This window comes from Streptomyces sp. TSRI0107 (assembly GCF_001905845.1).
Lineage (GTDB): Bacteria > Actinomycetota > Actinomycetes > Streptomycetales > Streptomycetaceae > Streptomyces.
The window spans coordinates 341,639-572,324 of record NZ_LIVZ01000005.1 but is presented as its reverse complement, the minus strand read 5'-3'; the positions used below and the strand labels follow the sequence as shown (position 1 = coordinate 572,324).

Here is a 230,686-nt window from a genome sequence, read left to right as displayed (position 1 = left end):
CTCGACACCGAACTCCTTGGCGAGTTCGTAGACCCGGACCTTAGCCACTTCGCTCCTTTGAGGTCCGGGTTGCGTCCGGACCGTCGCTAGTTCATGGGCGTACTCATCGCGTACTCATCGAGTGCTCATCGCAATCTCGACCTGCTTTCGACTCGCGAGGTACCAAGCCGCACGGGGTTTTCCGTGCGGCACGCTTTCTACCGTGTTGCCTGCTCGGCAACTGTTGTCCGCTCGACGTACTGGCGCAACGCCATTGTTTCGAGCGCTCCCGGGGCGCGCAGTGCCCGCGTGAACGCCCGGCGGCGTACCGCCTGGTCGAGACAGACCAGGGCGGGGTGTACATATGCACCCCGGCCGGGCAGCGTACCGCGAGGATCGGGGACGCACTCGTCCTCGATCGCCACGATGCGCAGCAGTTCCGTCTTGGCCGCTCGCTCCCGGCACCCCACACAGGTGCGTTCAGGGCATGCGCGGACCGGCGTCCGGCCAGACACTCCTCAGTCTACCTCCCCGTACGCACCTCACCCCATTGGGGCAGGATTCGAACACTTGCCGCGCGACAACCTGTCGTGATCTGAGCGCCGCGCGGCTTGGATCTATTCCCCGGGATCTCAGTCCGCGGGATCTCAGTCCGCGGTCTGCTCGGTGTCCGGACGGATGTCGATCCGCCAGCCGGTGAGCCGGGCGGCGAGGCGGGCGTTCTGCCCCTCCTTGCCGATGGCCAGCGACAGCTGGTAGTCCGGCACCGTCACCCGCGCGGAGCGGGCGGCCATGTCCACGACCTCGACCTTCGACACCCGGGCCGGGGAGAGCGCGTTCGCCACCATCTCGGCCGGGTCGTCCGACCAGTCGACGATGTCGATCTTCTCGCCGTTCAGCTCGCCCATCACGTTGCGCACCCGGCCGCCCATCGGGCCGATGCAGGCGCCCTTGGCGTTCAGGCCCGAACGGGTGGAGCGGACGGCGATCTTCGTACGGTGACCGGCCTCACGGGCGATCGCGGCGATCTCGACGGAGCCGTCGGCGATCTCCGGGACCTCCAGCGCGAACAGTTTCTTCACCAGATTGGGGTGCGTGCGCGACAGGGTCACGGAGGGACCGCGGACACCCTTCGCCACCCGGACGACGTACGAGCGCAGCCGCATGCCGTGCGGGTAGGACTCGCCGGGCACCTGCTCCTGCACCGGCAGGATGGCCTCCAGCTTGCCGATGTCGACGAGCACGTTCTTGGGGTCGCGGCCCTGCTGGACCACGCCGGTGACGATGTCGCCCTCGCGGCCGGCGTACTCGCCGAGCGTCGCGTCGTCCTCGGCGTCGCGCAGCCGCTGCAGGATCACCTGCTTGGCGGTGGTGGCGGCGATACGGCCGAAGCCGGACGGGGTGTCGTCGAACTCGCGGGGCTCCTGGCCCTCTTCGAGGTCCTCCGGGTCCTCCTTCGCCCACACGGTCACGTGACCGGTCTCGCGGTTGAGCTCCACGCGCGCGTGTCGGCGGCTTCCCTCGGTGCGGTGGTAGGCGATGAGGAGGGCGGATTCGATGGCCTCGACCAGCAGGGAGAAAGAGATCTCCTTCTCCCGTACCAAGCCCCGCAGGGCACTCATGTCGATGTCCACGGCTACGCCTCCTCTTCCTTCTTGTGGGACTTCTCGTCCTTGCGGTTGAACTCGACCTGGACCCGCGCCTTGGCGATCTCCCCGAAGGCGAGCCTGCGCGCGGTGGGCTTGCGGCCCTTGACTCCGGGGACCTCGAGACCGACGCCCTCGTCGTCGACGGTGAGGATTCTGGCGACCAGTTCGCCGCCCTCCGCCAGCTGGAACCTCACCAGCCGGCCGGTGGCGCGCACATAGTGCCGGGGTTCCTTCAGCAGGCGCTCCGCGCCCGGCGTGCCGACCTCCAGGTCGTACGCCCCCTCGCCCATCGCGTCCGTCTCGTCGAGCTTCGCCGAGAGCGCGCGGCTCACATCGGCGATCTGGTCCAGGTCCGCCCCGGTGTCGGAGTCGACGACGACGCGCAGCACCCGCTTGCGTCCGACCGAGTCCACTGTGATCTCTTCGAGATCCAGGCCCTGGGAGCTGACGAGCGGTTCCAGTAGCTCTCGCAGCCTCTCGCTCTGGGTGGTGCTCATCCGGGTGACTCCTCGGCCGCGTGTGCTGTTGTGGGATGGGTCGCGTGTCAGGTGAAAGGGTATCCGGTCCCGGGGAGTGTTGCCGTCCACCTGTGTACGGGCGGTGCCGGTGAGTGGTGTCGGACACATGCGCGGGTACCGTGATCACGGGCGTGCCGCCGGGTGCCGCCCGTGACGTTCGTACGAGCCCCGAGGACACCCGCCGTGCCGTACTCCCCTCCGTCGCGCCTGCCCTTGGGGCCGCGCCGCAGAACCCTGCTCGCCTCGGCCGCCGGGGTGGCCCTGCTGACGGGCTGTTCCGCCGGGTCCGAGGACTCCGACGGCACCCGGGGCGGCGGCCCGTCCGCCGCGGACCGGGCACGTGCGCGTGCCGCCCGGGACAGCGGGCGGCTGGTCGAGCGGTACGACGCGGTGATCGCCGCGCACCCGGGGCTGGCGGAGCGGCTGACGCCGCTGCGGGCGGAGGTCGTACGGCACCGGGAGGCCTTCGGCGAGCCCGCCGCGTCGGCGTCCGCGACGGCGGCCGGCACGGCCTCGCCGACGGCGTCTCCGTCGCCGTCTCCGTCGGCGTCCGCGCCGGTCGTCCCCGGCGACGAGAAGGCCGCCCTCGCCGACCTGGCCACCGCCGAACGCACGCTCGCCGACGAGCGGGCGAAGGCCCTGCTGGACGTGCCGGGTGAACTGGCCCGCCTCCTGGCCTCCGTGGCGGCGGCCGGGGCGGCACACGCCTATCTGCTGGCGGAGACGGGCAAGTGAGCGCGGCACGCGGCACGAGCCGCCACGTGGACCGGGTGACGGAGCGGCAGGGTGCCGGGGCCGGGCAGGTACGGGCTTTGACGGGAGCGGGATGGTGAGTGAGGCGGCGCAGCGGGAGCTGGGGGCGTTGCAGGCGGCCCTGGCGGCGGAGCACGCGGCGGTGTACGGGTACGGGGTCGTCGGGGGGCGGATCCGGCAGGAGCGGCGCGCGGAGGCGCGGGCCGCGTACGACGCGCACCGCGCGCGGCGGGACGCCCTGGTGCGGGAGGTGCGGGACCTGGGCGGCACGCCGGTCGCCGCGGCCGCCGGGTACGCGCTGCCGTTCCCGGTGACGGACTCGGACACGGCCACCCGGCTCGCCGCCGAGCTGGAGGAGCGGGTGGCGGGGGTGTACTCCGACCTGGTCCGGGCGGCGGAGGGCGGCCGCCGGGGCACCGCGGCCGCCGCGCTGCGGGAGGCGGCGGTGCGGGCGGTGCGCTGGCGCGGCGGGAGCGTAGCCTTCCCTGGGCTCGCCGAACGGGCGGGCACCGCGTCGGCGTCGGCGACGCCCACGGCATAACGCGCACCGGAAGGGAACGACTCGCGTATGGCTTTCGAACCGCCGCGGCGTCTGGTCAGGGCGCTCGGTGAGAGCGCCCCGGACGGTGACGACTGGTTGGAGAAGCTGCCCGAGACGGCGCGGCACGCCGTCGCGCTACGCGAGTTGACCGTCGAGCGGGTGCAGGTGCCGGGCGGCCGCAGCAGCCTGGTCGTGCTCGTGCGGCGGCCCGACGGCACCCCCGCCGTGCTGAAGCTGGCGCCGTCCCGGGCCCGCCCGGAGAGCGAGCGGGCCGCGCTGGCGCACTGGGGCGGCCGGGGCGCCGTACAGCTGCTGGAGGACGAGTCGCCGGACGGCGCGCTGCTGCTGGAGCGGCTGCATCCGGACGTCTCGGTACGGTCGCTGCCGGAGGCGAAGGCGCTGCTGGAGGCGGCGGGCACGCTGCGCCGCCTGTGGGTGGCGCCGCCGGAGGGGCACGCTTTCGAGACGGTGGCCGGGCGGACGGGCAGGCAGGCCGCGGCGATGCGGGCGAGCGCGGAGGCGGACGCCGAGGTGGCGCCGCTGGTCGAGGTGGCGCTCGCGGCGCGCGCGGAGCTGCTGGCGGCACCGCCGGAGGAGCGGTTGCTGCACGGCACCTTCCGGCAGAGCAAGGTGCTCGGCGGGGAGCGGATGCCGTGGCTGGCGGTGGGCCCGGACCCGGTGGTCGGCGAACCCGCCTTCGACCTGGCGCGGCTGGTCCGCGACCGGGTGGAGGACCTGATCGCCTCGCCGTCGGGCGCGGCGACGACCCGCCGCCGGGTGAAGCGGCTCGCGGAGTCCCTGGACGTGGACCAGGACCGGCTGCGCGGCTGGACGCTGTTCCGGGCGGTGGAGTCGGGCGTACGGGCCCGCCGCGTCGGCCGGGAGCAGGACGCGGAGCTGTTGCTGGAGTTCGCCGGGTGGCTGTAGGCCCCCGGGGGTGACGGCGACGCCCGGGTGACCGTCCGTCACCCGGGCGTCCGCGTTCAAAGGTGTCAGGAAGCGGCCGTCAGGCGGGCGATCGCCTCGTCGACCGGCAGCTCCTCGCGCTCGCCCGTACGGCGGTCCTTGAGCTCGACCACGCCCTCGCCGGCCCGGCGGCCCGCGACGAGGATCTTCGGTACGCCGATCAGTTCCGAGTCGGTGAACTTCACGCCCGGGGAGACGCCCGCGCGGTCGTCCACCAGGACGCGCACTCCGGCCGCCGCCAGCTTGTCGGAGACCTCCAGGGCCAGTTCGGTCTGGAGGGCCTTGCCGGCCGCGACGACGTGGACGTCGGCCGGGGCGACCTCGGCGGGCCAGCACAGGCCCTTGTCGTCGGCGGTCTGCTCGGCGAGCGCGGCGACCGCGCGGGAGACGCCGATGCCGTAGGAGCCCATGGTCACGCGGACCGGCTTGCCGTTCTGGCCGAGGACGTCCAGCTTGAGGGCGTCGGTGTACTTGCGGCCCAGCTGGAAGATGTGGCCGATCTCGATGGCGCGGTCCAGCTTGAGGCCGGTGCCGCACTTCGGGCAGGGGTCGCCGTCCTGCACCACGACGACGTCGACGTACTCGTCGACCTCGAAGTCGCGGCCGGCGACCACGTTCTTGGTGTGGGTGTTCGCCTTGTTGGCGCCGGTGATCCAGGCCGTGCCGGGGGCCACGCGCGGGTCGGCGACGTACTTGACCTTGTCCAGGCCCCGCGGGCCGACGTAGCCGCGGACCAGGTCGGGGCGGGTCGCGAAGTCCGCCTCGGTGACCATCTCGACGACCGCCGGGGCGAAGTGCGCCTCGACCTTGCCCATGTCGACCTCGCGGTCGCCGGGCACGCCGACGGCGACGATCTCGCCGTCGACCTTCACCAGGAGGTTCTTCAGGGTGGCGGAGGCCGGGACGCCGAGGGAGGCGGCCAGGGTCTCGATGGTCGGGGTGTCCGGGGTGGGGATGTCCTCGGCGGCGGGGACGCCGGAGGCGTCGGCCGGCTTCAGCTCGTAGGTGATCGCCTCGGTGTTGGCGGCGAAGTCGCAGTTCGGGCAGTCCGCGAAGGTGTCCTCGCCGGCCTCGGCGGGGGCCAGGAACTCCTCGGACTTGGAGCCGCCCATGGCGCCGGCGGTGGCGGCGCAGATGCGGTAGTCGAGGCCGAGCCGCTGGAAGACCTTCTGGTACGCCTGGCGGTGCAGGGCGTAGGACTGGGCGAGGCCCTCGTCCTCCAGGTCGAAGGAGTACGAGTCCTTCATCAGGAACTCGCGGCCGCGCAGGATGCCGGCGCGGGGGCGGGCCTCGTCCCGGAACTTGGTCTGGATCTGGTAGAGGATCACCGGCAGGTCCTTGTAGGAGGACGCCTGGTCCTTCACCAGCAGGGTGAAGATCTCCTCGTGGGTCGGGCCGAGGAGGTAGTCGCCGCCCTTGCGGTCCTGGAGGCGGAAGAGTTCGGCGCCGTACTCGTTCCAGCGGCCGGTGGCCTCGTACGGCTCGCGGGGCAGCAGGGCGGGCAGCAGCACCTCCTGGGCGCCGATGGCGTCCATCTCCTCGCGGACGATGCGCTCCACGTTGGCGAGGACCTTCTTGCCGAGCGGCAGCCAGGTCCACACGCCCGCGGCGGTCCGGCGGACGTAACCGGCGCGGACGAGCAGCTTGTGGCTGAGGACCTCGGCGTCCGCCGGGTCGTCGCGCAGGGTCTTCGCCATCAACTGGGACATGCGCTGGACCGGTGCGTTGGCCATGGTTCTCGTACTCCTGCTGCGGTAAGGGTGGTGCTAGGAGGTTAGCCGGGCGGGACTGGACGGTGGAAATCGGTTAACGGCGGCGCAGCGGGAGCGGGGCGCCCATCACGGCGTACGGCCGGGGCGCGCTGGGGAAGACGACGCGGCGGGCCAGGTCCTGGTAGCCGAGGGAGTGGTAGAGGCCGCGGGCCGGGCTGTCGGTGTCGATCGCGGAGAGGATCGAGCGGGGTTCGGTGGCGCTGTCGGTGATCGTGGTGATCAGCGCGCGGCCGATGCCGCGGTTCTGGTGGCGCGGGTGGACGTGCAGCTCGGTGATGACGAAGGAGTCGTCGAGCCAGCCGTCGTTGCCCTGGGCCCGCAGGTAGGGCTCCACGACGGTCGACCACCAGTGGGTGCGGCTGTTGGGCATGCCGTAGACGAATCCGGCGAGGAGGCCGTCGGAGGTGGTGGCGCCGAGGGCGCGGGCGCCCGGGTAGTTCATGTGGCGCAGCACGATCTGGCGGCGTACGGCGACTTCGTCCGGGCCGAGACCGAAGGCCAGGGCTTGGACGGCCAGCGCTTCGTCGACGTGGGCGGGGAGGTCGAGGGCGGCGATCGTGATGTCGCGAAGCATGGCGCGAGCCTACAGCGGGCGGGGGCGGGTCAGAACAGCGCGCCGTCTCAGAAGAGCACGCTCATGAAAGCGCCGACCTCCTGGAAACCCACCCGGTGATACGTCCGCCGTGCCGCCGTGTTGAAGTCGTTGACGTACAGGCTGACCACGGGGGCGACGTCGGCGAGGGCGTAGCGCAGGACCGCCGCCATGCCGGGGGCCGCGAGGCCTCGCCCCCGGTACTCGGGGGCCACCCACACGCCCTGGATCTGGCAGGCCTGGGGGGTCGCCGCGCCGATCTCCGCCTTGAAGACGACCTTGCCGCGCTCGTCGAGGCGGGCGAAGGAGCGGCCGGATCCGACGAGTTCGGCGACGCGTGCCTGGTAGAGCAGGCCGCCGTCGCCGGCTATCGGGGAGACGCCGACCTCCTCGGTGAACATGGCCACGCACGCCGGCATGATCGTCTCCATCTCGTCCTTGCGGACGCGACGGACGTACGGGTCGGGGGCTATGCCGGCCGGCATGCGGTCGGTGATCATGAGCGGCTGGTGGGCGCGGACCTCGCGGGCCGGGCCCCAGTGCGGTTCCAGCAGCCGCCACAGCTGGGCGGTGGGTCCGGCGGGTCCGACGATGGAGGAGCAGCGGCGGCCGCCCCGGCGGGCGCGGTCGGCGAAGGCGCGCACGGCACGGTCGGTGGCGCAGATGGGGACGAGGTTGGCGCCCGCGTAGCACAGCGACGTGAGCATGCCGTCCTCGTACCAGCCCCACATCTCGCCGCCGAGGCGCCACGGGTCGAGGCCGGCGACCTCGACCCGGGAGGTCACGAAGGCGTTGTTGACCGGCTCGCGGTGCAGGACCGCGAGCGCGGCGTCCAGGTCGCTCGGTTCGAGGACCCGGGAGGTCGTCTGGGTGAGCACGTGCGGGGCCCTCCGGGGTCAGCTGCTGGTCTCCGCACTGTACCCGCGGAAGCTGAGCGGCGTCCTTTCGTGAGGTCCGCCCACTGACTCGGCAGGTCCTGTCCGTGCGCGGCTGACCGTCCGCTGTGGCTGATCGCGCCGTTCCCCGCGCCCCTTCAGGGCGTTGCTCAGCCGGCGACCGCCACGGAAGGCTCGCCCGAAGCGACGCCGTCCTTCTCCATCTGCTCGGCGAGCTTCATGGCCTCCTCGATCAGGGTTTCCACGATCTTGGACTCGGGGACGGTCTTGATGACCTCGCCCTTGACGAAGATCTGGCCCTTGCCGTTGCCGGAGGCGACGCCGAGGTCGGCCTCGCGGGCCTCGCCGGGGCCGTTGACGACGCAGCCCATGACGGCGACGCGCAGCGGGACCTCCATGCCGGTCAGGCCGGCGGTGACCTCCTCGGCCAGCTTGTAGACGTCGACCTGGGCGCGGCCGCAGGACGGGCAGGAGACGATCTCGAGGCCGCGCTGGCGGAGGTTCAGGGACTCCAGGATCTGGATGCCGACCTTGACCTCCTCGGCGGGCGGGGCGCTCAGCGACACCCGGATCGTGTCGCCGATGCCCTGGGAGAGCAGGGCGCCGAAGGCGACGGCCGACTTGATGGTGCCCTGGAAGGCGGGGCCGGCCTCGGTGACGCCGAGGTGGAGGGGGTAGTCGCACTGGGCGGCCAGCTGCCGGTAGGCCTCGATCATCACGACCGGGTCGTTGTGCTTGACCGAGATCTTGATGTCGCGGAAGTCGTGCTCCTCGAACAGCGACGCCTCCCACAGCGCGGACTCGACCAGCGCCTCCGGGGTGGCCTTGCCGTACTTCTGGAGCAGTCGCCGGTCCAGCGAGCCCGCGTTGACGCCGATGCGGATCGGAGTGCCGTGGTCCTTGGCGGCCTTGGCGATCTCCTTGACCTTGTCGTCGAACTGCTTGATGTTGCCGGGGTTCACGCGGACCGCGGCGCAGCCGGCCTCGATGGCCGCGAAGACGTACTTCGGCTGGAAGTGGATGTCGGCGATGACCGGGATCTGCGACTTGCGGGCGATGGTCGCGAGGGCGTCGGCGTCGTCCTGGGTGGGGCAGGCGACGCGGACGATCTGGCAGCCGGAGGCGGTCAGCTCGGCGATCTGCTGGAGGGTGGCGCCGATGTCCGACGTGCGGGTCGTCGTCATGGACTGGACCGAGACCGGCGCGTCCCCGCCGACCGCCACGGACCCGACCTGGATCTGCCGGCTCTTGCGGCGCTCGGCGAGCTTGGTCGGAACGGACGGCATGCCGAGAGAAATCGCAGTCATCTGCTGTGCAACCCCAAGTCGTGGATCAAGGTCCCGGTCCCGTTCAGCGGCGGGCTCCAGGCTTCGAGATTACGGCACGGGCCATGGCCCGAGCACATCACACCCGTAAACCACCCGATGGGGGCGGCGGCCCGGCGGTGAACGCGCCGGGCCGTCGGGAACGCCGCGTGGCTAGGAGATTCTGACCGGGTTAACGACGTCCGCGATCAGTACCAGGATGGTGAAGCAGACGAAGATCCCGGCCACCACGTAGGCCACCGGCATCAGCTTCGCCACGTCGAACGGGCCGGGGTCGGGGCGGCGCAGCAGCCGGGCGGTGTTGCGGCGCAGCGACTCCCACAGGGCGCCCGCGATGTGCCCGCCGTCGAGCGGGAGCAGCGGGAGCATGTTGAACAGGAACAGGGACAGGTTGAAGCCCGCGACCAGCATCAGGGCCATCGCCAGTTGCTGGGTCGGGGGGATGTCCAGGGTGAAGATCTCGCCGCCGACGCGGGCCGCGCCGACCACGCCCATCGGGGAGTCGGGCTCGCGGGGGGCGCCGTCGAAGGCCGCGTTCCACAGGGCGGGGATCTTGCCGGGCAGGGCGGCGAGGGAGTCGACGGCCTCGCCGACCCGGTCGCCCATCCAGGTCACGGAGTCCCCGAAGTCCTGTTTGACCACGCCGGTGGCGGCGCTGAAGCCGAGGAAGCCGGCGGTGACGTACTCGCCCTCGACGATCTGGCCGCTGCCGTCCTTCTTGGCGACCTGGTTGGTGGCGATCGTGGCGTGCAGGGTGACTTCCTCGCCCTTGCGGTCGACGACGATCGCGACCTTCTCGCCGGGGTGGGAGCGGATCAGGTCGGAGAGCCGGTTCCAGTTGTCGGTGCGGACGCCGTCGAACGCGACGATCTTGTCGCCCGCGCGCAGGCCCGCGGCGGCGGCCGGGGAGTCGGGGTCGGACTTCTTGCAGGTGTCGCGGGCCTGGCTCTGCGGGACCACGCACTTCTGGACCTCGCTGACCGTGGTGGTCTGCTGGGTGACGCCGAAGCCCATGAGGACGACGAGGAACAGCGCGACGGCCAGCACCAGGTTCATGAACGGGCCCGCGAACATCACGATGACCCGTTTCCACGGCTTGCGGGTGTAGAAGAGGCGGGTCTCGTCGCCCGGCTTCAGCTCCTCGAAGGCGGCGGAGCGGGCGTCCTCGATCATGCCGCGCCACGGGGAGGTGGAGCGGGCCTCCAGCTTGCCGTCGGGGCCCGGCGGGAACATGCCGATCATGCGGATGTAGCCGCCGAACGGGATGGCCTTGACGCCGTACTCGGTCTCGCCCTTCTTGCGCGACCAGATGGTCGGGCCGAAGCCGACCATGTACTGCGGCACGCGGATGCCGAACATCTTGGCCGTGGACAGATGCCCCAGCTCGTGCCAGGCGATGGAGATCAGCAGGCCGACCGCGAAGACGACTATGCCGAGGATCATCATCAGGGTCGTCATGCACGGACCTCCGCCGTCATCGCCGTCAGTTCCCGGGCCCGGGTCCGCGCCCAGGTCTCCGCTTCGAGGACGTCCGCGACGGTGAGCGAGGTTCCCGTGCGCGGGGTGCCGTGCTCCTCGACGACCCGGGTCACGGTCTCGATGATCCCGTTGAACGGCAGTGCGCCGCCGCGGAACGCCTCCACGCACTCCTCGTTGGCCGCATTGAACACCGCCGGGGCGGTGCCCGCGAGCTCACCGACGTGCCGGGCGAGGTTCACGGAGGGGAAGGCCTCGTTGTCGAGCGGGAAGAATTCCCAGGTCGAGGCCTTGCTCCAGTCGAAGGCCGGGGCCGCGTCCGGGACGCGCTCCGGCCAGCCGAGACCGATGGCGATCGGCCCCCGCATGTCGGGGGGCGTCGCCTGGGCCAGCGTCGATCCGTCCGTGAACTCCACCATCGAGTGAACATACGACTGCGGGTGCACGACGACCTCAATGCGGTCGAAGGGAATGTCGTAGAGGAGGTGCGCCTCGATGACCTCCAGGCCCTTGTTGACGAGGGTCGCGGAGTTGATGGTGATCACCGGGCCCATGGCCCAGGTGGGGTGGGCGAGGGCGTCCTCGACGGTGACGGCGGCCAGCTCGGCCTTGGTGCGGCCGCGGAAGGGACCGCCGGAGGCCGTGACGACGAGCTTGCGCACATCCGCCCGGGTGCCGGCGGCGAGGGCCTGGAAGAGGGCGGCGTGCTCGGAGTCGACCGGGATGATCTGGCCGGGCTTGGCGAGCGCCTTGACCAGCGGGCCGCCGACGATGAGCGACTCCTTGTTGGCGAGCGCGAGGGTGCGGCCCGCCTCCAGGGCGGCGAGGGTCGGGGCGAGGCCGATGGACCCGGTGATGCCGTTCAGCACGGTGTGGCAGTCGGAGGCGGCCAGGTGGGTGGCGGCCTCCGGTCCGGCCAGGATCTCGGGCAGCGGCTCCCCGGGGCCGTACTCGGCGCTCAGGGCCTCGCGCAGCGCCGGTACGACGTCCTCGCGGGCGACCGCGACGGCCCGCACCCGCAGCCGGCGGGCCTGCTCGGCGAGCAGGGCGACCCGGCCGCCGTTGGCGGAGAGCCCGGTGACCCGGAACCGGTCCGGGTTGCGCAGCACGAGGTCGATGGCCTGGGTGCCGATCGACCCGGTGGAGCCGAGGATCACCACGTCCTTCGGTCCGTCGGCCGTCACCGGGTCGTAGACGAGGTGCGGGTCGGCGAGTGGGGCTGGACTTGGACTGTCGCTCATTCCTCCATTGTTGCCGCAAGCGGAGGACGCCAGGACAGCACGTCCCTCGGGTGGGTGTCGCCGGTCACTCGGGGATGGTGCGGCGGACGTCGGGGCGGGGGGTGTCGGGTGCGTGGGTGTCGGCGATCCAGGGGCCGTCGTCGGAGGGGTCGACGATGCCCGCCTCCAGCCACTCGTAGCTGCCCGCCAGGACGTTCTTGACCAGCTTGTTGTCCAGGTCGTCCGTGTTGTTCCACAGACGGGCGAAGAGGGCGTCGACGCGGACGCGGGCCTGGCGGCAGAAGGCGTCGGCCAGCTGGTAGGCCTCGCGGCCGTGGTCGCCCTGGCTGCGCAGGAGTTCCGCGCGCACACAGGCGGCGCTCATCGCGAACAGTTCGGCGCCGATGTCGACGATCCGGCCGAGGAAGCCCTGCTTGGTCTCCATCCGGCCCTGCCAGCGGGACATGGCGTAGAAGGTGGAGCGGGCGAGCTTGCGGGAGGTGCGTTCGACGTAGCGCAGATGCGGGGCGAGGTCGGCGCCGTGCTGGAACTCGGCGTAGGAGCGGGGCAGCTGGCCGGGGCCGGCGATCAGCTTGGGCAGCCACTTGGCGTAGAAGACGCCCGCGTTGGCGCCCGCCTTCGCCTTGTCGGAGAGGGACTTGTCGGGGTCGATGAGGTCGCCGGCGACGGAGAGGTGGGCGTCGACCGCCTCGCGGGCGATCAGCAGGTGCATGATCTCGGTGGAGCCCTCGAAGATGCGGTTGATGCGCAGGTCGCGCAGCATCTGCTCGGCCGGAACCGCGCGCTCGCCGCGTGCCTTGAGCGACTCGGCGGTCTCGAAGCCCCGGCCGCCGCGGATCTGGACGAGTTCGTCGGCCATGAGACAGGCGGTCTCGGAGCCGTACAGCTTGGCGAGGGCGGCCTCGATGCGGATGTCGTTGCGGTCCTCGTCGGCCATCTGGGAGGACAGGTCGACCACGGCCTCCAGGGCGAAGGTGGTGGCCGCGATGAACGCGATCTTCGAGCCGACGGCCTCGTGCAGGGCGACGGGCTTGCCCCACTGCTCGCGGACCGCGGACCACTCGCGGGCGATCTTCAGGCACCACTTGCCGGCGCCGACGCACATCGCGGGCAGCGAGAGGCGGCCGGTGTTCAGGGTGGTCAGGGCGATCCGCAGGCCCGCGCCTTCGGGGCCGATGCGGTTGGCGGCGGGGACGCGTACGCCCTGGAAGCGGGTGACGCCGTTCTCGAGGCCGCGCAGGCCCATGAAGGCGTTGCGGTTCTCGACGGTGACGCCCGGCGAGGCGGTCTCGACGACGAACGCGGTGATGCCGCCCTGGTGGCCCTCGGACCTCGGCACCCGGGCCATCACCACGAGCAGGTCGGCGACCACGCCGTTGGTGGTCCACAGCTTCACCCCGTCGAGGACGTACTCGTCCCCGTCGGGTACGGCGGTGGTGGCGAGGCGGGCCGGGTCGGAGCCGACGTCCGGCTCGGTGAGCAGGAACGCCGAGATGTCGGTGCGGGCGCACCGCGGCAGGAACGTCTCCTTCTGCTCCGGCGTGCCGAAGAGTTTCAGCGGCTGCGGTACGCCGATCGACTGATGGGCGCTCAGCAGGGCGCCGACCGCCGGGCTGGCCGAACCGGCCAGGGCGAGGGCCTTGTTGTAGTACACCTGGGTGAGTCCCAGGCCGCCGTACTTGGGGTCGATCTTCATACCGAGGGCGCCGAGTTCCTTGAGGCCCTGGATGGTGTCGTCGGGGATGCGGGCCTCGCGTTCGATGCGGGCCGAGTCGATGCGGGTCTCGCAGAAGTCGCGCAGCCGGGCCAGGAACTCCTCGCCGCGCCTGACGTCCTCGTCGGCCGGGAGCGGGTGGGGGTGGATGAGGTCGAGGCGGAAGCGGCCCAGGAACAGTTCCTTGGCGAAGCTGGGCTTGCGCCAGTGCTGTTCCCGGGCCGCCTCCGCCACCTGGCGGGCCTCACGTTCGGTGACGGTGGGTCGAGTGGTGGGGGTGGCGGACATGAGGCTCACCTCGCCGCGAATCGGGATCAAGGTCCAATTGGTTACCGACGGGTGCTACGCGATCGTATGTACCCGATAACGGACTGTCGCACCACCCCGCGCGCGACCGTTCAGTCGATGCCGACCGAGTAGCGGTGGGCCTTCCAGCCGATGTCGCCCTGGTGGATGTCCCACACCGCGCCGCCCCGGCGGCTCGGCCAGATCATGGTCTCGTCGGCGGGCTGGTCCCGCCAGTCGGCGTCCTTCTCGGCGTGCGGCCACAGGCCGTGGCCCCGGCCCCGGAGGTTGTTGTTCACTGCGGGGGGACGGAGAGGTTGCCGGGGAGAAAGGAGTCGAAGCGCTTCGACAGCCTATGGACACCCACCTCCGCTGGAGCTACTGTCGAACCACCCTCACCCGCCGTAGTTCGCATTGCGCGTTGTCGAAGCGCTTCACACAGCTTGGAGAGCGGATGGTCACCCTCGCCGAGGTCGCCCAGCACGCCGGAGTCTCGGCGAGCACGGTGAGCTATGTCCTCAGCGGCAAGCGGTCCATCTCCGCGACCACCCGGCAGCGGGTCGAGCAGAGCATCCGGGAGCTGGGCTACCACCCCAACGCCGGTGCCCGGGCCCTGGCCAGCAGCCGGTCGAACATCATCGCGCTGATGATCCCGCTGCGCACCGACATGTACGTGCCGGTGATGATGGAGATCGCCATCGCGGTGGCCACCACCGCCCGCACCCACGGCTACGACGTCCTGCTGCTCACCGGCGAGGAGGGGCCCGACGCGGTGCGCCGGGTCACCGGCAGCGGGCTCGCGGACGCGATGATCCTGATGGACGTCGAGCTGGAGGACGAGCGGCTGCCGCTGCTGCGCGGCACCTCCGACCAGCCGTCCGTGCTGATCGGACTGCCCGCCGACACCACCGGGCTGACCTGCGTCGACCTCGACTTCGCGGCGACCGGCGCGCTGTGCGTGGAGCATCTGGCGTCGCTCGGCCACCGCGACATCGCCGTCATCGGGGAGGCCGCCGCGGTGTACGAGCGGCACACCGGCTTCGCCGAGCGCACCCTCGACGGACTGCGCGCCCGCGCCCGCGAGCTGGGGCTGCGGGTGCTGCACCGGCCGTGCGAGGGCGGGTACGACGCCATGGCGGCGACGCTCGCCCGGATCTTCGACGAGCGTCCGGCGACCACCGGGTTCGTCGTCCAGAACGAGGCGGCGGTCGAGCCGCTGCTCGCGCTGCTGCGCCAGCAGGGGCGGGCCGTGCCCGAGGACGTGTCCGTGGTCGCCGTCTGCCCGGAGCAGGTCGCCGTCCAGGCGTCGGTCCGGCTGACGTCGGTCGCCATCCCCGCCCAGGAGATGGGCCGGCGCGCCGTGGAGCACCTGGTCGCCAAGCTGGACGGGCGGGGCGGCGACCGAGTCGTCCTGCTCCCGCCCGAGCTGACCATCCGCGCGAGCACGGGACCGGCACCCGCCGCGTCCTGACGGCGCTCCCCGTCCCCGGCCCGCCACGCCCGCCGGGGCACTCCTCTCCGCCCCTGCCGGGGCACCCCCATGTCTCCAGGAGACGCCACGTGATTCAGCCTGCCGAAACACAGCCCAAGGTCAGCCTCGCGCAGTCCTCCCCGACCGTCGGCACGTTCCGCGAGCGGGACGGCGCGCTGGAGTGGAGCGGCCGCCAGGAGACGCTGCGGATCGAACCGTGGGGCCCGGACGCGGTCCGGGTCCGGGCCCGGCTGGGCGGCCCGGTCCTCGAAGGACTGCCGGGCGCGCTGCTCGACGCCGCCCCGCCCACCGAGAGCACCCTGAAGATGGGCGACGGCGAGGCCCGGCTGACCGTCGGCGCGCTGACCGTGCACGTCGACGCCGAGGGCCTGGTCCGCTTCCTGCGCAGCTCCGACGGCGGCGAGCTGCTGGCCGAGGAACGCGCCCACTTCTGGTGGCCGGGCCCGCGGCTGTACACCGCCGTCGGCAACGGCCACCACCGCCTCGAACAGCGCTTCGCCGCGTACGACGACGAGCGGCTGTACGGCCTCGGTCAGCACCAGCACGGCCGGCTGGACCAGAAGGGCCTGGTGCTGGACCTGGTCCAGCGCAACGCCGAGGTCGCCATCCCGGTGCTCACCTCCAGCCGCGGCTACACCCTGCTGTGGAACAACCCGGCGATCGGCCGGGTGGAGCTGGCGCACAACGGCACCCGCTGGGTGGCCGACTCGGCCCGGCAGATCGACTACTGGATCACCGCGGGCGACCCGGCCGGCGCCCAGCGCCGCTACAGCGCGGTGACGGGCCGCACCCCGATGCTGCCGGAGTGGGCGGCCGGTTTCTGGCAGTGCAAGCTGCGCTACCGCACGCAGGACGAACTCCTCGCGGTGGCCCGTGAGTACAGGCGCCGGAACCTGCCCATCGACGTGATCGTCTGCGACTTCTTCCACTGGACGCACCTCGGCGAGTGGAAGTTCGACCCGAAGGAGTGGCCGGACCCGGCGGCGATGGTCCGCGAGCTGGACGAGCTGGGCATCAAGCTGGTGGTGAGCGTCTGGCCGTCGGTGTCGCCGCTGAGCGAGAACCATCCGCTGATGGAGCAGCGCGGCTATTTCATCGGCACCCAGTACGGGCCGACGGCGCACGCCGACTGGCCGGACAAGGAGGTCGCGTCGACGGTCCAGGTGGCCTTCTACGACGCGACGAACCCGGAGGCACGGGAGTTCGTCTGGTCCCGGGTCCGCGACAACTACCTCGTCCCGTACGGCATCAAGGCGTTCTGGCTGGACGCCTGCGAGCCGGAGCTGAAGCCCGGCTTCCAGGAGAACCTGCGTTACTGGGCGGGTCCGGGCCTGGAGGTCGGCAACCTCTATCCGGCGGAGAACGCCCGCGCTTTCCACGAGGGCCTGAAGGAGTCCGGCGAGGACGAGATCATCACCCTCAACCGCTCGGCGTGGGCGGGCAGTCAGCGCTACGGCGCCGCCCTGTGGTCCGGTGACATCGGCACCGACTTCGCGACGCTGCGCCGTCAGATCGCGGCCGGCCTCAACACCGCCCTGTCGGGCATCCCCTGGTGGAACACCGACATCGGCGGCTTCCACGGCGGCGACCCGGACGACGAGGCGTACCGGGAGGTGATGGTCCGCTGGTTCCAGTTCGGCGCGCTGTCCCCGCTGATGCGGCTGCACGGCTTCCGCGACCCGGGCATGCCGCTGGGCCCGGAGATGACCGGCGGCCCGAACGAGGTGTGGTCGTACGGCGAGGAGGCCGGCGCGATCCTGGAGCGCTATCTGCGGCTGCGGGAGCGGCTGAAGCCGTACGTCATGGAGGTCATGCGCGAGGCCCACGAGGAGGGTCTGCCGGTGATGCGGCCGCTGTTCCTGCTGTTCCCCGGGGACCAGGCCGCCTGGTCGGTGGACGACGCCTATCTCTTCGGCCGGGACCTGCTGGTCGCGCCGGTGCTGACGGCGGGGGCGACGGCCCGCACGGCCTATCTGCCGGCGGGCGCGGTCTGGACGGACGCGTGGACCGGTGAGACGTACGAGGGCGGCAGGGCCGTGACGGTCGACGCCCCGCTGGACCGCATCCCGCTGTTCCTGCGGGACGGGGCGCGGCTGCCCGTGACGGAGTAGCCGCACCGTGCGGGGGCGCCCGGAGAGGGGACCGGGCGCCCCCGGTACGGCGGGTGTCAGCCGCCGCTGACGGTCAGGTTGTTGGTGACGAAGTCCAGGCCGCCGGACGACGAGGTGATCTCGTAGCCGAACTGGACGTCGCCGATGGTCTCGTTGCCCATCCAGCCCTTGGTGTCCTTGATCCACTTCAGGATCGGCAGGATGTTCACCGAGCCGGAGGTGGAGTCGGAGGTCCGCAGGAACGAGAAGACCTCGTTGGCGCCGTTGTCGCCCTTGTAGACGTTCCAGGTGTGGCCGCCGAGGGTGACGCTGCCCTGGGAGGTGCCGAGCGGGCCGACGGCGCCGTTGTGGTTGACCCAGAGCATGATCTCGTAGTCGTAGTCGGTGTCCCAGATGTCGTACGACGTGTTGTAGGCGCCGGACGACGGGACGGTGACGTTGTAGTTGCTGGTGAGCGAGGTCAGCGAGGTGATCGGCTTGTTGATCACCTTCTTGGAGTTGGGGTAGGACTTGATGCCGCCGGTGTTCGGGTGGTTCGCCCAGACGCCCCAGTTGGTGCCGGAGTTGGCCCAGACGCACTGGCTGCCCGCGCCGGATCCCCAGATGTTGTTGTAGAGGGTGTAGCCGTTCAGGGTGGTGTTGCCCCACTGGTCGCAGGAGTTCCAGACGGCTGCCTGGGCGGGGGCGGAGGCCAGGCCGACGGTCGCGCCGAGCGCGAGGGCGGGGGCCAGCAGGGCCTTGGTGATCCTGCTCGGTACGCGTGTTGCCATGGTGTCCCTTCCATGGGTGGGGGGAGTTGCGGGGGTCACCGCGTCCTCAGGTCGAGGACGCGGTCCTCTCCGGCGACCAGGTCGAGCGGCTCGGCGCCGGAGGGGGTCCTGAGTTCCACGCGGGCGGTGCGGGAGGGCCGTACGACCGCGGTCGTCCCGTCGGGGCGCCAGGCGAGGTCGACCGTCGCGCCGAACCGGGTGCGCACGCCCCGCAGTTCGCCCGCCGGAAGGCGGGCGGGGAGGGCGGGGAGCAGGACGAGCCGGTCGGGGGTCGACTGGACGAGCATGTCGATCAGTACGGCGGGCAGGGTGTGCGCGGCGTCCGCGTTGTAGACGTCGCGCCTCGGATAGTGGGCGCTCATCAGGGAGGCGTGGAAGAAGTCGCCGGCCAGCACCTGGTCGAGCGCGTGCGCGACCCGGTCGGCGTCGCGGAGGCGGGCGGCGATCAGGGCGTGGTGCAGATGGCCGTGCGCGGAGTCGTTCTCGGCGCCGCGCAGTTCGAGCGCCCGGTGGGCGGCCGCGGCCAGGCCGGGGGTGTCGTAGGGGTTGATCTCGTCCAGCGGCCAGACGCCGTACAGGTGGCTGAGGTGGCGGTGGTCGTAGGAGTCCTCCAGGCCGGGCCGGGCCCATTCGGCGAGGGCGCCGTCCTCGTTGATCCGGTGCGGGGGGAGCCGGTCGGCGAGGGCACGCCAGCGGCCGGCGTGCTCGGGGTGGTACGCGGCGGCGGTCAGCAGGGCGTGCCGGGCCGCGGAGAGGTCCATGGCCGCGTCGACCGTCCCCCAGCTCGCGTTGGCCGGGCGGTTCTCCGGCGAGTAGGAGGGGACGATCACGAGCCGGCCGTCGGCGTCGGTGCGGGTGAGGAAGTCCTCGTAGAAGAGGGCGACTTCGGCGAGCGCGGCGGCGGTGCGCGGGTCGCGGGTGCCGTGGGTCTCGTCGTGGTCGACGAGCGGCTTGAGCAGCCAGTCGGCTCCGGCGGTCCACAGGTGCAGGGGGTATTCGCGGCTGAAGTGGTACGTGTGCCCGGACTCGCCGTCGGTGTGGGCGGGCGCGACGACTCCGCGCGCGCCGAAGACGGCGCGGGCGTTGTCCCGCCAGTCGTCCAGCTGCCCGTGCACGAGGGCGGCGTGCGCCTCGGTCACCTCGGGCAGGGCGGCGGCCGCGGCGGAGGCGGTCTGGAGGCCCAGGTTGGCGTCGTTGGTGAACGCGCCGGACCAGGCGGTGTTCCAGTCGCCGGTCCACAGGCCGACGAGGCGGGGCGGGAGCATGCCGCTCGCGGACAGCAGGTGGTACCGGCCGGCGGCGAACAGGCGCTCCAGCAGCGCCGGGCTCTGCGGGCGGGCCAGCAGCTCGGAGCCCGGCAGGGCGCGCTCGGCCGGGTCGGCGGCCAGGTCGAGGGTGACGCGGCGGTAGGCGGCGCGGTGCCGGGCGGTGTGCCGGGCCAGGAGTTCGTCGTAGGAGGTGCCGTTCAGCAGGTCGCGCAGGGCGCGGCCCTCGGCCAGTACGTCCAGCTCGCCGGTGTGGCGGCGCACCCGGGTGAGGAGCAGCACGGACGCCGCGCCCTCGACGCGGGCGCCGGGCGGCGCGAGCCTGGTCGTGCCGCCCTCGACGGCGGCCAGGGTGACGCCGGTGTAGGCGAGGTCGCCGTCCGGGTAGCGCACGCGCAGACTGAGCAGGGCGCCCTCGGGGATGAGGACGGCTCCGTCGCCGACGCCGAGGCCGTGCGGGGCGCCGGGGAGGCGGGGGTCCAGGCACAGGTCGGCGGTGAGGCCGGGGGCGGTGACCCGCTGGACGATCACGTCGTCGGCGCGGGAGACGAAGACGCGGCTGGTCCAGCCGTCGTGGACGGCGGTGACCTCGCCGGTGGTGAAGTCGACCGACCGGCGGTAGGGCGCGTCGCGGGTGTCCGCGCGGCGCAGGCGGGTCCGGAACGCCGGGTGGAAGGGGCGCACCCATTGCAGGGGGCGGCCGTCGGTGAAGGTCTCGGCGGCGGTGGTGTCGCCCGCGAGCAGCCGGTCCTGGAGGGCGGCGAGCCCGGCGGCGAGCTGGGGCGGGCGGCGGCGGTGGTCGTCGCCGTCCGGGCGGACGAGGGTGTGATGGGTGACGATGACCCGGTCGTCGTTCGGGTCACCGAACACAAGGGCGCCGTGCCGGCCGTTGCCGCTGAGGAAGGCGTCCTCCCAGCGGCCGGCCGGCCGGGGTTCCCAGGTGGCGTGCACGGGTGTGGTGCTCATGGCCGCAGCACCGCCACGCCGTAGCGGTCGAGGCGGACCTCGTCCGTCACCGTCGTCCCGGTGAGCAGGTCGTGGTGGCGGCCCGGCACGGGCACGGTCACCGGCTCGCGGCCGTGGTTCAGCACGAACAGCAGCCCGCCGCGGCGGACCGCCTCCACCGTGGCCGGGAGTCCGTCGAGGACCGGGCGCACCCCGGCCTTGGCCGCGGCGCGGGACAGCAGGGCGCGCAGGGCGTCCGGCTCGGGGAGGGTGGAGAGGTACCAGGCGCGGTCCCTGCGCAGCAGCGCGGGCAGCCCGTCCAGCTCACCGCCCTTGTAGGGGACGGTCTCGGTGACGTCGTCCGCGGCCTCGATCTCCTCCGACCACAGCGTGCCGCAAAAGCCTTCGCACTCGGCGGTCTCCCCCTCGTCCAGCGGCCACCACTCGTGCAGCACGCGGATGCCGAACAGCTCCCGCAGCCGGGCGTCCATGCCGCCGGGGCGGACCCGGTCGTCCTCGTCGGCGACGCCGGTGAGGAAGCCGCAGACGAGGGTGCCGCCCTCGCGGACGTAGCCGAGCAGGTTCTCGATCGCCGCGTCGGTGAGCAGGTAGAGCTGTGGGACGACGACCAGGCGGTAGCGGCTCAGGTCGTGCTCGGGGTGGGCGAAGTCGGTGGTGAGGTGGGCCTCCCACAGGGCCCGGTGCCAGGCGTGCAGCACGGCGGGGTGGTCGACCCGGGTGGACGGGCGGCCGTCCTGGGCGCCGGCCCACCAGGCGTGCCAGTCGTGCAGGATCGCCACGTCCGCGGTGATGCCGGTGCCGGTGACCTCGCCGAGCTTTCGGAAGTCCGCGCCGAGCCGCTTGACCTCCTGGAAGGTGCGGCCCCGCTCCCCCGCGTGGCTGACCATCCCGGAGTGGAACTTCTCCGCGCCCTGCCGGGACTGCCGCCACTGGAAGTAGCAGACGGCGTCCGCGCCGCGGGCCACGGCCTGGAGGGACCAGAGCCGGTTGAGCCCGCGGGGCTTGGGGTGGTTGACGCCGCGCCAGTTGACCGGGCCCGCCGCCTGCTCCATCAGCATCCAGGGGCCGCCCGCCTGGGAGCGGGTCATGTCCTGGACGAGGGCGCCGTGCTGCGCGCCGAGCGGGTCGCGCGGGTCGGGGTAGAGGTCGACGGAGACGACGTCCTCCTCCTCGGCCCAGCGCCAGGCGTCCTGGCCCGTCCACAGCGGCATGAAGTTGGTGGTGACCGGGAGGTGCGGGGTGTGCCGCCGGACGATGTCCCGTTCGGCGGTGTAGCACTCCAGCAGCATGTCGGAGGTGAAGCGCCGGAAGTCCAGCACCTGTGCGGGGTTGTGCAGGTAGTGGGCGCGGCGGGGCGGGATGACACCGTCCCAGGTGTCGTAGCCCTGGCTCCAGAAGGCGGTGCCCCAGGCGGTGTTGAGGGCGTCGAGGCTGCCGTAGCGGCGCCGGAGCCAGGTGCGGAAGCGGGCGGCGGCCTCGTCGCCGTGGTCGAAGGTGCAGTACTCGTTGTTGATGTGCCACATCGTGAGGGCGGGGTGGCCGCCGTAGCGGGCGGCCAGGTCCTCGGTGATGGCGGCGGCGTGCCGGCGGTAGACGGCGCTGGAGTGCGAGAAGTGCTGCCGTCCGCCCCAGTGCTCGGTCCGGCCGTCGGCGTCCCGGGGCAGGGTCTCGGGGTGCAGCCGGCCGAGCCAGGGCGGGGGCGAGGCGGTGGGGGTGGCGAGGACGACGCCGATGCCGTGGTCGTGCATCAGGTCCATCAGCGTGTCCAGCCAGCCGAACTCCCGTGCCCCGGGCTCGGGTTCCAGCTTCGACCAGGAGAAGACGCCGAGGGTGACGGAGTTGACGCCGGCGTCCTTCATCAGCCGGACGTCCTCGTGCCAGGTCTCCTCGGGCCACTGTTCGGGGTTGTAGTCGCCGCCGAAGAGCAGCCGGCCGCGGGTGGCGGTGTTCAGGCCGGGCATCAGACGGGCTCCCCGTACTGGATTCCGCGGCCGTTGGTGGCGAGGTAGACGCGGCCGTACACGCGCGGGTCGCCGGTGATCGTCTCGCCGGTCCAGCCCCACTGGTGGGCGTCGTCGTTGATCCGCAGCCAGCTGCCGGCCTCGTCGTCGGAGCGGTACACGGCGGTGACGGCCTCCGTGGCACCCACCATGTAGAGCGCGGGGTAGTCCGCGCCGTCGGCGGCCTTGCCGAAGCCGAGGGTGTACGAGGCCCAGCAGCTGCCGAGCTTCGCGAAGCTCGCGCCGCCGTCGGTGGAGCGGTACAGCCCGTTCCACTTGGCGCTCAGCCACAGGTCACCGGACCGGCCCGGGGCCGCGACCACCCTGAACTGGGTGTCCCCGGAGGGCAGTCCGCTCGCGCGGGCGGTGAAGGTGCGGCCGCTGTCGGTGCTGGCGAGCAGTGTGCCCGTGTCGGTGTCGTACGCGTAGAACAGCGTCGGGTCGACCGGGTCGGCGACCGGTGTGGCGCCCTTCGGGAAGGAGGCGACCTCGGTCCAGGCGGCTCCGTTGTCGGCGGAGCGGCAGGCCGGGTACCTGGTGCCGTCCCAGTGCACGAAGGTCCACAGCAGCACGGTCCCGTCGGCGTTCACGGCGATCGGTCCCGGCGCGTCCTTCGCGAGGTCCGGCTGGGCGGCGAAGGGCGCCCAGCTGCGGCCGCCGTCGGTGGAGTACGCCCCGTTGCCGTGGTCGCCCCAGCCGGTACGCACCACGTACGCAGGCTTGCGGGCCGCCTGCGCGAGCCCGGTCGACGTGCCGGTCACGGGGTTCGCGGCCATGCCGCGCGACGGGGACGCGGTCAGCCGCTCGTGGTACATCACCCCGATGTCCCCGAGCCCGCTGATCAGGTGCGCCCGCCCGGCCGGCGGCGAGACGAGCTGCCGTACGGCGCTCTCCTCCAGGCCGCGGATCCACGGCGCCCAGTGCCTGAGGTCACGGGTGCCGTACAGGGTGGCGCCGGTGCCGTAGACGATGTGACGGGAGTCGTACGGGTCGACGGCGAGCGCCTGGATCCACCAGCCGAACTTGGGCCTGTCCTCACCCCACTTCAGGTACGGCGTCTCGGACACGTCGAGGACGGCGGACTCCTTGAGGGAGGTCCAGGTGCGCCCGCCGTCCGTGGACCGGTACAGGGTGTCGACGGCGGCCCAGCGGTTGTTGGTGGAGACGACGACGGTGCCGGGGCGGCGGGCGTCGACGGCGACACCGCCGTAGCCGAAGGTGTCGGCCGACCCTCCCCCACTGCTCAACGCGTGGGAGGTGCCCCCAGGGTTGGTGCCGCCCGGCCTCACCGGCGTCACCTCGGTCCACTCGCCGCCGGCGGTGGACAGCTTGTGCACACTGCCGTCGGACTGGCCGTTGGGGCCGGGCGCGTCGGCGTACGTCACGTACAGCTCGCGGGCGTGCCGGTCGTACGCGGCGCGGATCGGCACCTTGGCGGCCGGGCCGGCCGGCTGCCCGGGTACGGCCTCCCAGGTGCCGCCGTCCGCCGTGCGGAAGAGGTGCGCCGAGGTGCCGTCGCCCCAGCCGGCGTAGACCACGCGGCCCGCCGCGACCAGGAAGGTGATGCCCTGCCCGGAGGCGTCGGGGGCGGGCGGGAAGCCGGGCGCGGGTGCCCAGCTCGCTCCCCGGTCCGTCGACTTCAGCAGTCCGTCGTGCCGGGTGCCCAGCCACAGGGTGTCGCTGTCGCGCGGGTCGACGAGCAGCCGCTCCCCCGCGCCCCGGCCGTCCTCGTTGGCGCCGAGCTTCACCGTGAGGTCGGTGCGCCGCCAGCTGGCGCCCCGGTCCTCGGAGCGCAGCACGGCACCGTTGCCGGCCCACGACTGGGTGTACGTGCCGACGGCGAGGTAGAGCCGGTCCGGGTGCGCGGGGTCGACGGCGATCGCCTCGACGCCGGTGAGGTTCCAGTCGTCCCAGCCGATGTGGTCGGTCAGCGGCGTCCACCGCGCGGCCCGGTCGTCCCAGCGGTAGGCGCCGCCGATGTCCGTACGGGCGTAGGCGAGTCCGCGCACGGCGGGGTGGAAGAGGACGCCGGTGATGAATCCGGTGCCGCCGATGACGACGTTCCGCCAGCGGTAGGCGGGGGCGGTCCCGGCGGCCCGGGCGGTCCCCTGGAACGCCGGCAGGGCGGTGATCGCGGCGGCGGCAGCGGTCCCGGCGAGGACGGTTCTTCTGCTGGGGCGGGGCGTGTGCATGACATACCTCGGTTCTGATGAAGAGAGGGCAGGAGGAGTTACCCAGGGGCGCGGGGAACTGCGCGACAAGCCACCACGGACCCGCGGCCGCCAGGAGACAGAAGCCCCCTGTTGCGACCGCGCCCCGCTCAGCCCTTCACCGCGCCCGTCAGCATCCCCTTCTTGAAGTGCTTCTGGACGAACGGCGAGACGATCGCCACCGGCAGCAGCGCGAGCACCATCACCGCCATCTGCACCGCCAGCGCGGAGATCTGCCCGGTCCTGATCGCCTGGCTCATCCCCACCGGCTGCTCCTGCTTCTGCACCAGCTGGATCATGACGTTCTGCAGCGGCATCATGTCCTGGTCGGTCAGGTAGATCGACGCGTTGAACCACGCGCTCCAGTAGCCGACGGCGTAGAACAGCGTGATCACCGCGATCACGGCACGCGACAGCGGCATCACGATCTTCCACAGGATCCGCCAGTCCCCCGCCCCGTCGATCCGCGCGCTGTCGATCAGCTCCGGCGAGATGTTCATGAAGAACCCGCGCAGCACCAGGATGTTGAAGACGCTCACGGCACTCGGCAGGATCAGCGCGAGATAGGTGTCGGTGAGCCCCAGCGACTGCACCAGCAGATACGTGGGGATCAGCCCGGCGCCGAAGAACATCGTGGCGAGCAGCGTCATCAGCAGCCAGCGGTGCCCGAGCGAACCGGTGCGGGAGAGCCCGTACGCCGCGAGGACGGACACCGTCATCGAGAACAGCGTGCCCACGAGGGTGACGACGAGGCTGACCACGGTGGCCCGGGTGACCTGGCCGCCGCTCAGCAGTTCCTGGTAGGCGACGAAGGTGATGTCCCTGGGGATCAGCACCAGGCCGCCGGCCTCGGTGATGGTCTGCTTCGAGGACAGACTGGTGACGACGACGATCCACAGCGGGAAAAGCACGGCGAGGCAGGCGCCGGCGAGGACGATGCCCTTGCCCGCGAGTCCGGCGCCGCCGGGCCGCTCCTCCCAGACGGGCCGCGGCGGGGCGTCCCACCAGCGGGGTTCGCGCACCTGCCGGTCGTCGATGACGGCGGTCACTTCTTGTACACCCCCTGCTCGCCCATCATGTGGGCCACCTTGTTCGCGGCGAGCACGAGCGCGACGCTCACCAGCCCCTTGATCAGGCCCGCGGCTGCGGCGAAGCCGAAGTCCTGGTTGCGGACGCCGTTCCACCACACATAGGTGTCGAGGACCTCCGCCGCGCCGGGTCCGACCGCGTCGCGTTGCAGCAGGATCTGCTCGAAGCCGACGGTGAGCGCGTCGCCGACCCGCAGCACCAGCAGCAGCGCGATCACGGGACGCAGGGCCGGCAGCGTGACGTGCCACATCCGCCGCCAGCGCCCGGCGCCGTCCATGGCCGCCGCCTCGTACAGGTCGGGGCTGACGGAGGCGAGGGCGGCGAGGAAGACGATGATGCCCCAGCCCGCGTCCTTCCAGACGCCCTCGGCCGTCACCAGGAACTTGAAGATCCCGGGGTCGGTCATGAGGTCGAAGCCCTCGTACCCGTGTCGGCGCAGCGTCTGGGCGATGATGCCGGCGCCGCCGAAGATCTGCTGGAAGACCGTGATGACCAGCACCCAGGAGAAGAAGTGCGGCAGGTAGAGGATCGCCTGCGCCACCGCCCGCACCCGGGGCCTGATCACGCTGTTGATGAGCAGCGCCAGCAGGATCGGGACCGGGAAGAACAGCACCAGTTGCAGGAGGAACAGCACCAGTGTGTTCCGCACCGCGTCCCAGAACGCCGAGTCCTCGAAGATCCGCTGGAACTGCTCGAAGCCCACCCAGGGGCTCTCCAGGATGGCGACGAACCCGTTGTCGCTGATGTAGGGGTCGTACTCCTGGAAGGCGACGACGTTGCCCAGGATCGGTATGTAGTTGAAGACCAGGACCAGCGCGACGGCCGGCAGGGTCATCAGGATCAGCGTGCGGTCGCGGCGCAGCCTCAGCCGCAGGCTCAGCCTGCCCGGCCGTCTCTCCGGGCGCCGCGTGGCGGCGGTGCCGGCCGTCTCCGCGACGGTCCTCTTCGTCTTCGCCTCGTCCCTGCTGCGAGGCACCGTGCTGTGGGACACGGCCTTCTCCTTGCCTCAGCGCCGGGTCACTGCGCGGAACCGTTGTCGTCGAGCAGCTTCTGGTACCAGTCGCGCAGCTTGTCGCCGCCCTGCTTCTTCCAGTCGGAGACGGCCTGCTGCATGTCGCCGGTCTTCTTGCGGCCGCGGACGATGTCGTCCTCCAGCTGCTCGAAGTCGTTGGAGAGGTTGGTGAAGCGGGCCGGTTCGGTGATCTGCATGCCCCAGAACGCGGACTTCCTGGTGAAGCCGCCCATCCGCTGCTGCCACTCCACCTGCTCCTTCGCGATCTCCGGGAAGTCCGGGTGCGCGATGGTGGCGGCGGGGCTGGCAAGCATCACGTAGGCGTTGATCACCTCCTGGTTGCCCTTGTCGTTCTTGACGGGCATGCCGTCCTCGACGGTGTAGTGCGTGCCCTCGACCCCGTAGTTGGTGAGCATGTACTCCTTGGTGCCGTACGGGGCGGCGGTGACGTTCGCGGCGGCGAGCACGTCCTCGATGACGGCCTTGGACGCCTTCTTGTTGACGAAGGCGAAGATGCCGGCGGGCGATCCGGCCCACAGCCGGGGGTCGCCGCCGTCGTGGGCGAAGATGTCCATGCCGGAGATCCGGAAGTCCGGGTTCTGGGTGGACTGTTCGGCCATCTTGCCCCACCAGTCCGAGATGTTGTTGTTGTACATCAGCACCTGGCCGGAGGTGAACCGGTCGGCCGCGGTGCCCTGGTTGGCCGCCTTGGCGTCGGGGTGGACCACTCCGGCCGCGTAGAGCTTGCGGGTCCACTCCAGCGCTTCCAGGTACTCGTCGGTCTCGACGCGGTAGACCAGCTTGCCGTCGACCTGGTTCCAGCCGAGCGGCTTCTCGCTGCCGGACAGCACGCCGAAGATGTTGAAGGCGGTCCACTTCATGTCGTCGCACGCCCACACCTTCGCCTTGGCGTCGGTGATGTCCTTGGCGAAGGACAGGAACTCGTCGGCGGTGCGCGGGAGTTCCCAGCCCTCCTTGTCGAAGACGTCCTTGCGGTAGAAGGGCACGATGCCGGTGACGGAGGGGGCGGGCTGGGGCAGGCCGCGCAGTCTGCCGCCGAAGATGGAGTACTGCCAGGCCTCGGTCGGGATGGCGGCGAGGTTGGGGTACTTCTTGACCGCGTCGCCGGAGAGGTAGGGGCCGAGGTCGGCGAACTTGCTGATGATGGCGCTGGGTATCTTGCCGCCCATGTTCCAGCTGGGGATCACCACGACGTCCGGCATGTCACTGGAGGCGAGGACCGCGCCCAGCTTCTCGTCGTAGGTGATGCCGTCCTGGTTCTGCCAGGAGATGTCGACGCCGATCAGGTCGTTCATCGCCTTGTAGTAGGGGTTGTCGCCCTTCGGCGGCGAGCCCCAGAACGGCGACATGATCCGGATGGAACCGCCCTTGCCGAGCTTCTTCGGCACCGAGGTCTTCAGGTCGGCGAGTTCCAGCTTCCGGGTGAAGCCGATCGCGGAGCCGTTCTTCGCCGGGATGTCCGGGGACACCACGTTGCTCGCCACGTACGCCGGCAGCAGCTTCTGGGCCTTCTTGCCCGACGTGGTGCCTTCGCGGGAGTCGCCGTCGTCGGAACCGCCACAGGCGGCGAGCAGCGGCATGCCCCCGGCCACCGCTGCGGTGGCGACCGCCGTGGAGGCGAGGAAGCTTCTCCGGCTCGGGCCGGAGGAGGCGGAAGCGGCGTTCGGCGTCATTGCGTCAACCCTTCGTGGCGCACCAGGACACCCGGCGGTGGGGCCGTCGGCTGCGGTGTCTTGAGTGGAACTGGCTGAGCTGAAGCGTCACTTCGACTTTTGAAGGTGGGCGGCGTCGAAGCGCTTCGATGTTGCTGCGAGGTTAAGTGAACCCCCGGGGGTGCACAAGGGCCCGTTCCCAAGATTCCTCGAAGCCCGCGGGTCCGGGCGCCGGGCTGGACCCGACTCCTACATCCCTTGAAATGTCGGCGGGATCCCGGAGTTGTTGCCCCGCGATGTCTTGACACCCACCCGGGGACGAATGAGCATCGAAGCGCTTCGAAAGCGCCTCGCCGCTCCATCGCAAGGGGAACCCCACGTGACCGCACAAACGCCGCCTACGCCGCCTTTCCGCGATCCGCGACTGCCGTTCGCGAAGCGCATCGACGACCTGCTGGCGCGGCTCACCCTCGACGAGAAGGTCTCCTTCCTGCACCAGTTCGCGCCCGCCGTGGAACGGCTCGGCATCGCCGCGTTCCGCACCGGGCAGGAGGCCCTGCACGGCGTGGCCTGGATGGGCCCGGCGACCGTGTTCCCGCAGGCGGTCGGCCTCGGCGCGACCTGGAACCCGGAGCTGGTGCGCCGGGTCGGCGACGCGGTGTCGAAGGAGGTCCGCGCGATGCGGGCCCGCGACGAGCGGGTCGGCCTCAACGTGTGGGCGCCGACGGTGAACCTGCTGCGCCACCCGCTGTGGGGCCGCAACGAGGAGGGCTACTCCGAGGACCCGAAGCTGACCTCGGCGATCGCCACCGCCTACACGCACGGCCTGCGCGGCGACCACCCGGCGTACTGGCGCACGGCCCCGGTCCTCAAGCACTGGCTCGCGCACAACAACGAGACGGACCGGGACACCACCTCGTCCTCGGTGCGCCCGCGCGTCCTGCACGAGTACGACCTGCGGGCCTTCCGCGACACCGTCGAGGCGGGCGCGGTCGCCGGGGTGATGCCGGCGTACAACCTGGTCAACGGCCGCCCGAACCACGTCTCCCCGTATCTGCGCGAGCAGCTGCGCGCCTGGACGGACCAGGACCTGCTGGTCTGCTCGGACGCGGGCGCGCCGTCCAACCTGGTCGACTCCGAGCACTACTTCGACACCCACGAGGAGGCGACGGCGGCGGCCCTGCTGGCCGGCGTCGACAGCTTCACCGACCACGGCACGGACGGCTCGAAGATCACCGCCCGGGTGCGCGGCGCCCTGGAGCGGGGCCTGCTGACCGAGGCGGACGTCGACACCGCCGTCCGCCGCCAGCTCTCGGTCCGCTTCCGGCTCGGCGAGTTCGACGGGTACGAGGAGGCGGGCGCCTTCGACACCGCGGAGCACCGGGACCTCGCCCGGGAGACGGCGGAGCAGGCGATCGTGCTGCTCAGGAACGAGGGCGTGCTGCCGCTGGCGCCCGGCGCCCGGATCGCGGTCGTCGGCCTGCTCGCCGACGAGTGCAAGCTGGACTGGTACAGCGGCACGCTGATCCACCGCTCCACCCCGCTGGAGGGGCTGTACGAGCGGTTCGGCGCCGAGCGGGTGACGTTCGCGGAGGGCGTGGACCGGGTCCGGCTCCGGACGGCCGACGGCTCGTACGTGTGCGTGCCGCGAGCCGAGGACGCGGACGAGCGGGTGCGCGGCGCCGAGGGCGCGCTCGACCCGGCGCTGCTCGCCGGCCGCACCGACCTGCCGCCGCTGACCACCGACGGCACCGGCACCGAGCTGGCCCTGATCGACTGGGGCGAGGACGTGCTGACCTTCCGAGCGCCCGACGGCCGGTACGTCTCCGTCGCCGAGGATGGCCGTGTCCGCGCCTCCGCGGACCAGCCCGGCGGCTGGATCGTCCAGGAGACGTTCCGTCTCGAACCCCATGGGAACGGCCACCTCCTCCGGCACCTGGGTACGGGACACCACGTCTGTGTCGCCGCGGACGGCCTGAAGGTTGCCGCGCCCGAGGAGTCGGAGCCGGCGGTCTTCGAACTGGTCGTCGCCGAGCGCGGCGAGGACGCGGTGTCACGGGTCGCGGCCGAGGCGGACGTGGTCGTGGTGGTCGCGGGCAACGATCCGCACCTCAACGGCCGTGAGACGGAGGACCGTACGACGCTGCGGCTGCCGGAGCACCAGCGGCGCCTGCTGAACGCCGCCCGGGCCGCCAACCCGAACACGGTGACGGTGCTGGTGTCGGCGTACCCGTACGCGGTCGACACCGACCGCCTTCCGGCGCTGCTGTGGACCGCCCACGGCGGGCAGGCCGCGGGCACCGCCCTGGCCCGCGTCCTCGCCGGTGACGTCTCGCCCGCCGGCCGCCTCCCGCAGACCTGGTACGCGGACGACGCGGACCTGCCCGGCCTCCTCGACTACGACGTGATCGGCAGCCGCCAGACGTACCTGTACTTCGAGGGCACGCCGCTGTTCCCGTTCGGCCACGGCCTGTCGTACGCGGAGTTCTCGTACGACGGCCTGGCGGTCCGGGTGGACGACGCCGCGGTGGAGCTGTCCTTCACGGTCACGAACACCGGCGCGGTGGCCGCCGACGAGGTGGCCCAGCTGTACGTGCGCGCGGCGGACCCGTCGGTGATCCGGCCGCGCCGGGAACTGCTGGACCACGCGCGGATCACGCTGGCCCCGGGTGAGTCGCAGGACGTCTCCTTCCAAGTCCCGCTGTCCGCCTTCGCGTTCTGGGACGTGGCGCGGGGCAGGTGGCGCCTGGAGTCCGGCCCGTACGAACTGCTGGCCGGCGCTTCCTCGGAGGACGTCCGGCTGCGTACGACGGTGACGCTGGACGGCGAGCCCGCCATGCCCCGCGCGGTGGCCGAACGCGGCCTGGACGCGGCCGGCTTCGACGAGCAGAGCGGCACGGAGATCGTGGACCGGACGAAGACGGCCGGGGACGCGGTGACGCCGGCGGCGGCCGGAACCGGCGAACTGATCTACCGGAACTGCGACTTCGGCGACGGGGTCACCGAGGTGTCGGTGGAGGTGGCGGGCGCCGGGGGCGTCGTCGAGCTGTCGCTGGACGGCGGCCCGGTGCTGGCGGCGCTGACGCTTGCGGCGCCGACGTCCGGCCCGTACGACTACACCCGGGTGACCGCCGGGATCGACGCGCGGGGCGTGCACGACGTCCACCTCAGGCTGCGCGGACCGCTGCGGCTCGCGCACGTCGGCTTCTCCGGTTGAGGGTCCGGACCAGGCCGACACAGAGAGGGGCCCGGCACCGGAAGACCTCGGTGCCGGGCCCCTTCGGGGCGGTGGACCCGCCCCTCACCGGCCGGCGTCGGCCGCCACCGGCGCGCCCTTCGCCGGCGCCCCGGACGAGCGGCGCTGCGCGGCCCGTACGCCGGTGAGCTGGAGGATCAGCCCGAGGAAGGCCGCCACGGCCGCGCACAGCGGGAGTACGGCGCCGCTCCAGCCGAGGGAGAAGGCGATACCGCCGAGACCGGAGCCCACCGCGCTGCCGAGGTAGAGGGCGGACTCGTTCAGGGCGACGGCGACCGAGCCGCCGCGCTCCCCCCGGGCGAGGAGCAGGTCGTTCTGCTGCGGGACCTGGAGCGCCCAGCCCGCGGCACCCCACACGGCGATGGGCAGCAGGGCGAGCAGCGGGGTGACCGCCGCGGCGGGCCGCAGCAGGGCGAGGGAGAGGGTGAGCAGGCCCAGGATGCCGACGACCAGCAGGTACGGGCGGCGCACCCGGTCCACCAGCGGGCCGATGAGGACGCTGCCCAGGACGCCGCCGATGCCCCACGCCCACAGGTAGGGGGTGATGTTGCCGACGTCGCCCATGCTGCCGGTCGCCATGACCGGCGCGATGTAGGCGAGCGGATCGCGGGTGAGCGCCCGTCAGTTCGCGCTGCTCGCCCAGGACAACTGGTTCGCCAGTGAGCGGGCCTGGCGGCTGGCCGGCGTCGACTGCGACCGGACCCGCCGGCGGACGTGGCGTCCTGGGGACGGTGGTACCGGGAGCACCTCGGTACCGGCGCGCGGGCATGACAACGGCCGGAGCCCCCGCACAGTGGGCTCCGGCCGTCGGCCTGTTACCGCGTCGTCCCGGTCAGAGAGCGAGACCGGTCAGGACGAGCACCCGCTCGTAGGTGTAGTCGTCCATGGCGAACCGGACGCCCTCGCGGCCCACGCCGGACTGCTTGGCGCCGCCGTACGGCATCTGGTCGGCCCGGTAGGAGGGCACGTCGCCGATGACCACACCGCCGACCTCGAGGGCGCGGTGGGCACGGAAGGCGACCTGGAGGTCGTGCGTGAACACACCGGCCTGGAGGCCGTACTTGGAGTCGTTGACGGCGGCGAAGGCCTCCGCCTCCCCGTCCACCTTCTGCACGGTGAGGACCGGTCCGAAGACCTCCTCGCGGGCCAGGGTGGTGCCGGCGGGGACGTCGGTGAGGACGGTGGGCGCGTAGGAGGCGCCGTCCCGCTTGCCGCCGGTGAGCAGGGCGGCACCGGCGTCCACGGCCTCCTGGACCCAGGCCTCGACGCGCTTGGCGGCGTCCTCGCTGACCAGCGGGCCGACGTCGGTGGCGTCGTCGCTCGGGTCACCGGTGACCTGGGCCTCGACGGCGGCGACGATGCGCGGCAGCAGCCGGTCGTAGACGGAGGCGTCGGCGATCACGCGCTGCACGGAGATGCAGGACTGGCCGCCCTGGTAGTTCGAGAAGGTGGCGATACGGGTCGCCGCCCAGTCGAGGTCGGCGTCGGAGGCGTAGTCGCCCAGCACGACCGCGGCGCCGTTGCCGCCCAGCTCCAGGGTGCAGTGCTTGCGCGGCACCGAGTCCATGATCGCGTAGCCGACCTGCTCGGAACCGGTGAAGGAGATGACCGGCAGGCGCTCGTCCTGGACGAGGGCGGGCATCCGGTCGTTCGGCACCGGCAGGATGCTCCAGGACCCCGCGGGCAGCTCGGTCTCGGCCAGCAGCTCACCCAGGATGAGACCGGAGAGCGGGGTGGCGGGCGCGGGCTTCAGGATGATCGGCGCACCGGCGGCGATGGCGGGGGCCACCTTGTGGGCGCACAGGTTCAGCGGGAAGTTGAACGGCGCGATGCCGAGGACGACGCCCTTGGGGAAGCGGCGGGTGAGCGCGAGCCGGCCCTGACCGCCCTGGTCGGTGTCGAGCCGCTGGGCCTCGCCGCCGTTGAACCGCCGGGCCTCCTCGGCCGCGAACCGGAACACGGACACGGCACGGCCGACCTCGCCGCGGGCCCACTTGATCGGCTTGCCGTTCTCGGCGGAGATCAGCTGGGCGATCTCCTCGGTGCGCTCGACGAGCCGCTTGCTGACGTGGTCGAGGGCGGCGGCACGTACGTGGGCGGGCGTGGCGGCGAACTCGTCGCGCACGGCGTACGCGGCGGCCACGGCCTCCTCGATCTGCGCGTCGGTCGGCACACCGACCTGGCCGACCAGCCGACCGTCCCACGGGTTGCTGACGTCGAAGGTGGCCTCGCCGGTGACCGGACGGCCGGCGAGCCAGAAGGCGTGGGTGGAGGTCATGGTCGTAGCCCGTGCCCTTCCGCGTTGGGGGTGTACTTGCCTGTCGGGGTCCACGGTAGGGGCGCGGGGGCGGTGGGGGGCTTGTCCGAATCGTAGTGGTGGGGGGTGGGGGTGCGCCGGTTTGGACCGTCGGGCACCGCCTCGTGGCCTCCGGTCGCCTACTGCTCCCCCGCCGTGGCCTTCAACGCCAGCCAGAGCTCCATCCGGACGTCCGGATCGTCCAGGGACCGTCCGAGGATCTCCTCCACGCGCCGCATCCGGTAGCGCAGGGTGTGGCGGTGGACGCCGAGGTCCGCCGCCGCCGCGTCCCACTGGCCGTGGCGGGAGAGCCAGGCGCGGAGGGAGGCGACGAGGTCGCCGCGGCCGGTGGCGTCGTGTTCGTGGAGGGCGCGCAGGAGGCCGTCGGCGAAGGCCTTCACCGCGTCGTCCGCCAGCAGCGGCAGCACCGAGCCGGACGCCAGCTGTTCGTGTTCGACGAGGACGCGGCCGCGGCGGCGGGCCACCGACAGGGCCTGTTCGGCCTGTTTGTACGCGGCGGCCGCGGCGATCGGGCCGGCGGGCGCCGACATGCCGAGGACCACGTCGTCGTCCTCGGCCGCCGCCGGGTCGCGGGGTGTGCCGTTGCCGCGGGCGGCCTCCAGTCCCGCCGCGAACTCGCCGCAGGCGTGTGCCGCCGCGCCCCCGTCCGCCGCCAGGACGACCAGGCGCTCGCCCTCGGGGACCGCGAGCACCGCCTCGCCCGCGCGCGCCCCGGCCGCCTCGACGGTCTCGGCCAGTCCGGCGACGCCCGTCCCGCCCTCCGCGACGATCACCCGGAACGGCGCGTCCAGCAGGCCGCCGTACAGGTCCCCGGCCACCGCGCGGGCGTGGTCGGGCTCCCCCGCCAGCAGCATCCGCAGCACCGCCGCGCCGATCCGCTGTTCCGCCGCGTGCAGGGCGCGGGAGCGTTCCGTGGTCAGGGTGAGCAGGGCGATCGCCGAGTGGACCGCGTAGCGCTCCGCCGTGCCGAGGGCCGCGGCCGTGCCGACGGCGAGTGCCGCGCGGGGGCGGCGGCCGGTGCCGATCGAGTGCAGCTCGACCCGGTCCTCGTGGTCGGGGCCGCCGACCACCGAGCTGGCCGGTGCCGGGCGGTCCCGGAGGCGTTCCACGTCGGCCGTCAGCCGGGCGGCACGGCGCCCCGCCCACTCGGGGGCCGTGGCGACGACGGCGCCGGACGCGTCGTAGAGGGCGGCCCAGCCGTCGACCTGGGCGGCGAGCGCGCCGAGCAGGCCTTCCGGGCCGTCGCCCAGGGCCTGCTTGGTCAGCTCCCGCTGGGCGGCGAAGCCGGCCGTCACCGCGCGGTACTGGTCCGCCGCGATGGCGGCCGAGACGGCCTTGGTGATGGCGAGGAACGGGGTGCGCCGGGGCACCTCCAGCAGTGGCAGGCCTTCCTCCTCGGCCGCGTCGACCAGGGCCTTGGGGGTCTCCTCGTAGTTCACCCCGACCGCGAAGCCCAGGCCGACCACGCCCGCGCCGACCAGGCGCCGGACGTAGCGGCGCATGGCCTCGGGGTCCTCCGCGTCCAGCTTCAGCGCGGTGATCAGCAGCAGCTCCCCGCCCTCCATGTACGGCACGGGGTCGGCCAGCTCGCTGACGTGGGCCCAGCGAACGGGCACGTCCAGGCGGTCCCCGCCCGCCCGCACGGTCAGCTTGAGCGCCGAGTGGTGGACGAGGGAGGCGAGCGTGGGAGGCATGGGGCCTTCAGGGTCGGGGGCGGGTGAGCCGGTTGATCTTTTGGCCGTCGCGTATGAACGGCCCCTACCGATTCTGCCTCACCGTACGACCCCGGGACGGCCGCTTCACCCCCGCAGGTCCACCAGCAACGGCGGCGCGTGCTCGCCCTTGACGTTCGTCAGCGACAGCACCGCGTGACCCGGCGGCACCGCGTGCGCCAGCTCCGACGCGGACCAGCGTTCCCGCTCGACCTGGCGTACGGTCACCGCCTCTGTAGTGACTGACTTGCCGGTCACCATTTTGCGTACGGCGTGCAGCGCCCGAGTCATGGGCTGGTCGGCGAACACGGTGTGACGAGCCACGTCCGTCGTCTCCACCCACTCGGTCCCCCAGGCCCCTGCGAAGCGGCTGCCGTCCCAAGTGGTGACCCCGGACATCGCCATACGGCAGCCTACGGCGCCGTAGAGCGGGCCGTGCAGCGCCTCGGGAACGTCGGCCACCGTGCGCAGCGTGAGGACCACGCCAGCGTTCAGCGAGCGCAGCCCCTGGATACGGCGGACGGAATCGGCGGTGACCGCGCCGGTGGCGTCGTCGAGGACCAGGCAGACGAAGTGGTCGCGTCCACTCTTCCGGGCCATGGCGGTGAACTGGGTTAGCACGAGCCGGGTGAGCAGCCGGGCTGCCTCCTCGTGCCCATGCTCAGGCAGGTCGATACGGACCCGCAGCGGGTGGTGGGCGACGGCGCGCAGCGAGAACGGCCGGACCGGGCCGTCGCCCGTGCCGAAGAACCCGGCGAAGGCGGGCCGGTCCAGCAGAGCAAGCCGGTCGGCCAACACCGGGCCGGGGTCGCTGGGGGTGCCCAGGGCGCGGACGCGGGCGTCCAACTCGCGCCGCATCACCGCGTGCCGCTCCTCGGCCAGCGCGGCACGCAGATCGGTCAGACGCGCCGGCTCCCCGGCCAGCAACTCGCGTAGCACGGGCAGGGTGGGGAATGCGCCGTGAGCGGCCTGGTACGGCCCGAGCAACTGGGCCAGCGCGGTCGCGGCGCGCTGGCCGCCGCCGGTGTCGAGGTCCCCCACCAGCGCCTCGGCGAGCAGAGCGGCGGCCTCGTCGGCATCGGCGGCGTCGGCGTAGGGGTCGAGATCGTGCGGGGACTTCGGGTCGCCGACTCGAACGACGACGTCGAATGCGCTGTCGGGGCCGAGAGCGGCGCCCGCCACGCCCACCGCGACGACGGCGCAGCCTCCGGTGAGCGCCTGAAGGGCGAGCGACTCGACCACGGGGGCGATCACGTGCCGGGTCTTGCCAACGCCGGACGGGCCGACGACAAGCAGGGAGGTGCCGAGGCTCGCCGGGCCAAGGGCGGCGCCGGCATCGCCGTACGTGTGCGGAGTGCGTTCCCCAGGTACCCAGCGCCCGATCCGCACCTGTTGGGCGAGCAGGTCGTGCCGGGCGCTGCGGATGGGCAGGTCACGGGCGCCGGAGGGGTGGATGAGAGCCGCAGAGCCGTGCCGCAGCACGGCGTCGGTGAACTCGGCCAAGCGGCCCTGGCTGCGTGCGTGCGTCCACGCGCGCGTGAGCCGGGCGCAGTCGACGTCGTTCATCCGCCCGGCCAGCACGTCGGCGGTGAGTAGATCGGCGGCCTGGTGCTGGCCAGCGTCGCGCAGAGCGGGCCAGTGGGCGGGGGGCACGGGGGCCGCGCTCGGTCCGGTGGCCCGGCGGGCGGCGAGCCGCCCTTTGACGTAGGGCAGCCAGTCGCCCACCCGGGCGAAGGGCCAGATCACGAGGAGGGCGACGGCGGTGTAAAGGCTGTAGACGAAAAGCGGGGACTGGAGCAGGTCGTAGCTCTGGGAGAGGGCGAGGGTCAGGTTGATGAGGGCGTCGACGACTGGAACGGGGTCCCAGAACGCTCCAGGGAAGGCGGTGGGGAACACTAGCGCCAGCACCACCACGGCACCCAGCACGGTGGACGCGGCGCGCCGCGGCTGGGGTTTGCGGGCGAAGTAGTAGCGGAACGCCTTGCCCCAGCTGCCGAGGCGGGCCATGGCCCAAACGAGGACGGCGAAGGTGATGCCCCGGTAGGCGTAGAAGGCCTCGATGCCCCACCCTCCAGGCCTGGCGTTGATCGCGGTCGCGGGCTCCCACCAGTCGTCGGGCGTGACTAGGCGCAACGGCGCCCACTGGTAAGGGATCATTCCGTCCAGCCAGAAGGACCAGATGATCGTTCCGAGGATTACCGGAATGAACATGCCGGCGATCGTCACAGCGCTGAGCCGCTGCTGCTCGGCAGTGTCCTTCCGTAGCCGGTAACCCAGTCGCCAGATGCCGGGGCCGGTCTCGGGGCGGGGTTCATTCAGCCACCCGGCGATGCTCGTAGGTGACGGCTTACTCGGCGCGTGCGCAGGCCGCGGTGGCAGTGGTGGCGCCTCCGGCGGTCCCGCCGGACGCGGCACCGGATTGGCGTGTGTGCCCCGCGCGTCCCTGGTCCCGTCGCCGTCCATCGCCTTTGCCCCCTGAGCAGCCGCTCCATCCACCGTCAGCGAGTCAATCTAACGCGCCGCCATGGGGAGTTCACCGATTGAGCGGCGGGGCGCACCGACGGCACCCGCCCGCAGCAAGGAATGTCCGGTCACCGTCCGCCCCGGGCGGCCTATGTCCACCACGGACAACGAATCCCGTCGACAACGCCCACATGGAGCATGCCCACCCCCTCCCACCCGTCTTAACCTGCGAGAAAAGAAGGCAAGCGTCCGGAAACACCCCCAGGAGCCCTCATGACCGCACTTCCGCAGGAGCGCCGCGTCGTCACCGCCATTCCCGGCCCGAAGTCGCAGGAGCTGCAGGCCCGCCGCGTCGCCACGGTCGCGCAGGGCGTGGGCTCGGTGCTGCCGGTGTTCACCACCCGCGCGGGCGGCGGCATCATCGAGGACGTCGACGGCAACCGTCTGATCGACTTCGGCTCCGGTATCGCCGTGACCTCGGTCGGCGCCTCCGCCGAGGCCGTCGTACGCCGCGCCTCCGCGCAGCTCGCCGACTTCACCCACACCTGTTTCATGGTCACCCCGTACGAGGGCTACGTGGAGGTCGCCGAGGCCCTCGCGGAGCTGACCCCGGGTGACCACGCGAAGAAGTCCGCGCTGTTCAACAGCGGTGCCGAGGCCGTCGAGAACGCCGTCAAGATCGCCCGTGCGTACACCAAGCGCCAGGCCGTCGTCGTCTTCGACCACGGCTACCACGGCCGTACGAACCTCACGATGGCGCTGACCGCGAAGAACATGCCGTACAAGCACGGCTTCGGTCCGTTCGCGCCCGAGGTGTACCGCGTCCCGGTCGCCTACGGCTACCGCTGGCCGACCGGCGCCGAGAACGCCGGCCCCGAGGCCGCCAAGCAGGCCATCGACCAGATCACCAAGCAGGTCGGCGCCGAGAACGTCGCCGCGATCATCATCGAGCCGGTGCTGGGCGAGGGCGGCTTCATCGAGCCGGCCAAGGGCTTCCTGCCGGCGATCGTGAAGTTCGCCAACGACAACGGCATCGTCTTCGTCGCGGACGAGATCCAGTCCGGCTTCTGCCGCACCGGCCAGTGGTTCGCCTGCGAGGACGAGGGCATCGTCCCGGACCTGATCACCACCGCCAAGGGCATCGCCGGCGGTCTGCCGCTGGCCGCCGTCACCGGCCGCGCCGAGATCATGGACGCCGCGCACGCGGGCGGCCTGGGCGGCACCTACGGCGGCAACCCGGTCGCCTGCGCGGGTGCGCTCGGCGCGATCGAGACGATGAAGGAGCTGGACCTCAACGCCAAGGCGAAGAACATCGAGGCGATCATGAAGGGCCGCCTCACCGCCATGGCCGAGAAGTTCGACATCATCGGTGACGTCCGCGGCCGCGGCGCCATGATCGCCATCGAGCTGGTCAAGGACCGCGCCACCAAGGAGCCGAACCCGGAGGCGACCGCCGCGCTCGCCAAGGCCTGCCACGCGGAGGGCCTGCTGGTCCTGACCTGTGGCACCTACGGCAACGTGCTGCGCTTCCTGCCGCCGCTGGTGATCGGCGAGGACCTGCTGAACGAGGGCCTCGACATCATCGAGCAGGCGTTCGCCCGCATCTGAGCAGGCCCCCCGCGCATCTGAGGCGGCCTCGGCAGAGCGTGTGAAGAAGGTGTGCGAGGTGGATGACAGGACGCTGTTCCGGGTGTCCTCCTCGCGGCCGCTGCCGTAGGTTCTAACCAGATGAGAGATACACCCCGCCCACAGGGGACTGTGGGTGACATCAGGCCGGGGCCTCCCCAGCTTCGACCTGGTCGTGCCCTCGCGCACACAACCGGTGCCTCCGGCTCCGGATCTCCTCACCGATCGGACGGTCGCCCGCCCCAGACCCCCCGGGGCGCGCGGCGTTCCGATCCGTTCGGCCGCCCCGGAACCACCCCCCCTGTTCCGGGGCGGCCGACCTTTTTCTCCCTTCTCGCGCTGCCCGTCCTCGGCGTCGTCGTCTTCGCGCTGATCACCTGGCAGGTCGTCGCCGACGGGCCGCTGGTGCGCCTGGACGAACGGCTGAGCGGCGCACTCGTCCGTCCGGACCGGGCCTCCGAACTCCTCGCCGACCTCGGGAACGTGCCCGTGGCGGTGCCGGTACTGGCCGCGGCAGTGGGGTACGCCGCCTGGCGGGCCCGCGCCACCGGTACAGACCGCTGGTGGCGCCCGGCCGTCGCCGCGGCCGCCCTCATGGCCCTGGTCCCGGCGGTCGTCGTACCGGTCAAGGAGCTGGTCGGCCGGCCGGGCACCCCCGCCGTCCCGCCCGGCACCGGCTACTTCCCCTCCGGCCACACCGCCACCGCCGCCGTCGCCTACGGCTGCGCGGCCCTGCTCCTCCTGCCCTGGCTGCGGCGTGCCGCCGCCCGCCGCACCGCGCTCCTGCTGTGCGCCGCGCTCAACCTCGGCGTCGGCTTCGGGCTGGTGCGGCGGGGATATCACTGGCCGCTGGACGTGCTGGCGAGCTGGTGTCTGGGTGCTGTGCTGCTCACCCTGTTCGCCTGGTGGGTCAGCCGAAGTAGCCGTCGAACGTCCGCTGGAACTCCCAGCCGCCGAACCGGTCCCAGTTGATCGACCAGGTCATCAGGCCGCGCAGGGCGGGCCAGGTGCCGTGGGTGGCGTACGAGCCGCAGTTCGTCCGCTTCGTCAGGCAGTCGAGGGTCTTCACCACCTCGGCCGGGGAGACGTGCCCGTTGCCCGCGTTGGTGGTGGCCGGCATGCCGATGGCGACCTGGTCGGGGCGCAGCGGCGGGAAGACGTTGTTCGCGTCGCCCGCGACCGGGAAGCCGGTCAGCAGCATGTCGGTCATGGCGATGTGGAAGTCGGCGCCGCCCATGGAGTGGTACTGGTTGTCGAGGCCCATGATCGGGCCCGAGTTGTAGTCCTGGACGTGGAGCAGGCTCAGGTCGTCGCGCAGGGCGTGGATGACGGGCAGGTACGCCCCGGCCCGCGGGTCCTGGCCGCCCCATCTGCCGGTGCCGTAGTACTGGTAGCCGAGCTGGACGAAGAAGGTCTCCGGGGCCATGGTCAGGACGAAGTCGTCGCCGTACTTCGCCTTCAGGGTCTTCAGCGCCGAGATCAGGTTCACGATCACCGGGGTCTTGGGATTCTTGAAGTCGGTGTCGTCGGCGTTCAGCGAGAGCGAGTGGCCCTCGAAGTCGATGTCGAGGCCGTCCAGGCCGTACTCGTCGATGATCCTGGAGACGGAGGAGACGAAGGTGTCGCGGGCGGCCGTGGTGGTGAGCTGCACCTGGCCGTTCTGGCCGCCGATGGAGATCAGCACCTTCTTGCCCGCCGCCTGCTTGGCCTTGATCGCGGCCTTGAACTCGGCGTCCGACTCGACGTTCGGGCACTCGGTCACCGGGCAGCGGGTGAAGCGGATGTCGCCGGAGGTGACCGAGGTCGGCTCGCCGAAGGCCAGGTCGATGACGTCCCAGCTGTCGGGGACGTCGGCGAGGCGGGTGTAGCCGGAGCCGTTGGCGAAGGTGGCGTGCAGATAGCCGACCAGGGCGTGCGGCGGGAGGTCCGGGGTGCCGCCGCCGGAGCCGGGCGCGGTGGTCGCGGTGACCGTCGCGGAGCGCGCGGACTCGCCCGCGTCGTTGACGGCCGCGACCTGGAAGGCGTACGCCGTCGAGGGGGCGAGGCCGGTCACGGTGGCCGAGGTGCCGGTGACCGTCCGCACCTTGGTGCCGTCGCGGTAGAGGGCGTAGCCCGTGGCGCCGGGGACGGCCGTCCAGGACAGGGCGACGGAGGTCGCGGTGATCGTGCCGGTCCTCAGGCCGGTCGGCGCGGCGGGCGGCTGGGCGGGGCCGGCGCCGGGGCCGACGAGGGAGAGGTCGTCGGCGTGGTAGGCCCCGGTGCCGTACCAGCCGTGGGTGTAGACGGTGACGCTGGTGGTGGCCGGGCCGGTGCGGAAGGTCGTGGTGAGCTGCTGCCAGTCGCCGGCGGACTGGGTCCAGGCGGAGACGTCGGTGGTGCCGGTGCCGGAGGCGCCCAGGTAGACGTAGGAGCCGCGGACATGGCCGGTGAGCGTGTACTGGGAGTCCGGTTTCACGGTCACGGTCTGGGCACAGCGGGCGTTGTCGCCGCCGGCCGGGGTCGCGCGCAGGGCTGAGCTTCCGCTGCGCACCGGGCTGGTGACGGTCGTACCGGCCGTGCAGGTCCAGCCGTCGAGGCCGGCTTCGAAGCCTCCGTTGCGCAGGAGGTCCGCGTCGGCCGCACGGGCGGCCGACGAGAGCGCGGTGAGGCCGGGCAGGGCCAGTGCCGCCGCGACGAGCACGGCGAGCGGTCTGAAGCGATCCACAAGTGCCTCCGGGCATGGGGGAATTGGAGGGGTGGAGCGCTCACAACTTGGTCCAGACCAATCACCGTGTCAAGGGGTCCGGTGCCCCTCGGGCTACCTCTGCCGCTTCATGGCCAGACCCGCCGCCGCCTCGTGCATCGCCAGCTCCAGCAGGACCGGATCGGTGAGGGTGCCCGACCCGTCAGGCGGCACCAGCCAGCGCACCCCGCCGGTCGAGCGGCCCGGGTACGGCACGACGATCCAGGTGCCGGTCCCGGCCGCGCGGATGCCCGTGCCGACCCAGCGGGCCGCGGTGCCCGGCGGCACCAGGAACCCCGTGCGGGTGTCGCCGGAGTCGGCGAGCACCGGGCCCGGCCGGTCGAGGACGCGGGTGAGCACGTCGAGCGTGGGGCAGCCCAGCTCCCCGGGCAGGATCAGCACGTCCCAGGCCTTTCCCGCGGGCAGCAGCGCGACCCCGAGGGGGTTGCGCTCCCATTCCCAGCGGCAGGCCTCGGGATCCGGTGCGACGGATGCCAGCCATTCGACCGCCGTCTTCGCGCCAGTCATGGAAAGACCTCCCTGTTCTCTCGTGGACGCCGGGTCGCGTCCACGAGGGAGAGGGAGGTCTGGCCGGAGCATTACGCGAGTCGGGCCCGCCCTTTCGGGTGAGCCACGTCACAGGTCAGCTGTCGAAGCCGAGTCCCAGCCGGTCCATCGTCCGCAGCCACAGATTGCGCCGCCCGCCCTGGGCGTCCGCCCGGGCCAGCGACCACTTGGTGAGGGCGATGCCGGTCCAGGCGAACGGCTCCGGCGGGAACGGCAGCGGCTTCTTGCGGACCATCTCCAGCTCGGTCCGCTCGGTGCGCTCCCCCGCCAGCAGGTCCAGCATCACCTCGGCGCCGAACCGGGTCGCGCCCACGCCGAGGCCGGTGTACCCGGCCGCGTACGCCACCTTGCCCTGGTGGGCGGTGCCGAAGAACGCCGAGAAGCGCGAGCAGGTGTCGATCGCGCCGCCCCACGCGTGGGTGAAGCGGACGCCCTCCAGCTGCGGGAAGCAGGTGAAGAAGTGCCCGGCGAGCTTGGCGTAGGTCTCCGGGCGGTCGTCGTACTCGGCGCGGACCCGGCCGCCGTACGGGTAGATCGCGTCGTAGCCGCCCCACAGGATGCGGTTGTCGGCGGACAGCCGGAAGTAGTGGAACTGGTTGGCGCTGTCGCCGAGGCCCTGCCGGCCCTCCCAGCCGATCTCCGCGAGCTGGGCGTCCGTCAGCGGCTCGGTCATCAGGGCGTAGTCGTAGACCGGGACCGTGTAGGACCGCACCCGCTTCACCAGGCTCGGGAAGATGTTGGTGCCGAGCGCGACCGTGCGGGCGCGGACCCGGCCGTAGGGGGTGCGTACGGCCATACCCGCGCCGTAGGGCTTCAGCGTGAGCGCGGGGGTGTGCTCGTAGACGCGCACCCCGAGCCGTACGCAGGCCCGCTTCAGGCCCCAGGCCAGCTTCGCGGGGTTGAGCATGGCCACGCCCCGCTTGTCCCAGAGGCCCGCCTGGAAGGTGGGCGAGTTCACCTGCGCGCGGACCGCGTCGGCGTCCAGGAACTCGACGCCGTCGGCGAGGCCCTCGCGTTCCATCTCCTCGTACCAGTCGCGCAGTTCCCACGCCTGGTACGTCTCGGTGGCCACGTCGATCTCGCCGGTGCGCTCGAAGTCGCAGTCGATGCCGTGCCGGGCGACCGCCTTCTCGATCTCGTCGAGGTTGCGGACGCCCAGCTCCTCGAGCTTGTGGATCTCGTCCGGCCAGCGGGCGAGCCCGTTGGGCAGCCCGTGGGTGAGGGAGGCGGCGCAGAAGCCGCCGTTGCGGCCCGAGGCGGCCCAGCCCACCTCGCGGCCCTCCAGCAGCACCACATCCCGCTGCGGGTCGCGCTCCTTGGCGATCAGCGCGGTCCACAGTCCGCTGTAGCCGCCGCCCACGACCAGCAGGTCGCAGGTCTCGGGGCCGGTGAGCGCGGGCTCGGGGCGGGGCCTGCCGGGGTCGTCCAGCCAGTACGGGACCGGCTGGGCTTCGGAAAGAGATTTCGTCGCGTCGTTACTGCCACGGCTCATGGCGCTTGGGGCCATGATTTCAACTCCCTACGGAACTGTGAGGGCTTTACGCCTTCTGCTTGTTGCGGCGATTACTGATCAGCATGGATATCAGGACGAGCAGCACGGCGATGACGAACATGGCCGTACCGATGACATTGATCTGGACGGGCGTTCCGCGCTGCGCCGAACCCCAGACGAACATGGGGAAGGTGACGGTGGAGCCCGCGTTGAAATTGGTGATGATGAAATCGTCGAAGGAGAGCGCGAAGGCGAGCAGCGCGCCCGCGGCGATTCCGGGTGCCGCGATCGGCAGGGTGACCCGCAGGAAGGTCTGGAACGGGCCGGCGTAGAGGTCCTGCGCGGCCTGCTCCAGCCTGGGGTCCATCGACATGACGCGCGCCTTGACGGCCGTCACGACGAAGCTGAGGCAGAACATGATGTGGGCGATGAGGATCGTCCAGAAGCCCAGCTGGACGCCCATGTTGAGGAAGAGGGTGAGCAGCGAGGCCGCCATCACCACCTCGGGCATCGCCATGGGCAGGAAGATCAGCGAGCTGACGGCGCCGCGCGCCCGGAAGCGGTACCGCACCAGCGCGAAGGCGATCGCCGTGCCGAGCGCGGTGGCGCCGAGCGTCGACCACAGGGCGATCTGGAGGCTGAGCGAGAGCGAGCCGCACAGGTCGGCGACCCCGCACGGATCGGTCCAGGCGTCCGTGGAGAACTTCTGCCACTCGTAGTTGAAGCGCCCCTTCGGGTCGTTGAAGGAGAACACCGTCACCACGATGTTCGGCAGCAGCAGATAACCGAGCGTGAACAGTCCCGCGATGACGACGAGACGGCGCTTGAGCCAGTCGACGAAGGCCATTTAAACCAGATCCTCCGTCCCGGACCTGCGGATGTAGAGCGTGACCATGATGAGGATCGCGAACATCAGGATGAACGAGAGGGCGGCGGCCGTCGGATAGTCCAGGATCCGCAGGAACTGCGACTGGATGACGTTGCCGACCATGCGGGTGTCGGTGGAGCCGAGCAGATCCGCGTTGACGTAGTCGCCGGCGGCCGGGATGAAGGTCAGCAGCGTGCCGGAGACGACACCGGGCATCGACAGCGGGAAGGTGACCTTGCGGAAGGTGGTGAAGGGCTTGGCGTACAGGTCGCCCGCCGCCTCGTGCAGCCGGCCGTCGATGCGCTCCAGCGAGGTGTACAGCGGCAGGATCATGAACGGCAGGAAGTTGTACGTCAGACCGCAGACGACCGCCAGCGGCGTGGCCAGCACCCGGTCGCCCGAGGTCATGCCGAGCCAGCTGGTGACGTCCAGGACGTGCAGCGAGTTCAGCGCCCCGACGACCGGGCCGCTGTCGGCGAGGATCGTCTTCCAGGCGAGGGTGCGGATCAGGAAGCTGGTGAAGAACGGCGCGATCACCAGGATCATGATCAGGTGCTTCCAGCGTCCCGCGCGGAAGGCGATCAGATACGCCAGCGGGTAGCCGAGCAGCAGGCACAGGATCGTCGCCGCACCGGCGTACAGCACCGAGCGCAGGAACTGCGGCCAGTACTCGGACAGCGCGTCCCAGTAGGTGGCGAAGTGCCAGGTGACCTTGTAGCCGTCCTCCAGGGAGCCCGTCTGCACGGACGTGGAGCCCTGGTAGACCATCGGCAGCGCGAAGAAGACCAGCAGCCACAGGATGCCGGGAAGCAGCAGCAGGTACGGCGTCCAGCGGCCGCGCCGGCGCGGCGGCTTCTTCTCGGGTGCGGTCGGCGCGAGCGGCGGCGGCGCCTCGGTGAGCGTCGTCATCAGGCGTCTTCCTCGACCTTCTCCACCCCGGCCTGGATGTCCTGGGCCGCGTCCAGCCCGAAGGTGTGGGCGGGGTTCCAGTGCAGGACGACCTCGGCGCCGGGGACCAGGCGGGCGTCGCGGTCGACGTTCTGGACGTAGACCTGGAGCGCGGAGCCCGCCGGGCTGTCGACGACGTACTGGGTGGAGACGCCGATGAAGCTGGCGTCGGCGATCCGGCCCGTCACCCGGTTGCGGCCGTCCGCTATCTCCCCCGCGTCGTCGGCGTGCGTGAGGGAGATCTTCTCCGGCCGTACGCCGACCAGCACCTTGCCGCCGGGCGACGCGGCGGCGCCGCACCGCTGCGACGGCAGGGCCAGCTTCCCGCCGCCCGCCTTGAGCACGATCTCGTCGCCGCCGGCCGCGTCGACCTCGGCCTCGATCAGGTTGGACGTGCCGAGGAAGTTCGCGACGAACGTGCTCTGCGGGTTCTCGTACAGGTCGGCGGGGGCGCCGAGCTGTTCCACGCGGCCCGCGTTCATCACGGCGACCGTGTCGGCCATCGTCATGGCCTCCTCCTGGTCGTGCGTGACGTGCACGAAGGTGATGCCGACCTCGGTCTGGATGCGCTTCAGCTCCAGCTGCATCTGGCGGCGCAGCTTCAGGTCGAGGGCGCCCAGCGGCTCGTCGAGGAGCAGCACCTTCGGGTGGTTGATCAGCGCGCGGGCGACCGCGACGCGCTGCTGCTGGCCGCCGGAGAGCTGGTGCGGCTTCTTGCGCGCGTGCTCGCCGAGCTGGACGAGCTCCAGCATCTCGTCGACCTGCTTCCTCACCGACTTGATGCCGCGCCGGCGCAGACCGAAGGCGATGTTCTCGAAGATGTCGAGGTGCGGGAAGAGCGCGTAGGACTGGAAGACCGTGTTCACCGGCCGCTTGTACGGAGGCAGCCGGGTCACGTCCTGCTCGCCGAGCGAGACGGTGCCGGTGGTCGGTTCCTCCAGGCCGGCGATCATCCGCAGGGTGGTGGTCTTGCCGCAGCCGGAGGCGCCGAGCAGGGCGAAGAAGGAGCCCTGCGGCACGGTCAGGTCGAGCGGGTGCACGGCGGTGAAGGAGCCGTAGGTCTTGCTGATGCCGGAGAGGCGGACGTCGCCGCTGTTGTCTGTCGTCGTCATGGTCGTCACGCCCCTGTGAGCTTCGCGAACTTCTCTTCGTAGGCCGTCTCTTCCTTCGCGCTCAGCGAGCGGAAGGCACGGGACTTGGCGGCCATGGCCTTGTCCGGGAGGATCAGCGGGTTGTTCGCCGCGTCCTCGTCGATCTTCGCCAGCTCTTCCTTCACCCCGTCGACGGGACACACGTAGTTGATGTACGCGGCGAGCTGGGCGGCCGGGCCGGGCTCGTAGTAGTAGTCGATCAGCCGCTCGGCGTTCGTCTTGTGCCGGGCCTTGTTCGGCACCAGCAGGTTGTCCGTCGAGGTGAGGTAACCGCTGTCGGGGATGAGGAAGTCGACGTCCGGGCTGTCCGCCTTCAGCTGGACCACGTCGCCGGCCCAGGCGAGACAGGCCGCGAGGTCGCCCTTGGTGAGGTCGGAGGTGTAGTCGTTGCCGGTGAAGCGGCGGATCTGGCCCTTGTCGACGGCCTTCTGGAGGCGGGCGATCGCCGCGTCGTAGTCGTCGTCGGTGAAGCGGCCCGGGTCCTTGCCCATGTCGAGCAGGGTCATGCCGACGCTGTCGCGCATCTCGGACAGGAAGCCGACCCGGCCCTTGAGCCTGGGGTTGTCGAGCATGTCGGAGACCGACGTGACCTCGACGCCGTCGAGCGCCTTCTTGTTGTAGGCGATGACCGTGGAGATACCGGTCCACGGGTAGGAGTACGCCCGTCCCGGGTCCCAGTCCGGGCTGCGGAACTGCTGGGACAGATTGGCGTAGGCGGTCGGCAGGTTGGACGCGTCCAGTTTCTGGACCCATCCGAAGCGGATCAGGCGCGCGGCGAGCCAGTCGGTCACGCAGATCAGGTCACGGCCGGTGGACTGGCCGGCCGCGAGCTGCGGCTTGATCTTGCCGAAGAACTCGACGTTGTCGTTGATGTCCTCGGTGTACTTGACCGTGATGCCGGTCCGCTTCTCGAACGCGTCGAGGGTCGGGTGGTGCTTCTCGCTCTCGTCGACGTCCATGTACTCGGTCCAGTTGGAGAAGCTCACGGTCTTCTCCTTCGCCGAGTGGTCCTCCGACGAGACCCCGGAGGTCTGGGCCGCCGGGGGGATGCCGCAGGCGCTCAGCGCCCCCAGACCGCCGGCCACGAGCGCGCCGCCGGCGGAGGCGCGCAACAGGGAACGGCGGCTGAGAGCGGCCCTGCCGTTGCGCAAGCTGCGCCGCATGGCGGCCACTTGGGCCGGGGACAGGCGGTCTGGCTCGTACTGCTCCATGCGCGTGGTGCCCTTTCGGGAGGGTGGGCGGCCGCGGGTCAGGCGGCCTGACTGCTATCGGTCCCCGAAGACGGTGCGGTGCCAGTCCTTCCCTGCCACCGCCGTGTTGTCGAACATTACGTGCTTGATCTGCGTGTACTCATCGAACGAGTACGCGGACATGTCCTTGCCGCAGCCGGACTGCTTGTACCCGCCGTGCGGCATCTCGCTGATGATCGGGATGTGGTCGTTGACCCACACACAGCCCGCCTTGATCTCGCGGGTGGCCCGGTTCGCCCGGTAGACGTCCCGGCTCCACGCGGAGGCGGCGAGGCCGTACGGGGTGTCGTTGGCGAGCGCGATGCCCTCGTCGTCGGTGTCGAAGGGCAGCACGACCAGGACCGGCCCGAAGATCTCCGACTGGACGATCTCGCTGTCCTGGGGCGCGTCCGCGACCAGCGTGGGCCGGTAGTAGGCGCCGTCGGCGAGTTCCCCGCCGGGTGCCTCGCCGCCGGTGACCACGCGCGCGTAGGCCCGCGCCCGGTCGACGAAGCCGGCCACGCGGTCCCGCTGGACGTGGCTGATCAGCGGGCCGAGGTCGGTGCCCGGGGCGAACGGGTCGCCGAGCCGGACGGTCTCCATGAGGGCGGCGGTCCGCTCGACGAACGCCTCGTACAGCGGGCGCTGCACGTACGCGCGCGTGGCGGCCGTGCAGTCCTGCCCGGTGTTGATGAGCGAGCCCGCGACCGCGCCGTGCACGGCCGCCTCCAGGTCGGCGTCGTCGAAGACGACGAACGGCGCCTTGCCGCCCAGCTCCAGGTGGAGCCGCTTGACGGTGGCGGTGGCGATCTCGGCGACGCGCTTGCCGACCGGGGTGGAGCCGGTGAACGAGGTCATGGCCACGTCGGGGTGGCCGACCAGGTGCTCGCCGGCTTCCCGCCCGGTGCCGGTGACGATATTGACGACACCGTCCGGGATGCCCGCGTCCCTGACGGCCTCGGCGAAGAGGAGCGAGGTCAGCGGGGTCAGCTCGGCGGGCTTCAGGACGATGGTGTTGCCCGCGGCGATCGCCGGAAGGATCTTCCAGGCGGCCATCTGGAGGGGGTAGTTCCAGGGCGCGATCGAGCCGACGACACCGATGGGCTCACGGCGGACGTACGAGGTGTGGTCCCCGGAGTACTCCCCGGCCGACTGCCCCTGAAGGTGCCGGGCGGCGCCCGCGAAGAACGCGGTGTTGTCGATCGTGCCGGGCACGTCGAACTCCCGGGTCAGCTTCAGCGGCTTGCCGCACTGGAGGGACTCCGCGCGGGCGAACTCCTCCGCCCGGTCGGCGAGGACGCCGGCGAGCCGGTGCAGCGCGTCGGAACGCTCGCCGGGAGTGGCCCCGGCCCAGCCCGGGAAGGCGGCCTTGGCCGCGGCGACGGCGGCGTCGACGTCGTCGGTGCTCGCCAGCTCGTAGACGAAGACCTCCTTGCCGCCGGCCGGGTCGACGACGGCGTGCGTACGGCCCGAGGTGCCCTTCGTCAGCCGGCCGCCGATGAACTGCGCACCGGCCGCGAAACGCTCTTGTGCGGGGAATCGTTCCGGGGTGGTCGTGCCCGGGTTGTGCATGTCGCTCTCCTCCGCCGAGGCCCCGCCGGGCATGGTGTCCAGGGGGTGGGTGGCGTAGCTCCAGCTCGAATTGAGTGCCGATCCTGACAGAGCACCGGCACTCCAACAAGTGATTCCGTTGTTGCCTTTTGGTTACGCAACGGAATCTGTCGACCAGGTGTCGAGTCGACGGGAAAAACGGGGGACGGAATGTCAGTGGTGGCTGCCAGACTGGCGTGCATGGAGAAGATCGACTCGCGGGAAGCCCTGGTCAAGGAGGTGCGGGCGGGGTTCCGAGTGAAGTACCTGCACTTCTGGGGGCACCGGCCCCGGCCGGACGGAGGCATCGGGCCGAGCTGCCTCAGCCAGTGGTGGCCGTCGCCGTTCACCGCCGACGGAGTGGAGTACGCGACGGCGGAGCACTGGATGATGGCCGCCAAGGCCCGCCTCTTCGACGACCCGGAGGCCGAGCGGCGCGTGCTGGCCGCGGCGCACCCGGCCGAGGCGAAGAAGGCGGGGCGCCTGGTCCGGGGGTTCGACGAGGGCGTCTGGGAGCGGGAGCGGTTCGGCATCGTGGTCGAGGGCAGCGTCCGCAAGTTCGCCGCACACCCGGAGCTGGGGCGGTTTCTGCTGAACACGGGGGAGCGGGTACTGGTGGAGGCCAGTCCGGTGGACCGGGTGTGGGGCATCGGGCTCGCCGCGGACGACCCGGGCGCGAACGATCCGGAGCGGTGGCGGGGGCCGAACCTGCTGGGGTTCGCGCTGATGGAGGCGCGGGCGCGGCTGCGGCGGGGAGAGACCGGCCACGCCGGCTGACCCCCCGGCCCGCGGCGGCCGTCAGGCCACCAGCACCAGCACACCCATCGTGATGCCGAGGACGATCCCGGCCACGCCGCAGATGATCCCGGCGAGCGCCTGACCGCCGTTCGTGGCCTCGCCCCGGCTCGCCTTCCGGCGGCCGATCGCGCCGAAGATCACGCCCAGTACACCGAGGACGATGGCCAGCGGCCACAGGCAGAACACGATCGCCCCGAGGATGCCGAGCACGAGCCCTGCCGTACCCATGCCGTTGCTGGGCATGGGCGCCATCCCGGGCCAGCCGTAGTAACCGCCTCCGGCGGCGGGCGGGTAGCCGTACCCGACGGTATAGCCGTACGGCACCTGACCGGGCCCGTCCGGCGCGATGGGCGGCGGAGGCACGGCCCCGCCCTGGACGTGCGGTGCGGAGGCGGCCGGGGGTGCGAAGGGGTTGGGCGGGGCGAAGGGGTCGGGCGCGCCGATCACCGGGGAGCCGCCCGTCGCCGAGGCGTCGGCGCTCGGCGGGGCGAACGGGTTGGAAGCGCCGTTCGCCGGGACGGTCGGCGCGGCCCACTGCCGGGGGCTGTCGGCGCCGTCGTCCGCGGGCAGGGAGGTGATCGTCTGCTGGTCGTGCACGGAGAGGGGCGCGGGTCCGCCGGAGGCGATGGTGTCACCGGGGCCGCCGGCCCTGTCGGCGGCGGGCGGCGCCCACGGGTCGTCGGGCCGGGGCTCCCCCGGCGTCCGCGCGGCGGCCGCGTCCTGCGGGGTCTCCTTGCTCAGCGGCACCTTGGGGGCCGTGGCGTCGGGCGCGGCGTCGTGCTCCTGCGCCGTCGGCGGCTGCGCGTCGTCGGACATGCGCGGGATCCCCTCTGTCGTGCGTTCCGTCATGCTACGGCCACGGCCTGACCACAGCGGGGCCGCCCCGTACCGGCGCCGGCACGGCACCGGCGTGCAACGCCCCCCCGGCCCCAGGCCCAGCCCCACCTCCCCACCCGCCCGTCCTACGATGACCCCGACCCACCGATCAGCCGATCACCGCGCCCCCGCACCGCCGGGGAGCGCCCTTGCCGGGGAGGAACCCGTGACCGACCGTCTCGCCACGCCCGCCGCAGGCGACCCGCACGCCTTCATCGCCGGACTGCCGAAGGCCGAACTGCATGTGCACCACGTCGGCTCCGCCTCCCCCCGGATCGTCGCCGAACTGGCCGCCCGGCACCCCGACTCGAAGGTGCCGACGGACCCCGAGGCGCTGGTCGACTACTTCACGTTCACGGACTTCGCGCACTTCATCGAGGTGTACCTGTCGGTCGTCGACCTGATCCGCACCCCGGAGGACGTGCGCCTGCTGACGTACGAGGTGGCCCGCGATCTGGCGCGCCAGCAGGTGCGGTACGCGGAGCTGACCATCACCCCGTTCTCCTCCACCCGCCGCGGCATCGAGGAGAACGCGTTCATGGACGCGATCGAGGACGCCCGCAAGGCGGCCGAGGCCGAGTTCGGGACGGTGCTGCGCTGGTGCTTCGACATCCCGGGCGAGGCGGGCCTGGAGGCCGCCGAGGAGACGACCCGGCTCGCCACCGACGACCGGGTGCGCCCGGAGGGGCTGGTCTCCTTCGGGCTGGGCGGCCCCGAGATCGGCGTACCGCGCCCGCAGTTCAAGCCGTACTTCGACCGCGCGATCGCCGCCGGGCTGCGTTCCGTGCCGCACGCGGGTGAGACGACCGGCCCGGAGACGGTCTGGGACGCGCTCACGCATCTGCGCGCCGAGCGCATCGGCCACGGCACGAGTTCCGCCCAGGACGAGAAGCTGCTCGCGCATCTCGCCGAGCACCGCATCCCGTTGGAGGTGTGCCCGACCTCCAACATCGCCACGCGCGCGGTCCGTACGCTCGACGAGCACCCGATCAAGGAGTTCACCCGCGCCGGTGTCCTCGTGACGATCAACTCCGACGACCCGCCCATGTTCGGCACGGACCTCAACAACGAGTACGCCGTCGCCGCCCGGCTCCTGGACCTGGACGAGCGGGGGCTCGCCGAGCTGGCGAAGAACGCCGTCGAGGCGTCGTTCCTCGACCCGGCCGGCAAGGCCCGGCTGGCCGCCGAGATCGACACCTACACCTCGGCCTGGCTCGCCCCCTGACCCGTCCTCACCGCGGGGCCCCACAATGGGCCCCATGCGCAATGTGACCGCCGTGGGCCATCGCGGCGCCCCCTACCACGCCCGTGAGAACACGCTCGACTCGCTGCGTACCGCGCTCCGGCTGGGCGCGGACGCGGTCGAGGTCGACGTACGGCTGACCCGGGACGGCGTACCGGTGCTGCTGCACGACGAGACGCTGAAGCGGCTGTGGGAGCTGGACCGGCCGCTACTCGCGCTGACGGCCGCGGAGTTGAGCGAGCTGACGGCGGATCGGGTGCCGACGCTGGCCGACGCGCTGGCGGCGACCGACGGCAGCCGGGTGATGCTGGACCTGCCCGGCCGCCCGGACGTCCGGGCCGCTCGCCGGGTGGTGGACGTGGTCCGCGAGTGCGGCGCCGAGGAACGCGTCTTCTACTGCGCCGGCGCCACCGCGATGCTCTCGGTGCGGGCCGCCGATCCGGCCGCGGAGATCGCCCTGACCTGGACGACTGTGGCCCCGCCGCGGCCCGTGCTGCTGGACGCGGTCCGCCCGCGCTGGCTCAACTACCGCTTCGGGCTGGTCGATCGCGACCTCGCCGCCCGCGTCCACCGCGACGGCTACCTGCTGTCGGTGTGGACCCCGGACACGGTCCGCGCGATGCGCCGCCTCCTCGCCGCGGGCGTCGACTCCATCACCACCAACCGCATCGACGCCCTGTGCGCGCTGCGCCGCGGGCACTGAGTGCTCCGGGGCCTCGGCGCGGTCGTGCCGTCCGTCAGGGGGTCTCGCCGTCGGCCGGGTTCTCGGCGAGGGGCCGGCCGACGATCCGCTGGAGCTCGGCGACGTACTCGGTGAAGGCCTGACGGCCCTGCGGGCTGAGGCTGAGCCAGGTCCGCGGGCGCTTGCCGACGTAGCCCTTGCGGATGTCGACGTAGCCCGCCTTCTCCAGGGCGGCGGCGTGCTTGGACAGGACCGAGTCGCTGATCCGGAGGCTGTCGCGGACGAAGGCGAACTCGGCCTCGGTCGCCGCCGCCAGCAGGGAGACGATCTGGAGCCGGGCGGGTGCGTGGATCACCGGGTCGAGGTTCACCGGACGACCCTTCCCGTCGAGTGGGCCAGCACCTGGTTCTCGGCCCAGCGATTGGTGGCCGCCGTGTACAGGGCGGCCACGACACCGGCGATGACCTTCTGCCAGATCGTGGACTCGACGAAGCCGTCGACGATGACCGGCACGAGCCCCCAGACACCGCAGATCGAGGCCATCCAGAGCGCCATCCGCACACCGGCGTTGACGGTCCAGGTGCGTGGCCGCCATCTGACGCGCATACGGGCGGCCAGCGTCCCGGTGAGCGCGGCGATGCCCGCGACGTCCGCCACGGTGAGGACGATCTGCGCGGCGCCGTCCAGTTCGGTCGCGATCGCGGCGACGGTGACCAGGACGACCACGCTCGGCAGGTACCAGAGCGGGAGCCGCTGGTCGGCGTAGCCCTTCTGCTGGACCCGCTCGATCTCGGCGAGGACGTCGGCGGGGTCCGGCGTCATGCCCGGCGTCGTCTCCGGCGTCTCGTCCGGCGTCTTGTCCATGCGCGAGTACCTGCTTCCTCGGGAACTACTTGACGCAATGGAAAGTAGTGCAGCACTTTCCATTGCGTCAAGTAGTTTCCGCCCGGCCTGATCGGCGAGACACCCCTAGGTGCGCGGGCCGGCGTACTCCAGCGGCGGCGCGATGGCCTGGGCGTCCGCCCCCTCCCCCACCCACAGCCCGATCAGCAGCGCCGCCGTCGCCTCCACCAGCCCGGCCCGGTCCAGGCCCCCGGCGGACAGCGGCTCGCAGCCGAGGTCGCGCACGAGCCGCCGCACGACGGACAGTGCCCCCGCGTCGTCGCCGCACAGCGGCACCGCGAGCGGGCGGCCGTCGAAGACGGGCGGGGTCAGCCGCCAGACGTCGACGTGGCAGAGGTTGAAGGCCTTGACGACGTGGGCGCCGGGCGCGGCGGCGGCGACGCGTTCGGCCGCCGAGGGGCCGCCGGCCGTGCGCAGCGCGAAGCCGGGGCCGACCGGGTTGGTGCAGTCGATCAGCGTCCGCCCGTGCAGCACGTCGGCCAGTTCGCCGACCACCTCCACGACGGCCTGGTAGGGCAGTGCGAGCAGCACCGCGTCCGTGCCGTGTCCGGCCGCCGCGCGCAGTCCGCCGTCCCGGCGTCCGCCGGCCCTCACCTCGTGGCCGGCCCGCCGCCACCGCGTGCCCAGCGCGTCCGCCATGTCTCCGGTTCCGAGAATTCCGATCCGCATGGGCAGCACCGTAGGAGGCCACTCGGGCACCATTCGGTGCGTGACCTACGACCAGGCCTTCCTCGCCGACTGCCGTGCCCGGCTCGCCTTCGACCTGCTCGCCAACACCTGGAACGCGGTGGTGATATGGGCGCTCAAGGACGGCCCGTACCGCCCCGGCGAACTGCGTGAGCGCATCGGCGGGATCAGCCAGAAGGTGCTGACCGAGACGCTGCGCCGGCTGGAGTTCAACGGGCTCGTCGCCCGGCGGGCGTACGGCGGCGCCCCGCCGCGCGTGGAGTACGAGCTCACCGCGCTCGGCCGGACCCTGCTGGCTCCGATCGACGCCTTCGGCGCCTGGGCGTTCGAGCACGGCGACGAGGTGATGGCGGCCCAGGAGCGTCACGAACCCGCCCCCCAGACGCCCCCTAGGGGCTCCTCCTGACAACTCCCGGGGCACGCGGGGCTGTTGATCCGGGACGGGCCAGGGTCCGGCACCCTCCTCACGGGCGATCCGGGGTGGGACGGCGTCCCCGGAAGATGATCAGCATCGTCCCGCCGACCCCAGGAGCCGACCTCCGATGCGTCTCAGCCGTCGTACGACCATGGCCGCGGTCCTCGCCCTCGCCCTCGCGGCGGGTGGCCCGCTGGCAGCCGGCCCCGCCGTGGCCTCCCCCGCGCCGCCCGCCGCCGACCGGCAGCAGCGGCAGGCTCCGGACACGGTCGCCCTGAGCACGGCGCTCGAGGACGTGCCGAACGCGCACGCCACCGCCGCCCTGGTGCGGATCGGCGGCACGGACGGGGTCTGGCGGGGCAGCGCGGGCGTGCGCGATCTGGTGAGCGGCCGCGCGGCCGACCCGGACGGCCGCTTCCGCGCCGGTTCCACGACGAAGGTGGTGACGGCGGCCGTCGTCCTGGACCTCGCCGCGGAGGGCCGGATCGACCTGAACCGGCCGGTGCAGCACTACCTCCCCGGGCTGCTCGGCCCGGAGTTCCGGCCGGTCACGGTACGGCAGCTGCTGAACCACACCAGCGGCATCCAGCCGGGCGACGGCCTCGGAAGCACGGTCGAGGAGGAGTACGAGCACCGCTTCGACACGCTCACCCCGGAGCGGGTGGTGGCGTCGGCGGTGGCGAAGGGGCCGGAGTTCCGCCCCGGGAAGCGGCAGCACTACCTGAACATCAACTACACGATCCTGGGCCTGCTCATCGAGAAGGTCACCGGCCACTCGTACGCCTCGGAGGCCACTCGGCGCGTGCTGCGGCCCGCCGGGATGCGGGACACGTACTTCCCCGGCACCGACCCCCGGATCGACGGCCCGCACAACCGGGGCTACCAGGTGATGCCGCGGCCCGACGGCACGACCCGGCTCGTCGACGTCACCGAGTGGAACCAGGCGGACCGCTGGGCGGCCGGCGACATGATCTCCACCACCGCCGATCTGGAGCGGCTGGTCGACTCCCTGTTCCGGGGCCGGATCGTGCCGCGGCCGCAGCTGCGGGAGATGTTCCGGGTCCCGGCGCACATCGAGGGCGCCACCTACAGCGCCGGGCTGCAGCGCTTCGAGCACGAGGGCCGGGTCTACTGGGTCAAGTCCGGGGGCCGGTACGGCTACAGCACGGGCATCGGCGCCACCCGCGATCTCAGCCGTACCGTCGTCTACTCGGTCAACGACACCGCCGCGAAGGACGAGTCGGGCAACCCGGTGGTCGACGGCATCGTGGCGGCGGCCCTCGGGTAGCCCGTGCGGAAGGGGGCGACCTCGCGGTCGCCCCCGGTGCGGTCCGCCCTCACCGTTCCTCAGTCCGCGGCCTTGAACCCCCGCAGCCGCAGCGAGTTGCCCACCACGAACACCGACGAGAACGCCATCGCCGCCCCCGCGATCATCGGGTTGAGCAGGCCCGCCGCGGCGAGCGGCAGCGCGGCCACGTTGTAGGCGAAGGCCCAGAAGAGGTTGGACCTGATGGTGCCGAGGGTCCGGCGCGAGAGGCGGATCGCGTCGGCGGCGGCCCGCAGGTCGCCACGGACCAGGGTGAGGTCGCCGGCCTCGATCGCCGCGTCGGTGCCGGTGCCCATCGCGAGGCCCAGGTCGGCCTGGGCGAGCGCGGCGGCGTCGTTGACCCCGTCGCCGACCATGGCGACCGTACGGCCCTCGCCCTGCAGCCGCTTGACCACCTCGACCTTGTCCTCGGGCAGCACCTCGGCGATCACCTCGTCGATGCCGACCTCCTCGGCCACAGCCTCGGCGACGGCCCGGTTGTCGCCGGTGAGCAGCACGGGCCGCAGCCCGAGCGCCCGGAGCCGACGGACGGCCTCCGCGCTGGTGTCCTTGACGGCGTCGGCGACCTCCAGGACGGCCCGCGCCTCGCCGTCCCAGGCCACGGCGATGGCGGTCCGCCCCGCGGCCTCGGCCCGCGCCTTGGCCTCCTTCAGCTCCGCGGGCAGCCCGATCGCCCACTCGTCCAGCAGCTTCTCCCTGCCGACGAGGACGGCGTGCCCGTCTACGACGCCCTGCACGCCGAGTCCCGGCACGTTGGCGAAGTCCTCCGGGACGGGCAGGGCCCCGGTCCGCTCGGTGGCTCCGGCGGCGACCGCCTGGGCGATGGGGTGCTCGGACGCGTTCTCCAGGGCCCCGGCAAGACGCAGGACCTCGTCGGCGCCGGTGCCTTCGGCGGTGTGCACGGCGAGCAGGGTCATACGGCCGGTGGTGACGGTGCCGGTCTTGTCCAGGACGATCGTGTCGGCCTTGCGGGTGGACTCCAGGACCTCCGGGCCCTTGATCAGGATGCCCAGCTGGGCGCCGCGCCCGGTGCCGACGAGCAGCGCGGTCGGCGTGGCCAGCCCGAGGGCGCACGGGCAGGCGATGATCAGCACGGCGACGGCCGCGGTGAAGGCGGCGGTCAGTCCGGCGCCGTTGCCGAGCCAGAAGCCGAGGGTGCCGAGGGCCAGGGCGATGACGACCGGCACGAACACGCCGGAGATGCGGTCGGCGAGGCGCTGTGCGGCGGCCTTGCCGTTCTGCGCGTCCTCGACCAGCTTGGCCATCCGGGCGAGCTGGGTGTCGGCACCGACCCGGGTGGCCTCGACGACGAGCCGACCGCCCGCGTTGACGGTGGCGCCGGTGACGGAGTCGCCGACGCCGACTTCGACGGGGACGGACTCGCCGGTGAGCATGGAGGCGTCGACGGCGGAGGTGCCCTCGACGACGCTGCCGTCGGTGGCGATCTTCTCGCCGGGCCGGACCAGGAACCGGTCCCCGGCCTTCAACTCCGCGATGGGCACCCGCACTTCGGTGCCGCCACGCAGCACGGTGACGTCCTTCGCGCCGAGTTCCATCAGCGCCCGCAGGGCCGCGCCCGCCTTGCGCTTGGAGCGGGCCTCGAAGTAGCGGCCGGCCAGGATGAACGCGGTGACGCCGGCGGCGGCCTCCAGGTAGATGTTCCCGGCGCCGTCGCTGCGGGCGATGGTCAGCTCGAAGGGGTGGGTCATGCCGGGGGTGCCCGCGCTGCCGAGGAACAGCGCCCACAGCGACCACAGGAACGCCGCCGAGGTGCCGAGGGAGATCAGCGTGTCCATGGTGGCGGCGCCGTGCCGGGCGTTGGTCCAGGCGGCGCGGTGGAACGGCCACGCGGCGTAGGTGACGACGGGTGCGGCGAGGGTGAGGGACAGCCACTGCCAGTACTCGAACTGGAGCGCCGGAATCATGGCCATGGCGATCACCGGGACGGCGAGCACCACGGCGGTGAGCAGCCGTTCCCGCAGCGGCTTCAGCTCGTCGGCCGCGGCCTCCGCCGTCTCCTGCGGGGCTTCGGGGGGCGCGGGTTCGTGCGCGGTGTATCCGGTGGCCTCGACGGTGGCGATCAGGTCGGGGACGGTCACGTCCCCGACGTAGGTCACCTTCGCCTTCTCCGTCGCGTAGTTGACGGTGGCGGTGACGCCGTCCATGCGGTTGAGCTTCTTCTCGATGCGCGCCGCACAGGAGGCGCAGGTCATTCCGCCGATGGCGAGTTCGACCTCGGTGGCACCGGGGGCCGTAGTGATCATCGCTCCTCCTGGGATTCCCGCTCGCCGGCTCTGCCGAGCCCTCTTCACTTGATACCCCCTGGGGGTATAAGGTGCTCACATGTATACCCCCTCCGGGTACTGGGATCAAGAGCAGTCTGGAGTCAGAGATGCATCCCCTGCAGAAGATCGGCGCCTTCGGTGCGGCCCTGGCCGCGTCCTTCGCCGCCGCGTACGGCATCGGCGCCACCGTCTCCCCGGTCTCCACGGACGACGGCGGGGGGCACGAGTCGGCCGCCCACTCCTCCCCCGCGTCCGCCGCACCGGGCGGCACCACACCGGGCGGCCTCCAGGTCTCCGAAGGGGGCTACACCCTCGACCTCGAAACCCCCCGCGTGCGCGCGGACACCCCGGCGACCCTGCGGTTCGTCATCCGCGACGCGGACGGCCGGCCGGTGACCGAGTACCGGCGCGAGCACGAGAAGGAACTGCACCTGATCGTCGCCTCACGCGACCTGACCGCCTACCGGCACCTGCACCCCACCCGCTCGGCCGACGGCACCTGGACCACCACCGCCACCCTCCCCGACCCCGGCGGCTACCGCGTCCTCGCCGACTTCACCCCCGCCGCCGAGCGGGAGGGCCTGACCCTCGGCGCCGACCTCGCGGCCTCCGGCACCTACACCCCGGACGCCCTGCCCGCGCCCGCCGCCACGGCCACCGTGGACGGCTACACCGTCACCCTCGACGGCACCCTGAAGGCCGGCGGCGAGAGCGACCTCACGTTCACCGTCCGCCGCGACGGCGAGCCGGTCACCGGCCTCCAGCCCTACCTCGGCGCCTACGGCCATCTGGTCGCCCTGCGCTCCGGAGACCTCGCCTACCTGCACGTCCACCCGCACGAGGAGGCCCACGGCACCGCCGTCTCCGGACCCGAGGTCGCCTTCTCCGCCACCGCCCCCACCGAGGGCGCCTACCGGCTCTTCCTCGACTTCAAGGCCGACGGCGAGGTCCACACGGCGGCCTTCACGGTCCGGGCGGGCGAGCGGGCCCCGGCCGCCTCCGACGCCCCGTCCACCCCGCCCACCCCGTCCGCCCCGGACGCCCCGGCCTCGGAGCAGCACGAGGAGAGCCCGCACGGTCACTGACGGAACGCGGCCGTCACAGCCCGGCGATCGCGTTCCACCGCTTGCCGAACTCCACCCGCTCCCCGGACGTGATGTCCCGGGCGATCGCGAGCCGTTCACGCATCCCGGCGTCCGGGAAGATCAGCGGGTCCTCCGCCAGGGCGGCGGTCTCCGCGTCCTTGGCGGAGGCCAGCACGTCCCGGGCGGCCGGCACGGGGCAGACGTAGTTCACCCAGGCGGCCAGCTCGGCGGCGACCTCGGGCTGGTAGTAGTGGTCGATCAGCCGCTCGGCGTTCGCCTTGTGCGAGGCGAGGTTGGGGATCATCAGGGACTCGGACCACAGCTCGGCGCCTTCCTCGGGGACGACGAAGCGGATGTCGGGGTCGTCGGCCTGGAGCTGGATGACGTCTCCGGAGTACGCCTGGCAGGCGAGCACGTCGCCGCTGGAGAGGTCCTTGATGTAGTCGTTGCCGGTGAACCGGCGGATCTGGCCGCGGCGCACCTGCTCCTCCACCGCGTCGCACATGCGGTGGAAGTCGTCGGCGGTCCAGCGGGTGATGTCGACGCCGTCGCCCTGCATCAGCAGCGCGAACGCCTCGTCGAGGCCGGACAGCAGGGTCACCCGGCCCTTGAGGTCGTCCGCCCACAGGTCGGAGACCCGGCGGATCTCGCGGCCGAGCACCCGGTGGTTGTAGGCGATGCCGGTGATGCCGGACTGCCAGGGCACGGTGGACGCGCGGCCGGGGTCGAAGGCGGGTGAGCGCAGCAGCGGGTCGAGGTACCGGGTGACGTTGGGCTGCCGGGCGCGGTCCATCTCCTGCACCCAGCCCAGCCGGACGAACCGGGCGCACATCCAGTCGCTGACGACGATCAGGTCGCGGCCGGTGGGCTGGTTGTTCATCAGCGCGGGGCTGATCTTGCCGAAGAACTCGTCGTTGTCGTTGATCTCCTCGACGTAGTCGACGGAGATCCCGGTCCGGCGCTCGAACGCCCGCAGGCTGGGCCGGCTGGTCTCGTCCGCGTCGTCGGTGTCGATGTACAGCGGCCAGTTCGCCCAGGTCAGCCGCTTGTCGGTGGCGGAGAGATCGCGGGTGGCGCGGTCGCCGGGCGCGACGTACGCGGCCGGGACGCCGCAGCCGGCGAGTCCGGTGAGGGCGGCGGCGCCGCCGAGGGCGCGCAGCAGCGAACGGCGGGAGAGGTTCGAGGTCCTGGGGGGCACCCCGGAAGGATGCCGGGCCGGTCCGGACGCGGACAATCGACGTCCCGTCGAGTGCGGCCGGGCGGGTTCGGGACACCCTGTCCAACGGGGGCCGGACGTGACGTCGAAGGTGGCGCCGGACATGACGTGGCCCCGGACGGTCCGTCCTCCGTCCGGGGCCACGGGTCACGGGTTCACGTACTCCCGCGGGATCATGCGTCCAGCGACGTCATGACGTGCTTGATGCGGGTGTAGTCCTCGAAGCCGTAGCCCGACAGGTCCTTGCCGTAGCCGGACTTCTTGAAGCCGCCGTGCGGCATCTCGGCGACCAGCGGGATGTGGGTGTTGATCCACACGCAGCCGAAGTCGAGCTTCTTGGACATCCGCATGGCTCGGCCGTGGTCCTTGGTCCACACGGAGGAGGCGAGGGCGTACTCGACGCCGTTGGCCCAGGTGACCGCCTGCTCCTCGTCGGTGAAGGACTGCACGGTGATGACCGGGCCGAAGACCTCGTTCTGGACGATCTCGTCGTCCTGCTTGAGGCCGGAGACGACGGTCGGGGCGTAGAAGTAGCCCTTGTCGCCGACCTGGTGGCCGCCCGCCTCGACCTTGGCGTGCGCGGGCAGCCGCTCGATGAAGCCGGCGACCTGCTTGAGCTGGTTGGGGTTGTTCAGCGGGCCGTACGCCACGTCCTCGTCGTCCGGCTGGCCGGTCTTGGTCTCGGCGGCGGCCTTGGCGAGCGCGGCGACGAACTCGTCGTGGATGGACTCCTGGACCAGCACGCGGGTGGCGGCCGTACAGTCCTGGCCGGCGTTGAAGAAGCCCGCGGCGGAGATGTCCTCGACGGCCTTGGCGATGTCGGTGTCCTCGAAGACGACGACCGGGGCCTTGCCGCCGAGCTCCAGGTGGACGCGCTTGACGTCCTTGGCGGCGGACTCGGCGACGGCCATGCCGGCGCGCACCGAGCCGGTGATGGAGGCCATCGCCGGGGTCGGGTGCTCGACCATGAGGCGGCCGGTCTCGCGGTCGCCGCAGATGACGTTGAAGACGCCCTTGGGCAGGATCGAGCCCATGATGTCGGCGATCAGCACGGTGGAGGCCGGGGTGGTGTCCGACGGCTTCAGCACGACGGTGTTGCCCGCGGCGATGGCCGGGGCGAACTTCCACACGGCCATCATCATCGGGTAGTTCCACGGCGCCACCTGGGCGCAGACGCCGACCGGCTCACGGCGGATGATCGAGGTCAGACCGTCCATGTACTCACCGGCGGAGCGGCCCTCCAGCATCCGCGCGGCACCCGCGAAGAAGCGGATCTGGTCGACCATCGGCGGGATCTCCTCGGTGCGGGTCAGCCCGACGGGCTTGCCCGTGTTCTCCACCTCGGCCGCGATCAGTTCCTCGGCGCGCTCCTCGAACGCGTCCGCGATCTTCAGAAGGGCCTTCTGCCGTTCGGCGGGGGTCGTGTCCCGCCACGCCGGGAACGCGGCCTCGGCGGCCGCCATGGCGGCGTCGACGTCGGCCTGCCCGGACAGCGGCGCGGTGGCGTACGCCTCGCCGGTGGCGGGGTTCACCACCTCGGTGGTGCGTCCGTCGGCGGCGTCCCGGAACTCTCCGTCGATGTAGTTGCGCAGGCGACGCAGTTCGGTGGTCACTGCCGGCCCTCCTGTCGGTGTCCATTCCTTGAGATGCCCACCCTAGTCGCTCGACCCACGGTTTCAACACCCCCCGGCGCGTCGAATCTGCGAAATCCGCAAGCTGGAATCTCACAAACAACGGATTTCATCGATCCTGCCTTGCAAAACTATCGAGTCCTCGTGCACAGTGAGGTCGTGGCCAGTCGAAGCGCAGACCAGAGGGACTCCCGCGAGTCCAGGAACGGCACCCCCCAGCTGGATGCCGTCTCCCTCGCCATCATCGAACAGCTCCAGCAGGACGGCCGCCGGCCGTACGCCGCCATCGGCAAGGCCGTGGGCCTGTCGGAGGCCGCCGTGCGCCAGCGCGTCCAGAAGCTGCTCGACCAGGGCGTGATGCAGATCGTCGCCGTCACGGACCCGCTCACCGTGGGCTTCCGCCGGCAGGCGATGGTCGGGATCAACGTCGAGGGCGACGTGGAGTCCGTCGCCGACGCGCTGACCGGCATGGCGGAAGTGGAGTACGTGGTGATGACCGCGGGCTCGTTCGACATCCTCGCCGAGATCGTCTGCGAGGACGACGACCACCTGCTGTCCGTCATCAACAAGCGCATCCGGGCGCTGCCCGGCGTGCGCTCCACCGAGAGCTTCGTCTACCTGAAGCTCAAGAAGCAGACCTACATGTGGGGAACCCGATAACCCGTGAGGACCCGATAACCGTGAGCACCAAGGACCTCAGCCAGAGCGCGTACGACCACCTGTGGATGCACTTCACCCGCATGTCGTCGTACGAGAACTCCCCCGTCCCGACCATCGTCCGCGGTGAGGGCACCTACATCTACGACGACAAGGGCAAGCGCTACCTCGACGGTCTCGCGGGCCTGTTCGTGGTCCAGGCCGGTCACGGCCGCACGGAGCTCGCCGAGACCGCCTTCAAGCAGGCCCAGGAACTGGCGTTCTTCCCCGTCTGGTCCTACGCCCACCCGAAGGCCGTCGAGCTCGCGGAGCGGCTCGCCGACTACGCGCCGGGCGACCTCAACAAGGTCTTCTTCACCACCGGCGGCGGCGAGGCGGTCGAGACCGCCTGGAAGCTCGCCAAGCAGTACTTCAAGCTCCAGGGCAAGCCGACCAAGTACAAGGTCATCTCCCGCGCGGTCGCCTACCACGGCACCCCGCAGGGCGCCCTGTCCATCACCGGCCTGCCGGGCCTGAAGGCCCCGTTCGAGCCGCTGGTGCCCGGCGCGCACAAGGTGCCGAACACCAACATCTACCGCGCCCCGATCTTCGGCGACGACCCCGAGGCCTTCGGCCGCTGGGCCGCCGACCAGATCGAGCAGCAGATCCTCTTCGAGGGCCCCGAGACGGTTGCCGCGGTCTTCCTGGAGCCGGTGCAGAACGCCGGCGGCTGCTTCCCGCCGCCGCCCGGCTACTTCCAGCGGGTCCGCGAGATCTGCGACAAGTACGACGTGCTGCTGGTGTCGGACGAGGTCATCTGCGCCTTCGGCCGCCTCGGCACGATCTTCGCCTGCGACAAGTTCGGCTACGTCCCGGACATGATCACCTGCGCCAAGGGCATGACCTCGGGCTACTCCCCGATCGGCGCGTGCATCGTCTCCGACCGCATCGCCGAGCCGTTCTACAAGGGCGACAACACCTTCCTGCACGGCTACACCTTCGGCGGTCACCCCGTGTCGGCCGCGGTGGGCCTCGCCAACCTCGACCTGTTCGAGCGCGAGAACCTCACCCAGCACGTGCTGGACAACGAGGGCGCCTTCCTGCAGACCCTGCAGAAGCTGCACGACCTGCCGATCGTCGGCGACGTCCGCGGCAACGGCTTCTTCTACGGCATCGAGCTGGTGAAGGACAAGAACACCAAGGAGTCCTTCAACGAGGAGGAGACCGAGCGCGTCCTGTACGGCTTCCTGTCGAAGGCCCTCTTCGACAACGGCCTGTACTGCCGCGCCGACGACCGGGGTGACCCGGTCATCCAGCTCGCCCCGCCGCTGATCTCCGACCAGGAGACGTTCGACGAGATCGAGCAGATCCTGCGCGCCACCCTGACGGAGGCGTGGACCAAGCTGTAGATCCCCGCGGTGCCGTGGCCCGGGGTGCGCCCGAACGAGTGAGAAGGGCGCACCCCGGGCCGCGTGCTGTCCGGCGTTCCCGCCCCGGATCCCTAGCGTGCCTGGTAACCGATCGGCCCCGTCTTCGTTCCCCCGCACGGGGGAACAGGCACGGGAACTACGGATCTGAACCGAGGTGTACGCCCATGGAGGCCCCGCCGGACAACGACGTGCTCTGGGCACGGTCACTGCACTTCACGCACCGGGACGGCTCGCCCGCGCTGAACGGCGTCTCGCTCGGCGTCCGCGAGGGCGAGATCCTGGCCGTCAACGGCCCGCGCGGCAGCGGCAAGAGCACCCTGCTGGGCTGTCTGTCCGGGCAGCTGCGCGCCCAGCGCGGCGAGGTCTGGTTCAACAGCGTCCCCGTGCACACCATGGGCCCCATCGCCCGTGAACGGCTGCGCCGCGACCGGTTCGGCTGGATCGACCCCGCCCCCTCCCTCGTACCGGAGCTGAACGTCTGGGAGAACGCCGCGCTCCCGCTGATGCTGCGCGGCACCAGCCGGCGCCGGGCCAAGGTCGCCGCCCAGGAGTGGCTGGAACGCCTCGACATCGGCGAGAAGTCCCGCAAACGGCCCGCCGACCTGCTCCAGTCCGAACGCCAGCGCGTCTGCATCGCCCGCGCGCTCGCCCCCGCGCCCACCGTCCTGTTCGCGGACGAGCCGACCGCGCCACTGCACCGCGCGGACCGCGGTCACGTGCTGCGCACCCTCACGACGGCGGCCCGCTCGCACGGCATCACGGTGCTGCTGGCCACCCACGACGCGGAGACCGCGGCCCTCGCCGACCGCACGGTCTCCCTGCTGGACGGACGCCGCGTCACCACCGTCCACCTGCCCCCGGCCCCCGAGACGGAAGGCCGGGCCGCGTGCTCGCTCTCCGCCTGACCCGCAGCGCCCACCCGGCCGTCCAGCTGCGCCGCCTGCTCGTCGCGGCGGCCTCGGCGGGTACGGGCTTCCTCCTGCTGTCCGCACTGGGCTACGCGCTCGGCCACCCCGACGCCCCCGCCGGGTCCCTGCTGCTCCGGCTCGCCTGGTGCGCGGTCCCGCTCGCCGCGACGGTCCACTTCGCCGTCGCGGTCGCCCGCACCGACCCCGCGACGGCGCCGCGCCCCGGCCTCGCGGCGATCGGCCTGGGCCCGGCCCGCCTGATGGCCATCTCGACGGTCACCACCGCCCTGGCCACCACCCTGGGCTCCATGCTGGCCCTGCTCTTCTTCCTCCACCTGCGCGGCGACCTCACCGGCCTGCCCTTCGACGGCGCGGCGGCGGAGTTCCTGGCGGCCGACCAGCCACTCCCCCTCCCGGCGACCCTCACCCTTCTGGCCTCGATCCCGACGACCGCGTCCCTCTCGGTGGCCCTCACCCTCCGCCCCCAGGACCCCCGGCCCCAGACGTCCCACCGCCACTTCGGCCGCTTCGGCGCGTTCGGGGGCCGGACACGGGGGCCGGAGACGTTCGGCACGTACGGGAGATTCGGTTCCCGTGCGGGTGACCGGCGGGCCACGGGAGGCACCGGCGGCCCGCGGGCGGTCGTACCGTCCGTGGCACAGACGGGCGCGGGCGGCACCCGGCCGGCGCCGGGCGGCGCGAACGCGCCGGCCCCGGACGGCGCGACCGCTGCGGACCCGGACGGCGCGCCCGATCCCCGCAGCGTGACGCCGGGTACCGCGCAGGCGCCCGCCCCCAACCCGACCGCGACCCTCCCCTGGGGCATCGCCACCCTCGCCGCCGGGCTGGCCGCCGAGGCCTACGCGGGGCGCACCGCCGTCCCCACCGACGTCACCATGCCCGGCGGCCTGGGCGCGGGGCCGCTCGGCGTCCTGGTCGGCTGGGCGCTGACCGCCGTGGGGCTCGCGCTGGCCGGCCCCGGCCTGACCCACCTCTGCGGCCGGCTGCTGCAAGCCGCCCACCCCGGCGCGCTGCGCCTCCTCGCGGGCCGCGCCCTGATGGCTGAGTCCGGCCGCATCGGCCGCCCCCTGGGCGTGGTGTGCGCGGTGGCCTCCGCCGGCTACGCCCTCGCCGTGCTCCAGGACCAGGCCGCCCTCGGCCCGCTCACCACGCTGGGCGCGTTCCTGGTCGCCGGCTGCACCACCGCGACCCTCCTCACCGCCGCTGTGGAGGCGCGGCAGGTCCGCGCCGACACCACCGCCGCCCTGCTCCGCCTGGGCGCCCCCGCCACCGTGCTGCGCGGCGCCGCCGCGTTGCGCGCCGGTGCGCTGCTGACGGTGTTCGGTCCGCTGACCCTGCTCGTCGCGGCGCTGGCGGCCCAGCCGCTGGCCCGCTGATTCGCGGCCCGCTCGGAACTCGTACGAAAAAAATCTCCGAACGCCGATGAGTTCCTGTCGGCCCCCCGGTCCAACCCCACGAGAACGACAACGGAACCGGGAAACCCGGCACCACCCCAGGGAGAGACCTCACCATGTACCAGCAGATGATCTTCGTGAATCTGGCCGTCGGCGACCTCGACGCCTCGAAGAAGTTCTTCACCGAGCTGGGCTACTCGATCAACGCCCAGTTCAGCGACGAGACGGCGGCCAGCGTGGTGATCAGCGACACGATCATCGCGATGCTGCTCACCAAGGAGAAGTACGCCCAGTTCACCAAGAAGGAGATCGTCGACGCCACGAAGAGCAGCGAGGTCCTCATCGCGCTCAGCGCGGAGAGCCGCGAGAAGGTCGACGAGCTGGTGGACAAGGCGATCGCGGCGGGCGGCAAGGCCACCGGCGAGACCCAGGACATGGGCTTCATGTACGGCCGCGCCTTCGACGACCTCGACGGCCACACCTGGGAGGTCGTCTGGATGGACCCGGCGGCCGTGGAGGGCTGACGGCGCGTCGAAACGTGCGGGCGGTTAATAAGCGGGCAAAGGCAACGCCCGTGCCGGGCATATGCGTTGACACTTCTTACGGAGCGCTTATAAACCTGTGAGCCTCCTGGGGACGCCGGGGCGCCTGCCACAGGCGGGCGTCACCCCGCCCCCGTCAACCCCCCGCATGTGCGTATCCCGTAAGGACAAACGTGTCCATAACCCGCCGTAACGTCGCACGTCCCGTGCGCATGCTCGGTGTCCTGTCCGCTTCCGCCGCGCTGGCGCTCGGCGCCGCCGGCACCGCCCTCGCCGATGACATCGGCGATTTCTCCGCCGCGGCGGACTGCGACGGCGCCAAGGGCGTCATCACGGTCACCGACGAAGACCCCTCCGGCACCCCGGCGACGGTCTCGGTCTATCTGGAGAACAACGGCGCCGACGCCCGCTTCGTCGGCAGCCGGAAGGTCAAGGGCTCACGCGAGGGCGCCACGGTCACCTTCGCGGAGGACTGGGAGCCGAACGCCACCTACCGCATCCGCGTCAAGGCCGGGAACCAGGTCGACGAGGACATCGCGCCGTTCCTGACCACCCCGTCCACCGCCTGCGCGGCCGGGGACACCCCGGCGCCCACGCCCACGCCGACGCCGACCCCGTCCGGCACCCCGTCGGAGTCCGAGTCCCCCTCGGGCACCCCGTCGGCCCCGGCCGGCACCGCCACCGCGGCACCCTCCGCCCCGTCCACTCCGTCCGCCCCGTCCGACTCCGGGAGCGACGGCTCGGCATCCGCTGACACTCCGAGCAACGCCCCGGCGCCCGCGGTCGGCGAGTCCCACCTCGCCGACACCGGCGCGAGCTCCAGCACCGGGCTGATCGTCGGCATCGCGGCCGCTCTGGTCGTCGTCGGTGGTGGCGCGGTGTTCCTCGGCATGCGCCGCCGCGGCACGAACGGCGACCGCTGATCACCACGTACCGCTGATCAACCAGGTCAACCAGGTACCACTGGTCCTTCACGTACGACGGCCCGCCCCCGCTACGACCACGGGGGCGGGCCTGCGGCGTCGGCGCGTCGGGGGTCCGGTCCGGCTCAGCCGAACGTCGCCCGCTCCAGCCAGAACTCCAGCAGCTCCCGGTCGCCGAGCACCTCGACCTCCGGGCTGTCCAGGGGCAGCCGGCGGTAGAAGGCGAGCAGCACCGAGGTGAGCGGGCCGCGCAGGGCGACGGCCGTCTTCTCGTGGCCGCGGCGCCAGTCGACCCCGTCCTCGGTCAGCTCGATGACCCACTCGGCGTCGAGTCCGGGCGCGGCGTCGGTCGCGTGGAGGTGGATGCCGCGCCCCGTGCCGCGCAGTCCGCCCGCCGGGCCGTCCGGCATGACGCGCTGCATGAACCGCACGATCTCCAGCCACTCGTCCACGGCGTCGGCCGCCACCTCGGGCGCCACCTCGTAGGGCTGCCCCACGGTGAGCGCCGCGTCGGCACGGTGCACGGTGATCTCATGGGTCATCCGGCGCGCCCAGAACCCGCTGCTGTTGATGCCGGACCACGCCCACACCTCGGCGTCGGGACCGGCCTCCCGCAGCGTCGCGACGACCGCCTCGCCGGTCTCGGCCAGCCAGGAGTCCAGCGCCGCCGCGTCGCCCCTGGCCTCGGGACCGCCGGCGCCCGGCACGTCCCTCGGCTCGACCTTCTCCTCGGCCCGGGTGCGCACCAGCAGCTCCGCCCAGCGCAGGGCGCCACCGGTGTGCCGGACGAGCTGTTCCAACGACCAGTCGGGACAGGTCGGCACGGTCGCGGCGAGGTCTGCGCCCGAGGTGATCAGATTCCTCAACTGGCCCACCTGGTGGGCGATTTCATCGCAGTAACGGTCATATGCAAGTCGGGTCATGACTCGCACCCTATGAGCCGCCCATTCGGTCCAGCACCACGATTTCGGCCATGTCGAACTCCACGCCGACCACGTCCCCGACCTCGGGCGCCGACCGCAGCGCGCACGCCGCCTCCAGGCGCGGGGCGCCCTCGGGCTGGAGGTGCACGGCGACATGGGTGCCCTTGAAGGTGCGGGCGGCGACCGTGCAGCGCAGGCCCGCGTCGGCGGCCACCAGGCGCACTCCGGCGGGCCGTACGAGCAGTGTGCCGGGCCCCTGGGCGGCGCCTTCGGGGACCGGCAGCTTGCCCCAGGGGGTGGCGGCGGCCTGCCCGGTGACGGTGGCGTCGACCACGTTGTCGAAGCCGAGGAAGCGGGCCACGAACGCGTCCGCCGGCCGCTGCCACACCTCGAGCGGCGTCCCGGACTGGGCGATCCGCCCGTCCCGCATCACCACGACCCGGTCGGCGAGCGCGAACGCCTCGCCCTGGTCGTGGGTCACGGCGAGCACGGTGGTGCCCAACCGCCCGAACAGCTCGCGGAGTTCCACCACCAGCCGCTCCCGCAGCGAGCGGTCGAGCTGGCCCAGCGGCTCGTCGAGCATCAGCAGCCGGGGCCGGGGCGCGAGCGCGCGGGCCAGCGCGACGCGCTGCTGCTCGCCGCCGGACAGCGCGGCCACGGCCCGGCGCGCGGCACCTGGCAGTCCGACGAGCTCCAGCAACTCCCGCACCCGCTCGTCCTGCCCGCGCCGGGCAACGCCGTGCATGCGCAGCCCGAAGGCCACGTTGCCGCCCACGTCCCGCTGCGGGAACAGCTGGTGGTCCTGGAACATCAGTCCGACCTCGCGCCGGTGGGCGGGCACCCCCGTCTGGTCGCGCCCGTCGAGCACCACCCGCCCGGCGTCGAGGGGTTGCAGTCCGGCCACCGCCCGCAGCAGGGTCGACTTACCGCTGCCGCTGGGCCCGAGCACGCACACCACCTCGTGCTCGGCGACGGCGAGATCGACCGCGTCGAGCACGGCCCGCCCGCCGAACCGCACCGTGGCACCGTCGAGCCGAAGCAGCATCAGAACTCCCCCGTCCGGTCGGTCCGCAGTCGCTCCAGCACCAGCAGCGCCACCGCGCACACCACCATCAGAATCGTCGACAGGGCCATCGCCTGCCCGTAGTTGAGGTCCCCGGGCCGCCCCAGCAGCCGGGCCACGGCGACCGGCAGGGTGGGATTGTCGGGCCGGGCGATGAAGACGGTCGCCCCGAACTCGCCCAGCGACACGGCGAACGCGAACCCGGCCGCGACCAGCAGCGCCCGCCGCACCATCGGCAGGTCGACCTCCCGCCACACCCGCCACGGCGACGCCCCGAGCACCGCCGCCGCCTCGCGCAGCCGTACGTCCACCGCCCGCAGCACGGGCAGCATGGTCCGCACGACGAAGGGCACCCCGACCAGCGCCTGCGCCAGGGGCACCAGGATCCAGGAGGCCCGCAGGTCAAGCGGTGGTTCGTCGAGCGCGATCAGGAAGCCGAAGCCGACGGTCACCGCGGAGACGCCGAGCGGCAGCATCAGCAGCGCGTCGAACCCTCGTACGAACCGTCCGGCGTCGCGCCGGGTGAGGGCCGCGGCGGCCAGACCGCCGATCAGTACAGCGATGGCGGTGGCGGCGAGGGCGTACTCCAGGGAGTTGCCGACCGCCTCGATCGGCGGGACGAGGAAGGTGCCGCCGTCCTCGCGGGTCAGCGCCTCGTAGTAGGCGAGGCCGGGCGCGTCCAGGGACCGCTGCACCAGCACGGCCAGCGGCAGCAGGATGAGGACGACGACGGTGACGAGCACCCCGGCGAGCAGCGCCCACTGCCCGGCCCCGCGCGGCCGGCGCGCCGTCACCGACGCGTCCACCAGCCGCAGCGCGGTCTCCCGCCGCCGGACCGTCCATGCGTGCACGGCGAGGATCGAGCCCACGGCGGCGAACTGCACGAGGGTGAGCACGGCGGCCGTGGACAGGTCGAAGATCTCCGAGGTCTGCCGGTAGATCTCCACCTCGAGCGTGGAGAACCCGGGGCCGCCGAGGATCTGCACCACGCCGAACGAGGTGAAGGTGAACAGGAACACCATCAGCGCGGCTGCGGCCACGGCGGGCGCGAGCGCGGGCAGGGTGACCTGCCGCCAGGCCCGGAAGGGGGACGCGCCGAGCATCCGCGCGGCCTCCTCCTGCCGGGGGTCGAGCTGCGCCCACAGTCCGCCGACCGTGCGGACGACGACGGCGTAGTTGAAGAAGACGTGCGCGAGCAGGATCGCCCACACGGTGGTGTCCAGCCGTACGCCCCACAGGTCCTGGAGCAGCCCGCCCCGCCCGAGCAGCGCCAGGAACGCCGTGCCGACCACGACCGTGGGCAGCACGAAGGGCACCGTCACCAGGGCCCGCAGGACCTGCTTGCCCGGGAAGTCGAAGCGCGCGAAGACATACGCGCCGGGGAGCGCGATCAGCAGCGTGAGGGCCGTCGAGACGAGCGCCTGCCAGGTGGTGAACCACAGGACGTGCCGGATGCCGGGCTGCGCGAGCACGTCCCACGGCTGCCCGAACCGCCAGGCCCCGTCGACGTTCAGGCCGCGGGCGACGATCGCGGCGACGGGGTAGGCGAAGAAGACCGCGAAGAACGCGACGGGCAGGGCCATCAGGCCGAGCCGCGCCGCCGCGCTCCCGCGAGTCCTGACGGCCCCCTTGCCGACTACTTCAGTACGAGCGAGGTCCACGACTTGACCCAGTCGTCACGGTTCTCGGCGATCTTCGCCGGGTCCATCGTCTCGGGGTCCTCGGCCTGCGGGCCGAACTTCACGAACTCCTCGGGCACCGCGGCGCCCTCGACCACCGGATAGACGAACATGTTCAGCGGCATGTCGGCCTGGAACCGCTCGGTGAGCAGGAAGTCGAGGAGCGCCTTGCCTCCCTCCGCGTTCTTCGCGTTGCTCAGCAGCCCCGCGTACTCGACCTGCCGGAAGCAGGTGCCCTCGGCGACACCGGTGGGCGCGGTCTTCGGCTGGGGGTCGGCGTAGATCACCTCGGCGGGCGGGGAGGAGGCGTACGACACGACCAGCGGCCGGTCGGCGCCCGCCTTCTTGCCGCCCGCGGAGCCCGAGAACTCCTCGTTGTAGGCCTGCTCCCAGCCGTCGACCACCTTCACGCCGTTGGCCTTCAGCTTCTTCCAGTAGTCCTGCCACCCTCCCCCACTCTCGGCTTCGCTCGAGCGGGAGGTGGCCCCATCGCCGTATGCGGCGGCGGTGCCCAGCAGGAAGCCGAGGCCCGGCGAGGACGTCGAGGCGTTCTCGGTGACCAGGAGGTTCTTGTACTCCGGCTTGATCAGGTCGTCGAACGAGTCGGGCGGGGTCAGCTTGTGCTCGCTGAAGTACGCCTTGTCGTAGTTGACGCAGATGTCGCCGGTGTCGACGGGCGTGACCCGGTGCTTGTCCTGGTCGGCGCGGTACTCGGGCAGGACCTGGTCGGAGCCCTTCGGCTCGTACGACTGGAACAGCCCGTTGTCGAGGGCGCGGGACAGCAGCGTGTTGTCGACGCCGAAGAACACGTCGCCCTGCGGGTTGTCCTTCGTCAGGATCGCCTTGTTGACGGCCTGGCCGGCGTCGCCGTCCTCCAGGACCCGGACCTTGTAGCCGGACTCCTTCTCGAAGGCGGCGAGGACGTCCTTCGAGACGGCCCACGAGTTGTGGCTGACGAGCGTGACGGTCCTGGAGTCGCCGCCGCCCGCCTGGTCGCCGTCGGACGACCCGCACGCGGACAGCCCGACCATGCCGAGGCCCACGACGACGGCCGCGAACCGCTTGCTGGTGATGCTCACTGAATTCCTCCTGGGATGACCAGGAAGAGACGCGGCCCTGCCCGGGGCTCTCGGAAGTTTCCGAAGGCTCCGGGCAGGGCGCAACAGCTCGAGTGGTGACCGATCTCCCTACCCAGAATGACCTGGGCCAGGTTCGGAGGGTCTGCGGCCGTGTGCCGCACTCTCAGCGCTGTGGCGCTCCCCTGTCGGAATATGAAGATGTACTTACCGCAGTCGTTCTTACTGCACGGACGGCGGCAAGACTACCTCTCGGTGGCCGCGAGCTGACCACACGCCCCGTCGATCTCCTGACCACGGGTGTCCCGGATCGTCACCGGCACACCATGCGCGGCGATCGCCTCGACGAACGCCTTCTCGTCCTCGGGCCGCGACGCGGTCCACTTCGAGCCGGGTGTCGGGTTCAGCGGGATGAGGTTGACGTGCACGGGCCGGCCCTTGAGCAGCCGCCCGAGCCGGTCGCCACGCCACGCCTGGTCGTTGATGTCCCGGATCAGCGCGTACTCGATGGACAGCCGGCGCCCGGACTTCTCGACGTAGTCGAACCCGGCGTCGAGCACTTCGCGCACCTTCCACCGGGTGTTGACCGGTACGAGGGTGTCGCGCAGTTCGTCGTCGGGCGCGTGCAGCGAGATCGCGAGCCGGCACTTGAAGCCCTCGTCGGCGAACCGGTGGATGGCGGGGACCAGCCCCACCGTCGACACGGTGATGCCGCGCTGCGACAGCCCGAGCCCGTCGGGGGCCGGGTCGGTGAGGGCGCGGATGGCGCCGACGACCCGCTTGTAGTTGGCGAGCGGCTCGCCCATCCCCATGAAGACGATGTTCGACAGCCGCGCGGGCCCACCGGGCACCTCACCGTCGCGCAGCGCGCGCATGCCGTCCACGATCTGGTGCACGATCTCGGCGGTCGACAGATTCCGGTCCAGACCGGCCTGCCCCGTCGCGCAGAACGGGCAGTTCATCCCGCACCCGGCCTGCGAGCTGATGCACATGGTCACCCGGTCCGGGTAGCGCATCAGCACCGACTCCACGAGCGTGCCGTCGAAGAGCCGCCACAGCGTCTTGCGGGTGGCGCCCTCATCGGTCGACAGATGCCGTACGACGGTCATCAGCTCCGGGAACAGCGCCTCGCGCAGCTTGTCGCGGGAACCGGCGGGGATGTCGGTCCACTGCTCCGGGTCGTGCGCGTACCGCGCGAAGTAGTGCTGCGAGAGCTGCTTGGCACGGAACGGCTTCTCACCGACCTCCGCGACGGCGTCCTTGCGCTCCGCGGGCGAAAGATCAGCGAGATGCCGCGGCGGCTTCTTGGCTCCGCGCGGCGCGACGAAAGTGAGTTCTCCGGGCTTGGGCATGGTTCTACCAGTGTCGCAGATCCAATCGGGTGACCCGGCCGCCCGAAAGGACCAAGGACAGAGCCCCCGCCCTGGGCAGGGCGGGGGCTCGTCAGTGTTCGGTGCGGCGGTCAGGTGCTGCCCACGAAGAGGACCAGCAGGAGCCACACGACCGGTGCCGTGGGGAGCAGGGAGTCCAGCCGGTCCATGATGCCGCCGTGGCCGGGGAGCAGGGTGCCCATGTCCTTGATGCCCAGGTCCCGCTTGATCATGGACTCGCCGAGGTCGCCCAGCGTGGCGCTGGCCGCGACGGCGAGGCCGAGGAGCAGGCCCTGCCACCAGATGCCGTCGTCCACCAGGAACTGCATGCACAGCGCGCCCACCGCCATCGCGAACGTCACCGCGCCCAGCAGGCCCTCGCGGGTCTTGCCGGGGCTGATCCGGGGCGCCAGCTTGTGTTTGCCGAACCGCCAGCCGACCGCGTACGCCCCGGTGTCGCTGACCACCGTCAGCAGCAGGAACGTCAGCACCCGGTACGGCCCGTCGTCGGCCGTCAGCATCATCGCGACGAACGTGGCGAGGAACGGCACGTAGAACGCGGCGAAGACGCCGGCCGTGACGTCCTTGAGGTAGCCCTCCGGCGGTTCCGTCATCCGCCAGACCAGCACCGCCAGCGCGGTGAGCGCCATCGCGACCCACGCGCCCTCGGCGCCCCGGACGTACCCGGCGACGACCATCGCGGCGCCGCCGATCGCGAGCGGCACCAGCGGCGCCCGGATGCCCTTGCGTTCCTCCAGGCGCTTGGTCAGTTCCCACAGCCCGACCACCACGGCGACCGCGATGACACCGACGAAGACGGCCTTGACGACGAACAGCGAGGCGACGATCACCGCGCCGAGTCCGAGCCCGACCCCTATCGCGGCACCGAGGTCGCGGCCCGCGCTCTTCTTCTGCGGTGCGGGCGCCGGCTGCGGGGCGTCGTGCATGGGCTCCGGATTCTGCGGCGTCGCAGCGTGGGACGGCGCCGACGTGCTCTCGTCTCGGAACAGGGGGCCGCTCAGCCGAGCGGCCCCCCGGTCGTCATCCTGGTTTCCGCCGTGTGCGGATACGTCGGGCACGATGGGCATGGGCCGAGTCTGCTGCGCGTCAAGCGCATCGTACGCGGGACCCGCCGGGGCGGCCCGCTGGACCGGACCCCGGATCGGCCCCTGGTCGGACGGCTGCCAGTACCCGGTCTGCGGCGTCCCCCAGGAAGAGTCGTTCATCAGACCTCGAGCAGTTCGGCTTCCTTGTGCTTCAGGAGCTCGTCCACCTGGGCGACGTACTTCGCGGTGGTGTCGTCGAGCTCCTTCTCCGCACGACGGCCCTCGTCCTCGCCGATCTCGCCGTCCTTGATCAGCTTGTCGATGGCGTCCTTGGCCTTGCGGCGCACGGAGCGGATCGAGATCTTCGCGTCCTCGCCCTTGCCCTTGGCGACCTTGATGTACTCGCGGCGGCGCTCCTCGGTCAGCTCCGGGAACACCACACGGATGATGTTGCCGTCGTTGCTCGGGTTGACGCCCAGGTCGGAGTCGCGGATCGCCTGCTCGATGTTGCGCAGCGCGCTCTTGTCGAACGGGGTCACGACGGCCATGCGCGGCTCCGGCACGGAGAACGAGGCCAGCTGGTTGATCGGCGTCGGTGCGCCGTAGTAGTCGGCCACGATCTTGTTGAACATCGCCGGGTGCGCACGGCCGGTGCGGATCGCGGCGAAGTCCTCCTTGGCGACCACGACGGCCTTCTCCATCTTCTCCTCGGCCTCGAGGAGGGTCTCTTCGATCACCACTTGCTCCTGCGTGTCTTGAGTAGGCCCGGCTGCGGTTGACGTTGTGGTCGGCGGCCGGCTGCGTCGCGTCTTCTTCCTGCACGGTTCCCGACCGGCAGGACATTGTCCATCCCCCGGTCAGGGGCCGTGGTCACCGGTCAGTCCCGGCTGCCCTGGTCACCCACCAGCGTGCCGATCTTCTCACCCTTGACGGCGCGAGCGATATTGCCCTCCGCAAGAAGCTCGAAGACGAGGATCGGCAGGCTGTTGTCGCGGCACAGCGTGATGGCCGTGGCGTCGGCGACCTTCAGGTCGCGCGTGATGACCTCGCCGTAGCCGAGCGCGTCGAACTTCACGGCGTCCGGGTTGGTCTTGGGGTCGGAGTCGTAGACCCCGTCGACTCCGTTCTTGCCCATCAGCAGCGCCTCGGCGTCGATCTCCAGGGCGCGCTGGGCGGCGGTGGTGTCGGTGGAGAAGTACGGCATGCCCATACCGGCGCCGAAGATGACCACACGGCCCTTCTCCAGGTGGCGCACGGCGCGCAGCGGGATGTACGGCTCGGCGACCTGGCCCATGGTGATGGCGGTCTGGACCCGGCTGTCGATGCCCTCCTTCTCCAGGAAGTCCTGGAGGGCGAGGCAGTTCATCACGGTGCCGAGCATGCCCATGTAGTCGGAGCGGGCGCGGTCCATGCCGCGCTGCTGGAGTTCGGCGCCACGGAAGAAGTTGCCGCCGCCGATGACGACCGCGATCTGCGCTCCGTCGCGCACGACGGCCGCGATCTCGCGGGCGATCTTGTGCACCACGTCGGGGTCGACGCCCAGGCCCCCGCCACCGGAGAAGGCCTCTCCGGACAGCTTCAGCAGAAACCGGCCGGGCACTTTGCCGTCGTCGCTCTTCTGGGCCTTGGTGGTCATGGGGATCCCGCCTCTTTCACGTGTTGCACATACGAAGAAGGCCATTGCCGGTGGGGTGTCGTTCGCATCCCATGCGCGGCAATGGCCTCCTCGTCAGATCTGCTGTCGCCCGCCACACGTGTCTGCGTGGCGGCGTACGCAAACGACCGCACCCGACCCTATCGGGATCGAGTACCCGTTGCGGTACGGACTCAGATGCCGACCTTGATGCGCGCGAAGCGCTTCAGGGTGACACCGGCCTCGTCCAGAACCTTCTGGACCGACTTCTTGTTGTCCAGCGCGTACGGCTGGCCGAGCAGCGTGGCGTCCTTGAAGAAGCCGTTGACGCGACCCTCGACGATCTTCGCGATCGCGGCCTCGGGCTTGCCCTCGGCGCGGGTGGTCTCCTCGGCGATACGACGCTCGGACTCGACGACCTCGGCCGGGACGTCCTCCTTGGAGAGGTACTTCGGCGCGAAGGCGGCGATGTGCTGGGCGATGCCCTTGGCGACCTCGGCGTTCGGCTTGTCGAACTCGACGAGGACACCGATCTGCGGGGGCAGGTCGGGCATCGTGCGGTGCATGTAGGCGAGCACGAAGCCGTCGGCGTACTGCGCGAAGCGGTCCAGGACGATCTTCTCGCCCAGGTTGGCGTTGGCCTCGTCGACGAACGCCTGGACGGTCTTGCCGGCCTCGATCTCGGAGGCGAGCAGGGCCTCCAGGTCGGCCGGGGAGGTCTTCGCGACGTGCTCGGCGATGGCCTGGGCCACGGCCTGGAACTTCTCGCCCTTGGCGACGAAGTCCGTCTCGCACTTCAGCTCGACGAGGACACCGGAGGAGTTGTCGTCGGCGATGATCGAGACCACGGCGCCGTTCTCGGCGGAGCGGCCCTCGCGCTTGGCGACGCCCTTCTGGCCCTTGATGCGCAGCGCCTCGACAGCCTTCTCGACGTTGCCCTCGGCCTCGTCCAGCGCCTTCTTGCAGTCCATCATGCCGGCGCCCGTGAGCTCACGGAGCTTCTTGACGTCGGCGGCGGTGTAGTTCGCCATGAGTCTGTGAATCTTTCTCGAAGTCTGGAGGATCGGAGATCTGCACGGTCCGCGATCCAGGGTGTGGATCGCGGACACCGCGCTGACCTACGGGTGAACGGCGGGAGCGGACTTGATGTCAGCTCCCGCCGTCAACGGCTGACGCTGACGGTCAGGCCTGCTCGCCCTCGGCGGCCGGAGCGGCCTCGGCGGCGGGCGCCTCGGCAGCGGGCGCCTCGGCGGCGGCCGGGGCCTCCTCGGCCTTCTTCTCGCCCTCGAGCAGGTCGCGCTCCCACTCGGCCAGCGGCTCGCCCGCGGCCTTCTCGCCCTTGCCCTCGGTGGCGACACCGCTGCGGGCGATGAGGCCCTCGGCGACGGCGTCGGCGATGACGCGGGTGAGCAGGGTGACGGAGCGGATCGCGTCGTCGTTGCCCGGGATCTTGTAGTCGACCTCGTCGGGGTCGCAGTTGGTGTCGAGGATCGCGACGACCGGAATGTTCAGCTTCCGGGCCTCACCAACGGCGATGTGCTCCTTCTTGGTGTCCACGATCCAGACGGCGCTCGGCACCTTCTGCATCTCGCGGATACCACCGAGGGTCTTCTCCAGCTTGGCCTTCTCGCGGGAGAGGACCAGGAGCTCCTTCTTGGTCAGACCGGAGGACGCGACGTCCTCGAAGTCGATCTGCTCCAGCTCCTTCAGGCGCTGCAGACGCTTGTAGACGGTCGAGAAGTTGGTGAGCATGCCGCCCAGCCAGCGCTGGTTGACGTAGGGCATGCCGACGCGGGTGGCCTGCTCGGCGATGGCCTCCTGCGCCTGCTTCTTCGTGCCGACGAACATGACCGTGCCGCCGTGGGCCACGGTCTCCTTGACGAACTCGTAGGCGCGGTCGATGTACGACAGCGACTGGAGCAGGTCGATGATGTAGATGCCGTTGCGCTCCGTGAAGATGAAGCGCTTCATCTTCGGGTTCCAACGACGGGTCTGGTGACCGAAGTGGACGCCGCTCTCCAGCAGCTCCCGCATCGTGACGACGGCCATGGCCGTACTCTCCTTGAGTTTCTCGGTTGTGCCGCGGATGCCGGACGGCTCCCGCGCCTGACGCCCGCAGCGCGCCGTTGCCACAAAGGACCGAGGGGCGCTGACTCCTGGGTTCCGGACGGTGCCGGGACCCGGTGTCGGGGCGTGCGAAGTCGACCCGGTGACCCGGATCGCCATCAGAAGTGTACGGGACCGGCGGAGCGCCGGGTGACGCCGCTCTCCACAACCGGCGAGTAGTCCACAGGCTCCGGCGGTGATCAGCGGGGCTGCGGCACGGTTCCGGCATGCGAGCGAAGCGATACGCGTACCTGGTGACGGCGGCGCTGCTGGGCCTGTGGCCGGTCCTGACACCGGCCGGCCGGGCGGACGGCGCGCCCTCTCCCACCCCACCCGTCCCGGCGGTGGGCCGCACCTGGCCCCTCCCCGGCCGCCCGCCGGTCCTCCGCGCCTGGGACCCGCCCCCGTCCCCGTACGCCCGGGGCCACCGCGGAGTCGACCTGGCGGCCGCGCCCGGCGCGCCGGTCCTGGCCGTCGCGGCCGGCCGGGTGTCCTACGCCGGCCGGGTGGCGGGGAGGGGTGTGGTCTCCGTGGAACTCGACGGCACGGGCGCTCCCCCGCTGCGCACGACGTACGAGCCGGTACGCCCGTCCGTGAAGAAGGGCGACCCGGTGGCGGCGGGCGAGGTGGTCGGCACGGTGGAACCGGCGGGCTCCCACTGCCCGGTCACGTGCGTCCACTGGGGGTTGCGGAGAGGCGAGGCCTACCTGGACCCGCTGTCGGTCATGCCCCCGTGGCTGGTGAACGAGGGCCCGTCGGTGCTGCTGCCGGTGCTGGGAGTGCCGCTGCCGTAGCCGGGCGGCGCCCCGTAGCGCCGGGCCGCTCACCCTTGTCGGCCGGTCCGGAGACCGGGCTCAGCCCAGGACCCCCCGCAGCGCCATCCGCACCGCGGCCTCCGCCACGACCCCCGGCTCCTCGACGCCCAGCTCGATCCGCCGTACAGCCGAGTCGACGACGCCCTGCAGCATCATCGCCGTGAGCCGGGGCTCCGCGTGCCCCATCTCCCCCAGCACGTCCACGATCATCGCGACGAGCGCCCCGTGCGCCGCCCGGATCTTCTCCCGTGCCCCCGCGTCCAGCTCACTCGCCGAGATCGCCACCACGGCCCGATGCCGCCGGTCCCCGACCAGCGACAGCTGCCGCCGGACATAGGCCTCGACCTTGGCCTCCGGCCCGTCCGCCGCGGCCATCGCCGCCTCGACCTCCGCCGCCCACACGGGGAAGTCGACCTCGCACAGCTCCTCGACGACCGCGGCCCGCGACCGGAAGTACTCGTACACGGACGACCGCGCCAGCCCGGTCCGCTCGGCGAGAGCCGGGAAGGTCAGCGCCTCCGTACCGCCCTCGGACAACAGGGACCGAGCCGCGTCCAGCAGGGCGGCTCGCTGCATCGACCGGTGCTCGGCCACGGAGGCCGCTCGAATCCTTGGCACGTCAACCCACTTTACGGACCGACCGCCCCCGGCGGGAGGGACGGTGCCGTACGCGCTTCAGCGCCCGAAGCCGGCCAGCTTCGCCCGCAGCTGGAGCACGGACTTGGTGTGGATCTGGCTGACCCGGCTCTCGGTCACGCCGAGCACGTTCCCGATCTCGGCCAGGGTGAGCCCCTCGTAGTAGTAGAGGGTGACGACGGTCTTCTCCCGCTCCGGCAGCGTGTTGATCGCCCGGGCCAGGAACCGCCGCAGCTCCCGGTCCTCGGCCACCTCCACGGGATTGTCCGCGGCGGTGTCCTCCAGCGTGTCCATGACGCTGAGCCCGTCCCCGCCCTCGCTCCCGACGTGCAGCAGCTCCTCCAGGGCCACCACGTTGGCCAGCGACAACTGGCTGAACACGGCGTGCAGTTCGTCCACCGCGATCCCCAGCTCGGCGGCCACCTCGCCCTCCGACGGCGTCCGCCGCAGCCGTGCCTCCAGCGTCGCGTAGGCCCGCTCCACGTTGCGCGCCTTCTGCCGTACCGAGCGCGGGATCCAGTCCAGGGCCCGCAGCTCGTCGATCATCGCGCCCCGGATCCGCGTGATCGCGTACGTCTCGAACTTGATCTCCCGGTCGATGTCGAACTTCTCGATCGCGTCGATGAGCCCGAACACCCCGGAGGACACGAAGTCGGCCTGCTCCACGTTCGGCGGCAGACCGACGCTCACCCGTCCCGCCACGTATTTGACGAGCGGCGAGTAGTGCAGAATCAGCTGCTCGCGCAGCCGGTCGTCGCCCGTGGCCTTGTACGACCGCCAGAGCTCGTCGAGCGTCGAGGGAGCGGGCGGCCGCACGCTGCCACCGTCGCGGGCGGCGGGTGTGACCGCCGCCCGGTCGGACCCGGAGGTGTGCTGGGGCATTCGTCGCCTTGTGCCGTTCTGCCGTGAAGGGTGGTACGTGGGTGAGCTGTCGCTCTGGGGTGGAGTTGCCGGACTGTGCCGGAATCCTCGTGAGCGTAGCGTGACTGAGGTGTCGCGGTGCGCGAACGTCGGAGCGCGTGGGGGGCGCAGATACGTTCCGCTGCGCGCCCTACCGGGTCACGGCGGTCGCTCTGCGTGACCGCCGCAATCCGCCAACTCCGTGATTTCCCAAGGGCGTAGGGGTTCCCCCGGACGGCTGAACACGCTGGGTCAACAGGGGCTCCGAGGCCGCCGAACGGAGATCATCGCCTGGCGTGTCAACTTCCAGCCGTCGCCGTGTCGTTCGACGTAACCAAGTGCTCGAAGCTCGTACAGTCTCGCGACCGCGTCGTCCTCGGTCGTCTGCGCGCCGAGTGCGATCTCCCGTGCCGCGGCCGCGCCCCGCCCGGGCAGCGCGGCCAGTACCCGGCGCGCGCCGGGTGCCAGCAGGTCCCTGGGCAGCACCGGCCCGCGCCGGTCGGGTGCAAGCTCGCCCATGGCTCCGACGAGCTCCACGACCTCCGCCGCGTCGGTGACCAGCACGGCGTCCCCGCGCAGCAGCTCGTGCACGCCCGCCGACAGTGCGCTGGTCGCCGGTCCGGGCACGCCCATGGTGTGCCGGCCCAGCCGCTGGGCCGCCCGCGCGGTGACGAGGGAGCCGCTGCGGTGGGCGGCCTCGACGACGACGGTGCCGCGGGTGAGGGCGGCGATCACCCGATTGCGCAGCACGAATCTGCTGGGCGTCGGATGGTCCCCTGGCGGCAGCTCGCCGATGACCAGGCCCTGCTCCGCGATCCTGGCGATCAGCTCGGTGTGTCCGCGCGGATAGGGCCGGTCGACTCCGCAGGCCAGGACGGCGATGGTGGCGCCGCCCGCGCCGAGGGCGCCCCGGTGGGCGGCGCCGTCGACACCGTAGGCACCGCCGGAGACGACCACCCATCCCCGCTCGGCCAGCCCGGCGGCGAGGCCCGCGGCCATGTGGGCGCCGTACTCGGTGCAGGCCCGCGCCCCCACGAGGGCGACGGAGCGCAACGCCCACATCCGCAGGTCGGCCCGGCCCCGCACCCACAGCCCCAGCGGCCGGGCGTCGCCGAGATCGTCGAGCTGCCGTGGCCACTCCACGTCCCCCGGGCCGAGGAACCGCACCCCGGCCGCCCGGGCGACATCGAGATCCCGCTCGGGCTCGGCCCGCAGCGCCCGCGCCCGCAGCCCCTCCCACCGCCGCCCGCTCACTCCGGGCAGCGGCCTCCCCCCGTCCCGCAACCGCCGTACGACCTCCGCCACCCCCAACTCCCGCACCCACCGCCCGGCGATCTCGTCGCCGGGTTCGATGACCCGAGTGAGGAAGACCCTGGCCGGCAGATCGGGATCACCGCCGTCGCTCACGTCGGGGCCGCCGCTGGTCGGGGCGGGGCTACTGCTGACGTGCGGGTTGCTGGTCCGGCCGGGGCCACAGCTCACCTCCGGGCCGCTGGTCCGGCCGGGGCCACAGCTCACCTCCGGGCCGCTGATTCGGCCGGGGCCACAGCTCACCTCCGGGCCGCTGATTCGGCCGGGGCCACAGCTCACCTCCGGGCCGCTGATTCGGCCGGGGCCACAGCTCACCTCCGGGCCGCTGATTCGGCCGGGGCCACAGCTCACCTCCGGGCCGCTGATTCGGCCGGGGCCACAGCTCACCTCCGGGCCGCTGATTCGGCCGGGGCCACCGTCCACGTCACTGCCACGGCCCATGCCCGGGCCACAGCTCACGTCCGAGCCACCACCCACGTCCGAGCCACCGCTCGCATCCGGGCAGCCGCTCGCCTCCGGGCGACCGCTCACCTCACCGCCACCGCTCACGTCCGAGCCACAGCTCACCTCAGGACGCCCGCTCACCTCGGAACCCCCGCTCACCCCCCTGCCACCACTCACGTCAGCGCCCCGATACCCATCGGCACCCCGCGCGGCACACCCGTGCGCAGTTGCAGGGCCAGGGCCACGTCGGTGGCGTCGGGGCGGTCGTGGCCGACCAGGTCCGCGACGGTCCAGGCGACCCGCAGCACCCGGTCGATCCCGCGTGCGGTCAGCACCCCGCGTTCCAGGCTGCGCTCGGTCTCGTCCATCGCGCCGCTCGCCGCGTGCCAGCGGCTGCGCAGTTCCCGCCCGGGCACCTCGCTGTTGGTCCGCCATGGGGTGCCCGTGAAGCGCGCCGCCGCCCGCTCCCGCGCGGCCCGCACGCGGTCGGCGACCGTCGCGGTCGAGTCGCCCCGGGCGCCGAGGCCGGTCAGTTCGGCGCGCGAGACCCGGTCCACCTCCACCCGCAGGTCGACCCGGTCGAGCAGCGGCCCGGAGAGCCTGGCCTGATAGCGGCGGATCGCCGACGGCGGGCATTCGCACAGGCTGTCGGTGAGAGAGAAGCGCCCGCACGGGCAGGGGTTGGCCGCGAGCACCATCAGGAACTTCGCCGGGAAGCGCACCACGCCCGCGCTGCGCGCGATCACGACGTGCCCCGACTCCAGGGGCTGCCGGAGCGCGTCGAGTGCCTGGCCGCTGAACTCGGGAGTCTCGTCCAGGAAGAGCACCCCTCTATGGGAGAGCGACACGGCGCCGGGCCGGGCGATGCCGGGGCCGCCACCGACGAGTGCCTGCATGGTGGCCGAGTGGTGCGGGGCGCAGTAGGGCGGGACGTCGACCAGGGGTTTGCCCGGTGGCAGCAGGCCGGCCACCGAGTGCACCGCCGTGACCTCCAAGGACTCCTCCCGGCTGAGCCGGGGCAGGATGCCGGGCAGCCGCTCGGCGAGCATCGTCTTGCCGGCCCCGGGCGGCCCCTCGAGGAACAGGTGGTGGCCGCCGGCCGCGGCGACCTCCACCGCCGTACGGGCCGAGAGCTGGCCGACGACGTCGGCGAGGTCGTAGCCGTGGTCCTGCTGGGCGGCGCCCACGCTGTGCATGCCGGTGGCGGCGCCGGTGCCGGGGACGCGCAGTCCGGCGAGCAGCGGGTCGGGGCGGCCCAGTTCCTCCTTCTCCTCGTCGGGCACGGGTTCGTCGGCGAGGATGGCGATCAGCTGGCGCAGGCTGCGGACGCCGAGCACCGACACGCCGGGCACCAGGGCGGCCTCGGCGGCCGCGCACTCCGGTACGACGACCTGTTCGTACCCGGCGTCGGCCGCGGCCAGGACGGCGGGCAGGATGCCGCGCACCGGCCGCACCCGTCCGTCCAGGCCCAGCTCGCCGATCATCACGATGTCGGCGAGCACCCGTGGGTCGATGCGCTCTCCGGCGCCGAGCACCGCACAAGCCACAGCGAGGTCGAACCCGCTGCCGGCCTTCGGCACCGAGGCCGGGCTGAGGCCGATCGTGAGTTTCTTCTGCGGCCACTCGGCGCCGGAGTTCGCCACCGCCGCCCGGACCCGGTCCCGGCTCTCGGTGAGGCTCTTGTCCGGCAGGCCCACCAGGGTGAACGCGGCGACGCCCGGTTCCAGGTCGGCCTGGACCTCGACGACCACGCCCTCCACGCCCACGAGGGCCACGGAGCAGGTGCGCGCGAATCCCATCACGCCACCCCCCGCGCGTGCTCCACGACGGGCGCGCCCCGGTCGGGCAGGACGACTCCGACCAGGTCGATACGGACCCCGCCGGGTGGCGCTCCGCCGTGTTCCTGCAGCCAGCGTTCCGCCAGCCGTCGCAGGCGGCCCGCCTTGGCCGGCGTGATCGCCGCCATGGGGTGCTGGAACCGCCCCGCCCTGCGGGTCTTCACCTCGCAGACGACGAGGACGTCGCCGTCCCGCGCCACGATGTCGATCTCACCGGTCCGTCCGGCGCGCCAGTTGCGCTCCAGGACCGTCATGCCGGCCTCGGTCAGCCGCCGGGCGGCCACTTCCTCGCCGTACCTGCCGAGTGCGCTGTGTGCCAGATGTGCGTTCATGTCGGCACCACCTCCGGCACCGACTGTCACGCACCCGCCATCACCGAGTGGATCTTGGTGGACAACTCAGCGACTGTGGAAAAACCCGTCACTCACACGGGTGGCGGCGACCGCCGCGTTCACCCGCCCGGCAGCTCCAGATCGCTCTTGTTGAGCTCCTCGATGTTCACGTCCTTGAACGTGAGCACCCGGACCTGCTTCACGAACCGGGCCGGCCGGTACATGTCCCACACCCAGGCGTCCGCCATGGACACCTCGAAGAACACCTCACCCTGGACGGAGTGCACCTGCATCTCGTAGTCGTTGGTCAGGTAGAAGCGCCGCTCGGTCTCGATCACGTACTTGAACAGACCGACGACATCGCGGTACTCCCGATAGAGCTTGAGCTCCATCTCGGTCTCGTACTTCTCGAGGTCCTCGGCGCTCATGGCATGTTCCCCTTCAGCCGTGCGATCCCCCCATTGTGCGCCAGTCCCGTGAGCCTCTAGACGATTTCCGTGTCGAGGATCTCCGGTCCGGCCGGGGGACCTTCGTCGAGCAGCCTGCGCAGCAGCTCGGCGAGTCTGGTCGGATACACCGTCTCATGTGCCCGGGTCAGTTCCTGACACGTCCACCACCGAGCTCCGACGACACTGCGCCGCTCCAGCTCGGTCAGCCCCACGGCCTCGGTCGCCGTCTGGCTCGTACGGGCCAGGTAGTACCACTCGTCCTGGTTCCAGCGGCGGCCGGCGAACGGGAAGGAGCACATCCGCCGCCACAGGACCGGTCCGAGTTCGACCTCCGTGATGCCCGTCTCCTCCGCGAGTTCCCGCAACGCGGCCTCCTCACGGGTCTCCTCGCCCTCGAGGCCGCCGCCCGGCGTGAACCACCAGTCGTCCGCCGGATCGTCCGGCTCATGGCCGTGCAGCAGCAGGATGCGGTCCTGCGGGTCGAGCAGCACGACGCGAGCGACCTTGCGCACCTCGTCGCCGGCCGGTCCGCCGTCCGGCGCCTCAGTGAGCACCGGTGGACTCCGTCCGGCTCCGGTTGCGGGCGGCGCGCTGCGCGATCGGCCCGTACGCGGCGCCGCCGAGCACCAGCACGGCGCCCACGACGGCCATCGCGCCGATCGTCCGCAGCGGCCCCGGCTCGGACAGGCTGCCGCCGAGGGCCTCGAAGCCGGTGGCGCGGGGCAGCATGCCGTCCATGGGCCAGACGACGGCGTCGACCCGCGCGGAGACCTTGTCACGTGCCACGCTGCCGCTCGCGGCGTCCGTCAGATGGGCCGTGGAGTCCAGGGAGCCGTGCCGCTCGTCACCGAGCAGGAACAGCCGCCCCTCGGGGACGGTGACCGTCGGGAAGTTCGCGGACCCGGCCTCCCCGTCGGGCAGGTACGGTTCCTCGATCTCCTTGCCGTTGACCGTCAGCCGGCCGTCCTGGCAGCAGGCGACGGTGTCCCCGCCGACGGCGACGACCCGCTTGACCATCGGCGCGTCGCCCCAGGTGGCGTCCTTGAAGACGACGACGTCGCCGCGGCGTACGTCCGCGCCGTCGACGCGCTGGGCGAGCACTCGGTCGCCCGCGCCGATCGTCGGCGCCATCGAGGTGGTCGGGACGGTGTACGGCCGGTAGACCACCGCGCCCCATCCGAAGGAGGCGAGGAACAGCACGAGGCCCAGCGCGACCGCCAGCCCGGACAGTCGCTGTCCGGTCCGGCCGCCCGCCGGGCCGTTGCCTGTGCCGCCCGCGCTCTGCGGGGCCGTGTGTGTCGTGCTCTCGCCACCCATGGGTCCGCACCCTACCCGGCGGTACCGGACCTGGTCAGCTCCTCGGTCGCCGGATGGCCGGGACCGTCCCGGGGCGGGCCGCCGTGGGGGACGGTCCCGGACCGTCTAGCGCGGGTCCCCGATGGTGAACCGCTTGCGGCGCCACAGCGCCACCGGCACCACTCCCGCCAGGGCGAGGGCGTGCGGCGCGGCCGGCAGGGCCGCGGCGGCCGACGACTGCTGGTTCAGGCCGGGCTGGTCGAAGGTGTCCGGGACCGGCAGGGTGCCCCAGCGGTTGATCGGCCAGGCCTTGACGATGGCGCGGCCGACGACCTCGTCCACCGGAACCATGCCCTGGTGCTTGTCCGACTGGTTGTAGCGCGAGTCGCGCGAGTTCTGCCGGTGGTCGCCCATGACCCAGATGTAGCCCTCGGGGACCTTCACCTTGAACTGGCCGCCCTGGTCGTCGACGCTGCACGGCGTGTTGCCGGGGTACACGTACGGCTCGTTCAGCGCCTTGCCGTTGACCTTCAGCGGGCCGGTGCCCTTGCACTCGACCGTGTCGCCGCCGACGCCGATGACCCGCTTGATCAGGTCCTTCTCCTCGGAGGACGGCATCAGGCCGATCCAGCTGAGGAAGGTCTGCAGTGCGTTCGGCTCGGGCGTCACCTCGCCCAGCAGCCACTTGTCGGGGTCGTGGAAGACGACGACCTCGCCCCGCTCCGGCTCGGAACCGAACCACGGGGTGAACTTGTCGACCAGGACCCGGTCGCCCTCCTGCAGGGTGTTCTGCATCGAGTCGGAGGGGATGGAGAACGCCTGCACCAGAAACGTCTTGATCAGCAGCGCGAGCACCAGGGCGATACCGATCAGGATCGGCAGCTCCTTCCAGAAGGAGCGCTGCTTCTTGGGGGGGTTGGGGGCGGAGCCTCCGGAGCCCTGCCCACCTGCCGTGTCCTGCTCGTCGCTCACCCTGCCGCCCTCGGCTGCCGTCGTGTCACTCCCGGAGGCTACGGCGCTGTCCGCGGCCGGGCCGGCCGCTTCCACGGGGTGTCCGCGGTGCTCCTCGCCGTCGTGCCCGGACCGTGCGCCAACCGCCACATCCCCCACGCCAACTCCTTACTCTGTGCCGCTGCCTGCCCCGGATACGGCGCAGGCCCACCACTCCCATAACGAGCGGGAGTTCCGCAGGGCTCGGGAGCTGGATCATTGCGTTCGGATCCGACGCGCCGGGCTCCAGAGGCTTGGGTGCCGGCACGTTCGAAACGTCGGAGGCAACCCTATGCGACACGTGGGCGGCCGCGGTCGACCCGGACGCCGGGTCGGCCACGGAAGAGAATGTTTCGGGTTCGTCGAGCGTGGTCCAGTGGTTGAACGGCCAGGCGATCACGATCGCCCGCCCCACCACCTGGTCCTCGGAGACCGTGCCGCCGTAGGTGTCCTGGTGGACGCGGGAGTCGGCGGAGTCGGCACGGTGGTCGCCCATCACCCACAGCCGGCCCTCGGGGACGGTGACGTCGAACTCGGTGGCGGACGGGGCGTTGCCCGGGAACAGGTAGTCCCCCTCGTTCAGGGGAACGCCGTTGACGGTGACGCGGCCTTGCGCGTCGCAGCACTTGACGCGGTCGCCGCCGACCCCGACGACCCGCTTGATGAGGTCCTTCTCGTTGTCGGAGGGCAGCAGGCCGATGAAGGTGAGCCCTTCCTTGACCTGCTTGACGACGACGGGGTCGTCCTTCTTCTGGGTGGGCTGCTCGTCGTTGAGCCAGCCGCCGGGGTCCTTGAAGACGACGACGTCCCCGCGCTCGGGTTCGGCGCCGAACCACGGGGTGAGCTTGTCGACCAGGACCCGGTCGCCGATCTGGATCGTCTGCTCCATGGAGCCCGACGGGATCACGAACGCCTGCACCAGGAAGGTCTTCAGGACCAGCGCTATGAGGACGGCGACACCGATGAGGAGCGGTATCTCCTTGATGGCCGAGCGGCGCCGGCGCCGCTTGACCTTGCGCTGGAGCTTGCGCCGTTCCGCGCGGGTGCGCCCGCCGGCCGGTGCGGCGGCGCGCCGTGTGCCGGTGGGCAGGAGGTTGTCGACGGGGTCGTTGGACGAACCGCGCGGTTTGCCGCGATTACCCATGGGCACCGTCCAGGCTGCTCGCGGGCACGCGCGCGTAGGCGTCGGACCGCTGCAGGCGGGTGAGGTGGCCGACGGGCCAGACGATCCCGGCGGCGCGGCCGATCACCTCGTCGACGGGGATCATGCCGCCGCCGGGTGAGCCCAGGTGGTCGCGGGAGTCGCTGGAGGCGCTGCGGTGGTCGCCGAGGACGAACACGGTGCCGTCGGGCACGACGACGTCGAACGGCACCGACGACGCCCGGTCGCCGGGGTACAGAAATGTCGACTCGTCGACCGACAGGCCGTTCACCCGGAGCCTCCCTTCCTTGTCACAGCAGACCACGTGGTCTCCGCCCACGCCCACGACGCGTTTGATGTAGTCGGCGTCCCCGAAGTATCCGCTGCCGTCGAACACGACGACGTCACCGCGCCGCGGCTCGGCTCCGAAACGGTACGCCAACTTATTTACGAGAACGCGGTCGCCGATCCTCAATCCGGGCTCCATGGATCCGCTGGGGATCTGGAACGGCTGCAGCACCAGGGTGTTGAGGAGCAGCACGAAGAGCAGGCAGAACAGCGCGGTCAGGGTGATCCGTCCGCCCGGGAGCCACTCGGCGATCCGCGACACCAACGCGAAACGCGACCGTTCCTCCGGCCCCCCGGCGTCCGAGGCGTCCTCGGTGTCGGAAGGGCGGGAGGAGCGGTCGCGCTCCGTCGGCTGTGCTTCGGTGTCCATCGGGGCCAGATGCTATCCGGCCCCGCTGTGGACCCCACGGGGACGAGCCCCGGGAAGCGCTCAGTTCTCGCGCTTCTCCTTGATCTTCGCCGCCTTGCCGCGCAGCTCGCGCAGGTAGTACAGCTTGGCGCGGCGGACGTCACCGCGGGTGACGAGCTCGATCTTCTCCACGATCGGGGTGTGCACCGGGAAGGTGCGCTCGACGCCGACGGAGAAGGAGACCTTGCGGACCGTGAAGGTCTCGCGCACGCCGGAACCCTGGCGACGGATCACAACGCCCTTGAACTGCTGCACACGGGAGCGGTTGCCCTCGATGACGCGGACGTGGACGTTGACGGTGTCACCCGGGCGGAAGGCCGGGACGTCGCTGCGCAGCGACGCGGCGTCGACGGAGTCGAGCAGGTGAGACATTTCGTCTGCTTTCTTCGCTGATGCCACAGGTCATCAACGGGAACTAGAGGTTCGGGATGGCGTCGGGCGCGTCGGAGCGGGCGTCGTGTCCCCCTGTGGCAGGGGCGCACGCCGGACGGCGCACAACAGCGGTCTATTCTTCCACGCCGTCGGTCCTGCGCCAAAATCGGCCGTACGGCTCGCCCTCCGGGTCGGGTGTCCAGCCCAGGATGGAGAGCATCTCCCGGTCCTTCTTGTCGAAGGCCTTGGGGTCGCAGCGCTCGATGAGGTCGGGCCGGTTGGCCGTGGTGCGGCGCAGGGCCTCGTCCCGCCGCCAGCGGGCGATCTTGCCGTGGTGCCCGCTGAGCAGCACCTCCGGGATGCCGCGGCCGCGCCACTCGGGCGGCTTGGTGTAGACGGGGCCCTCCAGGAGGTTGGCCATGGCGCCGGGCGCGAAGGAGTCGTCGCGGTGCGACTCGGCGTTGCCGAGGACGCCGGGCAGCAGCCGGGCCACGGCCTCCGTGATGACGAGGACGGCCGCCTCGCCGCCGGCGAGGACGTAGTCGCCGATGGAGACCTCGTAGACCGGTATCCGGGTCGCGTACTCGTCGACGACCCGCCGGTCGATGCCCTCGTAGCGGGCCGGGGTGAAGATCAGCCAGGGCCGCTCGGACAGCTCGACGGCCAGTTCCTGGGTGAAGGGGCGGCCGCTGGGGGTGGGGACGATGAGCGCCGGGCCGTGCGAGCCGGTCTCGTAGCCGTCGGCCAGCACGGAGTCCAGGGCGTCGCCCCACGGGTCGGTCTTCATGACCATGCCGGGGCCGCCGCCGTACGGCGTGTCGTCGACCGTGTTGTGGCGGTCGTACGTCCAGGTGCGCAGATCGTGCACCCCCACGTTCAGCCGGCCACGCGCGCGTGCCTTGCCGACCAGGGAGACGTTCAGCGGTTCCAGGTACTCGGGGAAGATCGTGACGACGTCGAGCCGCATTACGCCTCGTCCCGGCTGGAGTCGATCTCCGCGCGGTCGTCGATCAGCCCGGGCGGCGGGTCGATGACGGCCCGCTGCTCCTCCAGGTCGATCTCGGTGACGATCTCCTCGACGAACGGGATCATCACCTCGGTCCCGTCGGGGCGCTCGACGATGAAGAGGTCCTGGGTGGGCAGGTGGGAGATCTCGGTGATCCGGCCGACCTCCGTCCCGTCCACGGTGACCACGTCGAGGTCGATCAGCTGATGGTCGTAGTACTCGTCCTCGCCCTCGGGCAGTTCCTCGGGGTCGACGTCGGCGATCAGCAGGGTGTTGCGCAGCGCCTCGGCGGCGGTGCGGTCGCCGACGCCCTCGAAGCGCAGGAGGAGGCGGCCGCTGTGGACCCGGCCGGCGGCGATGGTGAGGGGCCCCGCGGAGGCGGGGTCGGTGGCGAGTACGGCGCCCGGGGCGAGCCGCAGTTCCGGCTCGTCGGTGCGGACCTCGACGGTGACCTCGCCCCTGATGCCGTGGGCGCGGCCGATCCGTGCGACTACCAGCTGCACTGTGCTTGCTCTCCTGTCGGAACGACTGCGAGCCGAAGACGGCTCATACGACTGCGGGCCGGGGACGGCCCAGTGGCCCTCCCCGGCCCGAGCCGGTGCTGCGTTGCGTCAGCGGACGTTGTCCACGTCGACGAGGTCGACCCGGACACCGCGGCCGCCGATGGCGCCCACGACGGTACGCAGGGCGCGTGCGGTGCGGCCGTTGCGGCCGATCACCTTGCCGAGGTCGTCGGGGTGGACCCGGACCTCCAGCACCCGCCCGCGACGCAGGTTGCGCGAGGCGACCTGCACATCGTCAGGGTTGTCGACGATGCCCTTCACGAGGTGCTCGAGAGCCTCCTCGAGCATGCTCAGGCCTCGGTCGACTCGGAGGACTCGGCCGCGGCCTCGTCCTTCTTCTCAGCCTTCTTCTTCTGGGTGATGGCCTCACCCTTGCCCTCGTCGTCGCCGCCCAGGGCCTCGAACGACGGGCGCGCCTTCTTCGGCTCGGCGACGAGCAGCGGAGCCGGGGCGGGCTCGCCCTTGAACTTCTGCCAGTCGCCGGTCTTCTTGAGGATGGCGAGCACGGGCTCGGTCGGCTGGGCGCCGACGCCGAGCCAGTAAGCCACGCGGTCCGCGTCGACCTCGATGACCGACGGGTTGTACGTCGGGTGGTACTTGCCGATCTCCTCGATCGCACGGCCGTCACGACGGGTGCGGGAGTCGGCGACGACGATGCGGTAGTGAGGCGAACGGATCTTGCCCAGACGCTTCAGCTTGATCTTGACTGCCACGGGAGTGGGTTCTCCTGGATTTGACGTGGTTGGGCACGGCGAGAGAGCCGCGTGGGGTTGCGGTACCCGAGTGCCCGATGGACGCGTCAGCCGGAGGAGAGAGGGGTCCTGTGCGGCTGTCGAGTACAGCTAGCCATTGTGCCACACCCGATCGAGGGGTTCCGACCAAGGGTTCGGGCGAGGGCGCGGACCCGCACCCGGGCACGCCGGAGCGGCATCCGGCGTGCCACGACCGCACGCCGGATGCCCGACCGGCGCCGCGGGTACGGCGAGGCCGGCTCCGGCTGCCACGAGCAGCCGGGGCCTCAGCTCGCCGCCGCGCCCACGACCTCGGGGATCCGGAACGGCTTGCCGCAGCCGCCGCAGACGATCGGCGCCTGCGCCAGGACGGACGGGACGACCCGGACGTTGCGCCCGCAGTCACACACCGCCTTCACCCGCACGCCCCCGCCGGAGGAGCCGTGCCGGGCGGCGGGGCCGCGGAAGCTGCGGGCGGTGTCGGCGGAGGTGGCCGCCGTGTGCGCCTTCAGGGCGCGCTGCAGGCGCTCGATCGTCGCGCGGTAGCGGCGCTTGGCCTCGGGGTTGAGCGTGACCAGTGAGAAGCCGCTGCTCGGGTGCGGCTCCTCGGGGTGGTCGAGGCCCAGCTCCTCGGCGATCGCGAGGAATCTGCGGTTGTGGTAACGGCCGGCGCGGGAGGTGTCGCGGATTCCGCGCGCGGCGGCGATGCCGTGGACTGCCTCGTGAAGCAGTCGCTCGAAGGAGAGCTCGTGCCCGCAGGCGGACGACGACTCCCCGATCAGGGACTCGGGCGCGGCAAGGTCCGGCAGCTCGGGGTGGTACCGCTGAATGTCGGCCCACGCCTGTGCCAGCTCTGCGGCGAGAACAGGTGGTGTCGTGCTCACGTAATGACAACGAGCCGGGGTCCCGCTGTGTTCCTATTCCGGGGCATCCCAAATAATTTGCACGTACCCGTCAGTTGCCGCTGATGTGTGCTGACGAGGGCGGGTGCGCTGATCTGCGGAGAAGCCGCACAGCTCATCACAAGGTGGTACGTAGCCTGACGTACGCCCCGGCGCGTACGCCTCCACCGCGCGCCGCGCCCGGAAGCGGGGCGCTCGCCGGTGCGCAAGGGGCGCATCCGCGCACACCCGTGCACTCGGGTCAGCGACACCGGCGCCGGTGACGTTACCGCGTGCCCCGACAGCGCCCCGCACCGCCCCTTGCCCACGGCCCGACGCCGTACCACGCGAGGTTGCCGGCATGTGAAATCTCGCCCCCACCGCCCCCGAACACCAAGCCGGAGCCCCCCACCACTGGACGCCACCGCGAGCCCGGAGTTTCCTGGCATACGGGGGGCGAGCGCACGTCACGGGGGCTTCGGAACAACGGGGACAGCGGCAACTCTCGGCGGAATGGGGCGCTTACATATGACACCTACGCTCGTGCGTCAGCACCCGCACACGGGGGACAAACCCCGCGTGGACCTGAGTGCACGCGCGCGTGACTGGTCCGAGATCCAGGAGCGGATGCTCGTCCCGCTCCACGAGGCCGTCTACGAGCGACTCGACGTGGGCCCCGGCACACGGCTGCTCGGCCTCGGCTGCGGCAGCGGGCTGGCCCTGCTGACGGCCGCCGCCAGAGGCGCCGAGACCACCGGCGTCGAGCCCTCCTCACCCGAACGGCTCACCCTCGCGCGGGAACGCCTGCGCGCGGAAACGACGGGCACGCACACGCGGGCGGGCGCCCCGGCGGTCACGGCGTCACTCGACGGACTCGACAAGCTCGACGGACTCGGCACGATGGGCACGAGCGGCACGCCGGACGCGCCCGGCCGTCGCGCCGGCGGCTACGACATCGTCACCGCCTTCGAGCCCATCGGATGCCGCGCGGGTGACTCCGACGACCTCGCAGATCTGCTCACCGCGGCGGCGGCGTACGCCGCGCGCGGGGCGGCCGTGGTGCTGGCCGGCTGGGGACCACCGGAACGCTGCGCCACGTCCACCGTGCTGCGCGTCGCCGACAAGCTGGCCGATCCGCTGCACGGTGCCGGCCGCTGGCGCCCGGCCCTGCGCGACGACCTGGAGGAGGTCGCCGAACGCGCCGGACTGCGCCCGGACGGCTCGGGACGGGTCGCCTGCCCCTTCGGGTACGCCGACACGGACAGCGCGGTGCGCGGACTGCTCTCCACCGGCCTGTTCGACGCGGCGATCACCGCGACCGACCCGGCCCAGGTCGACAAGGAGATGCGGGAGGCCCTGCACCCGTACCGCCGGGCCGACCGCACGGTGTGGATGCCGAACGTGTTCCGCTATCTGATCGCCCGGGTGCCGTAGCCGCCGCTCAGGAGGACTCGGAGTCGTCCTTGGTCAGCCGGGTGATGCCCGCGATCCGGTAGGCGTCCGCCTCCTCCAGCGTCTCCTTCTCCAGCAGCGCCTCCGCCAGGGCGTCCAGCTGCCCGCGGTGGTCGCGCAGCTTGCGGCAGGCCTCCTCGTAGCACTCGTCCACGATGCGGCGCATCTCGCCGTCGATCACGTCCAGGGTCTGGGGCGCGGCGGCGAGGCCGTACGCCTGCTGGGCGTCACCGGGAAGGGCGGAGAGCCGGCCGACCCGCTCGCTCATGCCCCAGCGGGCCACCATCCCGCGCGCGATGTTGGTGACCTGCTCCAGGTCGTTCTCCGCGCCGGTGGTGACCACCTCGAACACGACGTGCTCGGCCGCCATCCCGCCGAGCGCGCCGATGATCCGCCCGCGCAGGTACTCCTGGGTGTACGCGTACTTGTCCGAGTCCGGCGTGGACAGGGTCACGCCGAGCGCCCGCCCGCGCGGGACGATGGTGATCTTGCGGACCGGGTCGGCGCCCGGCTGCAGCATGCCCAGCAGGGCGTGTCCGCTCTCGTGGTAGGCGGTGCGCCGGCGCTCCTCCAGGGGCATCACCAGTGCCCTCTCGGCGCCCAGCTGGACCTTCTCCAGCGCCTCGGAGAGGTCGGTCGGCGTCACCTGGTGCTGCTGCCGCTTCACGGCGAGCAGGGCCGCCTCGTTGGCGAGGTTGGCCAGTTCGGCGCCGGTCATGCCGGGCGTCGTCCGGGCGACCTGGGCCAGGTCCACGTCGTCCGCCAGCGGGATGTCGCGGGTGTGGATGCGCAGGATGGCCTCCCGGCCGCCCCGGTCCGGCGGCGAGACGTTGACCACCCGGTCGAAGCGGCCCGGCCGGGTCAGCGCCGGGTCCAGGACGTCCGCGCGGTTGGTCGCCGCGATCACGATCACTCCCTCCGAACCCGAGAAGCCGTCCATCTCCGTCAGGATCTGGTTCAGCGTCTGCTCGCGCTCGTCGTGACCGCCCACCGTGCCACCGCCGCCCCGCGCGCGGCCGATGGTGTCGATCTCGTCGATGAAGATGATCGACGGCGCCACCTTCCGGGCCTCGGCGAACAGCTCACGCACCCGGGAGGCGCCCACGCCCACGATCATCTCGATGAACTCGGAGGCCGACGCCGAGAAGAACGGCACCCGCGCCTCGCCCGCCACGGCCCGCGCCAGCAGCGTCTTGCCGGTGCCGGGCGGACCGGCCAGCAGCACACCGCGCGGCATCTTGGCGCCCATCCGCCGATAGGCGTCGGGGTTCTTCAGGAAGTCGACGACGTCGTTCAGCTCGCCCGCGACCTCGTCGATGCCGGCCACGTCCGCGAACGTCGTCCGTTTCTGCCCGGGCTCCAGCTCGACCGGCTTCGGGGGCGCTTTGCGCCCGAACATGCCGCCCGCGCCGCCCATGCCCGGCCGCATCCGCCGCGCGATGAAGATCCACAGCACGACCAGGATCAGCATCGGCGCCAGCGAGATCAGCACGTTGGCCAGCAGACTGCGCTGCTGGACCACCGGTTCCGCGGTGACGGTGACGTCGTTCCTGGCCAGGTCCTCCCAGAGCTGGTCGTCGGCGAAGGCCGGCCGCTGGGTCTTGAACTTGGTGTACGTCCCGTCGCCGTCCGGGCTGTCCTGGGCCTGTTTCAGCTGGCCCTGGATGGCGTCGCCCTTGGAGTAGATCTTGCTGACGTTGTTGTCGTCGACCTGTTTGCTGAACTCGGTGTACGAGATCGTCGGCTCGTCACCGTCCCCGAAGAAGGACAGCGCCAGGTTGGCGATCACGAACACGACCAGTGCGGCGGCGACCAGGCTCCACCAGCCGCCGGGTATCCGCCGCCCACCGGACGGCGGCTTCGGCGACTCGTCGGGGGTGCCCTCGGTACGCCAGGGTTTGTCGGGAGACTCGCGTGGCGGCGCAGGGTTGGTCATATCGGGACGTTACGCCAGGAAAGCCGTACAAGCATTCCCATGGACGGCACTGAGGGCGCCCCTTCCGGAAAAAGGGCGCCCTCAGCGGACGTACGACCGGGCCGTCGTCAGCCCATGAACTTCTTGAACTCGTCCGGCAGCTCGAAGTCCTGCCCGGCCTGCTGGCCCGGCAGCCCGAAGGCGTTGCCCTCGGCGGCGGCCGCGCGGCGGGCGGCCTCCTCCTGCTCCTGCTGCTTGCGCTTCATCGGGTTGCCGGAGCGCTGCTTGCCCTTGGCCTTCTTCGGCTGCTTCTTGGCCCGGCCGGGGCCGCCGCCCATGCCCGGCATCCCCGGCATGCCCGGCATACCGCCGCCCTGAGCCATCCGGGACATCATCTTGCGGGCCTCGAAGAACCGCTCGACCAGGTTCTTCACCGCGCTGACCTCGACACCGGAACCCTTGGCGATACGGGCGCGGCGCGAACCGTTGATGATCGTCGGGTCCTGGCGCTCGGCAGGGGTCATCGACTTGATGATCGCGGCGGTGCGGTCGACGTCCCGCTCGTCGAGGTTGTTGATCTGGTCCTTGATCTGCCCCATGCCCGGCAGCATCCCGAGCAGCTTGGAGATGCTGCCCATCTTCCTGACCTGCTCCATCTGGGACAGGAAGTCGTCGAGCGTGAACTCCTGGCCCTTCTTGGACGCCAGCTTGGAGGCCATCTTGGCGGCCTCTTCCTGGCTGAAGGTCTTCTCCGCCTGCTCGATCAGGGTGAGCAGGTCACCCATGTCGAGGATGCGGGAGGCCATCCGGTCCGGGTGGAAGGCGTCGAAGTCGTCGAGCTTCTCGCCGTTCGACGCGAACATGATCGGCTTGCCGGTGATCTGCCGGATGGACAGCGCGGCACCACCGCGCGCGTCGCCGTCGAGCTTGGAGAGCACCACGCCGTCGAAGCCGACGCCGTCGCGGAAGGCCTCGGCGGTGTTGACCGCGTCCTGACCGATCATCGCGTCGACGACGAAGAGGATCTCGTCGGGGGAGACGGCGTCCCGGATGTCGGCAGCCTGCTGCATCATCTCCTGGTCGATACCCAGGCGGCCGGCGGTGTCGACGATGACGATGTCGTGGACCTTGGTCCTGGCGAAGTCCAGGGAGTCCTTGGCGACCTTGACCGGGTCGCCGACGCCGTTGCCCGGCTCCGGCGCGTACACGGCCACACCGGCACGCTCGGCGACGACGCTCAGCTGGTTGACGGCGTTCGGGCGCTGCAGGTCGGCGGCGACGAGGAGCGGCGAGTGGCCCTGCTCCTTCAGCCAGCGGCCGAGCTTGCCCGCGAGGGTGGTCTTACCGGCACCCTGCAGACCGGCCAGCATGATCACGGTCGGCGGCTGCTTGGCGAAGCGCAGGCGGCGGGTCTCGCCACCGAGGATGGTGACCAGCTCGTCGTTGACGATCTTCAGGACCTGCTGGGCGGGGTTCAGCGCCCGCGAGACCTCGGCACCGAGCGCGCGTTCCTTGACGTTCTTGATGAACGTGCGCACGACGGGCAGAGCCACGTCCGCCTCGAGCAGCGCGATACGGATCTCGCGCGCGGTGGCGTCGATGTCCGCCTCGCTCAAACGCCCCTTGCCGCGCAGATTCTTGAAGGTCGCTGAAAGGCGATCGGAGAGAGTATCGAACACGGCGCTCGCGGTCCTCGGGGTCGGTGACGGGCGGATGAATCGCCCTCCAGGGTATCCGGACGGGCGCGGTGGGGTCTCCCCCGTGTTCTCACGACGGCGAAGACCCCACACCCGCGGGTGTCACTCCCGCAGCGTCTCCTCCAGCTTCCGTGCCACCGCCGTCGCCTCCTCCGTCGGCAGCGGCACGCCCTCCGTGCCGGTGACGTAGAACGCGTCGACGGCGTTCGCGCCCAGCGTGCTCACGTGCGCGCTCCGCACCCGCACCCCGGCGTCCTCCAGCGCCCGCCCGATGCGGAACAGCAGCCCCGGCGCGTCCTGGGCGCGGACCTCGATCACCGTGGCGTGGCGGGAGGCCGCGGAGGCGACCGCGACACGCGGTGGCGGTGCGACCACGCCCCGGCGGCGCGGATAGGCCGCGTCCCGCTCGGCCAGGCGTCCGGCGATGTCGAGGCTGCCGTCCAGGGCCCGGACGAGGTCCGCGCGGAGGCGGGCGGCCTGGGGCAGGGAGCCGTACTCCGCCGCCACCCGCCAGTCGAGGAGCAGGACGGTGCCGTCGACGCCGTCGGGCAGGTCCAGGGCGCGCAGCTCGGCCGTACGGACGGTCAGGCGGTGCATGGCGAGGACGCCGGCCACGGCGGGCAGCACGCCCGGCTGGTCGGGCACGGCGATGAGCAGTTCTACGCCCAGCGGCTCGGGGTCACCGGCCGCCTCCGGCTCCTGTGACGGCGGCTCGGTCTGCGCCCGCAGCGCCAGCACCGGTCCGCCGGTGCGGTACGCCTCGACGGCGAGCCGTTCCTGCTCGGCGGTGGGCGCGGCGGCCTCGGGCTCCTCGGGGTCGTTCCCGGCGAGCACGGCCGAGACCCGTTTGACGAGGTCGGCCACGAGCGAGCCCCGCCAGGACGACCAGGCCGCCGGGCCGGTGGCCAGCGCGTCCGCCTCGGTGAGGGCGTGCAGCAGTTCCAGGGTGCTCTGGGTGCCGACCGCCTCGGCGACCGACCGCACGGTGGACGGGTCGTCCAGGTCGCGCCGGGTGGCGGTCTCCACCAGGAGCAGGTGGTGCCGTACGAGTGTGGCGAGCACGGCCACGTCGTCGCGGTCGAAGCCGATCCGGCCCGCCACGTCACGGGCGATGATCTCGCCGGCGACGGAGTGGTCGCCGGGCCAGCCCTTGCCGATGTCGTGCAGCAGCGCGGCGACCAGCAGGAGGTCGGGGCGGCTGACCCGGCGGGTGAACTCGGAGGCGCGCACGGCGGTCTCGATGAGGTGCCGGTCGACGGTCCAGATGTGCACGGCGTTGCGCTGCGGCCGGCAGCGCACCCGCTCCCAGTCGGGCAGCAGCCGGGTGACGAGCCCTTCGGCCTCCAGGGCCTCCCAGACCTCCACGGTCGGACGGCCGGAGCCGAGCAGGGTCACCAGCTGCTCGCGCGCCTCGGCGGGCCAGGGCGTGGGCAGGGGGCGCACGGTGGCGGCCAGGCGCCGTACGGCGTGCAGGGAGAGCGGAAGTCCGGCCTGCGCGGCGGCGGCCGCGGCACGCAGGGGAAGCACGGGGTCACGTTCGGGGCGCGCGGCGCGGGCGAGCACCACCTCGCCCTCCTGCTCCACCACCCCTTCGGCCAGCGGGGACCGCTCGGCCACCGGTTTCCCGCCGCCCAGCATGGCGCGCAGCCGGGGCCGCACGGCGCGCGAACGCAGCACGCGCCCCACTTCGCGCCAGGTGACATCGCTGGCGTACGAGATGACGCGCGCCGCCTCGTACACCTGCCGCAGGAGCGTGTCGGCGTCCAGCAGTCCCAGCTCGGCCGCGACCTGGTCCTGTTCCTGGAGGGAGAGACGGTCGGTGGCGCGGCCGGTGGTCAGGTGGAGGGCGTCGCGGACGTCGAGCAGGCGGCGCCGGGCGTCGTCGAGGCCTTCGCGCGGGGCGTCGGCCAGCCAGGAGGCGGCGACGGCGCGCAGCGCGGTGGCGTCCCGCAGGCCGCCCCGGGCCTCCTTGAGGTCGGGTTCCAGCAGGTACTGCAGCTCCCCTTGGCGCTGCGCGCGCTCGGCGCAGAGTTCCTGCAGTTCGGGGAGGCGTTTGGGTGCCTGGTTGCGCCAGTCGGCGAGGACGGCGGTGCGCAGGCCGGCGGTGAGGCCGAGGTCACCGGCGAGGTGCCGGGCGTCCAGGAGGCCGAGGTGCACCTTCAGGTCCTGCTCGGCCGTCTTGCGGGCCTCGGCCGGGGTGCGCACGGAGTGGTCGAGGGCGAGGCCGAGGTCCCAGACGGGGTACCAGAGGCGGTCGGCGAGCGCGGCGATCGCGTCCGGTTCGCCGCCGTCGTGCAGCAGGAGCAGGTCGAGGTCGCTGCGCGGTGACAGCTCCCCGCGGCCGTAGCCGCCCACGGCGACGAGCGAGACGCCCTTCAGTCCGCCGGCTCCCGCGTCGAACAGTCCCGACAGCCAGTCGTCGGTCAGCCCGGAGAGGGCGGCACGGCGCGGCGGCCCGGACCGCGCCCCCTCCTGGAGGAGGCGCAGCCGGGCCGCCGCGTAGCCGCTGGGTCCCGAGTCCTCTGCTTTCGTCGTGTCCGTGCTCGTCACCCAGCGACTCCTGTTCTCTTCGGTCAGAGCGCGTCTGTCAGAGCGCGTCCGGGCCGCGCTCGCCGGTGCGGACCCGGACGGCCGTCTCGACCGGCAGGGACCAGACCTTGCCGTCACCGATCTTGCCGGTGCGGGCGGCCTTGACGATGACGTCGATCAGCTGCTCGGCGTCGTCGTCCTCGGCCAGCACCTCGATGCGGATCTTGGGCACGAGGTCGACGGTGTACTCGGCGCCGCGGTAGACCTCGGTGTGCCCCCGCTGACGACCGTAGCCGCTGGCCTCGGTGACCGTGAGCCCGTGTACTCCGAAGGCCTGGAGGGCCTCCTTGATCTCGTCGAGCCGGTGGGGCTTCACGACGGCGGTGATGAGCTTCATGCGTCCACCTTCTTGGTCTCGGCCTGGGCGACCGGGGCGGCGACGGAGGCGGAGCGGGAGGTGCCGCCGCCGGCGCCGCTGAAGTCGTATGCGGTCTCGGCGTGCTCGGCCTGGTCGATGCCGGCCACCTCGTCGTCCTCGGGGACCCGCATGCCGATCGTCTTGTCGAGGACGAAGGCGAGGATCGCGGAGACGACCAGGGAGTAGGCGAGGACCGCGAAGACACCGGCGGCCTGCTTGCCGAGCTGGGCGGCGTCACCGCCGTAGAAGAGGCCCTTGACGTCGGACTGGCCCTCGCCGGAGGCGAAGAAGCCGACGAGCAGGGAGCCGACGATGCCGCCGACGAGGTGGACGCCGACGACGTCGAGGGAGTCGTCGTAGCCGAACTTGTACTTCAGGCCGACGGCCATGGCGCACAGCAGACCGGCGATGGCGCCGACGGCGATCGCGCCGAGCGGGTCGACCGCGCCACCGGCCGGGGTGATGGCGACCAGGCCGGCGACGGCACCGGAGGCGGCACCCAGCGTGGTGAAGGCGCCGTGGCGCAGCTTCTCGTAGATCAGCCAGGCGAGCATGGCGGCGGCGGTGGCGACCTGGGTGTTGACGAACATCAGGGAGCCGACGCCGTCGTCGTTGCCGAGCCAGGAGCCCGCGTTGAAGCCGAACCAGCCGAACCACAGCAGTCCGGCGCCGAGCATGACCAGCGGCAGGCTGTGCGGGCGCATCGGGTCCTTCTTGAAGCCGACCCGCTTGCCGATGACCAGGATGACGCCGAGCGCGGCGGCACCGGCGTTGATGTGGACGGCCGTACCGCCGGCGAAGTCGATCACGCCCAGCTCGAAGGCCCAGCCGCCGGTGCCCCAGACCCAGTGGGCGACGGGGAAGTAGACGACGGTGGCCCACAGGGCGATGAACAGTGCCCAGGCGGTGAACTTGACCCGGTCGGCGAGGGCGCCGCTGATCAGGGCCGGGGTGATGATGGCGAACATCAGCTGGAAGACGGCGAAGACGAGGACCGGGATGGTGTAGCCGTCCCAGATCGCGTCCTTGTCGATGCCGGTGAAGCCGACGTAGTCCGAGTTCCAGGCGAAGATGCCGCCGGAGTCGTTGCCGAAGGCCATGGAGAAGCCGTACAGCACCCACAGGATGGTGACGATTCCCAGGCTGATGAAGCTCATCATCAGCATGTTCAGGGTGCTCTTGACCCGGACCATGCCTCCGTAGAAGAAGGCCAGTGCCGGGGTCATCAGCATCACCAGGGCGGAACAGATGAGCATGAAGCCTGTGTTGGCGGCAGAGATCTCCGTCTCTGCGGCAAGCGTGATGGCTGGTGCCATCGGCGTCTCCTCGTCGTTGGATACGGCCCCGTGCGGGCGAAGCCTGGAGCGGATTGAGGGGTGGGCCGGTTATGCGCCACGAGATTGGCGCAGCGCGGTTTCGGTGGAAGCCCCTCGTTGTTTCGCCGCCGTGACGAAGGCGCGGTGCGTGTTACGCGTCGATGAATTGGCAGATCTCGGGCCGCGCGATCGTTATCGTGGCGCAACCTTCGAAAGAGATCTTCGGAGGGAGTGAAAACCGGCCGCGGGCGGCCTTCCGATGACCTGGCGTGGGGGAGCCGAGTCGGGCAGTTCGGGAGGGCCGGCCGCGGCCGGGGCTCGGGAGGTTCGGGCCTCAGACCGCCTCGGCGGTCTCGGGCAGCTCGACGGCGAGCTTGTCGGTGAGATCGACGACCTTGGCGAGATCGCCGAAGTCGCGGGCCGCGGTGTCCACGGTCTTTCGGATACGGGTGTTCACGCGCTCGGAGCGGACCTTCTTGGCGACCTGCATGGCCCGCTCGGCGAAGACGGCGCTCTGCTCGGGCTCGCGCTGGAGCAGGTGGACCGTGGCCATGCCGATGAGGTTGAGCGCGTACGAGCGCTGGTGCTCGGAGTCCTGGGCGAACAGCTCGACGGCCCGCCGCATCAGCGGTTCGGCGAGGGAGGCGTAGGTGGGGCTGCGGCCGGCGACGTAGGCGAGGTCGCGGTAGGAGTGGCTGTTCTCGCCGTGCAGCTCGGCCTCGGAGAAGAAGCGGATCCAGTCGGGGTCCGGCTCGTCCCAGTCCTCGGCGTCGGCGAAGGTGTCCTCGGCCATCCGCACGGCCCGTTTGGTCTTGCCGGGCTGGCCCATGTTGGCGTACGCGCGGGCCTCCATCGCATACAGCATCGCCTGGGTGCGCGGGCTCGCGCAGTCGCGGCTGCCGTACTGGGCGAGGTGGATCAGTTCCAGTGCGTCGTCGGGCCGGCCGAGGTGGATCATCTGGCGGCTCATGCTGGAGAGGACGTACGAGCCGAGCGGGCGGTCGCCGGCCTCCTTGGCTGCGTGCAGGGCGAGGACGAAGTACTTCTGCGCGGTGGGCTGGAGCCCGACGTCGTAGCTCATCCAGCCGGCGAGTTCGGCCAGCTCGGCGGCGACCTTGAACAGTTTGCGGGTGGTGGCCTCGGGCTGGGGTTCCTGGAGCAGGTCGGTGACCTCGTGCAGCTGGCCGACGACCGCCTTGCGGCGCAGGCCGCCGCCGCACTGGGCGTCCCACTGCCGGAACATCGCCGTGGTGGACTCCAGCAGGTCCAGCTCGGGCTTGGACAGCCGTCCACGCGCGCGGGCGGCGGGCGCGGACGCGGGTTCCGCCGCGGCCCCGAGGTCTAAGCCGCTGGAGAGCCGGGGGGAGGCGGGGGCCGGGACGAGCCAGCGCTGCATGGGTTCGATGAGGGCCGGGCCCGCGGACAGGGACAGCGAGGTTCCGAGGAAGCCGCGCCGCGCCAGCATCAGGTCGCTGCGCGAGAACTCGCTGAGCAGTGCCACCGTCTGCGGGCCCGTCCAGGGCATGTCGACACCGGTCGCCGAGGGTGACTGGCGGGCGGTGCGCAGGCCCAGGTCCTCGACGGAGACGACACAGCCGAACCGCTCGGAGAACAGCTCGGACAGGATCCGCGGGATCGGCTCGCGCGGGTTCTCGCCGTCGAGCCAGCGTCGCACCCGCGAGGTGTCCGTCGAGATGTGGTTGGCGCCCAACTGGCGTGCCCGGCGGTTGACCTGCCGGGCCAGCTCGCCCTTGGACCAGCCGCTGCGCACGAACCACGAGCCCAACAGCTCATTCGGGCGCTTCTCAGCGTTCGTCCCGCTTCCGCCGTTGCCGCCCACTGGAACGCCCCCATCCCTCAGACCGCTTGTCATCGAGTGCGCCAAGCCTTATCAGAATGCCCGTCAAGTGCGCCGCCCGTCCTCGAGTTCTCACCCTTCGAACGGGAAACCGAGTTGCCTCCGGCATACCCACCAGCGCATGTGCCCCACTTGCTATGCACTCACAGTAATCCTACGATCACCCCTCCAACCATGGCGATTCAAGAAACGCCACCATTCGCCACCCCTTCGAATGAACTCACGGTGGCCTCCACACGATTCACTTGACACATCACGACCAGGAACGGGCGGAGTGAAGTGAACGGGGGCGTGCGCGGCCGTGCGCGCCACCCGGCGGACTTCCGGGCGCCGAGTGAACCGCGCGGCATCGGGCAACCGGGTAGGCGTGGTCACGTTCCGCATTCGTCTCGATCCGGCTCGTAACCACCGCCGCTTCGGACCCGTTGGAGGGGGCATGGGCTTCACGATCGGCAGCAGTCGGGGCATTCGCGACATCCGGTCCGGCTCGCGCCGCCGCGGCCGCTCGTCGGAGTGCACCGCCGTGGCCGAGTACACCGGGCTGTGGGGATGGGACGTCGTGCCGGGCGCGCGGGCAGCCGCGGGCCTGTGCTCCTGCGGCCGCCCCGACTGCCGGGCACCGGGCGCGCACCCGCTCGACTTCGCCCCCCGGGTCCCGGCCGGCGCCACGCTGGACGAGGTGACCGACGCCTGGGCGGAGGTGCCGGGCGCGGCCGTGATGCTGCCGGTCGGGCGGGCGTTCGACGTGATCGAGGTGGCCGAGACGGCCGGGCGGCACGCCCTGGTGCGGCTGGAGCGGATGGGCCTCCCGCTCGGCCCGGTGACCGCCACCCCGGACGGCCGCGCCCACTTCTTCGTCGCCCCCGGCGCCGCCGCCGAGCTCCCCGCGCTGCTCTACCGCATGGGCTGGGACGACCCCGGCCTGGACCTGCGCGGACTCGGCCCCGGTACGTTCATCACCGCGCCGCCCTCCGACCGCGGCGGCCTCGGCCCGGTGCGCTGGCTGCGCTCCCCCGCCCTGGACTCGGCGTCCCGGCCGCCGGAGGCCCGGCTGCTGCTGGGGACGCTGGCGTACGTGGCGCACCGGTCGCGGGCGTAACGCCCCGGTCATGGACCCGGCGCCTCGGTCGCGGGCGTGACACCACACCGGTTGCCCGCTCGACACCGCTGATCGCGCACCGCCGTACGACGAAGCGCCCGCCCCCTTTCGCCGGGGGGCGGGCGCTTCGCGAGCACGTACGAATCTGCGTGGGCGGGGGTCACTCTCCGATGAGGGCGTCGACGAACGCCTCCGGCTCGAACGGCGCGAGGTCGTCCGCGCCCTCGCCGAGCCCGACCAGCTTGACCGGGACGCCCAGCTCGCGCTGGACGGCGACGACGATGCCGCCCTTGGCGGTGCCGTCGAGCTTGGTGAGCACGATGCCGCTGATGTCGACGACCTCGGCGAACACCCGGGCCTGCACCAGGCCGTTCTGACCGGTGGTGGCGTCGAGGACGAGCAGCACCTCGTCGAGCGGGGCGTGCTTCTCGACGACGCGCTTGACCTTGCCGAGCTCGTCCATGAGGCCGGTCTTGGTGTGGAGCCGGCCGGCGGTGTCGATGAGCACGACGTCGGCCGCGATCTCCTTGCCCTCCTTGACCGCGTCGAACGCGACGGAGGCGGGGTCGCCGCCCTCGGGCCCGCGCACGGTGTGGGCGCCGACGCGCTCGCCCCAGGTCTGGAGCTGGTCGGCGGCGGCCGCGCGGAAGGTGTCGGCGGCGCCGAGGACGACGCTGTTGCCGTCGGCGACCAGCACGCGGGCGAGCTTGCCGGTGGTGGTGGTCTTGCCGGTGCCGTTGACGCCGACGACCATCACGATGCCGGGCTTGCGGCCCTCGGGCTCGGTCTTCACGGTGCGGTCGAAGTCGGTGCCGACCAGCGTGAGCAGCTCCTCGCGGAGCAGACCGCGCAGTTCGGCGGGGGTACGGGTGCCGAGCACCTTCACCCGCTCGCGCAGCCGCTCGACCAGCTCCTGGGTGGGCTGGACGCCGACGTCGGCGGTGAGCAGGGTGTCCTCGATCTCCTCCCAGGTGTCCTCGTCCAGGTGCTCGCGCGAGAGCAGCGTGAGCAGGCCCTTGCCGAGGGCGTTCTGGGAGCGGGACAGCCGGGCGCGCAGCCGCACCAGGCGTCCGGCGGTGGGTTCCGGGATCTCGATCGGGGGAGCCTCGACAAGGGGCTCCTCGACGACGGGAGGCTCCTCGACGGCGGTCGGGGCCGAGCCGTCCGGGAGGTCCACCTCCTCTATCGTCCGGCGCGGTTCCTCCTTAGGCGTCTCGGCCTCGTCGCCGACGTGCGGCTCGGCCGGAGGTGCGGTGAGGTCGGGCGTCGTGGGGGGCGGCGGGGGCAGCGACTTCTTCCGCCGGCTGCCGACGATGAGCCCGCCGAGCGCGCCGAGCACGACCACGGCGATGACTACAGCAAGGATGACGATGTCCATAACGCGTCCAGTATCGGCCATGGGGGTCCCCCGGACCCTTCTTGTGGCTTCCTCCGAGAGACAAAAGACACCTGTGGGTGCGAGTCGGACCAAAGTACAATGGCACAGACCGCGTCAACGCGCGTAGAGTCCCGTCATCCCCCGTCCCCCCACCGCTAGGCATGTTCTTCATGAGCAAGACCGCCGAGGCCGAAGGCGCTCTCGAAACCCGCGGTATCGAGCAGGTACCGGACGACGAACGCACCGCCAGGACCCGCGAGCTGTTCCCCACCTGGGTGGGCGCCAACATCAGCGTGCTGCTGCTCACCATGGGCGCCAGCCTGGTCGTCGCATACCACCTCAACATCTGGCAGGCGCTGGTCGTCGCCGCCGTCGCACCTCTCGTGTCGTACGGGCTGGTCGGGCTGATCGGCATCGCGGGCAAGCGGGGCGGCGCGCCGGGCATGGCGCTGTCCCGCGCCGTCTTCGGGCAGCGCGGCAACCTGCTGCCCGGTTCGCTGATCTGGGTCGCCCGCTGGGGCTGGGAGACGATCAACGCGGTGACCGGCGCCTACGCCATGCTCACCATCCTGGACATCGTGTTCGGCATCGGCGCGAACAGCGTGCTGGACATGGTGACGCTGCTGGCGTTCGTGGTCGCGACGTTCGCGATCTCCGGGCTCGGCATCAACGCCGTGCAGAAGTGCAACAAGTACGCGACCTACCTCTTCGGCGCGTTCTCGGTGCTGGTCCTCGGCTATCTGGCGGTGAACACGGACTGGTCGAAGGTGCTGGACCACTCCGCCGGTTCCACGGCCGCGGTGATCACCGGTATCGGCATGATCGCGGCGGGCGGCGTCAGCTGGATCCCGTCCGCGCCGGACTTCACCCGCTATCTGCCGCGTACCGCGTCGTCGAAGGCGATCGTGGGCACGGCGGTGGGCGGCGCCGGTGTCGTCGTGCTGCCGATGGTCCTGATGGGCGCGGTGATGGCGGTGTCCACGCCGGACCTGGCCTCGGCCGCCGACCCGGTCTCCTTCCTCGGCGAGATCCTGCCGACCTGGATCGCGGTGCCGTACCTGCTGATCGCGCTGATCGGCATGCTGCTGATCAACGCGATGTCGATGTACTCGGCGGGCTTCACCGCGCAGACCCTCGGCATCAAGGTGCCGCGGCACTGGGCGGTGTCGGTGAACGCCCTGATCTCGCTGGTGTTCGGCGGGGTGCTGATGCTGGTGGCGACGAGCTTCATGGGTTCCTTCATCGCCTTCCTGTCCCTGCTGGCGGTGGCGTTCTCCGCCTGGGTCGGCGTGTTCGGCGCGGACATGCTGCGGCGCACGGAGTACGACGGCCGGGCCATGGCCGACACCACGCGGACCAGCGCCTACTGGTACCGGGGCGGCTTCTCCCCCGCCGCGGTGACCGCCTGGGCGGTCGGCCTGGTCGCGGGCCTGCTGTTCACCACGTCGGACTGGTTCACCGGCCCGCTCGCCACGAACAACGTGATCGGCGAGTACGGCCTCGGCTGGGTCGCCACGATCGTGATCTCGGGCCTGCTGTACCTGGCCCTCCCGAAGCCGGCGGTGACGCCGTCGACGACGGCCGCCGCGCCCGCGGCGCCCGCGGAGGCTTCCGGGCAGCTCACGGCGACCCGCGCCTGACGAAGCGGCCGACGCCGAGCATCACCGGTCGGCGCCCGAGCCGTCGGCCGGTGTCCGGGAACCGCCGGAACGCGGTCATGGCCATCTGACGTACCGTCAGCTGCTGTCCCCCTCCACCGATCCGCACCGGAGGGGGACTTCCCATGCCCGTCACGGTCGTCCGCTCCAACCCGGTCGAGCCCCGCGCCACCCCCGCCTCGCTCGGCGCCCGCTACCGGGCCGCGCTGGAGATGGCCGCGTACGCCGACACCCGCGGTGTCACCACCGTGCAGACGGAGGAGCACCACGGCGTCGCCGACGACTGGCTGCCCTCGCCGTTCGTCTTCGCGGGCGCGGTACCGGGCGCGACCCGGCGGATCACGGTCACCGTGTCGGCCGCCATCGGCCCGCTGCACGACCCTCTGCGCCTCGCCGAGGACATCGCCGTACTGGACCTGCTGAGCGGCGGCCGGCTGGTGACCGTCGCCGGGATCGGCTACCGGGCCGAGGAGTACGAATGCGCGGGGGTGGCCTGGGCGCGGCGCGGCCGGCTCCAGGACGAGCTGCTGGAGACCCCGCTCAGGGCCTGGACGGGCGAGGAGTTCGCCTACCGGGGCCGTACGGTACGGGTCACCCCGCGCCCCTTCACCGAGCCGCACCCCCTGCTGCTCGTGGGCGGCTCCTCGCGGACCGCCGCCCGCCGCGCCGCCCGGCTCGGCCTGCCTTTCTTCCCCAGCGCGCATCTGCCGGAACTGGAGGCGTACTACAAGGAGCGGCTGGTGGAGTACGGCACGCGGGGCTGGACGATGATGCCCGCCGCCGAGACGCCGCTGCTGCACCTCGCCGAGGACCCGGACCGCGTCTGGGCGGCGTACGGCGAACACTTCCTGCACGAGGCGCGGACGTACGCCTCCTGGCAGGGCGCGGGCATCCGCTCGGCGGTGCGGTCGGCGGCCGGGACCGTGGACGAGCTGCGCGCGGAGGGCGTCTACCGGGTGCTCACCCCCGACGAGTGCGTGGCGCGGGGCGCGGACCAGCTGGTGCTGCATCCGCTGGTCGGCGGGATGCCGGTGGACGAGGGCTGGCGCAGCCTGCGGCTGCTGTGCGAAGACGTACTGCCCCGGCTCGGTGTCTGAGCCGGGGCAGTACGTCTTACGGGTGTCGAGGAGCGGGCAGCGGGGACTTGGCCCGTCTCCTCGAGTTCTCGAGGGGCCGGATCAGCCCATCTCCTCCAGCTTCTTGCCCTTGGTCTCGGGCACGAACTTGAGGATGAACGGAATGGAGAGGAAGGCGAACACCGCGTACATGACGTAGGTGAGCGACAGGTTCCACTCCGAGAGGTCCGGGAAGGTGATGGTGATCACCCAGTTGGCGATCCACTGGGCCGAGGCGGCCACACCGAGCGCCGCCGCGCGGATCTTGTTCGGGAAGACCTCGCCGAGCATGACCCAGACGACCACACCCCAGGACAGGGCGAAGAACAGCACGAACGCGTTGGCGGCGATCAGCGCCACGTAACCCTGCGCGGTGGGCAGCGGGTCGTTGCCGTTCTGGAAGGAGAAGGACCAGGCGGCCGCCGCGAGCGAGATGCCCATGCCGACCGAGCCGATGAGCGCGAGCGGCTTGCGGCCGATGCGGTCGACGAAGATCATCGCGATCACGGTGCCGATGATGTTGATGATCGAGGTCTCGAACGAGTAGAAGAAGGAGCTCGACGGGTCGACGCCGACGGACTGCCACAGCAGGTTCGAGTAGTAGAAGATGACGTTGATGCCGACCAGCTGCTGGAAGACGGAGAGGCCGATGCCGATCCAGACGATCGGCAGCAGGCCGAAGCGGCCGCCGAGCAGGTCCTTGAAGGTGGACTTGTGGTCGCCGCGCATCGCCGTGTCGATCTCGGTGACGCGGGCGTCCAGGTCGATGTCGCCCTCGACGTCGGCGAGCACCTTCTTGGCGTCGGCGATACGGCCCACGCTGATCAGGTAGCGGGGGGACTCGGGGATGGCGAAGGAGAGCAGGCCGTAGATCACGGCCGGCACGAGCATCACGCCGAGCATCCACTGCCAGGCCTCGAACCCGGCGACCTGCCCGCGCTCCTCGCCGTCGGCCAGGTTGAGGATGGCCCAGTTGACGAGCTGCGAGACGGCGATGCCGATGACGATGGCGGCCTGCTGGAACGAGGCGAGCCGGCCCCGGTAGGCGGGCGGGGCGACCTCGGCGATGTAGGCCGGGCCGATGACCGAGGCCATACCGATGGCTATGCCGCCGAGCACCCGCCAGGCGGCGAGGTCCCAGGCGGCGAACGGCAGACCGGAGCCCACGGCACTCACCGCGAACAGCACCGCGGCGATCTGCATGACGCGGATACGGCCGATCCGGTCGGCGATCCGGCCCGCGACGGCGGCACCCACGGCGCTGCCGAGCAGGGCGCAGGCGGCGACGGTTCCGGTGGCGCCCGAGCTGAGATCGAAGCGGTCCTGGATGCCGCCGTTGGCACCGTTGATGACAGAGCTGTCGTAGCCGAACAGGAATCCGCCCATGGCGGCTGCGGCGGTGATGAAGACGACGTGCCCGAGATGTTCGGGGTGCGCCGACTTGGCTCCTGACTGAGGTGCCTGCGCTGTGCTGGTCACGTGGGTAACTCCTCGGGCCACCGGCAACGCTGCCGGCGTGGGGGCGAAGTTCACGCCGCTCAAACCTGAAGGTAAAAGCGACGTTGCAGAGACTATGCCTTCAGGTTTCGAAGTCAATAGACCAAGACCTGTGAATTTTTAGCCACGGCGTGTCAGGCTTGCGTTCACTTCTTGAAGTGATCAAGAGAGAGACAGGTGGACAGTGGTGTAGACCGGTGCCCCGAATCGGGCGATCAACGCAGCCGCTGGCTGATGACCTTCGACACACCGTCGCCCTGCATGGAGACGCCGTACAGCGCGTCGGCGACCTCCATGGTCCGCTTCTGGTGCGTGATGACGATGAGCTGCGAGGCCTCCTGCAGCTCCTGCATGATCCGGATGAGCCGCTGCAGGTTGGTGTCGTCGAGCGCGGCCTCGACCTCGTCCATCACATAGAACGGGCTGGGCCGGGCCTTGAAGATGGACACCAGCAGCGCCACGGCCGTCAGCGACCGCTCCCCGCCCGAGAGCAGGCTCAGCCGCTTGACCTTCTTGCCCGGCGGACGCGCCTCGACGTCCACGCCGGTGGTGAGCATGTTCTCCGGGTCGGTCAGCACGAGCCGTCCCTCACCGCCCGGGAACAGCCGGCTGAAGACGCCCTCGAACTCCCGCGCGGTGTCCCGGTAGGCCTCGGTGAAGACCTGCTCGACCCGCTCGTCGACCTCCTTGACCACCTGGAGCAGGTCCGCGCGGGTCTTCTTCAGGTCCTCCAGCTGCTCGCTGAGGAACTTGTGGCGCTCCTCCAGCGCCGCGAACTCCTCCAGGGCGAGCGGATTCACCTTCCCGAGCTGCTGGTACGCCCGTTCGGCCGCCTTCAGCCGCTTCTCCTGCTCGGCACGCGCGAACGGCCTCGGCTGGTTGCGGGGATGCTCCGGGTCCTCGGGCAGCTCCTCGCCCTCGGCGGGCGGGGACGGCGGTACGGGCTGATGGGGGCCGTACTCGTCGACGAGCCCGGCGGGCTCCACGCCCAGCTCCTCCAGCGCCTTGGTCTCCAGCTGCTCGATCCGCAGCCGCTTCTCCGCACCCAGCACCTCACCCCGGTGCACGGAGTCGGTCAGCTTGTCGAGCTCCGCCTTGAGGTCACGGCCCCGGGTGCGGGCGGCGCCCAGCTCCTGCTCGCGCCGGGCCTTCGCCGCCTCGGCGGCGGCACGTTCCCGCTCCGCGCGGGCCAGGGACACCTCGACGTGCGCGAGCAGCTGCCGGGCACCCGAGGCGACGGCCTCGGCGACGGCCGCCTCATGGCGCAGCCGGGCCCGCCGCTGCTCGGCACGCGCGCGTGCCTCCCGCTCGGCGCGGGCGGCACGGTCGAGCGAATCGGCCCGCCCGGCCAGCCCCTTGACCCGCTCCTCGTGCGTACGGACCTGAAGGCGGGCCTCCATCTCGGTCTGCCGCGCGTTGGCGCCGTCGGCGGCGAGACGGTCCCGGACCGAGGTGTCCGGCTCCTCCTCGAACGGCATCTCCTCGGCCACGGCGAGCCGCTCGGCCAGCTCCTCGACCTCCTGGAGCGCCTTGTCCAGCGCCTCCTGCGCCCGCGCGGCGGCGGCCACGGACCGCTCCGCCTCACCCGCGGCGCCCCGCGCCTGCCCCGCGAGCCGGCCGAGCTGCTGGGCCACGGCCGACTTCTCCCGGTCGGCGGCCCGCCGCCGCTCCCCCAGCTCCTCGACGAGCGCGGCGGTCTCGGTACGCCGCTCGGCGGCAGCCCGCTGCGCCTGTGTCAGCTCCTCGCACCGCACCGCCAGCTCCGCCAGCTCGGCGGCGGCCTCGTCCACGGAGGCCTGCACCTCCAGCAGACTCGGCGCCCCGGCGGACCCGCCCTGCGCGAAGTGCGCCCCGAGCAGATCGCCCTCGGCGGTCACCGCGGTCAGCTCGGGCCGCGCGTACACCAGCTCCTCGGCGTCCGCCAACGTCGCCACGACGACGATCCCGCGCAGCAGACGCCGCACGGCGGGCACCAGCTCGGCGGGGGCCCGGACCAGGTCGGCGGCGGGGGTTGCGTTGGTGGGGATGGGGGTGGAGTGGGGGGTGGCTCGCTCGGCGAGGTGGTTGGACGCCGGTGCGCTGCCGGCGCCGGGGTGGATGCGGGTGCCGTCGGCGGAGGAGCCGGCGGTGGCACGCGCGGCGAGACCGTCGGACACCGCGCCGCTTCCTGCGCCGGGATGAGTGCCGGAGCCGTCGGCGGAGGAGCCGGCGGTGGCACGCGCGGCGAGACCGTCGGACACCGCGCCGCTTCCCGCCCCGGGATGAGTGCCGGAGCCGTCGGCGGAGGAGCCGGCGGTGGCACCCGCGGCGAGACCGTCGGACACCGCGCCGCTTCCCGCGCCGGGATGAGTGCCGGAGCCGTCGGCGGAGGGGCTGGCACCAGGCCCCGCAGCGAGGCCGTCGGAAGCCGCTCCGCTCCCCGCCCCAGGGTGGGTGCCGGTGCCACCGACGGAGGAGCCGACGCCCGCCCCCGCCGCGAGGCGGTCGAACGCCGTTCCGCTTCCCGCGGCGCCAGCCAGCTCCGCCGCGGCGGGCCGGAGGTCGCGGCGCCCCGCCGGGTCCGCGTGCTCCGGTGGCCCGGCGATTCCTGCCGCCGGCCCGGCGATTGCCGCTTCCTCCGGTGGCCCGGCGATTCCTGCCGCCGGCCCGGCGATTGCCGCTTCCTCCGGTGGGCCGGCGACCAGTAGGGCCGCCCGGCCGCCGTCCTGTTTGCGCAGGAGGCGGATCGCCTCGGCGGCCGAGGCGGGGGTCGTCACCGCGAGCGCGTCGGCGGCGGCGCCGAAGGCCGCGGCGAGGGGGACCTCGTAGCCCGGGGTGACGGACAGGAGTTCGGCGGCCGGGCCGAGCAGTCCGCTGAGACGATCCTGCGCGGCGAGGAGCGCGCCGGTTCCGTCCTTGCGGCGCAGGCCCAGGGCCAGTGCCTCGTGCCGGGCCTGAGTGGCGGCCCGGCTGCGCTCGGCCGTGGTGAGGGCCTCGCGGGCCGCGGTCAGCGCGGCCTCCGCCTCGGCCAGCCGCGCCTTCGCCGCCTCGTGCCGTTCCGCCAGCTCGGCGTCGCCCGCGTCGAGCCCGTCGACCTCGGCCCGCAGCGCCTCGTACTCCTCCTGCGCGGCGACGGCCCGCTCCTGCGCCTCGTCGCGTGCGGCGGCCAGCCGGTCGATCTCGGCCTGCGCGGAGGCCGCGCGCGACCGGGCGGCGTTGACCTGGCCGTTCAGCCGGGCCAGCCCCTCGCGCCGGTCGGCGATGGCCCGCGCGGCGTCCTTCAGCCGGCGTTCCTCGGCAGCCAGCTCGCGCTCCAGTTCGGCACGGTGCGCGACCGTGTCCTCCAGCGCCCGCTGCGCCGCCTCAAGGGCCGCCTCCAGCTCGGCCTCCTGCTCGCGGATCCGGGCGGCCTCGCGTTCCAGGTCCTCGGGGTCGCGGCCGCGCCGCTCCTCCAGTGGTGCGGAGGTGGCGCTCTTCACCCGCGCCTCGGCCAGCGAGATCGTGCCGCGCACCCGCTCGGCGAGCTGGGACAGCTCGTACCAGGTCTGCTGGGCGCGCTGCAGGCGCGGGGTGAGCCGGCGGACCTCGTCCTCCAGCAGGCCCTCCCGCTGGAGCGCCTTGCGCAGCTCCTGCTCCGCGGCCTCCTTGCGTTCCTTCAGCGCGGCCTCGTCGGCGACCTCGGCCTGGAGTGCCTCGCGCAGTCGTACGAGATCGTCGGCGAGGAGGCGCAGCCGGGCGTCACGCAGGTCGGCCTGGATGACGGCGGCGCGCCGGGCGACCGCGGCCTGCCGGCCGAGCGGCTTGAGCTGGCGGCGCAGCTCGTCGGTGAGGTCCTGCACGCGTGCGAGGTTGGCCTGCATCGCGTCCAGCTTCCGCAGCGCCTTCTCCTTGCGCTTGCGGTGCTTGAGGACGCCCGCCGCCTCCTCGATGAAGGCGCGGCGGCCCATGGGGTCGGCGTGCAGTACGGAGTCGAGCTGGCCCTGGCCGACGATGACGTGCATCTCGCGGCCGATGCCGGAGTCGGAGAGGAGTTCCTGGATGTCGAGGAGGCGGCAGGTGTCGCCGTTGATCTGGTACTCGCTGCCGCCGTTGCGGAACATGATCCGCGTGATGGTGACCTCGGCGTACTCGATGGGGAGGGCCCCGTCGGAGTTGTCGATGGTCAGGGACACCTCGGCGCGGCCCAGCGGGGGGCGGCCGGTGGTGCCGGCGAAGATGACGTCCTCCATCTTTCCGCCGCGCAGCGACTTGGCGCCCTGTTCACCCATGACCCAGCTGAGCGCGTCCACGACATTGGACTTGCCCGAGCCGTTCGGTCCGACGACGCACGTGATGCCCGGCTCGAACCGGAGCGTGGTGGCCGAGGCGAACGACTTGAACCCACGGAGGGTCAGGGCCTTGAGGTGCACGCCGCTGGACTCTACCTTCCGGGGAAGTCTCACTCCATGAACGCGCGGTTTCACCGGTGAACGCGCAGGGCAGACCAAACGTTAAAGAAGCTGAAAGGATGCGCGGGGGAAAGAAAGAAGGGACGCCGGAGCGTCCCTTGCAACTTCTGACAACAGAGCGGTTGATACGGGCAGCCCAACCACTGCGTGTCGTTGTGCGATGCAGTGATCAGGTGAGCGCAGGCTCCGCCTGGTGTGCGTCGACGCTCTCCATGATCCTGTCGTGGTGAGAAGCGGCAGCCGCCAGCGCGTCCTTCTCCGCCTGAATCCGTACGATCTCGGATTCCAGGTCCTGGACGCGCTGCTGGAGCCGTCGCATCTCGGCGAGGAGTCGAGGGTCGGAGCCGCCGACGTAACCGAGAAGCGCCTTTGCCATGATGGATGGTCCTCCACAATGAGTGACCGACCGAAGCGGTGTGGGTCGTGAGGGATTCGCACCCGCGGTGCTTGGCACTTTGGAGTTATTGCTGCCGTTCATCCATGCCAAACAGCTAAGGTGCGCGGGGCTTTCAGCGTCTCACCAAAAAGTTTGACGGTCAACACGATCACGCCCCGTATTGACGGGCGACCCGGGGGCGCGCGGCCGTGAAGCGGCGGCGCTGCGACTCCTGCGGGGCCTCAGGGCGTGGCGATCATCTTTCCGTGCGGAGCCTGCCACGGCAAGGGCTTCTTGGCAACCACCTGGGACTTTTCCTGCCGGGCAGCTGCCCCCGGCATGTCCCACCCGCGCGCCGGAGCCGCCGGCCGGTTCAGGATCAGCGGATCGCGAAGCCGTCGTAGCCGCCGCGGGGTGTGTCCCAGATCTCGGTGACGCCGTCCACCCGCCCGGGCGTGTCGTCACCCTGGAGCCAGCCCAGCAGTCCCTCACAGCCCTCACGCGCCCCTTCCGCGACCACCTGGACACGGCCATCGGCCAAATTGAGAGCAAAACCACTCAGGCCGCCGATCTCGAGCGCCTTGGCGCGCGTGAACCAGCGAAAACCCACGCCCTGCACGTTTCCACGCACCCAGGCGACCAGCCGCACATCCTCGCTCATAGGTGCAACCTAACCGGGCAATGTCTCTCCGGACACTTCCTCCCCCACCGTCATGCGGTACCGTCCAGCCCCAAACCCATCTCATATGAAAGTCACCCGATCGGGTGGGTTTGGTTGACCGCCGGACGAGTCGACCGCGAGGACGAGCACCAGGGACGAGGAAGGCCAGTACATGGGACGCCACCGACGCTCCGACGCCGGCCGCGCCGCCACGGGCCGCGCCACGGGGAGCACGCCGGTACCGGGCTCGGGCACCGGGACCGGTGACCCGCGCCGCACCCAGGCGGGCGGTCACCCCGAGCCGGGCATCGCGCCCTACCTGAACCCCGAGGCCTACGCGGAGGTGCAGGCCCGCAGCGACGCCTACCTCTTCGCCACGGACGACGCCGGCTCCGCCGCCGACACCGCGGTCCTGCCGGCCGCCGACGGCTTCAGCCCCGACGGCGGGCCCCGGCCCGGGCGCTCGCACCGCCGCAGGAAGAAGACCGTGACGCCGGTCCGCACCGGACTGCTCGGCGTCTCCGCGGCCGTCGCCATCGGTGCGGTCGCCGTCGCCGCGGGCGTGCTGCCCGGCGGCGAGAACTACACGCTCGGCGGCAGCGGCGGCGACAAGGTGCAGGCCACCGACGGCGGCGCCGGCAACACCGGGGGCCCGCTCGGCGGCACCTCCGGCACCGCCGAGACCCAGACCGGCGACACCCCGGCCGGCGGGAGCACCCAGGGTTCCGCCTCGCCCTCGGCGCCCCCCTCCAGCCCGTCGGCGTCGCCGACCACCGAGAAGCCGTCCGCGAAGCCCTCGCAGACGCCGTCGGCCACCCCCTCGAAGAAGCCGAAGCCGACCCCGACGCAGACGCCGTCGCGTACGCCGACCAAGGCACCGGAGCAGAGCGCCCCGGTCACCGTCTCCCAGGAGGCGGCCGCCGAGGCGGCGGTGCTGAAGCTGGTCAACGAGGAGCGGGCGAAGGCCGGTTGCCGCCCCCTGGCCGCGAACAGCGCGCTGTCGAAGCTGGCCCGCGACTTCAGCGAGGACATGGCGACCCGCGGCTTCTTCGACCACACCGACCCCGGCGGGGCGACCCCCTGGGACCGGGCCGAGAAGGCCGGCATCAGCGACCTCGGCGGCGAGAACATAGCCCGCGGCCAGGCCGACGCGGCGGCCGTCATGCACGCCTGGATGAAGAGCCCCGGCCACCGCGCCAACATCCTGAACTGCGAGTTCACCACCCTGGGCGTCGGCGTGCACTTCGGCTCGGGCGGGCCTTGGTGGACGCAGGACTTCGGCTACTGACACGACCCGACGGCGGCCCGGGCACTGCGTCAGGGCTCCCGCCGAGGCCCGACACACCCCCTGTGTCCCGGTTTGCCATCTTCGCCACGAGCGGTTACCTCTAGGGCATCTATCGGGAGGTAGCGGGCATGCAGGCGTGGCAGGTCGGTCTTTCAATCGCCGCCTTCGGGGCCGTCGGCGGGATCGGGAGCGCGCTGCTCTCCGAGGACCGAGGGTTCGTCTTCCCGTACCCGGTGCGCTCCCCCGGGAACAGTCACACCATCTACAGGCCCGGGCTCCTCGGACAGATGCTGGTGGGCGCCATCGCCGCCTTCGCGTCCTGGGGGCTGTACGGGCCGTTGAGCGGCGCAGCCATCCTCGGGGACGAGGGCAACCCCTACCGGTTCAGCTACGGCGTCACCGCATCGGGCGTCGCGGGTGCGCTCCTCGTCGGCGTCGGCGGGGCCAAATGGCTGGCCAACCACGTCGACAAGCAGCTGTATCAGGAGGCTGCCACCACGGCCGCGGGGAAGGCCGGCGGGCCCGGTGACGTACGGAGGATGGGTAACGCCATGCCCAGCGAAGCAGTGGCTCTCGCCGCCGAGCTGCCCGACTCCAGCCCCTGACAGGTCACTCGGACCGAGCCGGCTTCTCCGGCGCCGGCCCCGGCCGTCACACCGCCGCGAGACCCTTCACGAACACCCGCGCGGTCTCGGCAACCCGGCGGCCCAGGTGCTCGGCGGTCGCGATGTCGGACTTGTGGACGGAGTCCGGGCCCTCGTCGATGTTGGTCTGGGCGCCCGCGCCCGCGAAGATGCCGAGGCGGTTGAGGTCGTTCTCGGAGCCGGCACTGTTGTTCCAGCCCGGGTGCAGACCGAGGTTGACCCAGTGCATGCCGTGCTGCGCGGCGAGGATCTGGAAGAACTGCAGGGTGTGCAGCTTGTCGCCGCTCTTGGCGCCGGAGTTGGTGAAGCCGGCGGCCAGCTTGTCCTTCCAGTCCTGGCCGAACCAGCGCTTGGAGGTGGCCTCGGCGAAGACGTGGAAGGCGCCGGAGGCGGTGCCCATGTAGGTCGGCGAGCCGAAGACGATGGCGTCGGAGCGGTCGAGCACCGCCCACTGCTCGTCGGTGATCTCGTCCACCTTGATCAGGTGCACCTCGGCACCGGCCTCGGCGGCGCCGGCGCGGACGGCCTCGGCGAGGACGGTGGTGTGGTCGTAGCCCGAGTGGTAGGCGATGGAGACGACGGGGGTGGTCACGGAAGTGCTCCTTCGGGGACGCGAACGGGAGCCGCCGGGCGGTCCGACAGGGCACCGGCGGCAGGACACCGGCGACGGGGGACGGCACCGGCGGCACGCACCAGCAGAGCACTAACTTTTAGAAAGCGCAACCCCTAAGTTTGCGCTGCAATCCCCTAAGCTGGACGCATGACGACCACGCAGGGGTACGCGCCGGAGCAGGACCTCCCGTACAACGTGTTCTCCAAGGCCTGCCCCTCGCGCGGCACGCTGGAGCACGTCACGGGACGCTGGGGCGCGCTCACCCTGGGGGCGCTGCACGGCGGCTCGTTCCGGTTCAACGAGCTGCGCCGCAGGGTCGACGGCGTGAGCGAGAAGATGCTGTCCCAGACGCTGCAGGCGCTGGAGCGCGACGGGCTGGTGCACCGCGAGGCCCAGCCGACCAACCCGCCCCGGGTGGACTACGAACTGACCCCCCTCGGCCGCGAGGTCACCGAGCGGCTGATGAGCCTCATCCACTTCGTGGAGGGCCGCATGGACGACGTCCTCGCGGCCCGTGAGCGCTACGACGAGACGCGCGGCGGGCGCTGACAGCGCGGGCAGTAGTAGCTGGAGCGGTTCATCCACGGACGGCGGCGCATCGGCGTACCGCACCGCTTGCAGGGCAGTCCCTCACGGCCGTACGCGTCGAGGGACCGGTCGAAGTAGCCGGACTCGCCGTTGACGTTGACGTACAGGCTGTCGAAGCTGGTGCCGCCGACCGCGAGCGCCGCGTTCATCACGTCCCGGACGTGGCCGAGCAGTTCCCGGGTGCGCGGGCGGGTGAAGGTGGAGGTCGGGCGGTCGTAGTGGAGGCGGGCACGCCACAGCGCCTCGTCGGCGTAGATGTTGCCGACGCCGCTGATCAGCGACTGGTCGAGCAGGGCCCGCTTGATGGTGCTGCGCTTGCGGCGCAGCGCCTGGTGGAAGGCCTCCTCGTCGAACAGCGGGTCGAGGGGGTCACGGGCGATGTGCGCGATGACGTCGGGCAGGCCGTCCGGGGTGGTGTCGTGCAGTGACAGTCCGCCGAAGGTGCGCTGGTCGACGAAGCGGAGTTCCGTGCCGAGGGCGTCGGTGAAGCGCACCCGGATGCGCAGATGCTTCTCGTCGGCGGCCTCGTGCGGCTGGACCAGCAGCTGGCCGCTCATGCCGAGGTGCGCGAGGACGGCCTGTCCGGTGTCCTCCAGGGGCAGCCACAGATACTTGCCGCGCCGGCTCGGGACGCCGATCCGGTGGCCCTTGAGGCGGTGTGTGAAGTCGTCGGCACCGGCACCGTGCCGGCGCACCGCACGCGGGTGCAGCACCTCGGCGTCGGCGACGGTCCGGTGGGCGACCCACCGCTCCAGGCCGCGTCGGACGACCTCGACCTCGGGCAACTCGGGCATGGCAACCCCCGTGGAAACCGATGGATGAGACGAGCGCCCGCCCCAGGGATATGGGGGCGGGCGCTCAGTCCTTGGTGTCAGGCGTTCGCCGACGAGGTGTCGGCTTCGCCTTCCCCGGTGGCCGGAGCGATGTCGACGGCGTTGACGCCCGCCGCCTTGGCACGCTCGTCCGCCGCGGCGCGGATGGCCCGCCAGGCGGACTCCGCGGCCTGCTGCTCGGCCTCCTTCTTGCTGCGGCCGGTGCCGGTGCCGTACGAGACGCCTCCGACGCGGGCGGCAGCAGTGAAGGTCTTCTCGTGATCGGGGCCGGTCTCCGTGACCAGGTACTCGGGCACGCCGAGGCCTTCGGTCGCGGTCAGCTCCTGGAGGGAAGTCTTCCAGTCCAGGCCGGCGCCGAGGTTGGAGGACTTCTCGATCAGCGGGTCGAACAGGCGGTGCACCAGCTCCGCCGCCGAGTCCAGGCCCTGGTCGAGATAGACAGCGCCGATCACCGCTTCGAGGGTGTCGGCGAGGATGGACGCCTTGTCCCGGCCGCCCGTGCCCTCTTCACCACGGCCGAGCCGGATGAAGGAGCCGAGGTCCAGCGTTCGTCCCACCTCCGCCAGCGCGCGCGAGTTGACCACCGCGGCCCGGAGCTTGGCCAGCTGGCCCTCGGGCAGGTCGGGGTGGGTGCGGTACAGCGTGTCCGTGACGACGAGGCCGAGCACGGAGTCCCCGAGGAACTCCAGCCGCTCGTTCGTCGGCAGACCGCCGTTCTCGTACGCGTAGGAACGGTGGGTCAGCGCTCGCACCAGAAGGGCGGACTCGACCTTGTAGCCGAGCCGCCCTTCCAGAAGCGTGTGGGACGAGGCCTGGTTGTCCGCAGAGTTTTTCTTCGGCGTGGACACAGTGCCTCTCACCAGCCGCTCAGACCTCGAGGACCTGGCGCTTGTTGTAGGTGCCGCACGACGGGCACGCGATGTGCTGCTGCTTGGGCTCGTGGCAGCGCTCGCACGCAACCAGGGTGGGGACCGCAGCCTTCCACTGCGACCGGCGGTGGCGCGTGTTGCTGCGCGACATCTTCCGCTTCGGAACAGCCACGGCTACTTCTCCTGCTTCTCGTCGACGCCCGCTTCGGCGCCGCTCATCTCGTCCTTCTCGCCGTCTTCGAGTGAACCGGCGAGTCCCTGCAATGCCGCCCAACGGATGTCGACGGCGTCGTGGTGGTGGTCCGGGTCGTCCGCCAGCCGCGCTCCGCACTGGGAGCACAGGCCCGGGCAGTCTTCCTGGCACACCGGCTGCATCGGCAGTGCGAGCACCACCGCATCACGCAGCACAGGTTCGAGGTCGAACAGGCCGTCCTCGAGAAAGAGCCTGTCCTCGTCTTCCTCGGCGTCGTCGGCCGGTTCCGCTTTCACACGGCCCCGGTCGTCGGCGTCAGGGTACGAGAACATCTCCTGGAAGTCCGCTTCGAGCTCGAGCTCCAGCGGCTCCAGACACCTTACGCACTCCCCCTCGGCCGTTGCACGGGCGGTGCCTGTGACGAGCACCCCTTCCATGACCGACTCGAGTCGGAGTTCGAGCTCCACCGGGTTGCCTTCCGGCACTCCGATGACTCCCTGGATACCGAGGTCCCGGGGGGCGGAGATCTCGCGGGTCAGGCGCTGCAGCGCGCCTGGACGCCGGCCCAGCTCGTGCGTGTCGAACACGAGAGGGTTGCGGTGGTCGAGGCGGGCGTGAGGAGCCATTCCTGCTTTCGATCTTCCGAGCTCGGACGGACGCCGCCCTTCGGTGTTCCCGGGCAGCGCTGATCGCGAACGTACGCGCGACCGAAGAGCCAGGATACTGGACCTTTCGCTCTGGGCCCAATCCGCGGGGTCAGCCGTTGCCGCGTCCCTGTTCGTACGCCCTCAGCTGCTCGGCGCTGATCATGCTGGTGTCGAAGAGGCTGGTCTCGTCCAGGGCGTAGCCCTGCTGGGCCTGCGGGGGCTGCGACGGCTGAGGCGGGACCTGCTGGAGGGCCTGCTGGGCCTGCTGGGCCTGCTGCGGCACGTAGGCGGCCTGCTGGGCGTCGTAGCCCTGATAGGCGTAGGGGTCGGCCTGCTGGTAGCCGTAGGGGTCGTGCTGGCCGTAGCCCTGCTGGTAGCCGCCGTAGGGGTCCGGCTGCTGCTGATAGCCGTACGCCGGTTCCGGCTCGGCCGGCTGCTGCTGCCGGGCGGGCTGCTCCGCCTGGGCGTCCTGCTCGGCGAGGGCGGCGAGGTCGGCCAGGTAGTCGGCGTCGCTGGAGTGCTGGACCGTGCCGAGATCGTCGGAGAGGGCGCCGAGGTCGTCGGTGGCGATCCGGCCGTGCAGCTTCTGCCGGCCGCGTCCGACGGCCTCCAGGGTCTTGGCGAGGACCGCCTCGAAGGCGCCGAGCTTGGCGTCCACGTACTCGTCGGCGGTACGGCGCAGGGTCTCCGGGTCGTGGCTGCGCTCCGGGGCGTCCTCGTCCGCGTAGCCCTGCTCGTCGAGGCCGGGGCCGGTGCCGAGCAGCTTCTCGCGGCCGCGGCCGACCGAGCCGAGCGTCTTGGTGAGCACGACCTCGAAGTTGGCGAGCTTGGAGTCGACGTACTCGTCGGCCTCGGCGCGGACCTCCTCGGCCTCCTGGCGGGCCTCGGCGAGGATCCGGTCGGCCTCGGCCTGGGCGCGGCGGGCGACCTCGGTGTCGGAGATCAGGGAGCCGCGTTCGGCGTGCGCGCTCTGGATGATCCGCTCGGCCTCCTGGCGGGCCTGCTCGACCATCTGCTCACGGCCGCCGATCAGCTCCCGCGCCTGGGCGAGGGAGTCGGGCAGCGCCGCGCGCACCTCCTCCAGCATGGAGAGCAGTTCGGCGCGGTTGACCACGCACGAGGCCGACATCGGCATCGACCGGGCACTGGAGACCGCCGCGACGATCTCGTCGAGCTTCTTCTGCACGTCCACCGTGTGCTCGCCACTCTCTACAGCTGTGTTGGAGACGGACGGGACGACTGTACGGCCATGGGGCGCGTGGTGGACACCGGGTGACGGGACGTCAGGGGATCAGTCCTGGCGCAGCCGCTCGGTGAGGGCCTCCAGGACCACCTGCGGCACCAGGTGGGAGACGTCTCCGCCCCATGCCGCGACCTCCTTGACCAGCGAGGACGACAGGAAGCTGTAGGTGGGGTTGGTCGGCACGAACAGCGTCTCGACACCCGTGAGGCCGTTGTTCATCTGGGCCATCTGAAGCTCGTAGTCGAAGTCGCTGACCGCGCGGAGGCCCTTGACGATCGCGGGGATGTCGCGCTGCTTGCAGAAGTCGACGAGGAGGCCGTGGAAGGCCTCGACGCGGACGTTGGCGTACTCGGAGGTGACCTGGCGGATCAGATCGATCCGCTCGTCGATCTCGAACAGGCCCTTCTTGGCCTTGTTGATCATCACCGCGACGTAGACCTCGTCGTAGAGACGGGAGGCGCGGGCAATGATGTCGAGGTGTCCGTTGGTGATCGGGTCGAACGACCCGGGACAGACGGCGCGGCGCACTTGAGTTCCCTCGCTCTCCGGTCCGGTCATGGTGCGTCTTCGCACGTAGAGGCGGCGCGACCGTACCAAAACGTTCCCTCTCCGTAGCGCCGGGACCTCAGCGGCTCGAAGCCGTCCGGCCATACGAATTCCCCGCCTCTGGTGCTGCGCTCAACGGTGACGAGGGCGTCGTCGGCGAGCCACCCCTCCGAGCGGAGTGTGAGCAGAATCTCGCGAAGATCGTGATCTGTGACTCGGTACGGCGGGTCGAGGAAGACGAGGTCGTACGGCTGCTCCGGCCGGGCGTCACGGATGATCTGTTCCGCTTTGCCCGCCCGGACCTCGGCGCCCGGCAGGCCCAGGTTCCTGACGTTCTCCCGCACCGTGCGGGCCGCCCGGGCGTCGGCCTCGACCAGCAGGGTGTGGCCCGCGCCGCGCGACAGTGCCTCCAGGCCGACGGCGCCGGAACCGGCGTACAGGTCGAGGACCCGCTCGCCGTCCAGGGGGCCGCCCAGCAGGGACTGCCAGGTGGAGAAGAGGCCCTCGCGCGCGCGGTCGGAGGTGGGGCGGGTGCCTGTTCCCGGCGGGACGGCTAGGCGACGTCCGCCGGCCTTGCCGGCGATCACGCGGGTCATCTGGGGTCCTTGGTGGTGGGTGACTGACGGGTTCAGTCTGGCAGGCGGAGGTGGCGGGTGCTTTCCGTCGTGGGCGGCCGCGGGTTCGCCGTGGTCGATCGCGCCCCCGCGGCGGAGCCGCATATCGATCCAGCCCCGCGCCCCTTGACCGGCGCCGTCCGTCACCCCTTCTCCAGGTACTGCTCCCGCTCCTCGTCCAGAAGGGCGTCCAGGGCCGTCCGCAGGCCCGGGAGGTGGGTCAGCTCGGGGTCGGCGGCGACCACCTTGGTCGCCTCCTCCCTGGCCTCGGCGATGATCTCCTCGTCCTCGATGACGGCGAGGACCTTCAGGCTGGTGCGGGCGCCGGACTGGGCCTGGCCGAGGACGTCGCCCTCGCGGCGCTGTTCGAGGTCGATGCGGGACAGTTCGAAGCCGTCGAGGGTGGAGGCGACCGCGTTCAGCCGCTGGCGGGCGGCGCTGGCCTCGGGCATCTCGCTGACCAGCAGACACAGGCCGGGGGCGGAGCCGCGGCCCACCCGGCCGCGCAGCTGGTGGAGCTGCGAGACGCCGAAGCGGTCGGCGTCCATGATCACCATCGCGGTGGCGTTGGGCACGTTGACGCCGACCTCGATGACGGTGGTGGCGACGAGGACGTCCGTCTCGCCGGCGGCGAAGCGGCGCATGACGGCGTCCTTGTCGTCCGGGTGCATCCTGCCGTGCAGGACCTCCACCCGCAGGCCCTGGAGGGGGCCCTTGGCGAGCTGGTCGGCGACGTCGAGGACGGCGAGCGGGGGCCGCTTCTCCGCCTCGTCCTCGGCGGACTGCTTCTTCCTGATGTCCACCTCCTCGTCGCCGATGCGGGGGCAGACGACGTACGCCTGATGACCGTTCGACACCTCCTCGCGCACCCGTTCCCAGGCCCGGGCGAGGAAGTGCGGCTTGTCGGCGGCGGGGACGACATGGCTGGCGATCGGGGAACGGCCGGCCGGGAGCTGGTCGAGGACCGAGGTCTCCAGGTCGCCGAAGACGGTCATGGCGACCGTGCGCGGGATGGGCGTGGCGGTCATGACGAGCAGGTGCGGGGGCTGCTTGCCCTTGCCGCGCAGGGCGTCGCGCTGCTCGACGCCGAAGCGGTGCTGTTCGTCGACCACGACCAGGCCCAGGTCGTGGAACTGCACCTTGTCCTCGATCAGCGCGTGCGTGCCGATCACGATCCCGGCCTCGCCGGTGACCAGGTCGAGCAGCGCCTGCCGGCGGGCGGCGGCGCCCATGGAGCCGGTGAGCAGCACGACCTTGGTGCCGTGCTCCGCCCCGCCGAGCATCCCGCCCTCGGCGAGCTCGCCCATCATCTCCACGATCGACCGGTGGTGCTGCTGGGCGAGCACCTCGGTGGGTGCGAGCATCGCGGCCTGCCCGCCGGCGTCGACGACGGCGAGCATGGCGCGCAGCGCGACCATCGTCTTGCCGCTGCCGACCTCTCCCTGGAGCAGCCGGTGCATCGGGTGCTCGGTGGCCAGGTCGTCGAAGATCTCCTTGGAGACCTTGCGCTGGCCCTCGGTGAGGGTGAAGGGGAGGCGGTCGTCGAAGGCGGTGAGGAGGCCGTGCGGCGCGGGCCTGCGGGGGACCGCCGGGAGTTGGGCGTCGGCGTGGCGGCGGCGGGCCAGGGCGACCTGGAGGACGAACGCCTCGTCCCACTTGAGGCGGTCGCGGGCGGCGGCGATGTCCGCCTTGGTGTGCGGGCGGTGGATCTTGAGCAGGGCCTCGGAGAGCGGGACCAGGCCGCGGCCCTCGCGCAGGGCGGGCGGAAGCGGGTCGACGGCCTCCTGGGCGCTGGGCAGGACGGTCTGCACCGCCTTGCCGAGCTTCCAGGACTCCAGCTTGGCGGTCGCGGGATAGATGGGGATCAGGGCGCCGGCCCAGGTCTCCACGGTCTCCTCGCTGTCGCCGCGCAGGAGTTCGTAGGCCGGGTGGGCGAGTTGGAGGCGGCGGTTGAAGACGGAGACCCGGCCGGCGAACATCGCGTGCGTTCCGGGCAGGAGTTCCTTGAGGGGCTTGTGCACGCCGTTGCCGAAGAAGACCAGCTGGAGCCGGCCGCTGCCGTCGGTGATGGTCACCTCCAGCCGCTGGCCCTTGCCGCGGGGGGCCTTGGCGGAGGCGAAGGTGTGCAGGCGGGCGTCGGCGACCTGGGCGACCACGGTGACGTGCTCGTCCATGGGGAGGTCGGCGAGGTGGGTGAGCTGGCCCCGCTCCTCGTATCTGCGTGGGTAGTGGTGCAGGAGGTCGCCGACGGTGTGCAGGCCGAGGTGCTCGGCCATCACCTTCGCGGTGGCGGGGCCGAGCACCTTCTTCAGGGGTTCTTCCAGTGCGGGCACGAGATCCATTGCACACCACGGCACTGACAACGCGCAGGTGACGCCCTGCGGGCCATGCCGTTTCGGTCTGGGGAAGCCATGGTCAGGCGGCTCGATCGGGCTCTAGGATGACGCGCTCCGGCCATCCTTTCCGCGGTCACCGCCTCACCGGGGCCGCCCGACCCCGCGCCGTAGCTTCTCCCCCCAACGGCGCTGTGACGATGGACTCCCAGACCTCACAGTCATCACAGGCATCCGAGGCACCTTCCGCGCCTCATACGTTCCAGGTCGACCTGCGCGGCCTGGTGGACCTGCTCTCCCATCACCTCTACTCCAGTCCCAAGGTCTACCTGCGGGAACTGCTGCAGAACGCCGTCGACGCCATCACCGCCCGGCGGGCCGGGCAACCCGACGCCCCGGCCCGGGTGCGGCTGTACGCGGAAGACGGTGCGCTGCGCGTGGAGGACTCCGGCATCGGGCTCACCGAGTCCGATGTGCACACTCTGCTGGCGACCATCGGCCGCAGCTCCAAGCGGACCGACGGCCTGCGGGAGGCGCGCTCGGACTTCCTCGGGCAGTTCGGCATCGGGCTGCTGGCGTGTTTCCTGGTCGCCGAGCGGATCCGGGTCGTCAGCCGCAGCGCCCGTACGCCGGACGCCCGGCCCGTGGAGTGGACGGCGTCGGACGACGGCTCGTACACCGTGCGGACCCTGCCCGCCGAGGCCCGGCCCGAACCCGGCACCACCGTGCACCTCGTGGCGCGGCCCGGTGCCGCGGAGTGGCTGTCCGAGGAGCGGGTGCTGGCGCTGGCCCGGGACTTCGGCTCGCTGCTGCCGTACGACGTGCGGGTGGGCGAGGAGGAGGTCACCGACCTGCCCGCGCCCTGGGACCGGCCGTACCCCTCCCCCGCCGCCCGTCGGGTGGCCCTCGCCCGGCACTGTCACGAGCAGTTCGGGTTCACGCCGCTGGACTCGATCGACCTGGACGTGCCGCTGGCGGGCATACGCGGTGTCGCGTACGTCCTGCCCGCCGCGGTCAGCCCGGCCCAGCGCGCCCGGCACCGGGTGCATCTGAAGGGCATGCTGCTGACCGAGCGGGCCGAGCAGCTGCTGCCCGACTGGGCGTTCTTCGTGCGCTGTGTCCTCGACACCGACAGTCTGCGGCCCACCGCCTCACGGGAGGCGCTGTACGAGGACGAGACCCTGGCCGCCGTACGCGAGGCGCTCGGGGAGCGGATCAGGTCCTGGCTGACCGGGCTGGCGGCCGGTGATCCGCAGCGGCTGACGGCCTTCCTCGCCGTGCACCACCTGGGTGTGAAGTCGCTGGCGCGGCACGACCGGGAGATGCTGCGCACGATGCTGCCGTGGCTGCCCTTCGAGACGACCGACGGGCAGCTGTCCCTGGAGGAGTTCGCGCGGCGGCACCCGGTGGTGCACTTCACGCGGACCGTGGAGGAGTTCCGGCAGGTCGCGCCGATCGCCTCCGCGCAGGGCGTCGGCGTCGTCAACGGCGGCTACACCTACGACAGCGAACTGGTCGAGGCGCTGCCGTCGGTCTGTCCGGGGGCGTCGGTCGCCGAGCTGGACGCGGACACGGTGACCGCCCATCTGGACGCCGTCGACCCGGGCGAGGAGCTGGCGCTGGCGGACTTCCTGGCCGCCGCGCGGGCCGCCCTGGACCCGCTGGGCTGCGACGTCGTCCTGCGTTCCTTCCATCCGCTGTCGGTGCCCGCGCTGCATCTGGACGACCGGGCGGCCCGGCACGAGCAGGCCCGCGCGGAGGCCGAGGAGCAGGCCGACGAGCTGTGGGCGGGCATCCTCGGTTCGCTGCGCGGCGGTGCCCCCCGCGCGCGTCTGGTGCTGAACCACCTCAATCCGCTGATCCGGCGGATCGGTTCCCTGCCCGACCGGGAGCTGATCGGCACGGCCACGGAGTCCCTGTACGGCCAGGCCCTGCTGATGGCGCAGCGCCCGCTGCGGCCCGCCGACTCGGCGCTGCTGAACCGGGCGTTCCTCGGCCTCCTGGAATGGGCCACTCACCGCGAGGACGAGCACTGATGAGCGAGATCACGGACTTCGACTCCCTGCGCCAGGCGCTGGCGGAGAACGCGGCACGCCCGGAGGGGCCGGCCCGCAACGCCCGCGCGGAGCAGCTGCTGGCCGCGGCGGAGCGGCTGGACGTCCCGCTCGCCGTGATCGAGGCGCTGGGCCATCAGCTGACGGTCTACAACTACAGCTCCGAGAAGGACAAGATGTTCGTCCCGTTCGCGCGGCTGCTGCGCATGTGGGACGAGCGCCCGGAGGACTTCGACGAGCAGGAGACCCATTCGCTGCACTGGGTCTTCAAGTGGATGACGACCGGCATGCTGGACCAGCCGCACATCCCGCTCGCCTCGATCGAGAAGTGGCTCGGCGAGATGGAGCGGCGCTACCGGCTGGCGGGGCACTCCGAGCGGGCGGTGCGCAGCGCCGAGTTCCATGTGGCCGCGCACGTCGGGGACGTGCCCCGCGCGGAGCGCGCGTACGCCGCGTGGCTGGCCGCCGACCGGGACTCCATGGCCGACTGCCACGCCTGCGAACTGGACGGGCAGGGCTGGTGGCAGGCGGAGCGCGGCCGGGACGAGGAGGCGCTGCGGTTCTGGCGGCCCGTGCTGGACGGCGAGTTCAGCTGTGCCCACGAGCCGCACGCGGCGCTCGCCTCCTCGCTGCTGCCGCTGGTGCGGCTCGGCCGGCTGGACGAGGCGCGGGGTCACCATCTGCGGGGTTTCCGGCTGGTGCGCGCCAAGGAGAGCATGCGCAGCGCGTACGCGGAGCACGTGGAGTTCTGCGCGCTGACCGGCAACGAGGCGCGCGGTCTGGAGCTGCTGGCGGAGCGGCCGGCGTACTTCACGGACACCGGGCAGCCGCGCAGCCGGATGGAGTTCCTGAGCGTGGTGGCGCTGCTGATGGGCCGGCTGACGGTGCTCGGCTTCGGCGGGCGGCAGGTGCCGGGACCGGCCGGACGGTCGTGGACGGCGGCCGAACTCGCCGGGCACGCGCGCGTGGAGGCGCTGGCGCTGGCGGCGCGGTTCGACCAGCGCAACGGCACGACGTACGTCAGTGAGCGGGTCCGCGCGCGCATGGATCAGCCGGCGCTGGTGGACCGGCTCCCGCTGGGCGTGCGCTCCCAGCGCCAGGCACCGGCGGCGCCCGCGGCGCCCGATCCCGCGCTCGCCACGGACGCGCGCCCCGCCGCGCTCACCGACGCGAACGGCGCGAACGCCGACGCGGGCGGCACCGGCTCCGGCCCGCGGGCCGGCCTCGACGCGCTGCTGGCCGAGGCCCGGCGGCTGTCGGACACCCTGCAGCCGAACGCCGTCGAGGCGTGGGCCGCGGTCGCGCGCGCCGCCGAGGCGGCCGACGGCGTCGAGCTGGCCGCCCGTGACCGCGCGGAGATCGCCGACCACGAGGCGATGGGCCTGGGCCCGGAGGGCGCCGCCCTGTTCGAGCGCGCCGCGGAGCTGTACGCGGAGGCCGGCGACCCCGGCGAGGCGCTGGCCGCCCTGGCCCGTGCCGCGTACGTCCGCGCGCTCGCGGGCCGGGTCGACGAGGCGGTGGCCGCGGTCGCCGAGCCGTACGACCGGGTGCTCGCGCTGTACGCCGAGGACGGCACGGGCATAGGCCAGGCCGCGTCGGTGCTGATGGGCCGGGCGCGGATCCTGATGCGGCGGGTGTACGAGCTGGAGGAGCCCGCCGGGGACGACGTACCGCCTCCGTCCGCCGACCCCGTCCTGGCCGAGGCGGAGGCCGCCGTCCGGGAGGTGCTGGCGCTGGTGGACGGGCACACCGGGGGTGATGTGCGGCTGGCCTCGCGGGCCGCCGAGGCGCGGGCGATGCTCGCGGAGCTGGCGGCGCGGGCCGGGGACGCACGCACGGCGACGGGGCTGTTCGCGCGGGCCGCCGCGGAGTACGCGGCCATGGGGCTGCCGTGGTTCGCCGTGGAGTACGAGGTCCGGCTGGCGGGGCTCGCGCACCAGCTCGGCGACGAGGCGGAGGCGGAGCGGGCGCTGCGCGCCGCCCTGGGGCACGGCGGGGCCCACCTGGAGCCCGTCGGGCGCGCCCAGCTGCACCTCCAGCTGGCCGAGGTGGTCGGCGGCCGGGGCGCGGCCGAGGAGGCCGCCGAGCACGCCCTGGAGGCGGCGCACTGGGCCGACGAGGCGGGCGAGGGCCGCACCCTCGGCCCGTGGGCGCGGCAGCTGCTCGGCGGGTTCCTGCTGCGGCAGGGCCGCTGGGCCGAGGCCGCCGAGGTGCTGGAGTCGGCGCTGCCCGACCTGAGCGCCGAGACGCACGGCGACGGCGCGGTCGTCCAGACGCTGTGGTGGCTCGGCGACTGTCTGGGCGAGCTGGGAGAGCACCAGGCGGCGGCCGAGCGGCGGCTGCAGGCCGCCGAGATCGCCCGGCACTGGCCCGAGCAGCACGACCACGCGACCCTCGCCCACCTCGCCGCCGAGTCCCTGGGCCAGGCGGACATGCCGGCCGAGGCCGACCGGGCGTACGCGCGCGCGGGCGACCTGTGGCGTTCGCTCGGCAACGTGCACGGCCTGGTCCGCTCGCTGCGGGCCCGCGCGTGGCTGGCGCTGCGCACCCAGGACGGCCCGGACCGGGCGCGGGAGCTGATGGCGGACGCCCTGCGGGAGTGCGCGGCGGCGCCCGCCGCGGCACCGGACGAGGAGGCGCGGCAACGGCTCGCCGCCGAACTGGGCCACACGCACCGGCAGTTCGGCGACCTGCTGGCCCGCTCGTGCACGGAGGACGCCGAGGACGGCTCGATCCAGGACGTGTTCGAGGAGGCTCTGGCGCAGATGGCGAACGCCGTCGCGGTGTTCGCCGCCCTCGGCGACGAGGCCCTGCCCAGCCGTACCGGCGCCGAACTGGCCGCCGGCTGGCTGGAGGCCGACCTGGGCCGCCCGGCCGAGGCCGCGGCACGCGCGCGTGGAGTGCTGGCGGCGTACGCCGACGCCTCGGAGGAGGACGAGGTGGCGCGGACGCGTCGGGCAGAGGCGGAGCAGATGCTGCGGGTGGTGCGGGAGCAGGAGGACGGCTGAACGGCGCGCCCCGCGCGGGTCCGGTGAACGGCGCGCCCCGCGCGGGACCGGCGGACGGCACGCCCCGGGCGGGGCCCCGAACCGCACGCCCGCGCGGGACCGGCGAACCGTCCGCCTCGCGGGGCCGGCGAACGGCACGCCCCGGGCGGGGCCGGCGAACGGCACACCCCGGGCGGAGCTCCGAACCGCACGCCCGCGCGGGACCGGCGAACCGTCCGCCTCGCGGGGCCGGCGAACGGCACGCCCCAGGTGGGGCCGGCGAACGGCACACCCCGGGCGAGGCCCCGAACCGCACCCCCCGCGCGAGACCGGCGAACCGCACGCCCCGCGCGGGACCCCTACTCCACCCCGATCAGCACCAGCGATCCCTGTCGTCCGCCCCGGTACACCACGGTGTCCACGGCCAGGTACGCCTCCCGTACCCGGGCCTCCAGCCGGTCGGCGACGGATCGGGGCACCTCGTCGCCGAGGACGACGGTGACCAGTTCCCCGCCGGCCGCGAGCATGCGGTCGAGGACGGTCTCGGCGGTGGCGGTGACGTCCGAGCCGATCACGGCCACGTCGCCGTCGATGAGGCCGAGCACGTCGCCGGCCTGGCAGATGCCGGCCATGGTCCAGGACTGTTCCTCGGCGACGGCGACCTCGGCGTAGCGGGTCGCGCCCGCCGCCGAGGTCATGGCGACGACGTCCTCGTCGAAGCGGCGCTCCGGCTCGTGCACCGCGAGCGCCGCGATGCCCTGCACGGCGGAGCGGGTCGGGATGAGGGCCACGCGGATGCCCTCCGTCCGGGCCTGCTCGGCCGCCGCCGCGGCGGTGTGGCGCAGCTCGGCGTCGTTGGGCAGCAGCACGACCTCGCGCGCGTGGGCCCGGCGTACGGCGTGCAGGAGTTCCCCGCTGGCGGGCGGCTCCCCGGGGCGCGCGAGCACCGTGGTCGCGCCCGCGTCGGCATACAGCCCGGCCAGGCCCTCGCCGGGCACGACGGCGACCACCGCGCGCTGGACACGCTCCACGGGCGGCCGCTCACCGCGCGCGGTGTGCACGTCGCCGGCGCCGAAGTGGGTGATCCGGATCCGGTACGGCCGGCCGGCCTCGACGCCCGCCTCCACGGCGGCGCCGGCGTCGTCCACGTGCACATGGACGTTCCACAGTCCGTCGCCGCCGACCACGACGAGGGAGTCGCCGAGGGCGTCCAGCTGCCGCCGCAGCCGCGCCACGGCATCGTCGTCGGCCTCCAGCAGGTAGATCACCTCGAAGGCGGGACCGCCGTCCTCCGGGGTCGCCGCGGCGTCCGGGCAGAGATGCGGCTCCGCCGCGTCGCCCTCCCCGCGCGCGTGCCCCGCGGACAGCGAGGTCGGCACCCCGCGCGGTGCCTCGCCGGTGAGGGTCTCCACGAGGGCTCCCAGCACCGCCACCAGTCCCCGTCCCCCGGCGTCGACCACCCCGGCGCGCTCCAGCACGGCCAGCTGCCCGGGGGTCGCGGCGAGCGCGGCGAGCGCCCCTTCGTGGGCGGCCCGCGCGACGGCCCCGCAGTCCCCCTCGGCTTTCCCTGCCGCGTCGGCGGCTGCCGAGGCGACGGTCAGCACCGTGCCCTCGACGGGGTGGGCGACGGCCTGGCGGGCGGAGTCGGCGGCCCGGCGCAGGGCGAGGCGCAGCCCGGGGCCGTCGGTGTGCGGGGCGTCGTCGGCGGCGAGCACCTGGGCCATGCCGCGCAGCAGCTGGGCGAGGATGGTCCCGGAGTTCCCGCGGGCCCCGATGAGCGCGCCGTGCGCCATCGCGCGCACGGCCTGCGCGAGTGAAGGGCGTTCCGGCCGCCGCGACCCGACCTCGTGGCCGGCGAACACCGCGTCCACGGCGGCGGCGGCCGACTCGACGGTCAGATACAGGTTCGTGCCGGTGTCGCCGTCCGCCACCGGGTACACGTTGATCGCGTCGATCTCCTCGCGCGCCCGCCCGAGGGCCTGGAGCGCGAGACCGCACCAGGTGCGCACCGCGAGAGCATCGAAGAATGTCTGCGGCACCTGCGGCACCTGCGCCTCCTTGAGCTGCTGGACTGGACGCAGCGTAGACCCAGGGCCGGTGACCGCCGGAAGAGGGCCGGGGCGGGCCCCGGAGCAGCCGTGGTAGTTTCGTTCCACGGGCGCAGCCGTTGTATGCTGCTCCGGTTGCCCGATCTGATCGGGCTGTTCCCCTGGCAACGCCACTCAGATCTCAGATCGCTCGTAGAGCCTAAGATCTCGATCCCGGCATGCCGGGATTAACCGTAAGTGCATCTGAAGTCTTTGGAGTGACCCGTGGCTGCCAACTGCGACGTCTGCGGCAAGGGGCCGGGCTTCGGCAACAACATCTCGCACTCGCACCGCCGTACGTCCCGCCGCTGGAACCCGAACATCCAGCGTGTGCGTACCGTGGTGGGCGGGACGCCGAAGCGCGTGAACGCTTGCACCTCGTGCATCAAGGCCGGCAAGGTCTCGCGCTGACGCTCAGCTGAGCGCGCGGCCACTGCCGGTTCGCTGCAGAAGCCGGTCCACTCACGTGGGCCGGCTTTTTGCTGTGCCCGCCTCCGGGCCGGCGCCTGCTGCCAGAATCCGGGGATGCGTTTCGGCATTCTGGGCCCCCTGGAGCTCCGCACCGAGGACGGCGCCCCCGTCGACCCGGGCGGTCCCCGCCCACGCGCCCTGCTCACCCTTCTGCTGCTGGCTCCCGGCCGGCCCGTCTCCACGGGCCGTCTGACCGAGGGCCTTTACGGCTCCGAGCCGCCCGCGGGCGCCGCGAACGCGCTCCAGTCGCAGATCTCCCGGCTGCGCAGGCGGCTGGCCCCGCACGCGGAGATCGAGGCCGTCCCGGCCGGTTACCGGCTCGCCGTGCCGCCGGAGTCGGTCGACGCCCACCATTTCGAACGTATGGCCGAGCAGGGTCGGGCGGCGCTCGCCGCGGGTGACCATCGCCACGCCGCCGCCCTGCTCCGCGACGCGCTGGCCCTGTGGCGCGGACCGGCCCTGCCCGACCTGCCGGACGCGCGGGCCGGGGCCACCCGGCTGGAAGAGCTGCGGCTGGCCGCCGTGGGCGACCGGATCGAGGCGGATCTGGCGCTGGGCGGCGGGCCGGAGCTGGTGGCGGAGCTGCGGGCGCTGCTGGTCGCGCATCCGCTGCGCGAGCGGCTTCACGGGCAGCTGATGCGGGCCCTGCACGCGGCGGGGCGGCCGGCGGAGGCGCTGACGGTGTACGAGGAGGCCCGCCGCCGGCTCGCCGACGAACTGGGCACCGATCCCTCGCCGGAGCTGGCGGCGCTGCACCTGGAGCTGCTTCAGGGCACCCGCGCGGACGCCCGCCCGCGCGTCCCCGTCCAGCTCACGCGTTTCGTCGGCCGGGAGGAGGAGCTGGCGCGGATCCGCGCGCTGCTGGCCGACCCCGGCTCCCGGCTGGTCACGCTCACCGGTCCCGGCGGCGCGGGCAAGACCCGGCTCGCGGTGGAGACGGCGACCGCCCAGGCGGGCGTGTGCTTCGTCGAGCTGGCGCCCCTCGGCGACGGCGCGCGGATCCCCTACGCCGTGCTCGGCGCGCTCGGCGTGCGGGAGGGCTTCCGGGGGCCCGCGACGGACGGCACGGACCGGCTGCTGGCCGCCCTGGAGGACCGTGAGCTGCTGCTCGTGCTGGACAACTGCGAGCACGTCGTGGAGGACGCGGCCCGGCTGTGCGCTCTGCTGCTCGGCGCGTGTCCCGGTGTGCGGGTGCTCGCCACCAGCCGCGAGTCGCTGGGGATCACCGGCGAGGTCCTGGTCCCGGTGCCCCCGCTGCCGCCGGAGCCCGCGACACGGCTCTTCCTGGACCGGGCCCGCGCGGTCCGCCCCGATTTCCCGGGGCACGCGCGCGTGGCCGGCATCTGCGCGGCGCTGGACGGGCTGCCGCTGGCCATCGAGCTGGCCGCGGCCCGGCTGCGCACGCTGACGCCCGACGAGCTGGCGGACCGGCTGGACGACCGGTTCCGGGTGCTGTCCCGGGGCGATCGATCCAAGGCGCCCCGGCACCGGACGCTGCGCGCGGTCGTGGAGTGGAGCTGGGACCTGCTGGACGAGGAGGAACGGGAGCTGGCGCGGCGGCTGACCGTGTTCTCCGGGGGCGCCACCCTGGAGGCCGTCGAGGCGGTGTGCGGGGTGCCGTACCCGGAGGACCTGCTGGCGTCGCTGGTCGAGAAGTCCTTCCTGGAGGTCTCCGAGGGGCGCTACCGGATGCTGGAGACGATCCGCGCGTTCGCCGCCGGGACGCTGACGGACGCCGGCCGGCTGCGGGACGCGCACGCCGGGTACTTCCTGCGCCTGGCCGAGCAGGCGGAACCGCGGCTGCGCGGCGCCGGTCAGCTGCCCTGGCTGGCCCGGCTGACCGCCGAGCACGGCAACCTGGACGCGGCCCTGCGCCGGCTGATCCGCACCGCCCCGGCGGACGCCCTGCGCCTGATGGCCGCCCTGACCTGGTTCCGGCGGCTGCGCGGCCTGCACGGCGAGCAGCTGCCGCAGGCCCGCGCGCTGCTCGATACCGTCGGCGGCACACCGCCCGGGGAACTGGCCGAGGAGTACGCCCTGTGCGTGATGAGCGCGGTCACCGGCAGCGGCACCGACCCGGCCGAAGCCGCCCTCGTCGCGCGCGCGACGGACGTGCTGCGCGGGGTGGACCGGCCGCTTCGGCTGCCGTTCACGGTCGTGCTGTGGTCCCTCGTCGGCGGGCCCCGGCCGGCCGTCGACGACCACGACCGCGTCCGCGTCCAGGTCGGGGACACCCCTTGGGGCCGGGCGCTGCTCGATCTGGGTCTGGCCTACCAGGATTTGTTCGCGGGCCGCGCGGCCGAGGCCGAGGCCGCCTTCACCCGCTCCCTGGCCGGGTTCCGGACGGCCGGTGACCGCTGGGGCATGGCCAACTGTCTCGACCCGCTCGCCCACTTCGCCGACTGGCGCGGCGCGTATGACGCGGCGCTGCCGCTGCTCGACGAGGGCCTGCGCCACGTGAGGGAACTGGACGCCCCGGAGGAGACCGCCGACCTGCTGCGCTCCCGCGCGGTGGTGCTGCTTCACCGGCGCGACGTCGGCGCGGCCGTCGCGCACTTCACGGAGTCCGCGGAGCTGGCGCGTGTCGCGGGCGCCACCGACAAGGTGGCGAGCGCCTGGCGCGGCCTCGGCGACGCGGCCCGGGTGTCCGGTGATCCGGCACGCGCGCGTGGGCACTACGAGAGAGCCCTCCAGGTGTGCGCCGCGAACTGGTTCAGCGTCGGGGAGACGGTCCGGATCCTGGTCGGGCTGGGCCGGGCGGCCGCCGCGGAGGGCGACACCGGCGCGGCCCGCGACTGGTTCGCCCAGGCGGGGGCGCACGCCGCGGACTCCCCGGACGTCCTCGCCCTCGCGGACGTCGCCGACGCCCTCGCCTCCGTCGCCGAGCGGCCCGAACGCGCGGCCGAGCTCCTGGGCGCCGCCGTCGGCCTGCGGGGCGCACCCGCCGACGGCGACCCCGAGGTCGTGGGCACCCGGGCCCGGGTCCGCGGTCTGCTGTCCCCGGACGGGTACGAGAAGGCCTTCGAGCAGGGACGGGCGCTGCGGTCGGCGGCGGTCAGCGGACGGTAGGGAAACGGTCAGCGCCTGCCCGGAGGCTGCCGCCCATGACGAAGACACACGACCTCGGTCACCTCACCGTCCTGATCTCCGGCGCGAGCGTCGCCGGCCCCGCCCTCGCCCTGAACCTCGCCCGGTACGGCGCCCGGGTCACGGTCGTCGAGAAGGCCCCGGCGTTGCGGGAGGGCGGCTTCGCGGTCGACTTCCGGGGCCGGGTGCACCGCGAGGTGCTGACCGCCATGGGCATCTGGGAGGAGATCCACGCGCGGCAGACCCACATGGGCCGGCAGACCGTCGTCGACGCCGACGGGCGGGTGCGCGTGGACTTGCCGGCCGAGCTGATGAGCGGCGATGTGGAGATCTCCCGCGGCGAGCTGGCGAAGATCATGTACGAGCGCACCCAGGACTGCGTCGAGTACGTGTTCGGCGACTCGATCGCCGCCCTCACCGACGACGGCGACGGCGTGCACGTCGTCTTCGACAAGGGCGCTCCCCGCCGCTTCGACCTGGTCGTCGGCGCCGACGGACTGCACTCGAACACCCGCCGTCTCGTCTTCGGCGACGAGTCCCGGTACCTGCGCTTCCTCGACCACTACGTGGCCGGCTTCCCGGTCCCCAACCACCTCGGCCTGAACCGCACGGGCGTCCTCCACAGCGAGCCCGGCCGCGCGGTGAGCATCGCCAACCCGGACGGCGACCCGGACCGCGCGGGAGCCCTGCTGGTCTTCCGGTCCGAGCCGCTGACGTACGACCGCCGGGACGTCGCCGGGCAGAAGCGGATCCTCGCCGAGCGGTTCGCGGGGATGGGCTGGGAGGCGCCGAGCGTCCTGCGGGCCCTGGAGGAGACCGACGAGCTGTACTTCGACGCGATCGCCCAGATCCACGTCGACCGTCTCACGCGGGGGCGGGTGGCGCTGGTCGGGGACGCCGGGTACGGCGCCACCATGGGCGGCATGGGCACCGGCGTCGCGATCGTCGCGGCGTACGTGCTGGCCGGCGAGCTGGCCCGCGCGGGTGGGGACCACCGCGTCGCCTTCGCCGGGTACGAGGCCCTGGTCCGGGACTTCGCCAGGGGCTGCCAGAAGATCGCCGGCAACGCGGGCCCGTTCTTCGCCCCGCCGACCGAGCGCCGCATCCGCTCCCGGGACCGCGTGTACCGCCTGCTCGCCTCCCGCCCGCTCGCGGGTCTCCTCAAGCGGCTGACGGAGCGGGCGGCCACGGCCATCGACCTGCCGGACTATCCGGCCCCCGCCAGGACCCTGCCGGACTATCCGGCCCCCGCCAGGACCCTGCCGGACGATCCTGCCCCCGCCGGAACCCGGCGGGACTACCCGGCCTCCGCCTGACCGCGCGTCCCGAGCGCCCAGCCGTGGTCGACCGGCCCGATGCCGCCGCCGAGGGCGAACCCGGCCGCGATCGCCCCGGTGACGTACTCCTTGGCCGCCGTCACCGCCTCCGGCACGGACAGGCCCTTCGCGAGGTGGGAGGCGATCGCGGAGGCCAGGGTGCAGCCGGTGCCGTGGGTGTGGCGGTTGTCGTGCCGGGGCGCGCGCAGCCAGTGCTCCTCGGAGCCGTCGGTGAGCAAGTCGACGGCCTCCCCGGACAGATGGCCGCCCTTGATCACCACCCAGCGGGGCCCGTAACCGAGGACGGCCGCCGCGGCCCGCCGCATGTGCTCCTCGGACTCGACCCGGACGCCGGTCAGTTGGGCGACCTCGTCGAGGTTCGGGGTGGCGACGGTCGCGACCGGCAGCAGCCTGGTCCGTACGGAGTCCAGCGCGGAGGCCGCGAGCAGCGCGTCCCCGTGCTTGGAGACGCCGACGGGGTCGACGACGGCCGGGGCGTCCGTCCCGGAGATCAATTCGGCGACCGTCTCGACGAGTTCCGCCGAGGCGAGCATGCCGGTCTTGACCGCCTGCACGCCGATGTCGTCGACGACACTGCGGTACTGGGCCCGCACCGCCTCCACCGGCAGCTCCCAAGCGCCCTGCACGCCGAGGGAGTTCTGCGCGGTGACCGCGGTGATCACGCTCATGCCGTGCACGCCGAGCGCGAGCATCGTCTTCAGGTCGGCCTGGACGCCGGCGCCGCCACCGGAGTCGGAGCCGGCCACGGTCAGGACCCGGGGCGGCGCGCTCACGACTCGATGTCCCCGAAGTGGTCCCAGCCGCCCTTGCTGGTCCAGGGCGCCCCGTCCACCGTGACCTGCGGCAGCGCGGACGGGTTCAGGACCTCGCCGATCACCTTCCAGCGGGCGGGCAGCTTCACGTCCGGCGGGAAGGTCGCCACGATCGCGTGGTCCTCTCCCCCGGTCAGCACCCACTGGAGGGGATCCACGCCGACCGCCTGCCCGATGTCGTTCATCTGGGAGGGGATGTCGATCGCCCCGGACCGGATGTCGATACGGACCTTGCTGGCCTCCGCGATGTGCCCGAGGTCGGCGATCAGCCCGTCGCTGACGTCGCACATCGCCGTCGCGCCGAGCCCGGCGGCGGCGGGGCCCGCGTGGTACGGCGGTTCCGGGCGCCGGTGCGCCTCGACGAAGGCCCGCGGCGAGCGGAAGCCGCGGGAGAGCACCGCGTACCCGGCGGCGGACCAGCCGAGCCAGCCGGTCACCGCGACCAGGTCGCCGGGCTGGGCGCCGGCCCGGGTCACCGGCTCCTGGTTGCGCAGGTCGCCGAGCGCGGTGATCGACACGGTGATGGTGTCGCCGCGTACGACGTCCCCGCCGACGACGGCCGCGCCCGCGACCTGGCACTCGTCGCGCAGTCCGTCCATCAGCTCGCTCGGCCAGGTCACCGGCAGCTCGGCGGGTACGACCAGGCCCAGCAGCAGCGCGGTCGGCACGGCGCCCATGGCGGCGATGTCCGCGAGGTTCTGCGCGGCGGCCTTGCGGCCGACGTCGTACGCCGTGGACCAGTCGCGGCGGAAGTGCCGCCCCTCGACGAGGATGTCGGTGCTGGCCACGACCCTGCGGTCGGGTGCGGCGACCACCGCGGCGTCGTCGCCGGGGCCGACCCGCACCGCCGGGGTGGTGGTGAGACGGGAGGTGAGCTCCCTGATGAGCCCGAACTCCCCGAGCTCACCAACAGTGCCCTTCATTGCCCTTACGCCCCTTCTGTCCTCGTGCATGCCCGGTCGCGCGTCATCAGTGTCCTCGATACGGTCGAAGTGACCGTCGGCGCGGTCCCCCTGACCGTCAACCTCCGTAGTGCCGCCACCCCGGCGCGCAGGTCCCGGTTCCCGCAGGTCTCCCCGCGACGAGCGGCGACGCGATACCGTGGCGTTCCTTTTCCCCACATGATCCTCGTGGCCGCCCTGGAGGTTCCGTGGTACAGGCGTACATCCTGATCCAGACTGAGGTCGGCAAGGCGTCGACCGTCGCCGAGACGATCGGCAAGATCCCTGGGGTGATCCAGGCTGAGGACGTGACGGGTCCGTACGACGTCATCGTCCGCGCGCAGGCCGACACCGTCGACGACCTGGGTCGCATGGTGGTCGCCAAGGTCCAGCAGGTGGACGGCATCACCCGCACTCTGACCTGCCCGGTCGTCCATCTGTAGCCCCCGTCTACGCTGTGCCGGTGAACTCTTTCCGTCACCGGCTCATCGGCCTGCCCGCGCTCGCCCTGCTGATCACCACCGCGGGCTGCTCCTCAGCAGACGACAGCGCGTCGGTGACGGTTCCCAGTCCGGACGCGACGGTGACCGAGCTGTGCCGGAAGCTGGACGAAGCGCTGCCGGGGAAGGTGGCCGGTCTGAGCCGCGAGGACCCTGAGCCCCGGTCCACACTGACCGCGGGGTGGGGAAACCCGGAGATCATACTGCGCTGCGGGGTACCCAGACCGCCGAAGATGATCGACCCGAAGGTCGCGGAAGGACACGACCCCGACGCGGTTCCCGGCGGGGTGAACGGGGTCGACTGGCTGCAGGAGAAGGCGGACGACGGGTTCCGGTTCACCACGGCGAACCGGAAGGCGTACGTCGAGGTGGCGGTGCCCGGGGACGTGGACAGCTCGGCGGTGCTGATCGAGCTGGCACCCGCGATCAAGTCGGCGATTCCGAAGGGGATCGCCGACTAGGCACCGCGCGGCGTCTCAGCGGAGGCCGGTCGACCTGCGCAGGGCCGCCTGGATCAGGCGGTCCACCAGCTCCGGGTAGGCGATGCCGCTCGCCTGCCACATCTGCGGGTACATGGAGATCGGCGTGAAGCCGGGCATCGTGTTGATCTCGTTGATCACGAACTCGCCGTCCTCGGTGAGGAAGAAGTCCGCGCGGACCAGGCCCTCGCAGCTGGCGGCCTCGAACGCCTCCACCGCGAGCCGCTGGACCTCGGCGGTCTCCTCCTCGGTCAGCGGGGCGGGGACGATGCCGGGCGTGGAGTCGATGTACTTGGCCTCGAAGTCGTAGTACGCGTGCGCGTCCGGCGGCGGGATCTCGGCCGGCACGGAGGCGCGCGGGCCGTCCTCGAACTCCAGGACGCCGCACTCGATCTCGCGGCCGCGCAGCGCGGCCTCGATCAGGATCTTGGGGTCGTGGCGGCGGGCCTCGGCGAGGGCGTCGTCCAGGCCGGAGAAGTCGTCGACCTTGGTGATGCCGATGGAGGAGCCGGCCCGGGCGGGCTTCACGAACAGCGGCCAGCCGTGCTCGCCCGCGAAGTCGGCGATCCGCCGCCGGGCGCCCGCCTCGTCCGCCTCCCACTCGCGCGGCCGGATCACGAGGTACGGGCCCACCTTGAGCCCGAACGACTCGAAGACCCGCTTCATGTACTCCTTGTCCTGGCCGACGGCCGAGGAGAGCACACCTGAGCCCACGTACGGCACCCCGGACAGCTCCAGGAGGCCCTGGAGGGTGCCGTCCTCGCCGTACGGACCGTGCAGCACCGGGAAGACCACGTCGACCTCGCCCAGCGCCTTGGGCACGGAACCCGGCTCGGTGTAGACGACTTCGCGGTTGCCGGGGTCGACCGGGAGCACCACACCGCCCTCGCCGGACTCGGCGAGGTCCTCGACGGTCGGCGTACGGCGGTCGGTGATCGCCATCCGCTCGGGTTCGTCGGCGGTGAGCGCCCAGCGGCCGTCGCGGGTGATGCCGATCGGCAGGACCTCGTACTTGGTCCGGTCGATGGCCTTGAGGACGGCGCCGGCCGTGACCACGGAGATCCCGTGTTCGGAGCTGCGCCCGCCGCACACGACGGCCACCCGCGGCTTGCGCGTCGGCTGCTGCTCGGGGCTCTGGGGGAGGTTCTCGGTGCTCATATCGCGATGAGAGTACCCGTTGGTAGTGCCCGGAGACAGCGTCCACCCCGGGGGTTCGCTCAGCGTCGTTCGGGCTTCGCGCTGCGCGACATCAGCTCCTTGAGGGCGACCACCGGAGGCTTGCCCTCGTGCACGATGCCGACGACCGTCTCGGTGATCGGCATGTCGACGCCGTGCCGGCGGGCCAGATCCAGCACCGACTGGCAGGACTTGACGCCCTCGGCGGTCTGCTTGGTGACCGCGATGGTCTCCTGCAGCGTCATGCCCTTGCCGAGGTTGGTGCCGAAGGTGTGGTTCCGGGACAGCGGCGAGGAGCAGGTGGCGACCAGGTCGCCGAGTCCGGCGAGGCCGGAGAAGGTCAGCGGGTCGGCGCCCATGGCGAGGCCCAGCCGGGTGGTCTCGGCGAGCCCGCGCGTGATCAGCGAGCCCTTGGCGTTGTCGCCGAGGCCCATGCCGTCCGCGATGCCGACGGCGAGCCCGATGACGTTCTTGACCGCGCCGCCGAGTTCGCAGCCGGCGACGTCGGTGTTGGTGTACGGGCGGAAGTACGGCGTGTGGCAGGCGGTCTGCAGCCGCTGGGCGACGGCCTCGTCGGTGCAGGCGACGACGGACGCGGCCGGCATCCGGGCGACGATCTCGCGGGCCAGGTTGGGCCCGGTGACCACGGCGATGCGGTCCTGGCCGACCTTGGCGACGTCGTCGATGACCTCGCTCATCCGCATCGCGGTGCCGAGTTCGATGCCCTTCATCAGGGACACGAGGACGGTGCCGGGCGCGAGCAGCGGCGTCCACTCGGCGAGGTTGGCGCGCAGCGTCTGGGACGGCACCGACAGGACCGTGAAGTCGGCGCCGGCGGCGGCCTCGGCGGGGTCCGTGGTGGCCCGCAGGTTCTGCGGCAGCTCGACGCCGGGGAAGTAGTCGGGGTTGGTCCGGGTGGAGTTGATCGCCTCGGCGACCTCCGGGCGGCGCGCCCACAGCACGACGTCACAGCCCGCGTCGGCGAGCACCACGCCGAAGGCCGTGCCCCACGAACCGGCGCTGAACACCGCCGCCTTGACCGGCTTGCTCACTTGCCCTGCCCTTCCGGCTGCTTCCCCTCGGCCTGCGCCCGGGTGCGCCGCCGCTGTTCGATGCGTTCGCGCTTCGGGTCGTAGGGGGTCGCGGGAGCCTTCTCGCCGCGGATCTCCTCCAGGTGGCGGGTGATCGCGGCCATGATGACCTCGGTCGCCTCCTTGAGGACGTCCGCGGTCATCTCCTTGTCGTAGAAGCGCGACAGGTCGACGGGCGGGCCCGCCAGCACCCGGCTGGTCTTGCGCGGGAAGAGGTGCGGCTTCTTGGCGTACGGCGGCAGCAGTTCGTTGCAGCCCCACTGGGCGACCGGGATCACCGGGCACTTGGTGCGCAGGGCGACGCGGGCTGCGCCGGTCTTGCCGGTCATGGGCCAGCCGGCCGGGTCGCGGGTGAGGGTGCCCTCGGGGTAGAAGGCGACGCACTCGCCGCGCTCCACGGCGTCGATCGCGGCCCGGAAGGCGCTGAGCGCGTCGGTGCTCTCGCGGTAGACGGGGATCTGTCCGGTGCCGCGCATCGCGGCACCGACGAATCCCTTCTTGAAAAGGCCGCTCTTCGCCAGGAATCGCGGCACCCGTCCGGTGTTGTACTGAAAGTGCGCGTACGCGAAGGGGTCGACGTGCGAATTGTGGTTCACCACGGTGATAAACCCGCCCTCGGCCGGAATGTTCTCCATTCCACGCCAGTCCCGCTTGAGCAGAACCACCAGCGGCGGTTTGCAGATCACCGCGGCGAAGCGGTACCAGAAGCCGATTCTGCGGCGGGGCACGCGGACACCTTCCTCTAGGGCTGCCACCAGGCCCGGGGGCCGCACAAGTGTCGCCCCAGACCGTCGGTCTGTCGAGAACACCGTACGCCCCGAGGACGGGGCCGCCGGATGGCGCGGGGGACAATGTCCGCGACAAGAGAGGGGTCGAACGCTCGTGCACTGGACCTTGGTGATCCCCGTGAAGCCTTTGGCGCGGGCGAAGAGCAGGCTGGCGGACACAGCGGACGACGGGCTCCGGCCGGGTCTCGCGCTGGCCTTCGCGCAGGACACGGTGGCCGCGGCCCTGGCCTGCCCGGGGGTGCGGGATGTGGCAGTAGTCACGGACGACGGCGTGGCGGGCAAGGAGCTGGGCGCGCTGGGCGCCCGAATCGTCCCCGACGAGCCGGGCGGCGGTCTCAACGCCGCACTGGAGCACGCGGTGGCGGCCGTGCGTGCCGCGCGCCCCGAAAGCGCCGTGGCGGCCCTCAACGCGGATCTCCCGGCGCTGCGCCCGGCGGAATTGGACCGGGTACTGGCCGCCGCCGCGGAATTCCCGCGTGCTTTTCTCCCGGATGCCGCGGAAATCGGTACGACCTTGCTGGCCGCGAGTCCGGGACGGGAATTACAGCCGGCCTTCGGCCTTGATTCCCGGGCCCGTCACCGCGCGTCGGGCGCGGTGGAGCTGGCCCTCACCGGGGTGGACTCGGTACGCCAGGACGTGGACACCGGCGACGATCTGCGCGCGGCGCTCGCGCTGGGCGTGGGCCCCCGTACGGCGGCGGTGGCCGAGCGCCTGCTGATCCCCGGGCAGTAGGCTGCCGTCATGCACGCGACCGCATACACGTACGACGCCGGGACGCGCAGCGGGCAGGTGCTGCTCGACGACGGCACTCCGGTCCCCTTCGACGCCGCCGCGTTCGACGCGGGCGGGCTCAGGCTGCTGCGGCCGGGCCAGCGGGTGCGGATCGAGACCGAGGGCGAGGGCGAGGGCCGCCGGATCACCCTGGTGACGCTGCAGACCTTCTGACCTGGGCGCGGACTGCCCGACCGGCCCGTTCGGCGTCCGGAAACGCCGCGGGCCGGGCTCCCTGGGGAGTCCGGCCCGGCGCGTGAGTGCCCCTGTGGCTGCCCTTACTTCTTGCGGGCGGTGGCCTTCTTGGCGGTCGTGGTCTTGCGCGCGGACGACTTCTTGGCGGGGGCCTTCTTGGCCGTCGCCTTCTTCGCCGGGGCCTTCTTCGCCGTCGTCGCCTTGGCGGTGGCGGTCTTCTTCGCGGCGGTGGTCTTGGCCGCCGTCGTGGTCTTCTTGGCGGGGGCCTTCTTCGCCGTGGTCTTCTTCGCGGCGGCGGCCGTGGTCTTCTTCGCGGCGGCCGTCGTCTTCTTCGCGGCGGCCTTCTTCGCCGTCGGCGCCGCCTTCTTCGCGGTGGTCTTCTTCGCGGCGGCCTTCTTGACCGTCGCCGAAGCGCCGCCGGTCAGGCTGCCCTTGGGGGCCTTCTTCACGGAGACCTCGCCGCCACGCGGCAGCTTCTTCGAGCCGCTGACCAGGTCCTTGAAGCCCTGACCTGCACGGAAGCGCGGCACAGAGGTCTTCTTGACCCGAACCCGCTCGCCCGTCTGAGGGTTACGGGCGTAACGCGCCGGCCGGTCGACCTTCTCGAACGAACCGAAGCCGGTGACGGAGACCCGCTCACCGGCGACGACCGCGCGGACGATGGCGTCCAGTACGTGGTCGACGGCATCGGCGGCCTGCTGGCGGCCGCCCATCTTGTCGGCAATCGCTTCTACGAGCTGCGCCTTGTTCACGTCTTCCCCTTCGGAGACATCGCCAGAACGAAAGTGTTCAAGCTTTTTCGCACGTTAGGCAGATATATACCGCAAATCAAACACGAAACGGGCTAATCACCCTTGTGCCGCATCCGACTCGACTGTCCCGGACTTGTTTCAGCCATCCCCTTCGGGGAATCGCCCCTCGTCGAGGTCGGCCATGAACCGGTCCAGACGCCTTGTCGCTTCGGCGAGATCGTGCTTGGCCGCGGCCGTGATGACCAGCAGCTTCCGGGTCAGCGCCATCCGTACGCCCTCCGGGACTTGCAGTGCGCGCACCTTTGCGTGCGCTTCCTTGAGTCGGTCCGCGACTGCCGTATAGAGCTCGAGTTGGCCGTCGTGTTCCATGCACAGATTGTGCCATCTGGGGCGAGTTGTCGCCTGCCCGGGGGGCAACTGCCGCCTCAAACGGCCCTTTGGACGGCCACCGCAGCCGCGCCGCCAACGCACGCGTACCCCGCCAATCAACGCTCTAACGTGGGGAGTTGGGGAGCCCCCCGAGGCCGCGCGGGGCGCCGCGGGCACAAAAACGGCTGTACCCCCGATCGGGCCGATCGGGGGTACAGCCGGGGTGTTGGGGTGGCCGAAACTCGACCTCCATGTGGGGCCTGTGGGGCTCCTGAGGTCAGACCTCCAGCGTCCGCGGCTTGTACGCGGGGCGCTTCGCCTCGTACGCCGCGATGTCCTCCTCGTTCTGGAGGGTGATGGAGATGTCGTCCAGCCCGTTCAGCAGCCGCCAGCGGGAGTTCTCGTCCAGCTCGAAGGCGGCGGTGATGCCCTCGGCGCGCACCTCGCGCGCGACCAGGTCGACGGTGATCTCCACCTCGGGGTCCGCCTCCGTGAGCTCCCACAGCGCGTCCACGATCTTCTGCTCCAGCACCACCGTGAGCAGGCCGTTCTTGAGCGAGTTGCCGCGGAAGATGTCGGCGAAGCGGGACGAGATGACCGTCTTGAAGCCGTAGTTCTGCAGCGCCCAGACGGCGTGCTCACGGGAGGAGCCGGTGCCGAAGTCGGGTCCGGCGACCAGCACCGTGGCGCCCTGCCGCTCGGGCCGGTTGAGCACGAACTCCGGGTCCTTGCGCCAGGCCTCGAACAGCCCGTCCTCGAACCCGTCCCGGGTCACCTTCTTGAGCCAGTGGGCGGGGATGATCTGGTCGGTGTCGACGTTGCTGCGGCGCAGCGGGACGGCCCGGCCGGTGTGCGTGGTGAAAGCTTCCATGACTGATCAGACTCCAGCGGGCACGGGGGCGTCGGACAGGTCGGCGGGCGAGGCCAGGTGCCCCAGGACGGCGGTCGCGGCCGCGACCTGCGGCGACACCAGATGCGTACGGCCGCCCTTGCCCTGCCTGCCCTCGAAGTTGCGGTTGGAGGTGGACGCGGAGCGCTCGCCCGGGGCCAGCTGGTCCGGGTTCATGCCGAGGCACATCGAGCAGCCCGCGTGCCGCCACTCGGCGCCGGCCTCCTTGAAGACCACGTCCAGGCCCTCGGAGACGGCCTGCAGACCCACCCGCGCGGAGCCCGGGACGACCAGCATCCGTACCCCGTCGGCGATTTTGCGGCCGCGCAGGATGTCGGCGGCGTTGCGCAGGTCCTCGATGCGGCCGTTGGTGCAGGAGCCTACGAAGACGGTGTCCACCTTGATGGAGCGCAGCGGCTGCCCGGCCTCCAACCCCATGTACTCCAGGGCCTTTTCGGCGGCGAGGCGCTCCGAAGCGTCTTCGTACGAAGCCGGGTCGGGGACGGACGCCGAAAGCGGCGCGCCCTGGCCGGGGTTGGTGCCCCAGGTGACGAACGGCGACAGCGCGGCGGCGTCGATGACGACCTCGGCGTCGAACTCGGCGTCGTCGTCGGTCCTCAGCGTCTTCCAGTACTCGACGGCGGCGTCCCAGTCGGCGCCCTCGGGGGCGTGGACGCGGCCCTTGATGTACTCGAAGGTGGTCTCGTCGGGGGCGATCATGCCCGCGCGGGCGCCGGCCTCGATCGACATGTTGCAGATGGTCATCCGGGCCTCCATCGAGAGCTTCTCGATGGCGGAACCCCGGTACTCCAGGACGTAGCCCTGGCCGCCGCCGGTGCCGATCCTGGCGATGATCGCCAGGATCAGGTCCTTGGCGGTGACGCCCTCCGGCAGCTCGCCGTCCACGGTGATCGCCATGGTCTTCGGGCGGGCCATGGGCAGCGTCTGGGTGGCCAGCACGTGCTCCACCTGGGAGGTGCCGATGCCGAACGCCAGCGCGCCGAAGGCACCGTGCGTGGAGGTGTGGGAGTCGCCGCAGACGACGGTCATGCCGGGCTGGGTCAGACCCAGCTGCGGGCCGACGACGTGCACGACGCCCTGCTCGACGTCGCCCAGCGGGTGCAGGCGCACACCGAACTCGGCGGCGTTCTTGCGCAGCGTCTCCAGCTGGACCCGGGAGACCGGGTCGGCGATGGGCTTGTCGATGTCGAGGGTCGGGGTGTTGTGATCCTCGGTCGCGATGGTGAGGTCGAGCCGGCGCACCTTCCGCCCGCTCTTGCGGAGGCCGTCGAAGGCCTGCGGGCTGGTCACCTCGTGCAGCAGGTGCAGATCGATGAAGAGGAGGTCGGGCTCGCCCTCGGCGCGCCGGACGACGTGGTCGTCCCAGACCTTCTCCGCGAGTGTCCTACCCATCGCTTTCCCTCCGGCCGGCAAAGGTGCGCCGACCCAACTAGAGATCGTGAGGCGGCGCCCGCGCCCCTGGTTCCGGGCGTCCGCCGCCAGGCCCGTCATTCGTGCGGGCCGCTGTGCCTTCGTGATTCCAGGGTGGCGTGTTCCACGGAAAATTGAACTTGCGTTTCACAGAGTGAGACGCAAGTATCGTTGCATGGACAACAGTAGCGGCGTCGGCGTTCTGGACAAGGCGGCCCTCGTCCTGAGCGCTCTGGAGTCCGGTCCGGCCACCCTCGCGGGTCTGGTCGCGGCCACCGGACTGGCACGACCCACGGCTCACCGCCTGGCCGTGGCTCTGGAACACCACCGCATGGTGGCGCGTGACATGCAGGGCCGTTTCATTCTCGGCCCCCGCCTGGCAGAACTGGCCGCGGCGGCCGGTGAGGACCGTCTCCTCGCCACGGCCGGCCCGGTGCTCACCCACCTCCGTGACGTCACGGGCGAGAGCGCGCAGCTCTACCGCCGCCAGGGCGACATGCGCATCTGCGTCGCCGCGGCGGAGCGCCTGTCCGGCCTGCGGGACACCGTCCCGGTCGGCTCGACGCTCACGATGAAGGCGGGTTCCTCGGCGCAGATCCTCATGGCCTGGGAGGAGCCGGAGCGCCTGCACCGCGGTCTGCAGGGCGCCCGCTTCACGGCGACGGCCCTGTCGGGCGTCAGGCGCCGCGGCTGGGCCCAGTCGATCGGCGAGCGCGAGCCGGGTGTCGCGTCCGTCTCCGCGCCCGTGCGCGGCCCGTCGAACCGCGTGGTGGCCGCCGTGTCCGTCTCCGGCCCCATCGAGCGCCTGACCCGCCACCCCGGCCGTATGCACGCCCAGGCGGTCATCGACGCCGCCGCCCGCCTCTCCGAGGCCCTGCGCCGCTCGGGCTGACCTCGGACACGAACGCCGTAGGGAAAGAGCGGCCTCAACGCCGCGGCAGCTCCTCCCCTACGGCACGGGATGTCCCCACGGCCCTCAGGCGGCCGTTCCGCCGTCCGACCGGTGAGCGAACCGGTCCTTGGCGTACCGCCCGCGCCGCTCCAGCGGCACCTGCCCGTGGGCGGAGGCGAGGCCGAACGCCGGCATGTCCCCGTAGATCGCCTCGTAACGCCCCTCCGGCACGACGTACGCCTCGTGCCAGATCCCGACGTGCCCCCGGAGCTTCCCCTCACGGTCCATGCGGTTCACCCGGCCCCACATCTCGTGGTGGAACCCGTCCGGCGCGCTCGCGTACGCGTAGAGCTTCTCCTTCGACTCCCAGTACTGCACGAGGTAGTACGTCCGGGGCGAGGCCGTCAGCAGCACCCTCGACAGCAGCCCGCGTCCCGGACTCTTCTTCAGCTCCGCCAGCATCCGGAGCATCGACAGCATCACAGGCAACCACTGGTGCACCGCCCAGAACCTGTTGATGCGCATCCCGATCAGCAGGACGATCACGTCCCCCCGAGCATCCGCGGTCGTGAGCCGCATCGCGCGGCCCGTCTTCTTCTCCGTGTCCGCCATGCTTGGATAGTGCCGCTACCCAATGAAAGGCGCAAGACATGCGGCTCGCCGAACTGAGCAACCGCAGCGGTGTCTCCACCGCGACGATCAAGTACTACCTGCGTGAGGGCCTGTTGCCGCCCGGCCGCCAGCTCAACGCCACCACGGCGGACTACGACGAGACACACCTGCGCCGGCTGCGGCTGGTGCGGGCGCTGATCCAGGTCGGCAAGGTCCCGGTGGCCAACGCCCGTGAAGTGCTCCGGCACGTCGACGACGAGTCCCTGGGCCGTTCGATCCGGCTGGGCGCGGCCTTGTTGGAGCTGCCGCAGGGCCCGGAGCCGGACGAGGACGACGAGTACGTCCGGGCCGCGTACGAGGAGGTCGCCGCGCTCATGGACCGGCTCGGCTGGGAGAACGCCAAGCGGCTCGCGGGCTTCTCCCGCGCGTACCGCTCGCTGGTGGTGGGGGTGGCCGCGTTCCGCAGGCTCGGCTACGACTGGGGGGCCGGACAACTCGCGCCGTACGCCGAGTTGATGCACCGGACGGCCGTCCTCGACGTGGACAACATGGAGACGTACCCGTCGGAGGCGGAGCGGGTCGAGTTCGCGGTGCTGGGGGCGATCCTCAACGAGCCCGTGCTGCAGGCGCTGCACCGGCTGGCACAGGAGGAGGAGACGACGCGGCGGTACGGGTTCGAGTAGCCGGCGCCGGGCACGACGAAGGCCCTCCGCCGAAGCGGAGGGCCTTCCTCTGATGTACCCCCGACCGGATTCGAACCGGCGCTACCGCCTTGAGAGGGCGGCGTGCTAGGCCGCTACACAACGGGGGCGTGGACTCTGCGTTTCCGCAGGTCCGAGCTGGTCTACCTGGACTCGAACCAAGACTAACTGAACCAGAATCAGTCGTGCTGCCAATTACACCATAGACCAATGTGGTTTAGACCAGTCAGTACCCCCGACCGGATTCGAACCGGCGCTACCGCCTTGAGAGGGCGGCGTGCTAGGCCGCTACACAACGGGGGCCCTAGCGATCATCTCGTGAGAGATCACCGTACCCCCGACCGGATTCGAACCGGCGCTACTGCCTTGAGAGGGCAGCGTGCTAGGCCGCTACACAACGGGGGCTTTGTGGATCAGATCCACGGTTGCGGATGAAGCTCCGCGAGCTGGCCTACCTGGACTCGAACCAAGACTAACTGAACCAGAATCAGTCGTGCTGCCAATTACACCATAGGCCACTGGAACGCAAGCCCCGTGCGGGGATCTTGTTCTAGTTCGCTCCTCCGGTTCCCGGCCTTTCGGCCCGCTCCCCGGCGGCGCAGAAAGAACATTACCCGAAGGTGGACGGGGCTCCAAAACGGGTATCCGCGCCGAGCAGCGCCGGGAGTTCGGAGAGGGACGCGATCCGGTGCCGGCCGGACCCCGCGGCCACCGTCGCGGCGCCGCCCACGCGGTCGATCCAGACCGACAGCAGCCCGGCCTCCGCGGCGCCCCGGCCGTCGATCTCCGGGTGGTCGTCGACGTACGCCACCTGGTCCGGAGGCAGCGACAGGGCCTCGCAGGCGGCCAGGAACGCCCGGGCCTCGGGCTTGGAGACGCCGAGCTCCGCGGCGCACAGGATGGTCTCGAAGCGGTGGTGCACGCCGAGGGCGCGCAGCTTGCGGTCCTGCACCACGAGGCTGGAGTTGGAGAGCACCGCGTGACGGTGGCTGGCGGCGAGCGCGTCCAGCACCGGCAGGACGTCCGGGAACAGGGCCCAGGCGGCCTCGTAGTGAGCGAGATAACGCTCGAACCAGGCGTCGGCCTCCGGGTCGGTGAGGTCCCGGGCCAGGAACGTCCGCACCCGGTCCCGGCGCTGGCCCTCGTAGGTGGTCTCCCCCGCCGCGAATCGGTCCCAGTGACGCTCGGTGACCTCTTTCCAGAGCGCGAGGGCCCGCTCGGGGCCGGCGTACCGCTCCAGAAGGCCCTCGGCCGCCAGATGGGCGCGGATGCCCTCGCGGTCCGCGGTCGAATAGTCGAAGAGGGTGTCGTCCACGTCCCAGACCACGGCACGGATGCTCATGATCCGACGGTAGCGCGGGACGGCCCCCGTGTCCGGGGGACGCGGAAGGGGCGGTACCCGTGGAGTCCGGGTACCGCCCCTTCACGCGCGCGTGCGTCCTACGCGGCCAGCTTGGCCAGGGCCGCGTCGATGCGGGTCAGGGTCTTGTCCTTGCCCAGGACCTCGAGGGACTCGAACAGGGGCAGGCCGACCGTGCGGCCGGTGACGGCGACCCGGACCGGGGCCTGGGCCTTGCCGAGCTTGAGGCCGTGGGCCTCGCCGGCGGCCAGGACGGCCTCCTTCAGGGACTCGGGGGAGGTCCAGTCGGCGGCCTCCAGCTTCTCCCGCGCGGTGCGCAGCAGGGCGTCGCTGCCCTCCTTCATCGCCTTCGTCCAGCTCGGCTCGTCGAAGACCGGCTCGGGCAGGAAGAGGAAGTCGACGTTGTCGGTGATCTCGGAGAGCACCTTCAGACGGGTCTGGGCGTGCGGGGCGATCGCCTGCCACTGGGCCTCGTCGAAGTCCTCCGCCGCCCAGGGGGCGAACGGGGCCTTCAGCCAGGGGCGGCAGCGCTCCGTGAAGTCCTTCACGTCCAGCAGGCGGATGTGGTCGCCGTTGATGGACTCGCACTTCTTCAGGTCGAAGCGGGCCGGGTTGGGGTTGACGTCCGCGATGTCGAAGGCCGCGACCATCTCGTCCATCGTGAAGATGTCCTGGTCGGCGGAGAGCGACCAGCCGAGCAGCGAGAGGTAGTTGAGCAGGCCCTCGGGCAGGAAGCCGCGCTCGCGGTACAGGTTGAGCGAGGACTGCGGGTCGCGCTTGGAGAGCTTCTTGTTGCCCTCGCCCATGACGTACGGCAGATGACCGAACTGCGGGATGTCCTTGGCGACGCCCAGCTCGATCAGCGCCTTGTAGAGGGCGATCTGGCGGGGGGTGGAGGAGAGCAGGTCCTCGCCGCGCAGGACGTGGGTGATCTCCATCAGGGCGTCGTCGACCGGGTTGACGAGGGTGTACAGCGGGGCGCCGTTGGCGCGGACGATGCCGTAGTCCGGGACGTTCTCCGGGGTGAAGGTCAGCTCGCCGCGGACCAGGTCGGTGAAGGTGATCGTCTCGTCCGGCATCCGGAAGCGGACGATCGGCTCGCGGCCCTGGGCCTGGTACTCCTCGACCTGCGCCGCGGTCAGCTCGCGGCAGTGGCCGTCGTAGCCGGACGGCTTGCCGGCGGCGCGGGCGGCCTCGCGGCGGGTGTCCAGCTCCTCCTGGGAGCAGTAGCAGCGGTAGGCGTGGCCGGCGTCCAGCAGCTTGGCCGCGACGTCCTTGTAGAGGTCCATGCGCTGCGACTGGCGGTAGGGCGCGTGCGGGCCGCCGACCTCGGGGCCCTCGTCCCAGTCGAAGCCCAGCCAGCGCATCGAGTCGAGCAGCTGGTCGTACGACTCCTCCGAGTCGCGGGCCGCGTCGGTGTCCTCGATGCGGAAGACCAGGGTGCCGCCGTGGTGCCGGGCGAACGCCCAGTTGAACAGGGCGGTGCGGACCAGGCCCACATGGGGGTTACCGGTGGGCGACGGACAGAAACGGACGCGTACGGGGGAGCCGGATGCGCTAGCCACGCTTGACAACCTTGTTGGTGAGAGTGCCGATGCCTTCGATGGTGACGGCGACCTCGTCGCCGACGTTCAGGGGTCCGACCCCTGCGGGGGTGCCGGTGAGGATCACATCGCCGGGGAGCAGCGTCATGGCCTCGGAGATGTTGACGATCAGGTCCTCGATGGAGTGGATCATCTCGCTGGTGCGGCCGAGCTGGCGCTGTTCGCCGTTGACCGTGAGCTGGACGGTCAGGTCGGACGCCCGGCCGAGGTCCAGGCCGGTCTCCACCCAGGGGCCGAGCGGGCAGGACGTGTCGAAGCCCTTCGCCCGCGCCCACTGCTTCTCGCGGCGCTGCACGTCCCGAGCGGTGATGTCGTTGGCGCAGGTGAAGCCGAAGATCACGTCCTTGACGCGGTCACGCGGGACCTCGCGGCACATCCGGCCGATGACGACGGCCAGCTCGGCCTCGTGGTGCAGTTCCTCGGAGAAGGAGGGGTACTGGATGTCGTCGCCCGGGCCGATGACCGAGGTGGACGGCTTGAAGAAGGCGAAGGGGGCGTCGGGGACCTCGTTGCCCAGCTCGCGCGCGTGCTCCGCGTAGTTGCGGCCGAAGGCCACGACCTTGTTGGGGAGCACCGGCGGCAGCAGCCGGACCTTGCTCAGCGGCACCTTCGTGCCGGAGAGCTCGAAGTCCGCGAACGGGATGCCCTTGATGATGTCGAGGACGAGCTCGTCCGGCTTGTCGCCCTCGACCGCGCCGAAGGCGACGTTCCCGTCGATGGAGAACCTGGCGATGCGCACGGGATGCTTTGCCCCTTGACTTAAGCGGCGGGAGTCTGACGCTCCAGGCTAACGCGGCAAAGGCGAGGCGCCTCGCGCATCGTGCGCGAGGCGCCCTGTCGACCCGGGTGCGGAGCGTGTCACTCCGCGGCGGAGGCGCCCACGGGGACCTCCATCAGGACCGTACGCTTGGGGTTGGCCGTCTGCGACGGGAGCTCGACGGGGTGCTCCGGCTGCACCGGGGTCTGCAGGTCGTCGGCGTCCTTCAGGTGCGCCAGCGTCGTGCGCCGCGGGTTGGCGATCTTGTGGAACATCGTCGTCTTCACGGGTGTCCTTGCTCGTCGTCAGACTTGTCGGGGCTTGTCAGAGCTTGTCATCGCGGTGACTCTTGTAAAGCGTCAGGCTAAACATGCGGATTCCCGTCAAAGGGCGGAAGCGTTCAGGATCGGCGTGTGAGTTTGCTCACGAAGCCACGCGCAAACCGGTCAATTCAGGCTTGCAACTGATGCCCATGAAACGGACATTGGGCCCCTGAAGCGACCATTCCGCTCCTGATCATGGCGACTGGGACACCCGGCACTCCTCGGCGACTCGTAGGCAAATGTCCGTTATAAGGCGGGCGCAGCTCTACGTCTCGTAATCCGGCCCTCACAAGCTGTCACGGAGGTCACAGCCTGACCAACGGACCTTGTTGGAGATCCGGCACTGTGCTGGAATTCCACGGACCGCCGCAGGAACGAGCCGGCGCACCAGGGCGCGACACGCGCCGAGTGGCGGCGAGAAGGGGGAGGCCAGCGCCGGTCACTCACGACCACCCGGGGACGTATTCAGGGCGTCCCCGACGACGCCGACACCGTCCTTCCGTTCGCGGAGGGGCGCCTGGTCCAGAGGTTGCGACGCTAGTGCAGGGACGTTTCAAGAGGGATGGCAGCGCTTCGGCGGAGCCGGAGCCGCACGGCGGGACTGGCCCCATGGCCGGCAGCTCCTCGCCCCAGCACGCCCAGGGCCAGAGCCCGTCCGGTGAGGCCGGCACGCGCCCCGGGCGCCCCGGCACGTCCGCGCCCTCGGGCCCGGCGAGCCCCGCTCCGGCCGTGAAGCCCCCGCAGGGCCCGACCGGTCCCGGCCCGCGAATAGCCCTGCGGAACTGGCGGATCTCCACCCGTCTGGTCGCGCTGCTCACCCTCCCCGTGGTGGCGGCGACCTCGCTGGGTGCGCTGCGCATCAGCCAGTCCATGGAGGACATGCAGCAGCTCGACAACATGAAGCTGCTGACGGACATGACCAAGGAGGCCACCGAGCTGGCCGCCGCGCTCCAGGAGGAGCGGGACAAGTCCGCGGGTCCGCTGGCGCACGGTTCGAAGTCGAGCGCCATCACCGTCAAGGGCTACCGGGACAAGACCGACCGGGCCCTGAAGAACTTCCTCGACTCGGCCGAGGAGCTCGACAGCACCAGCCGGGACGGCAACCTCCAGGGCGTCCGCGACAGCGTCGTCGGTCTGGCGCGCGACCTGATGACGCTGAACAAGGTCCGCAGCTCGGCCTACGAGGCCAAGAACAACAACATGCAGACCGTCGAGGCCTACCACCGCCTGATCGAGCACCTGCTCGACCTCTCGCAGGACATGGCCGAGGCGACCAGCAACCCGGACATGATCCAGCGCACGCGTGCCCTGGCGGCCTTCTCCTCCGCCAAGGAGTACGCCTCCGTCCAGCGCGCGGTTCTCGCCGCCGCCCTGCCCGCGAGCAACACGACGTACGGCAACCTCTCCGCGAACGACCGCCTCTACGGCGAGTCGGCGCTGCAGAGCCAGCGGTCGGACATCAACAGCTTCCGGAGCATCTACGGCGACGAGAACGCCGCGGAGCTGCTGAAGCCGATCGAGGAGAACAACGCCACCATCGAGGCCACCGACCTGTACGCGTCCCGCGCGTTCGGCCGGCCCGAGGGTCTGGACGGCCTGGACAAGCGCTCGTACCAGGACTGGGTGGACGACAGCTCGACCAAGATCGAGCAGATGAAGAAGATCGAGCGCACGCTGCTCGAGGAGATGGAGCAGAAGGCCCGCGAGCTGCGCAGCGAGTCGGAGCAGGAAGCGATCATCTCCGGTGCGCTGATCCTGCTCGTGCTCGGCGTGTCGCTGGTCGGCGCCTTCGTCGTGGCCCGCTCCATGATCCGCTCGCTGCGCCGCCTGGAGGACACCGCGACCAAGGTCGCCGCCGAGCGCCTGCCCGAGCTGGTCAAGCAGCTGTCCGAGTCCGACCCGCAGGACGTCGACACATCCGTGGAGTCGGTCGGTGTGCACTCCCGCGACGAGATCGGCCGAGTGGCCGCGGCCTTCGACGACGTGCACCGCGAGGCGGTCCGCCTCGCCGCCGAGCAGGCCCTGCTGCGGGGCAACGTCAACGCGATGTTCACCAACCTCTCGCGCCGCTCCCAGGGTCTGATCCAGCGCCAGCTGTCGCTGATCTCCGAACTGGAGTCCCGCGAGGCCGACCCGGACCAGCTGGCCTCCCTGTTCAAGCTGGACCACCTCGCCACGCGTATGCGCCGTAACGGTGAGAACCTCCTCGTCCTCGCGGGTGAGGAGCCCGGCCGGCGCTGGACCCGCCCGGTTCCGCTGGTCGACGTGCTGCGTGCCGCCGCGTCCGAGGTGGAGCAGTACGAGCGCATCGAGCTGGCCGCCGTGCCGACCACGCAGGTCGCCGGCCGGGTCGTCAACGACCTCGTGCACCTGCTCGCCGAGCTGCTGGAGAACGCCACCTCGTTCTCCTCGCCGCAGACCAAGGTCAAGGTCACCGGTCACGCCCTGCCCGACGGCCGGGTGCTGATCGAGATCCACGACACCGGTATCGGTCTGTCCCCGGAGGACCTGGCGCAGATCAACGAGCGCCTGGCCTCGCCGCCCACCGTGGACGTGTCGGTCTCCCGCCGCATGGGTCTGTTCGTGGTCGGCCGGCTGTCCCAGCGGCACGGCATCCGCATCCAGCTGCGCCCGTCGGACTCCGGCGGTACGACCGCGCTGGTCATGCTGCCCGTCGACGTCGCCCAGGGCGGCAAGAAGCCGCAGCCGAAGCAGGGTCAGGGCGGCGCCGGTGTCTCCGGTGGTCCGGCCGCCGCGCAGGCCGCGGCCGGTGCCGCCGCCGCGCGGCGCCAGAACGGCGGCAACGCGCTGGGTGCCGGTGGCGCCGGTGGCGGGCTGCTCGGGGCCGGTCCGGGTCCGCGCGCCGCGCTGCCGGGCCGGGACGCGGGCGGCCGTCCGGGAGCCCCCGGTGCCGGTGGCGCCAACAACGGCGGTGCCGGTGGTCCCGGCGGTCCGCGCGGGCCGCAGGCTCCGGCGCCGCAGCAGGGCCGTCCGGCTCCGGCCGGCGCGGGTGCCCCGCAGGGTCTTCAGGCCGCCGGTCCGGGCGGTGCGCCGCAGGGCCAGGACGCCCGTGGCCCCGTGCCGCCCCGCGGCGACGCGAACCGGAACAAGGGCGGCGAGCGCGGCCGGCGCGGCAAGCAGCCGCAGCAGCCGCAGCTGCCGCCGCGCGGCGGCCCGCGGGCCGAGCTGCCGGGCGGCAACCCGCAGCCCCGCGTGCCGAGCTGGAGCGACGAGAGCGCCCAGCCGCCGGTGCCGCGTGCCTCGCTGGACACTCCGCGCGGTCACGAGGAGCCGGACGTCGCGCAGACGTCCCGGATGCCGCGGATCGACGACCGCCAGGGGCCCGGCTCCACGGCGGAGATGCCGGTGGTGCCGCGGCTCGACGAGCGTCAGAACCCGCAGTCCCCGGCCGACTTCGGCCACCAGGGCGCGAACGCCCCGCAGCAGACCGGCCAGTTCGTCCGCCCGGACGTCTACGGCACGTCCGCCGGTGCGGGCGACCCGTCGAACACGGGCCAGTTCCAGGCACCGCGGCAGCAGGGCTACGACAACGGCTCCACCGGCCAGTTCGCCGCCCCGCAGGGCTACGGCGCCCAGGGTTACGACAACGGCTCGACGGGCCAGTTCCAGGCACCGCAGCAGCAGGGTTACGACAACGGCTCCACCGGCCAGTTCCCGGTGGCCGCGCAGGACGTCTCGGCCACCGGCCGGCACGCGCTGCCCGGCGGCCGGCAGGACGCCCAGGCCCGCTTCGACCAGCCGCAGGGCGACCTCGGCGGCCGGCAGCGTCCGCAGGCCCGGCCCGGACGTCCGGAACCGGAGGCGCTGCCCCCGGCTGCCGGCCCCGGTGACGGGCGTACGCCGCTGTACGACACGCTGGAGACCAACTGGTTCCACGGCCAGCAGGCCCAGCAGGGCCAGCAGGCGCCGCAGTCCCAGGCGCCGCAGTCCCAGGCGCCGCAGTCCCAGGCGCCGCAGGGCCAGGCTCCGCAGGGCCGGCAGGCTCCGCAGCAGCGGCCCGACCGTGCCCCCCAGCAGCAGTCGCAGGCCCCGACCGGGCCTCAGCGCGCCGCCACGGCGGCCTGGCGCAGCTCGCCGAACGACGACCTCGTGAAGCAGGCCGAGCGCGTCCGCCAGCCCGCCGCCGGCGGGATCACCACCTCCGGCCTGCCGCGCCGGGTGCCCCGGGCGAACCTCGTCCCGGGCACGGCTCAGCAGCAACCGCACCAGAGCGGTCCGCAGGTCTCGCGTGCTCCCCAGGACGTGCGCGGCCGGCTGACCAATCTCCGTCGGGGTATCGCACAGGGCCGTCAGGCCGGTTCGGGCCAGACGGGCAGTTACCCGAGCCCCACTCACCCGCAGGAGCGCTAGTTGAGTCCGATGAGCCAGGCGGCACAGAACCTGAACTGGTTGATCACCAACTTCGTGGACAACACCCCCGGGGTGTCCCACACCGTCGTCGTGTCGGCCGACGGCCTCCTGCTGGCGATGTCCGAGGGATTCCCGCGCGACCGTGCCGACCAGCTGGCGGCCGTCGCGTCGGGGCTGACCTCGCTGACGGCCGGGGCCTCCCGGATCTTCGAGGGCGGCAACGTGGCGCAGACCGTCGTCGAGATGGAGCGGGGATTCCTCTTCCTCATGTCCATCTCGGACGGCTCGTCCCTGGCCGTCCTGGCGCACCCGGAGGCGGACATCGGTCTCGTCGGCTACGAGATGGCACTGCTCGTGGACCGTGCGGGCGCGGTGCTCACGCCGGATCTGCGCGCCGAACTGCAAGGCAGTCTGCTCCACTGACCCGACCCAGATCCACCCGCCTCACCAAATCACCGTCCGGCCGACACAATCCCCCCACCGGCCCCGCTCAGACGGCTTGACTGACCGCTTGCTGTCCCGCCCGGAGGATTCATGACCCCGCCCACCGCCTCTCATGATCCGTACACAGATCCGTACGGGGACGAGGGCGACCAGCCGCTGGTCCGTCCGTACGCGATGACCGGCGGCCGGACCCGGCCGCGCTACCAGCTCGCCCTCGAGGCGCTGATCAGCACCACGGCCGACCCGGCAGCGCTCATGGGGCTGCTCCCCGAGCACCAGCGCATCTGCCACCTGTGCCGTGAAGTGAAGTCGGTCGCCGAGGTCTCGGCGCTGCTGGCCATGCCGCTCGGTGTGGCCCGGATCCTGGTCGCGGACCTCGCCGAGGCCGGACTGGTCGCCGTCCACCAGCCGGGTGGCGACGAGAACAACGGCGGTGCTCCGGACGTGACACTGCTCGAAAGGGTGCTCAGTGGACTTCGCAAGCTCTAGCGGCGCCGTCGCCTCGGGGCGTTCCACCACTTCCGCCAAGATCGTGGTGGCGGGCGGCTTCGGCGTGGGCAAGACCACGTTCGTCGGGGCCGTCTCGGAGATCAACCCGCTGCGCACGGAAGCCGTCATGACGTCCGCGAGCGCGGGCATCGACGACCTCACCCACACCGGGGGCAAGACGACCACCACGGTCGCGATGGACTTCGGTCGCATCACCCTCGACCAGGACCTGATCCTTTACCTGTTCGGTACGCCGGGCCAGGACCGCTTCTGGTTCATGTGGGACGACCTGGTACGCGGCGCCATCGGCGCGGTGGTCCTGGTGGACACCCGGCGGCTGGCGGACTGCTTCCCCGCGGTGGACTACTTCGAGAACAGCGGACTGCCGTTCGTCGTGGCCCTCAACGGCTTCGACGGTCATCAGCCGTACAGCCCGGACGAGGTGCGTGAGGCGCTGCAGATCGGGCCGGACACCCCGATCATCACGACCGACGCCCGGCACCGCGCGGACGCGAAGTCCGCGCTGATCACGCTGGTCGAGCACGCCCTGATGGCGCGGCTGAAGTAGTACCCGAAACAGCGCGGGCGTCACGGCAGTTGCCGTAGGCCTCCTCACCTGTACACCGGAGCCGGCTGTGGCCTTTGACACGGCCGGCTCCGGTGTTCATAACGTTTCGGCAGAGGAATCGGGTGGTGCCGCCACGCGTCGCGGTCGCCCGGTGTCGCTGCGCGCACAAAAGCCCCGTCTTTTGGCGGGGCTCGCTCTTTATGACCGTTTTATCTACGGCTTACATCACGCGGAATCCTGGCTTTCGCATGTTTGGAAGAGCACTGGTCCACGTGCTGGAATGCCTGAACTGCCCAATAGTCAAAGACGTACTCAGTCGTCGATGGCGATCTGGGCTCTGAGACACTGCGGCACGACGTAGGTGCCCGCCGCCGAGAGGTTGTTGGTCGAGTGAGGCGAAGCAAGAACGGTCCCGAGCCGCCCGCCCGGGGCAACTTCACCCCGCCGCCGCGCGGAGCGGCGCCCGCCCCTGTTGTGCCCGGCTCCGAGCCGACGGCCGAGCCCGCTCCGGGCGGCGGCCGTTTCTCCCCGCGCAACTGGCGTGTGACGACCCGGCTGAACGCGATCCTGCTCATACCCGTGCTGGTCGGCCTCGTCATGGGCGGCTTCCAGGTGAAGAACTCGATCGACACCTGGCAGGAGGCCGAGGACGCGGCGAACACCGCGCGTCTGGTGCGGGCCTCCCTCACCTACGCCGACGCCCTCTACAACGAGCGCGACACCACCGCCGCTCCGCTGCTGCAGGGCAAGGGCGAGGACGACCCCACCGTGGTCGCCGCCCGCAAGCAGACCGACGAGGCCGCCGACGCCTTCGACGAGGCCGCGCAGAACATGCCGTCCAAGGCCGGCCTGGAGCGTCGCCTGGACCTGTTCCACAAGGTCGAGCCCAGCCTGGCCGCGGTGCGCCAGAACGCCTACACGTCCCGCCTCAAGGGTGTGCAGACGCAGGAGGGCTACGTCGCGATCGCCCACCCGCTGATGGAGTTCGCCAACGAGCTCGGTCTGGGCACGGGCAACATCACCAGCTACGGCCGTACCGTCTACGCCATCTCGCTGACCAAGGCCGCGCTCTCGCTTGAGCGGTCCATCGGTATGCAGCTCCTGGTGAAGCCGGGCCCCGGCAACGGCGACTTCGCCACCCAGCGCACCTCCCTCGCCTCGTACGCCTACCTCGAGCGCATCGCCATCGAGGAGTACAAGGGCGGCGGCACCCAGGCCGACGCGGACAAGCTGGAGGAGGCCAGGAAGCAGATCACGGCCGACGCCCAGGCCGCGGCCAAGGAAGCCCTGGCCCAGGACCCGAACTACAAGGCGCCGCCGTCCGACCCGACGAAGATGGTCGCCGCCGTCGCGGGCATGAAGTCGACCGCGGAGTCCGACCGTGCGCTGCTGGCCGCCCAGGGCATCACGCCGTCGAACTGGTTCGCGGTCAACACCCTCAAGTACAACGCCTACCGCACGATCGAGTCGGACCTCGCGGACACCGCGGTGAACGAGGCCGACGGCATCGCCGCCGACGCCAAGACCGAGGCGATCATCACCGGTGCCGCGGTCGTGATCGCGCTGCTCGCCGCGTTCATCCTGGCCGGCATGGTGGCCCGCCAGATGAGCCGGTCGATGCGCCAGCTGCGCAACGCCGCCTTCGGTATCGCCGAGCAGCGTCTGCCGATGCTGGTCGACCAGCTGTCCCGTACCGACCCCGGCCGGGTCGACACCCGGGTCGCGGCGATCCCGATCACCTCCACCGACGAGATCGGCGAGGTCGCCCGCGCCTTCGACCAGGTCCACCGCGAGGCGGTCCGGCTGGCCTCCGAGCAGGCCCTGCTGCGGGGCAACATCAACGCGATCTTCACCAACCTGTCGCGCCGCAACCAGTCGCTGATCGAGGGCCAGCTGACCCTGATCACCGACCTGGAGAACAACGAGGCCGACCCGGACCAGCTGGAGAACCTCTTCAAGCTGGACCACCTGGCGACCCGTATGCGCCGCAACGGCGAGAACCTGCTGGTCCTCGCCGGTGAGGAGCCCGGCCGCCGCTGGGACCAGCCGGTCCCGCTGGTCGACGTGCTGCGCGCCGCCTCCTCCGAGGTGGAGCAGTACGAGCGCATCGAGATCTCCGGTGTACCGGAGGCCGACATCCACGGCCGTGCCGTGACCGACCTCGTGCACCTGCTGGCCGAGCTGCTGGAGAACGCCACCACGTTCTCCTCCCCGCAGACCAAGGTCCGCGTCACCGCGACCCGTCTCCCCGACGGCCGTGTGATGGTCGAGATCCACGACAAGGGCATCGGCCTGACGGCCGAGGACTTCGCGGACATCAACCACAAGCTGGCCAACCCGCCGACCGTGGACGCCGCGATCTCGCAGCGCATGGGTCTGTTCGTGGTCGGCCGGCTGTCCGACCGGCACGGCATCCGGGTCCAGCTGCGTCCCTCCGGCGAGCAGGCCGGCACCACCTCGCTGGTCATGCTGCCCGACGCGATCACCCACGGTGGTGGTGGCGAAGGCGCCATGGAGCGCGAGGAGTTCACGGTCTCGCAGATCATCCCCGAGCAGCAGTTCCGGGGTGAGGACTTCGGCCAGCCGATGCGCACCGCCGCGGAGCTCGGCTTCGACGACACCCGCTACACCGAGGTCCCGGACGACATCCGCGAACTGGACCCGGTGGGCCGCTCCCTGATGCGTGAGGGGCGCCGCGCGGCCCTGGAGGCGCAGACCCACGGCCAGCCCGGCCAGGAGCCCGGCGGCGAGGCGGCCTACGCCGACTCCTTCGACCAGCAGACCGGCCAGCACGCCTACGACAACGGCCAGGGCGGCTACGCCGAGCAGACCGGCTACGGTCAGCAGCAGGCGTACGAGGACCAGCAGCAGGCGTCGTACGAGGAGCCCTACTTCCCGCAGGACGGCGGGCTGCCGCAGAACGACGGTTTCCAGGCCGCCGGCGGCTACCCGGAGCCGGCGTATGCGGAGTCCGGCCAGAACGAGCACTCCGGAGTGGCGAACACCGCCCCGGAGAGCTACTCGGGCTTCGAAGAGCAGTCCTACCAGGGCGACTGGCAGCAGCAGGGCGGCTACCAGAACGGCTACCCGGACCAGTACGCTCCAGAAGCGGAATCTGTGCAGGCCGCTGACGCGAGTGAGCGGGACCGCGTAGGCTTCGACCGTCCGGGACCGGCCTCCTCCGCCGGCCACCAGCTGACCGACGCCGGGCTTCCCCGCCGCGGATCCACCGCGAGCGGCGCCACGGGCGGCGCGCAGCGTGTGCACCAGGAATCGCCGGCCCCCTCCCCGGAGAGCAAGGGCGACGACGGCTGGCGCTCGGCGAACGACGAGCGGTGGCAGCAGGCCTCGCAGCTCCGGAAGCCCAAGGCGGGCGGAGTGACCTCCTCCGGTCTGCCGCGGCGGGTGCCCAAGGCCAATCTGGTCGAAGGCGCAGCGGAGTCGACTCCGCAGGGAGGCCCACAGGTCTCCCGCGCCCCCGAGGACGTCCGGGGCAGGCTGAGCAACCTGCGCCGGGGCGTGCAGCGGGGACGCACCGCAGGAAGTGAAACGAACGGCCAGGGCTTCGGTCCTGACAGCACCTACAACCAGGAGCGTTAGTGTGAGCCCGATGAGCCAGGCGGCACAGAACCTGAACTGGTTGATCACCAACTTCGTGGACAACACCCCCGGGGTGTCCCACACCGTGGTGGTCTCCGCCGACGGACTCCTTCTGGCGATGTCCGAAGGCTTTCCCCGCGACCGCGCCGACCAGCTCGCGGCCGTCGCCTCCGGTCTGACCTCACTGACCGCCGGCGCCTCGCGCATCTTCGAGGGCGGCAGCGTGAACCAGACGGTTGTGGAGATGGAGCGAGGATTCCTCTTCATCATGTCCATCTCGGACGGGTCGTCCCTCGCGGTTCTGGCCCACCCGGAAGCGGACATCGGTCTCATTGGGTACGAGATGGCACTTCTCGTGGACCGCGCGGGCACGGTTCTGACCCCGGATCTCCGTGCGGAGCTCCAGGGCAGCCTTCTCAACTAACAGACAGACGGTGCGTTTTCGCGTCCCGGGGCCGTAAGGTTTCGGGACGCGGCTCCACAGAGATGGGTGCCCGGCGCAGTCGGAGGAGGAGAAAGTGGCAACACCCCCAGGCGGTTCGTCTTCGGGCAATTGGTCGTACGGCCCTGCCCAGGGCCAGAACGACGGTTCCCAGAACCGGTACAACTTCCCCTCCACCCCGAGCCACCGGCAGCCGTACGCGCCGCAGGGTCCCGGCCCGGGCCAGTACGACCAGCCGCAGGCACCGCGTATCCAGCCCGTGCAGCCGCAGCGCCGCACCCATGAGCCGGCGCCCGCCGGGGCGTCGAACAACCCCCTGGTGCGCCCGTACGCGATGACGGGCGGTCGCACCAGGCCGCGGTACCAGCTCGCCATCGAGGCGCTGGTGCACACCACCGCGGCTCCGCATCAGATGCAGGGCCAGTTGCCCGAGCATCAGCGGATCTGCAACCTCTGCCGTGAGATCAAGTCGGTAGCCGAGATCTCGGCTCTGCTCACGATCCCTCTCGGCGTGGCCAGGATCCTCGTCGCCGACTTGGCGGAGGCGGGACTGGTCGCCATCCATCAGCCCGGCGGCGACGAGAACGCCGGTGGCCAGCCAGACGTGACACTGCTCGAAAGGGTGCTCAGTGGACTTCGCAAGCTCTAGCGGCGGTCCTTCCCGCTCCACCACCTCCGCGAAGATCGTGGTGGCGGGCGGCTTCGGCGTGGGCAAGACCACGTTCGTCGGCGCCGTCTCGGAGATCAACCCGCTGCGCACGGAAGCCGTCATGACGTCTGCTTCGGCAGGCATCGACGACCTCACCCACACCGGGGACAAGACGACCACCACGGTCGCCATGGACTTCGGCCGTATCACCCTCGACCAGGACCTGATCCTGTACCTCTTCGGTACGCCCGGCCAGGACCGCTTCTGGTTCATGTGGGACGACCTGGTGCGCGGCGCCATCGGCGCCATCGTTCTCGTCGACACCCGGCGGCTCGCCGACTGCTTCCCGGCTGTCGACTACTTCGAGAACAGCGGACTGCCGTTCGTCATCGCCCTCAACGGCTTCGACGGCAACCAGCCGTACAACCCCGAAGAGGTGCGTGAGGCGCTGCAGATCGGGCCGGACACCCCGATCATCACCACCGACGCCCGGCACCGCGCGGACGCGAAGTCCGCGCTGATCACCCTGGTCGAGCACGCCCTGATGGCTCGCCTGCGCTAGCTGAACGGTTCTTGCGGCCCACGGGCTGCCTCGGACGGTCGTATGCCGTCCGAGGCAGCCCGTGGTCGTTCGCGCCCACGCGGCGAAAACGCGAAGGGCCCCTCCTTGCGGAGGGGCCCTTCGCGTTGCGGTCAGCGCCAGCTGTGCGGGGCGCGGAAGCCGGGCTCGCGCTCCAGGCGGCGCCAGCCGGCGCGGACGCGGCCGCCGTGGGCCGGGGCGGTCTCGTCCGGGCGGGCGGCCGCGCGGGCCAGGAGGATCGCCGTGAGAGCGGCGACTTCCTCGGGCTCGGCATGGCCCTTCTCAACACGGATGTCAGGCATGGACATACGACAGACTCCTCAGGGTCACTGCGGGGGGTTGCCGTGCTTGCGCGAAGGCAGGTCGGCGTGCTTGGTGTGCAGCATCGCCAGGGACTTGATCAGCACCTCGCGGGTCTCGGCGGGGTCGATGACGTCGTCGACCAGACCGCGCTCGGCCGCGTAGTACGGGTGCATCAGCTCGGACTTGTACTCCTTGACCATCCGCGCGCGCATCGCGTCGGGGTCGTCGGCCTCGGCGATCTGGCGGCGGAAGATGACGTTGGCCGCGCCCTCCGCGCCCATCACCGCGATCTCGTTCGTGGGCCAGGCGTAGGTGAGGTCGGCGCCGATGGACTGGCTGTCCATCACGATGTAGGCACCTCCGTACGCCTTCCGCAGGATCAGGGAGATCCGGGGCACGGTGGCGTTGCAGTAGGCGTAGAGCAGCTTCGCGCCGTGCCGGATGATCCCTCCGTGCTCCTGGTCGACGCCGGGGAGGAACCCGGGGACGTCGAGGAAGGTCACGATCGGGATGTTAAAAGCGTCACACATCTGGACAAAGCGCGCAGCTTTTTCCGACGCCTCGATGTCCAGGACGCCCGCGAGCGTCTGCGGCTGGTTGGCGACGATGCCGACCACCTGGCCGTCCAGGCGGGCCAGCGCGCAGATGATGTTCCGCGCCCAGCGCTCGTGGACCTCCAGGTACTCGCCGTCGTCGACGATCTCCTCGATGACCTTGGCCATGTCGTACGGCCGGTTGCCGTCCGCCGGGACCAGGTCCAGGAGCACGTCGCTGCGGCGCTCGACCGGGTCCGCGCTCTCCACCCTCGGGGGGTTCTCGCGGTTGTTCTGCGGGAGGAGCGAGAGGAGGTAGCGGACCTCCGCGATGCAGGTCTCCTCGTCGTCGTACGCGAAGTGGCAGACGCCGGAGGTCTCGGCGTGCACGTCCGCGCCGCCCAGGCCGTTCTGGGTGATCTCCTCGCCCGTCACCGCCTTGACCACGTCCGGGCCGGTGATGAACATCTGCGACGTGTCGCGGACCATGAAGACGAAGTCCGTCAGGGCCGGGCTGTACGCCGCGCCGCCCGCGCACGGGCCGAGCATCACGCTGATCTGCGGGATGACACCGGACGCCTTGGTGTTGCGCTGGAAGATGCCGCCGTAGCCGGCGAGGGCGGAGACGCCCTCCTGGATACGGGCGCCCGCGCCGTCGTTCAGGGAGACCAGGGGCGCGCCGGCCGCGATGGCCATGTCCATGATCTTGTGGATCTTCGTGGCGTGGGCCTCGCCCAGCGCGCCGCCGAAGATCCGGAAGTCATGGGCGTAGACGAAGACCGTGCGGCCCTCGACCGTGCCCCAGCCGGTGATGACACCGTCGGTGAACGGCTTCTTGGCCTCCAGGCCGAAGCCGGTCGCCCGGTGCCTGCGCAGCTGCTCGACCTCACGGAAGGACCCCGGGTCGAGGAGCAGTTCGATACGCTCCCGGGCGGTCAGCTTGCCCTTGGCGTGCTGCGCCTCGGTCGCCTTCTCGCTCGGGCCCGCCAGTGCCTGCGCACGGATCTCGTGCAGCTCGGCCACCCGGCCGCGCGCGTCCGTCGGCTCACCCGTCGCCTCATCCAAAACGGTCATGTAGCGACCTTACGAAGGAGACCAAGGAAAGCGAGCCGTCGACTCCGTACAGTCTCCGGCTCGTTTTCCTGGTACCCCTGAACAGAACCACGGCCCTGTGCAGGCTTTCCAACTGTTCAGGGGGCCTGGGCGTTGTAGAGGTCACACAAAGACGTCAGCCGAAAGACACCTCACATTCATGGGTGGCACATGCCATCCCTGGAGTGACGCGCAGGCTCAGCCGGCGGCCCGCGGCGAGGATCTCGACGCTGTCGTCGGCCCGGATCACCCCGCGCACCGGATGATCCCAGACGACCTCCAGCGGGGCGCCGGTGCGGGGTGGTTCGCTCACGCAGAGGCGGGCCGTACGGCCGTGGCGGCGCAGCAGCACGCTCGCGCCGGCCGACGCGGTGAGCGGACCGGCCGCCCCGGCCTGCCAGAAGTTGGCGGCCGTCAGACCCAGGGACGGCACCGTCACCGACTGGCGTACGGCGTCGTTGGCGAGCACCCTCAGCCAGCGGCGGTCGGCGGCGCGGGCGGCGACCGTTCGGCGGGACGCGCCCGGCATGAGGACGTACAGGTAGCCGGCGTCGGCGGGGTCCGTGCCGTGGTCGAGCCAGAGGGTCTGCCAGCGCCGGGTGCGCCGCTCGGTGGTGCTGGTGGTGTTGATGTCGGACCAGGCGCCGGTGCGGTCCTCGCGGAGTGCGCGGAGCGCGCCGTCGGGGACGAGCCAGCCGCCGTGGCCCTCCAGGTGCGCCCAGCCGGGGCCGCGGACGAAGGTCTGGGTGCCGCCCTCCCCCAGGTTGCGGTTGTCGACGACGGTCTCGACCGGGACGCCGTCCGCGCAGCTGATGCCGGCGCCCAGGCAGACCACGGCGTCCGCGAGGAAGAACCACGACTTGCGGGCCTCCAGCGTCGACTCCAGGCCCTTCAGATGCTGGCCGACGGCCGCGTACTCGCCGTCGGTGGTGCCGCCCACCCAGCGGACGTCCGGTCTGGGCGCACCCCACTCGCCGCCCGCGCGGTCCGGCAGCCGCTTGGTGGAGACCGTGGTGCCGGGCAGGCGGTACCAGTCGACGGTCGGCCAGTACCAGTCGGTGTACTGGTCGCCGAGGCCGGGCGCCCACCAGGAGAGCATCCCGGCGCCGGTGTGCCAGCCGCGCGGGTTCTCGCCGTTGCCGCACTCGTAGTACGCGATGCGGTCGCCGGCCATCGCGAGGCCGGCGGTGAAGGCGGGGCGGCGGTGGACGGCACGGTCCATGGCCGGGAAGAGGCGGTGCCCGACGGGTTCGGGGGCGGCCGGGACGGGCGCGGCGGCGACGGTGTGCAGCCGGGCCAGGTCGGTCACGTCGAACTGGCGTGCCGTCAGGATGGGACTGACCTCGTCCCGTTCGATCCAGCCCTTCACCGCCCCGTACCAGCGCTCCCGCTCGGCGGGGCTCGCGCCGAGGGCGAGCAGGGCGATCGCGGCGATGATGCCCTGCCCGTGGAAGTGGTCGCTGCGCAGCACCCGGCGTTCGTCGGCGGCGAGGTGGCCGCGGCTGATGGCCCGCCCGTTGACCATGTCCATCACCAGTCCGTCGTGGATCAGCGGGGCGTAGGCGCGTTCGACGCTGTCGAGGACGATCTGCCGGTTCGGGTCGGTGACCTCCCACTCGGACCCCGCGAGCAGGGCGAACAGGCGGCCGAGGCCGTCGAGCATCACCTGGCCGTAGGTGCCGGAGTAGGCGACCCAGGTGTGCTGGACGAACGACCCGTCGGCGTACAGGCCGTCGCCGCGGGTGACGTACGGGAAGACCGGGGAGAGCGCGTCCCGGGCGAGCGCGATGCGGTCCGGGGCGCGGCCCAGGATGCCGCGCAGCGCGACGGAACGGCACAGGTCTACGCGGTTGGCGCCGGTGGAGGTGCCGGAGTAGTCGGCGAACACCGAGTCCGGGACGAAGTGGTCGACGGCGGCGCAGGCGGCGGCGATCCGGGCGGCGCCCAGGTGGTCGTACAGCGCCGCCGTGATGTCCATCAGCAGGCGGGGGCTGCCGATCTGCCACTCCCACCAGTTGCCGTAGCGGGTGGTGCCGGGGTGGTAGACGGTGGCCGCGAGATGGTCGAGGCCGTGCAGGACGGCCGCGAGCAGGCCGGGATCTCCGGTGACGCCGGTCCCCGGCTGGACGTACGCCTGGGCCATGGTCCACAGGCGGCCGTAGCTGCGGGTGATGCCGGCGGGCGGGTCGAAAGGGGCGTCCGGCCAAAGCGAGCCGGCCGCCGGCACCGCGGGCAGGGCGGCCCGGAAACGGCGGGCGAGCTCACCGGTCTCGGCGAGGCGGCCGGCGTAGGGTTCGGCGCCCGGGTCGTACCCGGCACCGAGCGCGAGCTCCAGCCAGCGACGGCGGAGCGCGTCGTACGGATCGTCGGCGACGGCGTGCGCGCGGGGCTGCGCGACGGCGGCCAGGGCGAGGCCTGCGGTGGCGGTGGCAGCCCCCAGAAGGACGGCTCTACGGCTCGGGAGAGCCCGGCGTGAAAACGTCATGCTCATGGCCTCTAGCAGGAGAGCGGGGGTGGGGGAAGCGCTTGAGCGGGCATCGGGCGGGGCTTGAGCGGGGCTCGGACAGGGCTCGGGCGGGGACCGGCTGCCGGGCGGGCTCGAGCGGCGGTCGGGCCGGGCTTGAGCGGGGCTCGGGTCGGGCTCTGGCGGGGGTTGAGCGGGGCGGGCTCGCAGGAGCGGGGTGGGGTGACTTGCAGGCACGGCTCCCGTCGGGACGGCTTGCGGGCGAGGCCCGAGCGGGGCGGCTCGCGGGCACGACTGGGGCGGGGTGACCTGCGGGCACGGCTGGGGCAGCTCGCAGGCGCGGCACGGCTCGGGCAGGATGACCCGCAAGCGAGGCGGCGGGCCGGCGGCTCGTGGGCGGGGCCTGAACCGGGCGGCTCGCGGGCTCCGCTCGGGCGGGAAGCGCGGCTCGCGACCGGTCTGAGCCGGGTGGCACGCGGGCTCGGCTGAGGCAGGGTGACCTGCGGGCACGGCTCGGAGCGGGGCAGCCCGCAGGCTCGGCACGGCTCGGGCGGGATGACCCGCAAGCGCGGTGGCGGGGCAGTGCGACTCGCAGGCGGGCCTGAGCCGGGCAGCTTGCAGGCTCGGGCCGGGTGACCGCAGGCACGGCTCGGGCGAAGGGCGGCTCACGGACGGGGCCTGAGCCACGCGGCCGGCAGGCTCGGGCCGGGTGACCGCAGGCACGGCTCGGGCGAAGGGCGGCTCACGGACGGGGCCTGAGCCAGGCGGCCGGCAGGCTCGGGCCGGGTGACCGCAGGCACGGCTCGGGTCAAGGGCGGCTCACGGACGGGGCCTGAGCCAGGCGGCCGGCAGGCTCGGGGCCCGCGGGGCAATCCGCCGACTCCGCTCGGGCGGGCGAGTTGCAAGCGTGGTGCGGGCGGGCTCATGCGGGCAGGGGGCTTCGTTCAGCCGAAGCGGTTCAGCAGGCGGCGGTACAGCCACGGTGTGAGGCCGCGGACTCGGCCCGGCAGGGTCAGCCAGCCCGGTACGTAGACCTCGTCGCGCTTTCGGTCCACCGCGTCCCAGACCGTGCGGGCGACGGTGGCCGGGGCGATGGGGCGTGGGCGGTTGCGGCGGTACGGGGTGCCGCGGCGGGCGAAGAACTCGGTGTCCACCGGGCCCGGCACCACCAGGGTGACCCCGACCCCGGTGCCGCGCAGCTCCTGCCGCAGTGCCTCGGCGAACGCGGCCAGCCCGGCCTTCGCGGCCGAGTACACGGCCTCCTCGCGCACCCCCACACAACCCGCCACCGACCCGATCAGCACCACCCGGCCCCGGCCGCGCGCCACCATCGCCGGCAGCACCTCCCGTACCAGATGGAGCGTGGCCACGAGATCCACGGCGAGGACACCGTCGATCACGTCGTGCGGCATGGCCGTGAACGGGCCCGCCCAGCCGATGCCCGCCCCGGCGACCAGTACGTCGATCCGCCCGGCCGTCTCCAGGGCCGACCGGGCGAGCAGCCGCGGACCGCCCGGAGCGGTGAGGTCGCCGGGCAGGACGTCGGCGGACGTGCCCGCGGCCGTCCGCGCCAGCCCCTCCCGGTCCCGCCCGCTCAGCAGCAGCCGCCAGCCGCCGTCGGCGAAGCGGCGTGCCGTGGCGGCGCCGATCCCCGACGACGCCCCGGTGACCAGGGCCACGGGCGTGTCGGGGCGCGGCGGCTGGGGTTTCCGCGCCACGGACGGGGCGGGCACGGCACTCGCCCGGTGTTCGGAGGTGGAGCCGGTATGGGTCAAGGGTCGGTCTCCCTGCGCAGGCCGGTCCGGTTTTCCGGACTCGTCCCCAGGACACCGCCGAAGGGGTGCCCGCCGCCACTTCCGCCGCCGTGCGCCGCCCCGGCTCACCCGAACCGGTACCCCGCCCGGCGGAACCACCCCTGCGGGCCGCGTGGTGCCGCCAGGCGGCGGTACGGGCGGTGCGCCGCGCGGCCGGGCCGGGATACGAAGGGAGAGCCCCCGGAGGTGACCATGCGTCTGCTGCTCGTCCACCCCAGCGCCCTGATGTACTCGGAGATCTTCCTGCGCCTCGAGCCCCTGGGCCTGGAACGGGTGGCGGCCGCGGCACGCGACGCCGGTCACGACGTACGGGTCGTGGACCTCCAGGTCCTCGGCCGGGACCGGCTGCGCGCCGAGGTGCGGTCCTTCCGGCCCGAGGCGCTGGGCATCTCGCTGAACTACCTCGCCAACATCCCCGAGGCCATCGAACTGGCCGCGCACGTCAAGCGGGCCGTGCCGGGCTGTTTCGTCTTCCTCGGCGGGCACAGCGTGTCGTTCGTCGCCGAGGAGGTGCTGGAGCAGGCGGAGGGCGCGGTCGACGCGGTGGTGCGCGGCGAGGGGGAGCCGGCGGTCGGCCCGCTGCTGGAGGCGGTGCGTCACGGCGGCCTCGACGGCGTGCCGGGGATCGTCACCGCGGCGGGACGCGGCCCCGCCCCGCTGATGCTGCACAGCATCGACGCGCCGCTGCCGGCCCGCGACCTGATGCGCGGCCGGCGCCGCTACTTCATCGGCGAACTCGACCCGTGCGCCTCCATCGAGTTCACCCGCGGCTGCCCCTGGGACTGTTCGTTCTGCTCCGCGTGGACGTTCTACGGCCGCAGCTACCGCAGGGCGTCCCCCGAGGCGGCGGCCGCCGAACTCGCGGCGATCCGCGAGCCGAACGTGTTCATCGTCGACGACGTGGCCTTCATCCGGCCGGAACACGGCGACGCCATCGCCGCGGCGGTGGAGCGGCGGGGGATCCGCAAGCGGTACTACCTGGAGACCCGCGCCGATGTGCTGCTGCGCCACCCCGAGGTGTTCGAGCGGTGGGCGCGGCTCGGGCTGAAGTACATGTTCCTCGGCATGGAGGCGATCGACGCGGAGGGCCTGGACCTGTTCCGCAAGCGGATCAGCCCGGACGAGAACATCGAGGCGCTGCGGACCGCGCGGCGGATGGGCATCGCGGTCGCCATCAACCTGATCGTCGACCCGGCGTGGGACGAGGAGCGGTTCCGGGTGGTGCGGGAGTTCGCGCTGGCCGTGCCGGAGATCGTGCACTTCACGGTGATGACGCCGTACCCCGGCACCGAGATCTGGCACACCGAGTCGCGCCGCCTGACCACCCGCGACTACCGGCTGTTCGACATCCAGCACGCCGTCGTGCCGACGACCCTGCCGCTGGAGAGGTTCTACGAGGAGCTGGTGCGCACCCAGGCCGTGATCAACCGCAAGCACCTGGGGCTGCGCACCGCGTTCGGCGCGGCCCGCGTGCTCGGCCGCAACCTGCTGCACGGGCAGACCAACTTCGCCCGCATGCTGTGGAAGTTCAACCAGGTGTACAACCCGCGACGGCAGCTCGCCGACCACGCCAGGCCGGTGCGGTACGAGCTGCCGCTGCCGCAGCGCATCGACGTCGGCGACCGGCGCAAGCTGTACGTGCACACGCGGAGCCGGGAGACCACCGAGTAGCACCGCCGCCGGGAGGGGCTGTTCGAACGATGCCGATCGCCGTGCTCGCCGCGCTCGCCGCCGGCGCGTGCTTCGCCGCGGCGGGCCTGCTGCAGCAGTGGGCCGCGGGCGCCCGCCCCGACACCGAGGCGTTACGGCTGCGGCTGCTGAGCGGGCTGGTGCGTGACCCCTGGTGGCTGTGCGGCATCGGGCTGGCGGTGCTGGCGTACGGATTCCAGTCGCTGGCGCTGGCGTTCGGGCCGCTCAGTCTCGTCCAGCCGCTGATCGTCGCCGAGTTGGTGTTCGCGGTGCCGCTGTCGGCGCGGCTGCACCGGATGCGGCTGGGGCGCCGGGAGTGGCTGGGCACGGCCGCGGTGGCGGTCGGGCTCGCGGTGGCGCTGGCGTCGGCGCGGCCGCAGGGGGGCCGGCCGGCGGCGGCGAGCGCGCAGCAGTGGCTGCTGCTCCTCGGCGCCACGGCCGCCGTCGTCTGCGCCGCACTGGCCGCCGCGCGCAGATTGACGGGCCCTTGGCGGGCCTCCGCCACGGCCCTCGCCGCCGGGGTGGTCATGGGCACGCAGTCGGTCCTGCTCGCCGCGACCGTGGACCGCCTGCGCCACGGCCTCGGCGCGGCGCTGACCGCCTGGCAGACGTACGCGCTGGTGGTGGCCTCGCTCTGCGGCCTGCTGCTCATCCAGACCGCCTTCCAGCAGGGGCCGCTCGCCGCGAGCATGACGGTCCTCGACGCGACGGAGCCGGTGGTCGCGGTGACCATCGGCACGGTCGTCTTCGGCGAGGCGATCACCACCGGCTGGCCGGTCAGCGCCGTCACCGTGACCGCGCTGCTGCTGGTGTGCGCGGGCATCGCGAGCCTGGACTCGTCGCCGGTGGTGGCGGCGCTGCACGAGCGGAAGGGGAGGGCGGCGCCGTGAGGGGCAGGGGGGCGGTCACTGCCGGCCGGGTGCGGGGGTGGCCCGGTGGGTGGGGGCGTGGGGGTGGAGCCAGGCGGGGAGCAGGTCCTCCGTCAGGACGCGGTCCCAGGACGGGTGGGTCTCGCGGGCCGTGACCGCCGCGCGGTGGCGTACGGCGGTGAGGCGGGCCGGGTCGTCGATCAGGCCGGTCAGGGCGGCCGCCCATGCTTCGGGGGTGTCGTCGTGGACGACGACGCCGTCCTCGCCGGGTACGGTCAGCCATTCGGTGGTGGCGGCGCCCTCGGGGAGGAGGACGGCGAGGCCGCCGGCCATGGCTTCGGCGACGGCGTTGCCGCAGGTCTCGGTGCGGGAGGGGAAGGCGAAGACGTCGCAGGCGGCGTAGACGTCCGCCAGGCGGTCCTGCGGGAGGGGGCCGAGCAGGGTGGCGCCGGCGCCGAGGGACCGCCGTACCGGGGCGGCCTCCGCGCCCGCGCCCGCCAGCACCAGGTGGACGGGCCGCCCCGCCGACCGCACCCGGCGCACGCTCTCGGCCAGCAGTGGCAGTCCCTTGGTCGCGTCCAGCCGGCCGGCGAACAGGACCAGCGGGCGGTCCGCCGGGACGCCGTACGCGCGGGCCAGCCGGGTCCGGGCGGTGGGGTCGGGGTGGAAGCGGGCGTGGTCGACGCCCCGGCGCAGCAGGGCGACGCGGTCCGCGCCGACGACGGGGGCCAGTTCGGCGCAGCCCGCCGGGGTGGGGACGAGGACGCGTTCGCAGGCGTCGAGCAGGCGGTCCCGGCGCCGCCGTAGCCGGCGTTCGGCGCCGCGCGCGAGCAGGTTGCCCGCGGCGGGCAGCCGGCGGCCGGCGAGGTAGCGGGCGTAGACCGCGGCGAGGGCGGGGACGTCGGTGTGCACGGAGGCCACCAGGCGGGGCGCGGGCCCCCCGCCGCGGGTGGCGCGGTGGGCGAGGCGGACGGCGGTGGTGGCGTAGGCGAAGCCGTGGGTGAGGTGCCAGACGTCGTGGCGGGGCAGCAGCGCGGCGAGCCGCGGGTGGTGCGGGGCGAGGTCGGTCACGTCCTCCGCGCCGCGCGCCGAGACCAGCGTGGTGGAGGCGAGCACCGGCCGGAGCGTGATCAGGCGGACGCGCGGGGACAGGGGCTCGACGTGTTCGCGGGAGCCCAGGAAGTAGACGGTGAGGTCGAGGTGGGGCGCGGCGTCCGGAAGCCGGGCCGCGCTCTCCGCGAAGCGCTCCCAGCACTTGACGTGGCCGCCCGAGGTGCCGCTTCGCACCAGTTCGACCAGTACCGCGACCGACAGCACGGTGGGCGGGTACCACTCGCGTGGGCGGCCCAATCGCCGGCCCGGTCACCGGTGCGATCACCGGCCCGGTCTCGGTGCGTCCGCGACACGCCCACGACACGTTCCCGATGATGTTGAAAATTGAACGGAATAGGTCTACGGTGGGTTTCGTTCAGCTCGTTGAACATTAAACATTCCGTCCCCGAGGAGTGAGAACGCCATGACCCTGGACCTGGCCACCCTGACCGGCGACTACACCATCGACCCCGCCCACACGACCATCGGCTTCGTCGCCCGCCACGCCATGGTCACGAACGTCAAGGGCAAGTTCCTCGACTTCACCGGCTCGCTGCACCTCGACGGCTCCGAGCCGTCCAACTCCACCGCGACCATCGACGTCGTGATGGACAGCATCGACACCGGCAACGCCGACCGCGACGGTCACCTGAAGAGCGCCGACTTCTTCAAGACCGACGAGTTCCCCGCCATGACCTTCCGCTCCACCAAGGCGGAGTCCCTGGGCGGCGACGACTACCGCATCACCGGCGACCTGTCGATCCTCGGCGTCACCAAGCCGATCACCATCGACCTGGAGTTCAACGGCGCCGCGAAGGACCCGTTCGGCAACGAGCGCGTCGGCTTCGAGGGCAAGACGACGATCCTGCGCTCCGAGTGGGGCCTGACCTGGAACGCCGCGCTGGAGACCGGCGGCTTCCTGGTGTCGGACAAGATCAAGCTGAACTTCGACATCTCGGCGATCAAGAACGCCTGAGCCGATGGCTCCGCCGTCCCCCAGCGAGCGCCCGCCCTCCCCTGCCCCCGTGGGGAGGGCGGGCGCTCGCCTGTTCCCATCCGAGGGCATGGGTGGCGGGGCGGGGGTAAATGCGGTGCGCGGGCCGCGGTGGCGTGGTTGGCTCCGGCCATGACCTGGCTGCCGCATGACTTCGTCCACCCCGTCCACGTCGGCATACCGGGCGGCGGGGGCCATCGGCTGCGTCCGATCAGCGGGGCGGACGCGCCGCTCGACTACCCGGCCGTGATGGGCTCCCGGGAGCGGCTGTGGACGGTCTTCGGGCCGGCCTGGGGCTGGCCGCCGGCCACGATGTCGTACGAGGCGAACCGCGCGGACCTGGAGCGGCACGCCGCCGAGATCGAGGCGCACGAGTCGTTCAACTACACCGTCGAGAACGCGGACCGCACCGCCCTGCGCGGCTGCGTCTACATCGATCCGCCGGAGAAGCGCGGCGCCGACGCGGAGATCTCCTGGTGGGTGGTGGACGAGGAGGTCGGGGGTGCGCTGGAGCGCGCGCTGGACGCGTTCGTGCCGCGCTGGATCGCCGAGGACTGGCCGTTCGAGGCGCCCCGGTTCATCGGCCGGGACCTGACGTGGGAGGAGTGGCTGCGGCTGCCCGACCACGGGTGAGCGGCGCCATCCCGGGCCCGGAGGCCGACGCGTTCAGAAGCCGCCGCCGAAGTCCCCTCCCCCGCCGAAGCCCCCGCCGCCTCCGAAGTCGCCGCCGCCCCAGCCGCCGCTGAAGTCGTCGGTGTTGAAGTCCGCGCCGGAGACGTCGCCGCCCTCGTAGCCGCCGAAGTCGCCGTAACCCGCGCCGTAGTCGGCCGCGTAGGACGGGGTGGCCATCATGCTGCCGAGCAGGCTGCCGACCAGCAGGCCGGGGAGGATGCCGCCGCCGAAGTAGCCGCCCGCCCAGGGGCCGTACGCGGGGCCCGCGTCCCAGTACGGACGGCGGCCGTAGTCGGTGTCGACCTCGCGGATCGCGGGGTCGCGCCCGTCGGCCAGCCGGGCCTCGTCCGCGGCGCACACCGGGACCTCGCGGGTGGCGCCGAACTCCGGCGTCCAGGTGGCATCGGTGACGGACGGACCGTGGCGGGGGTCGAAGAAGCAGGGCGGGCGGCGTTCGGGCAGCGGCCGGCCCTCACGGCGGGCGGCGAGCCGGGCGAGCGCGAACCGGCCGTCCTCCAGGGACTCGGTGACCGGGCGCACGTCCTCCGGTCTGCGGGCCGCGTCCATCTGGGCCTTCGCCCGGTCGTAGGCGTCCAGGGCGCGTTCGAAGTCGGCGCGCATCGCGTCGTCGGCGCCGGGTTCGGCGGGCCGGAAGTCGAGGCGGTCGAGTTCCTCGCCGAAGGCGGTGATGTCCTCGTCGACCACCACGCGCAGCTTGTCCAGCGCGGCCCGCTGCTCCTCCTCGTGGCGGCGCCGGTTGCGGCGGACGAGGGCGTACGCGCCGACGCCGCCGGCCGCCAGGACGGCGCCGGTGGTGATCAGCGCGGCGGTGGAGACGCCGTCGGTACCAGTGGAGCCCCAGGAGGCGGGGGCGGAGCCGCCGAGGCCGCCGCGCAGGGCGTCGTCGACGAAGTCGTTCAGCTGGGCCTTGACGTCGCCGCTGTCCTGCACGGCGGCGACCAGGTTGGACACACCCTGCCGGCTCAGCACGCTGCTGTCGGCGCGCGCGTCGAAGCGGTCGCCGAGCCGGACTCCGTACAGACCGGTGATGCCGGTCTCGGTGCGGAGGTTGCGGAACAGGTTGTCCGTCGGCTGGTCCGCGGGCAGGACGGCCACGAAGACGGGTTTGTCCGCGTCCTCGATCTTGTCCGCGAGCGCTTCGGCGTCCGCCTCGGACAGCACGTCGGAGGCGGCCGGGTCGACGTAGACGGGGCTCTCCCGCAGGGCCTGGGCGACCTCGGAGAGGTCGGTGGCCGCGTGCGCACCGGGCGCACCGGCCGACAGCACCGCCAGCGCGGCGGTGACCGGCACGATCAGCAGGCGTACGAAGGTACGCATCATCGCGGCCCTCATATGTTCGAAGCTACCCGAAACCGGCACATATTGACATCGGCCCGGGAGGCGGACCCCGGGGCGAACCTTCCGGGGGGGTGCCAGGTCGGGGCGGTACTTGGCATGGACCTTTCCACGGCTCTCGTGGTTCACTCACTCCCATCGTTCAATCACGCCTTAGATCACGGCGTGATTTATCCGAGGGCCCGTTGTCTTCACGGAAGGACGACGCACCATGAGGAGATCCCCCACCCGCGCGCTCCGGCTGCTGCCGGCCGCGCTGCTCTCCGCGGTCGGCCTCACCGCCGCCGGTCTCACCGCGGCGGCCCCCGCCGCGCACGCGGCCGGCGAGCAGGTGAACGTCTGGCTGACCACCACCGACGACACCGCCGGCCGGCATGTCGTGCGCGGCCTCCAGGCGCAGACCCCGTTCGCCTTCCAGGCCGGTACCGGCGGCGGCGGTGAGAACATCACCGTCGACGAGAACACCCGCTACCAGACCTTCACCGGCGGCGGCGCCTCCTTCACCGACACCGCGGCCTGGCTGATGGACGGCAGCGGGGCGCTGTCGCAGGCCACCCGGGACGCGACGATGCGCAAGCTGTTCTCCCCCACGGAGGGCATCGGCCTGTCGTTCCTGCGCAACCCGATGGGCGGCTCGGACCTCGCCCGGTTCGGCTACACCTACGACGACGTGCCCGCCGGGCAGACCGACCCGGACCTGTCCGAGTTCTCGATCGCCCACGACCTCCAGGACGTGGTGCCGCTGACGAAGCAGGCACGTCAGCTCAACCCGGCGCTCACCGTGATGGCCTCGCCGTGGACCGCCCCCGCCTGGATGAAGGACAGCGGGCAGCTGAACGGCGGCTGGCTGAAGGCGGAGCACTACGGAACGTACGCCTCGTACTTCGTGAAGTACCTCCAGGCCTACCGGGACCAGGGCATCCCCGTCGCGTACGTGACCGCGCAGAACGAGCCGACGTGCTGCGCGGGCTACCCCTCGATGAGCTGGAACGCGAGCGGGCTGGCCTACTTCACCAAGAACGAGCTGCTGCCCAGGCTCCAGGCGGCGGGCCTGCCGACGAAGGTGCTGGCGCACGACTGGAACTGGGACACCTACGACGCCTACGCGGCCCAGACAGTCGACGACCCGGCGGTGCGCTCGCACCCCAACTTCGGCGGCATCGCCTGGCACGGCTACGGCGGGGACGTCACCAAGCAGACGGCCGTGCACGACCGCTACCCGCAGCTGGACGCGTTCGGCACCGAGCACTCGGGCGGCACCTGGATCGCCGACCAGCAGCGCGAGGACATGATGAACATCATCGACTACACCCGCAACTGGGCGAAGTCGGTGACGAAGTGGTCCCTGGCCGTGGACCAGAACCGGGGCCCGCACAACGGCGGCTGCGGGACCTGCGACGGGCTGATCACCGTGCACAACGGGGACGCGCGGCACGGCCAGGTCGACTTCACGATCGAGTACTACACGATGGGCCACCTGACGAAGTTCGTCCGGCCCGGCGCCCACCGGATCGCCTCGACGGCGTCGGCGGCCGTCCCCAACGTGGCGTGGCGCAACCCGGACGGCTCCAAGGCACTGATCGCCTACAACCCGTCCTCGTCGGCCCGCACGGTCACCGTCAACTGGGGCTCACAGCACGCCACTTACTCCCTGCCGGGCAGGACCTCCGCGACCTTCACCTGGTCCGGCACGCAGTCCGGCGGCGGCGACCGGTCGGGCGCGTTCACCGGCCTCGCGGGCAAGTGCCTGGACGTGGCGGGCGGTTCGGCCGCCGACGGCACGCCGGTGCAGCTCCACGACTGCAACGGCACCGCCGCCCAGCAGTGGACGGTCCGCGCCGACGGCTCCGTCCAGGCGCTCGGCAAGTGCCTGGACGTGACCTCCGGCTCGACGGCGGACGGGGCGAAGGTGCAGCTCTACGACTGCAACGGCACGGGCGCCCAGCGCTGGTCGTACGACACGGCGACCGGCGACGTGGTGAACCTCGCCGCCGACAAGTGCCTGGACGTGACGGACCGGTCCTCGGCGAACGGCGCCCGCGCGCAGATCTGGAGCTGCACGGGCGCCGCCAACCAGAAGTGGAGCCTGCGGTGACGGCCCAGGCGTAGGTTCGGCGCGGTCCGTCCGGTCTACTCGGCGGGGGTCACCCCGGCCCGCAGGAGTCCGTAGGTGTACGCGTCCTCCAGGGCCTGCCAGGACGCGGCGATGACGTTCTCCGCCACACCGACCGTGGACCACTCGCCGGCACCGTCCGAGGTGGAGATCAGGACGCGGGTCGTGGACTGGGTGCCGTGCTTGCCCTCCAGGATGCGGACCTTGTAGTCGACGAGGTCGAGCTTGGCGAGCTGCGGGTAGATCTTCTCGAGGGCGACGCGCAGGGCCCGGTCGAGCGCGTTGACCGGGCCGTTGCCCTCCGCGGTGGCGACGATCCGCTCGCCCTTGGCCCACAGCTTGACGGTGGCCTCGTTGGCGTGGGTGCCGTCGGGGCGGTCCTCGACGATGGCCCGCCAGGACTCGACCTCGAAGTAGCGCAGCGGCCCGCCCTGTACCTCGGAGCGCAGCAGCAGTTCGAAGCTCGCGTCGGCGGCCTCGTACGTGTAGCCCTCGAGTTCCCGCTCCTTGACCCGCTCGACGACCCGGCCGACCAGCTCCCGGTCGCCGCCGAGGTCGACGCCCAGTTCCTTGCCCTTCAGCTCCACCGACGCCCGGCCCGCCATGTCGGAGACCAGCATCCGCATGGTGTTGCCGACCTGCTCGGGGTCGATGTGCTGGTAGAGGTCCGGGTCGACCTTGATCGCGGACGCGTGCAGGCCGGCCTTGTGGGCGAAGGCGGACAGGCCCACGTACGGCTGGTGGGTGGACGGGGTGAGGTTGACGACCTCGGCGATGGCGTGCGAGATCCGGGTCATCTCGCGCAGCCTGCCCTCGGGCAGCACCTTCTTGCCGTACTTCAGCTCCAGCGCGGCCACCACCGGGAAGAGGTTGGCGTTGCCGACCCGCTCGCCGTAGCCGTTGGCGGTGCACTGGACGTGGGTGGCTCCCGCGTCGACGGCGGCGAGGGTGTTGGCGACCGCGCAGCCGGTGTCGTCCTGGGCGTGGATGCCGAGCCGGGCGCCGGTGTCGGCGAGGACCGTGGAGACGACGGCCTGGACCTGAGCGGGCAGCATGCCGCCGTTGGTGTCGCAGAGGATCACCACGTCGGCGCCGGCCTCGGCCGCCGTACGGACGACGGCCTTGGCGTACTCGGGGTTCGCGCGGTAGCCGTCGAAGAAGTGCTCGCAGTCGACGAAGACGCGGCGGCCCTGGGACGTGAGGTGGGCGACGGTGTCGCGGACCATCTCCAGGTTCTCGTCGAGGGTGGTCCGCAGGGCCAGCTCGACATGCCGGTCGTGGGACTTCGCCACCAGGGTGATCACCGGGGCGCCGGAGTCCAGGAGGGCCTTGACCTGCGGGTCGTCGGCGGCGTCGGCGCCGGCTCGGCGGGTGGAGCCGAAGGCGACCAGCTGGGCGTGCTTGAAGTCGATCTCCTTCTGGGCCCGGGCGAAGAACTCGGTGTCGCGCGGGTTCGCGCCGGGCCAGCCGCCCTCGATGAACCCGACCCCGAAGTCGTCCAGGTGACGTGCGATGGCCAGCTTGTCCGCGACCGTGAGGTTGATGCCCTCGCGCTGGGCGCCGTCGCGCAGGGTGGTGTCGAAGACGTGGAACGAGTCGTCGAGCTCGCTGGTTTCCGTCATGGTCGTCAAGGCTCCTGTTTGGGATCTCGGTCTACCGGAATGACCGGCTCCACCGTCCTTCTATGATCCTCGCGCTCTTCTCCCGGCTGCGGGTGGGCCAGGAAAACGAAAAACCTCTCGCGGGTGCGAGAGGTCTGCGCGCGGGTCGAGGACGACGGTGTCCGCCCGTACCGGGTCGTACGAGGCGGTCACTGCGGACCGGCGCGCCTGCTGCCAATAATCATGGCGAACGAGAGCACGGAGGCAGTCTGGCACAGCCCCGCCCCCGCGCTCACGGCTGTCTCAGTATGCGAGCCCGAGATCACTCACCGCACACGATGGACGAAGCCGTCCCCTTCCCCGTTGGTGTCGTCCGGCACCAGCCGGCCGGAGGTCGAGAACAGGCCGAGCAGCCGGCCGTGGCGGGCGAAGTCCGACGGCGCGCTGTACCCCTCGGTCAGCGGCCCCCCGTCGAGGGACTCGGTGACGAGCGTGGTCCGGCCGGTGCGCAGATCGCGGACGTACACGTTGTCGGCCGTCTCACCGCCCGGCAGGGCCGTCTCCTGCCGGTACGCCAGCTTGCGGCCGTCCGCGCTGAGCGTGCCCGCGCCCAGCTCGCCCGCGCCCTCGTGGGTGATCCACCGGGTGCCGCCGGTCCGGGCGTCGTACTGGTACAGCTCCCAGGTGTACGGCGGGACGTCGCCGGCGACGCTCTCGCCGAAGGAGCCGTACGCGACGAGGCCGCCGTCCGCGGAGATCGACAGGCCTCCCGGCACGCCGTTGGTCGGGGCGCCGTCCGGGGCGACGTTCAGGTGCTTCTGCTCGCCGGTGCGCAGGTCGGCCAGCCACAACTCGCCCCGGCCGCCGCGCGGGTGGCGCTGCTCGTAGGCCAGGTGCTCGCCGTCGGCGCTGAGACGGAGGTTCTGCACGTCCCAGTCCGACGGCAGGTGGCCGCTGATGTGGCGGGTCTGGCCGGTGCGGCGGTCGTGGACGTAGGCGCGGGTCTGGTTGGGCGCGTCCCCGCCCTCGATCCTGGACGCCGAGGCGGTGAAGGCCACCACGCGGCCGTCGCCGGAGATGTCGACGCTGTCGCGCACCCAGCCGGATCCGCCGTCGGCGGCGACACTGACCCGCTCGGTCTCGCCGGTGCGCCGGTCGTGGACGTACACGTCGCTGTAGTAGGCCTGCGGCTGCGGCCAGGCGACCAGGTTCGTCGCCCGGGACCGGTAGGCCACGTACCGGCCGTCGCCGCTGATCCTGACGTAGTGGCTGGCCTCGTCCGCCGGTGTGCCGTCCGATGCCACGCTGACCCGCTCGACGGTCCCCCGGCGCAGGTCCCGCACGAACGCGTCGGGCTGCCCGTTGCCGTCGCCGGGCACCACGTTCGCGGCGTAGGAACCGAAGGCGGCGTAGCGTCCGTCGGCGCTCAGCCGCGGCCCGTCCGACCCGCCGTCCAGTTGCTCCCCGGCCGCCGACACGGTGACCCGCTCGGTCCGCGGTTCCGGTGCCGCGCCCGCCGAGGTCGCCGAGAGCGCGACCATCGCCCCCGCGAGCACCGCGACGGACGTCCCCCGCATGCTTCTGAGCACGAGATTCCCCCTGTGTGACGCTTCTCCCCCGGCCCCGCGCCGAGGGCTTCGAGAAGCGAAGCGCATCACCACTGTCGGGGTCAATCGGTCGGATTGCGTACAACCCGGACAGGTGTTCAGGTGTCCGCGAGCAGGCCCTGCTCCAGGAACTCCCGTACGTGGCCGAGAATCTGCTCCCGGTCCGTGCCGCGCAGGCCGATGGCGACATGGATGGAGAAGCCGTCGAGCAGGGCGCGCAGCCGGGCGGCGAAGCGGTCGGGGTCGACGGGCCGGAACTCGCCGCGGGAGACGCCCTCGGCGAGCAGGGCGACGAGGTCGCGGTGCCAGGCGCCCTCGATGGCGGCCTGCCGCTCGCGGGCGTCGTCGTCGGCGTTCTGCGAGCGGTTCCAGACCTCCAGCCAGAGCGTCCAGTGCGGGTCGCGGTGGCCGTCGGGGACGTACAGGTCGACGTAGGCGTCGAGGCGTTCGCGGGCCGGTGCCGGGCGCGCCAGCCGGCGGCGGCGCTCGGCGCCGAGGCGGCCCTCGCTCCACTCCAGGGCCTGCAGCAGCAGCTCGTCCTTGGTGCGGAAGTAGTAGAGGAGGTGGCCGCTGCTCATGCCGACCTCACGGCCGAGCGCGGCCATGGTCAGCTTCTCCAGGCCGCGCTCGGCGATCATCTCCATGGCGGCGGCGAGAACGTCCTCGCGCGGCGGTGCGTTCTTCCGTGCCCGAGGCGCACCGGCCATCCCTGACTCCTCTAGATCTTCGGCTGCTGCTGGGTGATGCAGTGGATGCCTCCGCCACCCGCGAAGATCGTACGTGCGTCCACCGGCGTCACCTCCCGCTCGGGGAACAGCCGGCGGAAGATGCCCGCCGCGACCTCGTCGTTCGGGTCGTCGAAGGCGCAGAGCACGACGCCGCCGTTGCACAGGTAGTGGTTGATGTAGGAGTAGTCGACCCAGTCGCCCTCCTCGTCCTTCAGGACGGTGGGGGCGGGGACCTCCACGACCTCCAGGGGCCGGCCCTGCGCGTCGGTCGCGCCGCGCAGGATCTCCAGGTACGTCTGCGAGCGGACGTGGTCCGGGTGGGCCGGGTCCTGCTGGCTGTGCACGAGCACGGTGCCCGGCCGCGCGAAGGCCGCGACGATGTCGACGTGGCCCTGCGTGCCGTACATGCCGTAGTCGCCGGCCAGGCCGTGCGGGAGCCAGATCGCCTTGCTGGTGCCGAGCTTGGCGTGGATCTCCGCCTCGACCTGCTCGCGGGTCCAGCCGGGGTTGCGGCCGGCGCCTAGCTGGACGGTGTCGGTCAGCAGGACCGTGCCCTCGCCGTCGACGTGGATCGCGCCGCCCTCGTTGACGAGGGTGCTGCTCAGCACGGGTGCCCCGGCCAGGTCCGCGACATGGCGGGCGATCTTGGAGTCGTGCTCCCAGCGGGCCCAGTCCTGGGCGCCCCAGCCGTTGAACACCCAGTCCACGGCGGCGAGCCGGCCCTGCTCGTCGGTGACGAAGGTCGGGCCGATGTCCCGCATCCACGCGTCGTCGAGCTCGCGCTCCACCAGGTCGACGTCCGGGCCGAGCAGCTCGCGCGCGGCCTCGCCCTGGCCGGGGCCGTGCACCACCGTCACCGGCTCGAAGCGGCGCACCGCGCGGGCCACGGACGCCCAGGCGGCGCGGGCCTCGGCCAGCTCCTCGTCGTTGGTGAAGGTCGGGTTGGGTCCGGGCCAGGCCATCCAGGTGCGCTCGTGCGGGGCCCACTCGGGGGGCATGCGGTAGGTCATGGGGAGGTCCTAGGGAGCTAGAGGAGCTGGTGGAGGAGCTGGATGTACTAGAGGAAGTAGAGGCGGTTGAGGGAGACGGAGCCGGCGGGGTCCGAGCGCAGCGGTTCCCCGTCGAGGGTGACGAGTCCGGTGCGCTGGTCGACGTCGACCTGGCCGGTGCGGGAGTTCAGCCGCAGGTCGGCCGGTCCGATGCCGCGCGTGCCGCGCACGGCGACCCGGCGGCGGCGGGTCGGCATGGTGTCGTGGCCCTGGTCGACGGCGGCCTGGGCGACGAAGGCGACCGAGATGTCGGCGGGCGTGGCCCCGAACGCGCCGAACTGTGGGCCCAGCACGAGGGGTTCGCAGGTGTCGGTGGCCGCGTTGGGGTCGCCGACCACGCCGTAGGCCGGGAAGCCCGCCTTGAGGACGAGCTGCGGCTTGGCGCCGAAGTACTCCGGCCGCCACAGCACGATGTCGGCGAGCTTGCCGGCCTCGATCGAGCCGACCTCGTGGGCGAGGCCGTGCGCGATGGCGGGGTTGATGGTCAGCTTGGCCATGTAGCGCAGGACGCGCTCGTTGTCGTGGCCGACGCCGGGGTCGCCGAGTTCGGCCTTCATCTTCCCGGCCATGGCGAACGTACGGCGGACCGTCTCGCCGGCACGGCCCATGCCCTGCGCGTCGGACGAGGTGATACCGATCGCGCCCAGGTCGTGCAGTACGTCCTCGGCGCCCATGGTCCCGGCGCGGATGCGGTCGCGGGCCATGGCGGCGTCGCCGGGCAGGTCGGGCTTGAGGTCGTGGACGGAGACGATCATGCCGTAGTGCTCGGCGACCGCGTCCCGGCCGAAGGGCAGCGTGGGGTTGGTGGAGGAGCCGATGACGTTCGGCACGCCCGCCATCTTCAGCACGTTGGGCACGTGTCCGCCGCCGCAGCCCTCGATGTGGAAGGCGTGGATGGTGCGGCCTTCGAGGACGCGCAGGGTGTCCTCGACGGACAGGCACTCGTTCAGCCCGTCGCTGTGCAGGGCGACCTGCACGTCGTGCTCCTCGGCGACGCGCAGCGCGGTGTCCAGGGCCCGGGTGTGGGCGCCCATGTCCTCGTGCACCTTGAAGCCGGAGGCGCCGCCCTCGGCCAGCGCCTCGATCAGCGGCGCGTCGTGGGAGGACGAACCGCGGCCGAGGAAGCCGATGTTGACGGGCCAGGCGTCGAACGCGTTGAACGCGTGCCGGAGCGCCCAGGGCGAGTTGACGCCGACACCCCACACCGGGCCGAACTCCTGCCCGATGATCGTGGTGACGCCGGAGGCGAGCGAGGCCTCCATGATGCGCGGCGACAGCAGGTGGACGTGTGTGTCGACGGCCCCGGCGGTGGCGATCAGACCCTCGCCGGAGACGATCGAGGTGCCGGTGCCGACGACGACGTCGACCCCGTCGAGGGTGTCGGGGTTCCCGGCCCGGCCGATCGCGTGGATCCGGCCCTCCCGGATGCCGATGGACACCTTCCGGATGCCCTGCACCGCGTCGATCACGACGACGTTGCTGATGACGACGTCACAGGTCTCGCGGACGGCGGCGGCCTTCAGGTGCAGTCCGTCGCGGGCGGTCTTGCCGAATCCGGCCAGGAACTCGTCGCCGTAGCGCTGCGAGTCGGACTCGACCCGGACGGTCAGCCCGGAGTCGCCCAGCCGGATCCGGTCGCCGGCGCGCGGGCCGTGGGTGGCGGCGTACTCGTACGGGGTGAGGCGCCGGGCTTCGGCGGGGTGGCCTCCGGGGCGGCTCATCGCTCGACCTCCTGCTCAGTGGTTTCCGGTACGCCGAGGTAGCCGCAGGCGGCGGCGCGGCGCAGCGCCTCCTCGCGGGCGCCGGGCGCGTCCAGCGCGCCGTCGACCAGACCGGCGAAGCCGATCGCGATCCGGTCGCCGCCGATCGGCACGAGGCCCACCTCGGCGCTCTCGCCCGGGCCGAAGCGCACCGACGACCCGGCGGGGACGGCGAGCCGCATGCCGTAGGCCCGCTCGCGTGCGAAGTCCAGGCGGGGGTTGGCCTCGAAGAAGTGGAAGTGCGAGGTGACGGAGACCGGCACGGTGGCGGTGTTGGTGACCGTCAGCCGCACCACGGCCTCGGGGTCGGCGTGCTCCGGCCCCGGCAGCAGCGCGCCCGGCGCCTGTTCGCCCAGTCCGCCGCCGATGGGGTCGGAGACGACGGCGAGCCGGGACCCGTCGTCGAAGACGGCCTCGACGTGCACCTCGGTGACCACGTCCGCGACGCCGGGCAGCACATCGTCCGGGCCGAGCACGGACCGGGCCGCCTCGATGGCCTCGGCGAGCCGCTTTCCGTCGCGGGCCGCCTCGCAGACGGTGTCCGCGATCAGCGCGGTGGCCTCCGGCACGTTCAGCCGAAGGCCGCGGGCGCGGCGGGCGCGGGCCAGCTCGGCGGCTCCGAAGAGCAGCAGCCGGTCACGTTCCGTCGGGGTCAGTCTCATGACGCGGGCACCTCCTTGCCTTCCCCTGGGTTAGAGCATCACTCTAAACCTCGGATTCACGCAACCGGAACATTGACAGGCCAGCCACAGACACATCACATTGAGCGCCACTCAAATTGTCTGGCGGCGTCAAAGGAGACCAGCCATGCCGATGGAACAGCGCGGAGTCGACACCATCCCCGAGGACGAACGCACCAGCACGCCCCGGGACCTGGTGACGATCCTGCTCGGCTCCAACCTCTGCCTGGGGGTGATCGTCTTCGGCTGGCTGCCGCCGTCGTTCGGGCTCGGCTGGTGGGCGTCGGTCGGCGCGATCGTGGCCGGCACCCTGGTCGGCATCGCCTTCACCGCCCCGCTGGCGCTGATCTCCCTGCGCACCGCCACCAACCTCTCCACCTCCTCCGGCGCCCAGTTCGGGGTGCGCGGCCGGCTGGTCGGTTCGGTCGTCGGCCTGCTGCTGGCCCTCGGCTACACCGCGCTGACGGTGTGGATCGGCGGCGACGTGACCGTCGGCGTGCTGCACCGGATGTTCGGCCTGCCCGCGAACGAGACCGCGTACGTCCTGGTCTACGGGCTGCTGGCCGCGGCGACCGTCGCGGGCGCCGTCTACGGCTACCGGGTGCTGCTGACGATGTCCCGTCTCCTCGCGATCGGCATGACGGTCCTGCTCGTCCTCGGCGTGATCGCCTACGCCCCGGACTTCACCACGGGCGCGCTCCCCGAGGCCGGCGGCTATCTGCTGGGCGGGTTCTGGCCGACCTGGCTGCTGGCGGCGGTGGCCGCGGGCCTGTCCGGTCCGGTCGCCTTCATCACCCTGCTCGGCGACTACACCCGGTACATCTCCCCCGCCCGCCACTCCTCGCGCACGGTGCTGCGCGCCACCTGGCTCGGCCTGCTGCTCGGGCTCCTGCTCCCCCAGCTCTTCGGCACCTTCACCTCGTACGCCGCCCGCGCCGCACTGGACTACGCGGGCCCGCTCGCCGAGGCCGCCCCCGCCTGGTACCTGCTGCCGCTGCTGCTCGCCGCCTCGGCCGGGTCGGTCGGCAACGCGGGCCTGATGCTCTACTCGATGGGCCTCGACCTGGACGCCATCCTGCCCCGCCTGTCGCGGGCCCGCGCCACCTGCGCGGTCGCCGTCGTGGCGACGGCCTGCGTGTTCGCCGGTCACTTCGCCATCGAGGCGCAGACGGCGATGACGTCGTTCGTCCTGCTGCTGACCGCGATCGGCACGCCCTGGGCCGTCATCACCCTCATCGGCTTCGTCCGCTGCGGCGGGGTGTACGACCCGGACGCCCTCCAGGTCTACAACCGCCGCGCCCGGGGCGGGGCTTACTGGTACACGGCGGGCTGGAACGTCCCGGCCACCGTGTCGTGGGCACTGGGCGCGGCCGTCGGCGTCCTCGCGGTCGCTCTCCCGTCGTACGAGGGACCGCTGCTCGCGCTGACGGGCGGGGTGGACTGCAGCTTCCTGCTGTCGGCTGCGGTGGGCGGACTGGCGTATCTGCTGCTGACCGGCCGTACGAAGGAAACGGCCGCCGCGGGGACGGAGTCCGCGGCGGCCGTGCCGACGCCGGCCGAGGCCCAGGGCACGCCCGGGGGCATGTCCTAGGACACGCCCTAGCCCAGCTTGTGCATCCAGCCGTGCTTGTCCGCGGCCGTACCGCGCTGGATGTCGAGGAGGGCCTGGCGCAGCTTGAGGGTGACCTCGCCGGGCTCTCCGCCGCCCTGCTTCCACTCGGCGCCCGCGCGCTTGACCGTGCCGACCGGGGTGATGACCGCGGCCGTGCCGCAGGCGAACACCTCGGTGAGGGTGCCGTCCTCGGAGTCCCGCTGCCACTGCTCGACGGAGACGCGGCCCTCCTCGGCCTCGTAGCCGAGGTCGCGGGCGACGGTGAGCAGGGAGTCGCGGGTGACGCCCTCCAGGATGGAGCCGGTGAGGGTCGGGGTGACGATCTTGTCGCCGTACACGAAGTACAGGTTCATGCCGCCCAGTTCCTCGACCCACTTGTGCTCGACGGCGTCGAGGTAGCAGACCTGGTCGCAGCCCTTCGCCGCCGCCTCCGCCTGCGCGAGCAGCGACGCGGCGTAGTTGCCGCCGGTCTTGGCGTCGCCCATGCCGCCGGGGACGGCGCGGACGCGGTCCTCGGAGACCCAGATGGAGACCGGCTTGACGCCGCCCGGGAAGTACGCGCCGGCCGGGGAGGCGATGACGATGAACAGGTACTCGTTGGCCGGCTTCACGCCGAGCCCGACCTCGGTGGCGATCATGAACGGGCGCAGGTAGAGGGACTCCTCGCCGCCGTGGGCCGGCACCCACCCCTTGTCCTGCTGGACCAGGACGTCACAGGCCTCGATGAAGGTCTCGACCGGCAGCTCGGGCATGGCGAGGCGGCGCGCGGAGCGCTGGAAGCGCAGGGCGTTCTGGTCCGGGCGGAAGGTGGCGACGGAGCCGTCGGGCCGGCGGTAGGCCTTGAGGCCCTCGAAGATCTCCTGCGCGTAGTGCAGGACCGTGGTGGCCGGGTCGAGGGGGATCGGCGCGTACGGCACGAGCTGGCCGTCGTGCCAGCCGCGGCCTTCCGTCCACTTGATCGTCACCATGTGGTCGGTGAAGTGGCGGCCGAATCCGGGGTTGGCGAGGATCGCCTCGCGCTCCGCGTCGGAGAGCGGGTTGGCCGAGGGCTTCAGCTCGATCGTGGGCGTCGTCATGAGTGGTTGTCCTTCACCGGTTGTAGTGACGGGCCGCTTTCACGCCCCACCGGCCGTTTCCGGCCAGTGTTAGGACGTCCGAGCTTTCCCTCATTCCGCGGCTCCGCGTTCGATTATCGCGCGCGGCTGTCGGCCGAAGAAACGGGGTGAAGGCGGCCCAGGGGTCGATGGTGGCACCCGGCGGGGACACGGGGAAGCCGCCGGGCGCCCTGAGGGGGACCCGACGGCTTCGAGAGTTCGAGTGGCGCGGCCGGGTCAGCCGGCTACTCGTCCGGCGAGCGCGTCGCCGATCTCCGAGGTGGAGCGGGCCGGGTTGCCGGCGCGCTCGGTGAGGTCGGCGGCGACGGCCTCGTCGATGCGGTCGGCCTCGGCCTCGTAGCCGAGGTGGCGCAGCAGGAGCGCGACGGACAGGACCGTGGCGGTGGGGTCGGCCTTGCCCTGGCCGGCGATGTCCGGGGCCGAGCCGTGCACGGGCTCGAACATGGACGGGAACTCGCCGCCCGGGTTGATGTTCCCGCTGGCGGCGACGCCGATGCCGCCGGAGACGGCCGCGGCGAGGTCGGTGATGATGTCGCCGAACAGGTTGTCGGTGACGATGACGTCGAACCGCTCGGGCTGGGTGACCAGGAAGATGGTCGCCGCGTCGACGTGGATGTACTCGGTGGTGACCTCGGGGTACTCCTCGGCCACCTTGTTGAAGATGTTCGTCCACAGGTGACCGGCGAAGGTCAGCACGTTGTTCTTGTGGACGAGGGTGAGCTTCTTGCGCGGGCGGGCCTGGGCGCGGGCGAAGGCGTCCCGGACGACGCGCTCGACACCGTAGGCGGTGTTCACGGACACCTCGGTGGCGACCTCGTGCTCGGTGCCCTTGCGGATGGTGCCGCCGTTGCCGGTGTACGGGCCCTCGGTGCCCTCGCGGACGACGACGAAGTCGATCTGCGGCTCGCCGGCGAGCGGAGTGGCGACGCCGGGCAGCAGCTTGGACGGCCGCAGGTTGACGTGGTGGTCGAAGGCGAAGCGGAGCTTGAGCAGGAAGCCGCGCTCCAGGACACCGGACGGGACCGAGGGGTCGCCGATGGCGCCGAGCAGGATGGCGTCGTGCTTCTTCAGGGCGTCGAGGTCGGCGTCGGTGAGGGTCTCACCGGTGGCGTGGTACCGCTTGGCGCCGAAGTCGTACTCCTTGGTCTCCAGCTTCACATCCTGCGGAAGGACGGCGGAGAGGACCTTCAGGCCTTCGGCCACGACCTCCTGGCCGATGCCGTCACCGGGGATCACTGCGAGATTGATGCTGCGAGACATGCGGGCACCCTACTCCTCGTCCCATGGGATGACACGCACTGTCCGCGATACGGACGCGCCGCCCGTCGTCGTCGTCCAGCGTTCACCCGTACGTGGCACGGGTGTCGGGCCGCGCTGGGAAGTTCACCGGCATGGAGATCCCCGACTTCGGCATACCGGCCCGGCTCGCCGACCGGATGAGCATGGCCGAGCAGCACGAGTACCTGCGCACGACGCTCACCCGGCGCCGGACGCTGGTGACGGCCGGGGCGGTGGCGGCGGGCGCGCTCACGGGCTGCTCCGGCGCGCCGGGCACCACCCGCTCCGCCGCGGCCCCCTCCCCCGCGACCTCCAGGGCCCCCGGCTCCGCCGTCGTCCCGTTCGGCCGCCATCTCGCCTTCGGCGCCGATCCGCGCACGGCGATGCGGATCTCCTGGCAGGTGCCGGCCGCGGTGAGACGGCCGTACGTGCGGATCGGCACCCGCCCCGACGACCTGGGCGGCCGGATCGGCGCCGAGATCCGCGCGCTGCGCACCCCCGAGGTGCGCGGGGTGCGCGCGGCGGTCGAGCAGTACTACGTGCACGCCGCCCTGGACGGCCTGCTGCCCGGCACGACGTACTACTACGGCGTCGGCCACGAGGGCCGGGACCCGGCCGCGCCCGGGCACCGCGCGTCCCTCGGCAGCTTCCGCACCGCGCCCGCGAAGCCCGAGCGGTTCACCTTCACGGCCTTCGGCGATCAGGGCGTCGGCGAGGCGGCCGCCGCCAACAACGCGCTGCTGCTCGGCCGGAAGCCCGCCTTCCACCTCCACGCGGGCGACATCTGCTACGCGAACCCGACCGGCAGGGGCAAGGAGTCGGACGCCTACGACGCGACCCACTGGGACCTGTATCTGAGGCAGACCGAGCCGGTGGCGCGGTCGGTGCCGTGGATGGTGACGACCGGCAACCACGACATGGAGGCCTGGTACTCGCCGGACGGCTACGGTGGCCAGTGGGCCCGCTGGTCCCTGCCGGGCAGCGGCTTCGACCCGCGCCGGACGCCCGGCGCGTACGCGTTCACCTACGGCAACGTCGGCGTGATCGCGCTGGACGCCAACGACGTGTCGTACGAGATCCCCGCCAACCTCGGGCACAGCGACGGGCGTCAGACGGCCTGGCTGGACAAGAAGCTGCGCGAGCTGCGCGCGGACCGGGGAGTCGACTTCGTCGTCGTCTTCTTCCACCACTGCGCCTACTCCACGTCCTCGCACGCCTCCGACGGCGGGGTGCGCGCCGAGTGGGTGCCGCTGTTCGCCGAGCACCAGGTGGACCTGGTGATCAACGGGCACAACCACGTCTACGAGCGCACCGACGCCATCCGCGACGGCGGGGTGGGCCGGCCGGTTCCGGTCGGCGGCTCCACGGACCCGCGGCGCGACGGCACCGTGTACGTCACCGCGGGCGGCGGCGGGAAGGAGCTGTACGGCTTCCCGGCGGGGGTCGCCGAGAGCTACGAGGGGAAGACGGCCCAGCACGAGGCCGTGCCGGCCTTCCGGTGGACGAGGTCGCGGCGCGCGGAGCCGGAGACCGTGGAGTGGTCGCGGGTGCGCTACCGGGGGTTCTCGTTCCTGTCCGTGGAGGCGGTCGGCGGGGCGGCCCCTCGGCTCACCGTGTCGGCGCTCGCCGGGAACGGGGAGCGGATCGACCACTTCGAGGTGCGCCGGGGCGGCTGAGCCGGCGCCGACCCCTCAGTGACCCGTCGAACCGCCGTTGTCCCGGCGGTCCAGGGCGCGCTGGAGGGCGGCGGCGGCGTTCTTGCGGTCGGCGTCGCTGTTGCGGGAGCTGTGGCGGACTCGGCGGCGGACGGTCGTCTCGGCCATGGGGCATCGACTCCTTCGGCAAACGTGGAGTACGGAAAGGGGGTTGCGAGACGCCGGTCGGGCGGGAGCTGCGGTGCCGCAGGGGTTGCCTGCACGGGCCCGGCTCACGAGCGCCCTTCGCTGGGTCGAGCGAGACGTTCGGCTCCTACAAAGCTACGGGAGGACGGAGCGTCTGTCTCCACAATTACTCGGACTTCCTACTATCTGAGACGGGCGGCTGCCGGGCCGCGGATGTGCCAGGTCAGAGCACGTCTCCGTCCCGCCAGTCGAAGACCAGCTCGGCGTCCGGGTCCGCGGCCCGGACCGGCGCGGGCCAGACGTACGTGGAGCCCTCCTCGTCGCGCAGACGGACGACGCCCTCCGGGCCGAGCGCGCGGATCGGCCCGCTCCACGCCCGCCAGCCGCGGCCGGTGTACAGCAGGGCGCCGTCGTCGCTCGCGGAGAGGGCGCCGAGGTCGTAGGCGCGGGTGATGATCCCCTCCAGGGCGGTCATGACCGTGCCGCCGAGCCCCTGCCGCCGTACGTCGGCCCGTACGGCGACTCCCTCCACGTAGCCGACGCGCAGCCACCGCTCGCCGAACCGCACCCGCCGCATCACGACCGCGCCGTGCGCGGCCAGTCCCCGCCCGTCGTGGACCAGGGCGTGCATGCCGCCCAGGGTGTGCTCCCAGTCCTCGTCGGCGAAGTCGCCGTCGAAGGCGTTGTGCAACAGGGAGCGGATCTCGGTGAGTTCGGCGGGGTCGAGGCCGGCGGTGTGGGCGGTGCGCGTGGTCGTCATGGCGCCAGTATCGCGAGGCCCGCCGCCCGCTTTCCCCCGGTTAATTTCGGTCGTCCGGCGCGATCCGGCGCCCCTACGGTGCCCCCATGACCGAACTTCGCACCGAACGCCTGCTGCTCCGCTCCTGGCGCGACTCCGACCTCGACCCGTGGTTCGCGCTGAACACCGATCCGGAGGTGCGCCGGTACCTGCCCGGCATCCCCAGCCGTGAGCGGACCGACGCCGGTGCCGCCCGTTTCCGGGCCGACCTCGAAGCGCGGGGCTGGGGGTTCTGGGCGGTCGAGGTGCGCGGCACCGGCGAGTTCATCGGCTTCACGGGCCTGGACCCGGTGGAGGAGGGCCAGCCGTTCACGGGTGTGGAGGCGGGCTGGCGGCTGGCCCGCTCCGCCTGGGGCCACGGCTACGCCACGGAGGCCGCCCGCGCGGTGCTCCGCTTCGGCTTCGCCGAGCTGGACCTGCCGGAGATCCTCGCCGTCACCGTGCCCGCCAACCGGCGCTCGCGGGCCGTCATGGAGCGCCTGGGCATGACCTGCGACCCGGCGGACGACTTCGACGACCCGAACGTCCCCGAGGGGCCGCTGCGCCGCAGCGTCCTGTACCGCCTCACGGCTCGGTAGTGCCCCGGCCGCACGCGGACGGGCCGGGTCCCGTGCAGGACCCGGCCCGTCTCAGTGCCCGGTGAGGGCTCAGCCCATGTGCGGGTAGGTGTAGTCGGTCGGCGGGACCAGCGTCTCCTTGATGGCGCGGGTCAGGGTCCAGCGCTGCAGGTTCTGCGGGGCGCCGGCCTTGTCGTTGGTGCCGGAGGCGCGGCCGCCGCCGAAGGGCTGCTGGCCGACGACGGCGCCGGTCGACTTGTCGTTGATGTAGAAGTTGCCCGCGGCGTAGCGCAGCTTCTCCATCGTGTACGCGGCGGCCGCGCGGTCGCCCGAGATGACCGAGCCGGTGAGGGCGTAGTCGGACACCGACTCCATCTGGGTCAGCATCTCGTCGTACTTGTCGTCCTCGTAGACGTGCACGGCGAGGATCGGGCCGAAGTACTCGGTGGTGAACACCTCGTTCTCCGGGTCGGTGCACTCGATGACGGTCGGGCGGACGAAGTAGCCCACCGAGTCGTCGTAGGAGCCGCCGGCGACGATCGTGCAGGACGGGTCGTTCTTGGCGCGGTCGATGGCGGCCTTGTTCTTGGCGAAGGCGCGCTCGTCGATGACGGCGCCGATGAAGTTCGACAGGTCGGTGACGTCACCCATGGTGATGTAGTCGACCTCGGCGGCGAACTCCTCCTTGAAGCCGTCGTTCCAGATGGACGCCGGGATGTACGCGCGGGAGGTCGCGGAGCACTTCTGGCCCTGGTACTCGAAGGCACCGCGGGTCAGGGCGGTCTTCAGGACGGCGCGGTCGGCGCTCGGGTGGGCGACGACGAAGTCCTTGCCGCCGGTCTCGCCGACCAGGCGCGGGTACGCGCGGTACTTCTCGATGTTGGCGCCGACCGTCTTCCACAGGTACTGGAAGGTCTTGGTCGAGCCGGTGAAGTGGATGCCGGCCAGGTCGCGGTGGTTCAGCGCCACCTCGGAGACCTCGAGGCCGTCACCGGTGACGAGGTTGATGACGCCCTTGGGCAGGCCCGCCTCCTCCAGCAGCTGCATCAGCAGCACGGCGGCGTGGGTCTGCGTCGGGGACGGCTTCCACACGACGACGTTGCCCATCAGGGCCGGGGCCGTCGGCAGGTTGCCCGCGATCGCCGTGAAGTTGAACGGGGTGATCGCGTAGACGAAGCCCTCCAGCGGGCGGTGGTCCAGGCGGTTCCACACGCCCGGCGAGTTGGCCGGGGGCTGCTCGGCCAGGATCTGGCGGGCGTAGTGGACGTTGAAGCGCCAGAAGTCGACCAGCTCGCAGGGGGTGTCGATCTCGGCCTGCTGGGCGGTCTTGGACTGGCCCAGCATGGTGGACGCGGCCAGGGTCTCGCGCCACGGTCCGGCCAGCAGCTCGGCGGCGCGCAGGATGATCGCGGCGCGGTCGTCGAAGGACATGGCGCGCCAGGCCGGGGCGGCGGCCAGGGCGGCGTCGATGGCGTCCTGGGCGTCCTGCCTGGTGGCGTTGCGGTAGGTGCCGAGGACGGCCTTGTGGTTGTGCGGCTGCACGACCTGGAAGGCCTCACCGCCGCCCATCCGCTTCTCGCCGCCGATGGTCATCGGCAGGTCGATCGGGTTCTCGGCCAGCTCCTTGAGCTTGACCTCCAGGCGGGCGCGCTCGGGCGAGCCGGGGGCGTAGCCGTTCACCGGCTCGTTGACGGGGGTGGGGACCTGGGTCACAGCGTCCATGGGTTCCGTAACTCCTTACTGAGCGGGTGTGTTCGGGCTCAGCCCTTGCTGACCATCGAGCGCAGGAAGAACTGGAGGTTGGCCGGCTTCTCCGCCAGGCGGCGCATGAAGTAGCCGTACCAGTCGGTGCCGTAGGCGGTGTATACGCGCATGCGGTGGCCCTCCGCGGCCAGCCGCAGGTGCTCGTCGCTGCGGATGCCGTACAGCATCTGGAACTCGTACTCGTCGAGCTTGCGCCCGGCGCGCCGGGCCAGCTCCTGTGTGATGGAGATCAGGCGCGGGTCGTGGGACCCGATCATCGGGTACCCCTCGCCCTCCATCAGGATCTTCAGGACGCGCACGTACGCCTTGTCGATCTCCGGCTTCTGCTGGTAGGCGACCTCGGCGGGCTCCTTGTACGCGCCCTTCACGATCCGCACCCGGCTGCCGTTCGCGGCGAGGCGGCGGGCGTCGGCCTCGGTGCGGAACAGGTAGGCCTGAATGACGCAGCCGGTCTGCGGGAAGTCCTTCCGCAGCTCGTCGTGGATGGCGAACATCGAGTCGAGGGTGGTGTGGTCCTCGGCGTCGAGCGTGACCGTGGTGCCGATCGCGGCGGCGGCCTCGACGACCGGGCGGACGTTGGCGAGGGCGAGCTCGTGGCCGTCCTCCAGCGCCTGCCCGAACATGGACAGCTTCACCGACATCTCGACGCGCTCGCCGAGCCCCAGGTCCTTGAGCTGGTCGATCAGCTCCAGGTAGGCGTCGCGGGCGGCGGTGGCCTGCTCGGGGGTGGTGATGTCCTCGCCGACGACGTCCATCGTCAGCTCCAGGCCCTTGGCCGTGAGGTCCTTGATGATCGGCACGATGTCGCCGACGGTCTCACCGGGGATGAAGCGGTCGACGACCTGCTTGGTCACCGGGGCCGCCGAGATCAGGCGGCGCATCCGGTCGCTTCGCGACGCGGCGAGAATCACGGGACCCAGCACGGGGCACCTCCACATACAACCAACCATCGGCCGAAACCTGGCGAATCAGGTACGGCACGGAGAACCACCGTGAAACCTAAGGATTACTCCGATCGTCTGCCATCGACAGCTGTCACGCATCCGTGCCGGAGATCTCAGACAGATGTATGAAGGCGGCGCGGAAATGCGGGACAATGCCCCGGTGACGTCGGATTACAAGGGTGACTACCAGGAGCTGGTCGACGAGATCTCGGAGCTCCTGGGCGCCCCGGCGACGCTGGAGAACCGCGACTTCGAGCTGATCGCCTTCGGGGCCTACGACAGTGAGGGCGAGCTGGACGCCTCGGCGCTGGACCCGGTGCGCACCCGCTCGATCCTCACCCGGCGCTCCACGGCCGCCGTCCGCGCCTGGTTCGAGGGCTTCGGCATCACCCGGGCGACCGGCCCGGTCCGCATCCCGCCGACACCGGAGGCCGGGGTGTACCGGGGGCGGATCTGCCTGCCGGTACGCCATCGGGGTGTCGTCCTCGGCTACGTGTGGCTGCTGGAGGACGAGCCGGGCCCGACCGAGCCACAGCTGACGGCCGCCATGGAGGTGACCGGGCGGATCGGGGCACTGCTCGCCGACGAGGCGCAGCACGGCGCCGACCTCACCCGGGAGCTGCGCGCGGTGCTGACCGCCGAACGCGGCTGGCAGCGCGACATGGCGGTGGCCGCCCTGCGCACCGCGCTGGGCCCGCGCGGCGACGGCCCGCATGCCGTGGTGTGCGTGGCGCCCTGGCCGTCGGCGGACCCGGACGACGCCCCTTCGGCACGGGCGATCCCGCACACGACCGCCCTGTGCACGGTGCCGTGGGGCGTCACGGGGCAGAGCCTCGCCGCCCTGGTCCGGCTGCGTGCCGCGGACGCCACCGCCCCGGCGCTGAGCACGGCGTCCCGGCTGCTGCGCGAGGGCGCCCGCGCGGCCGGGGTGAGCGAGCCGCGCGCCGGCCTCGCCGAGCTGGGCACCTCCTGGCAGGAGGCCTCGGCGGCGGCCCGCGCCGCCCTGGCGGAGCCCCAACTCGGCCCGGTCGCGGAGTGGACGTCCATCGGTCCGTACCGGCTGCTCACCGCACTCCCGTCGGAGGCCGCCCACGACCCGGCGGTCGCCGCACTGCTCTCCCCCGCCCACCAGGAGCTGGCCCGCACCGCCGAGGTCTACCTGGACCGCGCGGGCCAGGCCGGCCGCACCGCCGCCGAACTGGGCATCCACCGGCAGACGCTCTACTACCGCCTGTCACGCGTGGAACAGCTGACGGGCCTGGACCTGGACGACGGGGAGGACCGGCTGCTGCTGCACATGGCGTTGAAGGGGGCGCGGCTGCAGGACGCCGGGGGCGGCACCTGACCGTGCCGCCGAGTACGGGTGCTGAGCCGACCCGGGTGGGACGGATTTTCCGCAGCGTTTCCGGTGCGTCCCGTTGTGCCTGGCCCGATACTTGCTCGCACAGCGTGGCGGCAGGCCCGCGCTGAGGCACGAAACCGGGGGATGAGCCGTGTCCGACGGACGGCTGGCCGGCATCGGGATCAACGAGTACACCACAAAGGCCCATCGGCCGCTCGCCCACGCGGTGAGCGATGTCGAAGCCCTCTCCGAACTGCTGAACGAGACCTTCGAGGGGCAGATACTCAAGAACCCCACCGAAACGGACCTGCGGACCTTCCTGAAGTCCCTCAAACGCTCACTGGACGGTGGCCCCCTGGTCGTCGTCTGGAGCGGCCACGGCGTTCCCTCCGCCGCCGGACTGCGGCTGCCCGCGACCGACAGCGGCGCGGACGCCGACGACGGACTGGGCGTCGCCGACGTCGTCGGCCCGTGCGCCCTGTCCGGCGCGAACCAGTTGCTGTTCGTGTTCGACACCTGCTTCGCGGGTGAGGCCATCCCCGCGGGCGACCTGGCCACGCAGATCATGCGGGCCACCCAGGACGCACGACAGGTCTGGGTGGGGGTCGTCACCTCGTGTCTGACACTGGAGACCGCCCGAGACGGGCTGTTCGGCGAGCGGCTGCGAAAGGTCCTGCGCTCCGGCCCGGATCTTCCCGAACTGCGGGTGCGCTGGTCCGTCCACAACAAGTACGTCCGCGGCGACGACGTCTGCGACGCCGTGCTCAAGGAGTGGGACAGCGCGGCGCAGTCACCGGACTTCCAGTCCAGGGGCAACGCCTGGTGGATGTTCGCCAACCCGCTCTACCGGCCCGGCGCCCCCGAGCAGGTGGTCGAGCACCTGCTGCGGGCGGCACGCAGCGGGGCACCGCTGAACGAGCAAACGTGGTTCACGGGCCGTACGGCGGAGGTGAACCAGGTCGTCGCCTGGGTGCGCGACCGGCAACCCGGACTGTATGTCGTCACCGGGTCGGCCGGAACCGGGAAGTCGGCGATCGTGGGCCGGGTCGTCAGCCTGTCCAACCCCGACGAGCGTGGGCGGCTGCTCGCGGACGGGCACACGTGGAGCCATGAGCTGCCGGAGGAGCGGTCGGTCTCGGCACACGTCCATGCCCGCGGGCTGACGGCTGACCTGGCGGCGGACGTGCTCGCCGGGCAACTGGTGCAGTGCGGACTGCTGACCCCGCAGGAAGCCCGACGCAACGCGAGCGAGCTGGTGGGCGAAGTGCAGCGGGCCGTCGAGGAGGGGGCACGGAGGCCCGTCCTCGTCGTGGACGGCCTGGACGAGGCCCGCGGCGAGGCATTCACCATCGCCGACGACCTGCTGACACGGCTGTCCCGGTACGCCACGGTGATCGTGTCCACGCGGGAGATGCAACGGGGCGAGGGACAGCTCCCGTTGGTCGCGGCCCTGACGCCGGAGGGCCCGGGCATCGACCTGGACGAGGAGGCCGTACGGCGACAGGGCCAGGAGGACCTCGCGGAGTACGTGCGGTTACGGCTGCGGGGTGTGGACGCCCGAATGGACGCCGATGCCATCGCGGCGCATCTCTTCGGCGCGGACGCCGACGACACCACTCAGCACACCTTCCTGCTGGCCAGGCTGGTGTCCGACCAGTTGGTCGCCGCTCCTGTGGACACGTCGGCGGAGCGGTGGACGGAGGAGGTCAGCCACTCGGTGGAGGAGGCCCTGGACATCGATCTGGCGACGGTGTCCGTGCCGGGGCATCGCGCAGCGGACGGTGAGGGGTCGCCGGTCGCCCTCGCGCGCAGCCTTCTGCGCGCGCTGACATGGGGGTACGGCGCCGGCTTCCCGGAAGCGGAGTGGCTCGCGGTCGCGAACGCCGAGGCGCCCGAGGGGGTCGAGGTCACCCGGGAGGACATCGGCTGGGTGCTGGACCAGTTGGGGCGGCACATCATCCAGGACGGGGAGGCGAACGTCGCCGTCTACCGGATGGCACACCAGAGCCTGGCCGACCACTTGCGCCCCCCGTACCGGGGGTCGGCGGAGGAGCCGTTCAACCCGGAGGCGTCGAAGGTCGCCGAGGCGATGGCGGGGCGGTATCGGACGCTGCTGGAGGCGGGAATTCCCGCTGACGAGCCGCACTATCTGTGGCTGTACGCCTGGCGGCATGCGGCGGAGGCGGGGCCGGCAGGGGTCGAACTCCTGTCGTCGCTGGTGGAGGAGAGCGTCGAGCTGCTGCCGGATCTGGGGCTGGCGGACTCGCTGGTCAGCGATCGGTTCGGGTACTGGGGGCGGTGGCAGGACGCCCTGCCGGTCGCATTGCACGCCGTCCAGCTGTATCAAGCCCTGGCCGAACAGAATGCCTTCTACCTGTCGGACCTCGCCGACGCCCTCGACAGCCTCGGCGTCTGCTTTGGCAGCCTCGGACGACACCTCGAGGCGCTTCCGCCCGCCGAAGAAGCCACCACGCTCTACCGCAACCTCGCCGAACAAAACCCCGCCCACCTCTCCAGCCTCGCCAGCAGCCTCAACAACCTAGGCATCCGCTACAGCAACCTCGGACAACATGCCGAAGCCCTGCCGTTGGCGAAGGAGGCCGTGCGCCTGCGCCGCATGCTCGCCGACGAAAACCCCGTTCATCTCTCCAGCCTCGCCAGCAGCCTCAACAATCTCGGCATCCGCCACAGCGAACTCGGCCAGTATCGAGAGGCGCTCCCAGTCACCGAAGAAGCCACCGTCCTCTACCGGAGCCTCGCCAAGGAGAACCCCTCCCAGCTCCCAGATCTCGCCAGCTGCCTGAACAACCTCGGCGTCCGCTACAGCGAGCTCGGACAACATGCCAAAGCCCTTCCGCCCACCGAAGAAGCCGTACACCTACGCCGCATGCTCGCCGAGGAGAACCCGGCCTACATTCCCGACCTCGCCAGCGCCCTGAGCAACCTCGGCGCCCGCTCCAGCAACCTCGGCCAGTACGCCGAGGCACTCCCGCCCACTCAGGAGGCCATCGCCCTCCTCCGGACCGTCAGCCAAGAGAACCCGGCCTACCTCCCCAAGCTCGCGGGATCCCTCAACAACCTTGGCGTCTGCTACAGCAACCTCGGCCGGTATGCCGAGGCACTCCCGCCGACCGAGGAAGCCGTGCACCTGCGCCGCGCCCTCGCCGAGGAGAACCCGGCCTATATTCCCGACCTCGCCAGCGCCCTCAACAATCTCGGCATCCGCTACGGCGAGCTCGGACAGCACGTCAAAGCCCTCACACCAACCGAAGAAGCCGTACACCTGCGCCGCGCCCTCGCCAACGAAAACCGCGTTCATCTCTCGAGCCTCGCCAGCAGCCTCAGCAACCTCGGCATCCACTACAGCGACCTGGGCAGGTATGTCGAGGCCCTGCCACCCGCCGAAGAGGCCACCGCCCTCTACCGCAGCCTCACCGAACAAAGCCCTGCCCACCTCGCCGACCTCGCTGGAGTCCTGAGCAACCTCAGCGTTCGCTACAGCGACCTGGGCCGGTACGCCGAGGCCCTGCCGCCCGCCGAAGAGGCCACCGCCCTCTACCGCAGCCTCGCCGAGGAGAACCCCTCCCATCTCCCTGACCTCGCCAGCAGCCTCAACAACCTAAGCATCAGCTATAGCGACCTCGGACAACACGCCCAAGCTCTCCCACCCACCGAAGAAGCCGTACACCTGCGCCGCAAACTCGCCGACGAAAACCCCACCCACTTCCCTAGCCTCGCCTACCTCGCCAACAGCCTGGACAACCTCGGCCACTGCTATAGCGACCTCGGACAACACGCCCAAGCTCTCCCACCCACCGAAGAAGCCGTACACCTACACCGCAAACTCGCCGACGAAAACCCCACCCACCTGCCCCACCTCGCCAGTAGCCTCAACAAGCTCAGCGCCCTCTACGCCACACTAGGGCGCTCCGCCGATGACATCTGGGCGGACATACTGGACGGAGCCCCTGCAAGCCATACCGCGATGCTGCTGCTGGCCCGGGCAACCACCGCGCCAGCCGGCGACCCGCAAGCGATCGAATGGCTCGTGACTTGCGACCGCCTGAGCGCTTCCCTCCCCCAGCCCAGGCGCGCCACGCTGCACACGGAGGTCCGCCGACACCGAGCCGTCGCCCCCGCGGCATTCGACGACGCCTGGTCACGGTTGACGGGCGCGAAGCCACCCCGCTGGTCCACGCTGGACAGCGAGCTGCTGCATGGGGTCATGGCATGGATCGAAACCGAGACGTACGAAGCGGAGCGCGATCACCTCGCCGCGCATCCCGAGATCCTCGCGCCTGAGACTGACGCCGCTGTGGACGAGGTCCTGCTCGGCATCAATGAGGAGGAGGCACAGCGCTACCGAGCCTTGCGCCTGAACGCCCGCGCCCACGGTGCCGAGGCCGCGTACCGCCCCCTGCTCCACGGAATCCTCCTGAGAGAGTTCGCCCGGGCCGCCCCGGCGACGCAGCGCGACCTGCTCGCCGAGCGACGCAACGACCTGCTGGGCGAAACCGTCCAGGAAACACTCTCCGAGCTGCTCGACGCCTCCGACCCCGATGCACCGCCGACCGAGTACAACCAAGCGGCCGCCCTCCTGCACCTGGCGTCCCTCGAAGCACACGAGCCGGCTCTGGACGCCCTGGCCGACTGGTCGCGGTTCCCTGCCCTCCTCGGCGCCCTGGCCCGAGACTTCGACCCGTCCGCCCTCGCAGCAACGGCATACCTGGCACGCCTCACTGCGGATAACGCCGCCCAAGCTGCCACGGCCGAGTTCTACCTTGCTGTCTCGGCAGTCATCGAGGACAACGCCGAAGCCGCATCAGAACTCATCGCCTCGGCCCACGCCTACACCCCCGACGCAGCCCCCACCTGGATCAACGACCTCGCCGAAATCGCCCGCCACCACCAGGCCGTACTCCCCCTCATCCCCACCCTCACCACCCTCATGACCACGCCGAAGGACGCGGAGGACGAATCAGATGCCACCGACTGACCTGATCGTCGTCCTCCCCGGCATAACCGGCAGCACCCTTCGCAGCCCCGACGGCCTCGTCTGGTCCCCCACCGCAGGCGCGGTCCTCACCGCGATCAAGACGCTGGGCGCCTCCCTCACCCGCCTCCGGCTCCCGGAGGGCTTGGGCGACGAGCATCCCGGTGACGGTGTGGAACCCGTCGACCTGGCCCAGGACGTGCATGTGATCCCCGGCGTCTGGACCCCGGTCAAGGGCTACGACATCCTCCTGGACCGCCTCCGCGCTCTCGGCTACCGCGACTGCACCGCCGAGCCCGACCCTGAGGCGCCCCCGGGCAACCTCCTCCCCGTCCCCTACGACTGGCGCCTGTCCAACCGCTACAACGGCCGTCGCCTCGTCGGCATCGTGGAACCGGCCCTCGCCCGCTGGCGCGCCCAGGGCGGTCGGTACGCCGACGCCCGGCTCGTCTTCGTCTGCCACTCGATGGGTGGCCTGGTGGCCCGCTGGTACGTCGAGCACTGCGGCGGCGCGGAGCACACCCGCAAGCTCATCACCTTCGGCACCCCGTACCGCGGCGCGGTCCAGGCGCTGGGCCAGCTCCTCAACGGAGTGCGCAAGGGGATCGGGCCGCTGTCCGTGGACCTGACCGAGTTCGCCCGGAGCATGCCGTCGCTGCATCAGCTGCTGCCGGAGTACGCCTGCATCGAGCACGCCGGCACCCTCGCCAAGACCACGGAGATCGACATACCGGGCGTGGACCGGAAGCAGGCCGCCGACGCCATGCGCTTCCACGACCGGCTGCGCGAGGCCGAGGCCGCCCGCCCCGCCTCGCTCACCACGACCCACGCGATCGTCGGCACCCAGCAGAACACCCCGACCACCGCCACCCTCACCCCCGGCGGCGGTGTCACCCTCCACCCCGTCTACACCGCCGAGAACCTCTTCGGCGACGGCACCGTCCCGATCGTCGGGGCCTGCCGCGCCGACGTCCCCATGGACAGCAACCTCCTGCGCCGCGTCCCCGACCGGCACGGCAACATCCACCGCAACGCGGCCGCGCTCGACGAGCTGGAGGGCATCCTCACCGCCAGCCCCGTCGTCGTACGGGCCCCCGAGACCAGCGGCTTTCGGCTCGACGTGCCCGAACTCGTCATCGCCGGGGAGAAATTGACCGTACGGCTGGCCACGGCCGACGGTTCGCGGGCCGCGGTGCGCCTGGTCGTCGGCGACTTGCGCCGGCCGGAGCAGGCACGGGTTGTCACGGCCGGTTCCGAGCCCGTCGAGGCGGTCTTCGAGGACCTGCCCCCGGGTGCCCACGCCGTGACCGCCGTGAGCGCCGCGCCCGGTGCGCGGCTCTCCCCGGTGAGCGCGGACACCCTGGTCTGGACGTAGCCGCGCCTCAGCCCGCCTTGGTGGCACCCTCGATCAGCCGGCGCAGGCCTTCCGTCAGCCGGTCCGCGTCGGGGGCGGTGTTCGGGTCGAACGTCCACTGGGCGATGATGCCGGTCATCAGGGTGACGAGGAACTGGCCGAGGGTGTCCGCGGTCTCGTCGCTGACGTCCTCCTCCGCGCCGCCCATCAGCAGCGGGACGAGGCCGCGCCCGGCCTCCCGCTGCGCCTGCGCCAGGAGGTCGCGCACCTCGGGCATCTGATCACCCATCACGACGATCTCCATGCTCAGGTGCCAGATCGAACCGGGCTCCCGCATGGTCGCGATGATGTTGGACCACACGTCCCGGAACCGTTCGAGGGAGCCGGGCTCGCCCCGCAGCTCGCCGCCGCCGTCGAAAGCGTCGCCCATCCCCTCGACGAGCGAGACGTACGCCTGCGCGAGGAGCGCGTCCTTCGAGCCGTAGTGGTAGCCGATGGACGCCAGGTTCGTCCCCGACTCCTTGACGATGTCCCGCGCCGTCGTGCGCGCGAACCCCTTGGCGAGCAGGCAGCGCTTGGCGCCTTCGAGCAGATCTTCGCGGTGTCCCATGCGGTCAGCGTAGCGCCCGATCTATACGACCGTACTAGACAAGCGTATAAGACGTCCGTACAGTCGCCGCCATGACAACGAACCCCCAGCCCACCCCACCCCGCGCCGGCCGTCGTGAATGGACCGCCCTCGGCGTGCTGATGCTCCCGCTGCTGCTGGTCTCGATGGACGTCTCCGTCCTGTACTTCGCGATCCCGGCGATCAGCGCCGACCTCGCCCCGACCGGCACCCAGCAGCTGTGGATCTTCGACATCTACGCGTTCGTGCTGGCGGGGCTCCTGATGACGATGGGCTCGCTCGGCGACCGCGTCGGGCGGCGCAGGCTGCTGCTGATCGGCGCCGCCGCCTTCGGCGCCGCCTCGCTCGCGGCGGCGTACGCGGACAGTGCCGAGACGCTGATCGCGGCCCGCGCGGTGCTCGGCATCGGTGGGGCGACCCTGATGCCGTCGACGCTCGGCCTGATCCGCACGATGTTCACCGACCCCGGCCGGCGGGCGAAGGCGATCGCGCTGTGGTCGGGCGTGATGACGGCCGGCGTCGCCCTCGGCTCGGTGCTGAGCGGCGTGCTGGTGGAGTTCTTCTGGTGGGGCTCCGTGTTCCTGATCAACCTGCCCGCGATGGCACTGCTGCTGGTGCTGGGCCCGGTCCTGCTCCCGGAGGCCCGCGACCCGGAGCCCGGCCGCTACGACTGGCCGAGCGTGCCGCTGTCGCTGGCCGCCGTCCTCCCCGTGATCTACGGCCTGAAGGAGATCCCCTCGGAAGGCTGGAACGTCCGCTACGTCGTCGCGATCACCGTCGGCCTGCTCTTCGCGGCCCTGTTCGTGCACCGGCAGCGCACCGCCGCGCACCCGATGATCTCCCCGGCGCTGTTCCGGGGCCACGGCTTCGGCCCCGCCGTGGCTCTCAACCTGCTCTCCGCCTTCGGGATGATGGGCTCGGCGTTCTTCACCACGCAGTATCTGCAGTCGGTGCTCGGCAAGAGCGCGATGGAGGCCGCCCTGTGGGCGCTGCTCCCCTCGGTGCCGATCGGTTTCGCGGCGCCCTTCGCGACGGGGCTCGTCCAGCGGGGCGTGCCGCGTGGCCGGGTGGTCACGGCGGGCTTCGCGGTCGCCGCGAGCGGGTACGCGCTGCTGGCCCTCGCCGACACGGACGCGCTGGTGCTGGTGCTGACCGCGTGCGGGGTGCTGGCCTGCGGGATCGTGATGGTGATGTCGCAGATGACGGACCTGGCCCTCGGCGCCGCCCCGGTCGAACGCGCCGGTTCCGCCTCGTCCCTGCTGGAGACCGGCACGGAGTTCGGCGGCGCCCTGGGGATGGCGGTGCTCGGCTCGATCGGCACGGCGGTGTACCGGCGTGGCATCCCGTCGTCGGCCCCGGACGCGGCCCACGAGACGCTGGGCGGGGCGCTGGCGGTCGCCGGGCGGCTGCCGGGGCGCGCGGGAGACGCCCTGGCGGCCGCCGCTCGCGAGGCGTTCACCGACGGCATGCGGGCGGCGGGGATCGCGGGGGCGGTCCTGCTGGCCGCGGGGGCGGTCCTGGCGGCTGTCACGCTGCGGCCGGGCGCAGGTGGCACAGAGGCAAGCACAGGCGGCACGCAAAAGCGCCGGACGGGCGAAATCAGCCCGTCCGGCGCTTGAGGACGAGGCCCGTTCAGGGCCGAAGCGGGGCCCGGGGGCGGCAGCCCCCGGGGGACGGTCACCTCAGACCAGGTTGACCGACCGCGCCGACGTCGCGCCGATCTCCGCCGCCACCTCGGCCAGCACCGCGGCCGGCACGGTGTCGTCGACGGTCAGCACGGCCAGCGCCTCGCCGCCCACGGCGGCCCGGGCCACCTGCATGCCCGCGATGTTGATGCCCGCCTCGCCGATGACCCGGCCGACGGTGCCGACGACGCCCGGACGGTCCTCGTACTTCAGCACGACCATGTGGTCGGCGAGCGCGAGGTCCACGTCGTAGTCGCCGACGGCGACGATCTTCTGGAGGTGCTTCGGGCCGGCCAGCGTGCCGGACACCGACACCTCCTCGCCGCCCGACAGGGTGCCGCGCACGGTGACCACGTTGCGGTGGTCCGGCGACTCGGAGCTGGTGGTCAGCCGCACCTCGACGCCGCGCTCCTGCGCGAACAGCGGGGCGTTGACGTAGGACACCGTCTCGTCGACGACGTCCTCGAAGACGCCCTTGAGCGCGGACAGCTCCAGCACCTTCACGTCGTGCTGGGTGATCTCGCCGTACACCTCGACGTCGAGGCGGACCGCGACCTCGCCGGCGAGCGCGGTGAAGATCCGGCCCAGGCGCTCGGCGAGCGGCAGACCCGGCTTGACGTCCTCGGCGATGACGCCGCCCTGGACGTTCACCGCGTCCGGGACCAGCTCACCGGCGAGCGCGAGGCGGACGGACTTGGCGACGGCGATACCGGCCTTCTCCTGCGCCTCGTCGGTGGAGGCGCCCAGGTGCGGCGTGGCGACGACCTGGTCGAACTCGAACAGCGGGGAGTCCGTGCAGGGCTCCTTCGCGTACACGTCGAGACCGGCACCGGCGACCCGGCCCTCCTTGAGGGCGGAGTACAGCGCCTCCTCGTCGACGATCCCGCCGCGCGCGGCGTTGACGATCCGCACGCTCGGCTTGACCTTGCGCAGCGCCTCGTCGCCGATCAGACCGACCGTCTCCGGGGTCTTGGGCAGGTGGACGGTGATGAAGTCGGAGACCTCGAGCAGCTCGTCCAGCGACAGCACCTTCACGCCCATCTGGGCGGCCCGCGCGGGCTGCACGTAGGGGTCGTAGGCGACGACCTTCATGCCGAAGGCGGACATGCGCTGCGCGACGAGCGCGCCGATGCGGCCGAGGCCGACGACGCCGAGGGTCTTCTCGGCCAGCTCGACACCGGTGTACTTGCTGCGCTTCCACTCGCCGTTCTTCAGCGCGGCGTTGGCCTGCGGGATGTTGCGGGCGGTGGCGAGGATCAGACCGCAGGCCAGCTCGGCGGCGGTCACGATGTTGGAGGTGGGGGCGTTGACGACCATCACGCCGGCCTTGGTGGCGGCGGAGACGTCCACGTTGTCCAGGCCGACGCCGGCTCGCGCGACGACCTTCAGCTTGTTCGCGGCGGCGATCGCCTCGGCGTCCACCTTGGTGGCGGAGCGGATCAGGATGGCGTCGACGTCGGCGATGGCCGGCAGCAGCTCTGCCCGGTCCGCGCCGTTGCAGTGCCGGATCTCGAAGTCCGGACCGAGCGCGTCCACGGTGGCGGGCGACAGCTCTTCAGCGATGAGTACGACAGGTTTCGAGCTCACGTGAGTCCTCACAAGTCCAATGCGTGCGGACGGCCGTCCCGACGGCCGCAGGCGGAGGAGGGGCTTAGCCGCGTGGAAGACGCACGACGCTGTGGGCCTGACGCGTATGTTGTGCAGAAGTGTAGTGGCGTGGCGGAGGGCGTCTTGCGCCTCTGCGGAAGGATCACCCGTCCGTGGCTGGACGGGATGGACAACGCCTTCTTCTTCGACGTTACCCCTGGTTCGCCGAAGGGGCTGTCGTCGGCGACGACAGCCCCTCGGATGAGGCTTACGCCTCCTCGTTCACCCAGCTCATGAGCTTGCGCAGCTCCTTGCCGGTGGTCTCCAGCAGGTGCTCGGCGTCCTGCTGCTTGTACTCGTTGTACTTCTTCAGACCGCCGTGGTACTCGTCCATCCAGGTCTGGGCGAAGGTGCCGTCCTGGATCTCGGCGAGGACCTTCTTCATCTCGGCCTTGGTGGCGTCGGTGATGATCCGCGGGCCGGTGACGTAGTCGCCCCACTCGGCGGTCTCGGAGATCGACCAGCGCATCTTCTCCAGGCCGCCCTCGTACATGAGGTCCACGATCAGCTTCAGCTCGTGCAGGCACTCGAAGTAGGCGATCTCCGGCTGGTAGCCCGCCTCGGTCAGCGTCTCGAAGCCGGCCTTCACCAGGGCGGCGGTGCCACCGCAGAGGACGGCCTGCTCGCCGAACAGGTCGGTCTCGGTCTCCTCGGTGAAGGTCGTCTTGATGACACCGGCGCGGGTGCCGCCGATGCCCTTGGCGTACGACAGGGCGAGCGCGAAGGCGTTGCCGGTGGCGTCCTGCTCGACGGCGGCGATGCAGGGAACGCCGCGGCCCTCCTCGTACTGGCGGCGGACCAGGTGGCCCGGGCCCTTCGGGGCGACCATGCAGACGTCGACGCCGGCCGGGGGCTTGATGAAGCCGAAGCGGATGTTGAAGCCGTGACCGAAGAACAGCGCGTCGCCGTCCTTCAGGTTCGGGGCGATGTGCTCCTCGTAGACCTGGGCCTGGATCGGGTCCGGGACGAGGATCATGATGACGTCGGCCTCGGCGGCGGCCTCGGACGGCGTCACCACGCGCAGGCCCTGCTCCTCGGCCTTGGCCTTGGACTTGGAGCCCTCGTGCAGACCGACGCGGACGTCGACACCCGAGTCACGCAGCGACAGGGCGTGGGCGTGGCCCTGGCTGCCGTAACCGATGACCGCGACCTTGCGGCCCTGGATGATGGACAGGTCGGCGTCGGCGTCGTAGAACAGCTCGGCCACTTTGGGTTCTCTCCTTGTGTGCAGGTGTTGCGTCCCACCGTATGACGGCGGGGGGAGGGGAAGTTCGGGGGTCTCGGTATACGGGCGGTCGCTCGACCGCCCGTGGAGCGGATCAGGCGCTTCGGTCGAGGGCGCGCAGCGAGCGGTCCGTGATGGAGCGCGCGCCGCGGCCGATCGCGATGGTGCCGGACTGGACCAGCTCCTTGATGCCGAACGGCTCCAGCATCTTCAGCATGGCCTCCAGCTTGTCGCTGGAGCCGGTGGCCTCGATGGTGACGGCCTCCGGGGAGACGTCGACCGTCTTGGCGCGGAACAGCTGAACGATCTCCACGATCTGGGAGCGCGTCTCGTTGTCGGCGCGCACCTTCACCAGAACGAGTTCCCGCTGAACGGCCGAACCGGGCTCCAGCTCGACGATCTTGAGCACGTTGACCAGCTTGTTGAGCTGCTTGGTCACCTGCTCCAGCGGCAGGTCCTCGACGTTCACCACGATGGTGATGCGGGAGATGTCGGGGTGCTCGGTGACACCGACGGCGAGCGAGTCGATGTTGAAGCCGCGGCGGGAGAACAGGGCGGCGATCCTGGCCAGGATGCCGGGCGTGTTCTCCACCAGGACGGAGAGCGTGTGCTTGGACATGGTCTGCTTCCTTTACCTACGGCTCTCAGTCGTCTTCGTTGTCGCCGAAGTCGGGGCGGACGTCCCGGGCGGCCATGATCTCGTCGTTGGAGGTGCCGGCGGCGACCATCGGCCACACCATCGCGTCCTCGTGGACGATGAAGTCGATGACGACCGGACGGTCGTTGATCGAGTTCGCCTCCTCGATGACCTTGTCGAGGTCGGCCGGGTCCTCGCAGCGGATCGCGTAGCAGCCCATGGCCTCCGACAGCTTCACGAAGTCGGGGATGCGGGTGCCCTGGCCGGGCGCCTTGCCGTCGTGGTCCGGGCCGGAGTGCAGGACGGTGTTGGAGTACCGCTGGTTGTAGAACAGGGTCTGCCACTGGCGGACCATCCCGAGGGCGCCGTTGTTGATGATGGCGACCTTGATCGGGATGTTGTTCAGGGCGCAGGTGGTGAGCTCCTGATTGGTCATCTGGAAGCAGCCGTCGCCGTCGATCGCCCAGACCGCCTTGTCCGGCGCTCCGGCCTTGGCGCCCATGGCGGCCGGGACCGCGTAGCCCATGGTTCCGGCGCCGCCGGAGTTCAGCCAGGTGGCGGGCTTCTCGTACTGGATGAAGTGCGCGGCCCACATCTGGTGCTGGCCGACGCCCGCCGCGAAGATCGTGCCCTCCGGGGCGAGCCGGCCGATGCGCTCGATGACCTGCTGCGGGGAGAGCGAGCCGTCCTCGGGCTGGTCGTAGCCGAGCGGGTAGGTGTCGCGCCAGCGGCTCAGGTCCTTCCACCAGGCGGAGTAGTCGCCCTGGTGGCCCTCGCTGTGCTCCTTCTGGACGGCCTGGATGAGGTCGGCGATGACCTCGCGGGCGTCACCGACGATCGGCACGTCGGCGGCGCGGTTCTTGCCGATCTCGGCGGGGTCGATGTCGGCGTGGACGATCTTGGCGTACGGGGCGAAGCTGTCCAGCTTGCCGGTGACGCGGTCGTCGAAGCGGGCGCCGAGGGCGACGATCAGGTCGGCCTTCTGCAGCGCGGTGACGGCGGTGACCGCACCGTGCATGCCCGGCATTCCCACGTGCAGCGGGTGGCTGTCGGGGAACGCGCCGAGCGCCATCAGGGTGGTGGTGACGGGCGCTCCGGTGAGTTCGGCGAGGACCTTCAGCTCGGCGGTGGCCTTCGCCTTGAGGACGCCGCCGCCGACGTAGAGCACCGGCCGCTTGGCGGCGGTGATCAGCTTGGCGGCCTCGCGGATCTGCTTGGCGTGCGGCTTGGTGACGGGCCGGTAGCCGGGCAGGTCCATGGTGGGCGGCCAGGAGAAGGTGGTCTTCGCCTGGAGCGCGTCCTTGGAGATGTCGACCAGGACCGGGCCGGGGCGGCCGGTGGAGGCGATGTGGAACGCCTGCGCGATCACCCGCGGGATGTCCTCGGCCTTGGTGACCAGGAAGTTGTGCTTGGTGATCGGCATGGTGATGCCGACGATGTCCGCCTCCTGGAAGGCGTCCGTGCCGATCGCCGAGGAGGCGACCTGGCCGGTGATCGCGACCAGCGGCACGGAGTCCATGTGCGCGTCGGCGATCGGGGTGACCAGGTTGGTGGCGCCGGGGCCGGAGGTCGCCATGCAGACGCCGACGCGGCCGGTGGCCTGGGCGTAACCGGTGGCGGCGTGGCCGGCGCCCTGCTCGTGGCGGACCAGGACGTGCCGCACCTTGGTGGAGTCCATCAGCGGGTCGTACGCCGGAAGGATGGCGCCGCCGGGAATACCGAATACCGTGTCGGCGCCGACCTCCTCGAGAGAGCGGATGAGGGACTGCGCACCCGTGACGTGCTCGGGGGCGGACTGCTGTCCTCCGGATCGGGGCCGCGGCTGCGGATGGGCCCCGGTGGCCTGCTCGGTCATCGGCATTCTCTTCTCGATGCTGAGGGTTTTTGCGAGTTTTGTGCGGTGTACGACTGCTGTACGACAGGTGCCTGTGCAACAAAAAACCCCTCGTGCCGAAAGGCAAGCGAGGGGAGCGCGCCGGTGAGGTCGCTGGGGTTTCCGGATCTCCTCCGGTGGGTCCCAGCTCAGCCGACGCGCTGTCCAAGTACGAGAATTCGGGTGCGCATGGCACTGACCCTCCCCCCGGCACGCACCCACTGTCAAGTAGGTGGGACGGGAGTCTCATTATGTGAGCGGAGGGCCGTCCCGCCTCCGAAGACGGCGGTCACGCCACCCGTGTACACCCCCGCACCGCCGCCCGCCAGAGCGGGTTCGGCCGGTCCGTGCGGCACCGGAAAGTGGCCGGATCCGAGCGCCCGGCGCAGCCGGTACTCGTCCAGCGGACCGGCGAAGGCCATGCCCTGCCCGTGCGTGCAGCCCATCGAGCGCAGCGCGACGACCTGCTCGGGCAGATCCACGCCCTCGGCCACCGACTTCAGCCCGAGGTCCCCGGCGATCCGCAGCAGCCCACTGGTGATCTTGTGCAGCCGCGCGGACTCGACGACGCCCTCGACCAGGCCGCGGTCGAGCTTCAGCACGTCCAGCGGGAGCCGCCGAAGCGCGGTGACGGCCGGGCAGCCGGTGCCGAAGCCGTCCAGCGCGATCCGCACGCCGAGCCGCCTGAGACCGCTCAGCCGGCGCTCCAGCTCGTCCAGCGGGATCCGCTGATCGATGTCCGACAGCTCGATGACCAACGATCCCGACGGCAGTCCGTGGCGGGTGAGCAGCGCCTCGACCGAGCCCACGGGCATCGAGCGGTCCAGCAGCCTGCGGGCGGTCATCCGCACCGACACCGGCACGGTGAGCCCGCTCGCGGCGCGCTCGGCGGCCTGCTCGACGGCCTCCTGGATCATCCAGCGGTCCAGCTCGGCGGTCTTGTCGCTGTCCTCGGCCACCCGCAGGAACTCGGCCGGCGTGAACAGCACCCCCTGCGAGGACCGCCAGCGCGCCTGTGCGGTGACCGACGAGATCCGGCCGTCCGCCAGCCGCGCCACCGGCTGGTGCAGCAGCGTGAACTCACCGTCGTGCAGCGCGGCCCGCAGCCGGGTGGCCAGCTCCGCCTTGCGTACGACGTCCTGCTGCATCTGCGGCTTGTACAGCTCGACCCGGCCCTTGCCGGCCGACTTGGCCCGGTACATCGCCAGGTCGGCGTTGCGCAGCAGCTCGCCCGCGCCGAGGCCGGGCTCGGCGAAGGCGACCCCGATGGAGGCGGCGACCCGGACGTCGTTGCCGTCGATGACGTACGGCTGCGAAAGCTTCACCCTGAGGCGGTCGGCGAGCTCCAGGATGTTGCGTTCACGGGCGGCGCGGTCACGGGTGCCGTCGCCGACGATCAGGGCCGCGAACTCGTCGCCGCCCAGCCGGGAGGCGGTGTCGCCCTGACGGACGGCCTCCTGGAGTCTGCGGGCGGCCTGCACGAGGAGTTCGTCCCCGGCCTGGTGCCCGATGGTGTCGTTGACGGCCTTGAAGCCGTCCAGGTCGATGAAGAGCACGGCCGTGCCCCGCAGGGCGCCCCGGTCGGAGGCGCGGCGGCCGGACAGGGCCTGCTGGACGCGCTTGGTGAACAGCGCCCGGTTGGGCAGGTCGGTGAGCGGGTCGTGCTCGGCGTTGTGCTGCAACTGCGCCTGCAGGCGAACGCGCTCGGTCACGTCCCGGCTGTTGAAGATCAGGCCGCCGTGGTGCCGGTTGACGGTCGACTCGACGTTCAGCCAGCCGCCCTCCCCGGACCGGAAACGGCACTCGATGCGGGTCGTGGGTTCCTCCAGGGGACTGGCGGCGAGGAAGCGGCGCACCTCGTGCACCACGCAGCCCAGGTCCTCCGGATGGATGAGATCGGCCAGTTCGGAGCCCACCAGGTCCTCGGCGGGACGTCCGTAGACCCCGGCGGCGGCCGGGGAGACGTACCGCAGGATGCCGTTGGGCGCGGCGATCATGATGACGTCGCTGGAGCCCTGCACCAGGGAGCGGAAGTGGTTCTCCTTCTGCGCCAGCTCCTGGGTGAGGGTGATGTTGTCGAGCAGCATGATCCCCTGGCGCACCACCAGCGCGAGCACCACGGTGCCGCCGGTGAGCAGCACCACGCGGTCGACGCTGCGGCCGTTGAGCACGTTGTAGAGGATGCCCAATGTGCACACGGCGGCGGCGAGGTACGGCGTGAGGGCGGCCAGCGAGCCGGTGAGCGGGCGGGTGGCCGCGTAGCGGCTGTGCTCGCCCGGCGGCACCGGTCCGTTCGGGTGGTGGACCGGGCCGCGGTGGCCGGGCACGTGCTCGTGCACCACGCGGGTGTGCTGCTCCTCGCCCTGCCGGGGCGCCACCCAGGGGGCGTACGCCAGGAGCAGCGAGCCGGCGAACCAGCCCGCGTCCAGCAGCTGGCCCGAGCGGTAGCTGTGGTGCAGCAGCGGCGAGGTGAACAGCGCGTCGCACATCACCGTCAGGGCGAGCGCCCCGATGGCGGTGTTGACGGCGGAGCGGTGCGTGCCGGTGCGCCGGAAGTGCAGCGCGAGCACCATGCTGACCAGGGCGATGTCGAGCAGCGGGTAGGCGAGCGACAGCGCGGTGTGGGCCACGCCGGGTCCGCCGCCCTTGGCCGCCTGCGCCAGCGCCAGGCTCCACGACAGGGTGAGCAGCGAGCCGCCGATCAGCCAGGCGTCCAGCGCCAGGCAGACCCAGCCCGCCTTCGTCACCGGCCGCTTGGCGAGGACCAGCAGGCCCACGATGGCGGGCGGCGCGAAGCACAGGAAGAACAGATCGGCGTAGGAGGGGCTGGGCACGGGCCGCCCCAGGACGACCTCGTACCAGCCCCAGACCAGGTTGCCCATCGCCGCCATCGCGGAGGACAGCGCGAACAGCAGCCAGGCGGGCCGGAAGCGGACCCGGCGGCTGCGGGCGTAGGCGAGGCAGGACACCGCTGCGGCGCCGGCCGCCGCGGCCAGCCCGAAGTCCCCCATGATCAGGGCGAGTTGGGCCGAGCCCCAGCCGAACGCGGAACCGACGGCGTAGGCCGCGCACAGCAGCGCCAGCAGCAGCTGGTGGACCGGCCGCGGTCCGCGGCGCGCGGCGGGCGGCCCCGGCCGCAGCGCACCCGGGGCGCGCTGGGCCCGCAGACGCCTGTCGAGGGTGGTGGGGGCCGAGGGCGCGTTCACCGGTCCCTCCCGGTCCGCGGCGCCGAGCCCGCGTCCCGCGGGTCCCGCTGGGCCGGATAGGCGTGCCGCCTGCGGCTGCCGTACCGGCGGTGGTGAGGACTGTGGTTGTGGTTGCCGTGGTGGCCGCCATGACCGGCGTGGTGGCCGCGTCTGCGCGTGGCCGTGCGCCAGGGTCGCCGCCGGCGGCCCCGCCGAGTCGGATCGTTGGTCCATAGGCCGTGCATCGCCCGTCGCCCCCCTCGCAGTCTGAAATGTCCATCCCCGGCGCCGAACGGTGGCGGCGCAACCCCTGTCGGGACGATACACCAGTATCGTCACTCAGGGACATAGGTTCTCTACGCTCCGTGACCACCAGCGGGAACGCGGGTACGGACCGCATCCGTGAGATCGCGGAGGGTGCCCGAATCGGATTACACGACTGCCGTCCCCGGATCACCGGTCCCGTCGGGGCCCGTCGTAAGGATCACGTTGCGCAGCGGCCGCCGGTTCACGAAACGGCTCAACTGGTCCACCAGGAGCCGCTTGGCGCGGGGCAGGAACGCGGACGTGGGTCCGCCGACATGCGGGCTGATCAGCACGCCCGGCGCCCGCCACAGGGGGTGGTTCGGCGGCAGCGGCTCGGGGTCCGTGACGTCGAGGGCCGCGGTGATCCGGCCGCCCTCCAGCTCGCCGAGCAGCGCCTTCGTGTCGACGACGGGGCCGCGGGCCACGTTCACCAGCAGCGCTCCGTCCTTCATCCGCGCGAGGAACTCGGCGTCGACGAGGCCCCGTGTGGCGTCGGTCAGCGGGGTGGACAGCACGACGACGTCCGCGTCCGGGAGCAGGGCGGGCAGGTCGGTGAGCGGATGCACGGGCCCGCGCGCCGTGGTGCGCCCTGAGCGCGCGACGCGCGCCACCCGCGCCACCTCGAAGGGTTCGAGCCGGTCCTCGATGGCTGATCCGATCGAGCCGTAGCCCACGATGAGGACGTTCTTGTCGGCCAGCGCGGGCCGGAACCCGCCACGCCACTCACCCCGGTCCTGGGCCCGCACGAAGTCGGGGATCCCCCGCAGGGAGGCCAGGATCAGCGTCAGGGTCAGCTCGGCGGTGCTCGCCTCGTGCACCCCGCGCGCGTTGCAGAGCCGCACCCCCGCGCGGATCCGGTCCAGCGCCGGCTCCACGTGGTCGATGCCGGCGGACAGCGTCTGCACCACCTCCAGGGAGGTCATCTCGGGCAGGGGACGCTGCCCCAGTCCGGCGGGCTTCATGTAGGGGACGACGTAGAAGACGCAGTCCGCGGGGTCCGAGGGAAAGGTTTCGGCACCGTTCCAGAAGCGGTACGCCGGGCCCTCCGGAAGCCCCTCGATCTCCTCCGGCGGGATGGGCAGCCACACGTCAGCAGTCATGGTCAGGAGGCTATGTCAGGGGCCCGTGGGCGCAGAGGTTAGGTTGGGGGCCGCAAGAGGGAGGGTCACGACCAGGTGGAGCGCAGGACGATCGGCGCGGCGGCACTCGCGGTGGGGGCAGTCGGACTCGGGTGCATGCCGATGAGCTGGGCGTACAGCACGTCCAGGCAGCGGGGCGACGAATCGGTCAGGGCGGTGCACCGGGCGCTGGATCTGGGCGCGACGCTGCTGGACACCGCCGACATGTACGGCCCCTTCACCAACGAGCTGCTGGTGGGCCGGGTGCTCAAGGAGCGGCGGGCCGAGGCCTTCGTCTCGACCAAGGTGGGGCTGCTGGTGGGCGAGCAGCACATCGTGGCCAACGGCCGCCCCGGCTATGTGAAGCGGGCGTGCGACGCGTCGCTGCGGCGGCTCCAGACGGACGTGATCGACCTCTACCAGCTGCACCGCGCCGACCCCGAGGTGCCGGTCGAGGAGACCTGGGGCGCGATGGCGGAACTCGTCCAGGCCGGGAAGGTACGGGCGTTGGGCTTCTGCGCGGTGGGGGCGCGGGGCGGACGCCGGTCCGGGAACCGCCTGTACGACGCGACCGTCCGCCAGCTCCAGCGGATCCAGCAGGTGTTCCCGATAAGCGCCGTGGAGGCGGAGCTGTCGGTGTGGTCGCCGGAGGCCCTGTACACCCTGCTCCCCTGGTGCGAGACCCGCGGCATCGGCTTCCTCGCCGCGATGCCGCTCGGCAACGGTTTCCTCACCGGCACGCTGACCCCCGGCGAGGGCTTCGAACCGGACGACATGCGCGCCCGCCACCCCCGCTTCACCGCCGAGATGATGGCCGCCAACCAGCCCATAGTGGTCGGCCTGCGCCGCGTCGCCGCCCGGCACGGTGCCGAGGTCACCCCCGCCCAGGTCGCCCTGGCCTGGACCCTCGCCCAGGGCCGCCACGTCGTCCCGGTCCCCGGCACCAAGCGGGAACGCTGGGCCGGCGAGAACGCGGCCGCCGCGGAGCTGCGGCTGACCCCGCAGGACCTCGCGGAGATCGCGGGACTGCCGAGAGCCCAGGGTTCCTGGGACTGAGGGCGGACGGGCGGTTCGGGTCCCGGCGAACGGGAACCTGAGGGGCGCGAGCGGTGTATGACAGGGAGAAGCTGCGCTGGAGACCGCCGCGTCGAAGGGACCAAGATCGTGCAACGTCGAGCTGTGACGGCCGTGTTGGCCGCGGCCGCCCTCGTGCTGACGGCCGGCTGCTCCTCCGGTGACGACGGAGGAGAACCGGGCGCCGGTGAACGGGCCACCCCGAGCCGTACGGCCGCGCGGTCGCCCTCCGGACCCGCCGCCGAGAAGACCCCGCCCGCGACCGGCACCGTGAAGGTCGTCCGCACCGTCGCCGAGGGCCTGGACACCCCCTGGGGCCTCGCCCCGCTGCCGGACGGCGACCTGCTCGTCTCCTCCCGCGACGACGGCACGATCGTCCGCGTCGACGGCAAGACCGGCGAGAAGACCGAGTTGGGCGAGGTGCCCGGCGTCTCCGCGGCCGGCGAGGGCGGCCTGCTCGGCCTCGCTCTCTCCCCCGACTACGCCTCGGACCACATGGTCTACGCCTACTTCACCTCCGCCTCGGACAACCGCGTCGTGCGGATGCTCATCGACGAGGAGAAGCCCGAGGGCGAACAGCTCGGCGCCCCCGACACGGTCTTCCGGGGCATCCCCAAGGGCTTCGTGCACAACGGCGGCCGCATCGCCTTCGGCCCGGACAGGATGCTCTACGTCGGCACGGGCGAGAGCGGCGAGGAGGGCCTGTCCCAGGACAAGGACTCCCTGGGCGGCAAGATCCTGCGGCTGACCCCGGAGGGCGAACCGGCCCCGGGCAACCCGTTCCCCGACTCCCCCGTGTACTCGTACGGGCACCGCAATGTGCAGGGTCTCGCCTGGGACGGCAAACAACGGCTGTTCGCCGCCGAGTTCGGCCAGGACACCTGGGACGAGCTGAACGCGGTCAAGCCGGGCGGCAACTACGGCTGGCCGGAGGCGGAGGGCAGGTCCGACGACGACGCCTTCCGTGACCCGACGGCCCAGTGGACCACCGACGAGGCCTCCCCCAGCGGCATCGCGTACGCCGAGGGATCGATATGGATGGCGGGCCTGCGCGGCCAGCGTCTGTGGCGCGTCCCGCTGAAGGGCACCGAGACCTCGGCCGACCCGCAGGCCTTCCTCGAAGGGGACTACGGGCGGCTGCGCACGGTGGTCTCCGCGGGCGGCGACAGGCTCTGGCTCGTCACCAGCGAGACGGACGGCCGCGGCTCCCCCGGGGACGGTGACGACCGGATCCTGGAGCTGAAGGTGAGCTGATCCCGGCCCGGGGCCGCCCGTGCCCCGGCCTCCTCACTCCCCCTCGGTGTCCTCGTGCGAGCCGGGCTTCCGCGGCCCGGATCGCCGTACGACGACCTTCCCGGAGGCGAGGTCTATCGGCCCGCGTCCCGGATCCGCGTCCCCGACGTCCTCACGGGTCAGCTCCAGCCGCTTCTGCTCGTCACGGGTGTGTTTGCGGCCCGGGGCGAACAGTTCCTCGAAGGGGTTGAACACGGAGCCTCCTTGGCCGACGTCCCTCCAGCGTACGGCTCACCCGTTCGGTCCGGCCGGGAGCGGTTCCTGGGGGAACAGGCCCAGCCGGTGGGCGACCGCCGCCGCCTCGCCCCGGCCGGAGACCCCGAGCTTGGCCAGGATGTTCGACACGTGGACGCTGGCCGTCTTCGGCGAGATGAACAGCTCCCCGGCTATCTGACGGTTGGTGCGCCCGGCCGAGACCAGGCGCAGCACGTCGCGCTCCCGGCTGGTCAAGCCCAGTGCCTCGGCCGGGTCGGCGGGGGCGAGGGCGTGCGGCGAGGTGCGGGTCAGGGAGAGGCGGGCCCGCTGGGCGAGCAAGGTGACGGCGTCGGCGAGCGGGCGGGCGCCGAGGTGGCCGGCGACGGCGTGGGCGAGGCGCAGCAGCTCGGCGGCCCGCTCCCGCTCGTCCTCGCCGCCGGACGCGAGCAGCGCCTCCGCCAGACGGTGGCGGACGCGGGCCAGGTCGTAGGGGCGCTCCAGCTGTTCGAAGGCGGTGACCACGTCGGACCAGGTGTCCGCGTCGGCGGCGCCCTCGGCGCGGCGCAGCTCGGCGCGCACCCACCGCTCGTGGGCGAGCCAGACGGGGGCGTCGGTGGTGAGGCGCTTGGCGGAGTCGCGCAGGCGGTCGATCGCCTCGGCGCGGCCCGGTCGCGCGGCGGGCAGGTCGCGGTGGTCGGCCTCGGCGGTGGCGCCCGCCAGGAGCAGGGGCCAGGCGTAGCGGTGGGTGCCGGGCGGGAAACCGGCGTCCAGGGCGCCTCGGAGTTCGGCGCGCAGGTCGAGGAGGCGGCCCTCGGCCGCGGCGATCCCGAGGCTGATGGCGAGGAGGGGCAGTGACTGCTGGGGCATGGAGTCGTGGGTGCCGAAGTAGGCCTTGGCGGAGGTCAGTTGCCGGGCCGTCTCGGCGACTTCGCCTCTGCCGAGGGCGACTCGGGCCAGGCACATGGTGCCGAGTCCCTGGGGGCGGGCGTTCTGGCCGCGCCGCCGGGTGCTCTCCGCGGCCTCGGCGGCCTCGTCCCAACGGCCCAGGGAGTACAGCGAGTCGGAGAGGTTGGCCCAGACCCAGGCCTCCGTGTTGAGCAGGCCGAACCGCCGGCAGTGCTCGACGCCCTGTTCCAGCAGGGGGACGGCTTCCCGGGAGCGGCCCACGGACTCCAGTTCCGAGGGGAGGTTGATGTAGGCACGGCCCGCGACGAGGGGCACGCCCTCGGCGAGGGTGCGGTCCATGACGTCGTACATCACCGCGAGCCCGGCCTCGGTGTCACCGGCGTCGACCATGAGGCCGCCGAGGGTGAGCCGGGCGTTCATCTCGGTCTCCCGGGCGCCGACCATGCGGGCGTACTCCACCGCCCGTTCGGCCGCGGAGAAGGCCTCCGGGCCGGGGGCGCGCAGCATCAGCCAGCCGGCGACGGCCACCAGGACATCGGCGTGCACCTGGGACGGGGGCAGGCCGCGGACCAGTTCCTGGGCGGTGGCCAGTTCCTTCCAGCCGTCGCCGCGGGCCTGGCTCTGCACGAGCTGGGCGCGCTGGTTCCAGAACCAGGCGGCGCGCAGCGGGTCGGGTTCCTCCTCCAGCAGCCGCAGGGCCCGCTTGGTGATCTTCAGGGCGCGTTCCCGCTCCCCGCAGAGCCGGCCGGCGACGGCGGCCTCGGCCATCAGGTCGAGGTAGCGCAGCGGGGCGGTCGCCGGGTCGCAGCCGCACGGCGGGTAGGCCTCGGTGTGGTCGACGGGGCGCAGGGTGGCGCGGGTCTCCTCGGGGGCGGCGTCCCAGAGTTCCATCGCGCGTTCCAGCAGCCGGAGTTGTTCGGAGTGGGCGTGGCGGCGGCGGACTACGGCGGCGGCGTCCAGGACGGCCGGGAGGGCCTTGGCGGGATCGTGGGCGTGGTACCAGTAGCTGGCCAGCCGGGTGACGCGTTCGTCGGCGGGGACGAGGCCCGGGTCGGCCTCCAGGGCCTCGGCGTAGCGGCGGTTGATGCGGAAGCGTTCGCCGGGCAGCAGGTCGTCGCCGACGGCCTCGCGGACCAGGGAGTGGCGGAAGCGGTAGCCGTCGCCGGTGGGGGTGGCGAGCAGCAGGTGGGCGTTGACGGCGACGCGCAGCGCCTCGATGAGGTCGTCCTCGGGGAGTCCGGCGACGGCGGCGAGCAGCGGGTACTCGACGGTGGAGCCGCCCTCGGCGACGATCCGGGCGACCCGCTGGGCGGTCTCGGGCAGCGCCTCCACCCGGACGAGGAGGAGGTCGCGCAGCGAGTCGGTGAGGCCGGCGCAGGAGCCGTCGTGGGCGGCCACGGCCAGTTCCTCGACGAAGAAGGCGTTGCCGTCGGAGCGTTCGAAGATGTCGTCGACCTGGGCGGGGTCGGGTTCGGCGGCCAGGATGCCGGCGATCTGGCGGCCGACCTCCTCGCGGCTGAAGCGGGCGAGTTCGATGCGGTGGACGGTGCGCAGCCGGTCGAGTTCGGCGAGCAGCGGGCGCATCGGGTGGCGGCGGTGGATGTCGTCGGACCGGTAGGTGGCGAGGACGACGAGACGGCCGGTGCGCAGGGTGCGCAGCAGGTAGGAGAGGAGGTGCCGGGTGGAGGCGTCGGCCCAGTGCAGGTCCTCCAGGGCGAGGACGACCGTGCGGTCGGCGGCGACGCGTTCCAGCAGGCGGGCGGTGAGTTCGAAGAGGCGGGCCACGCCCTCCTCGTCGTCGTGGCGTCCGGCGCCGAACTCGCCCAGTTCGGGCAGCAGCCGGGCCAGTTCCTCCTCCTGGCCGGCGGCCGCGGCGGCGAGGGCGTCCGGCAGTTCGCGGCGCAGGGTACGCAGCGCGGTGGAGAACGGGGCGAAGGGCAGCCCGTCGGCGCCGATCTCGACACAGCCGCCCAGGGCGACGACGGCGCCCTCCCGGTCGGCGACGGCCGCGAACTCCTCGACGAGGCGGGTCTTGCCGACCCCGGCCTCGCCGCCCAGCAGCAGCGCCTGCGGCTCTCCCCCAGTGCTCAACGCCTGGGCGGTACCCCCACCGGCGGCCCGGGCGAGTGCGCCGGTCAGGGTGGCCAACTCCGCGGTGCGGCCGACGAACACGGGACTGACGGACTTGGTCTGCACGGGCCAGAGCATCGCACGGGGGTCCGACAGCGCGGCACCGGTTTTGCGGAGAGCAGAGGACGGGAGGGCGTACGACGCGACCGGCCCGGCGCCTGTCGGCAGGGCGCCGGGCCGGTCGGATGTGCCGGTGTCGCGGCCGGCGGCGAAGGCCGCCGGCTCTCGTCGGGCCGCTCCCCCGGCCGGCGTGTTCACGCGGTCCGCAGGAAGCGGTGCCGGCGGGGGCGACGGCTATGGGACTCGGCCTCGGTGGTGCGCTGCTCCGCTTGCCGGCGGGCGGCGCGGTTGCCGCGGGTGACATCGCGGACCAGTCGGGCCTGCTCGGCCTGGCGGATCAGCTCGGCGGTGCGCAGCTGCTGGAGCTCGTAGGTGTTCATGGTGGTTCTCTCCTGGTCCGACGGCGGTTTCGGTATCGCTTGCCGCGATGCCTCTACTTTCGTCTCCCAGGGGGTCCGCCACATCGGGAGAGTTCCGCATCTTGGGGGGCGGGGTGGTGCCTTAGACAGGCCTGAGGGGCCTAAGACCCCCTACCGGGCGGGTCCTTAGGCCCCTCGTGGGCGGCTAAGCCGTCGGCAGGCCGAGCAGGACGCCGGTGTACTTGAGGACGGCCAGCAGCAGGCCGATGGCGCCGAGCGCGATGCCCGCCCAGGAGACCGACTTGATCCAGGGGGCCTGCGGCGCGCCGGGCGCGCCGAACGCGGGCCGGGCGAGGACCACGACGCCGACGATCAGCGCGGTCAGTGCGAAGATCCCGGACCACAGCGCGTTGGCCTGCCAGGCGTCGCCGTAGCCCGCCTCGACCATGGAGGCGACGCTGGAGGACGTCGAGGCCTCCAGCTGGCCGATCAGCGACTGCCGCGCGGAGGCCACCGTGCCGATCCAGCTGCCGGTCAGCGAGACGACACCGAGGGCGGCGGAGACGACGGCGGCGGCGCCCTGCCCGACCCCGGAGGGCCCGGCCGTCCCGGGCGCCGCCTCCGCCTCGTGTCCGGTCTCCTCCTCGACGGCTGCTCCGGCCTCCGCTTCCTCGGCTTCCGTCCCCTCGACCTCCGCGGTCGCCGTCTCGTCGGCGGTCGTCGTCCCGGCCTCGTCCACAGTCTTCGTACCCATGCCCCGCACCGTACGGACGGAGTCTGAGAGGTTCCTTAACGATCCTTGTGACCGGCATCCGCGCGTGCCGCGCGCCACTCGGGGGCGAGCACCGACCACACCTCGATGTCGTGCCGTACGCCGTGGTGGGGGTAGCTCTCGCGGTGTACGCCGTCCCGGGTCATCCCCAGCCGGCGGGCGACGGCGAGGCTCGGCCCGTTGCCCGCGGCGGCGTGCCACTCCACGCGGTGGATGCCGCGTTCCCCGACGGCCCAGTCGATCAGCACCCGCATCGCGCGGGTGACCAGACCCCGCCCGCTGCCGTCGGGTTCCAGCCAGCAGCCGACCTCGCAGTTGCCCTGCGCGGCGTCGAAGTTCAGGAACAGCACCCCGCCGACGAGCTTGCCGTTCAGCCAGATGCCGTGCAGGGAGCGGTTGTCGGCGGCGCGCCCGTCGGCGTACCGCTGGAGCAGTTGCCGCGCGCCGGCCACGTCGGTGGCGTTCTCCCCGAACGGCACGTACTGGTTGATGAACTCCCTGCCCCGGTCCAGGTGGGCCAGGAACTCCTCGGCGTGCCAGGGCTCCAGGGGGCGCAGTTCGGCGCCGTCGTCACCCAGGGATATCGCGTACATCGGGTTGCCGCTCCTTGTGCAGTACGTCAACGACGTCCGTGAGCCTTTCACGTCCGGCGTCGGCCTCCGCGAGGTTTTCCGGCGCACTCCGGTGCTCGGGCGGTTCGATGCTGATGCGCGGCAGGCGCCGGTCGAGCCAACGCGGCAGCCACCAGTTGGCGCCGCCGAGCAGATGCATCAGCGCGGGCACCAGGAGCGTGCGGAGCACGAAGGCGTCCAGGGCGACGGCGGCGGCGAGCGCGATGCCGAACATCGCGATCACCCGGTCGCCGCTGAGCACGAAGGCGAGGAACACCGAGATCATGATCACCGCGGCCGAGTTGATCACCCGGCTGGTCTCGGCGAGGCCGACCCGCACGGCCCGCCGGTTGTCGCCGGTCTCCAGCCACTCCTCGTACATCCGGCTGACCAGGAAGACCTGGTAGTCCATGGAGAGGCCGAAGAGCACCGACACCATGATCACGGGCAGGAAGGGCTCGATGGGGCCCGCGCGGCCGAGGCCGAGCGGTTCGCTGCCCCAGCCCCACTGGAAGACGGCGACGACCACGCCGAACGCGCCCGCGACGGCGGCGACGTTCATCGCGGCGGCCTTCACCGGGATGCCTATGGACCGGAACGCGAGCAGGAGCAGCACACAGCCCAGTCCGATGACGACGCCGACGAACAGCGGCAGCTTGCCGACGATGACGTCCGCGAAGTCGTCGTAGCCGGCGGTGACGCCGCCGACGTGCAGGTCGAGCGAGGTGCCGGCCTCCGCGCGGGGCAGCACCTCGGTGCGCAGCCGGTCCACGAGGTCGCTGGTCTCCCGGGACTGCGGGGCGGTCTCCGGTACGACGGTGAGGTACGCGGTGTCGCCGCCCGCGTCGAACGTCACGGGGGTCGCGAAGGCGACGCCCTCGGTGCCGCGCAGGGTGCCGTCGAGGTTGTCCAGGGCGAGCCGGTCCTCGGCGCCGCGCACCTCGGTGACGAGGGTGAGGGGGCCGTTCACGCCGGGCCCGAAGCCGTCGGCGAGGAGGTCGTAGGCCTGCCGCGTGGTGGCGGTGCTCGGGCCGTTGCCCTGGTCGGAGGTGCCCAGGTGGAGGGAGAGGGTGGGCAGGGCGAGCAGGGTCATCGCGGCGAGGGCGAGCGCGCCGAGCTTCCTGGGGTGCCGTTCGACGAACGCGGACCAGCGGGCGGCGAACCCGGTGGGCAGCTCCGGTTCGGGCCCGTGCTCGGCGAGCCGGCGGCGTTCGCGGCGGCTGAGGGCCCGCATGCCGATGAGGGAGAGCAGGGCGGGCAGCAGGGTCACGGAGGCCGCGACGGTGAGGACGACGGTCAGCGAGGCGGCGATGGCGACGCCGTCGAGGAAGCCGAGCCGCAGGATCAGCATGCCCAGCAGGGCGATGCACACGGTGGCGCCGGCGAACACGACGGCGCGTCCGGTGGTCGCGACGGCGGCGGTGACCGCCTCGGTGACGCCGAGCCCGCGTTTCAGCCCGCGCCGGTGCCGGGTGACGATGAACAGCGCGTAGTCGATGCCGACGCCGAGGCCGATCAGCATGCCGAGCATGGGCGCGAAGTCGGCGACCGTCATGAGGTGGCCGAGCAGCACGATCCCGGCGTACGCGGTGCCGACGCTCACCAGCGCGGTGGCGATGGGCAGCAGGGAGGCGGCGAGCGAGCCGAAGGCGAGGAACAGCACGACGGCGGCGACGACCACGCCGACCACCTCGGCGAGGTGCCCGCCGGAGGACTCGGTGAGCGCGACCGCGCCGCCGCCCAGCTCGACCTGGAGCCCGTCGCCCTCGGCCGCCTTCGCGGTGTCGACGACGGCCTGTGCCTCGGCGGTGCCGATGTCGTCGGCCTGGTCGTCGAAGGTGACCGTGGCGTAGGCGGTACGGCCGTCCTCGCTGATCTGGCCGGCGCCCTGGCCGTCGTACGGGCCGGTCACGGAGGCGACGCCGGGCAGGTCGCCGATCCTGTCGAGCGTCCGGGTCATGGTCTGTTCGACGTCGGCGGCGCGGACACTGCCCCCGCCGGTGTGCCAGACGACCGTGTCGCTGTCCCCGCCGAGCGCGGGGAAGCCGTCCTTCAGCAGCTCCGCGGCCCGCTCCGACTCGGTGCCGGGCACCCGGTAGTCGTTGGAGTACGCGGTACCGGCGACGAGCGCGCCCGCGCCCACCCCGCCCAGGGCGAGGAGCCACAGCAGAACAGCGATCAGACGGTGCCGGACACACCAGCGTGCGAGGGCTGCCACGAACGTGCTCCCGGAAGTGGTGACATGTGGATCTTTGGCCGGGAACAGTCGTGCGTGTACTGAAGGCCCGCAAAGAACATATGAGCAACTGCGAGGCCACTCTTGCAGGCAGAGGTGATCGTTTGGCCGTTTCGTGCGCTTGTTCACACGTCTTTACGGGGACCTGACACGGGGCCTCGGGCCCGGCGTCCGGACCTGAAAGCTCAGTCGAACTGGTCGCCCAACGCCATCACCATCACCCCGGCTATGAGCAGCCACAGGGCCCGCCGGGTGCGGCCCCTGGACCCCAGTACGGCCCCGACGGCGCACACGGCGGCGCCGAGGGCGTAGGCGGCCGGGACGAGCGCCGGGGCGGCGTCGGCGAGGCGCAGTCCGGACGCGGCGAGCCCGGCGAGCGTCAGCACCGCTCCGGTTCCGGCGGCGGTCCAGCGGGCCCGCCGCGCCTCGGTCATCTCGGAATCAGCGCGTCCACTCATGCCGCGGCAGCGTAGCGCGTACGGCTGGGAAATCCGGGTGCGGGGCCGGTCCACCGGCTGGTAGCGTCCGCCGGTCCAGCACACCGCGGCCCGCGCGCCGCCCTGCCGAAGTGGGTGCATTGTTTGATGGTCCGGACGAGCTTCGACGCAATCCTGTTCGTTCTCCAGGACTCAAGGAGCCCGTTCACCGATGTCCGACACCGCTTCCAGGACCTCGAAGACCTCGAACACCCCGCTGACTGAGCGGGTCACCCTCCCCC

Annotated in this window: 193 protein-coding genes, 5 tRNA genes, 1 pseudogene and 1 riboswitch (2 of these 200 cut by a window edge); of the genes and pseudogenes, 62 read left to right on the top strand and 137 right to left on the bottom strand. The window is 71.9% G+C overall.

The window, feature by feature from the left end:
* The 4 genes from infB to rimP all read right to left on the bottom strand — a co-directional run.
* On the bottom strand, positions 1-48 hold the 5' portion of the coding sequence (infB, locus tag AMK31_RS16325; protein ID WP_073941242.1) for a translation initiation factor IF-2. Its footprint begins 2,991 nt before the window's first position; 48 of the gene's 3,039 nt are visible here — the first part of the coding sequence; it begins with the start codon at positions 46-48; its stop codon lies off the left edge, out of view.
* 149 nt (positions 49-197) lie between these two features.
* Positions 198-494 carry a YlxR family protein gene (locus AMK31_RS16320; protein ID WP_073941241.1) on the bottom strand — a complete coding sequence of 99 codons (297 nt, stop codon included), beginning with the start codon at positions 492-494 and terminating at the stop codon, positions 198-200.
* Positions 495-626: 132 nt separating this feature from the next.
* Positions 627-1,613: a transcription termination factor NusA gene (gene nusA / locus AMK31_RS16315; RefSeq protein WP_073941240.1), complete on the bottom strand. Its 987-nt coding sequence runs from the start codon at positions 1,611-1,613 to the stop codon at positions 627-629.
* A 2-nt stretch (positions 1,614-1,615) separates the two neighbouring features.
* Entirely contained in the window at positions 1,616-2,125 is a 510-nt protein-coding gene (gene rimP / locus AMK31_RS16310; protein WP_073941239.1) for a ribosome maturation factor RimP, read from the bottom strand.
* 204 nt (positions 2,126-2,329) lie between these two features.
* On the opposite strand from rimP, the gene AMK31_RS16305 reads away from it, so the two are divergent.
* From AMK31_RS16305 to AMK31_RS16295, 3 genes are all read left to right on the top strand, one after another.
* A complete protein-coding gene (locus AMK31_RS16305; RefSeq protein ID WP_073941238.1) occupies positions 2,330-2,881 on the top strand; it encodes a hypothetical protein in 552 nt (183 codons plus the stop codon).
* Between the two features lie 91 nt (positions 2,882-2,972).
* Positions 2,973-3,440 carry a ferritin-like domain-containing protein gene (locus AMK31_RS16300; protein WP_073941237.1) on the top strand — a complete coding sequence of 156 codons (468 nt, stop codon included), beginning with the start codon at positions 2,973-2,975 and terminating at the stop codon, positions 3,438-3,440.
* Between the two features lie 27 nt (positions 3,441-3,467).
* A complete protein-coding gene (locus tag AMK31_RS16295; RefSeq protein WP_073941236.1) occupies positions 3,468-4,367 on the top strand; it encodes an aminoglycoside phosphotransferase family protein in 900 nt (299 codons plus the stop codon).
* Between the two features lie 65 nt (positions 4,368-4,432).
* Here the strand turns inward: AMK31_RS16295 and AMK31_RS16290 are convergent, their stop codons facing one another.
* The 8 genes from AMK31_RS16290 to AMK31_RS16255 all read right to left on the bottom strand — a co-directional run bounded on the left by AMK31_RS16290 (position 4,433) and on the right by AMK31_RS16255 (position 14,006).
* Positions 4,433-6,139: a proline--tRNA ligase gene (locus tag AMK31_RS16290; protein WP_073941235.1), complete on the bottom strand. Its 1,707-nt coding sequence runs from the start codon at positions 6,137-6,139 to the stop codon at positions 4,433-4,435.
* A gap of 73 nt (positions 6,140-6,212) precedes the next feature.
* The gene (locus AMK31_RS16285; protein WP_073941234.1) at positions 6,213-6,752 is read right to left on the bottom strand and encodes a GNAT family N-acetyltransferase; all 540 of its coding nucleotides are present in this window, start codon (positions 6,750-6,752) and stop codon (positions 6,213-6,215) included.
* A gap of 47 nt (positions 6,753-6,799) precedes the next feature.
* Positions 6,800-7,648, bottom strand: coding sequence for a GNAT family N-acetyltransferase (locus AMK31_RS16280; RefSeq protein WP_073941233.1), 849 nt, complete (start codon positions 7,646-7,648; stop codon positions 6,800-6,802).
* 167 nt (positions 7,649-7,815) lie between these two features.
* On the bottom strand, positions 7,816-8,973 hold the full coding sequence (gene ispG / locus AMK31_RS16275) for a flavodoxin-dependent (E)-4-hydroxy-3-methylbut-2-enyl-diphosphate synthase (protein ID WP_073941232.1): 1,158 nt from the start codon (positions 8,971-8,973) through the stop codon (positions 7,816-7,818).
* A 171-nt stretch (positions 8,974-9,144) separates the two neighbouring features.
* Entirely contained in the window at positions 9,145-10,437 is a 1,293-nt protein-coding gene (locus AMK31_RS16270) for a M50 family metallopeptidase (protein ID WP_107468631.1), read from the bottom strand.
* Between the two features lie 8 nt (positions 10,438-10,445).
* A complete protein-coding gene (gene dxr, locus AMK31_RS16265; protein ID WP_073941230.1) occupies positions 10,446-11,708 on the bottom strand; it encodes a 1-deoxy-D-xylulose-5-phosphate reductoisomerase in 1,263 nt (420 codons plus the stop codon).
* A 64-nt stretch (positions 11,709-11,772) separates the two neighbouring features.
* Positions 11,773-13,710, bottom strand: coding sequence for an acyl-CoA dehydrogenase family protein (locus AMK31_RS16260; protein WP_073941229.1), 1,938 nt, complete (start codon positions 13,708-13,710; stop codon positions 11,773-11,775).
* Between the two features lie 110 nt (positions 13,711-13,820).
* Positions 13,821-14,006, bottom strand: coding sequence for a hypothetical protein (locus AMK31_RS16255; RefSeq protein WP_073941228.1), 186 nt, complete (start codon positions 14,004-14,006; stop codon positions 13,821-13,823).
* 155 nt (positions 14,007-14,161) lie between these two features.
* Between AMK31_RS16255 and AMK31_RS16250 the strand changes: the two genes are divergently transcribed.
* Positions 14,162-15,178, top strand: a complete 1,017-nt coding sequence (locus tag AMK31_RS16250; protein WP_073941227.1) for a LacI family DNA-binding transcriptional regulator — start codon at positions 14,162-14,164, stop codon at positions 15,176-15,178.
* Positions 15,179-15,267: 89 nt separating this feature from the next.
* On the top strand, positions 15,268-17,310 hold the full coding sequence (locus AMK31_RS16245) for a glycoside hydrolase family 31 protein (protein WP_073941226.1): 2,043 nt from the start codon (positions 15,268-15,270) through the stop codon (positions 17,308-17,310).
* Positions 17,311-17,366: 56 nt separating this feature from the next.
* Here AMK31_RS16245 and AMK31_RS16240 read toward each other — a convergent pair whose 3' ends face one another.
* The 7 genes from AMK31_RS16240 to AMK31_RS16210 all read right to left on the bottom strand — a co-directional run bounded on the left by AMK31_RS16240 (position 17,367) and on the right by AMK31_RS16210 (position 28,316).
* Positions 17,367-18,080 (bottom strand): glycoside hydrolase family 12 protein, encoded by a 714-nt coding sequence (locus tag AMK31_RS16240; RefSeq protein WP_073941225.1) that lies wholly within the window; start codon positions 18,078-18,080, stop codon positions 17,367-17,369.
* A gap of 35 nt (positions 18,081-18,115) precedes the next feature.
* A complete protein-coding gene (locus tag AMK31_RS16235) occupies positions 18,116-20,311 on the bottom strand; it encodes a glycosyl hydrolase family 95 catalytic domain-containing protein (protein ID WP_073941224.1) in 2,196 nt (731 codons plus the stop codon).
* Positions 20,308-22,272 carry a beta-galactosidase gene (locus AMK31_RS16230; protein ID WP_073941223.1) on the bottom strand — a complete coding sequence of 655 codons (1,965 nt, stop codon included), beginning with the start codon at positions 22,270-22,272 and terminating at the stop codon, positions 20,308-20,310. The genes AMK31_RS16235 and AMK31_RS16230 overlap by 4 nt, the downstream gene beginning before the upstream one ends.
* Positions 22,272-24,503, bottom strand: a complete 2,232-nt coding sequence (locus AMK31_RS16225; protein ID WP_073941222.1) for a WD40/YVTN/BNR-like repeat-containing protein — start codon at positions 24,501-24,503, stop codon at positions 22,272-22,274. Before AMK31_RS16225 ends, AMK31_RS16230 begins: the two co-directional genes overlap by 1 nt.
* A gap of 128 nt (positions 24,504-24,631) precedes the next feature.
* On the bottom strand, positions 24,632-25,570 hold the full coding sequence (locus tag AMK31_RS16220; protein ID WP_073941221.1) for a carbohydrate ABC transporter permease: 939 nt from the start codon (positions 25,568-25,570) through the stop codon (positions 24,632-24,634).
* Complete coding sequence (locus AMK31_RS16215) at positions 25,567-26,601, bottom strand: ABC transporter permease (protein WP_073941220.1); 1,035 nt, start codon at positions 26,599-26,601, stop codon at positions 25,567-25,569. The genes AMK31_RS16220 and AMK31_RS16215 overlap by 4 nt, the downstream gene beginning before the upstream one ends.
* A gap of 26 nt (positions 26,602-26,627) precedes the next feature.
* Positions 26,628-28,316 (bottom strand): extracellular solute-binding protein, encoded by a 1,689-nt coding sequence (locus AMK31_RS16210; RefSeq protein WP_073941219.1) that lies wholly within the window; start codon positions 28,314-28,316, stop codon positions 26,628-26,630.
* Between the two features lie 358 nt (positions 28,317-28,674).
* On the opposite strand from AMK31_RS16210, the gene AMK31_RS16205 reads away from it, so the two are divergent.
* Positions 28,675-31,512 carry a glycoside hydrolase family 3 protein gene (locus AMK31_RS16205; RefSeq protein ID WP_073941218.1) on the top strand — a complete coding sequence of 946 codons (2,838 nt, stop codon included), beginning with the start codon at positions 28,675-28,677 and terminating at the stop codon, positions 31,510-31,512.
* 84 nt (positions 31,513-31,596) lie between these two features.
* Here AMK31_RS16205 and AMK31_RS16200 read toward each other — a convergent pair whose 3' ends face one another.
* From AMK31_RS16200 to AMK31_RS16185, 4 genes are all read right to left on the bottom strand, one after another.
* A complete protein-coding gene (locus tag AMK31_RS16200) occupies positions 31,597-32,130 on the bottom strand; it encodes an MFS transporter (protein ID WP_073941217.1) in 534 nt (177 codons plus the stop codon).
* A gap of 253 nt (positions 32,131-32,383) precedes the next feature.
* Entirely contained in the window at positions 32,384-33,829 is a 1,446-nt protein-coding gene (locus AMK31_RS16195) for an aldehyde dehydrogenase family protein (protein ID WP_073941216.1), read from the bottom strand.
* 158 nt (positions 33,830-33,987) lie between these two features.
* Positions 33,988-35,562, bottom strand: a complete 1,575-nt coding sequence (locus AMK31_RS16190; protein WP_073941215.1) for a PucR family transcriptional regulator — start codon at positions 35,560-35,562, stop codon at positions 33,988-33,990.
* Between the two features lie 105 nt (positions 35,563-35,667).
* Positions 35,668-38,043 (bottom strand): ATP/GTP-binding protein, encoded by a 2,376-nt coding sequence (locus AMK31_RS16185; protein WP_073941214.1) that lies wholly within the window; start codon positions 38,041-38,043, stop codon positions 35,668-35,670.
* Between the two features lie 273 nt (positions 38,044-38,316).
* Here AMK31_RS16185 and gabT point away from each other — a divergent pair, with 273 nt between their 5' ends.
* Entirely contained in the window at positions 38,317-39,651 is a 1,335-nt protein-coding gene (gene gabT / locus AMK31_RS16180) for a 4-aminobutyrate--2-oxoglutarate transaminase (RefSeq protein ID WP_073941213.1), read from the top strand.
* A 120-nt stretch (positions 39,652-39,771) separates the two neighbouring features.
* Positions 39,772-40,641, top strand: coding sequence for a phosphatase PAP2 family protein (locus AMK31_RS16175; protein ID WP_079186841.1), 870 nt, complete (start codon positions 39,772-39,774; stop codon positions 40,639-40,641).
* On the opposite strand, the gene AMK31_RS16170 is transcribed toward AMK31_RS16175, so the two are convergent.
* The 8 genes from AMK31_RS16170 to AMK31_RS16135 all read right to left on the bottom strand — a co-directional run bounded on the left by AMK31_RS16170 (position 40,580) and on the right by AMK31_RS16135 (position 50,218).
* The gene (locus AMK31_RS16170) at positions 40,580-42,373 is read right to left on the bottom strand and encodes a chitinase (RefSeq protein WP_073941212.1); all 1,794 of its coding nucleotides are present in this window, start codon (positions 42,371-42,373) and stop codon (positions 40,580-40,582) included. The genes AMK31_RS16175 and AMK31_RS16170 overlap by 62 nt on opposite strands.
* A 93-nt stretch (positions 42,374-42,466) precedes the next feature.
* The gene (locus AMK31_RS16165; RefSeq protein WP_073941211.1) at positions 42,467-42,919 is read right to left on the bottom strand and encodes a hypothetical protein; all 453 of its coding nucleotides are present in this window, start codon (positions 42,917-42,919) and stop codon (positions 42,467-42,469) included.
* A gap of 115 nt (positions 42,920-43,034) precedes the next feature.
* A complete protein-coding gene (locus tag AMK31_RS16160; protein WP_073941210.1) occupies positions 43,035-44,465 on the bottom strand; it encodes an NAD(P)/FAD-dependent oxidoreductase in 1,431 nt (476 codons plus the stop codon).
* A gap of 31 nt (positions 44,466-44,496) precedes the next feature.
* A complete protein-coding gene (locus tag AMK31_RS16155) occupies positions 44,497-45,297 on the bottom strand; it encodes an ABC transporter permease (protein WP_073941209.1) in 801 nt (266 codons plus the stop codon).
* Positions 45,298-46,227, bottom strand: coding sequence for an ABC transporter permease (locus tag AMK31_RS16150; protein ID WP_073941208.1), 930 nt, complete (start codon positions 46,225-46,227; stop codon positions 45,298-45,300).
* Complete coding sequence (locus AMK31_RS16145) at positions 46,227-47,387, bottom strand: ABC transporter ATP-binding protein (RefSeq protein WP_073941207.1); 1,161 nt, start codon at positions 47,385-47,387, stop codon at positions 46,227-46,229. Before AMK31_RS16145 ends, AMK31_RS16150 begins: the two co-directional genes overlap by 1 nt.
* On the bottom strand, positions 47,384-48,628 hold the full coding sequence (locus AMK31_RS16140) for an ABC transporter substrate-binding protein (protein ID WP_073941206.1): 1,245 nt from the start codon (positions 48,626-48,628) through the stop codon (positions 47,384-47,386). The genes AMK31_RS16145 and AMK31_RS16140 overlap by 4 nt, the downstream gene beginning before the upstream one ends.
* 54 nt (positions 48,629-48,682) lie before the next feature.
* Positions 48,683-50,218: a gamma-aminobutyraldehyde dehydrogenase gene (locus AMK31_RS16135; protein ID WP_073941294.1), complete on the bottom strand. Its 1,536-nt coding sequence runs from the start codon at positions 50,216-50,218 to the stop codon at positions 48,683-48,685.
* Positions 50,219-50,407: 189 nt separating this feature from the next.
* Here AMK31_RS16135 and AMK31_RS16130 point away from each other — a divergent pair, with 189 nt between their 5' ends.
* Complete coding sequence (locus AMK31_RS16130) at positions 50,408-51,013, top strand: NADAR family protein (protein ID WP_073941205.1); 606 nt, start codon at positions 50,408-50,410, stop codon at positions 51,011-51,013.
* A 21-nt stretch (positions 51,014-51,034) separates the two neighbouring features.
* On the opposite strand, the gene AMK31_RS41010 is transcribed toward AMK31_RS16130, so the two are convergent.
* Positions 51,035-51,850, bottom strand: a complete 816-nt coding sequence (locus AMK31_RS41010; RefSeq protein WP_198948496.1) for a DUF4190 domain-containing protein — start codon at positions 51,848-51,850, stop codon at positions 51,035-51,037.
* A 168-nt stretch (positions 51,851-52,018) separates the two neighbouring features.
* Between AMK31_RS41010 and AMK31_RS16120 the strand changes: the two are divergent.
* Together AMK31_RS16120 and AMK31_RS16115 are read left to right on the top strand one after the other, a co-directional pair.
* Positions 52,019-53,135: pseudogene (locus tag AMK31_RS16120) on the top strand (adenosine deaminase).
* A gap of 34 nt (positions 53,136-53,169) precedes the next feature.
* The gene (locus AMK31_RS16115) at positions 53,170-53,856 is read left to right on the top strand and encodes a glycerophosphodiester phosphodiesterase (protein ID WP_073941203.1); all 687 of its coding nucleotides are present in this window, start codon (positions 53,170-53,172) and stop codon (positions 53,854-53,856) included.
* A gap of 34 nt (positions 53,857-53,890) precedes the next feature.
* Here the strand turns inward: AMK31_RS16115 and AMK31_RS41540 are convergent, their stop codons facing one another.
* The 3 genes from AMK31_RS41540 to AMK31_RS16100 form a co-directional block, all read right to left on the bottom strand.
* Positions 53,891-54,205, bottom strand: a complete 315-nt coding sequence (locus AMK31_RS41540) for a winged helix-turn-helix domain-containing protein (RefSeq protein ID WP_073941202.1) — start codon at positions 54,203-54,205, stop codon at positions 53,891-53,893.
* On the bottom strand, positions 54,202-54,699 hold the full coding sequence (locus AMK31_RS41535) for a hypothetical protein (RefSeq protein ID WP_073941201.1): 498 nt from the start codon (positions 54,697-54,699) through the stop codon (positions 54,202-54,204). Before AMK31_RS41535 ends, AMK31_RS41540 begins: the two co-directional genes overlap by 4 nt.
* 105 nt (positions 54,700-54,804) lie before the next feature.
* Positions 54,805-55,407, bottom strand: a complete 603-nt coding sequence (locus AMK31_RS16100; RefSeq protein WP_073941200.1) for an NADPH-dependent F420 reductase — start codon at positions 55,405-55,407, stop codon at positions 54,805-54,807.
* 40 nt (positions 55,408-55,447) lie between these two features.
* On the opposite strand from AMK31_RS16100, the gene AMK31_RS16095 reads away from it, so the two are divergent.
* Positions 55,448-55,831 (top strand): winged helix-turn-helix transcriptional regulator, encoded by a 384-nt coding sequence (locus AMK31_RS16095; RefSeq protein ID WP_073941199.1) that lies wholly within the window; start codon positions 55,448-55,450, stop codon positions 55,829-55,831.
* A 136-nt stretch (positions 55,832-55,967) separates the two neighbouring features.
* Positions 55,968-57,128, top strand: coding sequence for a serine hydrolase domain-containing protein (locus AMK31_RS16090; protein ID WP_073941198.1), 1,161 nt, complete (start codon positions 55,968-55,970; stop codon positions 57,126-57,128).
* 59 nt (positions 57,129-57,187) lie between these two features.
* Here AMK31_RS16090 and AMK31_RS16085 read toward each other — a convergent pair whose 3' ends face one another.
* Complete coding sequence (locus tag AMK31_RS16085) at positions 57,188-59,431, bottom strand: heavy metal translocating P-type ATPase (RefSeq protein ID WP_073941197.1); 2,244 nt, start codon at positions 59,429-59,431, stop codon at positions 57,188-57,190.
* A 128-nt stretch (positions 59,432-59,559) separates the two neighbouring features.
* Here AMK31_RS16085 and AMK31_RS16080 point away from each other — a divergent pair, with 128 nt between their 5' ends.
* Positions 59,560-60,537 (top strand): hypothetical protein, encoded by a 978-nt coding sequence (locus tag AMK31_RS16080; RefSeq protein WP_073941196.1) that lies wholly within the window; start codon positions 59,560-59,562, stop codon positions 60,535-60,537.
* Between the two features lie 13 nt (positions 60,538-60,550).
* Here AMK31_RS16080 and AMK31_RS16075 read toward each other — a convergent pair whose 3' ends face one another.
* Together AMK31_RS16075 and AMK31_RS16070 are read right to left on the bottom strand one after the other, a co-directional pair.
* Positions 60,551-61,735 carry an ABC transporter substrate-binding protein gene (locus tag AMK31_RS16075; RefSeq protein WP_073941195.1) on the bottom strand — a complete coding sequence of 395 codons (1,185 nt, stop codon included), beginning with the start codon at positions 61,733-61,735 and terminating at the stop codon, positions 60,551-60,553.
* Positions 61,736-61,926: 191 nt separating this feature from the next.
* Positions 61,927-63,366 carry a gamma-aminobutyraldehyde dehydrogenase gene (locus AMK31_RS16070; protein ID WP_073941194.1) on the bottom strand — a complete coding sequence of 480 codons (1,440 nt, stop codon included), beginning with the start codon at positions 63,364-63,366 and terminating at the stop codon, positions 61,927-61,929.
* Between the two features lie 162 nt (positions 63,367-63,528).
* Here AMK31_RS16070 and AMK31_RS16065 point away from each other — a divergent pair, with 162 nt between their 5' ends.
* From AMK31_RS16065 to AMK31_RS16040, 6 genes are all read left to right on the top strand, one after another.
* Complete coding sequence (locus AMK31_RS16065; RefSeq protein WP_073941193.1) at positions 63,529-64,044, top strand: Lrp/AsnC family transcriptional regulator; 516 nt, start codon at positions 63,529-63,531, stop codon at positions 64,042-64,044.
* 20 nt (positions 64,045-64,064) lie between these two features.
* Complete coding sequence (locus AMK31_RS16060; RefSeq protein ID WP_073941192.1) at positions 64,065-65,429, top strand: aspartate aminotransferase family protein; 1,365 nt, start codon at positions 64,065-64,067, stop codon at positions 65,427-65,429.
* Positions 65,430-65,614: 185 nt separating this feature from the next.
* Entirely contained in the window at positions 65,615-66,355 is a 741-nt protein-coding gene (locus AMK31_RS16055) for an ABC transporter ATP-binding protein (protein ID WP_073941191.1), read from the top strand.
* Positions 66,337-67,755 (top strand): hypothetical protein, encoded by a 1,419-nt coding sequence (locus tag AMK31_RS16050; RefSeq protein ID WP_073941190.1) that lies wholly within the window; start codon positions 66,337-66,339, stop codon positions 67,753-67,755. Before AMK31_RS16055 ends, AMK31_RS16050 begins: the two co-directional genes overlap by 19 nt.
* Positions 67,756-67,889: 134 nt before the next feature.
* Complete coding sequence (locus tag AMK31_RS16045) at positions 67,890-68,297, top strand: VOC family protein (protein WP_073941189.1); 408 nt, start codon at positions 67,890-67,892, stop codon at positions 68,295-68,297.
* Between the two features lie 230 nt (positions 68,298-68,527).
* Complete coding sequence (locus tag AMK31_RS16040; protein ID WP_241842656.1) at positions 68,528-69,238, top strand: LAETG motif-containing sortase-dependent surface protein; 711 nt, start codon at positions 68,528-68,530, stop codon at positions 69,236-69,238.
* 125 nt (positions 69,239-69,363) lie between these two features.
* On the opposite strand, the gene AMK31_RS16035 is transcribed toward AMK31_RS16040, so the two are convergent.
* The 10 genes from AMK31_RS16035 to rpsB form a co-directional block, all read right to left on the bottom strand.
* Positions 69,364-70,161: a maleylpyruvate isomerase family mycothiol-dependent enzyme gene (locus AMK31_RS16035; protein ID WP_073941187.1), complete on the bottom strand. Its 798-nt coding sequence runs from the start codon at positions 70,159-70,161 to the stop codon at positions 69,364-69,366.
* A gap of 10 nt (positions 70,162-70,171) precedes the next feature.
* Positions 70,172-71,206, bottom strand: coding sequence for an ABC transporter ATP-binding protein (locus AMK31_RS16030; protein WP_073941186.1), 1,035 nt, complete (start codon positions 71,204-71,206; stop codon positions 70,172-70,174).
* Positions 71,206-72,885 carry an ABC transporter permease gene (locus AMK31_RS16025; RefSeq protein ID WP_073941185.1) on the bottom strand — a complete coding sequence of 560 codons (1,680 nt, stop codon included), beginning with the start codon at positions 72,883-72,885 and terminating at the stop codon, positions 71,206-71,208. Before AMK31_RS16025 ends, AMK31_RS16030 begins: the two co-directional genes overlap by 1 nt.
* Positions 72,861-73,934, bottom strand: coding sequence for a thiamine ABC transporter substrate-binding protein (locus AMK31_RS16020; RefSeq protein ID WP_107468630.1), 1,074 nt, complete (start codon positions 73,932-73,934; stop codon positions 72,861-72,863). The genes AMK31_RS16025 and AMK31_RS16020 overlap by 25 nt, the downstream gene beginning before the upstream one ends.
* A gap of 135 nt (positions 73,935-74,069) precedes the next feature.
* A riboswitch (TPP riboswitch) is annotated at positions 74,070-74,176 on the bottom strand.
* Positions 74,177-74,224: 48 nt separating this feature from the next.
* Complete coding sequence (gene rlmN / locus AMK31_RS16015; RefSeq protein ID WP_073941183.1) at positions 74,225-75,331, bottom strand: 23S rRNA (adenine(2503)-C(2))-methyltransferase RlmN; 1,107 nt, start codon at positions 75,329-75,331, stop codon at positions 74,225-74,227.
* 110 nt (positions 75,332-75,441) lie between these two features.
* Positions 75,442-76,575, bottom strand: coding sequence for a phosphatidate cytidylyltransferase (locus AMK31_RS16010; RefSeq protein ID WP_073941182.1), 1,134 nt, complete (start codon positions 76,573-76,575; stop codon positions 75,442-75,444).
* Entirely contained in the window at positions 76,575-77,132 is a 558-nt protein-coding gene (gene frr / locus AMK31_RS16005) for a ribosome recycling factor (protein ID WP_043506945.1), read from the bottom strand. Before frr ends, AMK31_RS16010 begins: the two co-directional genes overlap by 1 nt.
* Before the next feature lie 140 nt (positions 77,133-77,272).
* Entirely contained in the window at positions 77,273-78,031 is a 759-nt protein-coding gene (pyrH, locus tag AMK31_RS16000; protein WP_073941181.1) for a UMP kinase, read from the bottom strand.
* Positions 78,032-78,222: 191 nt separating this feature from the next.
* Positions 78,223-79,059, bottom strand: coding sequence for a translation elongation factor Ts (tsf, locus tag AMK31_RS15995; RefSeq protein WP_073941180.1), 837 nt, complete (start codon positions 79,057-79,059; stop codon positions 78,223-78,225).
* 151 nt (positions 79,060-79,210) lie between these two features.
* Entirely contained in the window at positions 79,211-80,077 is an 867-nt protein-coding gene (gene rpsB, locus AMK31_RS15990) for a 30S ribosomal protein S2 (protein ID WP_073941179.1), read from the bottom strand.
* A 284-nt stretch (positions 80,078-80,361) separates the two neighbouring features.
* Between rpsB and AMK31_RS15985 the strand changes: the two genes are divergently transcribed.
* Positions 80,362-80,928: a murein hydrolase activator EnvC family protein gene (locus AMK31_RS15985; protein ID WP_073941178.1), complete on the top strand. Its 567-nt coding sequence runs from the start codon at positions 80,362-80,364 to the stop codon at positions 80,926-80,928.
* Positions 80,929-80,988: 60 nt separating this feature from the next.
* Here AMK31_RS15985 and AMK31_RS15980 read toward each other — a convergent pair whose 3' ends face one another.
* The 17 genes from AMK31_RS15980 to AMK31_RS15900 form a co-directional block, all read right to left on the bottom strand.
* The gene (locus AMK31_RS15980) at positions 80,989-81,543 is read right to left on the bottom strand and encodes a TetR/AcrR family transcriptional regulator (protein WP_073941177.1); all 555 of its coding nucleotides are present in this window, start codon (positions 81,541-81,543) and stop codon (positions 80,989-80,991) included.
* A gap of 81 nt (positions 81,544-81,624) precedes the next feature.
* Positions 81,625-82,467, bottom strand: a complete 843-nt coding sequence (gene whiG / locus AMK31_RS15975; RefSeq protein WP_073941176.1) for an RNA polymerase sigma factor WhiG — start codon at positions 82,465-82,467, stop codon at positions 81,625-81,627.
* Positions 82,468-82,737: 270 nt separating this feature from the next.
* The gene (dprA, locus tag AMK31_RS15970) at positions 82,738-83,892 is read right to left on the bottom strand and encodes a DNA-processing protein DprA (protein ID WP_073941175.1); all 1,155 of its coding nucleotides are present in this window, start codon (positions 83,890-83,892) and stop codon (positions 82,738-82,740) included.
* 521 nt (positions 83,893-84,413) lie between these two features.
* Positions 84,414-86,039, bottom strand: a complete 1,626-nt coding sequence (locus tag AMK31_RS15965) for a YifB family Mg chelatase-like AAA ATPase (protein WP_073941174.1) — start codon at positions 86,037-86,039, stop codon at positions 84,414-84,416.
* On the bottom strand, positions 86,039-86,440 hold the full coding sequence (locus tag AMK31_RS15960; protein WP_073941173.1) for a YraN family protein: 402 nt from the start codon (positions 86,438-86,440) through the stop codon (positions 86,039-86,041). Before AMK31_RS15960 ends, AMK31_RS15965 begins: the two co-directional genes overlap by 1 nt.
* Before the next feature lie 89 nt (positions 86,441-86,529).
* Positions 86,530-86,838 (bottom strand): DUF2469 domain-containing protein, encoded by a 309-nt coding sequence (locus AMK31_RS15955; RefSeq protein ID WP_003965949.1) that lies wholly within the window; start codon positions 86,836-86,838, stop codon positions 86,530-86,532.
* A 56-nt stretch (positions 86,839-86,894) separates the two neighbouring features.
* Positions 86,895-87,413: an NUDIX hydrolase gene (locus AMK31_RS15950; protein ID WP_073941172.1), complete on the bottom strand. Its 519-nt coding sequence runs from the start codon at positions 87,411-87,413 to the stop codon at positions 86,895-86,897.
* Entirely contained in the window at positions 87,403-88,176 is a 774-nt protein-coding gene (lepB, locus tag AMK31_RS15945) for a signal peptidase I (RefSeq protein WP_073941171.1), read from the bottom strand. Before lepB (AMK31_RS15945) ends, AMK31_RS15950 begins: the two co-directional genes overlap by 11 nt.
* A gap of 105 nt (positions 88,177-88,281) precedes the next feature.
* Entirely contained in the window at positions 88,282-89,265 is a 984-nt protein-coding gene (lepB, locus tag AMK31_RS15940) for a signal peptidase I (RefSeq protein WP_073941170.1), read from the bottom strand.
* Entirely contained in the window at positions 89,153-90,289 is a 1,137-nt protein-coding gene (lepB, locus tag AMK31_RS15935; protein WP_073941169.1) for a signal peptidase I, read from the bottom strand. Before lepB (AMK31_RS15935) ends, lepB (AMK31_RS15940) begins: the two co-directional genes overlap by 113 nt.
* Positions 90,282-91,004, bottom strand: a complete 723-nt coding sequence (gene lepB, locus AMK31_RS15930) for a signal peptidase I (protein WP_073941168.1) — start codon at positions 91,002-91,004, stop codon at positions 90,282-90,284. The genes lepB (AMK31_RS15935) and lepB (AMK31_RS15930) overlap by 8 nt, the downstream gene beginning before the upstream one ends.
* 60 nt (positions 91,005-91,064) lie before the next feature.
* Positions 91,065-91,415, bottom strand: a complete 351-nt coding sequence (gene rplS / locus AMK31_RS15925) for a 50S ribosomal protein L19 (protein ID WP_073941167.1) — start codon at positions 91,413-91,415, stop codon at positions 91,065-91,067.
* Between the two features lie 133 nt (positions 91,416-91,548).
* Positions 91,549-92,382 (bottom strand): tRNA (guanosine(37)-N1)-methyltransferase TrmD, encoded by an 834-nt coding sequence (gene trmD / locus AMK31_RS15920; protein WP_073941166.1) that lies wholly within the window; start codon positions 92,380-92,382, stop codon positions 91,549-91,551.
* Positions 92,382-92,924, bottom strand: coding sequence for a ribosome maturation factor RimM (gene rimM / locus AMK31_RS15915; RefSeq protein WP_073941165.1), 543 nt, complete (start codon positions 92,922-92,924; stop codon positions 92,382-92,384). The genes trmD and rimM overlap by 1 nt, the downstream gene beginning before the upstream one ends.
* Positions 92,925-93,032: 108 nt before the next feature.
* A complete protein-coding gene (locus AMK31_RS15910; RefSeq protein ID WP_029385578.1) occupies positions 93,033-93,272 on the bottom strand; it encodes an RNA-binding protein in 240 nt (79 codons plus the stop codon).
* Between the two features lie 2 nt (positions 93,273-93,274).
* Positions 93,275-93,697 carry a 30S ribosomal protein S16 gene (rpsP, locus tag AMK31_RS15905; protein ID WP_073941164.1) on the bottom strand — a complete coding sequence of 141 codons (423 nt, stop codon included), beginning with the start codon at positions 93,695-93,697 and terminating at the stop codon, positions 93,275-93,277.
* A 305-nt stretch (positions 93,698-94,002) separates the two neighbouring features.
* Positions 94,003-94,599: a hypothetical protein gene (locus AMK31_RS15900; RefSeq protein WP_073941163.1), complete on the bottom strand. Its 597-nt coding sequence runs from the start codon at positions 94,597-94,599 to the stop codon at positions 94,003-94,005.
* Between the two features lie 525 nt (positions 94,600-95,124).
* Between AMK31_RS15900 and AMK31_RS15895 the strand changes: the two genes are divergently transcribed.
* On the top strand, positions 95,125-96,030 hold the full coding sequence (locus tag AMK31_RS15895) for a class I SAM-dependent methyltransferase (protein WP_073941162.1): 906 nt from the start codon (positions 95,125-95,127) through the stop codon (positions 96,028-96,030).
* Between the two features lie 7 nt (positions 96,031-96,037).
* Here the strand turns inward: AMK31_RS15895 and ftsH are convergent, their stop codons facing one another.
* The 6 genes from ftsH to nsdA form a co-directional block, all read right to left on the bottom strand.
* Positions 96,038-97,984 carry an ATP-dependent zinc metalloprotease FtsH gene (gene ftsH / locus AMK31_RS15890; protein ID WP_073941161.1) on the bottom strand — a complete coding sequence of 649 codons (1,947 nt, stop codon included), beginning with the start codon at positions 97,982-97,984 and terminating at the stop codon, positions 96,038-96,040.
* 107 nt (positions 97,985-98,091) lie between these two features.
* Positions 98,092-99,642, bottom strand: coding sequence for a signal recognition particle protein (ffh, locus tag AMK31_RS15885; RefSeq protein WP_073941160.1), 1,551 nt, complete (start codon positions 99,640-99,642; stop codon positions 98,092-98,094).
* Between the two features lie 120 nt (positions 99,643-99,762).
* The gene (locus AMK31_RS15880; RefSeq protein WP_073941159.1) at positions 99,763-102,210 is read right to left on the bottom strand and encodes a [protein-PII] uridylyltransferase; all 2,448 of its coding nucleotides are present in this window, start codon (positions 102,208-102,210) and stop codon (positions 99,763-99,765) included.
* A 37-nt stretch (positions 102,211-102,247) separates the two neighbouring features.
* Positions 102,248-102,586, bottom strand: a complete 339-nt coding sequence (locus tag AMK31_RS15875; protein WP_003997576.1) for a P-II family nitrogen regulator — start codon at positions 102,584-102,586, stop codon at positions 102,248-102,250.
* Positions 102,583-103,923: an ammonium transporter gene (locus AMK31_RS15870; RefSeq protein WP_073941158.1), complete on the bottom strand. Its 1,341-nt coding sequence runs from the start codon at positions 103,921-103,923 to the stop codon at positions 102,583-102,585. Before AMK31_RS15870 ends, AMK31_RS15875 begins: the two co-directional genes overlap by 4 nt.
* 334 nt (positions 103,924-104,257) lie before the next feature.
* A complete protein-coding gene (nsdA, locus tag AMK31_RS15865; protein ID WP_073941157.1) occupies positions 104,258-105,763 on the bottom strand; it encodes a transcriptional repressor NsdA in 1,506 nt (501 codons plus the stop codon).
* A 454-nt stretch (positions 105,764-106,217) separates the two neighbouring features.
* Here nsdA and AMK31_RS15860 point away from each other — a divergent pair, with 454 nt between their 5' ends.
* Entirely contained in the window at positions 106,218-106,880 is a 663-nt protein-coding gene (locus AMK31_RS15860) for a bifunctional DNA primase/polymerase (RefSeq protein ID WP_073941156.1), read from the top strand.
* Positions 106,881-107,040: 160 nt separating this feature from the next.
* Here AMK31_RS15860 and ftsY read toward each other — a convergent pair whose 3' ends face one another.
* Complete coding sequence (gene ftsY / locus AMK31_RS15855; RefSeq protein WP_073941155.1) at positions 107,041-108,258, bottom strand: signal recognition particle-docking protein FtsY; 1,218 nt, start codon at positions 108,256-108,258, stop codon at positions 107,041-107,043.
* A gap of 170 nt (positions 108,259-108,428) precedes the next feature.
* On the opposite strand from ftsY, the gene AMK31_RS15850 reads away from it, so the two are divergent.
* Both AMK31_RS15850 and AMK31_RS15845 read left to right on the top strand, forming a co-directional pair.
* Positions 108,429-109,898, top strand: coding sequence for a cytosine permease (locus tag AMK31_RS15850; RefSeq protein WP_073941292.1), 1,470 nt, complete (start codon positions 108,429-108,431; stop codon positions 109,896-109,898).
* Positions 109,899-110,041: 143 nt separating this feature from the next.
* Positions 110,042-111,013: an LLM class flavin-dependent oxidoreductase gene (locus AMK31_RS15845; protein ID WP_073941154.1), complete on the top strand. Its 972-nt coding sequence runs from the start codon at positions 110,042-110,044 to the stop codon at positions 111,011-111,013.
* 81 nt (positions 111,014-111,094) lie between these two features.
* On the opposite strand, the gene AMK31_RS15840 is transcribed toward AMK31_RS15845, so the two are convergent.
* From AMK31_RS15840 to AMK31_RS15820, 4 genes are all read right to left on the bottom strand, one after another.
* Complete coding sequence (locus AMK31_RS15840) at positions 111,095-112,510, bottom strand: sugar porter family MFS transporter (RefSeq protein WP_073941153.1); 1,416 nt, start codon at positions 112,508-112,510, stop codon at positions 111,095-111,097.
* 233 nt (positions 112,511-112,743) lie between these two features.
* Positions 112,744-116,916 (bottom strand): AAA family ATPase, encoded by a 4,173-nt coding sequence (locus tag AMK31_RS15835; RefSeq protein WP_073941152.1) that lies wholly within the window; start codon positions 116,914-116,916, stop codon positions 112,744-112,746.
* A gap of 208 nt (positions 116,917-117,124) precedes the next feature.
* Positions 117,125-117,331 carry a hypothetical protein gene (locus AMK31_RS15830; RefSeq protein WP_073941151.1) on the bottom strand — a complete coding sequence of 69 codons (207 nt, stop codon included), beginning with the start codon at positions 117,329-117,331 and terminating at the stop codon, positions 117,125-117,127.
* Between the two features lie 379 nt (positions 117,332-117,710).
* Complete coding sequence (locus AMK31_RS15820; RefSeq protein ID WP_073941150.1) at positions 117,711-117,992, bottom strand: acylphosphatase; 282 nt, start codon at positions 117,990-117,992, stop codon at positions 117,711-117,713.
* 172 nt (positions 117,993-118,164) lie between these two features.
* Between AMK31_RS15820 and AMK31_RS15815 the strand changes: the two genes are divergently transcribed.
* Entirely contained in the window at positions 118,165-119,280 is a 1,116-nt protein-coding gene (locus AMK31_RS15815) for a CAP domain-containing protein (protein ID WP_073941149.1), read from the top strand.
* A gap of 128 nt (positions 119,281-119,408) precedes the next feature.
* The gene (locus AMK31_RS15810) at positions 119,409-119,885 is read left to right on the top strand and encodes a hypothetical protein (RefSeq protein WP_073941148.1); all 477 of its coding nucleotides are present in this window, start codon (positions 119,409-119,411) and stop codon (positions 119,883-119,885) included.
* A 46-nt stretch (positions 119,886-119,931) separates the two neighbouring features.
* Here the strand turns inward: AMK31_RS15810 and AMK31_RS15805 are convergent, their stop codons facing one another.
* Positions 119,932-120,516: a flavodoxin family protein gene (locus tag AMK31_RS15805; protein ID WP_073941147.1), complete on the bottom strand. Its 585-nt coding sequence runs from the start codon at positions 120,514-120,516 to the stop codon at positions 119,932-119,934.
* 168 nt (positions 120,517-120,684) lie between these two features.
* Between AMK31_RS15805 and AMK31_RS15800 the strand changes: the two genes are divergently transcribed.
* Positions 120,685-121,086, top strand: a complete 402-nt coding sequence (locus AMK31_RS15800; RefSeq protein WP_073941146.1) for a winged helix-turn-helix transcriptional regulator — start codon at positions 120,685-120,687, stop codon at positions 121,084-121,086.
* Here AMK31_RS15800 and mutM read toward each other — a convergent pair.
* The 8 genes from mutM to recG all read right to left on the bottom strand — a co-directional run bounded on the left by mutM (position 121,059) and on the right by recG (position 128,412).
* Positions 121,059-121,919: a bifunctional DNA-formamidopyrimidine glycosylase/DNA-(apurinic or apyrimidinic site) lyase gene (mutM, locus tag AMK31_RS15795; protein WP_073941145.1), complete on the bottom strand. Its 861-nt coding sequence runs from the start codon at positions 121,917-121,919 to the stop codon at positions 121,059-121,061. The two genes, AMK31_RS15800 and mutM, sit on opposite strands and share 28 nt — an antisense overlap.
* 77 nt (positions 121,920-121,996) lie before the next feature.
* On the bottom strand, positions 121,997-122,806 hold the full coding sequence (gene rnc, locus AMK31_RS15790; RefSeq protein ID WP_073941144.1) for a ribonuclease III: 810 nt from the start codon (positions 122,804-122,806) through the stop codon (positions 121,997-121,999).
* A 19-nt stretch (positions 122,807-122,825) separates the two neighbouring features.
* Complete coding sequence (gene rpmF / locus AMK31_RS15785; RefSeq protein WP_003951102.1) at positions 122,826-122,999, bottom strand: 50S ribosomal protein L32; 174 nt, start codon at positions 122,997-122,999, stop codon at positions 122,826-122,828.
* A 2-nt stretch (positions 123,000-123,001) separates the two neighbouring features.
* Positions 123,002-123,646 carry a YceD family protein gene (locus AMK31_RS15780; RefSeq protein WP_073941143.1) on the bottom strand — a complete coding sequence of 215 codons (645 nt, stop codon included), beginning with the start codon at positions 123,644-123,646 and terminating at the stop codon, positions 123,002-123,004.
* A gap of 130 nt (positions 123,647-123,776) precedes the next feature.
* Positions 123,777-124,859, bottom strand: a complete 1,083-nt coding sequence (locus tag AMK31_RS15775) for an ATP synthase F0 subunit B (RefSeq protein ID WP_073941142.1) — start codon at positions 124,857-124,859, stop codon at positions 123,777-123,779.
* A gap of 99 nt (positions 124,860-124,958) precedes the next feature.
* Positions 124,959-125,468, bottom strand: coding sequence for a pantetheine-phosphate adenylyltransferase (gene coaD / locus AMK31_RS15770; RefSeq protein WP_073941141.1), 510 nt, complete (start codon positions 125,466-125,468; stop codon positions 124,959-124,961).
* Complete coding sequence (rsmD, locus tag AMK31_RS15765; protein WP_274535965.1) at positions 125,465-126,175, bottom strand: 16S rRNA (guanine(966)-N(2))-methyltransferase RsmD; 711 nt, start codon at positions 126,173-126,175, stop codon at positions 125,465-125,467. Before rsmD ends, coaD begins: the two co-directional genes overlap by 4 nt.
* Positions 126,176-126,213: 38 nt before the next feature.
* A complete protein-coding gene (recG, locus tag AMK31_RS15760) occupies positions 126,214-128,412 on the bottom strand; it encodes an ATP-dependent DNA helicase RecG (RefSeq protein WP_073941139.1) in 2,199 nt (732 codons plus the stop codon).
* Between the two features lie 191 nt (positions 128,413-128,603).
* On the opposite strand from recG, the gene AMK31_RS15755 reads away from it, so the two are divergent.
* Both AMK31_RS15755 and AMK31_RS15750 read left to right on the top strand, forming a co-directional pair.
* Entirely contained in the window at positions 128,604-130,439 is a 1,836-nt protein-coding gene (locus AMK31_RS15755; RefSeq protein WP_073941138.1) for an HSP90 family protein, read from the top strand.
* Complete coding sequence (locus AMK31_RS15750) at positions 130,439-133,465, top strand: hypothetical protein (RefSeq protein ID WP_073941137.1); 3,027 nt, start codon at positions 130,439-130,441, stop codon at positions 133,463-133,465. The genes AMK31_RS15755 and AMK31_RS15750 overlap by 1 nt, the downstream gene beginning before the upstream one ends.
* 338 nt (positions 133,466-133,803) lie before the next feature.
* Here the strand turns inward: AMK31_RS15750 and AMK31_RS15745 are convergent, their stop codons facing one another.
* Positions 133,804-135,492: a DAK2 domain-containing protein gene (locus tag AMK31_RS15745; RefSeq protein WP_073941136.1), complete on the bottom strand. Its 1,689-nt coding sequence runs from the start codon at positions 135,490-135,492 to the stop codon at positions 133,804-133,806.
* Between the two features lie 264 nt (positions 135,493-135,756).
* Here AMK31_RS15745 and rpmB point away from each other — a divergent pair, with 264 nt between their 5' ends.
* The 3 genes from rpmB to AMK31_RS15730 all read left to right on the top strand — a co-directional run bounded on the left by rpmB (position 135,757) and on the right by AMK31_RS15730 (position 140,405).
* Complete coding sequence (gene rpmB, locus AMK31_RS15740; RefSeq protein ID WP_003993230.1) at positions 135,757-135,942, top strand: 50S ribosomal protein L28; 186 nt, start codon at positions 135,757-135,759, stop codon at positions 135,940-135,942.
* Positions 135,943-136,056: 114 nt separating this feature from the next.
* Complete coding sequence (locus tag AMK31_RS15735) at positions 136,057-139,071, top strand: BTAD domain-containing putative transcriptional regulator (protein WP_073941135.1); 3,015 nt, start codon at positions 136,057-136,059, stop codon at positions 139,069-139,071.
* Between the two features lie 35 nt (positions 139,072-139,106).
* Positions 139,107-140,405: an FAD-dependent monooxygenase gene (locus AMK31_RS15730; protein WP_079186840.1), complete on the top strand. Its 1,299-nt coding sequence runs from the start codon at positions 139,107-139,109 to the stop codon at positions 140,403-140,405.
* Here the strand turns inward: AMK31_RS15730 and thiD are convergent.
* A complete protein-coding gene (thiD, locus tag AMK31_RS15725) occupies positions 140,387-141,199 on the bottom strand; it encodes a bifunctional hydroxymethylpyrimidine kinase/phosphomethylpyrimidine kinase (RefSeq protein ID WP_107468618.1) in 813 nt (270 codons plus the stop codon). The genes AMK31_RS15730 and thiD overlap by 19 nt on opposite strands.
* Positions 141,196-142,161 carry a thiamine-phosphate kinase gene (locus AMK31_RS15720; RefSeq protein WP_073941134.1) on the bottom strand — a complete coding sequence of 322 codons (966 nt, stop codon included), beginning with the start codon at positions 142,159-142,161 and terminating at the stop codon, positions 141,196-141,198. The genes thiD and AMK31_RS15720 overlap by 4 nt, the downstream gene beginning before the upstream one ends.
* Before the next feature lie 227 nt (positions 142,162-142,388).
* On the opposite strand from AMK31_RS15720, the gene AMK31_RS15715 reads away from it, so the two are divergent.
* Positions 142,389-142,622, top strand: coding sequence for an Lrp/AsnC family transcriptional regulator (locus AMK31_RS15715; protein ID WP_029384521.1), 234 nt, complete (start codon positions 142,389-142,391; stop codon positions 142,620-142,622).
* A gap of 20 nt (positions 142,623-142,642) precedes the next feature.
* Positions 142,643-143,140 carry a DUF3515 domain-containing protein gene (locus tag AMK31_RS15710; RefSeq protein ID WP_073941290.1) on the top strand — a complete coding sequence of 166 codons (498 nt, stop codon included), beginning with the start codon at positions 142,643-142,645 and terminating at the stop codon, positions 143,138-143,140.
* A gap of 15 nt (positions 143,141-143,155) precedes the next feature.
* Here AMK31_RS15710 and AMK31_RS15705 read toward each other — a convergent pair whose 3' ends face one another.
* Genes AMK31_RS15705 through AMK31_RS15695 form a run of 3 tightly spaced genes read right to left on the bottom strand, consistent with a single transcriptional unit; the run spans position 143,156 to position 146,153 of the window.
* Positions 143,156-144,316, bottom strand: coding sequence for a D-alanine--D-alanine ligase family protein (locus tag AMK31_RS15705; protein ID WP_073941133.1), 1,161 nt, complete (start codon positions 144,314-144,316; stop codon positions 143,156-143,158).
* Between the two features lie 59 nt (positions 144,317-144,375).
* Positions 144,376-145,386 (bottom strand): NAD(P)H-dependent glycerol-3-phosphate dehydrogenase, encoded by a 1,011-nt coding sequence (locus AMK31_RS15700; RefSeq protein ID WP_073941132.1) that lies wholly within the window; start codon positions 145,384-145,386, stop codon positions 144,376-144,378.
* On the bottom strand, positions 145,383-146,153 hold the full coding sequence (locus AMK31_RS15695; RefSeq protein WP_073941131.1) for a lysophospholipid acyltransferase family protein: 771 nt from the start codon (positions 146,151-146,153) through the stop codon (positions 145,383-145,385). Before AMK31_RS15695 ends, AMK31_RS15700 begins: the two co-directional genes overlap by 4 nt.
* Before the next feature lie 154 nt (positions 146,154-146,307).
* Between AMK31_RS15695 and cofC the strand changes: the two genes are divergently transcribed.
* Positions 146,308-146,946: a 2-phospho-L-lactate guanylyltransferase gene (gene cofC / locus AMK31_RS15690; RefSeq protein ID WP_073941130.1), complete on the top strand. Its 639-nt coding sequence runs from the start codon at positions 146,308-146,310 to the stop codon at positions 146,944-146,946.
* 9 nt (positions 146,947-146,955) lie between these two features.
* Entirely contained in the window at positions 146,956-147,159 is a 204-nt protein-coding gene (locus AMK31_RS15685) for a hypothetical protein (RefSeq protein WP_073941129.1), read from the top strand.
* Positions 147,160-147,263: 104 nt separating this feature from the next.
* Here the strand turns inward: AMK31_RS15685 and AMK31_RS15680 are convergent, their stop codons facing one another.
* The 4 genes from AMK31_RS15680 to leuC all read right to left on the bottom strand — a co-directional run bounded on the left by AMK31_RS15680 (position 147,264) and on the right by leuC (position 150,603).
* A complete protein-coding gene (locus AMK31_RS15680; protein ID WP_073941128.1) occupies positions 147,264-147,932 on the bottom strand; it encodes an HU family DNA-binding protein in 669 nt (222 codons plus the stop codon).
* Positions 147,933-148,070: 138 nt separating this feature from the next.
* Positions 148,071-148,301 carry a hypothetical protein gene (locus AMK31_RS15675; protein WP_073941127.1) on the bottom strand — a complete coding sequence of 77 codons (231 nt, stop codon included), beginning with the start codon at positions 148,299-148,301 and terminating at the stop codon, positions 148,071-148,073.
* Positions 148,302-148,578: 277 nt separating this feature from the next.
* Positions 148,579-149,172, bottom strand: a complete 594-nt coding sequence (leuD, locus tag AMK31_RS15670) for a 3-isopropylmalate dehydratase small subunit (protein ID WP_073941126.1) — start codon at positions 149,170-149,172, stop codon at positions 148,579-148,581.
* A gap of 6 nt (positions 149,173-149,178) precedes the next feature.
* Complete coding sequence (gene leuC / locus AMK31_RS15665) at positions 149,179-150,603, bottom strand: 3-isopropylmalate dehydratase large subunit (RefSeq protein WP_073941125.1); 1,425 nt, start codon at positions 150,601-150,603, stop codon at positions 149,179-149,181.
* 193 nt (positions 150,604-150,796) lie between these two features.
* Here leuC and ndgR point away from each other — a divergent pair, with 193 nt between their 5' ends.
* Complete coding sequence (gene ndgR / locus AMK31_RS15660; protein WP_026278050.1) at positions 150,797-151,513, top strand: IclR family transcriptional regulator NdgR; 717 nt, start codon at positions 150,797-150,799, stop codon at positions 151,511-151,513.
* Between the two features lie 84 nt (positions 151,514-151,597).
* Here the strand turns inward: ndgR and AMK31_RS15655 are convergent, their stop codons facing one another.
* Positions 151,598-152,092 (bottom strand): DUF4188 domain-containing protein, encoded by a 495-nt coding sequence (locus tag AMK31_RS15655; protein ID WP_073941289.1) that lies wholly within the window; start codon positions 152,090-152,092, stop codon positions 151,598-151,600.
* A gap of 71 nt (positions 152,093-152,163) precedes the next feature.
* On the opposite strand from AMK31_RS15655, the gene AMK31_RS15650 reads away from it, so the two are divergent.
* Positions 152,164-152,808, top strand: coding sequence for a MerR family transcriptional regulator (locus AMK31_RS15650; protein WP_073941124.1), 645 nt, complete (start codon positions 152,164-152,166; stop codon positions 152,806-152,808).
* Positions 152,809-152,863: 55 nt separating this feature from the next.
* Here AMK31_RS15650 and AMK31_RS15645 read toward each other — a convergent pair.
* From AMK31_RS15645 to AMK31_RS15605, 9 genes are all read right to left on the bottom strand, one after another.
* Positions 152,864-152,936 (bottom strand) — tRNA-Glu (locus AMK31_RS15645).
* Between the two features lie 28 nt (positions 152,937-152,964).
* Positions 152,965-153,036 (bottom strand) — tRNA-Gln (locus tag AMK31_RS15640).
* Between the two features lie 20 nt (positions 153,037-153,056).
* Positions 153,057-153,129 (bottom strand) — tRNA-Glu (locus tag AMK31_RS15635).
* 29 nt (positions 153,130-153,158) lie between these two features.
* Positions 153,159-153,231, bottom strand: a tRNA-Glu gene (locus AMK31_RS15630).
* Between the two features lie 41 nt (positions 153,232-153,272).
* Positions 153,273-153,344 (bottom strand) — tRNA-Gln (locus AMK31_RS15625).
* Between the two features lie 92 nt (positions 153,345-153,436).
* Complete coding sequence (locus tag AMK31_RS15620) at positions 153,437-154,168, bottom strand: HAD family hydrolase (protein ID WP_073941123.1); 732 nt, start codon at positions 154,166-154,168, stop codon at positions 153,437-153,439.
* A 98-nt stretch (positions 154,169-154,266) separates the two neighbouring features.
* A complete protein-coding gene (gltX, locus tag AMK31_RS15615) occupies positions 154,267-155,751 on the bottom strand; it encodes a glutamate--tRNA ligase (protein WP_073941122.1) in 1,485 nt (494 codons plus the stop codon).
* A complete protein-coding gene (locus tag AMK31_RS15610; protein ID WP_073941121.1) occupies positions 155,744-156,529 on the bottom strand; it encodes a fumarylacetoacetate hydrolase family protein in 786 nt (261 codons plus the stop codon). Before AMK31_RS15610 ends, gltX begins: the two co-directional genes overlap by 8 nt.
* 119 nt (positions 156,530-156,648) lie before the next feature.
* A complete protein-coding gene (locus AMK31_RS15605; RefSeq protein ID WP_073941120.1) occupies positions 156,649-156,834 on the bottom strand; it encodes a hypothetical protein in 186 nt (61 codons plus the stop codon).
* A gap of 576 nt (positions 156,835-157,410) precedes the next feature.
* On the opposite strand from AMK31_RS15605, the gene AMK31_RS15600 reads away from it, so the two are divergent.
* The 8 genes from AMK31_RS15600 to AMK31_RS15565 all read left to right on the top strand — a co-directional run bounded on the left by AMK31_RS15600 (position 157,411) and on the right by AMK31_RS15565 (position 167,995).
* On the top strand, positions 157,411-161,241 hold the full coding sequence (locus tag AMK31_RS15600) for a sensor histidine kinase (RefSeq protein WP_073941119.1): 3,831 nt from the start codon (positions 157,411-157,413) through the stop codon (positions 161,239-161,241).
* A gap of 9 nt (positions 161,242-161,250) precedes the next feature.
* Complete coding sequence (locus AMK31_RS15595; RefSeq protein WP_030752978.1) at positions 161,251-161,664, top strand: roadblock/LC7 domain-containing protein; 414 nt, start codon at positions 161,251-161,253, stop codon at positions 161,662-161,664.
* A gap of 111 nt (positions 161,665-161,775) precedes the next feature.
* Entirely contained in the window at positions 161,776-162,174 is a 399-nt protein-coding gene (locus tag AMK31_RS15590; RefSeq protein WP_073941118.1) for a DUF742 domain-containing protein, read from the top strand.
* Positions 162,155-162,742: a GTP-binding protein gene (locus tag AMK31_RS15585; protein ID WP_073941117.1), complete on the top strand. Its 588-nt coding sequence runs from the start codon at positions 162,155-162,157 to the stop codon at positions 162,740-162,742. Before AMK31_RS15590 ends, AMK31_RS15585 begins: the two co-directional genes overlap by 20 nt.
* 390 nt (positions 162,743-163,132) lie before the next feature.
* On the top strand, positions 163,133-166,342 hold the full coding sequence (locus AMK31_RS15580) for a sensor histidine kinase (protein ID WP_073941116.1): 3,210 nt from the start codon (positions 163,133-163,135) through the stop codon (positions 166,340-166,342).
* 10 nt (positions 166,343-166,352) lie between these two features.
* On the top strand, positions 166,353-166,766 hold the full coding sequence (locus tag AMK31_RS15575; protein WP_004983065.1) for a roadblock/LC7 domain-containing protein: 414 nt from the start codon (positions 166,353-166,355) through the stop codon (positions 166,764-166,766).
* 94 nt (positions 166,767-166,860) lie between these two features.
* Positions 166,861-167,433: a DUF742 domain-containing protein gene (locus tag AMK31_RS15570; RefSeq protein WP_073941115.1), complete on the top strand. Its 573-nt coding sequence runs from the start codon at positions 166,861-166,863 to the stop codon at positions 167,431-167,433.
* Positions 167,414-167,995 carry a GTP-binding protein gene (locus tag AMK31_RS15565; protein ID WP_046729246.1) on the top strand — a complete coding sequence of 194 codons (582 nt, stop codon included), beginning with the start codon at positions 167,414-167,416 and terminating at the stop codon, positions 167,993-167,995. The genes AMK31_RS15570 and AMK31_RS15565 overlap by 20 nt, the downstream gene beginning before the upstream one ends.
* 131 nt (positions 167,996-168,126) lie before the next feature.
* Here AMK31_RS15565 and AMK31_RS15560 read toward each other — a convergent pair whose 3' ends face one another.
* The 4 genes from AMK31_RS15560 to AMK31_RS15545 all read right to left on the bottom strand — a co-directional run bounded on the left by AMK31_RS15560 (position 168,127) and on the right by AMK31_RS15545 (position 174,180).
* Positions 168,127-168,321, bottom strand: coding sequence for an acyl-CoA carboxylase epsilon subunit (locus tag AMK31_RS15560; protein WP_073941114.1), 195 nt, complete (start codon positions 168,319-168,321; stop codon positions 168,127-168,129).
* 18 nt (positions 168,322-168,339) lie between these two features.
* Positions 168,340-169,923 carry an acyl-CoA carboxylase subunit beta gene (locus AMK31_RS15555; RefSeq protein WP_073941113.1) on the bottom strand — a complete coding sequence of 528 codons (1,584 nt, stop codon included), beginning with the start codon at positions 169,921-169,923 and terminating at the stop codon, positions 168,340-168,342.
* Between the two features lie 154 nt (positions 169,924-170,077).
* On the bottom strand, positions 170,078-172,432 hold the full coding sequence (locus AMK31_RS15550) for a polysaccharide lyase 8 family protein (RefSeq protein WP_385310762.1): 2,355 nt from the start codon (positions 172,430-172,432) through the stop codon (positions 170,078-170,080).
* A gap of 917 nt (positions 172,433-173,349) precedes the next feature.
* A complete protein-coding gene (locus tag AMK31_RS15545; protein ID WP_073941111.1) occupies positions 173,350-174,180 on the bottom strand; it encodes an SDR family NAD(P)-dependent oxidoreductase in 831 nt (276 codons plus the stop codon).
* Between the two features lie 231 nt (positions 174,181-174,411).
* Here AMK31_RS15545 and hpnR point away from each other — a divergent pair, with 231 nt between their 5' ends.
* Together hpnR and AMK31_RS15535 are read left to right on the top strand one after the other, a co-directional pair.
* Positions 174,412-175,890: a hopanoid C-3 methylase HpnR gene (gene hpnR, locus AMK31_RS15540; RefSeq protein WP_073941110.1), complete on the top strand. Its 1,479-nt coding sequence runs from the start codon at positions 174,412-174,414 to the stop codon at positions 175,888-175,890.
* 29 nt (positions 175,891-175,919) lie between these two features.
* The gene (locus tag AMK31_RS15535; protein ID WP_073941109.1) at positions 175,920-176,798 is read left to right on the top strand and encodes a DMT family transporter; all 879 of its coding nucleotides are present in this window, start codon (positions 175,920-175,922) and stop codon (positions 176,796-176,798) included.
* A gap of 15 nt (positions 176,799-176,813) precedes the next feature.
* Here AMK31_RS15535 and AMK31_RS15530 read toward each other — a convergent pair whose 3' ends face one another.
* Entirely contained in the window at positions 176,814-178,094 is a 1,281-nt protein-coding gene (locus AMK31_RS15530) for a glycosyltransferase (protein WP_073941108.1), read from the bottom strand.
* Between the two features lie 199 nt (positions 178,095-178,293).
* Here AMK31_RS15530 and AMK31_RS15525 point away from each other — a divergent pair, with 199 nt between their 5' ends.
* Both AMK31_RS15525 and AMK31_RS15520 read left to right on the top strand, forming a co-directional pair.
* A complete protein-coding gene (locus tag AMK31_RS15525; RefSeq protein ID WP_073941107.1) occupies positions 178,294-178,845 on the top strand; it encodes a YceI family protein in 552 nt (183 codons plus the stop codon).
* A 150-nt stretch (positions 178,846-178,995) separates the two neighbouring features.
* Positions 178,996-179,496, top strand: coding sequence for a GNAT family N-acetyltransferase (locus AMK31_RS15520; protein WP_073941106.1), 501 nt, complete (start codon positions 178,996-178,998; stop codon positions 179,494-179,496).
* A 33-nt stretch (positions 179,497-179,529) separates the two neighbouring features.
* Here the strand turns inward: AMK31_RS15520 and AMK31_RS15515 are convergent, their stop codons facing one another.
* Positions 179,530-180,888 (bottom strand): hypothetical protein, encoded by a 1,359-nt coding sequence (locus tag AMK31_RS15515; RefSeq protein WP_073941105.1) that lies wholly within the window; start codon positions 180,886-180,888, stop codon positions 179,530-179,532.
* A gap of 214 nt (positions 180,889-181,102) precedes the next feature.
* Here AMK31_RS15515 and AMK31_RS15510 point away from each other — a divergent pair, with 214 nt between their 5' ends.
* Positions 181,103-182,986, top strand: coding sequence for a ricin-type beta-trefoil lectin domain protein (locus AMK31_RS15510; RefSeq protein ID WP_073941104.1), 1,884 nt, complete (start codon positions 181,103-181,105; stop codon positions 182,984-182,986).
* 35 nt (positions 182,987-183,021) lie between these two features.
* Here the strand turns inward: AMK31_RS15510 and cimA are convergent, their stop codons facing one another.
* From cimA to ureA, 6 genes are all read right to left on the bottom strand, one after another.
* Positions 183,022-184,626 (bottom strand): citramalate synthase, encoded by a 1,605-nt coding sequence (cimA, locus tag AMK31_RS15505; RefSeq protein WP_073941103.1) that lies wholly within the window; start codon positions 184,624-184,626, stop codon positions 183,022-183,024.
* Positions 184,627-184,931: 305 nt separating this feature from the next.
* Positions 184,932-186,194 carry a TolB family protein gene (locus tag AMK31_RS15500; protein ID WP_143204238.1) on the bottom strand — a complete coding sequence of 421 codons (1,263 nt, stop codon included), beginning with the start codon at positions 186,192-186,194 and terminating at the stop codon, positions 184,932-184,934.
* Between the two features lie 116 nt (positions 186,195-186,310).
* Positions 186,311-186,919: a TetR/AcrR family transcriptional regulator gene (locus AMK31_RS15495; protein ID WP_073941101.1), complete on the bottom strand. Its 609-nt coding sequence runs from the start codon at positions 186,917-186,919 to the stop codon at positions 186,311-186,313.
* 11 nt (positions 186,920-186,930) lie between these two features.
* Positions 186,931-187,950: an agmatine deiminase family protein gene (locus AMK31_RS15490; protein WP_073941100.1), complete on the bottom strand. Its 1,020-nt coding sequence runs from the start codon at positions 187,948-187,950 to the stop codon at positions 186,931-186,933.
* A gap of 47 nt (positions 187,951-187,997) precedes the next feature.
* Positions 187,998-189,710 (bottom strand): urease subunit alpha, encoded by a 1,713-nt coding sequence (locus AMK31_RS15485; RefSeq protein WP_073941099.1) that lies wholly within the window; start codon positions 189,708-189,710, stop codon positions 187,998-188,000.
* Positions 189,707-190,411 carry an urease subunit gamma gene (gene ureA, locus AMK31_RS15480; protein ID WP_073941098.1) on the bottom strand — a complete coding sequence of 235 codons (705 nt, stop codon included), beginning with the start codon at positions 190,409-190,411 and terminating at the stop codon, positions 189,707-189,709. Before ureA ends, AMK31_RS15485 begins: the two co-directional genes overlap by 4 nt.
* 145 nt (positions 190,412-190,556) lie before the next feature.
* Here ureA and AMK31_RS15475 point away from each other — a divergent pair, with 145 nt between their 5' ends.
* Complete coding sequence (locus AMK31_RS15475) at positions 190,557-192,020, top strand: cytosine permease (RefSeq protein ID WP_073941097.1); 1,464 nt, start codon at positions 190,557-190,559, stop codon at positions 192,018-192,020.
* Positions 192,021-192,028: 8 nt separating this feature from the next.
* Here AMK31_RS15475 and AMK31_RS15470 read toward each other — a convergent pair whose 3' ends face one another.
* Complete coding sequence (locus AMK31_RS15470; RefSeq protein WP_073941096.1) at positions 192,029-193,117, bottom strand: branched-chain amino acid aminotransferase; 1,089 nt, start codon at positions 193,115-193,117, stop codon at positions 192,029-192,031.
* Between the two features lie 255 nt (positions 193,118-193,372).
* Positions 193,373-194,416, bottom strand: a complete 1,044-nt coding sequence (locus AMK31_RS15465; RefSeq protein WP_073941095.1) for a 3-isopropylmalate dehydrogenase — start codon at positions 194,414-194,416, stop codon at positions 193,373-193,375.
* Positions 194,417-194,547: 131 nt separating this feature from the next.
* Here AMK31_RS15465 and AMK31_RS15460 point away from each other — a divergent pair, with 131 nt between their 5' ends.
* Positions 194,548-196,110: a purple acid phosphatase family protein gene (locus AMK31_RS15460; RefSeq protein ID WP_073941094.1), complete on the top strand. Its 1,563-nt coding sequence runs from the start codon at positions 194,548-194,550 to the stop codon at positions 196,108-196,110.
* Positions 196,111-196,125: 15 nt separating this feature from the next.
* Here AMK31_RS15460 and AMK31_RS42110 read toward each other — a convergent pair whose 3' ends face one another.
* Both AMK31_RS42110 and AMK31_RS15455 read right to left on the bottom strand, forming a co-directional pair.
* On the bottom strand, positions 196,126-196,257 hold the full coding sequence (locus AMK31_RS42110) for a hypothetical protein (protein WP_107468616.1): 132 nt from the start codon (positions 196,255-196,257) through the stop codon (positions 196,126-196,128).
* A 241-nt stretch (positions 196,258-196,498) separates the two neighbouring features.
* A complete protein-coding gene (locus tag AMK31_RS15455) occupies positions 196,499-197,035 on the bottom strand; it encodes a GNAT family N-acetyltransferase (protein WP_073941093.1) in 537 nt (178 codons plus the stop codon).
* A gap of 86 nt (positions 197,036-197,121) precedes the next feature.
* On the opposite strand from AMK31_RS15455, the gene AMK31_RS15450 reads away from it, so the two are divergent.
* Complete coding sequence (locus tag AMK31_RS15450; RefSeq protein ID WP_073941092.1) at positions 197,122-197,652, top strand: GNAT family N-acetyltransferase; 531 nt, start codon at positions 197,122-197,124, stop codon at positions 197,650-197,652.
* Between the two features lie 69 nt (positions 197,653-197,721).
* Here AMK31_RS15450 and pruA read toward each other — a convergent pair whose 3' ends face one another.
* Both pruA and AMK31_RS15440 read right to left on the bottom strand, forming a co-directional pair.
* Entirely contained in the window at positions 197,722-199,353 is a 1,632-nt protein-coding gene (pruA, locus tag AMK31_RS15445; RefSeq protein WP_073941091.1) for an L-glutamate gamma-semialdehyde dehydrogenase, read from the bottom strand.
* Between the two features lie 38 nt (positions 199,354-199,391).
* The gene (locus AMK31_RS15440; protein WP_073941090.1) at positions 199,392-200,318 is read right to left on the bottom strand and encodes a proline dehydrogenase family protein; all 927 of its coding nucleotides are present in this window, start codon (positions 200,316-200,318) and stop codon (positions 199,392-199,394) included.
* 142 nt (positions 200,319-200,460) lie between these two features.
* Here AMK31_RS15440 and AMK31_RS15435 point away from each other — a divergent pair, with 142 nt between their 5' ends.
* The 3 genes from AMK31_RS15435 to AMK31_RS15425 all read left to right on the top strand — a co-directional run bounded on the left by AMK31_RS15435 (position 200,461) and on the right by AMK31_RS15425 (position 208,049).
* Complete coding sequence (locus AMK31_RS15435) at positions 200,461-201,684, top strand: PucR family transcriptional regulator (protein ID WP_385310774.1); 1,224 nt, start codon at positions 200,461-200,463, stop codon at positions 201,682-201,684.
* Between the two features lie 148 nt (positions 201,685-201,832).
* On the top strand, positions 201,833-206,677 hold the full coding sequence (locus AMK31_RS15430; RefSeq protein WP_073941088.1) for a tetratricopeptide repeat protein: 4,845 nt from the start codon (positions 201,833-201,835) through the stop codon (positions 206,675-206,677).
* Positions 206,664-208,049: an esterase/lipase family protein gene (locus AMK31_RS15425; protein WP_073941087.1), complete on the top strand. Its 1,386-nt coding sequence runs from the start codon at positions 206,664-206,666 to the stop codon at positions 208,047-208,049. The genes AMK31_RS15430 and AMK31_RS15425 overlap by 14 nt, the downstream gene beginning before the upstream one ends.
* Positions 208,050-208,056: 7 nt before the next feature.
* Here the strand turns inward: AMK31_RS15425 and AMK31_RS15420 are convergent, their stop codons facing one another.
* Positions 208,057-208,638, bottom strand: coding sequence for a TetR/AcrR family transcriptional regulator (locus AMK31_RS15420; protein WP_073941086.1), 582 nt, complete (start codon positions 208,636-208,638; stop codon positions 208,057-208,059).
* Positions 208,639-208,709: 71 nt separating this feature from the next.
* On the opposite strand from AMK31_RS15420, the gene AMK31_RS15415 reads away from it, so the two are divergent.
* Positions 208,710-210,275: an MFS transporter gene (locus AMK31_RS15415; RefSeq protein WP_079186839.1), complete on the top strand. Its 1,566-nt coding sequence runs from the start codon at positions 208,710-208,712 to the stop codon at positions 210,273-210,275.
* A gap of 63 nt (positions 210,276-210,338) precedes the next feature.
* On the opposite strand, the gene serA is transcribed toward AMK31_RS15415, so the two are convergent.
* The 6 genes from serA to AMK31_RS15380 form a co-directional block, all read right to left on the bottom strand.
* Positions 210,339-211,928, bottom strand: coding sequence for a phosphoglycerate dehydrogenase (gene serA, locus AMK31_RS15410; RefSeq protein ID WP_073941085.1), 1,590 nt, complete (start codon positions 211,926-211,928; stop codon positions 210,339-210,341).
* A gap of 268 nt (positions 211,929-212,196) precedes the next feature.
* On the bottom strand, positions 212,197-213,195 hold the full coding sequence (gene ilvC, locus AMK31_RS15405; RefSeq protein ID WP_073941084.1) for a ketol-acid reductoisomerase: 999 nt from the start codon (positions 213,193-213,195) through the stop codon (positions 212,197-212,199).
* A gap of 112 nt (positions 213,196-213,307) precedes the next feature.
* The gene (gene ilvN, locus AMK31_RS15400; protein WP_003997672.1) at positions 213,308-213,832 is read right to left on the bottom strand and encodes an acetolactate synthase small subunit; all 525 of its coding nucleotides are present in this window, start codon (positions 213,830-213,832) and stop codon (positions 213,308-213,310) included.
* Between the two features lie 25 nt (positions 213,833-213,857).
* The gene (locus AMK31_RS15395) at positions 213,858-215,711 is read right to left on the bottom strand and encodes an acetolactate synthase large subunit (RefSeq protein ID WP_073941083.1); all 1,854 of its coding nucleotides are present in this window, start codon (positions 215,709-215,711) and stop codon (positions 213,858-213,860) included.
* A 236-nt stretch (positions 215,712-215,947) separates the two neighbouring features.
* A complete protein-coding gene (locus tag AMK31_RS15390; RefSeq protein ID WP_107468615.1) occupies positions 215,948-219,142 on the bottom strand; it encodes a putative bifunctional diguanylate cyclase/phosphodiesterase in 3,195 nt (1,064 codons plus the stop codon).
* A gap of 197 nt (positions 219,143-219,339) precedes the next feature.
* Positions 219,340-220,314, bottom strand: a complete 975-nt coding sequence (locus AMK31_RS15380; protein ID WP_073941081.1) for a 2-hydroxyacid dehydrogenase — start codon at positions 220,312-220,314, stop codon at positions 219,340-219,342.
* Between the two features lie 75 nt (positions 220,315-220,389).
* Between AMK31_RS15380 and AMK31_RS15375 the strand changes: the two genes are divergently transcribed.
* Both AMK31_RS15375 and AMK31_RS15370 read left to right on the top strand, forming a co-directional pair.
* Positions 220,390-221,388 carry an aldo/keto reductase gene (locus tag AMK31_RS15375; RefSeq protein WP_073941080.1) on the top strand — a complete coding sequence of 333 codons (999 nt, stop codon included), beginning with the start codon at positions 220,390-220,392 and terminating at the stop codon, positions 221,386-221,388.
* 57 nt (positions 221,389-221,445) lie between these two features.
* Positions 221,446-222,660, top strand: a complete 1,215-nt coding sequence (locus tag AMK31_RS15370) for a PQQ-dependent sugar dehydrogenase (RefSeq protein WP_079186838.1) — start codon at positions 221,446-221,448, stop codon at positions 222,658-222,660.
* A gap of 33 nt (positions 222,661-222,693) precedes the next feature.
* On the opposite strand, the gene AMK31_RS15365 is transcribed toward AMK31_RS15370, so the two are convergent.
* The 7 genes from AMK31_RS15365 to AMK31_RS15335 form a co-directional block, all read right to left on the bottom strand.
* Positions 222,694-222,894: a DUF6191 domain-containing protein gene (locus AMK31_RS15365; RefSeq protein ID WP_073941078.1), complete on the bottom strand. Its 201-nt coding sequence runs from the start codon at positions 222,892-222,894 to the stop codon at positions 222,694-222,696.
* Between the two features lie 36 nt (positions 222,895-222,930).
* The gene (locus AMK31_RS15360; protein WP_107468627.1) at positions 222,931-226,008 is read right to left on the bottom strand and encodes a helix-turn-helix transcriptional regulator; all 3,078 of its coding nucleotides are present in this window, start codon (positions 226,006-226,008) and stop codon (positions 222,931-222,933) included.
* 176 nt (positions 226,009-226,184) lie between these two features.
* Positions 226,185-226,370, bottom strand: a complete 186-nt coding sequence (locus AMK31_RS15355) for a hypothetical protein (protein WP_073941077.1) — start codon at positions 226,368-226,370, stop codon at positions 226,185-226,187.
* Between the two features lie 184 nt (positions 226,371-226,554).
* On the bottom strand, positions 226,555-227,103 hold the full coding sequence (locus AMK31_RS15350) for a hypothetical protein (protein WP_073941076.1): 549 nt from the start codon (positions 227,101-227,103) through the stop codon (positions 226,555-226,557).
* A 35-nt stretch (positions 227,104-227,138) separates the two neighbouring features.
* Positions 227,139-227,714 carry a GNAT family N-acetyltransferase gene (locus tag AMK31_RS15345; protein ID WP_073941075.1) on the bottom strand — a complete coding sequence of 192 codons (576 nt, stop codon included), beginning with the start codon at positions 227,712-227,714 and terminating at the stop codon, positions 227,139-227,141.
* Positions 227,692-229,950, bottom strand: coding sequence for an MMPL family transporter (locus tag AMK31_RS15340; protein ID WP_073941074.1), 2,259 nt, complete (start codon positions 229,948-229,950; stop codon positions 227,692-227,694). The genes AMK31_RS15345 and AMK31_RS15340 overlap by 23 nt, the downstream gene beginning before the upstream one ends.
* Before the next feature lie 203 nt (positions 229,951-230,153).
* Positions 230,154-230,426: a hypothetical protein gene (locus AMK31_RS15335; protein ID WP_073941073.1), complete on the bottom strand. Its 273-nt coding sequence runs from the start codon at positions 230,424-230,426 to the stop codon at positions 230,154-230,156.
* A 190-nt stretch (positions 230,427-230,616) separates the two neighbouring features.
* Between AMK31_RS15335 and AMK31_RS15330 the strand changes: the two genes are divergently transcribed.
* On the top strand, positions 230,617-230,686 hold the 5' end (the start) of the coding sequence (locus AMK31_RS15330) for an SAM-dependent methyltransferase (RefSeq protein ID WP_073941072.1). Its footprint extends 755 nt past the window's final position; only the first 70 of its 825 coding nucleotides appear in the window; its start codon is at positions 230,617-230,619; its stop codon lies beyond the right edge, outside the window.

Coding starts and splice junctions, on each gene's coding strand:
- rimP (WP_073941239.1), bottom strand. CDS start 2,125: ATGAGCACCACCCAGAGCGAGAGGCTGCGAGAGCTACTGGAACCGCTC.
- AMK31_RS16300 (WP_073941237.1), top strand. CDS start 2,973: ATGGTGAGTGAGGCGGCGCAGCGGGAGCTGGGGGCGTTGCAGGCGGCC.
- AMK31_RS16295 (WP_073941236.1), top strand. CDS start 3,468: ATGGCTTTCGAACCGCCGCGGCGTCTGGTCAGGGCGCTCGGTGAGAGC.
- AMK31_RS16290 (WP_073941235.1), bottom strand. CDS start 6,139: ATGGCCAACGCACCGGTCCAGCGCATGTCCCAGTTGATGGCGAAGACC.
- AMK31_RS16285 (WP_073941234.1), bottom strand. CDS start 6,752: ATGCTTCGCGACATCACGATCGCCGCCCTCGACCTCCCCGCCCACGTC.
- ispG (WP_073941232.1), bottom strand. CDS start 8,973: ATGACTGCGATTTCTCTCGGCATGCCGTCCGTTCCGACCAAGCTCGCC.
- AMK31_RS16270 (WP_107468631.1), bottom strand. CDS start 10,437: ATGATGATCCTCGGCATAGTCGTCTTCGCGGTCGGCCTGCTGATCTCC.
- dxr (WP_073941230.1), bottom strand. CDS start 11,708: ATGAGCGACAGTCCAAGTCCAGCCCCACTCGCCGACCCGCACCTCGTC.
- AMK31_RS16260 (WP_073941229.1), bottom strand. CDS start 13,710: ATGTCCGCCACCCCCACCACTCGACCCACCGTCACCGAACGTGAGGCC.
- AMK31_RS16250 (WP_073941227.1), top strand. CDS start 14,162: ATGGTCACCCTCGCCGAGGTCGCCCAGCACGCCGGAGTCTCGGCGAGC.
- AMK31_RS16240 (WP_073941225.1), bottom strand. CDS start 18,080: ATGGCAACACGCGTACCGAGCAGGATCACCAAGGCCCTGCTGGCCCCC.
- AMK31_RS16235 (WP_073941224.1), bottom strand. CDS start 20,311: ATGAGCACCACACCCGTGCACGCCACCTGGGAACCCCGGCCGGCCGGC.
- AMK31_RS16230 (WP_073941223.1), bottom strand. CDS start 22,272: ATGCCCGGCCTGAACACCGCCACCCGCGGCCGGCTGCTCTTCGGCGGC.
- AMK31_RS16225 (WP_073941222.1), bottom strand. CDS start 24,503: ATGCACACGCCCCGCCCCAGCAGAAGAACCGTCCTCGCCGGGACCGCT.
- AMK31_RS16210 (WP_073941219.1), bottom strand. CDS start 28,316: ATGACGCCGAACGCCGCTTCCGCCTCCTCCGGCCCGAGCCGGAGAAGC.
- AMK31_RS16200 (WP_073941217.1), bottom strand. CDS start 32,130: ATGGCGACCGGCAGCATGGGCGACGTCGGCAACATCACCCCCTACCTG.
- AMK31_RS16195 (WP_073941216.1), bottom strand. CDS start 33,829: ATGACCTCCACCCACGCCTTCTGGCTCGCCGGCCGTCCGGTCACCGGC.
- AMK31_RS16190 (WP_073941215.1), bottom strand. CDS start 35,562: ATGCCTCCCACGCTCGCCTCCCTCGTCCACCACTCGGCGCTCAAGCTG.
- AMK31_RS16185 (WP_073941214.1), bottom strand. CDS start 38,043: ATGGACGGCGACGGGACCAGGGACGCGCGGGGCACACACGCCAATCCG.
- gabT (WP_073941213.1), top strand. CDS start 38,317: ATGACCGCACTTCCGCAGGAGCGCCGCGTCGTCACCGCCATTCCCGGC.
- AMK31_RS16175 (WP_079186841.1), top strand. CDS start 39,772: ATGAGAGATACACCCCGCCCACAGGGGACTGTGGGTGACATCAGGCCG.
- AMK31_RS16165 (WP_073941211.1), bottom strand. CDS start 42,919: ATGACTGGCGCGAAGACGGCGGTCGAATGGCTGGCATCCGTCGCACCG.
- AMK31_RS16160 (WP_073941210.1), bottom strand. CDS start 44,465: ATGGCCCCAAGCGCCATGAGCCGTGGCAGTAACGACGCGACGAAATCT.
- AMK31_RS16155 (WP_073941209.1), bottom strand. CDS start 45,297: ATGGCCTTCGTCGACTGGCTCAAGCGCCGTCTCGTCGTCATCGCGGGA.
- AMK31_RS16150 (WP_073941208.1), bottom strand. CDS start 46,227: ATGACGACGCTCACCGAGGCGCCGCCGCCGCTCGCGCCGACCGCACCC.
- AMK31_RS16140 (WP_073941206.1), bottom strand. CDS start 48,628: ATGGAGCAGTACGAGCCAGACCGCCTGTCCCCGGCCCAAGTGGCCGCC.
- AMK31_RS16135 (WP_073941294.1), bottom strand. CDS start 50,218: ATGCACAACCCGGGCACGACCACCCCGGAACGATTCCCCGCACAAGAG.
- AMK31_RS16130 (WP_073941205.1), top strand. CDS start 50,408: ATGTCAGTGGTGGCTGCCAGACTGGCGTGCATGGAGAAGATCGACTCG.
- AMK31_RS41010 (WP_198948496.1), bottom strand. CDS start 51,850: ATGTCCGACGACGCGCAGCCGCCGACGGCGCAGGAGCACGACGCCGCG.
- AMK31_RS16115 (WP_073941203.1), top strand. CDS start 53,170: ATGCGCAATGTGACCGCCGTGGGCCATCGCGGCGCCCCCTACCACGCC.
- AMK31_RS41535 (WP_073941201.1), bottom strand. CDS start 54,699: ATGGACAAGACGCCGGACGAGACGCCGGAGACGACGCCGGGCATGACG.
- AMK31_RS16100 (WP_073941200.1), bottom strand. CDS start 55,407: ATGCGGATCGGAATTCTCGGAACCGGAGACATGGCGGACGCGCTGGGC.
- AMK31_RS16090 (WP_073941198.1), top strand. CDS start 55,968: ATGCGTCTCAGCCGTCGTACGACCATGGCCGCGGTCCTCGCCCTCGCC.
- AMK31_RS16085 (WP_073941197.1), bottom strand. CDS start 59,431: ATGATCACTACGGCCCCCGGTGCCACCGAGGTCGAACTCGCCATCGGC.
- AMK31_RS16080 (WP_073941196.1), top strand. CDS start 59,560: ATGCATCCCCTGCAGAAGATCGGCGCCTTCGGTGCGGCCCTGGCCGCG.
- AMK31_RS16055 (WP_073941191.1), top strand. CDS start 65,615: ATGGAGGCCCCGCCGGACAACGACGTGCTCTGGGCACGGTCACTGCAC.
- AMK31_RS16045 (WP_073941189.1), top strand. CDS start 67,890: ATGTACCAGCAGATGATCTTCGTGAATCTGGCCGTCGGCGACCTCGAC.
- AMK31_RS16040 (WP_241842656.1), top strand. CDS start 68,528: ATGCTCGGTGTCCTGTCCGCTTCCGCCGCGCTGGCGCTCGGCGCCGCC.
- AMK31_RS16035 (WP_073941187.1), bottom strand. CDS start 70,161: ATGACCCGACTTGCATATGACCGTTACTGCGATGAAATCGCCCACCAG.
- AMK31_RS16030 (WP_073941186.1), bottom strand. CDS start 71,206: ATGCTGCTTCGGCTCGACGGTGCCACGGTGCGGTTCGGCGGGCGGGCC.
- AMK31_RS16020 (WP_107468630.1), bottom strand. CDS start 73,934: ATGGTCGGGCTGTCCGCGTGCGGGTCGTCCGACGGCGACCAGGCGGGC.
- rlmN (WP_073941183.1), bottom strand. CDS start 75,331: ATGCCCAAGCCCGGAGAACTCACTTTCGTCGCGCCGCGCGGAGCCAAG.
- AMK31_RS16010 (WP_073941182.1), bottom strand. CDS start 76,575: ATGAACGACTCTTCCTGGGGGACGCCGCAGACCGGGTACTGGCAGCCG.
- pyrH (WP_073941181.1), bottom strand. CDS start 78,031: ATGACCACCAAGGCCCAGAAGAGCGACGACGGCAAAGTGCCCGGCCGG.
- tsf (WP_073941180.1), bottom strand. CDS start 79,059: ATGGCGAACTACACCGCCGCCGACGTCAAGAAGCTCCGTGAGCTCACG.
- rpsB (WP_073941179.1), bottom strand. CDS start 80,077: ATGGCCGTCGTCACGATGCGGGAGCTGCTGGAGAGCGGCGTCCACTTC.
- AMK31_RS15985 (WP_073941178.1), top strand. CDS start 80,362: ATGCGAGCGAAGCGATACGCGTACCTGGTGACGGCGGCGCTGCTGGGC.
- whiG (WP_073941176.1), bottom strand. CDS start 82,467: ATGCCCCAGCACACCTCCGGGTCCGACCGGGCGGCGGTCACACCCGCC.
- AMK31_RS15965 (WP_073941174.1), bottom strand. CDS start 86,039: ATGGGATTCGCGCGCACCTGCTCCGTGGCCCTCGTGGGCGTGGAGGGC.
- AMK31_RS15955 (WP_003965949.1), bottom strand. CDS start 86,838: ATGAGCGCCGAGGACCTCGAGAAGTACGAGACCGAGATGGAGCTCAAG.
- lepB (WP_073941171.1), bottom strand. CDS start 88,176: ATGGGTGGCGAGAGCACGACACACACGGCCCCGCAGAGCGCGGGCGGC.
- lepB (WP_073941169.1), bottom strand. CDS start 90,289: ATGGGTAATCGCGGCAAACCGCGCGGTTCGTCCAACGACCCCGTCGAC.
- lepB (WP_073941168.1), bottom strand. CDS start 91,004: ATGGACACCGAAGCACAGCCGACGGAGCGCGACCGCTCCTCCCGCCCT.
- rplS (WP_073941167.1), bottom strand. CDS start 91,415: ATGTCTCACCTGCTCGACTCCGTCGACGCCGCGTCGCTGCGCAGCGAC.
- trmD (WP_073941166.1), bottom strand. CDS start 92,382: ATGCGGCTCGACGTCGTCACGATCTTCCCCGAGTACCTGGAACCGCTG.
- AMK31_RS15910 (WP_029385578.1), bottom strand. CDS start 93,272: ATGCTCGAGGAGGCTCTCGAGCACCTCGTGAAGGGCATCGTCGACAAC.
- AMK31_RS15895 (WP_073941162.1), top strand. CDS start 95,125: ATGACACCTACGCTCGTGCGTCAGCACCCGCACACGGGGGACAAACCC.
- ftsH (WP_073941161.1), bottom strand. CDS start 97,984: ATGACCAACCCTGCGCCGCCACGCGAGTCTCCCGACAAACCCTGGCGT.
- AMK31_RS15875 (WP_003997576.1), bottom strand. CDS start 102,586: ATGAAGCTCATCACCGCCGTCGTGAAGCCCCACCGGCTCGACGAGATC.
- AMK31_RS15870 (WP_073941158.1), bottom strand. CDS start 103,923: ATGGCACCAGCCATCACGCTTGCCGCAGAGACGGAGATCTCTGCCGCC.
- AMK31_RS15860 (WP_073941156.1), top strand. CDS start 106,218: ATGGGCTTCACGATCGGCAGCAGTCGGGGCATTCGCGACATCCGGTCC.
- ftsY (WP_073941155.1), bottom strand. CDS start 108,258: ATGGACATCGTCATCCTTGCTGTAGTCATCGCCGTGGTCGTGCTCGGC.
- AMK31_RS15850 (WP_073941292.1), top strand. CDS start 108,429: ATGAGCAAGACCGCCGAGGCCGAAGGCGCTCTCGAAACCCGCGGTATC.
- AMK31_RS15845 (WP_073941154.1), top strand. CDS start 110,042: ATGCCCGTCACGGTCGTCCGCTCCAACCCGGTCGAGCCCCGCGCCACC.
- AMK31_RS15830 (WP_073941151.1), bottom strand. CDS start 117,331: ATGGCAAAGGCGCTTCTCGGTTACGTCGGCGGCTCCGACCCTCGACTC.
- AMK31_RS15820 (WP_073941150.1), bottom strand. CDS start 117,992: ATGAGCGAGGATGTGCGGCTGGTCGCCTGGGTGCGTGGAAACGTGCAG.
- AMK31_RS15815 (WP_073941149.1), top strand. CDS start 118,165: ATGGGACGCCACCGACGCTCCGACGCCGGCCGCGCCGCCACGGGCCGC.
- AMK31_RS15810 (WP_073941148.1), top strand. CDS start 119,409: ATGCAGGCGTGGCAGGTCGGTCTTTCAATCGCCGCCTTCGGGGCCGTC.
- AMK31_RS15800 (WP_073941146.1), top strand. CDS start 120,685: ATGACGACCACGCAGGGGTACGCGCCGGAGCAGGACCTCCCGTACAAC.
- mutM (WP_073941145.1), bottom strand. CDS start 121,919: ATGCCCGAGTTGCCCGAGGTCGAGGTCGTCCGACGCGGCCTGGAGCGG.
- AMK31_RS15780 (WP_073941143.1), bottom strand. CDS start 123,646: ATGGCTCCTCACGCCCGCCTCGACCACCGCAACCCTCTCGTGTTCGAC.
- coaD (WP_073941141.1), bottom strand. CDS start 125,468: ATGACCGGACCGGAGAGCGAGGGAACTCAAGTGCGCCGCGCCGTCTGT.
- rsmD (WP_274535965.1), bottom strand. CDS start 126,175: ATGCGGCTCCGCCGCGGGGGCGCGATCGACCACGGCGAACCCGCGGCC.
- recG (WP_073941139.1), bottom strand. CDS start 128,412: ATGGATCTCGTGCCCGCACTGGAAGAACCCCTGAAGAAGGTGCTCGGC.
- AMK31_RS15755 (WP_073941138.1), top strand. CDS start 128,604: ATGGACTCCCAGACCTCACAGTCATCACAGGCATCCGAGGCACCTTCC.
- AMK31_RS15750 (WP_073941137.1), top strand. CDS start 130,439: ATGAGCGAGATCACGGACTTCGACTCCCTGCGCCAGGCGCTGGCGGAG.
- AMK31_RS15735 (WP_073941135.1), top strand. CDS start 136,057: ATGCGTTTCGGCATTCTGGGCCCCCTGGAGCTCCGCACCGAGGACGGC.
- AMK31_RS15730 (WP_079186840.1), top strand. CDS start 139,107: ATGACGAAGACACACGACCTCGGTCACCTCACCGTCCTGATCTCCGGC.
- AMK31_RS15720 (WP_073941134.1), bottom strand. CDS start 142,161: ATGAAGGGCACTGTTGGTGAGCTCGGGGAGTTCGGGCTCATCAGGGAG.
- AMK31_RS15705 (WP_073941133.1), bottom strand. CDS start 144,316: ATGAGCACCGAGAACCTCCCCCAGAGCCCCGAGCAGCAGCCGACGCGC.
- AMK31_RS15685 (WP_073941129.1), top strand. CDS start 146,956: ATGCACGCGACCGCATACACGTACGACGCCGGGACGCGCAGCGGGCAG.
- AMK31_RS15675 (WP_073941127.1), bottom strand. CDS start 148,301: ATGGAACACGACGGCCAACTCGAGCTCTATACGGCAGTCGCGGACCGA.
- leuD (WP_073941126.1), bottom strand. CDS start 149,172: ATGGAAGCTTTCACCACGCACACCGGCCGGGCCGTCCCGCTGCGCCGC.
- leuC (WP_073941125.1), bottom strand. CDS start 150,603: ATGGGTAGGACACTCGCGGAGAAGGTCTGGGACGACCACGTCGTCCGG.
- ndgR (WP_026278050.1), top strand. CDS start 150,797: ATGGACAACAGTAGCGGCGTCGGCGTTCTGGACAAGGCGGCCCTCGTC.
- AMK31_RS15655 (WP_073941289.1), bottom strand. CDS start 152,092: ATGCGGCTCACGACCGCGGATGCTCGGGGGGACGTGATCGTCCTGCTG.
- AMK31_RS15650 (WP_073941124.1), top strand. CDS start 152,164: ATGCGGCTCGCCGAACTGAGCAACCGCAGCGGTGTCTCCACCGCGACG.
- AMK31_RS15620 (WP_073941123.1), bottom strand. CDS start 154,168: ATGAGCATCCGTGCCGTGGTCTGGGACGTGGACGACACCCTCTTCGAC.
- AMK31_RS15595 (WP_030752978.1), top strand. CDS start 161,251: ATGAGCCAGGCGGCACAGAACCTGAACTGGTTGATCACCAACTTCGTG.
- AMK31_RS15590 (WP_073941118.1), top strand. CDS start 161,776: ATGACCCCGCCCACCGCCTCTCATGATCCGTACACAGATCCGTACGGG.
- AMK31_RS15575 (WP_004983065.1), top strand. CDS start 166,353: ATGAGCCAGGCGGCACAGAACCTGAACTGGTTGATCACCAACTTCGTG.
- AMK31_RS15560 (WP_073941114.1), bottom strand. CDS start 168,321: ATGTCCATGCCTGACATCCGTGTTGAGAAGGGCCATGCCGAGCCCGAG.
- AMK31_RS15555 (WP_073941113.1), bottom strand. CDS start 169,923: ATGACCGTTTTGGATGAGGCGACGGGTGAGCCGACGGACGCGCGCGGC.
- AMK31_RS15550 (WP_385310762.1), bottom strand. CDS start 172,432: ATGAGCATGACGTTTTCACGCCGGGCTCTCCCGAGCCGTAGAGCCGTC.
- hpnR (WP_073941110.1), top strand. CDS start 174,412: ATGCGTCTGCTGCTCGTCCACCCCAGCGCCCTGATGTACTCGGAGATC.
- AMK31_RS15535 (WP_073941109.1), top strand. CDS start 175,920: ATGCCGATCGCCGTGCTCGCCGCGCTCGCCGCCGGCGCGTGCTTCGCC.
- AMK31_RS15525 (WP_073941107.1), top strand. CDS start 178,294: ATGACCCTGGACCTGGCCACCCTGACCGGCGACTACACCATCGACCCC.
- AMK31_RS15520 (WP_073941106.1), top strand. CDS start 178,996: ATGACCTGGCTGCCGCATGACTTCGTCCACCCCGTCCACGTCGGCATA.
- AMK31_RS15515 (WP_073941105.1), bottom strand. CDS start 180,888: ATGAGGGCCGCGATGATGCGTACCTTCGTACGCCTGCTGATCGTGCCG.
- AMK31_RS15510 (WP_073941104.1), top strand. CDS start 181,103: ATGAGGAGATCCCCCACCCGCGCGCTCCGGCTGCTGCCGGCCGCGCTG.
- cimA (WP_073941103.1), bottom strand. CDS start 184,626: ATGACGGAAACCAGCGAGCTCGACGACTCGTTCCACGTCTTCGACACC.
- AMK31_RS15495 (WP_073941101.1), bottom strand. CDS start 186,919: ATGGCCGGTGCGCCTCGGGCACGGAAGAACGCACCGCCGCGCGAGGAC.
- AMK31_RS15490 (WP_073941100.1), bottom strand. CDS start 187,950: ATGACCTACCGCATGCCCCCCGAGTGGGCCCCGCACGAGCGCACCTGG.
- AMK31_RS15485 (WP_073941099.1), bottom strand. CDS start 189,710: ATGAGCCGCCCCGGAGGCCACCCCGCCGAAGCCCGGCGCCTCACCCCG.
- ureA (WP_073941098.1), bottom strand. CDS start 190,411: ATGAGACTGACCCCGACGGAACGTGACCGGCTGCTGCTCTTCGGAGCC.
- AMK31_RS15475 (WP_073941097.1), top strand. CDS start 190,557: ATGCCGATGGAACAGCGCGGAGTCGACACCATCCCCGAGGACGAACGC.
- AMK31_RS15470 (WP_073941096.1), bottom strand. CDS start 193,117: ATGACGACGCCCACGATCGAGCTGAAGCCCTCGGCCAACCCGCTCTCC.
- AMK31_RS15465 (WP_073941095.1), bottom strand. CDS start 194,416: ATGTCTCGCAGCATCAATCTCGCAGTGATCCCCGGTGACGGCATCGGC.
- AMK31_RS15460 (WP_073941094.1), top strand. CDS start 194,548: ATGGAGATCCCCGACTTCGGCATACCGGCCCGGCTCGCCGACCGGATG.
- AMK31_RS42110 (WP_107468616.1), bottom strand. CDS start 196,257: ATGGCCGAGACGACCGTCCGCCGCCGAGTCCGCCACAGCTCCCGCAAC.
- AMK31_RS15455 (WP_073941093.1), bottom strand. CDS start 197,035: ATGACGACCACGCGCACCGCCCACACCGCCGGCCTCGACCCCGCCGAA.
- AMK31_RS15450 (WP_073941092.1), top strand. CDS start 197,122: ATGACCGAACTTCGCACCGAACGCCTGCTGCTCCGCTCCTGGCGCGAC.
- pruA (WP_073941091.1), bottom strand. CDS start 199,353: ATGGACGCTGTGACCCAGGTCCCCACCCCCGTCAACGAGCCGGTGAAC.
- AMK31_RS15435 (WP_385310774.1), top strand. CDS start 200,461: ATGTATGAAGGCGGCGCGGAAATGCGGGACAATGCCCCGGTGACGTCG.
- AMK31_RS15425 (WP_073941087.1), top strand. CDS start 206,664: ATGCCACCGACTGACCTGATCGTCGTCCTCCCCGGCATAACCGGCAGC.
- AMK31_RS15420 (WP_073941086.1), bottom strand. CDS start 208,638: ATGGGACACCGCGAAGATCTGCTCGAAGGCGCCAAGCGCTGCCTGCTC.
- AMK31_RS15415 (WP_079186839.1), top strand. CDS start 208,710: ATGACAACGAACCCCCAGCCCACCCCACCCCGCGCCGGCCGTCGTGAA.
- ilvN (WP_003997672.1), bottom strand. CDS start 213,832: ATGTCCAAGCACACGCTCTCCGTCCTGGTGGAGAACACGCCCGGCATC.
- AMK31_RS15395 (WP_073941083.1), bottom strand. CDS start 215,711: ATGCCGATGACCGAGCAGGCCACCGGGGCCCATCCGCAGCCGCGGCCC.
- AMK31_RS15390 (WP_107468615.1), bottom strand. CDS start 219,142: ATGGACCAACGATCCGACTCGGCGGGGCCGCCGGCGGCGACCCTGGCG.
- AMK31_RS15380 (WP_073941081.1), bottom strand. CDS start 220,314: ATGACTGCTGACGTGTGGCTGCCCATCCCGCCGGAGGAGATCGAGGGG.
- AMK31_RS15370 (WP_079186838.1), top strand. CDS start 221,446: ATGACAGGGAGAAGCTGCGCTGGAGACCGCCGCGTCGAAGGGACCAAG.
- AMK31_RS15360 (WP_107468627.1), bottom strand. CDS start 226,008: ATGCTCTGGCCCGTGCAGACCAAGTCCGTCAGTCCCGTGTTCGTCGGC.
- AMK31_RS15355 (WP_073941077.1), bottom strand. CDS start 226,370: ATGAACACCTACGAGCTCCAGCAGCTGCGCACCGCCGAGCTGATCCGC.
- AMK31_RS15350 (WP_073941076.1), bottom strand. CDS start 227,103: ATGGGTACGAAGACTGTGGACGAGGCCGGGACGACGACCGCCGACGAG.
- AMK31_RS15345 (WP_073941075.1), bottom strand. CDS start 227,714: ATGTACGCGATATCCCTGGGTGACGACGGCGCCGAACTGCGCCCCCTG.
- AMK31_RS15335 (WP_073941073.1), bottom strand. CDS start 230,426: ATGAGTGGACGCGCTGATTCCGAGATGACCGAGGCGCGGCGGGCCCGC.